Genomic DNA, 230,686 nt, shown 5'->3' with positions numbered 1-230,686 from the left:
ACAACAAGGCGGCGGACAAGGTAGAATGATGATGAAACCTGAAGACCGTGTAAAACAATTAGACGAGAAATTAAAACTGTCTGACGATCAGAAAACAAAATTAACCACTGTTTTTACTGAGCAGGCAGAAACCATGAAAAAAATGCGCGAAGAAATGCAAGGTGGCGGAGACAGAGATGCAATGAGAGAAAAAATGCAAAAAATGCGTGCTGAAAATGATGCAAAAGTTACAGCTGTATTAACCGACGATCAGAAAAAAACATACGAAGCCTGGCAGAAAGAAATGCGTGCCGAAATGGAAAAACGCAGACAAGGTGGCGGAAATAATTAATCTTTGAAAAATATCAAATAAGAAAAGCGGCTTTAGGTCGCTTTTCTTATTTTAGCGGAAAATTAAAATATGTCAGTTCAATTTCCGCCCATCATTTTAGCCTCTAAATCGCCACGCCGTCAGGAACTTTTAACCCTGATGGGACTCGATTTTAAGGTCGAATTGAAAGATGTGGATGAAAGTTACCCTGAAGGCTTGAGCCCGGCTGAGATTGCAGTTTACATATCAGGACAAAAAGCCAAAGCTTTTACTGGTGATGGTGAAATTGTAATTACCGCCGATACCATTGTAGCTTTAAACGGCGAAATTTTAGGAAAACCTACAGACCGTGCACATGCCCAGGAGATGCTAAAAAAGTTATCGGGTAGCAAACACGAGGTTTTTACCGGAGTAACGCTGGTTAAAGGCGAAAGGATGTATTCTTTTTATGATCGTACCGCAGTTACCTGTAAAGCGGTTACCGCAACAGAAATAGATTTCTATATCGATAACTATAAACCCTTTGATAAAGCAGGCAGCTATGGCGTGCAGGATTGGTGGGGAATTGTAGTTGTTGAACGTATTGAAGGCTCTTATACCAATGTGATGGGGCTACCTACAGAAAAGCTTTATAATGAGCTGCTAAAATTTATTTAAACTGCTTTGTGGAATTCTGTTAAAACTTTCATCATCTAACAAAATTAGCAAGATGAAAGTTCCGTTTAACGAAATCACCATAGCCGAACCCTGTACACAGAACTGGGAAGAAATGCAAAAAGGATCAGGCTTTAATTTCTGTGCCGCCTGCAGTAAAAATGTTATCGATTTTTCAGGCTATACCAATGCCCAGATTATTCAAACATTGGCAAGTGCCAGTTCTAGCGTGTGCGGCCGGTTAAGCCGGGCACAATTAAACCAGCTCAACTATCATTTAACCCTTGTGCCGGCAACCAATAGGAACTGGATGAAATACCTGGGCGTACTGGCCATTGGCGTAAGTATTTTTGTGCAAGATGCAAAAGCTGAAAGTTTCAAAACACCCGTTGAAACTTCTAAAACTATTCAATACAAGTCTGACGATAAAAAGCCTGCGATACCAAAAAAAATATATGGATATGTAATTGGGATTGACAACAAACCTGCTGCTGGTGTAAAGATATCGATCTTCGATACCCAATATTCGGTATTGACTGATAAAAATGGGCGTTACGAAATTATTTTAGACCATAAATTTGATACCACTAAGAACCAACTGATGATTGAAAACGCGAAGTATTCAGGTTTTTTATTACTCAACTTTTCTAAAGCGAAACAGAATGACCTTAAGCTTAAAAAAGCCGAGTCAATGATAATGGGTAAGATCATCATGACTACAAAAAAATAAACTAAGTAAATTACGCTTCAATCTCTCCATGATCTGTACATTTTTGTACAGGTCATTTTTTTTAGATCTGACTGGCCAAAACGCCCATTTTTAAATCGTATGTAGAAAGTGTTAGCCTGTTTATTTTACAGCGGCCTAAAACATAGTTGGTTATTAAGGAGGCGATTACAATCATATCAACCCGTAAGGGAATAATGCCCGGCATTTCTACGCGTTGCTGGTGGGTGGAGTTAATCAGCTTTATAGCTATTTCAATGTAATCATCATAGTTAAACGGATAGGTTTTGATTTGCGCAATGTCTGCAAACTGGTTTTGTTTTCTGGTAACCAGTTCAGCAAAGGTTTCAAAGGCACCAGCCGAGCCAATTAAAATTTGCGGTTTATATTTTTCGCAGATTTCGAAAAGATCTGTCAGCTGTTCCTGCACGTGAAAAAGAATGGCCTGTTTATCTTCGTCAGAAAGGGGATCGGATTTAAAGAATCGTTGCATTAAGCGTGCTGCGCCAATGTTGTAACTCTTTTTCCAGATTAATTGTTCGGTATCGCAAAGAATAAATTCTACACTGCCGCCGCCAATATCCATAACTAAGGATAACTCTTGTATGGCTCCGCTCAATTTTACGCCCAGGTAAATCAATTCAGCTTCTTCATCGCCGCTAATGGTTTCGATGCTGATGCCGGTTGTTTCCTTAACTGCCTTTACAAAATCGTTACCGTTTTCGGCACTTCTAACCGCCGAAGTTGCTGTTGCCCTTATGCGATCGACCTTATGCTCCGAAATGGTTTGATGAAAGGTTTTAAGGCAATTTAGCCCCCTTTCAAATGCCGTTGGGATAATCAGGTTATCATTAATGCGGCCTTCTCCCAGTTTAACGGGAACGTTGGTTTTGTATAAAATTTCGGGATCATTTCCTGTTGCTTCAGCAATAAGCAGGTGGAAGGTGTTGGTGCCCAGATCGATAACAGCAATGCGCATAATAATCAGGTTTAGGAAAGCAAAAGCAGTAGCTTTTCGGTGCCGCTAGTCCTGCTATCCATTAAATTTCGTTATTGTTGGTGCTAAATTAAGGTTAGTACAACGAAATACCATTGCTATCAGGTTTATTTTATTTCAACCATTGCATTTAGGTAAATAGAAGGACCTGAGTATTATTTTATGGCTAGTTGTAACTGCCTCGCATTATGCAAGGCTGCTGTGCCCCATGTATTGTTAAAATAAACAAAAACCTCTTTGGTAGTCGTGTTAATTTGTTCCGGAAAAGCCTCAATCAATGCCTTGTCGTATTCAGATTTATAAAGCACGGGCTTACCATGAAAGCGATAGTACACGGTATTGGTATTTTGAATCACGGTATCGGGCAGGGCAGAGGGGTAACTTTGACCGCTAAAAATAATGCCGCTATGCGCAAGTTCTTGATAAATCTCCTCGTTAAACCAGCTCAGATGCCGAAACTCGACCACATTCTGATAATCTGGATTTAAATTTTTAGTTAATCTGCTCATCCGCTCAGCTGTAAATTCAAATTTAGGTGGAAACTGGAATAAGATACAACCAATTTTGTCCTTTAAACCTGTCTGAACAGCAGTATAGAAATCGTTGAGGAGTGTTTTACAATCATTAAGCTGCTTATAGTGGGTTATTAAACGCGGAGCTTTAATGGTAAATACAAAATCACCAGGGCTTTCATCGTACCATTTTTCGAACGATTTTTGCGTTGGCATCCGGTAAAAGGTTGAATTAATTTCTATGGTATTGAAGTGCTGGCAATAATATTTAAACCAGTTTTTTTGTGCGAGGCCTTTTGGGTAGAATACTTCTTTCCATTCGCGGTAATAAAATCCAGAACAACCAATTCTCCATTTCATGTATAGAGAACAGACTCTCTAAAAAAAGGTTTATTATCCGTTGTAAATGGCTATAAAAATAATTAGTGAAAAGCCAATATAACCAGAGAGTTTTAAATAAATGTTGTCTTTTTTACCTAAGAAACCCAGTGTTAATGCAAATAATAAATACAAGATTAAAAGGATTAAAAAAACACCAAAAGGCGAATGATGGTTTTTTGTATGATCATGTTGTATCGTTGATGTAAAAAACACTTTAAGTAAAAGAGATGTGAGCCATCCTACAAGATATAAAGTAAATATTGACCACAGTATCGGATGCTTTTTCAAGATTCATTTAGATTTTTATATTAATACTCATTTGTCGATATGGTAACCTATAAACATTGCACTTCGGGTAAGCATGGCGTATAAAACAAAAAAACCGATGCTTGCGACATCGGTTTCCTAACTATATGGAATTAATTACTCAAAATACTCTTTCATTCTTTCGAAGAAGTTCTTGTCGTTTTTGCCTGGTTGAGGCTTAAAGTTCGGAGATTCGCGTAGTTTCTCTAAAGTACTTCTTTCTTCGCTGCTGAGCGCTTTTGGTGTCCAGATGTTGATGTGTATAATTTCATCACCTCTGTGGTAAGAGTTCACCTCTGGTAAACCTTTGCCTTTTAAACGCAATAATTTTCCGCTTTGCGTACCCGGATCGATTTTAATTTTGGCTTTGCCATCAATTGTAGGTACTTCAATGCTCATGCCTAAAGCCGCATCAACAAAACTCAAATGTAAATCGTAAACAATATTATTGCCTTCGCGTTTTAAGGTTTCGTGTGGAACTTCTTCGATCAGGATAATTAAATCGCCCGGAATACCACCATTTGGCGCTGCATTTCCTTTGCCGCTCATGCTTAGCTGCATGCCTTCGCTTACACCTGCAGGAATGTTAATGGTAATGGTTTCTTCGCCACGTACAACACCATCGCCATGGCATACATTACATTTAGAAGTAATTTGCTGACCGCTTCCGTTACAGGTAGGACAGGTAGATGCAGTTTGCATCTGGCCCAAAATGGTATTGGTTACCCTGCGCACCTGGCCGCTACCACCGCAGGTACCGCAAGTACTTACCGATGATTTATCTTTTGCACCAGAACCATCGCAGGTTTTACAAACAATCAGTTTATTAACCTTAATTTTCTTTTCGGCACCATGGGCAATTTCTTCAAGCGTTAGTTTAACCTTAATACGCAGGTTAGAACCTTTAGCTACACGACGGCCACCACGTTGCTGGCCACCGCCACCGCCGCCAAAAAAGCTTTCGAATGGGTTATGACCACCAAAAATATCCCCAAAATTACTGAAGATATCATCCATGTTCATATTGCCGCCACCATAGCCACCAGAAGCACTGCTGCCTACACCGGCATGGCCAAACTGATCGTAACGCTGTTTCTTTTCAGGGCTGCTTAAAACTTCGTATGCTTCTGCAGCTTCTTTAAATTTATCCTCAGCGGCTTTATCTCCAGGGTTTTTATCCGGGTGATATTTAATCGCCATCTTACGGTAAGCCTTCTTTATCTCGTCAGCAGCTGCGCTTTTGGTTACGCCTAGTACGTCGTAATAATCTCTTTTACTCATTTTCTTTGTAACATGTTGAAATGTTTGAAAGTTAGAACGTTCAATGTTCCCATACTCAAACAAACATTCCCTTTATTTTTTTATTGATTGGAGATCATTGCTGAAATTGCTGTTTACAACATTCCAATCTTTAACCTTCCAATTTTTCAATTCTTTTAAGCGCCAACTACTACTTTAGCGAAGCGAATCACATTATCATTTAAAGTATAACCTTTTTCAACCTCGTCAATAACTTTACCTTTTAAATCTTCGGTAGGGGCAGGGATATTGGTAATGGCTTCGTGGAAATCGGTATTAAAAGGCTGGCTGATGCTTTCAACATCTTTCAAACCTTTTTGTGCCAAAGTATTTTTCAATTTGGTACTTACCAGTAAAACTCCTTCTTTAACCGGGGCAACTTCGCTGGCACTTTCCATGGCTTTTAATGCACGGTCAAAATCGTCTAAAACTGGTAAAAGCGATACAATTACATCTTTACCAGCAGTTTGCAACAACTCTACGCGTTCTTTTTGCGTACGGCGTTTGTAATTATCGAACTCTGCATATAAACGCAGGTATTTATCGTTAAGCTGTTGAACTTCTGCCTGCAATTTCTCTTCGGCAGTTAATTCTGGTGCTTGTTCAGTTTCATTTGCAGCGGCATCAGTATTTTCTACATTTTCGGTAGCATTTTCTGATGTATTTTCAGTATTCATTATATTTTCTTCTTTATCGTTATTTTTCTTCTTATTAAACATAATATCGGGCTGAATTTTTTTGTGTTAATCTCAACTATTTTGCCATAAACGTAAATCAGCCAAGCTGTCAGATTTATTTGTAATTATCTGAACAGTTTGGCTGATTAGCTGACGGATGTCAGAATTTTTTATGCTATTTGTGCACTTTCGTGAACAATGCCATTTTCACATTTGATAATGCGCGATGGGAAAGTGCGGATGATGTGATAATCATGTGTGGCCATTAAAACCGCTGTTCCGGCTTGACTAATTTGTTTCAACAGCGTTACAATTTCTTCCGAAGTTTCGGGATCTAAGTTACCTGTCGGTTCATCGGCCAGGATAATTTCGGGGTCGTTAAGCAAAGCCCTTGCAATTACAATACGCTGCTGCTCGCCACCAGAAATTTCGTGCGGCATTTTTTTGATCTTAGAGCGTAGGCCTACTTTATCCAAAACATCTTTAATACGCTCGTTAATCAGCTTTTCGTCTTTCCAGCCGGTAGCTTTCAGCACAAATTCGAGGTTTTTTTCAATTGTCCTGTCAGTAAGTAACTGAAAATCCTGAAAAACCACGCCCAGTTTACGGCGTAAAAAAGGTACCTGGCTTTCTTTCAGGTTTTTAAGGTCGAAACCTGCAATATTACCCTCACCATTGCCAATATGAAGGTCGCCGTACAATATTTTAAGCAAACTACTCTTGCCAGAACCGGTTTGACCGATTAAGAATATAAATTCGTCTTTTTCGATGTGTAAATTTACGTTTGAGAGTACCAGATGTTTCTGTTGAAAAACATCAACATTGCTTAAATGAATTACTGCGTTACCTGCCATATATTATATTTCTAATTTTGCAATCTGCCCAAAAGGCAGGTCTTTAACCATTTCCATAATGTAATCTTGCTTGTCGCCAAGCCCCAGTTTCTCCAACGATTTGTCGGGTCTGTCTACCCTGAAATAAGCTAAAAGTGTAAACTTATCGTCTCTTAACTGTACGTAATCCGGAATTTTGGCTATGCCTTTAACTTTAACGATATACATTGTGCTCAAAAATAGCATTTCCAAATGATAAGCGGAAGTATGAATCCCTTTTTATCTGACTAACATGAGCCAGCCGGTGTAAGTTTGGAAATCTTCGTTTAAATAAACAGAATAATAATACACAGCAGGGGGGAGGTCTTTTCCATTCATTTTGCCATCCCAGGGCTTATAAGGGCCTGTACTTTGGTACACCAGATTGCCGTAACGGTTCATAATTTTGACAACGGGGTTATGAAACGATGCTGTTGCAGGGATATTCCAGGTATCATTTACATTATCTCCATTTGGAGAAAAAGTATTGGGAATAACCACTTTTGGATAAACGGTTATGTTAACCTCATCGCTACTGCTGCTACAGCCTAAATTGGAGGTAGCCTGTAAGGTATAGGTGATATCGTGCGGAGGGCTGGCAACAGGATTCAATTTGGTCGGATCATCAAGGTAATCGGAAGGTGTCCATAAATAAGTAACATCGTCCGAAACCTTACCATTTAAAGTTATTTTTTGCCCGTTAACGATTTTTTGATCAACGCCGGCATCAGCCTTTGCATTTTTGTTTACATGAACAGTTATCTGTGCTGTTTCCGAACAGCCATTATTAGTAACCCTTACGGTATAGGTTGTGGTTTCGGTCGGGCTGGCCACAGGATCAGGGCTTTGTGGATCTGAAAGTCCGGTTGCAGGTTGCCACAGATATTCTGTACCACCAGATGCCGCTAACTGAATTGATTTACCCTCGCAAATGGTAGCGGTTTGGATATTGGTGGTTATGATTATCGGATCGTGCACCAACACCTGGATTGATGCCGGAGAAGTACATCCGTTTGCTGTAACCTGAACAGTGTACTCGCCCTCCATGGCTTTGGTTGCATTAATAATGGTAGGATTTTGAGCAGTTGAATTGTATCCGTTTGGCCCGCTCCAAAGATAACTCGTTCCGCCAGATGCAAATAATTGGATGGTACTGCCATTACAGAACGGGCCAAAGTTTTCAGCTCTGGCAACGGGTAAAGGGTTTACTGTTACGGTAATCGGATCGGATACAGCCCTGCAATTAACTTTATCGATATTCCCGTTAATGGCTGTAATTAAGCGGTATTGATAAGTACCCGCTGGCTGATTTGAAAAGTTGATTGTCGCTTGTTTTGTTGTTAAACCCGTGATATCAACCCAGCCATTGCCCTTGTTTTCCTGCCATTGGTAAACAGGATTGGTATATTCTGGTAAAATATTGGCGTTTACAGTAAAGCTATTGGTATTCCCCTCACACATATTTAATGAACTATTGTTGAGGTTAAAATAAGGAGTGATTGCGGGGCCACAAGCTTGTACCGTAATATCATCTAAAGCAAAATCGTTACCACTATTGGTCTGCGTGTCGTTTATCAGTTGCAAGGTTACAGTAGAATTGTTTCCGTTGCTAAAATCAAGTGTATATTGGTGCCACCTTCCATCTGCCGTTACATTTCCGGTTGAGGCATTACCTAAAAGGTTACCGTTAGGATCAATTACCTTTAAAATCATATTTGGGGGCTGGGCATTTGCTGTAGCCGAGTTGGTATTAAGTACCCAGATAGATAAACGTAAAAGTGTATTTGGGCAAAGATCATCCATTTTTTGCTCAAAAAACACAGTTTTGGTCGCAATACCATCAATTAAAAGCATTAAGCCATTGGTATCGCCGGTATGATCTGCATGAGGCTGCCAGTAAATAGGATAGGGGTTGCCTGGGGTAGCAGGTGTTTTAACCAAACCCGATTGATTGGGTGCTAAAGCGCTAGGATTTGGCCCCGGAGGTCCCATAAAAGTTGTAAAAGTAGTCGCGCCCGGAGCATATTGGGCTAAAGGACCATACCAGTTATCGGTGTTGTTGCCCTGTCCAAATGTCTGGTTAATTAAAGGCTGCCCAAAATTACCGGTGCATACCTGCGCTTCAGCAAAATCTGCAAATAGCAAAATACAAACAAAGGATAGCGCTTTTATTAAACGATACATCTACTGGCTCAGGTCAATTGGCTAATATCTGAATAAAAAACTGTAATCCAATTGCTTAGCGCGATCAATTTAGCCCATTCAAAAACTCAATTGTATTTACATTATCAGCATAATCCAACAGTTTAGGGTGCTGGCTTTGGCCGAAATCAAAACTGGCTATGTTAATTGGCGATTTGGTAACCACACATTGAATATCTGCTGCTTTATCTTTCAGTTTATCTTCTACATCCTGCAGGTTTTCATATTCTTCGTAATAAAGTACTGCCAGTGGTGAAGCTAGGTTTTCATCTTCTTTTAACAGTAAAAAACCGTTATCGAAATGTTTGGCTGCATTTACCAGGTAGATAGATTTATTGTAATCGTAATTGTTCTGGTATTTAAAGTGGTTAATAATCTGGTTATGGCTTTCTATGCCTTCGTACAAATGGGCCACGTCATAGCCTTTCGGGAAATAGATTTTAGAAACATTGCGGCAACCCAGACCAAAGTAATCGAAAATATCGGCAGCCAGGTTTTGGAGATCTGCATTGCTTTCTGTTCCATCTAAAACAGCAACACTATTTCTGTTTTTGCGGATGATGTTAGGGACTTTGCTGAAATAGTAATCGAAGTACCGCGAAGAATTATTACTTCCGGTGGCAATTACCGCGTCAAAATCTTTTAAACGCTCTACATATTCAATTTTATCTGCAAAAGCGGGTTCAATATTAATCAATTCGGCAATTACTGTTTTAATCAGTTTATCATCTGATGAAGAAAGCTTGATTAATGCAATGTTTCCAGTGGCTAAAACGCATAAAACATCATGTAAACCCACTAACGGAATGTTTCCTGCCAGGATTAAACCAACCTTTTTAGGCGAGGTGCTAAACTTTACTGACTGGAACCAAATGGCTAAATCTGCCTCATTTAGCATGGCCGCAAAAGATAAAACAGATTTTTTTATATTTTCCTGAGTGAACCAGGCATTGGAACTTTCTGCACTATAAAGTGCATTTCCTAGTATGTCAGTAGGGTTTATAAGCTTTTTACCGAGTTCACCAAATGCGTTAATTGCTTTTTCTTGAGTTAATGCTGACATATTTAGAATTATTATTAATTGATTATATCTTATATTTGCAGCGCAAAGGTAAACTAAGCAAAAGAATTAGACGAAAACATGGCAATTAAAATAACAGATGAGTGTATAAATTGTGGGGCATGTGAACCAGAATGTCCAAATAACGCAATTTACGATGCCGGAACTGCATGGCGTTTTTCTGATGGTACCAATTTAAACGGTATCATTGATTTTGGTAATCAACAAATCGAAGCTGATGCAACTCAGGAAGCAGTTTCAGATGAAGTATATTATATCGTATCAGATAAATGTACGGAGTGTAAAGGTTTTCACGATGAGCCTCAGTGTGCGGCAGTATGTCCGGTTGATTGTTGTGTGGACGACGAGGATATCCGCGAAACAGAAGAAGAATTATTGGCTAAGAAAGCCTGGTTACACCAGGAAGGATAGGCGAAAGATATTAAATGAAAAAAGTCTCGGTTTTATTAAATCGAGACTTTTTTTGTTTAGAAGATTTTTAATTGCTTATGCCACGGATGCAGGGATTTGTTTTTTGTATCTTGCAAACCAATAAGCCATGAACGAGTAATCACGCCAAGTATTCACAGATTAACACGGATGTATTTTTGCACCATGCTAACTAATAAACTAATGACCAATAAACCATTTAATTAATCCACCTCACACTTATTCGGGATAATTAAAACCGGGCAAGCCGATTTCCGGGCAACATGTTCGGCTACACTTCCCATTAAAAAGTGGTACAATCCGGTGCGGCCGTAGGTTCCGATAACAATCAGATCCGATCCCCATGCATCTGATTGCTGGATAATACCGTGCGCGGCGGTATCTACCACACTGAGATAAGTGGTTTTAATTTCCTTACTGTACTTAGCTTCCATTTCTTTAAGTAAAACATGACTATTCTCTTCGCTATTATCGTAAGTTTCTAAGAATACCGGCGCCAATGTTAAATCGGGATTTACATTGGCAGGTATGGGTTCGATAATATTAACCAATGCTACTTCTGCTCCAAATTTTTCTGCCATGTCGTAACCGGCTTTTGCCGCCTTTTCTGAGCAGGTACTGTTATCAACGGCAATTAATATCTTTTTAAAGTTCATAGCGTGTATATTTAAAAGGTTATCATCATAAAAATAACAAATTTGCAGGCAAAATGTTAGGCAATGGATGTATTTTATTAGTTTTACTCTACTAATTTACAGGCACATTAAATGGAAAACCAATATGGTATTTGCAGGGTTGCAGTAGCACCTTTGCGGGCAGATGCTTCAGATCGATCAGAAATTGTTTCACAACTCTTATTCGGCGACCATGTCGAAATTATTCAGAAAGAAGAACGCTGGTGGCTGGTACAAAACGGATATGATGGTTACGAGGGTTGGATGGATTTCAGACAGCTGGCCCCCATTAGTCAGGATCAGTTTGCCGAAATGCACGATTGCCATTTGCTTGCGCCTTTAAGTTTTAACAACACTTTAACCGCCGAAGACGGTAGTTTGTATCATTTATGCCCAGGCAGTAACCTGCCGTTTTTAAAAGATGGAATTTGCTATGCTGGCACAGAGCGGTATAAACTGGGATTTGAAGCACATGATAACCAAAAAACAGATTTTAAAACTGATGTTACGGCTACAGCTAAATTTTTCCAGAACATCCCTTACTTATGGGGCGGGCGGAATTTGTTTGGTTTAGATTGCTCTGGTTTTACGCAATTGGTGTTTAAAATGCTTGGTATTAAACTCAACCGCGATGCTTCCCAACAGGCCGAACAGGGCGAACTGGTAGGCTTTTTGGCTGAGTGCCGGCCCGGTGATGTTGCTTTTTTTGATAACGACGAAGGCAAAATTACCCACGTGGGTATTATGTTAAGCCCAAATGAAATTATCCATGCCTCGGCCAAAGTAAAAATAGACCCTATAGACGACCAGGGAATTTTTAACAAAGAGTTGGGTAAATACTCACATAAACTCAGAATTATAAAACGTTTTGTGGAATAATGGCCTGAAATGTATCTTATCTAAAAAGAACGTTTTTATGCCAGCTAAGTTTAAAATTCAAATCTCTAATCCTTGTCAGGATAAGTGGGGCAATATGCAACCCGATACAATGGGTAAATTTTGCAATTCCTGCCAAAAGGCAGTAACAGATTTTACTCAATTTTCTGATAAAGACTTACAGGATTGGTTTAACAAAAAACAGGGTAACAGCTGCGGCCGCTTTAACCCAGATCAGCTGGATCGGTTGATTCAGGGAAAATCAAATTATACGCTCAACAAATTTAAACCAGGCCTGGCAGCCGCTTCCTTACTGACATTTTTAAGCTTTCCGAAATTGAGTAAAGGAGAAATGATAAAGCCATCAACAGTACAAACTGAAAAGAAGCTAACCGATTTTGACAACAAGATTCAGGATAAGGAGTTATCAGATTCGCTGAGGATTTTAAAAGGAAAAATTACAGATAAAGATAAACAGGCATTGCCAGCAGTAAGCATTCGTATTTTAGGCGAAAAATATGGATGTTCAACCAACGCAAATGGTGAGTTTTCGCTTACTTATACCGTTCAGAAGAAAAATGATTCAAAAAAAATGGAGTTAAGTTTTATTGGTTACGAAACTAAGAATGTTAAATTCAAATCAACGGATGCATATCTTAACATTACCTTAAACGAAGATACGACAGCGCTTATGGGAGATGTTGTTATAATTAGAACTCCATTTTGGAAAAGAATGCATTATAAAATGCGAAATCATCTAAGGGATATTAACCCATTTTATAAGAAGCTGAATTAATTTTATAAAGACGCTATCGTCATGCTGAACTGGTTTCAGCATCTCTAATTAGAGCCCTTGAAATGAATCCGATAGCTATCAGATCAGGGTGACGCCCGCACCTTACTCCATCTCCCATACCATCACCTGTTTATCATCCCCGGTTGAGATGAGGTATTTGCCATCCTTGCTCCAAACAATTTTATTAATAGAATGGGTATGGCCAGTGCCTGCTTTTTCCAGGCTTAATATCTTATACAGTTTAAAGTTCTCGGCATCCCACAGTTTAATGCTCTTATCCTGACTGCTGGTTGCAAAATAGGGCAGGGTAGGGTGGAAAGCAATATCGTAAACGGTAAACATGTGTGCCGGTACAGTTTGTAGCAATTCATAATCCGGCAGGCTCCAGATTTTCAGTTGAGCGTCGCGGCTACCTGAAATTAAATATTTGCTTTCGGGGTGGTAGGCCAAAGCGGTAACCGGGAGCTTATGCCCTTCCAGGTTTTGTTTCAGGCTATAATCTGCCAGGTTATAAATTTTAATCAGGTGATCTTTACAGCCAAATGCAATCTCCGCTTCATCCGGAGACAGGGCAATGGTACGAACGGTATCATAAGCTGCCTGAAAGCGGTAAATCTCTTTAAAATCGGTTAACGACCAAACCGCAACTGTTCCATCTTCGCCTGTGGTAATGAGCTCATTTTTAGATTGTACGGTTTTAATGTTGAAAATGGGCTTCAGGTGCGCATTAATGCGCGTAATTACTTCCTGTTTCTTTAAATCGTACACACTAAAAGCACCGCTTCTTTCGCCCACAAACAACTGGTGCTCATAATAATGCAGACAATAAACAGAGCTTTGTACCGGCATTTTAACCTTAACAAAAGCCATGTCGGCTAATGACCATTCTACAATACCTTTATCGTTACCCGCACTAAAAAATAATTCATCCTGATCAGAATGGGTAAGCGCGTAAACCGGGTTTTGGTGACCAGGAAGTGTTTTGATGTGTTTGAGCATTTTTGGAGGTTTAGGGTTTAAGGTTTAGGGTATAGGGTTTTGGCATATCGCACCTTAACCCTCTACTTTTTACCTTCCACCTTACTTATGCCTTTTCTCTAAATTCTTTGCGATATCCTGAATAGACAGGCCTTTTTCTTTCAATAAGAACATTAAGTGGAAAAGCAGGTCTGATGCTTCGCCAATAAATTCTTCTTCTGTTTCAGCCAGGGCAGCAATTACCGTTTCAACACCTTCTTCACCAACTTTTTGTGCAATTTTATTTAAACCTTTAGCACGCATTTTATTGATGTACGAGCCTTCAACCGGGTTTTCGTACCGATCGTTAATGATGTTTTCCAACTCGAAAATGAAATTCTGATTAAAATCTGTTTTAAAACAGCTGCGGCTACCGGTATGGCAGGTAGGACCAACAGCATCTGCTTTAATCAGAATGGTGTCATTATCGCAATCAACAAAAAGGTCTTTAACAAATAGAAAGTTGTCGCTGGTTTCGCCTTTTGTCCAAAGGCGGTTTTTTGAGCGTGAAAAGAAGGTTACTTTGCCTTCGCTTTGTGTTTTTTCCAAAGCCTCTGCATTCATATAGCCCAGCATTAAAACCTCTAAAGTTTTATAATCCTGAATGATTACAGGCAACAGGCCTGCAGTTTTATCCCAATCAAGAGATGATGTATTGATGTTCATTTTATTTCTTTATTTCCGAAAAACAGACTCATGACTATAGACTGCCGACTCCGGACTAATTTATATTCTTACCGGAATCTGGTTTCTTTTCAATTCCTGTTTTAAATCGGGTATCAAAATTTCGCCGTAGTGAAATACAGAGGCGGCTAATGCTGCATCTACATTGGCTTTCTGGAAAACTTCGGTAAAATGATCCATATTACCGGCACCGCCCGAAGCAATGATTGGAATATTGATCATTTGGTTTACCTTACTCAATAAACCGCAATCAAAGCCTGCTTTAGTCCCGTCGTGGTCCATAGAAGTTAGCAAAATCTCGCCTGCGCCTAAATCTTCGGCTTGTTTAATCCAGTTTTCGGTTTCCAGTTCGGTAATTAACCTGCCACCATTTAGGTGTACCCTATTTTTACCATCAACATGTTTGGTATCGACTGCTAAGACCACAAATTGTACACCAAAGGCTTTAGCCAGTTCTTCAATCAGTTTAGGGTTTCTTACGGCCGCCGAGTTGATACTGATTTTATCTGCACCGGCATTTAATAAGGCCTCAGCATCGGCAATTTCGGTAATTCCTCCACCAATGGTAAATGGAATGTTTAATTGCCTTGCTACCGATTTAACCATTTCAATCATGGTCTTGCGGCGCTCGTGTGTAGCGGTAATATCCAGGAAAACCAGTTCATCGGCACCTTGCTGTGCGTATTGGGCTGCCAGTTCAACCGGATCGCCCGCATCGCGTAGGTCAACAAAGTTTACACCCTTTACGGTACGACCATCTTTTACGTCAAGACATGGTATTATTCTTTTTGAAAGCATGTTTCGTGTTTGGTTTCGTCGTTGTTAAAGGCATGAAGCAATGTTAGTGCATTTGCTCCGAAAGATGCCGTCACCCTGAATTTATTTCAGGGTCTCTAATCATAAGAGATGCTGAAATAAATTCAGCATGACGGTCGCCTTTAACAGTGATCAAAATTATTAATTAAATTTTCGGCTTAAATTGAACTCAAAGCCTTCAAATTCCACTCTTTAATCTCTTCAATAGTGATGCGGTTTTCGTAAATGGCTTTTCCAACTACCACACTTCTGATCGGGTATTTGGCCAGTTCATAAATATCGTCCATAGAACTTACCCCACCCGAAGCAATTAATTTGATCATTGGTGAGTGTTCCAATAGTTTTTGGTATAATTCAATCGCTGCACCGCCTAATTTTCCATCTTTGCTAATATCGGTACATAAGAAGCGGAAGAAACCTAACGAAAGGCATTTATCCACGTAATCCATCAGTTTAATTGGCGAGCTCTCCATCCAGCCCGAGTATTTAATTACTTCATCCAAAACATCAATTGCAATAACAATGCGGTTGGCATAATCATCTTTTTTGGCAAAAGCTTCGCTCAATTGAGGCAGGAAATCGGGATTGGTGATGGCTTGTGTACCCACAATTACGCGGTGAATACCTGCATCAAGCAAATTGGTAACCTGCTCAATGGTACGGATTCCGCCACCATACTGCACGCGCATTTCTGTTTTTTTAATGATTTCGAAAAGTGATTTCTGGTTGCTGAAATCGCCTTTTGCACCATTCAAATCAATAATATGGATGAAATCGGTACCGTTTGAACGGTATTTCTCGATCATTTCGGCAATAGAAACATCGTATTCCGTTTTCTGGTTGTAATCGCCTTCACGCAAACGGACAACTTTTCCATCTAAAATATCAATAGCAGGTATGATATACATTTTATATTATAAGCTTAAGTTTGAAAAATTTTTTAATATTAATTCGCCGGCTTTCCCTGATTTCTCGGGGTGGAATTGAACGCCGTAAAAATTGTCTTTTTGTACTGCCGCCGAAAACTTTAAACCATAATCAGCAGATGCAATGTCAAAAGTAGGGTTATATTCAATAAAGTACGAATGCACAAAGTAAAATTGTGTATTATCTTCAACACCTTCAAACAGCGAATTGTTTTTAGGCTTCACAGCATTCCAACCCATGTGTGGGATTTTGATATTCAGGTCTTTATCAAATTTTTTGGTCTTTACCGGTACGATATTCAAAAGGCTGGCATTACCCTCTTCCGAATGTTCGGTAATGAGTTGCATGCCCACGCAAATGCCCAGTACAGGTTTGGTCAGCTTTTTTATGGCTTCAACCAGGCCGGTACCTTTTAATTTTTCCATGGCGGCACCCGCATGACCAACCCCCGGGATGATGATATGGCTGTACTTTTCGAGGTCAGCTTCAGTATTAACCATACCGTATTGGAGGTTTAAACGATCTAAAGCTGCAGTTAGCGAGAAAATATTACCAGCGCCGTAGTTTACTATTCCAATCATAATTAGTATCAAGTATTTAGTATCGAGTATCAAGACAAGACACTTTTTTATAAAATTTGAAAATGAATGTCAGTTTTTCATAGGTTCTGTAGTCCCGCTATTCGTTTCAAGCTTTTATTGGTCTTCGACAAGCTCAGACTGACAATAAAAACTTTCCACTACTATCGGGTTTATTTAACAGCGGACAGGTTTCAAAATCCTCCGCCTTAAACCTTTCTGCCTTCCACCTTTTTTACAACAAGCCTTTTGTGCTTGGCAGTACCATTTTCTCAGCATCGCGTTTTACCGCCATTTTTATGGCTTTGGCAAATGCTTTAAAAATAGCTTCAATTTTATGGTGCTCGTTGTCGCCTTCGGCTTTAATGTTCAGGTTGCATTTTGCGGCATCGCTAAACGACTTAAAGAAATGGTAAAACATTTCTGTTGGCACGTCGCCTACTTTTTCGCGTTTAAATTCCGCATCCCAAACAATCCAGTTCCTGCCTCCAAAATCGATGGCTACCTGCGCCAGGCAATCATCCATCGGTAAACAGAAACCATAACGCTCAATTCCCAGTTTATTGCCTAAACCTTTCGCAAAAGCCTCGCCTAAGGCAATTCCGGTATCTTCTATGGTGTGGTGCTCGTCAATATGTAAATCGCCTTTGGCAATTACTTCCAAATCAACGCTGCCATGTCTGGCAATCTGATCAAGCATGTGATCGAAAAAGTTAAGGCCTGTTTCAATTTTTGCTTTTCCGGTACCGTCTAAATCCAGGTTAATGGTAATATCGGTTTCGTTGGTTTTGCGTACGTGATTAATTTTTCGGCTTCCTGCTTTTAACAGGTTATAGATATCTTCCCATTTCTGGGTTTCTAAAACAATAATGTCTAATAAGGTCTCGTGTTTATCTAAAGCCTCGGTCGATCCCAATGCATCATTCTGGCGAAGAAAGATCGCTTTTGCGCCTAAGTTTTTAGCCAGGATCACGTCGTTTAACCGGTCGCCAATTACGTAAGAATTTTTTAAATCGTAGTCGCCGTTAAAATATTTGGTAAGCAGGGCCGTGCCGGGTTTACGGGTAGGGGCATTGTCTTTGGCAAAAGTACGGTCGATTACAATCTCGCTAAAGTTAACGCCTTCGCCTGCGAAAGTGTCTAACATGAAATTATGGATCGGCCAGAAATTTTCTTCCGGATTGGAGGGAGTTCCCAGTCCATCCTGGTTGGTTACCATTACCAGTTCATAATCCATTTCACTGGCAATTTTAGATAGGTAATACAGTGAGCGCGGATAAAATTTTAACTTGGCAAAACTGTCTACCTGTTCGTCATCTGGTTCGATGTTTAACGTACCGTCTCGATCGATAAATAATACTTTCTTCATTATAAATTTTTTAATACGGTTAACAGTTTATCATTCTCTTCTTTTGTGCCCACAGTAATACGTAAACAACCTTCGCATAATGTTACTTTTGAGCGGTCGCGTACAATGATTCCTGCTGTTACCAAATCATCATAAATTTTCAGCGCATCGGTTACTTCTGCCAGCACAAAATTTGCATCAGAAGGATAAACTTTTGTTACCATTTCAAGGTCGTTTAAAGCAATAGATAAGCGCTGTCTTTCGGCAACAGATTCTTTAATCCATTCGTTTACCTGTGCAATGTTTTTTAGCGCTTCAAAAGCTAAATCCTGAGTGGCCTGATTGATGTTGTAAGGTGGTTTAATTTTGTTTAAAACATCGATCACTTTTGTTGAAGAAAATGCCATGCCCAAACGTAAAGCTGCAAGCCCCCAGGCTTTCGAAAATGTTTGCAAAACTACCAGGTTTCCGTACTCGGTTAACTCTTGTATAAAGGTCTTTTGTCGGGCGTAATTAATGTAGGCTTCATCCACTACAACGATGCCATTAAAGTTGGCTAAAATCGTTTCAATATCTTCGCGGTTTATCGAATTTCCGGTCGGATTATTTGGCGAACAAATAAAGATTAGTTTCGTGTTTTTATCAATCGTTTCTGCAATCTTTTCCATGTCTAACTGGAAGTTTGGAAGCAGGCTAACCTTGCGGATTTCTACGTCATTTATATTTGCCGAAACTTCGTACATGCCATAAGTTGGAGGCAAAATAATTACGTTGTCTTTACCCGGATTACAAAAAGCCCGAAACAATAAATCGATGGCTTCGTCGCTGCCGTTTCCTAAAAAAGTATTCTCAATAGGCACGCCTTTAATTTTGCTTATGGCGTCTTTTAAATCCAGTTGTAAAGGATCCGGATAGCGGTTATAATTGGCCGGCAAAGGCGAACCATAACTGTTCTCATTGGCGTCTAAAAAAATCGACGCCTGGCCTTTAAATTCGTCCCTGGCAGTAGAGTAGGGGCGAAGGTTTTTTATATTTTCTCTTACTAAATCGTTAATGTCCATTATTTGTCCTTAATCGTCACCCTGAATTTAGTTCAGGGTCTCTGGTTATTCAATAGATGCTGAAATAAATCCGATAGCTATCGGATCAGCATAACGTGAGTTGTGAAATTGTTTATCTAGTTAAATTCTTTAAGCCTGATACTCACTGCATTTTTATGTGCTTCCAATCCTTCAGCTGCTGCAAGTGTTTCAACAGTTGTACCAATGTTGTTTAAACCTACGGTTGACAGGTGCTGAAAAGTGATTTTTTTAATAAAAGCATCAACAGAAACGCCGGAGTATGCTTTTGCAAAGCCGCTGGTTGGCAAAGTATGGTTAGTACCTGAGGCATAATCGCCAGCGCTTTCAGGCGTAAGGTTACCTAAAAATACCGATCCCGCATTGGTAATCAACGGAATAAGCCCCTGGTACTGTTCAGTTGCCAATATTAAGTGCTCGGGCGCATATTCGTTCGAAAACTGCATCGCAAGCTCAATATTATCCGTTAAAACTGCATAAGAATTCTCGATTGCTTTGGCAGCAATGCCCTTTCTAGGTAGGATAGCAAGCTGTTTTTCAACTTCTTTTAATGTTTCGGCTATGATTTTGTTCGAAGTAGCAACCAATATGGCCTGACTATCAGTGCCGTGTTCTGCCTGTGCAAGCAGATCTGCAGCAACAAATGACGGAATGGCAGTTTCATCGGCTACTACCAAAACCTCAGATGGACCCGCAGGCATATCGATAGCCACCTTGTTTTGTACCATGGTTTTGGCAGTGGTTACATAACGGTTACCCGGCCCAAATATCTTGTATACCTGTGGCACCGATTCGGTTCCGAAAGCCATTGCGGCTACGGCTTGCGCACCACCAATCATGAATATTTTTTCGATACCGAGCAGCACAGCGCAGTAGGCCAGATAGCAATTTGTTTTGCCGTCTTGCTGTGGTGGCGAACATACAATTATTTCTTTACAGCCTGCAATAAGTGCCGGTGTAGCCAGCATTAAAAAGGTACTTGGTAATACGGCAGTTCCACCCGGAATATAAAGCCCAACCTTTTCAATTGCCCTGGCTTCGCGCCAGCAAACCACACCTGGCATGGTCTCTACTTTATCTTCTTTTTTTAATTGCGACAGGTGAAAATTTTTGATGTTTTGGTGCGCTGTATCGATAGCTTTTTTTGCTTCAGCCGGAATGGTGGCTGCGATAGCTTTTAACTCTTCGCCATCCAAAAAAAGTTTTTCCAGTTCAACTTTATCAAAGGTTTTTGCGAAGTTAAAAAGGGCTTTATCGCCATCAGCTTTTACCGATTTTATGATGTCGGCAACACGGCTTTCAATCAGTTTATCGTCTTCAATCTGTCTTGAACAAAGTTCTTCAATTTTTGATTTAGATAAATCTGTATAATTGTAGATTTTCAATGTTTTATATTTTAAAATTAACTAATAGTTAATATGATGTTTTACGATTTTACTTGATTATTTTCTCAATTGGCATGACTAAAATGCCTTCTGCTCCGGCTGCTTTTAAGTTATTTATTTTATCCCAGAAATCGGCTTCGGCAATTACCGAATGCACGGCTACCCAGTTAGGTTCGAAGAGTGGAACTACTGTTGGACTTTTAACTCCTGGAAGCAGATCGACTACTTTTTGAAGGTTATCTTTCGATACATTCAGTACCACATATTTGTTCGATTTTGCACTAAGTACCGAGCGGATTCTTTGCAGTAATTCTGCTACTTCCGGATTGTCAGCTATCGATTTATTTCCGATTAAAACCGCTTCCGATTGCATTACATCTGCAAATGGTTTTAGTCCGTTGCTCTTTAAAGTTCCACCGGTAGAAACGATATCAAAAATGGCATCGCTTAAACCTAAACCCGGACCAATTTCTACCGAACCAGAGATGGTTCTGATATCAGATTTAATGCCTTTTTCTGTTAAGAATTTTTCGAGGATTACCGGATAAGATGTGGCTACAGCTTTACCGTTTAACTCTTCTAAATTTTGGATAGTACTGGTGGCCTGAACGGCAATTTTTAAAGTGCATTTTCCGAAACCCAGTTTCTGAAGATAATCAACTTCGGCCTTGGTTTCTACAATTACATTTTCACCAACAATACCCAGATCGGCAATACCATCCTGTACGTATTCCGGAATATCATCATCACGAAGGAAAAGAATTTCTAAAGGGAAATTGGTAACAGTTGAAATGAGTGAACTTTTGTAGTTTTCGAATGCTAAACCACAGTTTTTAAGAATTTCTACAGATTTTTCGTTTAACCTACCCGATTTTTGGATAGCAATTTTAAGTGTTTTCAAAGTATTGAATATAGAGTGGACAAGAAATTATTTTACGGAAAAAACGTTTTGAAGTACAAAACAAACATATATCATCGCCTATCGGCGATGGTGAAGATGTAAGTGATGGTTCAAAGTTAAGTTCATAAATTTATTTCTGCCTATATCAATGCTTTAGCTGATTAGCGCTGGCAAATATAGTGTTTGAAATGGTAAAACAAAAAATAATGGCACTTAATTTGCCATTATGCTGTTTTTATTGCCAATAACCGTTATTTTGTATTAAATTTTTAACAAATTGAAAAAATTTCGCTTTCTAATTTTGCCCTTTATTTTGTTCGTTTCTGCCTGCGGATGGTTTAAAAGCCCACCCGAGATCGGGAAAGTGCTGTCTGAGCATTTTAAGAATAAAATGTACAAAGATTTTGATACTGTAGCTTACGACAGCATTTTTGTTAAAACAATGGATAGTCTTTCGGGCAAATTCATCAATCCCAAAATAATTAAAGCATTTTATAGCAATAATTATAATCAACCTAAACTCATTACGCACTTTTACATTAATGGTGAGCTCGATTCGCTTGTAGCTTATTTAAATGAAAGTGAGGTGCATGGTTTCAATCCAAAGATTTTTAAAGGCGATGAGATAAAAGGTTTATTAACGGAATTAACTGCTAATAAATTTAAAAAGGTAGATGAGAGCTATCCAGTTATTGCTAAGCTCGAAATTTTATCGGCTAATGCCTACTTAAATTACACCAATTATTTAAAGTATGGTGTGGTAAATCCACGTAATATTTTCTCGCGTTATTATATCAAAGTTGGTCGTCCGGATAGTGCTGGTATGCTGAAACTTTTGGATGGGAATAACCTGGTTGAAAACCTCAAATCAGCTCAGCCAAAATCGGCACAATATAAAGCTTTACAGTCGGCATATTTGAGTGCAAATTCCGAGAGTGAAAAACGGATTTTATTGCTAAATATGGAACGCTTCAGATGGCAGATGCCCGCTACCGGAGATAACTATGTTCAGGTAAATATTCCTGACTTCAGACTCACTTGGCTGGATAATCTGGATACCGTAATTTCGATGAAAGTTTGTGTTGGCGGGAAGCGCGAAAATGGGTACGAAGAGAAGCTAAAAGCTTTTGCAAAATCGGGCAATCTGGATGATAAACCAAAGAACCATGAAACGCCGTTATTGTTTAGTAAAATCAACTCCATTCAGGCCAATCCAATCTGGAATATTCCGGTAAGTATTGCCCAAAGTGAAATCTACTGGATGGCTCGGAAAGATCCTTTTTATTTATCGAACAGTAACATTAAAGTTTACTATAAAGATAAGCTGATTGGCGAGCCCGATACCATTAACTGGAACCGTTATTCGAGAGATAAATTACCTTTTAAATTTAAGCAGGGATCTGGCGGTGGGAATGCCTTGGGCAAATTCAAATTTATTTTCGATAACAGCTCGAGTATTTACCTGCACGATACCAATAATAAAAACGGTTTCAATTTAACCAATCGCGCCATTAGCCACGGTTGTGTGCGCATTGAAAAACCTTTAGAGTTTGCCGAGCAGCTGGTAAAAGATACTTATACTTACGATAAGTTGAGGGCCGAAGTAGATTTGCCTCCAATTGATAGTACCCATGTGAAGTGGTATAAAAAACGAATGGCGCAAAAAGCCGATACGCTTAAAGCTTTCCAGTTAAAACCGGCCTGGTTTGCACCGAAGAAAAATGTTCCTTTAATCATTACCTACATTACCGCCTGGTTTCAAAATGACAGGATAGAATATCGTCCGGATGTTTACGGAATGGATGAAAAACTTTGGGCTGCGATGAAAAAGTATCGATAAGAAACCTTTATTTTGCACCATGCAAGAGAATCCAACCTTTAACCACCAGGCCGATTTGGTAAACAGCGCAATCCGTTTTATCAACTCGTGGTTCAGGCAATCTAAAACCATCACTGCAGAACTGAGCAATTTCTTTATCCTTCCGGGAAATAAAGTAATTGGCGCAGAGGTGATTGTTGCCCGGTTAAAAGGGATTTTTGGCCAGTCAGATGAATATGTTGGTGGGCGCTATGATATCATTGATGTAAATTTCGAGCTGATGGGTGAGGAAAAAGGTATGGGTTTTGTAGAAGGGGTTGCCGGTTTCAGGGCGGTGCTGAAAGATCAGTCGAAAATTATCAGTGGCCCGTTCAAACTTTATTTTGCCCTTCAAAATGGCAGCTGGAAAATTGTAAATATCGAGTTTCCGGGCTTTGCTTATTAAATATTCTTCATTTCTGCTTAACAGATATCTTTTTTAGATTTGTGTTTCTTTTACACAAATCTTTATGATCAATCAGAATATTAAAATCGCTGTAGATGCTATCGTTTTTGGCTACGAAAAAAATGTGCTTTACGTTTTGGCCGTGCAACAAAAATATGGGGTGTTTAAAGATCGGTGGGTTTTGCCTGGCGGTTTTATTAAAGATGATGAATCATTAATTGATGCCGTTAAACGGGAGTTACAGGAAGAGGCAGGCGTTGGTGTAAACTATTTAGAGCAACTCAGTACTTTTGGCGATGACGTTAACCGTGATTCAAGAGGAAGGGTAATTTCAGTTGCTTACTTTGCACTGGTTAATCCACAAAATTTTATACTTAATGCCGATACCGATGCAAAAGATGCCCGGTGGTTTCCGGTTAATGAGCTCCCCGTGCTGGGTTATGACCATAATGAAATGGTAAAATTGGCGCATGCCAGGTTAAAAGCTAAGCTAACTTATCAGCCCATCGGTTTCGATCTGTTGGATGATGAATTTCTTTTCTCTGATCTCGAAAATCTGTATTGTTCAATTCTCGAACGCGATATTGACAGGAGAAATTTCAGAAAAAAAATCTTAAGTTTTCATATCCTCAAAGAAACAGATAAACTAGTTAAAACGAGCTCCAGTGGTCGTCCAGGTAAGTTATTTAAGTTCGATAAAGCCAAATACGACCAATTGTTGCAAGAGGACTTTCAATTTGAAATTAAGTTTGCGTAAAAATAACGCAAATAATTCTTTGACTTTTAAAAAGTGTTTTTATATTTGTGTAATTAATACGCAAATATATGATCAACTTAGATAAAAATTTCAGTCCGTTCGGTACAGAAAATGCTGTTCAGTTTCAGTCTTTCGTATTTGCCGGGGGCGAACCGCACATTAAAATTGGCAGCAATTTCGATCCTGCATCTGTTGTACAGCTTACACATCGCATTAATTCATTTAATGATCTGGGTTTAATTTGTACCACGGTCGATGCATTGAAGCGTATGGGAGTTAAGACCATTAAATTGTTTATCCCTTACTTTCCCGCTGCAAGGCAAGACCGGGTAATGGTACCGGGCGAACCTTTAACCGTTAAAGTTTATGCTGATATCATTAATGCACTTGGTCTTGATAATGTAACTGTTTTCGATCCGCATTCGGAAGTTACACCTGCTTTGTTAAATAACTGCACAGTAATTACGAACCATGTTTTTATTCAAGAAGTTGTCGCGCAAATTGGCGAAGGAGTTAGGCTCATTTCGCCAGATGGCGGTGCGCTGAAGAAAATTTATAAAGTTTCTGAATTTTTGGGTGGTGCAGAGGTGGTAGAGTGCTCGAAAAGCAGAGATGTTAAAACGGGCAAATTATCGGGTTTTAAAGTTTACGCTGACGATTTAAAAGGAACAGATTGCTTAATTGTTGATGATATATGTGACGGTGGAGGAACCTTTATCGGTCTGGCTGAAGAGCTTAAAAATAAAAATGCCGGTAAATTATATCTGGCCATTAGTCACGGGATTTTTAGCAAAGGTTTTAATGAGCTGGCTAAATATTTCGATCAGATTTTTACCACAGATAGCATAAAAGAAATCGAAGAGGCGGGGGTAACGCAAATCAAATTGCAGGATATTTTAAGATAATAGGTATAGAAAACTAAAAATGAAACCAACAATTGTTCATAATGGAATATTCGGATTCGTGGTAGGCGATGCCCTTGGTGTGCCTGTAGAGTTTAAAAGCCGTGATTATTTAAACAGATTTCCGGTAAATGAAATGCTTGAATATGGAACCCATGAGCAACCTAAAGGGACCTGGAGCGATGATAGTTCGCTTACATTTTGTTTAGCTGAAAGTCTTTGCAATGGTTACAACTTAGATGATATTTCGCAGAAATTCCTTCAATGGTTCAATGCTCAAATTTGGACACCCCACGGAATAGTTTTCGATATAGGTATTGCAACAACTGCAGCCATTAAGCTGATAAAGCATGGAATTGATCCTGTTTTATGTGGTGGGGCATCTGAGATGGACAATGGGAACGGATCTTTAATGCGGATTTTGCCTTTGCTGTTTTATTTGCAGAATGAAAGCGATTTGAAAGTTATTTTTCAACGTGTAAAAGAAGTTTCATCGATTACCCATGCACATTTCCGTTCTGTTTTTGCCTGTTTTATTTATGTTATATATGGTTTAGCATTGTTAAAAGGACAAAATAAGAAAGAAGCATACCTTACAATGCAATTAAAAATTAAGCATTTCATACAGGAAAATAATCTTGATGTTAATGAAATTAAATTGTTTAATAGGGTGCTGGTAGATGATATATCAGCAGTTCCTGAAAATGAGATCTATTCTTCCGGTTATGTGTTACATAGTCTCGAAGCTAGTTTATGGTGTATCCATACTACGGAATCTTATAAGGATGCCGTTTTAAAAGCTGTTAATCTAGGCGATGATACCGATACAACAGCTGCAATTACAGGAGGTTTGGCTGGTTTAATATATGGTTTTAATGCAATTCCTGAAAGCTGGTTAAATGTGATTACTAAAAAAGAAGAAATTGAAAAACTTTGTTTAGAAATGAATGCGACATTAATGAATCAACAAAAATATACTGTTAAGGATATTAAAATCAGTGATAAATTCCTGATGTTCTGGGGACATCAGCCTGCTCCAAATGGTGAAATAACTAAAACCTGTTTTAGTCAGTGGTGGCTTTCAGCTTTCGTACACGAGGGTATTAATTATAAAACCGCCGAGCATTGGATGATGGCCAAAAAAGCAGAATTATTTGGCGATACAACAATTTTAGCCAAGATTTTAGATGCCAAAACACCAGCCGAAGCTAAAAAGCTTGGGCGAGAGGTAAGCCATTATCATGATGATATTTGGGTTAAAAACAGGTTTGAAATCGTAAGGCAAGGCAATTATTTAAAATTTAGCCAAAACGAAGCGCTTAAGGATTATTTACTCGCCACTGAGAAACGGATTTTAGTTGAGGCGAGTCCTGTTGATTCAATTTGGGGCATAGGTTTAGCTCACGATCATCCAGATGCCGCTTACCCCGAAAAATGGAAAGGGCTTAATTTGTTAGGCTTTGCTTTGATGCAAGTGAGGGATGAATTAAAAAGATAAATTTTGAAAACTACAACTTTATATCGACCTGTTGGCATGAAAGAAATGGAGTTAATAGCTGAAAGTGCTTATAAGCTATTCCCTCCAAGATTAACCTGGCAGCCCATTTTCTATCCGGTAATGAACCAGCAGTATGCTGAGCAAATCGCATTAGATTGGAATACAGCAGATGAGTTTTCCGGCTTCATTGGCATAGTTACAGCATTTGAAGTGAATGAAAATTATCTGCAGAAATATGAAATTCAGAATGTTGGAGGTAAAATTCATAACGAATTGTGGATTCCTTCATCGGCAATGCAGGAGTTCAATGATCAGATTTTCGGAGAAATTGAAATTGTAAATGTTTATTTCACAAGAAAATCAGTAAGCACACAAAATAAAAGTTTAATGAGCAAACTGGAAAAATTTAGAAAATGATTTTAGCGGTAATTAAAGCAGACATCACCACAATTGAAGCTGATGCAATTGTTAACGCTGCAAACAGTTCGTTGCTGGGCGGAGGCGGGGTAGATGGCGCAATCCATAGAAAAGGTGGTAAAGCAATTTTAGAAGCTTGTATGACTATCAGAAGTAAACAGGGAGGTTGTAAAACGGGAGAAGCAGTGATTACAACTGCAGGTAACTTACCAGCGAAATATGTAATTCATACCGTTGGACCAGTTTGGAATGGTGAAAGTGCCGAAAAGGAAGCGCTACTTGCCAGTTGTTACCGTAATAGCTTAAAACTTGCGGTTGAAAATAACCTTAAAACCCTGGCTTTTCCAAATATCAGTACCGGTATTTATCATTTTCCGAAAGATAAAGCTGCTGAAATTGCCATTGCCACAGTAAATAATTTCGCTGAAAAGGGAAAAATAGAAAAGGTAATTTTTGTTTGTTTCGACGATGAGAATTATCAACTGTATAGTGAAAGACTGATCACCCCTAACAGTTAAACACAGTAGATCATAGAAATGAAAATCTCATAAAATTAAAATCATGGATGAGAAAATAACAAAAGGAATAAGCAAGTTTTTGAGCTTTGTACTCAGGCATTCGCCCGAAACCATCGGACTCAGCTTAGATGAGAACGGTTGGGCCAATGTGGATGAACTGCTGCAAAAAAGTAGTCGTGACGGAAAAATACTCACCATCGAAATGTTAACCCATGTGGTTGAAAGTAACGATAAAAAAAGATTTGCTTTTAATAACGATAAAACCAAAATAAGGGCCAGCCAGGGGCATTCTATTGAAATTGAACTTAACCTCATGGCAGTAACCCCTCCTGAACAGTTATACCACGGCACGGTAGCCAAATATCTTGAGGGGATTAAAAAAGAAGGCTTATTGAAAATGAGCAGGCAGCATGTTCATTTAAGTAAGGATAAAGAAACCGCTGTAAAGGTAGGAAGCAGAAGAGGGCTTGCACAAATACTTACCGTTAATGCTGGAGAAATGCATCGGGACGGTTTTCAGTTTTTCTTATCGGATAACGGCGTTTGGCTTACAGATTCGGTTCCGGAAAATTATATTGCATTTTAATTATGAGCAGAGTATTGGTTATAGGCGATATACACGGCGGTTTAAAGGCATTAATCCAGGTGTTGGAACGCGCTTCGGCAACTGAACAGGATCGGCTTATATTTTTGGGTGATTATGTGGATGGCTGGAGTGAATCGGCTCAGGTAATTAGCTATCTTTTAAAACTGAAAGAAACACATCAAAGTATTTTTATCAGGGGAAATCATGATGTCTGGTGCGAAGATTGGTTAAGGCGCGGTACCGTAGATGATGTTTGGTATCAGCATGGCGGTAAAGAAACTATTGATAGCTATGCTCATACCAGCGCTGATGAGCAAAAGAAGCATCTGGCTTTTTTTAAACAGATGGAAGATTATCATGTAGATGAGCAGAACAAGCTGTTTATCCATGCCGGGTTTTCGTCTATGCACGGGCCAGTCAAAGAACGTTACGCCTCTAACTATTCCTGGGATCGCACCTTATGGGAAGTGGCGCTTACCATGGATAGGCGTATCAAGAAGGATTCGGCACTATACCCTAAGCGGCTTTTACTCTTTAACGAGATTTACATTGGCCACACACCAACACTTTATTACAATGTCGATGTGCCCATGAATGGTTGTAACGTTTGGAACATCGATACAGGAGCTGCATTTACAGGCAAATTAACCTGTTTTGATATTGAAACTAAACAATTTTGGCAGAGTGATACTTTACAAAGCTTGTATCCAAACGAAAAAGGAAGAAATAAATGAAAGATATTGAATATAAGAAAGGCGACGCAACAAATCCTTCAGGTAACGGAAATAAGATTATCGTTCATATATGTAACGATATCGGAGGCTGGGGAAAGGGCTTTGTATTAGCGATTTCAAAAAGATGGAAAGCTCCGGAAAATAGTTACAGAACATGGTATCGATCCAAAGATAATTTCCATCTGGGTGAAGTTCAGTTTGTACAGGTGGAACAAGATTTATGGATAGCTAATTTAATTGGTCAGCATAAAATTAATAAGGCTCAAAATGGTACTGTTCCAATTAGATATGCTGCCGTTGAAAAAGGCTTAAAGAAAGTTGCAGATTTTGCACGTGATATTAATGCCTCAGTCCACATGCCAAGAATAGGGTGTGGTTTAGCAGGAGGAGAATGGGGAATGATTGAGCCAATTATTAAAGAAACAATTTCAAAAAAAGATATTAATACAACAGTTTACGATTTTTAAAAGCCAGAACCTATGAACCCATTATTATTAACAGATGGTTACAAAGTTGACCACAGAAGACAATATCCTGAACATACCACATTAGTATACTCTAACTGGACGCCAAGAAAAAGCCGCTACGATGAAATTGATCATGTTGTGCTATTTGGTTTGCAGTATTTCATCAAAAAATACATCATCGAAGAGTTTGATAAAAACTTTTTCAGTCAGCCTAAAGAAGAGGTTTTAAGAAAATATGCCCGTCGCATTAACAATTACCTGGGCGAAAACCTTGTAGGTACAGCGCATATTGGCGCCTTGCACGATCTGGGGTATATTCCAATGGTATTTAAATCTTTGCCCGAAGGTGCTAAAGTGCCCTTGCGCATTCCGATGTTTACTATGTATAACACGCTGCCTGAATTTTTTTGGCTGACCAATTATTTCGAAACTTTGCTTTCGGCGGTGGTTTGGCTGCCTTGTAATTCAGCAACGCTGGCCTTGCAATATCGGGGTATTTTAGACCGTGCAGCCAATGAAACATCATCGGTACCCGAATTTGTAGACTGGCAGGGCCACGATTTTTCCATGCGTGGTATGGGCGGCATTGAAGCTGCGGTTACTTCGGCAGCAGGCCATTTGTTAAGTTTCACTGGTACAGATACCATTCCAGCCATTGATTTTCTGGAAGAATATTACAATGCCAATTCAGATCAGGAGTTAATTGGTGGTTCAGTTGCCGCAACCGAGCACTCTGTAATGTGTATGGGCACCAATACCGGTGAGCTCGAAACCTTTAAAAGATTAATTTTGGAAGTTTACCCTAAAGGGATTGTTTCCATTGTATCTGATACCTGGGATTTATGGAAGGTTTTAACTGAGTATTTACCTCAGCTCAAAAATGAAATTGTTAACCGCGAGGGTAAAGTGGTTATCCGCCCCGATTCTGGTGATCCGGTCGATATCATTTGTGGTAATCCGAATGGTAAGCATGAAAAAGAACGAAAAGGTGTAATAGAATTGCTTTGGAACGTCTTTGGTGGCAAAGTAAATGATAAAGGTTTTAAAGAACTGGTTCCACAAATTGGCGCCATTTACGGCGATAGTATTAATTTAGAAAGGGCCACTCAGATTTGTGAACGGTTAAAAGCCAAAGGTTTTGCTTCTACCAATGTGGTATTGGGTATTGGTTCTTTCACTTATCAGTATAATACCCGCGATACTTTTGGTTTTGCCATGAAAGCTACTTACGGCGAAGTAAACGGCCAGGGTCGCGATATTTTTAAAGACCCGATTACTGATGACGGAACCAAAAAATCGGCGAAAGGTTTGTTGCAGATTTTTAAAGATGCCAATGGCGAATATCAGTTAAAAGATCAGTGCACCTGGGAAGAAGAGCGGGGAGGCGAGTTGAAAGAAGTGTTCAGGGATGGGGAATTGTTGATCGATCAAACGTTGGCTGAAATTAGAGAAAGATTGAGGAAAAGTTAAATGCTGTTTTAAACCAGTTGGTATTGATACTGGCTGGTTTATTTAATAAATCACTATGCAAAACATAAGATTATCAGGTTTTTAAAGCGCTAAAATTTATAGACCCATTACATATTCATTAAATTATTCTTGTATATTTGTACCATATTGGTACGCATTAAATTAAGGTTATGTTAGTAGTAAGTAGTAGAGAATTCAGGGAAAAACAAGCCGAGTACATGGATATGGCTGATAATGGAGAGCAGATTATTGTTCAGCGGGGAAAGAATAAAGCTTATTCAATTACTCCAATAACCAACGATGATATTTATTTTTCGAAAGAAATGGTTGAAAAACTTGAAAAATCACTTTCTCAGGCAAAAAATGGTGAGGTGACTAAAGTGACAGGGAAAGAGGCTTTGGTAGAATTTCTTAAAGATTTATAATGTATCATCTGGAGTTTACCAAACAGGCAATTGATGATCTGAAATGGTTGAAAAAGACTGATCAGGCAGCCTACGGTAAAGTTCAGAAGCTATTGTTAGAACTTATTGATCATCCGGCTACCGGAACTGGTAAGCCAGAATTGAAAAAATATAATTTGGCTGGTTTGTATTCAAGAAGGATAACACAAAAGCATAGGCTGGTTTAGCAGATAAATGGTGAAACTATTAGTGTATTGGTGCTATCTGCTGCAGGTCATTATGATGATAAATAATGCCAAACTTAAATTTTGTTTTGGCGTTTTTTTATATGATGTATCCGTAGCTAATTAATATTGTTAATAATAAATGAGGAAACTTATATCCTCATCCATATTTTTTCTATCTTTGGTTTTTAATGAATTTCCTGTATCCGGGCTTTCTTTTCGCACTAATATCGGTTGCTATTCCGGTTATCATTCATTTATTCAATTTCCGTAAGTTTAAAAAGATTTATTTTTCTAACGTTCAGCTTTTAAAAGAGGTAGAACAGCAAAATTCTTCAAAAGAAAAACTTAAAAACCTGTTAATCCTTTTCTCGCGGATTTTAGCTTTAATTTTTTTAGTATTGGCCTTTGCACAGCCCTATATTCCGGCAGATCAGGCTAAAACCAATACGGTAGGCAACATCGCCAGCATTTATATCGATAATTCGTACAGTATGGAAGCCATTAACAAAGATGGTAACCTGTTGGATGAAGCCAAGCGCAGGGCGAAAGAACTGGTTAAAGGTTTCGGTATAAATGATCGCTTTCAGTTATTAACAAACGATTTTGAGGGTAAGCACCAGCGTTTGCTCAATGCCGACGAATTTTTAAAAGCCCTGGATGAAGTGAAAATTTCGCCAGTTAACCGTAACCTCCAGCAGATTTTAAACCGGCAGGGCAATATGTTAACCGGTTCTGAAAATAAGTATAGCTTTGTAATTTCCGATTTCCAGCAAAACATTTCTGTTGGCAAAAAGCCTGAAACCAAAGCTGATATCCAATATTCGTTTTTAAAATTAAATGCTACAGCGCTCCCTAATGTGGCTGTGGATAGCGTTTGGGTACTCTCGCCCAATCACCAACCTGGTGCTAACGAACGTCTGGTGGTTCAGCTGAAAAATTATTCGGCAGAAGAAGCCAAAAATATTCCTTTAAAGCTAAGTATCAACAATCAGCAAAAAGGCCTTGGCTCCGTAACTATTCCTGCCGAAAAGGTTATCCGCGATACTTTAAATTTTTCGGGATTAAAAGCAGGCTGGCAGAAAGGAGTAATCAGCATTAAAGATTTTCCGGTTACGTTTGATGACACCCTTTCGTTCAGTTTTAAAGTAGAAGAAAGTTTTCCGGTTTTGAGCATTAACGGACCTACTGCCGGTAATTACATCAAAGCCCTCTTTGCAGCCGATAGCTATTATAAACTTACCGAAAATTCAGAAAATAATGTGAATTACAGCGGTTTTGCCAATTATGGGCTTATTGTGCTAAACGGATTAAAAAATCCGTCGAGCGGTTTGGCACAACAGCTTAAAACTTATATCAATGCGGGCGGAACGATTGTGTTGTTTCCCGATCTGGATGTTGATATTAAAGCCTACAATACTTTTCTAAATACGTTATCGCTGCCATCCATTCTGACTTTAAATACCGGCGAAACCAAAATCGATAAAATCGAATTGCAGCATCCTGTTTTCAAAACTGTTTTCGAAGAAATTCCAAAGAATCTTGATCTGCCTGCAGTGAACCGCTATTTTACTTTTGCCGAAACGGCTTTGGCCAATAGAGAAAATATTTTATCTCTGCCGGGTGGCAAAATGTTTTTTGCCAAATACGGTATTGGTAACGGATCAGCTTATCTGTCGGCCAGTGGCTTAAATGAAGCTGATGGAAACCTGGCGCGCCACCCGGTTTTTGTACCTTTAATGTACCGCCTGGCCTTAAGCGGAGGTACTGAAGTGCCTTTGTATTATAACCTTGGCAATGATAATGCGCTGGCCAGCAAAAAAATAACTTTGGGCAAAAACCAAAGCCTGAGCATTACTGCCAATAATTTCGAAGCTACACCAGAAGTTAGACAGGCCGATGGCAAGACATGGATTTATGTAGCCGACCAGATTAAACGGGCAGGTTTCTACAACCTGAAACTGGCCGATTCTGTTCTGGCTGTTTATGCTTTTAACAACGGCCGGTCAGAGTCTGATATGCATTATCTGAATAAAACTGAGTTAGATCAGCTGGCTGGAAAAAGCAATGTAAAAGTATTCGATACCGATAAAGATGCCGTTAAATTAATTGCCGGCGCCAATAAAATCGGACAGACTTTATGGAAACTTTGTCTAATTTTGTCGCTGGTTTTTATTGCAGCCGAAATCCTGCTCATCCGATTTTTTAATAACACAAAAAAAACAATATGAATATCCTGGTTAAAAATGTAACCATTGCCGATCCGCAAAGTAAATTCAATAATCAACAATGCGATATTCGGGTAGAAAATGGTAAAATTAAGAACATAGGTAAATTAACTGCCGATAAAAATGAAACGATTTTCGAAGGGCAGGGCGCTTTTTTAAGTCCGGGATTTTTTGATTTAAACTGTGCTGCAGGCGATCCGGGTTTTGAAACCAAAGAAGATATACAAACCCTCACGGCCGCTGCACAAGCGGGTGGTTTTACAGGCCTGGCACTTTTGCCACAAACCAGCCCGGTAGTGCAGTCAAAATCGCAGGTAGAGTACATTGTAAATAAAGCCAAAAATAATCTGGTTGATGTATTGCCTGTAGGTGCCATTAGCCAGAACCGCGAGACGAAAGAACTTGCTGAGCTGTTTGATATGCAACAGGCAGGAGCTGTGGCTTTTTCTGATGGTGATAAAGCTTTACAGGATGATGGTTTCATGAGCCGTGCCCTGCAATATGCCAAAGGTTTTGATGCTTTGTTGATGGTGTATCCCGAAAATAAATCTATCGCCGGCAAATCGCAGATTAATGAGAGTAAAAACTCGGTTCTTTTAGGTATGAAAGGCCTTCCTGCTTTGGCCGAAGAAATGCACATTGCCCGCGATCTTTTTTTAGCAGGTTATAATGAAACCAAAATTCACATCAGTAATATTTCTACCGCTGGTTCGGTTGCACTTATCCGCAAGGCTAAAAAAGATGGCATTCGTGTTTCTTGCGATGTAACTGCACACCACCTTGTTTTTACTGAAGAATTGCTGGGCGATTTTGACAGTAATTATAAAGTTAAACCACCATTGCGTGGCAAGGCTGATGTTAAAGCTTTAATTGCGGGCTTAAAAGACGGAACAATTGATGCCATTACTTCACAACATCGTCCTGAAGAAATCGAATTCAAAAATGTAGAATTTGAAATCGCGCATTACGGTATCATTGCTTTACAAACTGTAGTGCCTCTATTGTTAAAAGCTGGTCTGGATATCGGCCTTATTGCAGAGAAGTTGGCGATTAATCCACGTAAATTATTAAATTTAGCTGTTTCGGTAATCGAAGAAGGGGCAGAGGCTAACTTTACAGTTGTTAATACAGGCGAAAAATGGTTGTACAATGCAGCAAGTAACTATTCAAAATCAGCCAATAATCCTTTAATGGGTACGGAGCTTACTGGTAAAGTAAAACTGGTTTATAACAATAATCAATACTGGGGAAGCTAAAAGACCAAAGCCGAAAGTTAAAAGCGTAAAATGTAATATGGATGATGGAAAAGTTCTTGTAACCCAATAATCCTTTTAAAAACATAAGAAAACTAACTATGGATAATAGAGTAAAACAGGCGTTAAGCGCTTCAATCAATAAATATGCTGAGGTTTCGGCAACCAATGTAGCAGGTTTTGAAACAGAATTATTGGCTGCTTTTGAGCTAGACGTAAATTTTCTGGACAAAGTAACCGCTTTCGATGCTGTTTTTGATTCGCATCCAAAATTCGAAGAACTGCGCGAAGTATTTTTCGATTTGCTGATGGTGAATTTCTTCAGCAACGATGTGCAGAAGCTTGAAGACGATTATTTAGAGAGCGATGAATGGGCTAACATTGAAGAAGAGACCATTGAGCGCGGAACTGAGTTATTAAACTTATTGCTTTATATCAAAGAGTGTAAAGATGAAGATCTGGACCCTGAACTGGGCGATTTCTTAAAAGAATTCTTATTGGTAGAAGATGATGAGTTTCAGGACGAGTTTGAGATTTACGAAGAGTTGATCAGCAACCAGCAACTAGCCGAAAGCAGCGTAGAGGAAATTTGCAAAACAGCAGCTAAATTAAACATCAGTGAAGAGATGCAGGAGCTGTTTGTGCCGTTTATGGTTTTCTTCCTGGATGTTGAAGGCAGTAGGGAAACTGAAAAAGAATTAATTCAGTTTAGCAGTAACAAAGCTTTCGATGCTGCATCTTATACATTGATCACAACAATCAATAACTAAATTATAATGGAACAGCAGATACTTCAGGAAGAAAAGAAGCCTAACGCCCTGGCGTTTAAAGTAGCTTTGGGTTTTGCCTTATATACTTTGGCAATGATCTATATTTTTAAACTTATTGGAATTGATACTACCAGTGCCGATATTCCCGTATTTAATAAAATTATAGTTTTTGTCTTGTCGTATGGGATTTTCATATTGGCTATATATTTTACCCAGGCTACACACAAAAAGGAACTTGGCGATTATATTACTTACGGAAGGGCGTTTTCAACTGGCTTTAAGGTCGCTGCGTACGCCGGCCTGTTTATTGGCATTTTATATGCGATATATTTTAAGGTATTAGATGCATCAGCTATTGATAAAATTGCCGATGCCGCAATAGAAAAGGCAGGAGATAACGAGCAGCAGATTAAAGGAATTGAAACCATGAAACCTTACATGTGGATTTTTGCAACCTTTACAGCGGCTATAAGCTATACCGTATTTGGTTTAATCGTGAGTTTAATTACTTCATTGGTCTTAAAAAAAGAGCGTAAATTCTAAACTTATTACAAAAATTTTGAACGTGCAGGTTTTATCATTTAATTTGATGAAATTTGCACGTTTTAATTTAAACAAACCTCGCAGGTTTTAAAAGCCTACGAGGTTTATGCTTAAAAAATGGATATATCAGTTGTAGTACCCTTATTTAATGAAGACGAATCGTTGCCTGAATTAACGGCATGGATTGATAAAGTGATGATCGAAAATAATTTCAGCTATGAAATTATACTCGTTGATGATGGTAGTACAGATAAATCCTGGTCGGTAATTGAGGATTTAAGACTTCAGAATCCGGCTATTAAAGGAATCAAATTCAGACGTAACTATGGCAAGTCTGCAGCCTTAAATGTGGGTTTCGAAGCTACGCAAGGCGATGTGGTCATTACCATGGATGCCGACTTGCAGGATAGCCCGGATGAAATTCCGGAGTTGTACCGCCGCATTAAAGAAGAAAAACTCGATCTGATTTCGGGCTGGAAGAAGAAACGTTACGATCCAATTACAAAAACCATCCCAACCAAGTTATTCAATGCCGCTACCCGTAAAATGAGCGGTATTGAGCTCAATGATTTTAACTGTGGTTTAAAAGCTTACCGCAACGATGTCATTAAAACCATCGAAGTGTATGGCGAGATGCACCGTTATATCCCGGTTATTGCCAAATGGGCTGGTTTTAATAAAATTTCGGAGCAGGTGGTAGAGCACCGCGCCCGTAAATATGGTACTACCAAATTCGGTTTCAGCAGGTTTATAAATGGCTTTTTAGATTTACTATCCATATTTTTTGTTGGCAAATTTGGCAAACGCCCCATGCACTTTTTTGGTTCATTGGGTGTGCTAAGCTTTTTTATCGGGATCATCATGGCCTTGTATATTCTGTTCGAAAAGAAATATTTAATCTGGCAGGGATTAGCCTACCGCGATGTAACCGACCAGCCATTATTTTATTTATCGCTGGTAGCCATTGTTGTTGGTTCACAAATGTTCCTCGCAGGCTTCATCGCCGAACTTTTATCGCGCAATGCGCCTGAAAGAAATCAATATTTAATCGAAAAAGAACTTAAATAAGCTAAAAGACTAAAGCTTAAAGCACAAAGCTTTGGTCTTTAGTCTTTCTGCTTTCAGCTTCAAGACATGTTTTTCTCCATCATAATTCCGCTTTACAATCGTCCGCAAGAGATAGACGAACTGTTGAATACCCTGACTAAACAAACTTATTTACAGTTTGAGGTTTTGGTAATTGAAGATGGTTCTAAAAACGATGCCAAGGCTATTGTCGATACTTATGCAGATAAGCTCGATATCAAGTATTATTTCAAAGAAAACGCCGGACAGGGTTTTGCACGTAATTTTGGTTTCGAAAGGGCTAAAGGCGATTACTTTGTTATTTTTGATTCAGATATCCTGGTTCCGGCCAATTACCTCGAAATTGTTAAAAATTGCCTCTACGAACATCATTTAGATGCTTACGGTGGTCCGGATGCTGCTCATGATAGCTTTACACCCGTGCAGAAAGCCATTAGCTATGCCATGACCTCTCCTTTTACCACAGGGGGCATTCGGGGCAATAAAAAACACGTAGGGCAGTTTCACCCACGCAGTTTTAACATGGGGGTTTCGCGCCAGGCCTGGGAAAAGGTTGGCGGGTTTATTCTAACCCGTTTAGGCGAAGATATTGAATACAGTATCCGTATTCACGAAAATGGCTTTAAGATAGGATTGATTCCCGATGCCAAAGTTTACCATAAACGCCGCACCAGCTTTAGTCAGTTTTACAAACAGCTGCACTTTTTTGGCAGGGCGCGGATCAATATTTATAAACATTTCCCTAAAGAATTAAAACCGGTACACTTTTTCCCGGCCATATTTACACTGGGTTTTGGTTTCACTATTTTGTGTAACTTTATATATCCTCCATTGGCATATGTTTGTAACTTCTTGTTATTGATTTACTTTATGTTGATATTTTTTCATTCATGGTCAGTAAATAAATCGTTAAAAGTTGCATTTTTGAGCATTATATCGTCCTTTATCCAATTAACTGCTTATGGTTTAGGATTTATACAGGATTTATTTAAACGTGTGCTATTAAAACAACAATGATAAACTATTTAAAAGAAAGTACATTCGCCGTTAATGATGTGATCCAGAAAGCCTGGAGCATTACCAGGAAGCATTATTTCTCTATTGCAACGCTGTGCTTTTTGATGTTTATTACAGCAAGTGCATCAAGTTTGATGGCCTTTTTTATCAAAGATGTAAGTAAAGCTTTGAGCATCATTATGGTTATCATTTTTGTATTGCTGTACTTTACCATTAACCTTTCGCTGTTTAAGTATATTTTCCATTTGATGGATGATGAAGAAGGCGATGTTAAAATTGTAGATACCCTGCCAACCCGTCAGCAGATTATTCGTTTTCTGGTGGCTACTCTTTACTTTGTGGCTTGTATTTTTGGTGTATATCTGGTGGTAATCCTCGTGGCTTTTCCCTTTATTTACACCGGTATTAATGTAGCAATAGTTAAAAATGTGGCCGTTTCGGTAGGTATTATTGCCATTTTTATCACCTGGCTAAGAATTTCTTTCTTTCCGTTTTTTATCATCGATAAAAATGCAACTCCTTTCGATTCTATTAAATTAAGCCTGGCTACTACCAAAGGTAATTTCACTAAAATTTTATTGTTATTGGTGGTTTTAGGTGGTGGTTATTTAATTTATTTGTTGTTGAACTACTTGCAATGGCCTTTAGTGGCATTTATTGTAAATATATTGAGCTCTTTTATCATTGTTCCGCTATCAAGTGTAGCCTTGACGGTTGCTTACCGCAAAATTTCGGGCGAGTATAAAGGCGATGAACACCCTGATATTTTGCATAATATCGTTTAGAAAAGGTATTCACCATCAATCATTTCGAATTCAATTATTAAAAAATGGGATTAAAAGCAGCATTAAGTAAACCCTTTGCAGCATTTGCAGTCTGGCAAATTAACAAGTGGAAGTATAATGCCGTAAATGCCCAAAATAAAATCTTTAGAAGACTAATTGAGGAGGCTAAACATACCGCATTTGGTAAAGACCATCATTTTGCTCAAATCAAAAGTTACGACGATTTTAAAAAGTATGTTCCTGTTCAGGATTATGAAGGGTTAAAGCCTTATGTTGATCGTGTTGTTGCCGGTGAATTTGATGTGCTTTGGAAGGGTAAACCCCTTTATTTCGCTAAAACTTCGGGTACTACATCTGGCGTAAAATACATCCCACTTTCTAAAGAATCGATGCCCGAGCACATTAAAGCTGCCCGTAATGCCATTCTAACCTATATTAACGAAACCGGAAAGGCTGGCTTTGTAAATGGTAAAATGATCTTTTTACAGGGAAGTCCGGTGCTGAGTGTAAAGCATGGTATAAATGTAGGACGTTTATCGGGTATTGTAGCGCATCATGTGCCTGCTTATCTGCAGAAGAACCGTTTACCATCTTACCAGACCAATATTATTGAAGATTGGGAGCAAAAAGTTGATGCCATTGTTGAGGAAACCATTAACGAAGACATGACCCTGATTTCGGGTATTCCGCCATGGGTACAAATGTATTTCGATAAACTTTCAGAGAAAACAGGAGGCAAAAAAATTGCGGAGATTTTTAAAAATTTTAGCCTGTTTATTTATGGAGGGGTAAATTTTGAACCTTACCGGGCTAAAATTGAGCAAAGCATAGGCAAAAAGATAGATGCTATTGAAACTTATCCGGCTTCGGAAGGATTTATTGCCTATCAGGATTCTCAAAAAGATAAAGGCTTATTGTTATTGGCCGATGCAGGTATTTTTTATGAGTTTATCCCGGTAGACGAGTATCATAAACAGCAGCCTACACGTTTATCGTTAGGAGAAGTTAAACTGGATACCAACTATGCCTTGGTTTTAAATACCAATGCCGGTTTATGGGGCTATAGCATTGGCGATACCATTAAGTTTGTATCTAAAGACCCATATAAAATTATAGTTACCGGGCGTATTAAACATTTTATTTCGGCATTTGGCGAGCATGTAATTGGCGAAGAAGTAGAACACGCCCTGTTAAGTGTGGCCAACGAAGAGAAGGTAGAAATTACAGAATTTACAGTTGCACCTCAGGTTAATCCAAAAGCAGGAGAACTGCCTTATCACGAGTGGTTTATCGAGTTTTCATCGCCACCTAAAGATATGGCTGCTTTTAGTAAAAAGGTAGATTTGGCCTTGCAAAAGAAAAATATTTATTACTTTGACCTGATTGAAGGTAATATTTTGCAACCTTTAATTATCCGACCTTTGCAAAAAGATGCTTTTGTAAATTACATGAAAAGCCAGGGAAAGCTGGGCGGACAAAATAAAGTACCACGCCTGAGTAATGACCGGAAACTGGCAGAGGAGTTGGAGCGATATATAGGTTAAACAATTCGTCATTGCGAGGAGGAACGACGAAGCAATCTCATTAGACAAATCAGATTGCTTTAGCTCGCTCAGGCCCTGCTTCGCAATTACGGAGCTATACCAGAAGTGAATAATAAAGCTTAATTAATTTAAGCGTTACGATATTAAAAAGATTTGAAAAGAATAACCATATTAGGTTCTACGGGAAGTATCGGTACACAGGCTCTTGAAGTAGTTCGTGATCATCCTACAGTTTTTAAGGTGGCGGTATTATCTGCACTTAAAAATTCGGAGCTATTGATCCAACAGGCATTGGAGTTTAGGCCAGAGAAAGTGGTCATTTGCGATGAAAGTAAATACAACGAAGTTAAAAATGCCTTGTCTGCCGCTAACATTAAAGTTTTAGCCGGCGAAGCAGCTTTATCCGAAGTTGCGGCTTACGATGATAGCGATATTGTGCTCACCGCCTTAATGGGATCGGTAGGGTTAAAACCTACCATTGCGGCTATAAAAGCAGGTAAAAACATTGCTTTGGCCAATAAAGAAACTTTGGTGGTAGCCGGCGAATTGATTACTCAACTGGCTGCCGAGTATCAGGTTAAAATTTTACCGGTAGATTCTGAACATTCAGCTATATTTCAATGTCTGGTAGGGGAGGAACATAACCCAATTGAGAAAATTTACCTCACTGCATCAGGCGGGCCATTTTTAGGCAAAACAAAAGATTTCTTGTCGACCGTAAAAAAAGAGCAGGCTTTAAAACACCCCAACTGGGTTATGGGTGCTAAAATCACCATCGATTCGGCTTCGCTAATGAATAAAGGCCTTGAAGTGATCGAAGCCAAATGGTTGTTTAACCTCGAGGCCGATCAGGTTGATGTAATTGTGCATCCACAGTCTATCATCCATTCGCTGGTGCAGTTTACCGATGGATCGATGAAGGCGCAAATGGGCGTGCCCGATATGAAATTGCCCATTCAGTACGCCATCAATTATCCCGACAGGCTAAAAAACAATTTTAAACGTTTTAATTTTCTGGATTATCCAAACTTTAGCTTTCAGCAAGCCGATATGGAAACCTTCAGGAATTTAGGCTTGGCTTATCAATCGCTAAGAAAAGGCGGTAATATGCCTTGTATTTTAAATGCAGCAAATGAAATTGTGGTTGCAGCATTTCTGGAAGATAAAATTGGCTTTCTGGAGATGAGCGATGTGATTGAGCAATGTATGGAGGAGATTGGTTTTATTGAAAAACCGCAATTGAGCGATTATTTAGAAACTGATAAACATAGCCGTATCTTAGCCGGCGAATTAGTAACAAAAAGTATAGTTTAACATCTAACCTAAAAATTTTATAAGAAAATATGAATGGATTGATTATGGCGGGGCAGTTGCTGCTCGGATTGTCTTTATTGGTTATTTTACACGAATTAGGACATTTTCTGGCAGCCAGGGCATTTGGTATTAAGGTAGAAAAATTTTATTTGTTCTTTGATGCCTGGGGTTTTAAACTTTTCAGCTTTAAAAAAGGAGATGTTGAATACGGTGTGGGATGGCTGCCCTTAGGTGGTTATGTTAAAATTGCCGGTATGATTGATGAAAGCATGGATACCGAGCAAATGGCTCAACCAGCACAACCCTGGGAGTTTCGTTCTAAACCGGCCTGGCAACGTTTAATTGTAATGCTGGGTGGTATTATCGTCAATGTAATTGTAGGTATTGTTATTTTTTGGATGCTTACTTTTAAATATGGTCAAAGTTATACCGTTAACGGCAAACTTACTGATGGTATTTCAGTAGGTACCCTGGGTAAGGAAATAGGTCTTAAAAACGGCGACCGTATTCTGGCCATCAATGGAAATAAATTAATCCGTTTCGAAGATGCCATTTCGAGTAAAGTATTGTTTGATGGCGCACAGTTAACCGTTTTAAGGGGGAATCAAACCCTGTATGTATCTATTCCGGATACCATTTTGAACAAGCTTTCTAAAAACGATAAAGAGAATTTTATCACACCAAGATACCGTATGGCCAGCGTGGCCACAGTTTTGGCACCTGACGAAAAAGCAGATCAACCTTCATTTTTTGATAAGCTTTTCAAAAGGAAATTCGAAAAACCAGTTTATCCGGCTTATGCAGCAGGGATAAAGCCTGGGGATAGTATTTTATCGGTTAATGGTAAACCTGTTACCTTCTTCGATCAGTTTAAAGAAGAAGTATCAGGCAATAAAAACAAACAGATTTCAATCCAGGCTCTACGTAAAGGAAAAGCAGTTGAATTTAATTTAAAAGTTGGCAAAGATGGTACCATTGGTGTTGGCCCTAACTTTAAAATGCCCGAAACTGCACATGTTGATTTTGGATTTATAGAGTCATTACCAGTAGGTGCCGGCATGGCCTGGAGTACTTTTGTTGATAATGCAAAAGGTATTGGTAAAATGATTACCGGTAAATTAAGTGCACGTAACATCAGCAGCCCGATTGGTATTGCCAAAGTATATGGAAGTACATTTGATTGGGTTAAATTCTGGACATTAACCGGATTAATTTCAATGGCGCTGGCATTTATGAATTTATTGCCTATCCCGGGCTTAGACGGAGGCCACGTAGTGTTTTTATTGATCGAAATGGTACAACGTAAGCCGGTGAGCGAAAAAGTGCTTGAGCGTGCCCAGATTGTAGGTTTCGTAATTCTGATTTGTTTAATGGTATTTGCTTTTGGAAATGATATTTTAAAATCATTCGGTAAGTAAAACCACATTGATCATATAGCCACAGCTATGCAACTCTTTAAGAAAGCATACCTGTGGCTTTTTAATTAAATATCCGGCATGAGTACACAACAACAACCCGATTATTTTAAGTTTTACGGGCTTCCCATACAGTTTAATCCCAATCAGCAGGAAGTGAAAGCTAAGTTTTATGCTTTCAGCAAGCAATATCATCCCGATTTTTATGCCAACGAGAGCGAAGAAAAGCAGGAAGAAGTTTTAGCACTATCTACACTTAACAATAAAGCCTATCAAACTTTAAGCAATGCAAAAAAGCGTTTGAAATATGTTTTGGAGTTGAAAGGCATTGTAGAAACAGACGAAAGCTATCAGTTACCACAATCATTTTTAATGGAAATGATGGATATTAACGAGGCTTTGATGGACCTGCAGTTTGAACCCGATGCCGAAAAACTAGCTGAAGTAAGCAATAACATCAGTACAGTTGAAAAAGAACTTAAAGAAGAGCTACAAAGCCTGATGAATCAGTTTGATAGTAATCCAACGGCTGCATCGGAAGTTTTATTTGCTTCGATAAAGGATAATTTTTATCGTCAGAAATACATAGACCGGATAAGGGAAAAGCTAGCGTAACAAATATTTACGCGGGCTTACGCTTTAGTCTTTGTGCTTTAAGCTTTGGTCTTTAAAACACCCGATTGTAAAATCATTTCTTTGTTTTTGAAGGCTAAATACTTTGTTTTACTTTCGGAACAAACAATCAGATACATGAACAGTTCACTTTCTATTTTTCGTAAGGTAGCCGTTGCCGAAGGTATTTCTTACCTGCTTCTATTATTTGTAGCCATGCCTTTAAAGTATTTCGCAAATATGCCATTGTATGTAAAATATACAGGCTGGGCACATGGTTTGCTGTTTGTGCTATATGCAGCTACGTTGGTGATGGTCTGGCAAGAGCAAAAGTGGAAATTTGGTAAAACAGTACTTATTTTTGTAGCCTCATTACTGCCTTTTGCGCCTTTTATTGTAGATCGGAAGCTGAAAGACGAAAGGCCTGAAAACGCAAGCCGCATACTGTAAGCCAGTTGCAGGTTATTTTAAAATATTTTTTGCATTTTAAGTTACATTATCTACATTTGCAACCCCGTCCAATAAGAATGCCCAGCTGGCGGAATTGGTAGACGCGCTGGTCTCAAACACCTGTGGGAAACCGTGCCGGTTCGACTCCGGCGCTGGGTACTGAATAAGCCTTAACAATCTGATTGTTGAGGCTTTATTTTTTTATGTCATATGTGAATGGCGTTCCACTTATGTAATTAAAAATTTACAGCCAGTTGCAATGCTGTTTTGGCCAGATCGTTTCGCAGCAAAATATAATACCTTATGTTTGTGCTGCACATTAAAATCGGAATAAGCCTTCGGTTGAAAATCAGAAATAACAGGTAGATTTCAGGTAGTTTTACAAATTTACTGTTCTGTTTAACCTTCAATCCGGTTTGCTTATCCGTTCGAAATTTAAATGTGCTTTGACCCGTTTCCCGGTCAGTTTATAACTTTAGTAATTGAATCAAAAAAGATAGCCAAATGCACTTAAAACGAATTTTTTATATTAGCCTTCTTATCCTGGTGATTAGTGGTTGTGGAACCAACAAAAATGTTAGTCGCCAGCAAATCTCTTTTGATAAAGGAATTCAGCAGATTAACCATGTGGTGGTTATCTATATGGAAAACCATAGTTTTGATAACTTATATGGAGAGTTTAAAGGGGCAAATGGTATAGAAAATGCGAGAAAGGGAAATTATATTCAGGTAGATAAGGATGGGAATCCCTATAAATTCCTTCCCGAAATTCCAAGAAACAATTCTTTCCCAACCAATCTGCCCAATAATTTCTTTAACATAGATCAGTATGTGTCTGCAGATAAGGCCAGCCCTGATGCCACCCACCGTTTTTATCACAATCAAATGCAGATTAATGGAGGCAAGATGGATAAGTTTGCATTGTATAATGATTCCAAAGGCCTGGCAATGGGTTATTACAATACAGAAAAACTGCCTTTGTATCCTTTTGCAAAGCAGTACACTTTATGTGATAATTTTTTTCAAAGTGGTTTTGGTGGTTCCTATTTTAACCATGTTTATTTAATCTCGGCTGGCGTAGCGGTTTGGCCTGATGCACCAAAATCAATGGTTGCACAACTCGACGCATCGGGCAAACTGATTAAAGATGGTGCTGTTACCCCTGATGGTTATGCTATTAATACTGTGTTATCCAGAAACAAGCCTTATCCTGCAAAATCAGACACTACTCAGTTAATGCCTGCGCAAACCATACCAACTATTGGAGAGGGTATGACCGAAAAAGGTGTTTCATGGGCCTGGTACTCTGAAGGGTGGGATGATGCTGTTGCCGGTAGAAAAAATAACTTTGCTTATAACCACGAGCCTTTTCTGTATTTTGCTAAATATAAGGAAGGAACAGAAGGGCGGAAGCATTTAAAAGACCAGAATGATTTCCTTAAGGCTGCAAAAGAAGGAAACCTGCCGAACGTTTCCTTTGTAAAACCAGGTGGTGGTAATGATGAACACCCGGGTAGTTCAGCAGTATATTCTTCAGAACAATTAGCTGTAAAATTAATCAATGCTGTACTCGAAGGCCCTAATGCAAAAGATGCATTGGTTATTTTAACCTATGATGAGTTTGGTGGGTTCTATGATCACGTACTGCCGCCAAAAATTGATAGATGGGGACCGGGAAGCCGCATTCCGGCAATTGTTATCGGACCATTTGCTAAAAAAGGTGTAGTAGATCATACGCAATATGAAACTGTAAGTATCCTCTCTTTTATCGAGCACAGATGGGGCATTAAGCCTTTGGCTGAACGGGATAAAAATGCAAACCCGTTCCGGAATGCCCTTGTGTTCAAATAATCAGGGCCTGTTAATCCGGTGAAAGTGGTATGTTGAATAAGGTTGGAATTATAGCGTTACTGTTTATAGCAGTGTTTGCCACCAGTTTTAGCTCGGTCGATTCCGGCAATACTCCACAAAAACCGGCCAGCCAGCGTGAGCTAAAAGTTCAAAAACAGGTTTTAAGTGAGATGCTGTCCTTTCGCAACTATTTAAGGGATACCCTTTTTTTTGAAGTTAACAAAGCGCAGCCTGATGAGCAAAAGCTTAAGCAGGCCTTCCTGCAATCCAGGTTATTGTATAAAAGATTTGAGTGGGCGGCAGCATATTTTAGTGCCGACCTTAATAAAAGATTGAATGGTCCTCCTGTAAATGAGGTCGAAAATGCCGATTTATTAGATGCTTCCTTCATTCGTAGTGTGGATCCAATGGGACTGCAGGTGGTCGAAGGGTTTATCTATCCCGGTTACGATGTTGCCAGAAAAAATGAGCTGATTTGCGAAATAAAGCATTTAATAACCAATACAGAATATGTGATGTCTTATTTTTCTGCCGTTTCATTGGCAGATTGGCGAATTTTAGATGCCGCAAAATTAGAAGTATTCCGGATTATTACTTTAGGGATTACCGGCTATGATAATGCACTTTCGTTAAAAAGCATGGAAGAATCTTCCATGTCCTTAAAAAGCTTACGTCCTATACTCAGCCTTTACCTCAAAGACAAAAACAGCACTTTATTAACTGATCTCGACGGCTCGGTCGGCTATCTTGATGCCCATGCTGATTTTGATTCTTTTGACAGGGCTGTGTTCATTAAGCAATTTGGCAATAAGGTTAGTGCCGGAATTACAGAGTTGGAACAGGCGCTGCCAGGGCCTAAGATTAAATATAACCGGATGCTGAACCAGGAGGCCGCGACATTGTTTGATGTTGATGCTTTTAACGTAAATGCATTTGCTCCCGGTCCTGAATTTCAGGCTACACCGGCCAAAGTAGCATTGGGGGAGAAACTTTTTTACGATGTTTCGCTCTCCGGAACCCTGAAAAGAAGTTGTGCTTCTTGCCATCAGCCTGATCTGGCTTTTACAGATGGACTCACCAGAAATACAGATATTCATAATGCTTCGAAATTATTAAGCAGAAATGTACCAACCCTGCTCAATGCAGCCTTACAATCAAATTATTTTTACGACAACAGGTCTTTAACTTTGGAAGACCAGGCCCTCGAAGTAATTAAGAGTAAGCAGGAAATGGATGGCTCGATGGAAGCTATCCTGAAATATCTTTCAGCCAATAAATCATATCAGCTATTATTTTCAAAGGCGTTTTTTATAAAAGATAAACAAACAATTGATGCCGGGCAGGTAACAAATGCGCTTGCCAGTTATGTGCGTAGTCTGACTCAAATCAACAGCCGGTTTGATGATTATATGCGTGGCACAGAGAATGCACTATCTGCACAGGAGGTGAATGGTTTTAATTTGTTTATGGGGAAGGCCAAGTGTGCAACCTGTCATTTTATGCCTTTATTTAATGGGGTAACCCCGCCAAAATACGTGCAGAGCGAGGTAGAAGTGCTTGGTGTCCCAGTTTCGCTAACAGACTCCACTTTGGATGCTGATTTAGGTTATTACAATGTAGTTGGGGTGGATAGTTATAAAAACGGTTTTAAAATTCCCACGATAAGGAATATCAAAAAAACAGCACCCTACATGCATAACGGGATATACCAAACTTTAGATCAGGTTATGGATTTTTATGATAATGGCGGAGGTGCTGGTTTGGGGATGAAACTGCCTAACCAAACCCTTTCAGGCGAGCCCCTTCACCTTACAGTAAAAGAAAAAGCAGCTATCATCGCTTTTATGGAAAGTTTGGAAAGTAAGCCCATTACCCAAAGTAAGGGAGCAGCCTCCATTTTACCGGAAAGATAGCACTATTGATTTTAAGTCTTCCTTTGTTTTTACCGCAGTATACCGGTTATTGATCGTTTCGCTGAAAATCAAAAATTACACTTTGGTGTAACCGATATTTAAAATGAGATAATGAACTTTACAACTAGAAGTAAAATAAATTAACCGGTTAAATAAAGGTCATTATGGAAACGAAAAAAGCACTTAAATTTACCTTAGCAATTGTAGCCATCATTGTTGGCGTTACCTTGTTTAAGCAATTTGATTTTAAAAATTTGAAATTTGAGCAACCGGCATTGGCGGTGGTATATGCAATTACTTTTGTAGGGACTGTTTATTTTTTGTTTAAAGGCGAAAGGCGTAAGTAAAACACCTGAAAACAATATAATTGCTCAGGCGAGTAACTCATACTATAGATGTATTCAAATAGACGAAAAAAAGACCGATATTGGGCTTACTAAGTGCCAATGAGATTATGCTCCTGTGCTTGCTACTCAGTACTTAATACTTCAGTACCTACAAGCACTACTTTCAACTTACTACCCAATCACCTCTATAATCCCATCTCTTTCCCGTATCTTTGCGGCAATTCAATATTTTCATACTGTGATTAATGTAAATAACATTTCCGTTTCATTTGGCGGAACCACTTTGTTTAGCGATGTAACCTTTTCGATAAACGAAAACGATAAGATTGCCCTGATGGGTAAAAACGGTGCAGGTAAATCGACCATTTTAAAAATTATTGCCGATGTAGCCAAGCCTACCACTGGTAATGTAACTGGTCCGAAAGAGGCGGTAATTGCTTATTTGCCCCAGCATTTGCTTACCCAGGATCATGTTACCGTTTTTGAAGAAACGATGAAGGCTTTTGCAGAGGTTAACCAGATGCAAAAAGAGCTTGATGAGCTGAATGAGCAACTGACTATTCGTACCGATTACGAAAGTGATGATTACATGAAACTGATTGAGCGTGTATCTGAGCTGAGCGAGAAGTTTTACTCAATTGAAGAAACCAATTATGATGCAGAGGTAGAGAAGGTATTGAAAGGTTTGGGTTTTGAACGTAAGGATTTTACGCGTCAAACTTCCGAATTTTCGGGTGGATGGCGTATGCGTATTGAGCTCGCTAAAATCCTGTTAAAGAAACCTGATTTAATTTTGCTGGATGAGCCTACCAACCATATGGATATTGAAAGTATTCAGTGGCTGGAAGATTTTTTAATCAACTCGGCAAAAGCGGTGATGGTTATCTCGCACGACCGTGCCTTTGTTGATAACATTACCAACCGTACCATTGAAGTAACCATGGGCCGGATATACGATTATAAGGCTAAATACAGTCATTATCTGCAATTGCGTGCCGATCGTCGTGTACATCAGTTAAAAGCCTACGAAGAGCAACAACGTTTTATTGCCGATAACCAGGAATTTATTGACCGTTTCAGGGGAACTTATTCTAAAACCTTACAGGTACAATCGCGGGTAAAAATGCTCGAGAAGCTCGAAATTATCGAAATTGATGAGGTAGATACTTCTGCCTTACGCTTAAAATTCCCGCCATCGCCACGTTCAGGGCAATACCCGGTAATGGTTGAAGAGTTAACCAAAACTTATGGCGACCATGTGGTGTTTCAAAAAGCATCGATGGTGATTGAAAGGGGAGAAAAAATAGCTTTCGTGGGTAAAAACGGCGAAGGTAAATCGACCATGATTAAAGCCATCATGAACGAAATTGATTTTGAAGGCAGTTTAAAAGTAGGTCACAATGCCAAAATTGGTTATTTTGCCCAAAATCAAGCTGCCTTGTTAGATGAAAATTTAACCGTATTCGAAACCATCGATCAGATTCCGCTAACGGATGGAACCATCAAAATTAAAGACCTTTTAGGTGCATTTATGTTTAGTGGCGATGATACCACTAAAAAGGTTAAGGTACTATCGGGAGGTGAAAAAACCCGTTTAGCCATGATTAAGTTGTTGCTTGAACCCGTGAATGTGTTAATTCTGGATGAGCCGACCAACCACCTGGATATGAAAACCAAAGACATTATTAAAGATGCTCTGAAAGATTTCGACGGGACTTTAATTCTGGTTTCTCACGATCGTGATTTCTTAGATGGATTAGCAGAAAAAGTATTCGAATTTGGTAATAAACGCGTACGCGAGCACTTCTCAGATATTAAAGGCTTCCTGGCTTACAAGAAAATGGACAGCCTTAAAGAAATAGAACAAAATTAATCTAAAATTGCAGGCTGTAATGTGTGTACCTTACAGCCTGCATAACTTATACCTTTGCTAATTTAACACTGCTCTGGTACCTGCCTTGTAATATAATTCGGCCAGTGCTTTCTGGTAACCTGCCACCATACTTTCCTGCTTAATTTTCATCTCTATCAGTTTGGTTTCTCGACTGTTGATTAAGAAGAGTGTACTTTCTCCTAAATTAAATTTCTGGTTCTCGCCATTTACAAGCACCTGCTGGTTTTCGATACTTTTTAACTGTACCGCAAGCTGTGCAGCATAGGCCGACAGATCATTGTAAGAAGCCATTACCTGGTTTCTGATTTCCCTGCCCGATTGTTGAAGATCGTAATCCAGTTCCTGCTGTTTAATTTTTACCTCACGCAGCTTACCGCGTTCGGCCCTTAAAAAAAGCGGGAAAGCCAGTTCGACACCAACTTTGTAATTGCTCCAGTTAAAATCGTAATAGCCCGGCACATTGCTGTTAAAGCCGGTACGGCTGGAGATCAGGTTGCCAATAACATTCAGTTTAGGCTTCAGCATTTCCTGACGGTAACTTTTTTCAACGGCCAGTTGCTCACCCTTACTGCGTAATTTTAAAATTTCAGGATGCTGATTGGCGGCCTGGCCCAATAAGCTATCCAGTAACTGTGAGTTTGGGCGAGCTGCTTTGTTAACCATACTTTGGGGCAGTGCATCTGCAGGCAGTTCCAGTGGGTTGCCCGCTTCGTTCCACAAATGGTTGGAAAGTATCAGTCTGGCATTTTGCAGTTCGATAGCTGTTTTTTCCTTCTGGATAATCCGCTCCTGTACCGTAATATAAGCCTCAACTGAGTCAATCCCCGGTTTATCGCCTATTAGTGTTTGCGCACTCAGGGCTTTAAACCGGCGTTGCGCCAAATCCAACCCTTCGTTAACCAGTTCAAACTGTTTGTGGGTATAGTACCAGTTCCAGTAATCTTTAACAATACTGTACCAGGCGCTGTTAATCTGTTTCAGCTGGTCGGCCTCTGCATATTGCACCATGATTTTCGATTGGCGCAGCGTGCTTCTCCGCGCATCAATAATTAAACCTTGCCCCAAAGGTATGCTCAGACCAATGGCCGATAAACCTTCTCCGTTTGTACGGCTTTCGGGATTAACATAAGTGCCCACATTGCGCTCGTAACCCACTTTTAAATCGGCACCGGCAAGCCAGAGCGGTATCTTTAATTCATTGTTCCAGCGGTTGTAATACTCGGTGTTGCCAAATAATTTACGGCTAAACCCGGCTTTTAATTCAGGATCGAAGTAGCCGAGCGATTGCAGCACCTTTGCCCGGGCCGATTCGCTGAGCAATGCCGCCTGCTTAATAATGGGATGGTACCTGAAAACCATCAGCTGCAGATCATCAAGAGCAAAAACTTTGGTGCTATCTATGTGCTTAGTTACAGGAAGCATGTCTGTTTTTTGCGCAAAAGTAAATTTAGCCGAAAGCAAGACGAAGAGGAGTACGCCAGATATTTTTTTCAAAAGAATATTCATAATCTTCCTCCCAATCTATTTCTTATCCTTAGCAAGGCCTGCAGGCTCTTTCTCCAAACTAGGCGGAAAACCATTCAGCTGACGCCATATCTCATACCAAAGTGGAACAGAACGCAAAATGATGCGGCCGTAAACCCCCGAACCTTGTCTCAACTGAGCTGGCCATGGCTCGTCTTTTGATGGAACCGGATTGGTTTGACTCACCAATAAACGGTATTTTCCGCCTGTGCTGCTCATGCGGTCGATAGAAAAAACCTTGCCTGCAAAGGTGCCCACCGCTACCGATGGCCAGCCAGAGAACTGTACCGATGGCCAGCCTTCAAACTGCAGGCGCACATCGCTGGTATCCAATATTAGCGGCACATCCATGGCACTTACATACAATTCTGCAGCTACCATGGGCGATTTTGGCTGCAAAGTAGCTACCGATTCACCTTCTTTAATATTTTCGCCTATACCGGCTTTTAAAGTTTTAACAATAAATCCGCTTTGAGGCGCACGCACTACATAAAGCCCGCGCCTGATACTTACATTCGAAATATCGTTACGCAATTTGGCGATATCGCCTTGCGCACTGGCTTTACTCGATATGGCCGAACTCATATCTGATTGTGCTTTCGACATCGATTCCTGGTACTTTGCCCTAATGTTATCGAGCTCAATCGAAGCGTTTAATAAGTTCTGTGCCGAGTTGTTTAGCTTATTGCGCTGGCTAATTACCTTGGCATTATCTTCCTGCAGCTTAAGCCGGCGTGTTTCAATATCTGTTAACGAGAATAGACCATTTTTATAGCCGGTTTCGTATCGTTCTAAACGCACCCTGGTGGTTTCGTAAAACTTTTGAACGGCAAGCAGCTCAGCACTATCAATGCTTACATAGTTTTTGGCTTGTAGTACCTTATTTTCGGCAGCTTTCATCTGAAAGCGTAAACCATCACTCAAAGCCTTCATCTGGGCTTTGGTGGCATCAATCTTTTGTACTGCAGCAGTTTCGCTACCTCGCTTGGCATCCAACTGTTCGTTTAGTCTTGTGGGTAATTCAGGGTCGAAATAAGATTGACTGGTTTCTGAAATCACCAGAATAGTATCGCCCTTTTTTACTTCCTGCCCTTCGCGTACGGCCCAATGCTCTATACGGCCCCCAATCTGGTTCTGAACGGTTTGTGGCCGGTCTTCAGGTCGAAGTGCGGTAACTGTACCACGCCCCGGAATAGTTTGGCGGTAGGGGAGAAAAAGTAACAGTACAAAAAAAGCCATAATAAACAGGAGGATTCTACCCAATCGCTTGGTTCCCCGTGCATCGATAATTTTGCTGTTGGCATGTACTGAAAGTGTTTCCCAGTTTTGTATTTCAGCCAGGTTATTATTTAGCTTACCCATGGTTAAACTCTCCTTCCTCCAACTCCAGGTCGGTTACTACCGCAAGTTTCTCGCTACCGGTTATCATATCGAATACCGTGTTTAAATTGGTCATCAGTTTTTCGATGGCATAACTAATCTGAACAATAATTACCTCGGCAGCTACAAACTGGCCAAAAGTCATTTGTCGTTCTACAACGAAATAAGAGCCTAAAAGTAGCAGGGCACCCATCAGCATGGTACGCATGGCCACTGCACTAATAAAGAACTTTTTAAGTATACCGAAATGATCATTACGGGCCTGGATATAGTTGGCCGTAATTTTATCCGTACGCTCGATAATTTCTTTGCGCTTTGCAGAACTGTTTCTATAGGTATCCAGATCAGAGGCAATATCTTCCAGATAGCCGACTACTTCGTATTTATAACCCGATTCTTCAATGCTGGTTCGTACAGCCTGACGATAATACAATACCAGGATTAAGGCGATTACAATCAGCACAAAAGTACCAAAGGCCATAAAAACCGGGTGATAAAATGAAAGCAGAATTACACTGAAGAAGATCAGTACAGCTGCGGCAATAATATCAACCAAAAGTTTGGTCAGGCCTTTCTGAATGGTCAGGATATCGAAGAAGCGGTTGACAAGCTCAGTAGGGTTTTCGCCTTCGAGTGCTTTCTTTTTAATTCTGGGCAGGCGAAAAGCAAATTCCAGCGCTGCTTTGGTAAAAATCTTTTGCTCCAGAAACTCAACCAGGGTGAGTTGACCAATAAGCAACAGGCCACCTACAACAATACCCACTAAAATTACGGCGATAAGAATGTAGGTTGAGCTGTACATTGCCCCGTTGGATAACAGGTTGAAAACGGCACTGGTACCCAGGGGCAGAGAAAGGCCGATTAAGCCAATGAGTATGGCATAAATGTAAATGTAATTGATGGTTTTACGCTCTAAATGGAGCATACGTACCAATCTTTGCCAGGGCGAAGGTGCACCGGCAACATGATGATTTTTCATTTTTTTATTTTAAAATCAGGCACAAAACAGGTTGCAGGGCAACATTATGGGCCTGGGGTAAATTTGAATGTGATTTTTAAAGACAATAACTAATCTTAAGGCAGGCTTAAAGACATTAGTGTATTGGAATTGGAGCTTATCTAAAATTAAGCAGCCAAATCCGGAGGCGGCGTGGGTACATTTTTGGCCGGCGAATTGCATGGACGCAAGCCATAAAGGTATTGGTTAAGGTTCTGGCAGTTGGTTGGAATTGGGTTTAAACAAGCCGGAGCAGAGGATTCGTAAAGCATGAGTTTCTTCTTTAACTTTTCGAAAGATTCTTCTTCCTTGGCCTTATTTTCTTCGCTGCTTTTTTCGATGGCATAAACGCAACCCGGAGACAACAAGATGGTTATTGCACTGGTAAAAAATTTAGTGGCAAACAGGACCAATACCAGCATGCCAAAAATCTTTTTCAATAAGTTTTTTCTTAATAACCTCATCATCTGGATACAAATATAGGGTCAGAAAAACCTTCATGAGGCATCTGGAAGCTAAAATCAGGTGCTTTTTTAAAAGCCTGACACAAATGTTATACTAGTATTAGAACGGCATTAGAAAATGCTGAAAAACAGATTTTTTGGTAATATTGATGGTGCTTAATGTGGTTTAATAAAGAAAGCGTTTGATAGCATTCAGCAATAAATGAGCTGCATGCCAACAAACGCTAACAGAGGACGTTAATTGGTGTAAGTTTAATTTGGAATAATATCCAGTATCTGCATCAAATGATCGATTACTGCATTTGGTTTGGCATTTTGCAATTGCTCGCGGGTGTGTGCACCTGTGGTGATACCAATGCTCAGGCTGCAACCGGCATTTTGGCCTTCTTCAATGTCGATGCTCGAATCGCCAACTTTCATCACTGCGCTGCCATCGGCAATTTCGTATTGTTTCATGGCAAGCAAAATCATATCGGGTTCAGGCCTGTTCTGGCTCACTTCCGAGGCGGTAATCAAGGCGTCAAAATCTTTACCGGGTATCCATCCAAGCCTGTTTAGTATGGCTTCGGCAGTAGGACGGTCGTAACCCGTATTCAATACCGTGCGGATGTTTTTTGCTTTAAGTTTTTCGAAAAGATCGGTAGCGCCTGGTTGTGGCAAAATGGGTTCAACCTCATAAGCCAGTTTTAACTGTTTTATAAATTTTTCGTAAATATTGTCTACCAGTGTTTCGTTAAAGTCTGCTCCGTATGTTTTAAGTACCGATCTGATGGCCGCTTTCTTTTCTTTTCCGGCAGCTACCGCTAAAACCTGATCAAGATTGTAAGCAAAACCAGCTGCATTAATGGCATTCATCAGGGTTTTATAAACCAGGTTATCTTCATTTACTGTGGTGCCGGCCATATCAAACACGACCATTTTAATTTCAGGGTGCATCGCTATTGTTAAATAGAGTTAATTAAATAAGATTGTAAATTCAACTTGCTGTAAGTATTTCGGCAGCAAATATAATCATGTTAGTAATGCTAAACAAATGTTTAGTAAAAGTTAACATTTAAATTAACATTTGTTTACCTTTGTTAAACATTAGATGTTCACTTTTGTGGCGTTGGCCTTAAAAAGGCGGGGTAGTGCTAAATTAGTGTAAATAAAATAGCGCTAAGAATAAATTGTTTATGGATAAAGCAACACTTGTTGTCTTCAATGGAGCTGGTAAAGCCCTCGAAGAAATAAAAACTGATATCCCTGATTTAAATCCGGGAGAAATACTTGTTAAAAACCTGTATACCACCATTTGCGGGAGCGATTTGCATACCTATTGCGGCTTAAGGCAGGAGACTGTGCCAACTGTTTTAGGACACGAAATTGTTGGCGAGATTGCAGGTTTTCATCCCGGTCACACCAGGAAAGATTATGCAGGTACAGTACTTGAAATTGGCGACAGGGTTACCTGGAGTATTTTTGCATCTGATGCAGATTCGGTAAAAGCAAAAGCAGGAATGCCGCAGAAAGCTGAAGGCCTTTTTAAATATGGCCATGCGCAGGTTACGGCTACTGATGCCTTGCATGGAGGACTTTCTACCCATTGTGTGTTAAAACCGGGCACAACTGTTTTAAAGCTCAGTAAAGAAATTCCGCTCAAGGTTGCTGCTACTATTAATTGCGCTGTGGCTACTGTTGCAGGTGCTGTGCGCCTGTCCGGAAGTTTACAGGGTAAAAAGGTTTTAATTTCTGGCGTGGGCTTACTGGGGCTGGTGTGTGCCGCAATGTGCAGTGCAGATGGGGCAACCGAAATTCATGTAGCCGATTTAAACAGCGACCGGCTAAAACTGGCGGAATCATTTGGTGCCAATGTACAGCATTTGCTGAATCAAAATCCTGTTTTGCCGACTAATATTGATGTAGCTTTTGATATGAGTGGCTCGCCTGATGCGATGGAGATGGGACTGGAGGCATTAACTGTTGGAGGTATAGCTGTTTGGATAGGTGCAGTATTTAAAACCCGTAGTGTGGCTGTTAATGCCGAACAGGTGGTAAGGAAACTGAATACCATTAAGGGGCTTCACAATTATAATTACGATGATTTTGTGCAGGCTGTAAAATTTATAGAAAACAATTATTCGAAGTTTCCTTTCGAAGAACTGGTTTCGGCTGAGTTTGCATTGGCAGATGCCGAAAGTGCCTTTAATTTTGCGGTAGCTGATAAGCCGGTGCGTGTTGGTGTTAATATAGCTCACAATCTGTAATGAACAACGAAAAGGCGATAAGCCAGAAGTGGAAGATGTTGCTGGTAACTATGCTGTGTTACCTCTTCTTTTACACCGGCAGGCACAATTTTGGCTGGGCCGTAAAGGGAATGGTGGCTTCGCTAAACATTCCTTACAGCACCATTGGCTGGATTAGTTTTTGTATGCTTATCGGCTATGCAATCGGGCAGTTCATTAATGGTAATCTGGCCGATAGGTTAAGCCCAAAACTCATGGTGGTATCTGGTGCCTATCTTTCTATACTAACTAATATTGCCATTAGTTTTTCGAACAGTGCAGTGGTAATTATGATATTATGGGGGCTTAACGGCTTTTTTCAATCGATGGCCTGGGCTCCCGGCGCAAAACTGATTAATAACTGGTGGGATGAGCATGAACGCGGTAAGGCTTTTGGTTTTTATACCATGGCCGCAGGACTTTCGTCAGCAGTGACCTATTTAATCTCAATCATTCTATTACAGCAGGGAATTGAATGGCGTATGCTTTTCAGGTTACCTGTACTTTTATTGCTGGTATCGGCGACTATTTTCCTCATTATTGCTAAAGATCAGCCGGAAGAAGCGGTTGATGAAAACAAGCAGGTAACAGATACCCCGCAAGCTGATTGGCTCGACCGCTACATAGAAGCATTTAAAAACAGAAAATTTCTTTTTACCTCACTGGCCTTTGGTTTTGAGAGCATGGCCCGTTATGGATTAATTTTCTGGGTGCCCGTACATTTTCTTGGTAAAAACTGGAAAGATAATCCCGGAAACATTTGGGTAACTTTTCTGCTTCCCATTGGTATGGGGATTGGCGCGCTTTGTTTCGGGATTCTTTCTGATACTCTTTTTAAAGGGAACCGTTTAAAAGCCATTGTAGTGGGCATGTCGGCCAGTGCCGTGCTATCGTTGCTTATTTTCTTTGTCCCTTCACATCAACTTGTACTCAGTGGTATACTGATGTTGTTAACCGGTTTCTTTGTTTACGGCCCTCAGGCTTGTTTCTGGCCCTTAAGCCCTGATATGTTGGGCAGCAGGTTAACTGGTACCGGCGTTGGGATTATGAATATGTGTGGTTACCTTTTTGCTGCAGTAGGCGAACCTTTTTTGGGATACGTGATAGATATTACCGGTGATAGCAATAATATTTTTATCGTAACAGCATTGGCTTGTCTGCTTTCGGCTACCATTACGTTTTTTGTTTCGCGAATGGGTAAATCCATAGTTAGTAAGCAGCCGAAAATAATGGAGACCGCGTAATTTTTAAGATAATTATGAGCCTAAAAGGGATAAATAAACGAACAGTTGCCAATTTACTGGGCTTGCTCGATCAGCTGGAAGAGCTCGACCGCGCATTGGGCACCAGCGAAGAAGAGTGCAATCAGGTTAGGGCATTTAAACAAGATCTGAACGAAGCCTACCGTCAGTACGAACGCATGCTTTGCGAAATAGCGGTGCATGTTGGCATTTGTCAGGATATTTACAATAAAATCAGGTTAAGGTTTGTACCCGAAAAACTAAAAAGATTGCGGCGCGAAGTTCCCGAAGATAGTTTTGAGTTTATTCTGCTCAGAGAGAGTATCAGGAAAAGCCATTTGTAGGCATGTGCGCATTTTCAATATGAATATTAGAGTCTGAAATTTATTTTTCAGACTCTTTTTTATTTAATTTAAATTGCCTAGCTTCATATCAGCCACAAAAAAAAACGTATTTGAGTGAAAGTGCATTGTTGCTCATAACCAGTAAATTAATTTAAAACCAAACTGCTTAAAACTGGTTGAGTAGAAATGCGTAGGTGCTAATTTTTAGAAAAATGCTCTCTTTGTGGTTCGCATCTGCGATACAAAACGTTTATCCCGAATTAACTATCTTTTCCCTCCATGAACTTTACGTATACCTGGACCATCTCAAAGAAAATATTATTCATATTTTTAATCCTCACCATTATTTCTGCCGGGGCTGCTTTTTTTGTGCTTAATACCATAACCGGTAAACTGGGCAGTGTTTCTAAGCTGGCTACCAATATCGAGCATGGCCAATCAGAACCTGAGCAGATTTTGTTACTCATTCACCATGCAGAAGGCGATTTCCAGGAATCGATGCTCAATGCGGGCAGTAAAAAGTATACCGCTTACAATACCAAAATATCGAAAGTATTTCTGATGATCGATACTTTGCTGAAGGCGCAGGCTGATACCTCGCAGCTTACCGCTTTGCAAATCAAAAAGGTTAAATTCTGGTATAACAAGAAGTCGGCTTTGTCCGATCAGCTTTATTCGCTTAAACACAGTTTCGATTCGCTCTTAACCATTTATGCCGATTATAACAGGGCAGCTACGCAAGGGGTGCAGGGTACAACCGTAACAGAGCATAAGTTTGACCGGAATGTAAAGGTAAAAGTAGATACGGTGCTCAAAGCCAAACCTGTAGCCAAAAAAGGGTTTTTTAAACGGTTAAAAGATGCCATAAACAATAAAAGTGAGGTGGCTACGGTCGAAATTACCAAAAAAGAAAGTACGCAGACTGCTACTGTAAGCAAGGAAAAAGAAACTGCCAATAACGACCGTAAAGCCTATTTAAATAAGCTAAAGCTCCTGCAACGCGAAAATGAAAAACTGTTGGGCATGCAGAATGAGCTGATTGTACTGAATAGTCATATCAGCAATGAGCTGGAGAATATTATAAACAACGTGAAAGACATCAATTACCAGATGATTGATGAATTTAAGGTGCTTGCCCTTAAGAATTACCAGGAAACAACAGCGCTGTTAAACAAATTTTATCTGGCAGCACTTGTCATTATTGTGGCATTTGCCATCCTGCTGATTGTTTTTATCATCAGGTTAAATAAGGCAGAGCTGTTGTTGCGTGCAGAAAATGAAGAAGAGGTGAGTAAGGCGCAGCAAAAAATTGATGAACTGGTTAGAAAGATCGAATTGAATGAGCAAGACCGTTCGCCGGTAAAAATGGAGGAGTTAAAAGAAATTGTACAGCTTGCAGTAGAAAACAATCCTGCTTTTTTGGTTAAATTTAATGAGTTTGACACCGATTTTAGCAAGAAATTGCTCGAAAAAGCGCCTACTATGGTTGCTGCCGAAATAGAATTTTGTGTGTTGCTCAGGCTGAATTTCGAAACCAAAGAAATTGCCCGTTATACCAAAACTTCAGTACGATCGGTGGAAAGCCGTAAATACAGAATCAGGAAAAAACTGGATATTCCATCAACAGCCGATATCAATGTCTGGATGAGCCAGATTTAGGTTTTGTTTGAATGTAGTTTAACAAGGCAACCTCTAATATAGCTTGTCATCCTGAGCCTGTCGAAGGAGCTTTCTAAAGCGTTTCGACAGGCTCAACGTGACAACCTCGTTAATACTTATTTAACCAACTCAATGGCTTATAGTTGTTAATTGCCTGCTTTTGAGCTTATACCAAACCCTGCACATTTGCAGGCCGAGCGAGGTAAGGATTAAAAACAAACCGATGTAAAAACTGGTTGAGAGTACCTTGTTTTCTTTATAAATAACAATAGCCAATAAGATAGTGTAAAGTGGCTCAAGGTTAAAGGTTAAGCTTACCGTAAATGATGAAATGTGCTTTAAAGCATTGATGATGAGTAGATACATCACTACTGTACACAGGATTGCCAAAACCAAAAGCCAGCCAAAATCGTGTAGCGAAGGTAGTAGCGATGTGGTAGGAGTAAAATACAGGAATGCCGGCATAATTAGCGTTAGGGCAATAACGCCCCCTATCAGTTGGTAAAGAATAATGGTTTCGCCGCGATAATTGCCGGCTAATCGCTCGTTGTAAACGGTATACAGTGCTGAGAATATCGAAGATATAATGCCCAGTATAATACCTGTTCTAAAGCTGATATCCATCCCAAATATTAAGGCAATGCCACAAAGGGTAAGACCGCTTAACAACAGTTCTTGTATGGATAGTTTCTTTTTGTTAATGGCAGGTTCGAACAAGGCGTTGAAAAAACTGGTGAGTGCAAAACACACCACGCCAACTGATATGTTTGAGTATTTGATACTACCGTAAAAGAACAACCAGTGAAAACCCAGGATCGCTCCGGCGGCTCCCATCTTAATTTTTTCGGATAAAGTTATTTTTTGGAACTTGCCGGTTAATGTTAAAACAATCAGGATAAATACTGCTGAAATAAATGTTCGGTACCAGCTGATTAAACCTTCATTTAAAGTAATTAAGCGGCCAAATATGCCTGTAAAACCCGCAAGTACCAATGCCAGGTGAAGTTGTATATATGCTTTTTTCATTTTGTTAAGAAAGTAATCTACCCAGCGCAGGTAGTAATTGATAATGTGTTAAAGCTCCTTTAAGGACTTTTTTAAGGTGGATTTAACCGTAGCTGATTCAGCCCGATAGTATTCCGTATCCGGTAAATAAATTGAAAATAGATTATTGCAGGGAATGATGCGTATGCTTAGGCAAACACATGTGGCAATAAATTTTTACTAAGGCGCTGGAGGCGAAATTACGTTTCTATTCATCTTGTTTAGCATTGTTTGCCGGTTTAATGGCTTGCTATAAGCGAAAGTAAGCAATTCAGGTTTGGTATCAAAATTAAAATGCGAAAAGGGGAATGAAGCGGAAATGGCAGATGGTGTTAACAATAGAGGCAATTTGAAAAAAGTAGCCTGTCGATAACGCTTTAAAATGGTTAGCTAGCGTCCTTCGACAGGCCCAGTATTGACAATTGTAGGGGATATGTAGTCTTTATTTTAAACCCTTAACGAACCACGGAAACCACGGGCGGCATAATAAGATTCAGCACCATTGTGGTATACAAAAACGGTATTGTATCGGCAATCGCAGAAAAGCGCACCACCTAGTTTTCTGATCTCGGCAGGAGTTTGCACCCAGCTCGAGGTTTTAGTGTCAAATTTTCCCAGTTGCTGCAAAGCCCGGTATTCGGTTTCGGTTAAAAGTGTAATCCCCATGGCTGTGGCCATATTTAACGCGCTATCAGCTGGCTTATGCTCCTTTCTGGATTCCAGCGCTTCGCGATCGTAACAAATGCTCCGGCGGCCTTTCGGACTTTCGGCTGCACAATCGTAAAAAATGTATTCACCTGTTTTTTCATCGTAGCCAACCACATCGGGTTCGCCACCGGTTTGCTCCATATCATCCAATATCCATAATTTGGCTTCGCTGGTTTCGAGTTTTGTTTTTACTTCTTCCCATTTAATGGATTTATGACGGTTCGTGTTCTTTTCAAAACGGGTTTGTAAAATGCTTAGTAATGTTTCGCGTTGTTCGGGTAAGAGTGTTTTGGTTTTCATATTGACAGATAATTGGTAAATGTTTAGTCGTCTAGTCCTTTTCCATTCATAATTTGAGGCATGTATTTTTCTACCCTGGCTTCGCGGGTTTTGGCCTGCTTTGCTTGCGAAAAGTAGAAAAGATAACCCCGTTGCCGGCCTGGCGTTAAGGCTTCGAAAGCGGCTTTTAAGTCTGGAATGCTATCTAATTTATGCTGAAACTCTGCAGGAACTGTAAAATCTTCGGTCTTTTTAAGCGCTACTTTCAGACCAGCCTTTTCAACTTCAATGGCCTGGTAAATGTAGCTTTTTAGGGTAGCCGTCATTTCTACAATATCAAGTGCATTGGTAAAGCGGATTTGTCTTGCCGATTGCACATGTTCGGTTTGCTGAATCAAAATGCCTTCCGGATCGCTCAATAAAGCTCCTTTAAAAAACAAAAAAGCGCAATATTCTTTAAATACATGGGTTAAAACAACGTTGCCTTGCTTGTAGCTATAGCATGGACAGCCCCATTTTAATTCTTCGGTAAGACCACAGTCCAGCGCAATTGTTCTCAGTTGTTCTGTTGCTGTTTGCCAGTTTCCGGCTTTGTTAAAGTAAAAATCAACTTTAGGGTTCATGCTGTACAATTTTAAGTTCAGTTAAAGAATTAGACTTTTGGATTAAATGGCCTACTTATGGATTAAAATTAGCAAAAATAATTTTTCTGCCAGCAGGTCTGAAATACCACGATACCGCCGTAAGTACAATGAGTAATACCGGGCCAAAAAGATCTTTAGCAGCATCGCCCGTGGCCAGGTGAGAGAAAACAGCGCCCGACATGGCAAAGAAAAAACCTGCATAAGCCCATTCCTTTAACAAAGGGAGTTTGGGGATCAGGATAGCAATTACACCTAAAATTTTCCAGATACCCAGTAAGGTTAGAAAATAAAGCGGATAGCCCAAATGTGCCATCATAACGGTTTCTTCTTTCATTTTCATCAATTGCACTATTCCGGTCGAAGTCATGCCCAATGCCAGCCAAACCGTGGCAATCCAATAAATAATTTTGTTTCTCTTTGTCATGGTTGGTTATTTTAATTGATTAACGATTTGTTGTAATCTGTTATGTGCCATGTTAATGCCCTGAGCAAAAGGCATGGCCAGGATCTGATCGCGCACCTCAACCGAAGGGTAGATCACGTGCATGGTGAGTTTGCTGGTATCATCGCTAAGTTTTTCAAATTGCAGATACTCCAGCTGTACGCCAAACGGTGTGTTTTCCATTTCGAACGTGCGGGTAATGCGTTGGTCGGGTGTAAATTCGTGAATTACCCCGTTAAAGCCATGTTTGTTACCACGGGGATCTGTAGTTTCGAACTGATAGCCGCCGTGCTTCCTGCATTCGAGTTTTAGCACTTTGGTACCCATCCATTGTTCAACAATTTCGGGCTCTACATAGGCTTTAAAAAGGAGTTCAACAGGGAGGTCAAATGTTCTGGTAATGTGTATTTCCTGTTTGCCGTTTTGGGCATCAATCTTTGTTTTTTGTTCCATGTTAGTCTTTCTTTTTGGCTTGATAAGCTTTCATTACTGATTCGAGTTTGTTAAAGCGTTCGTCCCACATCTGGCGGAAAGGCTCAATAAAATCGGCTACTTCTTTCATTTTTTTTGCATTAATGTAATAGAAAATTTCCCTGCCGTTTTGCTTTTGCTCCAGCAGTTCGCATTCGGTAAGGATTTGCAGGTGTTTAGAAACCGTTGGGCGTGCGGTATCGAAATTTGCTGCAATGGCGCCGGCTGTCATAGCCTGTGAAGCCACCAGCAAGAGGATTGCTCTTCGGGTTGGTTCTGCTATGGCCTGGAAAACATCTCTTCGTAAATTCATTATGTAGTTATTTGACTACAAATGTATATGTAGTTATTTAACTACGCAAATTTTTGTTCATTTATTTTTGATAATGTGCGTTTGCTGTCGTTAAAGCAGGTATTTATAGGGTGTAATAAAAGAAAAAGCCCAATAACCATATGGCTATTGAGCTTCTAACTGGATTTTAAACAATACCTAAAGTTGCTTTTCTAAAAGCTGTTTAATCTCTTTATTGTCTAAAAAGCCTAAATGCGGGTTTACTACCTTACCTTCTTTGCTTACCAATACCTGATGCGGAATGCCGGTAATTTTAAATTTATCGGCCAGGTATCTCCAGGCGTCGTTGTCGAGTCTGTAATGCTGACCTTTAATACCGGGAGTCATATTCTGATAAGTAGCCAGTGGTGAGGTTTCGTTGGTGATGTAAACAAAGGCCACGTTGCTATCTTTCATCTCTTCTTTTAAAGGCTTTATTTCCTTGATTCCATTTAAACAAGGACCGCACCAGGTTGCCCAAAAATCAACGAGGATAACTTTGCCGACATATTTGGCCATAATGTTATCAAATATTTTATCGGCTTCAACCTTTGGAGTTTCGTTTACAAAGTACCCGCCTGCAGTTTTGTTGATTTCAATCTGCTTTAAGGTTTCATTATTTTTTAGTTCGATGTATTGCTTTAAAAATGGATTGCTAACGTTTTGTTTGGCTAAGGTAAGGTGTTTTTCATCGAGCGGAGTTAGCTGCGATACAACGGGTTTCGCAAAATCCTGCGCCCGCATTAAATCGATCAAAATGCCCTGCTTAATGCCTGTTGCCGAATCTAAAGTTGTATAGTAACGGTTCTTAAAAATATTGTTTACAAACTCATTTATAAATGCATTATGATCTGCAGCCCATTTTTTAGCTATTGGTTCGCTTACACTATCAGTTACGAGGCTTAAACCATTTTCATTGATTAATTTTTCGAAAGCAATATCATTTTCGCTGAGTGGTTCACCACTGGATTTGAGGGCGGTTACAATGTCTTTATAATTGTGTGTATATCTGCTCATTCTGAAGACAGGTATAAATTTAATCCGGTTAATAAATGTGCTATAGCTGTTGGAAATTACATTCAACTCATTGTTAAAATCATGATTGTTAATAAAATTGTAGTAACCGGCTGGATAAGCTTCTACGTTAACTTTTGCTGTGTCTGATAGTTTAAAAGCACTTTTGTAAGCATATTCATAATTCCAGTGATATTCCATCATGTGGTTTGCGTATTCTAAAAGAATATCTTTTTTCTTTACCTGATAAGCTTTGGCCGAAACTTTGCCCAGTTGATTAAGTGAATCTAATTTAGTCTGTTCAATGGCTTGCAGACCAAGCAGGTAGGCTTTATAATCATTGGGTTTCATATTGACCAGCTTTTCTTGTGTACGCTGGTAGTCATACTGGTCGATACTATTTAATTGCCTTAGGTTTTCGTTCAGTTCTGCGGCACTGCCGGCATATTTAATGGGGCCATTCCCCAATACCACAAAAAGTGTTTTGCCAGGCTCCAGATAGATGTCATTTTCATCGGCTACATCCGAACGCAAAAATACTCTTTGCAAGTGGTATACTGGTATTTTGCGATAGAAGTATCCATTGGGTTCAATATTAAGCAGTGCGTTTTCCTGCTCGCCGGTAATGATGTTATCAATGGCCAGCATCAGGGTTTTGGTATTCAGCTTAGGTGAATAGTTTTTAATGTATCCGCTAAAAACAGCGCTGTCGTTTTTTAGCAGCGGGAGCTGATAAACTTCCTTACTTAAAACCTGTGTACAATTTTCTTTATTGCTGCTTAACCGGGTTGAAAGTTTGCCTATGGTTAGGTTAAGCTCATTGTTGGCCAGTTTTTCTATGATAATTTGTTTGGTAGTCTTGTTGTTGCTTAAGGTAAGGTTATAGTGGTTGCCCTTTTGTGTAATGGCCTTATAAGCCCAAACCTGCTGATCGAGTACCACTGCCTTATTGTAAAAGGCAATAGCTAAATCGCTGTTTTTTTTATTGTACCATTCGGTGTATAAAAAAGCGGGTAGGGGTGTTTGCTTTTTGATCAGCTCAATGTCGTAAATTTTCCAGCCGTCACTACTGTCTTCGCCGTAATCAATCATGCCGGTTGTGGCGGCTATTTTTGGGAAAACAAGTTCATAGCTTGTCTTTCCGCTTGCGGGCATGGTATATTTTTCATTAAAGGGGATGCCTTTTGTGGTTTTGATAAACAATTTTTCTTTTGCACCATTTACCTGTATGTAGGTGTTTTTAGGGATGCGGATCCAATTTCCGGCGGGAGCAGTGGTTTCGAAATTTAAAACTGTCGCTGTATCACTTAAGCTGATTTTAACAATTTTTAAATTCGGGTTTTTGCCATCAAAGCCAACCAGTGGATTGGTGATGATTTTTTGGGCCATGCTGGTTAAGCTAATTGGTGTCAACAGGCAAGTTAAGGCCAGGCCTTTAAGCAGGTTGTTTAAGCGAGTGGGTGAGGAGTTCATGGGTTGTTAATTTGATTAGGACACTAAATTATGTAATTAATGCGGGCTTAAGCCTTAAAAAATGTTAATTTTTTACAGGTTATGGAGGTGTAGTCGAAGCATCATAGGAATGCCTCGCGCCGAATAATTGTTTGAATTTTATAATCAATTATTTGAATTGCGTAATTTTAAGAAACAAGTCTGCCTTAAATTTGTAGAAGGATAATACTTTAAAATTTAAACTTATGATAGCAACAAAAGGATATGCGGCGCAAAGCCCAACAACAGATCTTGCACCATGGAACTTCGAACGCAGGGAAGTTGGGCCACATGATGTGCAGTTCGAGATACTTTTTTGTGGTGTTTGCCACTCCGATTTGCACCAGATTAAAAACGACTGGTTTCCGGGTATCTTTCCAATGGTTCCGGGACACGAAATTGTAGGTCGCGTGGTTAAAGTTGGCGATCATGTTAAAAACTTCAAGGTTGGCGATTTAGCCGGAACCGGATGTATGGTAGATGCTTGCATGGTTTGCGAAAACTGTAAACAGGATTTGGAACAATATTGTCTTGAAGGGAATACGCAAACTTATAACGGTTTGGAGCGCGATGGCAAAACACCTACTTATGGTGGTTACTCAGATAGTATAGTGGTTAGAGAGGAGTTTGTGCTTAAAATTGCCGATAACTTAAACCTGGCTGCAGTTGCACCTTTGCTGTGCGCCGGTATTACCACTTATTCGCCATTACGCCATTGGAAAGTGGGTAAAGGACATAAACTGGCGGTTTTAGGCTTAGGCGGATTGGGCCACATGGCTGTTAAATTTGGTGTAGCCTTTGGTGCTGAAGTAACGGTATTGAGTACTTCGCCTAAAAAAGAAGCAGATGCCAAAAAATTAGGTGCACATCATTTTGTGGTAACTACCGATCCGGAGCAGATTAAGGCAGCAACCGGAACTTTTGATTTTATTCTGGATACCGTTTCGGCAGAGCACGATTTTAATATGTACCTTTCGTTGTTGAGAACCAACGGAACACATATTTGTGTAGGTGTACCACCAAAACCGGCAGAAATTGCTGCTTTTAGTTTATTAGGCGGTAGAAAAAGCCTTGCCGGTTCTGGAATTGGCGGGATTAAAGAAACCCAGGAAATGCTTGATTTCTGCGCCGCCAACAATATCGTTTCAGATATCGAAATGATTGACATGCAAGATATTCATAAAGCATATGAACGCATGGAAAAAGGTGATGTACGTTACCGTTTTGTAATTGATATGGCTACACTGTAGGCTGCTTTTGATACTTAAAGAAAAACCGGAGCATTTAATGTTCCGGTTTTTTTGTTTTTTGCCATTTGATAAACTATCAATTCGTCATTGCGAGGAGGAACGACGAAGCAATCTTTCATGCATGGAATCTTTTACTATAAAGATTGCCTGTCTGCTGCAGGCAGGCTTCGTCGGCTGAAAAAGCCTTCTCGCAATGACGATCGGATTGGCTTTTGCCCTTCGACTCCGCTACCATTGATAGACCCCATAGAAAAACCGTCATTTCGACTGGAGTCGGCCGGTTCTTCACCGGTGGCGGAATGGAGAAATCTATCTAGACAGATTTCTCGGCTACGTTGCTCCAGATAGCTATCGGGGCCGCTCGAAATGACGATTAACTAGTGACCAATGAACCAATGACTAATAAACCAGTGGCCTAAAGCGCATAAGCCGTCTCTGCCTTCGATTGCGAAAGCACCAAAAAGCTCTGGATATTGCCCACATAAGCCAGGGTGCCAATGTTATCTCTCAAAAAATTATTGTAAGAAACCATATCGGGCATAGCCACTTTGAGCATAAAATCGAAATGACCGGTAAGGTGGTAACATTCCATTACTTCGGGGTATTTTTCCATTTCGGCTTTAAAAGCCCTGATTACATCTTCTGAGTGGTGATTAAGCTGGATGTGGGGGAAAGCAATAAAATGTGATCTCAGTTTGTCAATATCTACCAGCGCTACAGTCGATTTGATGTAGCCGTTTGTTCTCAGTTTTTTAATGCGCTCTACAATGTGCGTCATGCTTTTTCTAAGCTTGCCCGAAACTTCCTTGTAGGTTAATAAACCATCACGTTGTAAAAGGTTTAGGATTTCAATATCGGTCTGATCAACTTTTGGCGGTTGCATGTAAATACTTAGTGTATAATTGTATATTTTTTGTTCGCTTTTGTGAAGCCTAAAAATAGGTAAAATAATTATATTTAGGTTAATATATTGCCGATGCTTGATACTTTGCTTAGTGTATTTATTACAATAATATGCGCTTTTTACTCCAACCAATAAGAATTATATTCTGTTAAGCTCTTTTTAGAATTAGATAAACCAAATTTTTAGGATGTAAGACGGTTTGAAAAAAATAATTTTTACCAAAAAAAATGCTTGTTGCTTTATAATTTGCTTAACTACTGATCTTTATAGCATAAATTATTTCACCAAATATTGTTTCTCTTATGCTTAAAAAATACAACTTCGGCGCCGGTCCATGCATATTGCCATCGGCTGTAATGGAACAAGCTGCGCAGGCTGTTATCAACTGGAATGGCATGGGCTTGTCTATTTTAGAGGTTTCGCACCGCTCGCCAGAATTTGAGGAAGTAGTGCTTAAAACACAGCTCCTGGTGCGCGAGTTACTGTCGGTTCCGGATAATTATTCGGTACTTTTTTTACAGGGTGGTGCAAGTACGCAATTTGCCATGGTTGCGATGAATTTTTTGAGTGAAGGGAAAAAGGCAGCTTACCTGGATACCGGTTATTTTGCCCTGAAAGCGATTAAAGAAGCTAAATTATTTGGTGAAGTGGATGTTATAGCGACTTCGAAAGATAAAGACTATGCCTATATCCCTGATAACTTTCAGGTGGATGCCGGATCTGCCTACCTGCACTTAACCTCAAACAATACGATAGAAGGAACAGAGATTTTTGATTTTTCGGCCACTGGCGTGCCATTGGTATGCGATATGTCGTCAGATATTTTCTCAAGAAAAATTGAGGTAAGGGATTTTGATCTGATTTATGCCGGCGCGCAAAAGAACATGGGTCCGGCAGGTATGACCCTGGTGATTGCCAAAAACGAATTTCTCGAAAAGGGTAAAAAAGAAATCCCTTCCATGATGGATTACCGCATTTTTCGCGATAACATGAGCATGTATAATACACCACCTGTGTTTTCTATTTATGTAGCCATGCTTAATCTTTTATGGCTTAAAGACCAGGGTGGGGTTAGCGGCATTGAGCGAAGCAATATAGACAAGGCAAAATTATTATACGCCGAAATAGACCGTAATTCGCTTTTTTATGGTACTGCAGAGGTTGCGCACCGTTCGCGGATGAATGTTACTTTTCAGGCTATTGATAAAGGGGTAGAGCAGGCATTCTTAAAATTTGCTGCAGAAAAAGGCATTGTGGGCATAAAAGGCTACCGCACGGTTGGCGGTTTCAGGGCCTCACTTTACAACGCGCTTCCCTTATCAAGTGTAGCCGTATTGGTAGAGGCTATGGTAAGTTTCGAAAAAATATACAGTGATAAAACAGTTCTTGAACTCGAATAAATCTATAAGAAGATGATAAAAATTTCTCCTCTAAAGGCATTGAGGCCTGGGAAAGGCATTTTTGATCTGATGATTTCTGACCAGGTTAATGGTAAGGGACATAAAAATGAACAGCTTTCTTTTGAAGATATCATTAATCTGTTTGGATGTGCTTTAGACGATCAGCCAGCCATCTACGTTTATGAAGTTCGTGGCGATGCCGGCATAATGCGAGGTGTTTGGGCCACTATCGATCTTTCTGAAACCAACGCAGAAACCATTAAGCGCCACGAGGAGACGGTATCATCGAAAGTTGAATCGCTTAAAGCCGACAGGAGAAGTAAAACCACTGAAAAGTCGCCTATTTTACTGGTGCACAAAAAACATAAAGCTTTGGATGCATTAATTGATTATGTGGTGCGTACGCGCAAACCTTTGGCTACTGAGTGGTCGCAAATGGGGCATTTTCTTTATCAGGTACTGGAAGCAGAGCTGATTGAAAAATTTATTCGCCAGTTTAAGGCTGTAGAAGCCGTGTACTTGGCAGATGGGCACCATCGCCTGGAGGCTGCCTGTTCACTGCAGAAAAATATTCCACAGCAAATCAGCTCGCTTTTTGTTTCTGCTGATGTAATCTCTATAGCGCCTTTTCACAGGATGGTTTCGGCTACCGATATCTCCTGGCCTATGCTGATGGAAAAGCTTGGCCAGTATTATTACATTTCTAAAATCCCGAATAATAAACCTTATAAACCCGACCAAAAAAACAGGCTTGGACTTTGTTTTCAGGGAGAGTGGTACCAGCTCGATTTAAATAAAACCTGGGAAGCGCTGTCGGCCAAACCAGATACTGTGGTTTTGCAGGATATGATCCTTTCTGAAGTATTGGGCATACATCAGCCCAAAGTAGATGAGCGGCTAACTTGTTTCCCGGATTGCAAATGGTCACAGTTTGTGAGCGAGCTGAATAACGATAACCGGTCAATCGGTTTTTCACTTTTCGCCATGACTGCCGATGCTTTTATTGCTGCTGCTGAAAAAGCGGAGTTTTTACCCCCTAAATCGACCTGGATTGCACCAAAGGTGCCGCAAGGTTTTATGGCCAGCAGTCCGGTAGCCATTACAGCAAAAGGCGAACAAATACGTATAAATTAATATTTAAAACCAGAAATAAACACAATGTTCGATCTCGATTTAGAAAGCATAGGACAGGTAAGTGCCACCGTATTAATTGTTGGCTTTTTTGTAGTGGCCTGGTACAAAAGGAAGTATTAAATCTACCAGGCTGCTGGCTAATTTATTCCCGCAGATTGCGCAGATCGACGCAGAATTTTAATGCTGGCAGGTGAACCGTGCGGACTGTGGGCTGATACTGTTCAATAAAATCTGCGTTCTCACCTTAAATCAGCAGGAAATGATAAGTTGAAATTTCAATCCAGGTTAAAAATGTATCAATGCGGTTGAAATTGAGTAACAACTGGACTGATTACCGGTAAAATTTATACTTTTGGTTTTCTAATCAACCCTTTTTTATGAAATTACTTTTTAGATTTTGCATAGCGGGACTTTTAACTGCTTCATCAGTTGTGGCCAGTGCGCAAACCGTTACACTCGATTATTTTTTTAACCGCGAAACCCGTAAGGATAAACAAGGCAAAGAAATCCGTTTCCATTACCTGTGGAGCGAGCGTGCAAGCAGTGGCTTCTCTATTTTTGGCAATACTTTTAAGAAAGAGGGCTTCAAATTAGATTCGCTCGAAACAGCGCCTACTTTAGCCAATTTAAAAGGCAGCGATGTTTATTTAATTGTAGATCCCGACAGGCCAAAAGAAAACCCGAAACCTAATTATATAGAACAGGAACATATCAAAGCCATATCTGCCTGGGTAAAAGAGGGTGGGGTATTGGTTATGTTTGCCAACGATAGTGCCAATGTAGAACTACCACATTTTAATAAACTGGCTAATACATTTGGCATGCATTTTAGCAATGAAATGCAAAACCATGTAATAGACGATGCGCATTTTGAAGATGGTGCTATTGTAACCAAAAATAATCCGGTATTTAAAACTGCTTCAAAAATCTTTATGAAAGACGTTTGTGCCATCGAAACAAAGGGGGCAGCTAAACCAGTGTTAAAAAACAGTGTCGGTGCAACAGTTATTGCTACTGCTAAGTATGGCAAGGGTAATGTTGTGGCCATTGCCGATCCATGGTTGTACGATGAATATGTAAATGGCCGTTTACCAAAAGAAATGGGGTTTGAAAACGATAAAGCAGCTGTTGACCTGGTTAAATGGTTAAAAAGCCTTGCCCGTAAATAGTTAAAGCTTATCCAGCCTGAAATAACCTAAATGAATCTCATCTTCAGGTAAGCCTGAAGATGGTTTTATTTCGATGTGGTATTTTTGTTTGGACTCTTCGCTTAAAATATCTTCTATTTTATAAATATCATCAACATCAATACCATACTTTTCGTCAATATGCGAGTTGGCCCCTTGAATTGAATTGGTTTTAAAGAAAACCGTTTTCTTGGCATCTTGTATTGCTTTGGCACGCTCTTCATGTACCGATAATACAATGTAATGCTGCTCGCTTAACTTGCCTGCCTGGTAACCCCCAAGGTTGATAAAAAACAACTTTGATAAGGAGGGGGGAACATCGCTATCTCTCATTTTAATACTGATTTCGTAATCGCCAACCTTATTCACCTCACGCCAGGCATCAATATGCAGACTTGTGCCGGTTCCGGGCCAGAATGCTTTAATTTCCGGAACAAGCGCTTTAAGTGATGAGGCAATTCCAAAAAAATAATCGTGCTGCTCTACATTTCTCTTGGGTGCTTTCGATCCCAGTAAAATCATATATAGTTTTAAGTCGTTCATTAGTTCAATTGTTCATTGTTAATTGGTCACTGGTTGATTGGTCATTGGTTCAATTGATCATTGGTTCAATTGATCATTGTTAATTGGTTATTGAATATTGGTCATTGATTCCACTTATCTATAAACAGCAACCACTAAAATTAGTTCCTGATATTTTAGATTTACGCTTTGCGCTATATCTTCGGACTCCTGACTCCCGACCTCCGACTTTTTCTGCCATTTCAAAACAATTTTCATTTTTTTCGATTCTATTTTATCAATGAAGACTAGAACAACAAAAAAGAAGATCGCAATAATTGGTGGTGGGCCCTGTGCCTTGTTTATGTACAAAAGATTGGTTGAAGCAGGAGGAAAAAACCTGCAAATCGATATTTTTGAGCGCAAGAATAAGCTTGGTGCCGGCATGCCTTACAGTACCGAAGGGGCAAATGAAGAACACATTACCAATGTTTCGGATAATGAAATTCCGGTTATTTTTAATTCAATTGCCGATTGGGTTAAAACTGCTCCAAAGTCTTTGTTGAAAAAGTATAACATTAGCGCCGAAAATTTTAATGAATATAAAGTGCTTCCACGCTTATTTTTTGGCGAGTACCTTTCGGCCCAGTTCGATTTGCTAAAGAAATTTGCGGATAAAAAAGGGATTACTACCAATATTCATTTCGGGGTTGTAGTTGAAGATGTAACCGATCATCCGCGCAAAAAGCGGGTATCGGTAAAGGTGCAGGAACAGGCTGCGCAAGAATTTGATGAGCTGGTTATTTGTACAGGCCACAACTGGCCTAAAAAGTATGAAGGTAAAATTCCGGGTTATTTCGATTCCCCTTATCCGCCTAAAAAAATGTTGTTAAAGCTCAACAGTCCGGTTGGTTTAATGGGATCATCGTTAACAGCCATCGATGCGGTTAGAACACTAGCCAAAGCAAATGGTAAATTTGTTGAAAATGCAGCTGGTAAGCTCTGTTATGTGCTTAACCCTGCTAGTGAAGGGTTTAAATTGGTTATGCACTCGCGTAATGGTCTCTTACCTGCCATTCGTTTTCACCTGGAAGACCCGCATTTAGGTAAGGGTGGAACCTTAATTAAAGCTGAAATTCAAAAACACATTAAAGAGAATGGTGGTTTTGTAAGTCTTGACTTTTTATTTGAGGAGAATTTCAAGACCAGGTTCAAAAAGGAAGATCCGGATTTTTACCAGAAGATAAAGGACCTGACATTAGAAGAATTTGTTGAAAGTATGATGGCTTGGCGGGAAAGAATAGAACCTTTTGAGTTATTTAAGCACGAATATATCGAAGCAGAAAAATCTATCCGCAAAAAAGTGTCTGTGTATTGGAAAGAAGCGCTGGCCATTTTAAGTTTTACCCTGAATTATCCTGCCAAATATTTATCGGCAGAAGACATGGAGCGTTTGCAAAAAGTACTAATGCCACTTATTTCTATTGTTATTGCATTTGTTCCGCAAAGCTCGTGCAGGGTTTTGTTTGCCTTGCATGATGCAGGTATTTTAGATATTATTGAAGTTGGCGACAATAGTTGGGTTAAACCACTTAAAAAGGGCGGAGTAAATTACCATTATTACAACAACAAACAGAAAAAAGTGGTTAGCCACTTCGATACTTTTGTCGATTGCATTGGTCAGCCCCATCTTTCAGTTAAAGATTTTCCTTTTAAAAGCCTGGTTAAAAGCGGTAAAATTAATCAAGCCAGACTGGCTTTTCGATCAGACGAGGCAGGTTATGCAGCCAAACAGGCCGGCAATAAACAAGTGAGGCAAATAGGTGGTAAATATTTCTTAAATGTGCCCGGTGTTACCATAAACGATTATTTTCAGCCGGTTAATAAAAAGGGAAATAACTGCGAAAGAATTTATCTGATGGCGGTTCCCTACATGGGAGGTTATAACCCTGATTATTCGGGTCTTGATTTTTGTGAGGCGGCATCGTTAGTAGTTAAAAACCAAATTTTAGGCTAAAATTTTTGATGTTTTTAACTAAAAATGTAGATTGAAATGTACACCATTTTAGGTATATAGGATATTCTTTTTTTGTTTTTTAAAAACTTTAATTATCTGATTTTCAGTTAATTGTTATGTGTTTTTTGTTGTTTGCCTCACTAAAAACAAACGTTTGCGCTCATTTTGTGCGTAGTGAAATTTATTCAGTTTTTTTTCGCGATCACAGCGGGATCAAAAATCTATAAATTAGCTAATTATCTTTAAGTTGCTCGTCCTTCTCAACTAAATTACATTGTTATTTTAACGTTTATTAATTTTTATCCTTTGCTAAAAGGGTAACTCATTAAAAATCGACAAAATTTATAGGGTATTGTTTCGAGCTTCAAAGCTTTAATAGTGCTTTAATCTATTTTAAAGGCATTTTTTAAGCAAACGTTTGCGTTAAGAAAAATAAAAATCGGGTTTTCTTAATCTATATCTTGCATTAACAAAATTAAAACGAGCCAAATATTTCATTAGTACAACCAGCTAATTATGTTTCCTGCTAACCACCTGAAACACGATTAGTAAAAGCAAGTATATAAGCCTCTACCGGGGAATAACAGCAAACAAACAATAACTATGGTTTTTGTTACAGCATTTCTGTAACAACGATCAATAAATTAATCCTAATTAAATTCTATGGTCAAAAATTTTACACTTTGTCTCCAGCTACGCTTTTAAACTAACAAACAACAACTAATTGTTCTTGCTGCAGCTATTTGCGGTTAAGAATTATAACTAATCATCCTAATTCCCATACTATGTTCAAAAAAATTACACTTTGTCCCCAGGCATTGTTGTGCCCAAAATTTTCAGCCAGTACCAATCTGTTACCGGTCTTTTAGCTATTGCATTTTCATTTAAACAAAAAATCTAATAAAAACTATTCAAATGGTTAAAATTTACACAAGCATTTGTTTTGCCTTGTTTTTATCTGTTTTTGGATCTCAAACTTTACATGCCAATACGGTAGTGGTAAAGGGAGCTAACAGTATGTATTTCGCTTTTCAGCAGGATACCACAAAAGCTAAAAAAGAGCCGGTAACATTTTCCGTAAAAACAGATACAATCGGGCAAATGATTAAGGCGTTGCAGAAATTTAAGACTGTGCGCGATACGATTAACATCCGTTCGGCAACACCGGTTCCCAATTTGTCGTTACAACAGGTTATTAAAGGAAATTTAGCCGGCGTTTATGTACAGGAACCCAATGGTGAACCGGGAACCGAGCAAAGTATTATAGTACAAGGTGCATCAGGTTTATTATTTACAAAAAAAGATATGTATGCGTTGCAACCTGCTGTTTATTTAAATGGGGTGCCTTTGGTTGCCGATAATCCTTTTGCTTTTGATGTACAGAAGTATGATTATAACAGGATTGGTCCTGCAACGAACTTATTGTCTCAGATCAGTATAGATAATATTCAGTCTATATCGGTAATTAAAGATCCGTTTGAGTTGGCTAAACTAGGACCAAATGCTGCAAATGGTGCTATATATGTTACAACAAAGAATGCAAGGGCCGGATTAAGGGATATTAGTTTAAATTCTTATTTTGGTTTTGTTACCCCGCCGGCTGTGAATACGGTGAATGGTGTTTATGAAAATAATTTCAGAAAACCATTTTACCAAAAATATGCTACTGCCGAAAATTATGCCAATTACGCCTCTTATTTGAGGGATTCGACCAATACGGCATACTATGGCCCATCTAACTGGAATGATATTTACTACAAAACTACTCCTACGTTTTCTGCCGATTTAGGTATTACAGGAGGAGGAGATCGTGCAAATTTCAGGTTCTTTGGTTCAGGTACTAAAAACGCAGGTAATGCCGATGATACGAATATTAATAAGTATAATCTGTTTTTTGGTATCAATATGGCACCTTTTAAATGGTTTACGGTATCGAGTAGTGTTAATGCAGCCCGTTTAGATCGTACCAGAAACAGAAGCTTGCGCGATCGTTTTGCCGAAACCAGGTATATTCCAGATTTAAGTAGCCCCTTATCTCCAAACGCATCTATTTATGAAGGCTTTTTACAAGAAAATGCCAAAAATGTAGACAATAATCGCAATACCATTTTAAATGGTAACCTTACCCTGAGTGCTAAAATTAACAAGATCACGATTTCTTCAAGTTTAATTTTTGATTATAACGAGGGCGTAAGGGATTATTTTACTCCTTCCACTTTAATGGATGGTGTAAGTTACGTATCCAACTATTTTGGCTACAGCCAGCGCTTAATGCTTAATAATAGTGCTTCATATAAATATGAGATTAATAAAAAGCATACCATCGATTTCGAAATTGGTCAAAGCTTTCAGGGCGATACGTATAAATACAATTATGCACGTGCCTACAATGGTCCTAATGATTACGTAAAATTAAACCTGGTTGATGGAAATTCTGGAAATGACGATTATTTAAATACCCTTGCAGCAGGTGGTTTTTATGTATTTAGATATATTGATAAAGAAAAAAACAACCTGATGTCGTTTTACGGATCGGCAAAATACAGCTATAAAAACTTATTGGATCTTAGTGCATTGGTACGTAGAGATGGTTCATCAAATGGTCAACCAGATAGTCGCTGGGTTACTACGCCAGCTTTTAGTGCTACTTTTAACCTTAAAGAGCAATTCTTAAAAAACAATACTTTGTTCAATAGCTTGCACCTAAGTGCCGGATGGGGAAGAAATTTAAGAATCTTTTTGGATGACCGGTATGCTGCAGGCCCTCAGTACCGCTCTGAAAACGGTTGGTTTGAAGAACCCACAATTCCTGGTTATGGTGGTAGATTAGGAATTAATCGTCCTTATGGAAGTGGTTTTATCGGTTACGGTATCAAATTACCTTATGCGGATAGAACCAACATCACTTTAGATGCTTCGTTTTTGAATAGCAGACTTAATGCTGCGATTACTGCTTATAACCGCGATAACAAAAACCAGGTTATTGGCGTGCCGGTACCTTTCGAAACAGGCTATAGCCTGAATTATCAGACTGGTATGGATATCAACAACAAAGGACTTGAATTAATGTTAAATGGGGTTGTAATCCGTAATACTAAGGGATTAAACTGGAATACTACTGTCAATTTTAACTGCAACAGAAACAAACTTACTGCTTTACCAAATGGCTTAACAGAGTTGATCAGTGGCGATGATAAATTGGTAGTAGGCAAACCGGTTGGCAGTTTCTGGTTATACAGCAACAATGGCATTTATAATACTAATGCCGAAGTTCCTGCGGGCAGAACATTTAATGGTATTCCATTAAAGGCCGGCGATCCAAACTGGGTTGATTACAATGGTGATAACCGTATTGATAATAAAGATAAAGTGTCAACAGGAGACAGGTTACCAAAATTTGTAGGCGGATGGAACAACACATTAGCTTATAAAAACTTCGACCTGAATTTCAATTTCATTTTTGCGCTTGGTCAGAAAGCCATTAACCAATATGAAGCTACCCGTTATGGCTTCATTAACCGCGAAGCTGGTAACGATATCAATTCGGTTAAAGAGGTTTCTTCCTGGCAGGTATTCGACAACGAAAAAACTTATCCGATTTACAATCCATGGAGTGATGTAGATGCCTATAGGGTAGATCAGGATTTATTCCTTGAAAATGCATCTTATGTAAAATTAAGATCGGTAACACTGGGTTACGATTTTGGTAAAACCTCACTTTTCAGAAGGAGTGGAACAGGTGTAAGAAGAGCATACTTATATGCTACCGCAATGAACCTGTTTACCATTACCAAATTTACAGGTATTGACCCGGAGTTAGTAAACTACAATGGATATTATGATGGAGCCAATTTAACTATTCCAAGAACATTTGTATTGGGCTTTAAACTGGATTTATAAAATAATTATAGCATTAACATGAATTATATAATCAATAAAAGGAATAGCTTATACAAAATCTCTTTTGCGGTTTTTGTATTGCTGATTGGTTTGGGAAACTTTTCTTGTAAAAAGATTGACGATGTACAATCGACAAGGTTAGCCACCGAAGAAACCAACTGGAAAACGCTTGAGGATGCTAAAGCCAACTTGCTATCGGTATATGGCTTACTTCGTTCGGCTACAGTTGCAGATAATGCGCACTGGTTAATGGGCGATTTAAGACAAGGCGATTTTACCATCACCAACCGTGCAGATTTAAAGGCGATAGTAAATGGCCAGCTAAATGCCTCATATCCGGTAATTAACCGGATTACCAACTGGAGGCCATATTATGCAGCTATTAATGCTGCTAGTCTTTTCATTGAAAGATCGAAAGAAATACAGGCGCTTGATCCACGTTACACCAAAATAAACAACGATGTAGACGTAGCACAAGCAAGAATGCTTAGAGCCTTTGCTTATTTTTATATGAGCAGAATCTGGGGTGATGTGCCATTACTTACCTCATCGCACGATGGCGAATTTGTTAAATTAGGCAGAACTTCGCAACAAAAAGTTTTGGCATTTGCCACTAACGAATTATTGGCTGCGGCAAAGGTAGTACCTTTCAGGTATGGCGGTACCGACCCAATTATGCCGGGTTTATATTATGGTGCCAACTGGCCTTCGTGGAATGGTATTGTATTTACCCGTTTATCAGCTTATATCATTTTAGCACATATTGCTGCATGGCAAGGTAATTATATTGATGCGGCAAACTATTCCAAATTTGTATTGGATAATCAATCTACCCAATATTTTGTAGACGGGGCTAACCCGCTGGATTATATTGATATGAATGCCCTAACTGAAAATCAGAACAACTATAGTCCATTTGCATACAAAAGAGCAAACCTAATGGTTGGTTTTCCTTTCGAAGCAGGTAATGGCTTATCAACTGCGAACGGGCATATCGAACAGTTAACACTTGCATATCCCTTTATTCCGAAAACCCGACCGGAAATGTTTGTATCAAAAGATACCATCATTAAAGCATTCACAGTTCCATCTGATTTACGTTTCAGTATAAACCCTCAAACAGGATTATACAGGACCAACTATTTTTATGGTGTTGAATCTGAACAACCTATTTTCAATAAAATTAAGGTAATCTATCCATCCAATACTTCAGGAAATGTTACCTTATTCAGTTCGTCGATGGTATTTAGCCGCATGGAAGAAATTACCCTGTTAAGAGCAGAGGCCCTTGCCGTATTGGGCCAAAAAGACGATGCACTTAATGCATTAAACAGAGCTTGTGCTTTAAGAGGCTTCAGTTTTACCACTGCTACACCTGATCTGGTAGCTGCAATTTTTCAGGAACGCAGGAGAGAGTTAATGGCCGAAGGCTGGAGATGGTACGATATTGTGCGTTACAACAGAATTAAAAATCCACAAACAGTTTTTGCTACCAAGGGTGGTAAATCAATGACTTTTAAGGAATTTGAAGCTGCCGGTGGTATTTACTGGCCGGTATCGCAAGATGTAATTAATGCCAATTCATTAATTACCCAAAATCCATATTGGCAATAATTAACCTAATCAGATTTAGCATGAAAAATTTATTATATCAAAAAAGCACATTTTTTCTATTAGGGTTTATTTGCTTATGCTTTGGAGCGTGTAAAAAAAGCGATTCTCCTTATCATGATTATGTGAATACCCAGCAAACCTTTAATGGTTCGGCGCTCGATTACCTTAAGGCGCAACCTAAAGGTACATTCGATTCTTTGCTATTGGTTTTGGATCGTTATCCTTTCCTGAAAGACTCGTTAACAAATCAAAAAGTAACCCTTTTTGCACCGGTAAACAAGAATTTTGAGGCGGCAGTAAAGTATTTAAACGTGAGGCGTAAAAATTTTGGTAAAACACCAATTTACCTGGCAACTGCAGATTATGACGAGCTAGGCTATATGCTTTGCAAATATATTATCAGGGGTAACAGAACCACCGATGCTTATGTTAATAGTGTAGATGGTGTATTGCTTAAAAACATCGTTATCGACTATCAAATGCATATTAGGTATGTGAAACAGAGCTCATCAGGCTATGTTGGTGGCGGGGCAGCTACTTTAAATTTTAGCGATACCTATGGTTCTATTTTTACCGACTACTGGGTAACTACCACTACAAATGCAGTAAATATTAAAACCAATAATGCTACAATTAACATCCTAACCCCGATACACAATTTTGGTTTTGATGAATTTACCGCACGATTGGATAAATAGACAGGAATGATGAAAAATATTCAATATATATTTAAAGTATGCTTAACCTTAATGATAGGTGGCATTGTAATATCTTCTTGCAGGAAGAACCTGCCCGATGAGCGCTTATCGATTGCAAACGATTCGCAGTATACCCAGTACCTTTACCAACCCGTATTGGGCCGAAATACCTTGTTTGCCAATAATTTTCAATATGGTAACTCCAGTCGTCCCCTCGATTTTAAAATTGTAAACATGCGTACGTTTAACGGTGAGCCAGCTCCTGAGTTAACTACCAATTATCCGGTTACAGTTTGGAAAACCGCTTACGATGGTACCGAAAAATCGATAGCAGAGATTGAAGCCAAACGCACAACTGAAAATCATCCGCTGTTCGAGGTAAGACCACACTCTGGTGAGTTTCTGATGTGGGCTGCGGCGAATTCGAATATGGTTAAGGCACAGCCAGATTCTGGTTATGTTTTCGATGTCGAAATGTCGAACTCCGGCGGTAGAAAATACTATCAGAATTTCCGCTTACGCCCTTTACGCGAGCGTCCTTACGAACCATCAAATTTAGACCCTATTACTGGTCAAGGAACCTCGGTGTCTGTAAACCCTACCAGCTTAAATATTACTGGTATGCGTGGGCAGCCACTTAACACCAGAGATGACGTTCAGGTTCTATTTAAAAAAGCAGGAAATGGTAATAGCATTACTTTCAAGTTTGTAGATACCTTATCTAATCCGATTGATCCGAATAAGTTTGCCGCTACTGATTGGGCTAATCTGGTGCACGGTTTTAACATGGTTAAAGATGCAACCAAAGTAAAATATGAGGTTGCCTATCCAATACCATGCAGTGCATACCCAACCAAGTATACTACTTTATCTGGCGATCAGGCCAGGGTTGTTTTCAGGTTTAACAGACAGTCATTTGGTAATGTACTGCAACAGTGTTTCCTGGCTTTCAATTTTAATATTTACCAAAAAGGAGACTGGGAGATAACCTTCTGGTTTAAGCGCGACAAACCAAAATTTGATAATGATTAATGGAACAGTATAAACTAAAACAAAATATATTTCCGATGAAGTATTTTTACACCATAGTTATTTTATTGATTTTTGGTTTCCAGAATCTAGCTGTTGCCCAGGAACGCATTGTTGTAACCGGGACAGTTATTGATGGTTCATCAAAATCAAAAGAAACCATGCCCGGAGTTAGTGTTACCAGCGGGGGCAGCTCATTGGGCATTACCGATATGAACGGTAAATTTAGGGTAACAGTTGCCAGTAATGCCTCTTTAACTTTTAGTTATGTGGGTTACGAATCTACTACTATAAAAGTAAACAACCGTACCAATATCTCTGTTACTTTAAGTACCGATAGTAAAACCTTACAAGAGGTAAAGGTAACGGCAGGTTACCAGACCAAAAGCCGTACCTTAACTACCGGTTCGGTAGTAACCATTTCGGGTAAGGATATTCAGGGACAACCTTCGGGTGATGCAATCTCTCTTTTACAGGGAAAGGTTGCTGGTTTAAATATCCAGAACAATACCGGTGCTCCTGGTTTCAGGGGGAGTGTAACCTTACGCGGTATTTCCAATATTAATGTATCCGGATCAGGAAACTCTTCATTCTTAACACCAACTTCTCCATTATATGTAATTGATGGGGTACCAGTTGATGATAATACCAATTACTCTTACGGTTTTCAGCAGGCAGGACCTGGTATTTCGCCTGCTTCTCAAATTCCGGCAGAGGATATTGAAGACATTTCTGTATTAAAGGATGCTGCCGCAACATCATTGTACGGTTCAAGAGGTGCTTACGGTGTAATTTTGATCACTACCAAACGTGGTAACTCTAAGGTGCCGGTAATTCGTTATAACGGTATGGCATTTATGTCAACTGTGCCTCAGTTGCGTTCTGTAATTGGTGGTAAAGGCGAGCGTTTGTTAAGAATTGATCAGATTTTACGTTACGACACGGCTTATAACCATGCTATCGATTTAATTAACTCTACTCCGTTTTTATCAGATAGCTTAAATGCATATTACAATAACTCTACCGATTGGCAGTCTTATTTTTATCGTCCGACATTTAACCAGAGTCATACTTTAAACATTTCTGGTGGTGATCAGCAGTTTAACTATAAGGTTGCACTAGCAGCTTATGATGAAAAAGGTGTTCAGGAAAATACCGGTTTATCCCGTTATAACCTTAACATGAACATGATTTATGCTCCTAGCCGTAAGTTCAGGCTTACCGGACAGTTAAACAATTCGATACAAAAGGTGCAAACAGGTAGTGGAAACGGGCTTCAGAATGCCGGGGTAGCCACGGGCGGTAGTTCATCTTCCTTATTGCCTTCACCTTCACTATATTCGTCAGTTAACTCGGTATTAGGTGCACTAACAACCGATAATGACAATAAAATATTAATTACCAGTGCCAATTTAAATGCGGACTATGAAATTCTACCGAATTTAAAACTTGGCACCACTTTGAATTATACCGGCCAGTCGAGTACAAAAGATAATTTTTCACCGGCAGCACTGAATTCAAATCAATCTCAATATTATACTTATACTGATAGGGCTACAACCCTGTATAACCGTAACCAGCTTACCTACGTATACTCAATTAAAGAGGGAGGAGAAGATGCACACAACTTCAACTTATTTGCATTCTCGGAGTTAAGGGCATCGTTTTTTAAAGCAGATGCAATACTGAATGATAGGGGAGTAAACGATCAGTTAAGAGGTCCGTTAACCAACATGACCGATTATCTGACCTCAAGAGGTGGAACAACCGACTATACTGATTTAAGAACAGTTGGTTTTGCCGGACAGTTTTCTTATAACTACAAACAGAAGTATGTATTGGATTTAAACTACCGTATTGACGGACTTTCGACTAACGGACCTAATGCAGGTTACAAAAAGAACCCGGCTATTGCGTTTAAATGGAATTTTAACAGAGAACGCTTCATGGAGAATTTTAGCTGGCTGGATTTTGGAGCTATCCGTTTAAGCTATGGTTCAAATATCACCCCTAATGGTAACATTTATCAGGCTTATGGTAAATATTATGGGGGCGACCGTTACAACAACAGTAACACAGTTATTGCAGATTTGAGTTATTTACCAAACTTAACTTTAGAACCAACCAAAGCTACTACTTATAACGCTGGTTTTGATATTGGGATTTTGAGCGGTAAGTTCTCAATGTCGATGGATACTTATTACAAACAGAACGATAACATATTTCAGGAGAAAGCATTATCAAGCTCAAATTCATTTGCCACAATCGGTTCTACTGAGATCAGTAACGTTAATTACGGATGGGAGTTTCAGGCAACAGCCCGTCCGCTCAGTACCAATAGTCCATTTAAATTATCTTTAACAGGTACACTGGCTATTAACCGTGAGGTACTTGCTGCACTGCCAGATGGCTTGCGCGAAAAGATATATACTGATGCGGCTTTAGGCCAGGATATTTACTACCGTTTGGGTATTAACTCATTATCTAACTATTTGTACAATACCAAAGGTGTTTACAGTACTAACGCTCAGGTTCCGGTTGATCCGCTTACAGGCTTACCATACCGTGTAGGTACCAATGCCAAACTTAACTATTTCAGAGCAGGCGATCCAATATTTACCGATTTAGATGGTAACTATGTATTAAATGAGTACGATAGGGTAATTGCTGGTAACTCACAGCCGCAAATTACCGGTGGTTTTACATCATTACTCCAATACAAAAACTGGAGTATAGAGATCAACACTTCATTTACTTTAAAAAGAGATATTTTAAACAATAGTTTGGCACAGCAGTTTGCCTCTTTTGGTAACCCTACTGCATTGGGCAATATTGTTCCTTTATCAGAGTATAGCTACTGGGCTGCACCAGGCGATATCGCTAAATATGGTAATCCATTAGATTTTGTAAGATCTTCAATTCTTAACCCTTTCAGGTTTAACCAAACTATGTTCCAGGAAGATGGCTCTTATTTTAAGCTTAACTCGGTAAAAGTTTACTACAACTTTAATCAGAGTTTTACCCGCAAATTCGGGATGAACAGGGTAAGTATTAATGCAACTGCTGCCAACTTAGGCTTTATTACACGTTATTCAGGTCCAAACCCCGAAAACGTAACCGCTTTAGGTAGAGATTATGCAGGAGGGTATCCAATATCTAAACAGTTTGCTTTGGGCTTAAACATAGAATTTTAATTTTTTAACAGGATGAAAATGAAAAATATAAAATATTTACTCGTGGCGATGGGCCTGTTATTTATCGGTACCGGTTGTAAAAAGTTCCTCAACGTGGTACCTATCGATGCCCTATCGGGAAATAATTTCTGGCAAACCAGAAATGATGTTGAAGGTTTTACCAATGGTATTTATGCCAGATTACGCAATAAAGTAGGTGGTGGCGTATTAATGCCTGCACTTGATGTGAGGGGTAACTTTGTTAAAACCGTAGGTACCATCGATAATAGTGGTAATAACGTTTTTAACAATTTAATTGCCAATAACTTAAAGTCGGTTACTACAGCTACCACTACGTACGACAATAGATTAAAAGCGATCATGGACTGGAAAGCCTGGTACGATATTATTGCAGCCAGTAATATCCTGTACTATGAGGTAGATAATGTTCCGGCTGGTAATTTATCAGATACGGAGAGAAGAAGATATAAAGCTGAAGCGGTTTTTATGCGTAATTTAAGCTATATGTTTATCTGTAAATTATTTGGCGATGCCATTTATTATACAGAGGCCTACAACAGCAAATCGTTACCACGTACCCCACAGGTAGAGGTAATGAAAAAGTGTATTGCCGATATGAGTGCTGCAAAAAATGATTTGCCAATTGCTTATACTGATGTTTCGTATACTGGTTTCAGGCCTACAAGGGCTAGTGCTGTAGCATTGTTAATGCACTTAAATATGTGGGCAGCCGCATGGGATAATGGCGATAAAACAGGCTATTATAAGTCGGTTTTAACATTGGCCGAAGAAATGGCTACTTATACTAATTATGCTTTGTTGCCAATTAATGAGCAAAATACAAGGCTGATTTTTAAAGGGCGTACTTCAGAAAACCTGTTTGGTGTTTTACAGGATTATAACTATGGCGAAACATTTGTAAATTATTCTAATTATTCATATTTCTTTTCGCATTTCCCTATTCAGGGGGCAACAACTAAAACTACCAGTTTTATGGCTTATGAGAAAGATTATATTGGTAAACTGTTTCCGGCAGGTATACCTGATGCGCGACTAAGTACATGGTTCGAAAATGCCACTTCTGATAACAATACCTTCCAGTTCAAAAAATTCACCAATACCTATCCAACCGGATCGGGTACTTCTTTAACTGCAAATAGTGATGATAGCGCTATTATTTTCAGATTACCTGATGCTTTGTTACTGGCTGCAGAAGCTGCCGCCGAACTTAACGATGATGCTACAGCACGTAGTTATGTGAATCAGGTAAGATTGGCTGCTACTGCACCGGCATTAATTTCTAATGGCAGTGAACTGAAGGACGATATTTACAAGGAACGTTGCAGGGAGTTAATTGGTGAAGGACAGTTTTTCTTTGATCTGGTTAGAACTAAAAGAGCTATTAATACCGAATATTCAAAAGCAGTAATTAGTGTAGGTAATTTTAACGCAGGTGCATGGACCTGGCCATTAATTATCAGTGCCACCGAGCGCAGTGCAAATCCTTATTTAATTGGTAATAATTTTTGGAATTAAGAAGATGAAAATACAAAACAAAAATATAGCATGTTTATTGGTATTAGCCAGTGTGCTCTTCATGTTTGCAAGTTGCAAAAAGTACTATTTTGATACAGGTGTGCATGATCCAAAATATAATGGAAGTAGTTTGCAGTATATGAAATCGAAGAAACCTTTCTTTGATAGTACTTTAACCGTGATTAATCTGGCCGGCATGAATGATGTGTTGGATAAAGAAAATGTAACATTTTTTGCCCCACCCAGTGGTTCAGTTTTCAAGAGTATTAAAAGATTGAACCAGTATTTAAGAAATACCGGAAAGGATACTGTATCTCAACTTAGCCAGATAAAACCTGAGGTTTGGAGAAATACCCTTTCTCAATACATTTTTAAAGGTTCTAACCTGCTAAAAGATTATCCGCAAAGAGATACGCTTTCTTATCTTGCTTATCCAGGGCAGAATTATACTTCTTATTCGGGTCGCATTATGAATGTGGGAGCAATTTTTAGTGATGCGGCAGGGGTTAAATATGCTGGTTACCGTCAGTTGTTCCTGGCGTATATCCCCGACTTGTCTAACCCGCAGGTAGCGTTACAGAATAACCCCGTAGCAACATCTGATATCCAGACCACAAACGGTGTAATCCACGTACTTACTAAAATTAAACATAACCTGGGTTTTAATACCGATACGTTTATCGATCAGGTAGTTGCATCGGGCATTTTGCCACCAACGCCGTAGCAAATATTTATTAATATAAATGAACTGATATATGTTAACAAACATAAAATATAGAATAAGCTTATTGGTTGCAATGGCGGTTTGCCTTGCCAGCTTAATGGTTGCTTGCAAAAAAAGTAAGGGATTAACCGATGATCCTTACGCAGGTGGTAAACAGGTTTTAGGCATTACTTTTATCTCTAAAACTACCGATCCTGATATTGTAACTGCAGGTACAACTTTAAACCTTCAGGTAAATGGCTTAATGAAATATAAAGATAATTTTAAGCTTTATGTAAACGAGATCGAAGCCGAGGTATTAAACTATACCGATAGTACCATACAATTTAAAGTGCCACTGGTGGCCAGCACTGGCAGTGTTTGGATCACCTCTCAGGGGCAAAGCTTTTTCGGCCCTATTGTTAAAATTGGCGGAAAGGTAAGTGTAGATGCGGCATTTAAAATTGTAAATGGCGCGAGTGCAGTTGGTGGCTCGGGCGGTACAACTGTTTATGATGCAGAAAAATTGCCAACAGGTCTTTTCTGGTTGGGAGGTTCATTTAGCAGTTTTGAGCAAAAAGGTACTACCGCACTACCGAATGGAGGGATAGTGCAGGTTGATGCTGATGGAGCTTATTCTACTTCCGGGATTAATTTTGGAAAGGGTGCAGTAGGAGGAAGCCGGACAATTTATTCTATTAACAGGATTTCTACTGGGTCGCAAAATGGTAAGTTTATAGTTGCGGGTAGTTTTACTGCTTATAACTCTACACGCTCTAACAGGCAAACACTCAATAACATTACCAGGTTAAATGCAAATGGTAGTTTAGATACCATTAAAACTGCCGATAAAGATGCTTTGGGTAACTCATTGGTACCCATTGTTAACCCTAAACCAGAGCAAACATGGAAAAATGGTGATACCGTTGCTGCATTTAATGCTGGTGTTGACGGTGCAGTTAGAAAAACTTTTGTATTTGGCGAACAAATTTACATTGTAGGTAACTTTCAGAATTTCAAACGGATTTATTATCCAAATTCTACTTACGACGAAAAGGTATACGATATCACCAGAATGAGGCAAATGGTACGTGTAAATGCCGATGGATCGATGGATTCGACTTTCCACTACAACAAAACGACAAGACAAAGTGCTATAGGAGGTAATGGAGCCATTATTGATGCTACCATGCAGAGCGATGGCAAGCTGATTTTGGTTGGTAGTTTCAGCACATTTAATGGTGTTGCTGCAAACAGGATTGTAAGGTTAAATTTAGATGGTTCTGTAGATCCCACATTTAGCGCAGGTTCTGGCGCTGATGGTGATATTTATTCAATCAGATACAATGCTACAACCGATAAAATTGTAATCAGTGGTAACTTTTCTACCTATAACGGAAAAGCTTCTTCAGGAGTTGCTTTGTTAAATGCAAACGGATCAGTAGTCACTACTTTTAACGGCTCGCTTATTACCGGAGGTATTGCCACTTTCGCGGGCCAGCTTAACAATGGTAAAATAATCGTTGCGGGTTCTTTTAACAGATATGGCGATTACCTGCGTCAGGGTTTTATGATCCTGGATACTAACGGTCAGCTGGCAGTTGGTTACAACAATACAGGCGGTTTTCAGGGCAGAGTATATGATATGATTGAAACTGGAGTATCAAACGGTTCTCAGGTCGTGTTAGTGGGCGATATTTACAGGTTTAATTCGATATTACCCCATAATGTATTACGACTAATTATTGCTAATTAACTGACTTAATTTATAAGGATATGAAAAAAATTACAAGTTTAGTTTTTGAAATTAAAACTTTAAGTATAACGGCGGTTTTGGGTATTATTTTGCTTGTATCATCTTGCAACAAAAATTTCGATAATGTATTGCCAACTTCGTTCAGAAACGATACACTCGGCTTGGGTAACAATTCGAAAAAAGTATTGTACATTATTTTGGATGGGGTAAAAGGTTCGGTAGTAAGCAGTCTGGCGCCGGCTAACCTGACACAAATTACCACCAACTCAATTTACTCTTATGATGGTGTTGCTGATTACCAAAGAAATGCAATTACCAATGCCGCATCATGGACTACCATGCTTACCGGTGTTGATTATACCAAACATAATGTTACTACAGAGGCTTTTACTGGAATAAATTTACAAACCACACCAACCCTATTTACCGGAATTAAATCTAATTTGGGGAATGTACGCACGGTATCTCTGGCTTCAACAGCCGCATTTAACGATAACCTGGCAGCCGATGCTACCGTTAAGCAAACCCTGGCAGACGATGCTGCGGTTAAAACTGCAGTTGTTGCAGAATTAACAACCAATAATCCAGCATTATTGGTGGCACAATTTCATAGTGCAGAGGTGGCAGGTTTAGCAAACGGCTATACTGCATCAACTGCGGCATATACAACTGCTATTAATACTTTAGATGCTTATGTAGGAGAAATTTTGGCAGCCTTAAAAGCGAGAAAAACCTACGCTCTGGAAAATTGGCTGGTAGTTGTGGCCGCCAACAAAGGTGGTGCAGCTACTTCTGGTGGTGCCCCAGGTTCAAATATCTATGCAGATGATTCGCGTAATACTTTTGTAGCTTTCTACAATCCGAAATTTCAAACCAACGCCGTTATCAAACCTGATGTAAGTAACCTGCCATATTCTGGCATCGGGGCTAAATTTAACGCAACCAATGGTGCGGTACAAAGCGATGCTAATTTTTTAAATTTAGGTACCAATATTGAGGCTACCATCCGTTTTAATATCCGTTGGGATGGAAGTACAGGCAATTCAGGTTACCCTGCAATACTTCAAAAAAGGGGCGTTACCGGTGGAATAACTCCAGGAATACCCGGTTGGGCCTTTATCAAAGACGATGGCGGCATTATTAGTTTTAATGCAAGCTTCAGCGGTGCAACCGGAAATACTCAGGCAAAAGGACCAGCTTCTCAAAAGCTTGATGATGGAAAATGGCACTCTGTTGCGGTAAGATTTTATAACAGCGGTACTACCCATACCGCCAGTATGTTTGTTGATGGTATTGCTGCGCAACAGCCTAATTTATCATTAACCGTAAGTGGTGGAGCCAATGGAAATTTAAATACCACATCACCTTTAACTTTTGGAAAATACAGTAATGTGGATTGTTTTATTACCGAATTTGCGGTTTACAATATCGCCATTCCAAATGCTGATATTATTGCTGCCAGTAAAAAAACGCCGCTAACACCGATTACAGATCCCTACTATAATAATTTGGTAGCTTACTACAGAACCAATGAAGGTGTTGGAAGTGTACTGAATGATGCTTTAGGGAAATCGCCGGTAATGAATCTGGTAGGGGCAGCCAACTGGACAAATTATGCCGATATCTCTCCAAACCTGTCGCCAGCTATATCGGAAGCAGCTTTTAAAGTGGTACCAAATGGGGTTGATATTCCTGTATTTATTTATAACTGGATGAATATTACCATTCCGGCTCAATGGGGCTTAATGGGTAAATTTTATAACCCTACTGTTAATTTACCTAAAAACTAATTAAACATTAGAAACATGAAACTCAATCATTTCACCATATTATGTGCTGTTACCTTGGTGTTAGGCACAACAGCATGTAAAAAATACGGCTACAATATTCCGGATGGTTATCCTGATAATTCTGAAAATGTTGCAGGTGGCAGTATCGATACCAACATGAAAGTAATCGATAAATCGATGTACGCGAAAGCGAGGGTATTTCCAGGCCTGGTAGATCAGTCTGAGCCTCGCGTTCAAAATGCCAAATTTACTTTAGATTTAAACTTTACCGATCAAACAGCCGATAATTTGAGGATACAGGTAGCCCCTGAACCCCAATATAGTACAGGCTATTATGCAGCACCGGGAGAGCTGATCAAAATTGATGTACCGGCCGGTATTGAAGGTTTAACTGTTCAGATTGGTGGGCATACCGATAATCTTTCAGGTAAATCTCCGTTATTGCGCGATCCGGTTATTTACATGCGCCAGCAACTGTATGCAGGTGCAAACTATGTACGTAATTTATATGGCGGTACCATTTATATCCGTGCAGGCAGGGCTTATCCAAACCCCGTAGAATTTACCATTACGAATGCCTGTGTGTCTCCCGATTTTATTCTGGGCCAAACTGTCGATGCAGACTGGGTAAACAAAGTAAAAGCTTCGCAGGTACCTTGGTTAGAGTTGCGTAGCAAGCGCGTAATTTTCCTTGTACCAAGAGATAAAATTGTGGCTACATTTAGCTCATCTGAGCCCTATACTAATCCAACAGTGGCTTTCGGCAAATGGAATGATGTATTCGATTTAGATTATAATGCCTGGATGGGTTTATCAGATAATGCACCAGATGTAAAAGACAGAAGCCCGCAAGGTCCCTGGAGAGGGGTATTAGATATTCAGTTATCAGCAGGTTATGGTCACAGTGGTTTCCCTTTTGTGGGTTTAAACGACAGTGAGTGGTTTAAAGGTTTTACAAGCTTAACAAACATTACCACCAGTAACGGGATGTGGGGATCTTATCACGAATTTGGCCACAACTGCCAGCAAACTAAAGTATGGAGCTGGAGTACGCTCGGCGAAACCACTAACAACTTGTTTAGCTTTAAGGTTGCCAACAGGATAGGAGCAAACTATAACATCCTGCACCCTTCGGTTTCAAGTGGTTTCCCGCAAGCTATTACTTATGCATCTGGAACAGGAACCAAAAATTTTGATACAGACGCAGCTATGAACGATCCATTTAAGCGTATGACACCTTTTGTACAGATCTTTGAAAAATATGGTTATGGAGCTATGACATATCTGTATTCGCAAGCCCGTCATGCCGATCGTTTAAATAGCAGTGATATTACCATGCATAATTTCGTATACGAAAAATTATCAGATTATACACAAACAGATCTGGCTCCGTTTTTCGATGCTTGGGGTATTTCTATCAGCGATGCCGTAGCGGCCAAATTAACAGCCAAATATCCACTTTTAACTACCCAGATTTGGGGCTATAATCCATTAAATAAAACTGGTGGTACAGCGGCTATTTCTTTTGCGCCAGGCGTAACTGTAAGTTCTAATCAATCAAATGAAGGTAGTCCGGCAGCAATGCTCGATAATAATACCGCAACCTACTGGCACTCACAATACAGCCCTGCACCAAGTGCAGCACAGGGTTACCCATACACCATTGTGTACAGCGAAAATAAAAGAATGACAGTGAAGGGAATGTATTTTGTGCCAAGGAATTCTACAGCTCAACGGGTTAAGAACATCGAAATATTAGTGAGTAGCGATAATGTTAATTTTACCAGCGTGGCCACAACTCAAATTCCTAATGCGTTTTCACGTTACGACTTTACTTTTCCAAACGGACCTGTTTTCGGTAAGTTTTTTAAGGTTTTGTTGAAAGATGGGTGGAATACACCTGTAGCGTCATTCCCGTATGCAGCTATGGCTGAGTTAGGTGTAATTAAATAACCTCTAAATTTAAAGAAGATGAAGAATTCAAATAAATTTAAATATATTCTTGGTGCTGCTTTGCTTATTCCAATAGCTTTTGCAGCTTGTAAAAAGTACGACAATCCTCCACCTGTTTACGAAGAATTAAAACGTGCCACGAACCTGCAACGCAAGGTGTTAATAATCAGCATTGATGGCTTAACCGGTTCTGAATTACAGATTGTTGCGCCAACTAATTTGACCCAGTTACAGAAAAATTCAAAATACTCTTATAATACATTGAAAACGGCTTCTGATGCTGGAGGTTGGGCATCAATGGTCACTGGTACAGGATTTTCGAAACATCAGATTAGCAATGATAATTTCGAAAGAACTCAGGATACCAATGGCGATGATCACGCTCCTATTGTATCATATAGAAATGTGCTTGATTATGTAACACAATATAAAGCTGTAAAAACTGCAATGGTAACTACCTGGCCTAGTTTACGTAATTATATGCGTAACGCCGATTTTTCTCCTGTTGTTACAACCGATTTAGCAGTAAAAGACAGTACAGTTAATCTCTTAAATAATCAGGCTGGTTTAGGAACTATGTTTGTTAACTTCAGAGATGTTGAGGCTGCAGGTGCTAATGGAGGATTTTTAGCCTCAAATGCCAGTTATAAAAATGCAATTATTAAAGCTGACGAATATGTAGGCAATATTTTAACGGCCTTAAAAGCCAGGAAAAGTTATGCCAATGAAGATTGGTTAGTTATAATTACCACTAACCATGGCGGAAGCAGTGCAAACCCAACCAATGGTTTTACATTGGTCTATAATCCAGCATTTAAACCATTTGAATTAAAGAAATCCGGATTCAATCCTGTACTTTTCTCTACAACATCATCGAGGGCTATCGTACCTAATGATAAAGGGCTTTTTGATATTGGTGATAACAAAAGTTTTACGGTACAGATGGATGTGAAATTTAATGCCGTTCCTGGTGGATATGCAAGCTTCTTTGGTAAGAGTACCAACCTGAGCGGTCAGGTGATTACAGGTTGGCAATGGGCACTCTATCCAGGTGGTAAGTGGGTAGTAACCGTTGGGGGAAGTTTAAATGGTGGAGATGGTAAACAGGAAACATCCTCAACAGATGCGCCGGGTACAGTATGGCGTACATTAACTATGAGTGTCGAATACATCAATTCTACTACCAGAAACTTAATTATGTATATTGATGGTAACCGCCAGAACGCAACAGCTGTAAATATCAGTACTAGAAAAAGTTTAAATACAACAGAACCTTTAAGGGTGGGCCATAGAACCGGAGATAACGACACTCCAACCTCATTTTATGGCGCTAATTTAACTTATTTCAATACAGCGTTAAGTGAAGCTACGATTAAAAGCAATATTGGGTTAAAAGACATTACTCAACACCCGAATTATGCTAACATAGTTGGGTTTTGGCCTATGGATGAAGGTACAGAAGGTACATTTTTTAACAAAGCTCCTCTTGGCTATAATATGCTACTTTCCGGTACTTACAGTTGGGCTAATTTAGGTACGTCTTATCCCCCCGGAACAACACCTGAGCCAATAACATCAACATTGTCAATTCCAACAACAGCAAGTGATGTTGCTGCTTTAACTTTATACTGGATGAATATTAATATACTCTCAGATTTTGGTTTTGACGGTAAGCCTTACCTTAAAAACTTCGAAATCGAATTCTTAAAATAGTAGTTAGTTTAGTTAGTGAAACCCTTGCCTCCGGAGGAGGCAAAGGGTTTTTTGTCGATTTTTTTTAAGCCATACCGCAGGAACTACAATCTCATTTTGTCATTTTAAATAAAAATTATTCTAGAAAAAATATTATTTTTAATTCAATCTTAATAACGCAAAACTTATGAAAATTAAAACATTAAAAGACCTGGAAGATAACTTTGAGGTGTTATCTCATTCAGAAGAAAAACAAACTTTAGGAGGTGTTAACATGATTTCTGCCTACGATGGCAATATTTATGATGTGGTTATGCCTAACATGGGTTACACAACAGGAGTATTTGTTGATACCGACTCTTCTTGGGGTGGAAGTTTCTCCTATCACTTAGATGATGATGGCTATGGTTCGCCTGTAACCATTAATGTAAATGAAACAGATTATGGTATGGGTACATCATCATGGGATCGATTTACGTTACTTTATGTGGGAATGGATTTCGATTCCAATGCCTCCTCTGAAAAAGTTTATTATGATAACTTAACTGGATATACTTTCTCCACTAATAGTTTATATAGAGAGACCAACGGTGGATATAACTATGAAAGCCTACCCGATTTAATAGTTTCTGATAATGATATGGGATCCTTTAGTGGCTATACTATTTTTCAAATTCAGTTACAGGAATATGTGGTGCTGGATGAGTTAACAGGTGCATATCAAGATTTTTCTCAAATTATATCAACTTCAACTCATTATGATGCTGATTATGTTGGAATGATGGCAGCCGGATATCAACAACAAGCTATTGATGCTCAGATTGCTCGTGATAATGCTTCTAGAGCTGATGGGAATTTTATCTCTAGCTTAATGAATAATTTAAATGGATCTAAATTAGCGGCAGCAAAAAGTGCATGGGCAGCGGATCCAAATAACTATGGTCAAGATTTTAATTATGGTACATATAATCAAAATACCATGGCTACACCGGTGCTTAATGTTGGCAGTTCGGCATACGCACTAAAAGATTCTTATGGCTATATTAAGGAACAATTGGCAGCAATGGGGCTTAACTACACCATTAATTTGGTTGTAAACTGGTTTGGATAATTATGATAGAAAGCAATTTTTACTTGTTAACAGGCTATTTAAATAATAGCCTGTTAACAAGTAACTCCTATGAATTGCATGTTAAATTAGCTAATCCTAAGCTTTTCATTAAAGAGATATTTTATTTTTTTGAATATGCTGCAATAAGTCAAAATGAATATTATAATCATCTGGCCTTTTCGTACATAGAAGAATTAATACTTTCGGTTAACAAGGCTAAGGTTGAGCGATCTAATTGGAACCTGGTATTAATTAGCCTCTTTTTAACCAAATTTAATCAGTTGGGGTACTTTAATCTGGCTATTCCCAAAATTTACGAAAAGGCTGATGAAATTTGTATATTAATTGCTAATAATAAACTATTGAAACAAGAACAGCTTGTTTTAATATTAATTTATCTGGAGCAACGGGTAAGGGAAAACAAATCATTGTTGCCTGTTCTAAAAAAGATGAAGAAGAAGCTGTCAAAGGAAAAATTGTTCGATCATGCTTTTTTGTATGATGAATGGCTTAGAAATGCTACATTATTAAAACTATTAAGTTTCGAAAGTAATGAAACAGCTTATGAGGATAGTATTGATTTTGGTTTGAAACTGTTAGGTGACAAATTTGAAGATGAGGAAAGACATGGAATTGTATTTAGAAAAATGCTCTTCCTCTTTGAGGATGAATTGAAATTTGTTAGTGATAAATTTTTAATCGATTTTATAGATAAAAATCGGAAATCTATTAAAGAATGCTTTCTATTCTCAGAAGCAATAATGAATAAAAATTTGGGAAGGGAATTTAAAAATCCTGCAGATGAGAAAAAAGTTTCTCTTACAATGGAAAAGGATCTTAATACGATTGATTTTAGTAGTAAGTTAGACCTGGGGTTTGATATTTTGATGGCAGCACAAGAGAACACTTCAGGAAAGAGGGCTTATTATTCCTTTTTAAATTAAATATTTTGTCAAATATATTTTATTTTGAAACACCATCCGAAGCCTTTGGCCACGGGGTGGGTAGTTATACTGGTAACCTGCTTGGGGCCGTTGAAAGGTTAGATGCACCTTGTAATCTTTATTTTGTACGCTTAAGTTTTGGAAAGAAAACAGGATTTTCTTCCAGAAAAATTAATCATAAGCGCACTGATATTGATATTGTTTTAAACGAAGCAGGCATAAAAAAAGGCCAATCAGAAGTAGGACTAAAGCCCATGATGGCCCGTGCAATTATCTGCCTTTTATCTGGTTTTTTTGATGAAAAAATTAAAACGGTTTTTCATTTGAATACTGTTTTACAATTGCCACTGGCCGATCTGGCTAATGAGTACGACTTCAAGGTAGTGTATACTAACCATGTTTCATTGTGGCGTGTATTTTACAGTAATGATATCAATGCTTTTAAAAAAGACTGGAAAAGTACTGGTCCAAAAGAAAAAAAGAATATTTTTTTTCAGTCTATAATTTTCGAAAAGAAGCTTTGCCAGCAAGCCAATCATATTATCAGTTTGAGTAGTGATAGCAGTAGGTTCATGCAGAAATATTATGAACTTTCCGATCAAAATCAGGTACATTTAATTCCTAACGGACTAATATCTGAAGTGTATAATCGTAACCTAAACAAAGAAATTATTAAGTCTAGTTTAGGTTTCAATGAAAATGATTTTATATTTCTTTATGTGGGAAGATTGTCTGAACAAAAAGGAGTCGATATATTAATCAAATCGTTTTCAAAAAAGTTAAAGTCTATGCCAAATGCCCGGCTACTGATTGTTGGTAAAGGAAATATGGAGCATTATCTTAGCATTAGCGCTTCGGTATGTGGCAGGGTTTCGTTTACAGGATATGCAGATAAAGAAAATATTAAACGCTATTACGCTATTGCTGATGCAGGATTAATTCCCTCAATGACAGAGCAAAGTAGTTTTACCGCTCTTGAAATGCTAAGCTCGGGTGTTCCCTTAATCGTTTCGGATATACCGGCCTTTGCAAAACCTTTTGAAGATAAGCTAAACGTAATCAAAGTTAAAACAGATAGTTTTGGCCGTGTAGATGAGAAAAACCTTTCTGTTCAAATGTTAGGTTTGTATCAGAATCAGCAGCTAAGGGCGAAACTAAGCGAAAACGGACAGCTTTTATTTAATATGCATTTTACAGCCAAACAAATGGCCGAAAAAACGTTGCAACTTTACTTAAGCTAATTCTATTTATTTACCACATATTTCAGGTTATCAAATAATCTTTGAATCAATTTCCGGTCATTGGTAATGATTTCGGCACTACCTTTAGCTTCGGCCTTAAAGTCTAACTGCTTGCCATAATTGGTTTTAAGGCCATTATCAAATTTTACCGAGGCCAGGTAGGTTTCTGTATTACCTTGCTCGGTTTTTTCAGTATTGCTGGTTAAAGAAATGGAAGCAATATGCCCCTTTATGCTGCCATATTCCATATAAGGGTAGTTGTCTAATTTAACAATTACTTCCTGTCCAATCTTTACCTTACCCGACCCGTTTGCCGGTAATACAACTTGTCCAATAGCTTCTTCATTATTGGGTATAATAGTAAAAACCTGTTCCCCGCTTTGTAAAAACTGATTTTCATGGTAAAATTTTAAGAACTGTACCTTTCCTTTAAACGGCGCACGGAATACGTAACGTTGTTCCCAACTTTTAATATTGTCGATAAGATCGTTATATGCAGAGATGAGCTGGATGTTTAATTCACTGTTTTTTTCGGGTTTTTGAATGCCCAGTTCCTGTATTTTTCCTTCAGTTTGCTGGCTGCTTTGTTTGTTTTGTACCAGGTTGTTTATTGCAGCCTGCAGCGCATCTTTGTTGGAGATATAGTTCATCTCTGTTTTATCCAGTTCGGCTTCACTGATTACTTTATTCTTAAAAAGTGTAGAATCACGCTGGTAAAATTTATGTGCAAAAATCAACGATTTTTTAGCCATTTCGACTCTGTTGGTCGCACTTACAATCGCTTTTTTTTGCTCCGATAATAAATCTAAAAGGTTTTGTGCCTGTTTATCAAATAACTTATCCTGTTTATAATTGGTATACTCTTGCAGGCTATTTACAAAGGCATAATATTTTCCGTTTAATTCGCCCAAAGATAAATTACCTGGTAATTTATTCTTGAGCATCAGAATTGATTCATGAGAAGGGTTAAAGCCTTTAAGTATACTGTCTATGTAGAAAACAATATCCGGATTGGTAGGGTTTTCAATATAGGCGATAATTTGGTTTTCCTTAACTTCCTCCATCGATTTAATGCTGTTGAGTTTTAATTTTCCATTGCTGTTTGCAATAAGTTTTATCGGCGAAATATTTGAATTAACTACAATTTGACCAGGAACAACATCCGGATAGCGGACAAGCCAGCCGAAGACAAAAATTAAAATGAAAATAAAACCTACAATTATACTTACCCAAAAGCCAAAACGGGTAGGCATACGCTCAATAATATGTTGTACCTGTTCGGTACGTTGTTTATGATGATATATTTCAGAATCTTGTTGCATTTTACTTTAATTGAGGTTAATTTAAAGTCTCTACAGTTTCGGTGATCTCTAATTGCGATTGTACCAGCTGAAAGTATTTTCCCTTTTGAGCCATTAAAGATTGATGATTTCCCATTTCTACAATGGTACCGCCTTGCATTACCACAATCTGATCGGCTTTGCGTATGGTACTTAACCGGTGCGCTATAACAATTACCGTTTTTTCTTTGAAAACGTGGTCGAGAGCATCTACAATCTTTTTTTCGTTCAAGGTATCTAAACTATTGGTTGCTTCGTCGAAGAATAAATAATCAGGGTTCTTATAGAGTGCCCTGGCAATTAAAATGCGTTGTTTTTGCCCGCCACTTAAACCTCTGCCTTGTTCGCCCATCATGGTTTGGTAGCCCAAAGGGAGAGCTTCAATTTCTGCGGCAATATTTGCCGTATCCAAAGCTTTTTTAAGCCTTCCATAATCAATTTTTTCATCATCCAACACCACGTTATTCAGGATAGTATCGTTGAAGATTTTTCCATCTTGCATCACCGCTCCACATTTATCTCGCCATTGTTTCAAACTGATGTTATTAACATTCATATTGCCAATCTTAATGTCGCCATAACTGGGCTTATATAGCCTAAGCAGTAATTTTAATAGAGTAGATTTTCCACTTCCGCTATCGCCCACAATCGCTGTTACCTTGCCTTCAGGTATAATTAACCTTACGCCCCTAAGTACCGGATTGGAGGTTGGCGTATATTGAAAACCAAGGTTGTTAATGATCAGGCTTTTGTTTTCAGGTAAATCAATGGGGTTGGTACCTACATTTTCGGTTTCATCCTCCAACTGGTGGATTTCATTTAAACGCAGAAACGAAATCTGCGCAAACTGAAAAGAAATGATGAATTGTATAAATTGTACAACCGGAGCATTCAGCATTCCGATAATGAACTGTGTGGAGATCATTACCCCAAAAGTCATCTCTCCATTAATTACCGCCTTTGCACAAAAGAAGGTAATGAAAAGGTTCTTAAGATTATCTATAAACTGGGCGCCCAGATTTTGCGTATTGGTTACACTTAAAACCCTTAAGTTAACCTGATAGAGCCTGGCTTGGATATCTTCCCATTTCCATCTTTTGGGTTTTTCGTAATTATTAATCTTAATGTCCTGTATGCTGGCAATGGTTTCTACCCAATAACTTTGGTTTTTACTTATCAGTTCAAAGTATTCCCAATCTAATTTTTTTCTCAGTTTTAAAAAGGCCATCACCCAAGCTACGTAAATAACACTACCCACCAGGAAAATCCAGAATATAACCGTATTGTAAACGAGTAAAATAGCGCCAAATACCAGAAAAGTTAAAGTTGAGAAGATCATATTCAGGGAGTTGTTCATGATGAAACTTCTGATACGTTCATGATCCTGCGCACGCTGTAAAATATCACCGGTCATTTTATTCTCAAAGAATGTGATGGGCAGCAACATTAACTTAATTAGATAATCCGAAATTAAGGCAATATTAACCCGCGAGGTAACATGCAATAAAATCCAGTCGCGGGCCATGTTACTTAGTAAAATGCTTAAGTAAATGGCAATATTAGCAATAAGTACAATATTGATAAAGTTGATGTCGTGTGTTTGAATGCCCACATCAATAACTGCCTTGCTGATAAAGGGGAGAAGCCCTTGCAAAACAGTTACCAGCAGCATAATCACAAACAAATTGATAAAGCTTTTTTTATAAGGCCTGAAGTAATTGAGGAAATTATAAAAGGTTTTACGTTTATCCAGCTTTTCGTTTGTTTGCCTTTCATAAAAATCGGCCTGTGGCTCAATCGCCATTAAAACCAGTTTTTCTGCCTCACCGTTGTGCGTTTTTTTTATGGTTTTTGAAGCAAACTCTCCGGCTTTATAACTAACATAGCCTTTAGCCGGATCGGCGACATAAATAGTGCCCTGATTTAGCTCTTTTCCTTTTTTTGCCCTGGTTTTGTAAACTACAACAAAGTGACTGTTATCCCAATGTACTATGGCTGGTAAAGGTATTTTATGCAACAAATCTTCAACAGTACACTTTAACGATAACGTACGAAGTCCGATTGTTTCGCTGGCATGGCTTAAATCAAGAAATGAAACGCCCTCCTTTGTGATCCCACATTTGTCGCGCATGTACTGCAAGGAGTAAAATTTGCCATAATATTTGGCTATCATTTTTAAGCACGCAGGACCACAGTCCATCATGTCCATTTGTCTGTCTAATGGAAATCTTGAGATTGGCATTAATCTGGTTGTATAATTTGTTTAGCTTACTAACTTAACCAAAAAAGAGACTAAACTCTTCTTATATTTCAGCGCAAACGTTTGTGTATTTTGGCTGTTAAATGTGGTTATTGATTCTTAATTTCCATATTTCGAAACAATCAGGGTTATTTTTGTCTATGGGAGCTAATATTAAAGTTTAAATGAATGTCAGACCGCCAAAATTGATCTCAGTTAGCTTCATTTCCTATTTAATTTGGGTTTGTAATTAGCGTCCTGCATCTCTTTTTTACCCATTAAAAATGATGGATTTTAAGGTGAAACGGACAAAATTTAAGTTTGCAAAGGATAAAGGCCACTATTTTATTTTTTTGTTCAATAAGTAGCTGAGCTTTTATGCTGTTTTTGTCAAATTCGGAAGCAAATAAACTAAACTTCTGGCAACCGTAACATATTTAAAACTCAAACGTTTGCGCTAAAACAATTTTACCATTATCACCCAATCATCAGTAATTTGGGGGCACAAAACCTAATATTATAAACACACACAATGAAGAGAAAATTAACCATTTTTTTTACCTCATTATGGGTAGCCGGGCAAGTGAGTGCGCAGCAGCTGCCATCCGAACTACAAACTCCTGAAGTAGTTTCGGTAAACCGTTTACCCATGCGGGCTTCGGCCTTTGCCTTCGAAAACCAGGAGCTGGCTACCAAACGAGCCAAAGAAAAATCAGCTTACTTTTTATCCTTAAACGGAACCTGGAAATTTAACTGGGTGAAAGATCCGCGCAAGCGACCAACAGATTTTTATAAAGTAGATTTCGACGATAAAGCCTGGGATAACTTTAAAGTTCCCGCCAACTGGGAGGTAAATGGTTATGGTTTGCCCATTTATGTAAACCAGCCTTACGAGTTTGCAGGCCGTCAGCTTACCGGTAACCGCATGAACCCGCCTTTCGATATTCCCGAAGACAACAATCCGGTAGGTTCTTACCGTAAAAAAATCAATATTCCCGCCAATTGGGGCGATAAACAGGTATTTATTAGCCTGGGTGCAGTTAAATCGGCATTTTACATTTGGGTAAACGGCAAAAAAGTAGGTTACAGCGAAGATAGCAAGCTGGCAGCCGAATTTGATATCACCAAATATGTAAAACCGGGCGAAAATACCATTGCGCTTCAGGTATACAGGTGGAGCGATGGCAGTTATTTGGAATGCCAGGATATGTGGCGCATTTCGGGTATTGAGCGCGAGGTGTATTTATATGCTACGCCAAAATTGGATATCCGCGATTTTAAAGTAGCAGGAACACTCGATGCAAGCTACACCAACGGGCTTTTAAATGTTGATTTAGCTGTACAGAACTACAGAATAGACCAACGCACCAACCACAGCCGTCCCGATAGTTTTTATGTGGCGCTCGATCTGGTTGATGCCAAAGGTAATAATGTTTGGAAAGAAGCTACCAAACTGCAAAAAGTATTGGGTAATTATAAAACCAATCTTAGTTTCAAGACGCAGATCAATAATGTTAAAAATTGGTCGGCAGAAGTACCTTACCTCTACACCTTGTACATTACTTTAAAAGATAAAAACGAAAAAGTAATTGAGGTAATTCCACAACGCGTAGGTTTCCGTTCGGTAGAAATTAAGGGTAGCGATTTACTCGTTAACGGTAAACGTGTATTTTTAAAAGGCGTGAACAGGCACGAGCACAATGCTACTCAGGGCCATACCTTAACCCATGCCGATATGGAAAAGGATATGGAAATGATGAAAAAGCTGAATGTTAATGCAGTGCGTCATTCGCATTATCCTCCCGATCCTTACTGGATGGAACTGTGCGACGAATATGGTTTATACGTGGTTGATGAAGCCAATATCGAATCGCATGGTCGTTATTACAGCCTGGAAACCACTTTTGCAAACGATAAGCAATGGCACGTACCACATCTGGAGCGTATTACCCGCATGTACGAGCGCGATAAAAACCACACTTCGGTAATTACCTGGTCGTTAGGTAACGAAGCCGGTAACGGTGTTAATTTTTACGAGGCTTACGAGTGGTTAAAAGGAAAAGATTTCCGTCCGGTACAGTACGAAAGGGCAGAAAATGATTTCAATACCGATATGATTGTACCGCAGTATCCTTCACCAAATTATCTCCCACGCTATTCCAAACAGGAAAAAGAAACCCGTCCGTTCATTATGAGCGAGTATGCACACATTATGGGCAACAGTTTGGGTAATTTTAAAGAATACTGGGATGCCATCGAAAACAATCCAAAACTGCAGGGTGGTTTTGTGTGGGAGTGGATTGATCAGGCCATCGATACAGTTAAAAATGGTAAACGCATTATGGCTTACGGTGGCGATTTCCCGCTAAGTGGTCCGGTTGATGAAAATTTTAGCGATAACGATTTTTGTGTTAAAGGTGTAGTAACCGCATACCGCGGAATGACCCCAATGGCGGTTGAACTTAAAAAAGTGCACCAGTATATTAAAACTACTTTTAACGGTGCCAACCAGATTAATGTAAACAACAGCTATTTCTTTAAAGATATTAGTAATGTGCAGTTAAACTGGGAGCTGGTTGAAGATGGTAAAGTGGTTCAAACCGGTGTGGTAAACGACCTGAATGTTGGACCACGCCAAACAGAAACCCTAACCATTCCGTTTAATACCAAATATGCTGCGGGTAAAGAATACTTCTTAAACGTTCGCTACCGCTTAAAAAGCACCGAACCATTTTTGGAAAAAGGTTACGAAATTGCTTACGAGCAGATTGCACTGGCTGGTGCACCGAAGGCCAACACTTATGGTGCTGGTAAAAAAGCATTAAAGGTTGAGCAAACTGCCGATCGTGCAATTGTGAAAGGAAGTGATTTTACCATTACTTTCGACCTGAAAAAAGGGACTTTAATCAGTTATCTGTCTAAAGGACGCGAATTATTGGCTGCCGGGCCACAACCGGGCTTTTACAGAGCGCCAACAGATAATGATATTGGTGCTGGTTTAAATACCAGACTAAGGATGTGGCGCAATGTATATCAGGATAATGATGCCGCAAACATCAAATCGACTGTAAATTCAACAGCTGATGGCTTTACCTTAACCGTTAAATCATCATTGTTAAAAGGCGATGCTGAAACTACACAACAGTTTACCGTTTTGGCCGATGGTACAGTCAAAGTTGATAATCAGTTTAAAGCGGTTAACGGCAACTACAAAAGTTTAATGCGTATCGGTAACGATTTACAGTTGAAAAACGAATACAGCAATATCCAGTGGTATGGCCGTGGTCCTGGCGAAAACTACGTGGACAGAAAAACAGCATCATTAATAGGTACTTATAAATCTACCGTTGCCGATCAGTATTTCCCTTATGCCCGTCCGCAGGAAAGTGGCAATAAAACAGAAGTACGTTGGGTAAATTTTACCGATAAAACGGGTAAAGGTTTACGTTTCGAATTTGCCGATCAGTTGTTAAGTTTTAACGCATTGCCTTATGCTGTTGAAGATTTGGATCCTGAGGCAGAGAAAAAACAATATCACTCTGGCGAACTGGTAAAACGTAACCAGATTTATGTACACATGGATTTGCAGCAACTGGGCGTGCAGGGTATTGATAGCTGGGGCTCTATGCCATTAATCCAGTATCAAATTCCTTTTAAAGATTACCAGTACAGCTATTACATTAAACCGATTAAGTAATGGATCATGTAGAACGGATGAAGGAATAAACATTCATCCGTTTTACTTCTTTATAAAGTGTGATCGTCATTCCCAACTTGATCCGATAGCTATCGGATGGGAATCCTAAGCTCGTAAATTACGATTCAGGCCTGCAAGGGCAAGAGGAGGTTATAATTAAGTATTCCTCATTATTAAAATAGAAACTAACCAAAACAAAAATGAGACTTATCAAAATATGCATGGCACTGTTGTTATTCACTCAGGCGGCATTAGGACAGGAATCCAAATTAGCAGCAACGCCACCAATGGGCTGGATGAGCTGGAACATCATGTCAGAAAACCCGAACGAAAAAGACATTAAAGAAATGGCCGATGCCATGATCAGCAGCGGCATGGTAAAAGCTGGCTATCAGTATATCTTTTTAGATGATTGCTGGCAGGGTGGTCGCGACAATAAAAATAACATCATTGCCGATCCTAATAAATTTCCTTCAGGTATTAAATCACTAGCCGATTATTTGCACAGTAAAGGCATGAAACTGGGTATCTATTCAGATGCCGCTCCTTTAACCTGTGGGGGTTACACCGCAAGTTTAAACTTCGAAGATCAGGATGCCAAAACATTCGCCTCGTGGGGGATTGATTACCTGAAATACGATTATTGCAATGCACCGGAAGATGTAGAAACAGCAAAAAAAAGATATGGCAAAATAGCCCAGGCTTTACGCAAAGCGGGCAGGGATATTGTTTTGGGTATTTGCGAATGGGGACCGCGCGAACCCTGGAACTGGGGTGCACAGGTTGGCGGACAAAGCTGGCGAACCACTTACGATATCAGGGATAAATGGCTGGATACAGAAGGTAAGGGCGGTGTTGGTATTTACAACGTGGTTGATAAAATGGCCGGATTGGCTAGTTTTTCTGGTCCCGGTAAGTGGAATGATGGCGATATGCTGGTAGCAGGTTTGCATGGCACCAAAGGGCCTTCGTCTGCTTTTAAAGGCGTAGGTTGCACCAAAGCCGAATACCAGAGCCAGATGAGTTTATACAGCATGCTCAATTCGCCGCTGTATGCCAGTTGCGATATCCGTAAAATGGACGATGAAGCCAGAACCATTTTTACCAATGCCGAAGTTATTGCCTTAAATCAGGATGCTTTGGGCAAGCAAGCCGAACGCAAAATTAAAACCGATATCTGGGATGTTTTTGTCCGCCCGCTCGCTAACGGCGATTTTGCCATCGCTATCTTAAATAAATCGGCCTCAACACAGAATGCCAATGTAAACTTTGCAGATCTGGGCTTAACCGGCAAATACGAATTAAAAGATTTATGGCAGCACAAGGTTGTCGGCAAAAACAACAAATGGACCGGTGAGGTAACTGCTCACGAAACCAAAGTTTTCCGCTTGAAAAAAGTGTAATAAAATAAAAAAAACTAAAACCATACAAATTAAAACACAATGAACCAACAACCAATCAAATCAGCATTAACACTTGCACTCCTGGCAGGTGGGCTGACTACCTTTGCCCAGGATGTCGCTAAAGATCCGGCAACTATTGTCATCTCACCAGAACATACCCTTTCTAAAACAGATACCGAGTTTAGAAAAGCTGTAGCCAAATGGAGCGATGAAACCTTAAAAAGTACCGATTATAAAAGCATTAAAGCGCAGCCATCAGCCAATATCTTCCCGGGGGCAGTAAAAGAGGGTTTCGGGTTTATCAATAAAACGGTAACTATCGAACATAAAAAAATGGCCGATAGCCTGGTATCAATTGTATCAACCCTGGGCTATTCAGGCTACGATAATGCCACGATGTACAGCATGGGTTTATATGCCAAAGCCGGCGAATACATCGAAATTGATGTGCCTAAAAATACCGATGTAAACGAACTGGAAGTGCAGATTGGTGCACACAGCGACCGTTTGAACTACTGGGTAGCTGGTAAAGAAGATTGGCGGAGGATGCCAATTATTACCAAAAAACAAAAGCTGGTAGTGGGTAAAAACAGATTGGCTTCGCCTTTTGGTGGGTTAATTTACATCAATGTTAAGCCAAAGGCGGCCAGCAGAAAAATTGATTTCAAAATTAGCCATGCAGTAGCCGCACCACTTTTTGTTTTAGGTAAAAGCACGCAGAGCGATTGGGAAAACCAGCTGAAGAACAATAAAGCACCATGGGGCGAAATGGCTACTGAAAATGTGATTTTAACCTTGCCTGATAGCGTATTGCAAACCATTAAAAAGCCTGAAGAAGTACTTAAGCTGTGGGATTTGGTTGTATTGGGCGAGCTTGATCTGGCCAATATGCCTGCTCCATTTTATCGTGCGCAACGCATGGTGCCCGATGAGCATATTGGTGGGGGCTACATGCACAGCGGTTATCCGATCATGATTCACCATTCTCCATCAAGGCACATGCTTTCTAACGAAATTATGGCTAACCCTGAGTTGTTGATGAAACCGAGTAAAGGTGGGGCAAACTGGGGCTTTTTCCACGAAATCGGTCATAATATGCAAAACCTGAACTGGGTTTTTGGCGGTACAACCGAAGTAAGTAATAACTTTTTTTCACTGTACATGTTCGATCGGTTAATGGGTGGGAGAGACGATTCGCACACAGGGGTATCGAGTGCCAACACGCAGAAAATGATGAAAAAATATTTTGCAGAAGGTGCTGATTACGAAAAATGGAAAAAGGATCCTTTCTTAGGTCTGATTATGTTCCGCCAGATGCAGGAGGGATTTGGATGGGAGAGCTTTAAAACTTTCTTTAAAGAATATCAGAAAATTGGTCCAGGCATAGGGGAGCTTAACGATCAGCAAAAACGCGATTTATGGGCAAAAACTTATTCGAATATTGTGAAACGTAACCTTGCACCTTTTTTTATTACCTGGGGCGTAGGTATCAGCGAGCAAACACAGAAAGAACTTGCAGGTTTGCCTGCCTGGAAGCCTTTCAATTTTCCGCCGGTAAACTAGTTTAAGTGCTATTTAATCAAAAACAATTGAGATTATGGCATCAGGCGAAAAAAGAACAACAAAAGCAAAGGAGCTAAATATTTATGAGGTTAATCCCATTATTTTCTATTCTGGCGAAGCCGATGAATTGAATATAGAACTGCTGGAATTTAATTATGGCGAATTGATTATCAAATCGTTATCAACAGCTATTTTCGAGGTGAAATCGCTGGTTATGGCCGACGAAGATTTTATCATCAAATGGAAACAGGATGCCAAAGGATTGAGAATTAGTTTGCCAGATGGCCTAACTAATGACGAAAACAGGGAGAAATGTGTCTTAAAAATTAAGTTTTAAGCCCATTCTAAAAAAATCAGACCTATGAGGTTTTAATGGGCATATTGCTCAGAAACCTCATAGGTCTTTTGCAATTAAAAGGTTTAATGGGCGTATTGCTTAGAAACCTCATAGGTCTTTTATAATCAGGAGGTTTAATAAGCTATTGCTTAAAAACCTCATAGGTTTTTTGTAGCGTTTTTATATGCGCACCCGTTTTAGCATCAAATTAAACTGACTATGAAAAGGCTATTCTTTTTCCTTATTTCTGCAATGCTGGTTACAAGTTTCATGTTCTCCTGTACCGACAAAAAAGAATCTATGCAAAGTGATGATCAGGCCGAGCTTGAAAAAAGGTATCAGGAAATAGTAACGCTGGCTAATCAGTATAGTTGCGAAAATACAGGCGACTGGAAATTTACGGCTATAGGTTCAAAAGCATGTGGAGGCGCATCAGGTTATATTGCGTATTCTGTAAAGATTGATGAAAGCAGTTTCCTTAAAAAAGTTGATCAGTTCACTAAAATGCAAGCCGATTACAATAAAAAATGGGCTGCTTACTCAGATTGCGCATTGGTTGTACAGCCTAAAGGCGTAACTTGCGATAATGGAAAACCTAAGTTTACTTATTAATTTCAGCAACCATTATTTAACATATTCTTTAATAAATACCTGCGGATTGTAAAACCGCTCATTCAGCTGTGCATTGGTAAAGGTTAACCAGCTTGCACAACCATAATCGTCAAATTTCTTTCTGATTTCGAGGTGCAGGTGATGGTAATCGCCGCCATATTTTTTGCTTTCCTGTGGGGTAAACAAGCGGGCTAGTTTGGTGTTCTGATCAACGTTTTGACCATTGCTTACATACACCTCTTTTAAATGTTTATAGGTAGTAAACATAGTTGTGCCATTGGCTAACTTATGCTTTACCACTACCGTACGCTGGTTTTCGCCTAAATGTACCGAGCAAACAGTGCCATTGGCCATGGCGTAAACACCAACCAGTTTGCTTTTGGGTTGAGCAGGGTTAATATCAATCGCTGTGTGGATATGCCCTTTAACATAACTATCGCGATGATCGCCAAAAATGCTGATGATTTTAATGTTATTTACCTTTTTGCGGTTGGCGACATCAAAGGGCAGGTACCATTGATCAGCTGTTTTTGCCGGGCTAACCTCACTGTAATAGGGTTTCCAGCGGTCGCGGTCTTTTTCAATGGTTGGCGTTTCAAAAAACAGGGCCGATAAAAAGATAAATAATAATGCTTTCATACTTTGATTGAATTGATAAAGCAAGATAAGATTATTTTGATTAATTAACTATTTTTATAGTTAAAAAAGAGTTGTGTTCGTGGTGCCAGATGTTACCATCTGATTGTAAATCCGTCATTGCGAGGATGAACGACGAAGCAATCTTACAACGATAGCTATAAGCACGCGTGGCACAAAAGATTGCTTCGTCGCTGAAAAGCCTTCTCGCAATGACGATTAGTTATACCAAAACACCCTCTTTCAAAGCCTCAGCTGCCGGGTTCACCAGCGTGCCAATCAATTCCGGTACCGGAACATCGGTGCTTTCGCTGTAACCATGGGTTAGTAACCTTACGCGGTTAATGCATACGCGCGTAAATTCTGGAACAAAGAGGTCGAATTTTTCAAATTTTGAAGATAATTCTGGGTTTTCCTGCTGGAAAGCCAAAATCACATCAGCCACCTGACGCCAGAACTGTTTTTCATCCAAACCTACATAGCTATGGAAAATATTGCCCAGGTACCTGAATACGGCATCAAAAATGCCTGAAAGGATAAAAAGGGGAGCCAACTCGTCGTTAATTTCCCTTAAAACATCAACCAGCTCTTCGGGTAATTTAGCTTTCGATTCTTCTGTAAGGACAATTTCTTCCACAAAATCTTTGATGATAATTCTTTCCGGAACACCGTTTTTCATCACCAATATGGTATTTTCGCCATGTGGACTAAAGAAGAATGCATGTTTATAAAATATGCGTAAAATGGGTTTCAAATAGGCCGATAAATAGGCATTTAACCAGCTCGCAGCATCCAATCCCGATTTTTCAATCAGTGCCTGTACCATGCTTTTGCCTGCATCATCTACATAAAGCAAACTCGCCATGGTCATAATGCTTTCGCCTTCAAGCAGGTAATTTTCTGCACTTTCGCGCCAAATGGCACCTAAAAACTCCTGGTATTGGTATGGTGATCCAGGAATTTCGCTGTACTGCGGGTGCGTGTAGGTTACTATTGCCACTTCGCCCAAAAGCACTACACGGGTCTGCTTTAAATATTCGTCGCCTTGCAGCATATCTTTTGCCCATTGTGTTACCCTCGGTGCTATAGCCAGTTTTTTAGGCGATAAACCCCTGAAAATTGAAGTATTTAAAATAGAAATGGCTGTTTTAACATAATGTTTTTTAGGCTCGCTTACATTAAAAAAGGTGCGGATACTGTTTTGGCACATGTATTCATCAGCTCCGAGTCCGACAGGTACAATTAACTGATGGGCAATATCGTGCGCCAATTGCAGCACAATTTTATTGTTCCACTGCCATTCGTGCACAGGTATAAAGAAATAATCAGCCGGCTGTAGCTGCTGTTCTAAAAGTACCTGGTTAAAATCGTGTACCTGTTTTAAGCTAAGCTCTTCATTGTAGAACGAAAAGGCCGAAATGCTTTCGATACTTTTAAACGATGCCCTGCTTTGGTGTACAGCCAACCAGGCCAAACGCGTTTTTTGTGCAGCTTCAGGTGCGTATTTACCCTGATCGCTGTGGTTAAAACCGATGCGACCTTTGTTAATAGTAGCCCAGGGATGCCCGTCCATCTGGTGCTCAATGGTCTGGTAATCTGCATTAGCCAGTTCATCAGCCGTTAACCGGCCTTTTTCGTGGATATAGGCATCAGCATAAAGTGTATTCAGTGTTTCTTCTATAAAATGAGCCAGCGTAAAAGGTTTAATGCCAAAAGTTTGCTGTAGTTCGGTATAAAATGCCGGTGCATTGTTTACTGCTACACTTTCGCCGTTTACAAATTTTCTGATGCTCTGTTTATCGATATGCAGGTAATCAAGCGCACGTTCCTGACCCGAAAAGGTGTAGTAAATATTGGCACTGTCAGTAGCTAAACGGTAGTCGGTCCAGCCCGGTGTGCTGTGGCCAATTTGTTCCGGTTCGGCAAGTTTCTCGTGCATCAGTTCTACAATCGATTTGGCAATATAATTTAAGTTAACCTTATCCCAAATTTCTTTTTGTAAAGGTTTAATATGATTGAAATTGTTGTAACTCATTGTATTTAGTTTTTTTAGGTGTTAGTCCAGATTTGTAATCTGGACTTTTCGTATTCCGGATTTCAAATCCGGCTCTCAATTGTAGATCTGCCATCCTGATCCTGTCGAAGGACCTGCTAAATATTTACCTGGCGTTTCGACAAGCTCAACGTGACAGTGTTGGATTTTAAATCCTTTTCTCAGCGATCGGGATTACAAATCCCGACCAACTGTAAATTGTATTTGCTCCTCAGCTAATTCAAGCTCTTGTTTTTCGTCTGCTATACTAAACTGCTGGAAAGCAATGCGTTTTTCTACTTTGTAAATTTCGAAACCCAGTACGGCATTGATAATAGAAGCGTTGCGGTAAGCGCCCATGCCCAAATCAGGGGTTACAAAACCGTGGGTATGCAATTCGGCATTCTGAACAAAAATTTCATCTCCGTTTACATCAATGGCATAATTGCGGTGCACCTGAAAAAGTCCGTCGGCATTGCGGCCAATGCGATCTTGTATTGGGGTTAAAAACTTAGGCTCATTGTATTTGTAACCTGTGGCCAGTATCACAAAATCGGTAGCTACGCTGAAATCTTTTTCGCTCTCTGTATGGTAAAAATCGAGTTGATAAGAACCGTCGTTTTCGGTTAAATTGTTTAGCTGGCAGTTGGGCATCAGTTCGACATTTATTTTTTCGCCATCTACGCTCAACTCATACAGTTTATCAAAAATCTGGTTAATTAAATCGAAGTTAATGCCTTTGAACAACGAATTTTGCTTGCTTAACAGTTGCTTTCGTTTTGCATCAGTCAGGTTGTAGAAGTGGTCTACATACTCTGGCGAGGTCAGTTCCAATGTCAGTTTCGAATATTCCATCGGGAAAAACCGGTCAGGACGCGTAAACCATTTCAATTGCAATCCGTTTTCAGTCTCCGGTAAAAGATCGTAGAAAATCTCTGCTGCACTTTGTCCTGAACCCACTATCGTTACCGTTTTTTGTTGTAAAATACTTTGTTTAAACCGGAGGTACTCCGAAGAATGTATTGCATTTTTATGCAAAGCCGGTTTAACAAAATCAGGCACCTTTGGCCCCGTTCCGGTACCCAGCACAATTTTTTTGGTGAAAATTGTCTCAGTACTTCCGGAGCTTTGGTTAATGCGCTCGACCTCGTAAATACCATCTTTGTAATGTATAGCGGTAACTTTTTGCTCAAACTGGCAGTTTGGCAAGTGGCTAATCGCCCATCTGCAATAAGCATTATATTCTTTGCGCAGCACAAAGAAATCTTCCCTGATGTAAAATTTATACAAACGATCTGTTTGTTTCAGGTAATTTAAAAAGCTGTATGAGCTGGTTGGATCGGCTAAAGTAACCAGATCGGCCATAAAAGGTACCTGCAGGGTAGCATCGCTCAGCATCATACCGGGGTGCCAGTTAAATTCGCTGGCCTGGTCTAAAAATAAGGTCGATAAACCGTTAATTGGCGCACATAAGGCAGCAAGCCCCAGGTTAAAAGGGCCAATACCTATGCCTACTATGTCGTATATTTTTTGGTTCTGCATTAGGCTTCCTCCGTTTCAAATGGTGCTAATTTGGCCTGTGCGTAGGCTTTGGCTTCAGGGAATTTTTCCCAGTACCAATCGCGGTAACAAAAGGTTAGATTTGCCTTTTTGTAAGGCATTTGAATTACTTTTTCGAGCTTAAAGCCTAGTCTGGTGACGAAAATATGCATGGCGCGACTTTCAACTGCGGCTTCGCCAATGCATTTACCCACTTCTTTCTGTTCAAAAATAAAGTCCATTAGCGCCTGACCGGTTTCAAAACTGTATTTTTTATCTTTATCGGTTGGGGCAATGAGCAGGTGTGCGCCATAATCAGTCGTTAATGCCTCATAGCAGGCGCCAACGCCATCGCGCATGGGCCAGTAAGGCTCAATGGTAAAGGTGGGTTCGCCGTTTATCTCGCCAATAAAGCTGTGCGAGGCATCGTTAGGCAATAAGGTCCGGTAAAAAAGTTCAAGCCCTTTAATTGGTCCGTCCATTTTCCAGATGGGTTTGGCATGTTCCTGATTAAACCAATCGTGTACCATTTCCAGATCGCGGTCGATATCAAAAGGCCGGATGTTAATCGTCACATCTTCTTTAGGGAAATATCTGCTGTAAAGCACTTCTTTGGTTTGTGGTTTAATCAGGTTCTCGGCAAAAAGATACTTAGAGAGCGGATTTGGAAATTCGCGGTAAATGGCCGGATTATCAATCGGGGCGCTCGCTTCGTCAATATTGCAAAGGTTGGTGAGCAGGTTGCCCTTTACTTCCCAGCTGCGGCGATTAATTATGTAGTCAACCAGACCAGTGGTATCGCTGTTTTCGAATTGTTTAAATTCTAAATAAACCAGATCGATCAATGTTTTTTCATCGGCAAGACCATTGCTTGCCAAAGCGTTTACAACACCTAAAATATTATTGATAAGCAGATAGTAGGTCAGTTTCGGAATAATGTATTCATTCGGTAATATCGAACCGCTTTCTGCCGCAATTTCTGGATATGCCTTTTGTAGCACATCAGCTTTACTTTCGCTAAAAAAATAGCCCTGGTTATCCCTGAAATACAGTTTTGCCGGATAGAAGTCCTTATCCAGCTCTACCATTACATTTTGCTGGTGAAATTCGAAAGCCATTCCGTAATTATTGTACAGGCCTACAATAGGTGCTACGCAAAGGTGCAGGTATTGTTTAAACCAGTTTACGGCAGTGTGAGCAAGGCTTTTGTTTTTATTAATCGAGGCCTCTTCAATTACATGTACCAATCTCGGTTTTTGACCAAGCAATCCATCCTGACATAAAGCTGCGAGGAGGGTTACGTTTTTTTCAGCTTCTTCACCTTTAAACGGATTGTGCCTGATGCTGATGTTAAAACCATCGATGTTTTGACCCTGATAATTCACAGTAATAAAAGCCGGGTCGGTAATGAATTCGATTTCGGGGAATTCGGCTTTGGCCGCTTTGCCTAATGTAGTTTTGAACAGTTTACTTACGTCGTAACCCCGGTGCAGTTCCCTAACCAGGTTAACCCGTTGCGAATTGGTGATTTTAACATGCAAAGAAAATTTAAGCATCCAATCACTCGCCGCATTATATACCGTTCTTACTGATGAGGTTGGAGTATAAGCTTCGCCAAATTGCCCAAGGTAAAACAGTAGCTTTTCGGCTTGCATGGCTTGTACTGCAGGTTGATTTAGCAGATAACCAGCTTCCCAAGGGTGCATGGGTACCACTTTATGGTCAGGATATTGATCCAGCAAAGTGATGGTTTCCGCATTGGCCGATTCTGAAAGTTCAATTCGGAACAGATCGGTAATATCAAAACCTTCCGCATTTTTCTCGGTAATGTTAGCTGCGGCAATTAAAAAATAACTGAGCTGAAAACTACCTTTTGTTTCGGGTGAATATTTAAAAAGTTCTTCATCGTTACTAAATCCTGAACGGCCTTTGGGTAGGGGGTGAGCATTGTGACCTAAGAAGAGCGATTGTTCTGCCGCTATAAAATTCATTTTGGCAAAATTTACCGGCTTGCCGTTTTGCTGAAAAAAGGAAAGGAATTTTTGGAGGTTTTCTACGCTATTGGTTAAACGTTCGTTTACTACACCGCTGGCTACGTCCGGAAACTCGCCTGCACTAAATTGTACGGCCAGTTCCATAAAACGATAAATATCAATGCTTGCAATTGCATCCGTTTCAATATTTCGTGCTATAACCGGAAAATTAAATACATGCCGGCCGCTATCCGCGTAAAATTTTAATGGGGCATAAACTTCATAGCCAATGCAGCTAAAATCGAACCTGATGTGTAAACGATCAGTTGTTGTTACCAGATAATCAGCCAACGGGGCATCATATTTCGGAATGCCTGCATAGCGGGACCAGTTGGTAAATTCGCGACAATAGCTGTTTAGGAGCGCATTAAAGTTAGTTTCTTCTGAAATCTGCTGAAGCTTGATTGAGTCTAACGTATTCGTTTCCATGTTTTTTAATGATTTTAATGATGTTTTCAATATCGCTGATGGTAGTAAGCGGGTTTAGTAGGGTAAATTTGAGGTAGAATTGCTGGTTAATCTTGGTGCCGGCCACCAGGGCTTTACCTTGATTAAACATGGCTTTTTTGATATACTGGTTCATGGCGCAAACATCCAGTTGCAAGTTTTTAGGGCGGTACCTGAAAACCAGCGCACTGATATCCGATTCATTCATAAGCTCAATGTCCTGATCGGCCTGCAGTAAACTGGCTATCTCCGCGGCGGTTTCAATAATGGTGTCAAAATAACCACCCAGTTTATCGCGACCCATCATGCGGAGCGTAAACCAGAGTTTTAGTGCATCGAAGCGGCGGGTAGTCTGGATCGATTTATTCACCTGATTGGGTAAGCCATCTTCGTCGTGGTCTTTTGGGTTTAAGTAATCAGCATGGTGTGTTATCAGGTTAAAAAAGTGTTTGTCGCGCACCAAAAAACCGCTGCTGCTTACCGGTTGGAAGAAAGATTTATGATAATCAACCGTAACCGAATGGGCCATCTCAATGCCGTTAAGCAGATTACGATATTTATCAGTAAGCAATAAACCACAGCCATAAGCTGCATCAATGTGGAACCAGGTATTGTATTTTTTACTGATAGCAGCGAGTTGCTGCAGTGGATCTACGTTACCGAAATCGGTGGTGCCGGCTGTACCTACAATGGCAATCGGGATGTTGCCCTGTGTAAGTTCTCGTTTTATGGCATCTTCAAGCAGTACCGTATTCATCCTGAAACTACGGTCGGTTTTAATTTTGATCACCGCTTTTTCGCCGAGGCCTAAAAGAGAGGCGTTCTTTTGGATGCTGAAATGTGCTTTTTCGGAAACAAAAATCCTGAAACGTGATGCTTCTGCAGGTAAGCCATTCACTTTTATGTTGTGGTTCAGCGCTGTGATGGCATAATGATCGCGGGCCAGTAAAAGCCCCATTAAATTGCTTTGCGTACCACCACTCGTAAAAATACCATCCGCTTTTTTGCTGTAGCCAATCTGGTCGCAGGTCCATTCAATTAGTTTTTGTTCAATTAATGTGCCGCCTGCGCTTTGGTCCCAGGTATCAATAGAAGAGTTGATGGCCGAAATCATCACTTCGGCGGCGACGGCCGGAATAACAATAGGGCAATTTAAGTGCGCAATGTAGGCCGGATGATGGAAAGCAACCGCATGACTGGTGTAAAGCTGTTCTACTTCTTTCAGTAGCGCATCATAGTTGTCGTGGGTCTTTTCAAACTCAATGGCATCGAACAGGGGTTTCAGTTGGGCTGGCGATACCCCACTAAAGGGCTGTTGGTTGTGGTTCAAAAATTTTTTTACCGCCTGGGTAACCTTGCCAACAGCATGGAGGTATTCTGCTTCGTTTTCATGGTGAAAGATTTCCCTGGCCGGACTTTCGGTAAGGAAATCTAATAATTCGGGTTTTTCTAGGTCTGATGTAAACATTAGTTTTTCAAATTTTCAAATCATTTAAAGTCAATTAGGCATTACAGTACCAGGCTTAAAAGCCGGTAATTTTTTACTGATAAATTGGTTAGTTGGGTACTTAAAATAAGTGTGTATTGTAGACTATAATCTCGACTGCTAAGGTATATTTTTATTTAGATCGATTAAAAATAATATTTAAAATAATTTTAAATATTTGTTAATAAGTTAGTTACGATCATGTTTTCTGCTTCTTTTACAGGTTTTTTGTAAAATATTCGCTTTGTTTTATTTGGATTTAATCCAAATAAATGATTGTTTTGCAGAAAAATAAATCATTGAATGAAAAATCTATACTTAATTGCAATCCTGATCTGTGGATGTATCCTTACAGGTAAAGCCCAGACCATAACCGGCAAGGTTGTGGGCGAAACAGCCCCCTTAAGCGGAGCAAATATTAAAGTGCAGGGGAAAAATACTGCGGTAACTACTGGTGCCGATGGTAGCTTTGAACTTGCATTAACCGAAGGTGCTCATCAGCTACAGGTAAGCTATGTGGGTTATGTAACCGTATTACAAAAGGTAAGCCTGACCAAAGGGCAAACCCTTAATTTAATCATCAACTTAAGTCCTACGGCCAACATGCAGGAGGTGGTAGTGGTATCGGCCCGTAAACCAACCAAAATAAGCGAGATACCTGGTACGGTTTGGGTGGTAGATGGTGCAAAAGTGCAGGAGCAGGTTAAAGCGGGTGTACCTTTTAAACAGGCTTTGGCACAATTGATTCCGAGTTTAGATGCCGGACCTGAAGGTCGCACCAACTACGGACAGAATCAGCGCGGCAGAGATGCTTTGGTGATGATTGATGGGGTATCGCTTAACAATACGCGTGGTGTAAGCCGTCAGTTCGAATCTATCGATCCGTTTAATATCGAAAGAATTGAGGTGTTATCGGGTGCAAGCGCTGTTTACGGTGGCGGTGCTACGGGTGGTATCATCAATATCATTACCAAAAAAGGACAAGATAGTCAGCCGAGTTTTACCACGCAATTGGGGGTACGTAGTGGCCTGAAAGAAAAAAGCGATCACGATGTTCGTGTAGCACAAGCCATTTCCGGCGGTAGCAAAGACTGGAACGGCCGGATTGGTATTGCTTTCCAGAAAAACAATGCGGCTTATGGTGCCGATGGAAAACAGATTTTTACCGACATTACCCAAACCGATTTGCAGTACAACCAGTCGTTCGATTTTTTTGGTAGTACTGAGTTTAAGTTAACTGATTATCAAAAGTTAACGGTAAACGCTCAATATTACAATTCGGGTTACCGTGGTAGTAAAGACCTATTTTTAGGAACCAACTATGCCGGATTATTGTCAAATGCAACGCTTTTGCAAATGAGAGACGGTTATTCTTCAGATGTTGATCCTAAAACAAGTCGTGCCAATATTAACGCGAATTATCAGGCCAGCGATATTTTAGGCGGGCAAACGCTTTATGTACAGGCTGCTGCCAGAAATGAGCAGTTTAGTTTTCACCCTTTTCCGGGGCAAGCTGCAATACCAGGCGTATTGTATAGTGGTTCATCAATCCAAAACACCAATTACAGTGCGTTAAAACTGGTATTGAACAAAGACTGGAATAAATTAAACCTTACTTACGGTATTGATGCCGATAACGAAAATTTTAATGCTCAGCAAGCCCTATTCGATAGGGTAAAAGCTGCTACATCAGGTGGTTTAATCAATACTACGGTTGCTACTATTGCCCGTTATCCTAACTTCAGGGTAAATGGTTTATCCGGTTTTCTACAGGCGCAGTTTAAACTGGCCGATTTCTTAACCCTATCGGGTGGGGTTCGCCAGCAACGTATGTTTGTAAAAGTTGGCGATTTTGTTGGTATCGCAGCTGCTGTGCCTTTGGCTTACGGTGTTGGTCGTACGGCTGCTACAATTGCCGGTGGAAGCAACCACTACGATGTAAATCTGCTTAACGGTGGTTTGGTATTTAAAATCAATGCCCCTCAACAAGCCTGGTTTAACTATTCGCAAGGATTTAACCTGGCCGATCCTGCAAAATATTATGGTCAGGGAACTTATACTTTGGCTGGTACCAACTGGAATTTAGGTAATTCGATCAATGTGGGCAGTTCTCCTTTAACCGGTATTAAAACTGATCAGTATGAGGCAGGTTATCGCTATCGTACCGGAGTATTTAATGCTCAGCTTGCCGCTTTTTATGCCTTATCAGATAAAAACGTGAAAACCAACAGCACTTTCAATATCGAAGTGTATGATGAGCATGTTAGAAACTTAGGTGTTGAGGGATCACTTTCATTAAACCTGAAAAATGGTTTCGAGGCTGGTGCAAACGGCTTGTACATCAAAACCCAGAAACAAAATGCTGATGGAACCTGGTCATTGCAGGATGTAACAGTATCTAGTCCGTCTAAGCTGGCAGGTTATTTGGGTTACAACGGAAAAGTATTTGGCTTAAAAGCGCAGGTTTTCCACTCGTTTGATTCGAAAGGAATTGCCACCAACTTAAAAGAATACGAACTTAAAGGTTATACTACAGTTGATTTATTGGGCTCGGTTAAAGTATTTACCGGAAGCCTGTCTATCGGTGTTCAAAACCTGTTGAATAAAAATTACCAGACAGTTTGGAGCCAGCGTTCATCAATTTTATACGCTGCTTTGGCTAAACCAGAAACTTTTTATTATGCCGGTCGCGGCCGCACGTATAATGTAACGTATACGCTTAATTATTAATTAATAGAAAATCGTCATTGCGAGGAGGAACGACGAAGCAATCTTACCACTATGGGTTTGGCCAAATTCAGGTAAAGCTCAGCAAGCGTATTAGGATTGCTTCGTCGGCTGAAAAAGCCCTTCTCGCAATGACGATTTCTTATTCTTAGTTGCTCTAAGGTGGTAAAAAACAATTTTACTTCCGTTTCAACTCAATCACCGTAATCTCCGGCCAGATGCCAATCCGTCCGGAAAAGCCTAAGAAACCAAAACCCCGGTTTACATTTAAATACCTGTTATTCTCGGTTTTAATCCCGGCCCAATGTTTATAGCGGTATTTCACCGGGCTCCATTTTATCCCAAAAGCCTCAATACCAAACTGCATACCATGGGTATGGCCAGCCAGCGACAATTGTATGTTGGAAGGATAATTTTTTACCTGTGCATCCCAGTGTGAGGGATCATGCGATAACAGAATTTTGAAATCACCTGTAGCGGTGTTGGCCAGTGCCTTATTTAAATCGCCACGTTCCCCAAAACCAATTCCCCAGTTCTCTATCCCCGCCAGGATAATTTTTTCGCCGTTTTTATGCAGTTCTACATGTTCATCCAGCAAAAGTTTAAAACCAAGTGCTTTGTGGTAAGCTTTTAACTGATCGAGATTTTTAATCTTCTCCGCTTCGCTCGGCCATTTTACATAATCGCCATAATCGTGATTACCCAAAACCGAAAATTGTCCGAATGGGGCTGTAATTTGCGAAAAATGACCAATATAGGGAACAATCTCTGAAGCAACATTGTTAACCAGATCGCCGGTGAACACAAACAGGTCGCTTTTTTGCGCGTTAATTAAATCAATACCCTTTTGTACCGCTTTCGGATTGGTAAAACTGCCTGCGTGCACATCCGAAATTTGGGTTAAAGTAAAACCATCGAAAGCCTTTGGCAAATCGTCGAAATACAAGGTGTGTTTAATTATCCTATATGCATATTTACCCTGGGTAATGCCGTAAGCAAACAAGGCAATGGTTAAGCAAAACATCGCAAAAGCAAAATAAACCCAATTGTTACTGCGCGCTAAAAGATGAAAACCATTGCCATTGAAGCTCCCGGTTACACTGAACAGGAAACGGTATACATCGCCCAGCAGCAAAACAATTGCAAAAACAACCTCTGCAGTAAAAATGATCAGAAAAGTGTGACTTACAATCTGAAAAAATCGGTTAATACCCTGTATGCGCATTTGTTGTATCGCATAAAACAGTGCAAAGGTTAAACCTACTATAAACACCCAGAAAACCGGGCTAAGCCAGGTAGATTGATTTAAGGTGCCCAGACCCGATAAAACGTAGCCATTTAAGGCAAAAAACATAAATGCTACAATAAGGAGCGGGATAATATTGAGTTTTCTTTTCATTACAAATTGGTAAGAGGCATAAGTTAAATGTAGGGCTTAAACGCAGATAAATTACCTGCAGTTTGCAACTTGGATTATTTTTACGCTTCTTTGATTAATTGTATCCTAAAAGATTGAGTTTCTAATTTAAGATAAACTGCTTGCAGGTTGAAAACCAAATCCTGCTGAACGGCGTATTTTAATAATTTACTTTCTTTTATTAGCTTTGTGCGAATATGCTGTCGAAAAAAACAAAATACGCCATAAAGGCACTTGTTGCGCTTGGTAAAAATTTAGATAAACCACCTATGCAAATCTCAAAAATTGCAGAGGAGGAGCATATCCCAAAAAAATTCCTGGAGCAAATTCTGCTCGATTTGCGTAACGCCGGCTTTTTATACAGTAAAAAAGGAGCCGGAGGTGGTTACAGCCTGAATAAAAAGCCCGAAGAAATCCTTTTGGTACACATCATGCGCGTTACCGATGGCCCTATTGCCATGGTGCCCTGTGCCAGTTTAAATTTCTACCATAAATGCGATGAATGCGAAGATGAAAAAACCTGTGGAATCAGAAGTGCATTTATCGATGTAAGGGATGCTACACTGAAGGTTTTAAGCGAAACAAGCATTGCTGATGTAATTAGCCGTGAGGATACGCTGAAACTGGCAATCGAAAAACTGTAAGAAATTATTTTAATCATATTGTGGAAAGGTTGGTGTCTGCACCAACCTTTTTTTATTGGCTGTTCCGGTCGGTGAGGGCACCAACCGGTAAGATATTCTACTGGTTGGTGTCATCACCAACCAGCTTAGTCTTTACTCAGTCGATGAAATGCTAAGCACATTCTTCAAAAATAAATTTTCACTCATCAAAATACTTTAACAAACGATTGCGCAGTATAAAGAAGGCTAAAAATCAATAAAAAACTTTCGCTAAGGGTTTACAGATTAACACCCTATCGTAATTTTTTTCAAGAAAAATTACGACTATTCCTATATACTTTATATATTTGACGGATGAACCTAAATTTTATACTTAACAGAGCCGCTATCAGGATGATGTGCTATTGTTGTAAACAACAGTAACAGGGAGCCTATAGATAATTTAAGTATAAAATATTAGATGCTTCCCGGTAAAGGGGAGCATTTTTTGAATAAAGCTAACAACACATATGCAAACTTTCAGAACAGAACTCGAAAACAATATTGTCGAGCAGGACATTATCGATTTAGAGAATAAAATTAAAGCCTTTCGGGATGGTACCATCCACGACGAGAAGTTTAGGAGCCTGCGTTTAGCACGCGGTGTTTACGGACAAAGACAGCCAGGCGTACAAATGATCCGCATTAAATTGCCTTTTGGGAAAGTTACTTTTAAGCAATTATTGCGCATTGCCGATATTGCCGATGAGTACGGAAGCGGCAATTTGCACTTAACTACCCGTCAGGATATTCAGTTGCACTATGTGAGCTTAGACCGCACACCGGAGCTTTGGGCTAAATTGGAGCAAGATGATATTACCTTGCGCGAAGCTTGCGGTAATACCGTGCGTAACGTAACAGCATCGCCAAATTCGGGCATTGATAAAGATGAGCCATTTGATGTTTCACCCTATGCTCATGCGGTTTTTAAATACTTTTTGCGTAACCCGATCTGTCAGGAAATGGGGCGTAAAATTAAAATTTCATTCTCTTCGAGTGATAAGGACACTGCATTTAGCTACATTCACGATTTAGGTTTCATTCCAAAAATTAACGAGCAGGGCGAACGTGGCTTTAAAGTTTTGTTTGCGGGTGGTTTAGGTGCACAACCTTTTTTAGCTAGTGCTGTTCACGAATTTTTACACGAAGATCAGATTATCCCCTTTACCGAATCGGTACTCCGTGTTTTCGACCGTTATGGCGAGCGTACCAACCGCAATAAAGCCCGTTTAAAATACCTGGTGCAAAAATTAGGTTTAGACGAAGTTTTACGCCTTGTTGCCGAAGAGCGCGTTGCCAATAAAGTAAAAAGCTTTAAAATAGATTTAAATACCATCGCCGAACCCGTTTTGCCAGCTGAGCAAGATTATCCGGCGGTAGAGATATTAAATGAAACTCACTATAAACACTGGTCGGCTACTAATGTGGTAGAACAAAAACAAACTGGTTTTTATTCGGTTTACGTAAAAGTACAGGTAGGCGATATTAAAACAGATCGGGCAAGAGCCTTTGTTGATGCCATCAGACCTTATGTTGCCGACGAAATCAGGGTTACACAAAACCAGGGTTTATTGTTAAAGTATGTCCGTCAGGAAGCTTTACCGGCTTTATATGCTGCCTTAAATAAAATTGGTTTTACAACTGCCGGTTTCGATAGTGTTGCCGATATTACTACCTGTCCCGGAACAGATACCTGTAATTTAGGTATCGCCAACTCCATGACTTTGGCCGAGGTTTTAGAAGAGGTAATTTACACCGATTTCCCTGAGTTGATTTACGAGAAAAACATCAACATCAAAATCAGTGGTTGCATGAACTCTTGCGGTCAGCATGGTTTAGCCGAGATTGGTTTTCACGGCAGTTCGGTAAAAGCCGAAGGAAAAGTGGTACCGGCGGTACAGGTAATGTTAGGTGGTGGTACTGTTGGTGATGGTGTTGGGCGTGTGGCCGAACGTGTTATCAAGGTGCCATCTAAAAGAGCAACAAGCGTTTTACACTACATTTTGAATGATTTTAAAGCCAATAATCTGGCTGATGAGAATTTTCACCAGTATTACGATAGAAAAGGTAAAGACCACTTTTATCAGTTATTAAAACCACTGGCCGATTTAACCAACCTGCAAACCGAAGAATTTGTAGACTGGGGTCACGTTGAGCCTTTTGCTACCGCAATCGGTGTAGGCGAGTGTGCCGGCGTGGTAATTGATTTGGTTGCTACTTTATTGTTAGAAGCTGATGAGAAATTTGACTGGGCAAAACAAAACTTAGAAAAAGGTGCTTACGCCGATGCGATTTACCATACCTACAGTACGTTTGTAAGTGCAGCCAAATCACTATTGTTAGATAAAGGCGTAAACAGCAGCACACAGGTTGGCGTAATCCGCGAGTTTGACAATCATTACGTTGAAACCGGCGAATTTAACCTGACTACTAATTTTTCTGATTTGGTTCTTCAAATCAATAAAAACGAACCAAGTGCTGAATTTGCTCAAAAATATTTTGAACAGGCCGGTCAGTTTTTAAATCAGATTAAGGAAAAAAGGGCTGTATTGGTAAAGTGAGATTTGAGACAATAGATTTGAGATTTGAGAACTGCAAGGCTAAACGTCACGCACCAAACAACTCTTTATCCAGTCATTCAAAATTCAATAATTAAAAAGAAACATGGTTAATCAAAATAAAGAATCAAAAATTACCCTTCTGGGTGCAGGCCCGGGCGACCCTGACTTGTTAACCTTAAAAGGAGTAAAGGCTTTACAAACTGCAGATGTGGTGTTGTACGATGCATTAACCAATGAAGCTTTATTGGAGCATGCGCCTGAAGAAGCCATTAAAGTATATGTAGGCAAACGTTCAGGCGAGCATTCTTATCCGCAGGATACGATCAATAAATTAATGATCGATTACGCTTTAAACTATGGGCATGTAGTACGCTTAAAAGGTGGCGATCCCTTTGTTTTTGGCAGAGGGTATGAGGAGCTGGATTACGCAGCATCGTATAGTATTCCGGTAAGCGTTATTCCGGGTATTTCGAGTTCAATCGGCGTACCGGGTTTACAACAAATTCCGGTAACACACCGCGGCTTGAGCGAAAGCTTTTGGGTAATTACCGGTACAACCACTTCGGGTGAGGTATCGGCAGATATTTACCAGGCAGCACAATCGAATGCTACCGTAGTGGTGTTAATGGGACTTAAAAAACTATCAAAAATTGTAGCGATTTTTAAAGCCGCCGGAAAACACAACTTACCGACTGCAGTAGTACAAAATGGTTCGGCAGAAGACGAAAAGTTAGTAGTTGGTGTGGTAGAAACTATAGAAAGTTTGGTACAGCACGAAAATATTAAGGCTCCGGCATTGTTAATATTTGGAGAAGTTGTATCATTACATCCGTCATTTAAAAACATCATTAAACAATATGCAAGTATTGCCTAACCAACCCAATAATGCAGAATCTTTTTCTGAAGAGGAAAAAGGTAACCAGCTGTTTCCGGTTTTTGTGAAGCTGAATAAGCTGCGTACATTATTAATTGGTGCGGGTAATATTGGCCTCGAAAAATTAACGGCGATTGTGAACAACAGTCACCAGGCTAACATTACCATTGTAGCCGAAGTAATTTCTCCTGAGGTTTATACCTTAATTGCCAACTATCCGTTGGTTAAGGTGAAACAAAAAAGTTTTGATGTTTCTGATTTACAGGATATTGATATCGTTTTTGCGGCGACAAACAACAACATTTTAAACGAAGAGATCAGAAAAGTAACCAATGAAAAAGGTTTACTGATCAATGTGGCGGATAAGCCCGAACTTTGCGACTTTTATTTGGGCTCTATTGTTCAAAAAGGCGATTTAAAAATTGCGATTTCTACCAACGGGAAATCGCCAACCATAGCCAAACGTTTAAAACAAATTCTGAACGAAGGTTTACCAGCCGAGCTGGACGAAACTTTACAGAACATGAGCGCTTTGCGCCAAACCTTAAACGGCGATTTCTCTGCAAAAGTTAAAAAGCTGAATAAAGTTACCCAAAGCTTAATTAACCCTAAAAAGAGTTTTGCCGAGCGCAATATCAAATGGTTAATCTGGGTGGCTTCGGTTTTATTAATTGTGGCTATAGGCTTTTCATTGTGGAATACCGAGCCCGAGTTTCAGGCTTTCCTCATTAATATCGATCCATTATTCTACTGGTTTTTAGGTGCAGGATTTGTATTTGCCTTGATTGATGGGGCAATTGGTATGTCGTATGGTGTAACCACCGCATCCTTCTCACTGGCAATGGGTTTACCTCCCGCTTCGGCCAGTATGGCTATCCACATTTCGGAAGTAATGAGCAACGGAATTGCCGGCTGGATGCATTACCGCATGGGCAATGTAAACTGGAAACTGTTTAAAATACTAATCTTACCTGCCATTGTTGGTGCGGTGTTAGGCGCTTATATTTTATCATCTTTAGAGCATTACAGCGCTTATGTTAAACCAATCGTAGCTGTATATACCTTGTTTTTAGGTGGGATTATTTTAATGAAAGCCTTTAACATCAAGCGAAAAAAAGCCGATCAGAAAATAAAAAAAATTGGTTTACTGGGCTTTGGAGGTGGCTTTATCGATGCTGCTTTCGGTGGTGGCTGGGGTTCAATTGTACTTTCGAGTTTAATTGCCGGTGGCAGGCACCCATTGTTTTCTTTAGGGACGGTAAAAATCAGCCGTTTCTTTATTGCCACACTCAGTTCGCTAACCTTTTTTACCATGTTGGGTGGTAAACACTGGGAAGCTGTTTTAGGTTTAATTATTGGTAGTGCAATTGCATCGCCAATTGCTGCAAAAGTATCCAACAAAATTTCGGCGAAGACCATTATGGTTGCCGTTGGCATTATTGTAATGCTGGTAAGTTTGCGCAGTGTAATAATGTTTATTTTAAAATTAATTTAGTGATGGAACGTGTAGAAGAGATAAAAGAAGCACTAAAAGGCTTAAATACCATTGAAAAATTAAGATTTTTAGCCGATCGTTACGCAGATCGCATTATTTTTTCAACCAGTTTCGGTTGGGAAGATCAGGCCATCACACACCTTATTTTTGCCAATAATATTCCGATTAAGGTTTTTACTTTAGAAACTGGACGCTTATTCCCCGAAACTTATTACGTGTGGAACCGCACACTCGAGATCTATAACAAGCCTATTTATGCCTACTATCCTCAAAATGAACTTTTACAGGATATGGTAAACAGTAAGGGTCCGAGCAGTTTTTACGAATCGGTTGAAAATAGGAAAGAGTGCTGCTATATCCGCAAAATAGAACCTTTAAAAAGAGCATTAAAAGGTAATGAAATCTGGATTACAGGTATCAGGGCCGATCAAAGTGCCAACCGCGAAGATATGCACGATGTAGAATGGGATGAAGGCAACCAGCTGGTTAAATTTCACCCGATTTTCGACTGGACTTTAGATGATGTTAAGGCCTATATTAAGGATAACAACATTGTTTACAACACCCTGCACGATAAAGGATTTCCGAGTATCGGTTGCGCTCCATGCACAAGGGCCGTACAACCAGGCGAAGATTTCAGGGCCGGAAGATGGTGGTGGGAAGACCAAAGCAAAAAAGAATGTGGTTTACATGCAACTGAGGCGGAAGTGAAGTAGTTAAGTAAGAAGTGAGCTGCAACGGAAACGTTTCAACTGTACAACATTAAACTTTGCAATAATTTAACAACACAACACAAAACAAATATAAGCAGTTGAAAAAGGAACGGCGCTGGCATGCAACCTTCCAACATTTCAACAATCAATCATTTCAACATATTATAATGAGTACATATAATTTTGATTATTTAGATGAACTGGAGGCCGAGGCCATTCACATTTTACGTGAGGTTGCGGGGCAGTTTGAGAAGCCGGCCTTATTGTTTTCAGGTGGGAAAGACTCGATTACCCTAGTGCGTTTAGCTGAAAAAGCTTTCCGTCCGGGTAAATTCCCTTTTCCATTGGTACACATCGATACCGGACATAATTTTGAAGAAACCATTACCTACCGCGATAAAATGGTAGAAAGGATAGGCGAAAAACTCATTATTGGTTCTGTTCAGGAATCTATTGATCAAGGTAAAGTGGTAGAACAAACGGGTAAAAATGCAAGCAGAAATGCTTTACAAACCGTAACCTTGTTAGATACCATTGCCAAACACCAGTTCGATGCCTGTATAGGTGGTGCGCGCAGGGATGAAGAAAAAGCACGTGCAAAAGAACGTATTTTCTCTGTGCGCGATGAGTTTGGCCAGTGGGATCCTAAACGTCAGCGACCAGAACTTTGGAACATTTATAACGGTAAAATCCACAAAGGTGAAAACATCCGTGTGTTCCCAATCAGCAACTGGACTGAGCTTGATGTTTGGAACTATATCCGTCGCGAAAAAATCGAATTGCCAAGTATTTACTTCTCGCATGAGCGCGATGTAATTACCCGTAACGGACAGCTAATGGCTGCATCGCCGTTTTTAAATATGGACGATGAAGATGTTGTATTCCGCAAGCAAGTGCGTTTCCGTACCGTGGGCGATATGTCTTGTACCGCTGCGGTTGAGTCGGAAGCAACACTGATTGACGATATTATTGCTGAAATCAGCGCATCTAAAATTTCAGAGCGTGGGGCCCGTTTAGACGATAAAGTTTCGGAAGCAGCAATGGAAGACAGGAAAAAGGGAGGATATTTTTAAGAAGTAGAAAGTATTTAGTATCAAGACTGGATGCAAATTACAAATACAAATCTTCTAAATCGAAATAAGTTTGAGTTGAATGTGATAGACTTCAATATGTCTTGATACTTGATACTTTATCTTAATACTTAAAAACATGAACATATTAAAATTCTTTACAGCAGGCAGTGTAGATGATGGTAAGAGTACCTTAATCGGCCGTTTGTTATATGATACAGATTCTATTTTAGCCGATCAGCTGGAAGCTTTACAAAGCTCGAACCGTAAAAATGACGACGGAACCATTGACCTGGCTATTTTAACCGATGGTTTAAGGGCAGAGCGCGAGCAGGGCATTACCATTGATGTGGCTTACAAATACTTTCAAACCGAAAAACGTAAATTCATTATAGCCGATACCCCGGGGCACATTCAGTACACCCGCAACATGGTTACCGGAGCATCAACCGCTAATCTGGCCATTATTTTAATCGATGCCCGGAACAGTGTGGTAGAGCAAACCATCCGTCACTCGTACATTGTTTCGTTACTGGGTATTAAGCATGTGGTAGTTTGTATCAATAAAATGGATATGGTCGATTATAGCGAAACGGTTTATAATTCCATTATCGAAAAATATAAAGTGCTGGCTCAGCAACTTAAACTGGAAGATGTAACTTATATTCCGGTTAGTGCCTTAAAAGGCGATAACGTGGTGCAGAACTCTGGTAATATGGAGTGGTACGAAGGCGAGAGTTTGTTACATTTCTTGGAGCAGGTAGATACCGATCATTTAGACCGTTCGCAGCTGGCGCGTATGCCGGTTCAGTGGGTAGTACGTCCGCAAACCGATGAGTTGCACGATTACCGCGGTTATGCAGGCCGTGTGCTAAGTGGTACTTTTAACCTGAACGATAAGGTAAATGTATTGCCTTCAGGTGCAAGTTCTACTATCGAGAAAATTGAATTTTTTGATGAGGAATTGGATGCTGCACACGCAGGCGAATCAGTAATTATCCACCTGAAAGATGATGTAGACATTAGTCGTGGCGATACCATTGTAAATGCATCTGCCTTGCCGCAGGAATCGAAACTGATTGAAGCCGATTTATGCTGGATGGATGCACGTGCGCTGGATACTTCAATTATGTACAACATTCAGCATAACAGTAAGGTAACCAAGTGCAAAATCAGCGAAATTCTGCATAAGGTAGATATTAATACACTCGAAAAACATGCTGCTGAAGAATTTAAACTGAACGATATTGGTCGCGTAATTGTTAAAACAGCAGATGCTTTGGCTTTCGATCTTTATGATGATAACCGGGCTAATGGCTCAGCCATTTTGGTTGATAGCCGTACCAATTTAACAGTGGGCGCTTTAATGTTCAGGGCGGCAGTAGAATAAAAACAAGGGTGATGTGAGGTGGATGAATGATATAAATATCCGGCAAACCACAACCAAATATAAGATGAAGACGCTATGCTGAAAGGTATAGTGTGAAAGCAATTTCAGCGGGGCATCGTTTTACGGTAGCCCCGTTTTTCGTTTAGCAGCGGCTAATTTAGCTTTAAGTTTAGCAGCTGCTAATAAATTTTATATCTTAGTTTAACTCACTATCTCTTCATAACCGCTTAACTTATGCATGCAGGAAAAAAATATAGTTTTCTCGAATTTATTATCTGGACCAGGCGCGATCTTTACCGCTTAACTATTCTGGCCATTATTCCTACCGTACTTTATCATTATTGTGCTTTTACGTTTCTTTCTATCTCCTGGGTACCTGTGGCGCTTTTAGGTACTGCAGTTTCATTTATCATCAGTTTTAAAAATAACGCCAGTTATGCGCGCCTTTGGGAAGCCCGGCAAATTTATGGTGCCATCATTAACTCGAGTCGTGCCTTTGGCGTAATGGTTCGCGATTATCTGACTGCTCATGATAAAAAAACAGATGTTCAAACGATCTTTTACCGCCACTTTGCCTGGCTAACTGCTTTGCGCTTTCAATTAAGGGAGCCAAGAGCCTGGGAAAATTCAGATGATCCCCGTAACATCGAATATGCAAGACTTTACCGGGTTTCGGAAAAAACAGATAGTTTGGAAGATAGCCTGGCGGAATATCTTTCGGTAGATGAGCTAAAGTACATTTTGACTAAAAAGAATAAGGCAACCCAATTAATGGCTCTGCAATCGGCCCACATCAATAAACTGGTTGCTGCCGGAATTTTAACCCAACTACAATTGCAATCTTTGCAAAATTCGGTTACCAGCTTCTACGACAACCAGGGCAAAGCTGAGCGAATTAAGAACTTCCCTTATCCACGTCATTTCTCCTCAATAGCCACCATTATGTTAAATTTATTTGTGTTTTTGGTGCCTTACGGACTGCTAAACGAATTTAATAAGCTAGGCAACGGCACTTTAATTGAAGGCTATTCTATTTGGCTAAACATCCCCTTTGCGATTTTGTTAACCTGGGTTTTTAACTCGCTTGATATTGTTGGCGAAAGCTCTACCAACCCTTTCGAAGGAAGTGCAAACGATGTTCCAATCACAAATATTTCCAGAACGATAGAAATTGACATGCGGGATATGCTTGATGAAACAGATTTGCCGCCGGCACTTACGCCAGAGCATTTTATACTGATGTAATGGTTTTTCTGTTATGGAAATGCCTTAAATTCTTCATCATATTGGTATATTAGTATAAATAATTTGAATGCTAAAAACCCATGATATGAAAAGAAACTTTATTTACCTCGTTCTGGCAGCTCTTCCGTTTGCCTATGCTTGTAACCAAAATAAAAGCGACAGTAATTCGAAAACTAAAACCGATTCGGTAGTTAAAGAAGCTTGTTACGCAGCTGCATTTGAAAAAGATAGTGCTGCTATTATTGTTAACACCATGGCATCGGGCAAAGTAACGGGCTCGTTATTGATTAAATATGGCAATAAACCGCAAAATAATGGTAAGATTGATGGTAAATTTAGCGGTGATACCTTATATGTAGATTACCGTTTTAATACTGGTAAAGATAGCACGCGGGTATTTACCAATCCGCTGGCTTTCTTAAAAAAAGATGGTAAACTGATTATGGGAGTAGGGCAAATTGAAACTACACTTGGCCGTTCTTACTTTGTAAAAGGAAAACCGATTAATTATGAAGCCGGAAAATTTATTTTTACAGAAGTGAACTGTAAATAAGATTCTTTAAACGACTACTCTGTAGCGCGCACTGTGAGGTCAGATGTTCCCGTCTGACCTTATTTCCTCAATTTCCTGTCACTTTCAGATAGTAAGATCTGACAGCACTGTTATTTTGCCACGGATGCGCAGAAAACACGGTGGCATTTTTCTTTTTGTTTGCCATCCCGAATACAAATCGTTATCCTGAACTTGTTTCAGGATCCACCGTGTTATCAACCAATGATGTTCCTAAGCTAATCGCCATGTTGCGAATTTGAAGACTTTTTTCGAGGCAGGGTCTTCGTTTTTAGAGATTCTTCGCATCGTTAATCATGCAGGAAAAAATTATTTTAAAATAAATTACTACAATTCCTATAGACTTTATATATTTGTAATAATTAACGAATGTGAACCAGCATAAATTTGGTGTTATGATTTTAAATAAAGTAGAAAAAGCAAACATTGAACCACGAATTACTTTAATAGGTGCAGGTCCTGGCGACCCGGATTTATTTAGTTTAAAAGGTGTTAAAGCATTAAAAACAGCTGATGTTGTTTTGTACGATGCAAATGTGAACGAAGCTTTATTATGTCATGCGCCAGATGGTATTCCAAAAGTTTATGTAGGTAAACGCAGTGATGATGAAGATTTTTCGCAAGAGGCCGTAAACAAGCTGATTGTTGATTATGCTTTAAATTATGGTCATGTGGTGCGGTTAAAAAGCGGCGATCCGTTTTTCTTTGCCAAAGGTTACGAAGAAATTGATGCCGCCGAATCGTACAGCATTCCAACTGAAATTATTCCGGGTATTTCAAGTGCTACAGGTGCGCCAAGTTTACAAAAGATTCCGATGATTTATAAAGACCTGAGCGAGAGCTTCTGGGCGGTAACCGGAACTAACTCAAGAGGCGAAATTTCTGAAGATTTATACATTGCAGCTAAAACCAAAGCTACCATTGTAGTTTTAAACGGAATTGAGAAAGTAAAAGAAATTGCAGCCATTTTTCAGGCCGAAAGCAAAAATCTTTTACCGGTAGCGGTAATCCAGAACGGATCGACGCCGCAAGAGAAAATTGCAGTGGGTATTGTTGATACCATTGCTGAAATTGTTGAGGATAAAAAAATTACCGCACCTGCCTTATTGGTTTTTGGCGATGTGGTTTCGTTGCACCCTCAGTTTCAACCTATCCGCGATTTTTACGAAATTTTAGCGGAAGAGTACTAAGGTATTTTTAAACCAAAAATATATTTGTTTTGTTGTTAAAACCGCATGGGCGAGCCAGGCGGTTTTTTTGTTTAGGCTTATTCTCCGAGTCTATCAGCGCAATCCGCGGGAAACTATAATAAGTTCTCCCGCAGATTTAAGAGGATCATCGCAGATTAAATACTTAGGGTTATTAAAAATCTCTACGTGTATCAGCGCAATCCGCGGGAAACTATAATAAATTCTCCCGCAGATTTAAGAGGATCACTGCAGATTAAATACTTAGGATTATTAAAACCTCTGCGTGTATCAGCGTAATCAGCGGGAAACTATAATAATTCTCAGATTAAATGCATATTTCCCGGATTTTATTGCTGCTAAATTTGCACTTTAAACTGCTTTATAATGCTTACTTTTTTTAATGGAAAACACGCTTGCGTACTTTTGCGTAGTTATGGAAAATCAGGTAAAATACTGCCTTTCAGCACTGAAATAGGTGCACTGAATAAGAAATCCCCAAACCCTGAATTTTCACCTAAAAATATAATTTACATTATTTGCAATGCTCAAAACAATTAGTAACTTACTTAGGTTATCTACACCAAATATTTGATGGAAATTATACATATAAGTGCCGAGTGTTACCCTGTTGCAAAAGTTGGTGGTTTAGCCGATGTGGTAGGGGCCTTACCCAAGTATCAAAATAAATTAGGCCACATTGCCAAAGTGGTTGTTCCGGCGTACGACACTAAATTCATCCGCGAAAGCGAATTTGAAGTAACCTACGATGCCTGGTCTAACTATGGTAATCATCATTTTCATTACCGCATATTAAAAGAAAAAACCAATAAACTGGGTTTCGATGTTTACGTAATCCATATTAAAGGCCTTACCGACAGACCGAATGTTTACGGTTATGGCGATGATACTGAACGTTTTGTTGCTTTTCAGATTGCCACTTTAGATTGGATTGCCCAATGGGAACATCGTCCGGATGTAATTCACTGTCACGATCACCATACCGGTTTAATTCCTTTTATGGCATCGAATTGTTTAAAATACGAAAGCATTAAACATGTACCTACAGTTTTAACCATTCACAACGCCCAATACCAGGGACAATTTGGCTGGGATAAATTATACTACCTACCGGCCTTCGATTTATGGAAGGGTGGTTTGCTGGGCTGGGATGATGCCATTAACCCTTTGGCTTCGGCTATAAAATGTGCGTGGCGCGTAACTACAGTTTCGCCAAGCTACCTCGAAGAAATGATGAACAATGCCCGTGGCTTAGAAAGTTTGTTGAGACAGGAACGCTGGAAATCGGTAGGGATTTTAAATGGTATTGACAGCGAAGTCTGGAATCCGGAAACCGACCCTATGCTGGGCAAAGGTTACAATATAAAGACCGTTGAAGCCGGTAAGCAGGCAAACAAAACTGCTCTGTGCAATGTTTTTCAATTAGATGCGTCTAAGCCCCTCTTTACTTTTATCGGCCGGCTGGTTGATGAAAAAGGAGCCGATTTGCTGCCTGATATATTTTATACTGCTTTGCAGCAGCATGGCGATAACATTAATGTATTGGTTTTAGGATCGGGCGATAATTGGGTAGAAGGGCGTTTAAATCAGTTAAAGGATATTTTTCCGGGTAAGTATAATGCCTACATTGGCTACAATGAGCAGGTTTCGCACGAAATTTATGCCGGTGCCGATTTCCTGATCATGCCTTCGCGTGTTGAACCCTGTGGTTTAAACCAGCTGTATGCTTTAAGGTATGGTACAGTGCCCATGGTACGGCGTATAGGTGGGTTAAAAGATACCGTGATTGATATTGGCGATGGAGGTTTTGGTATTTGCCACGACCAAACCAGTATTTGGGATGTTACCCACGCCATTAACCGCGCAGTAGAACTGTATAACAATAAAAAAGCTTTTAAAGCAGTGCGTAAAACAATGATGAAGCTAGACCACTCGTGGGATAATGCGGCATTAAATTATATAGAATTGTACCAATTATTAAATTAAGCTTAAACATGACTGACAAAGTTTTAGGCGTTATCCTTGGCGGTGGCCAGGGCTCTAGATTATCGCCACTTACACAAACACGTTCTAAACCGGCAGTTCCAATTGCAGGGAAGTACCGGTTGGTAGACATTCCAATTTCTAACTGCCTTAACTCAGGCATCCACCGTATGTTTGTACTTACGCAGTTTAATTCGGCATCGTTAAATAAGCACATTAAGAATACGTATCACTTTAGTCATTTCAGTAAGGCTTTTGTTGATATTCTGGCAGCAGAGCAAACGGTACAAAATGCAGGCTGGTTTCAGGGTACTGCCGATGCGGTACGTCAGTGCATGCACCATATTGTTTCACATGAGTTTGATTATATTTTAATCCTTTCGGGCGATCAGTTGTACCAGATGGATTTTAAAGATATGATTGAAAAGCACATTGAGGCTGAAGCGGAAATTACCATTGCCACCATTCCGGTTACAGCCAAAGATGCTACCGATTTCGGTATTTTGAAAGCCGATGAAGAAAATATGATTACTTCTTTTATCGAAAAACCAAAAACCGGATTGGAAGAGTGGATTTCGGATACTGGTGAGGAGATGCAGGGTGAAGGCCGTAATTTTCTGGCTTCGATGGGAATTTATGTATTCAACCGCGAATACCTCATTAATATCTTAAACGAAAACGAAGAGGAGAAAGATTTTGGTAAAGAAATTTTACCGCGTGCCATTACCCAAAGCAGGGTTTTAAGCTATCAATATGAAGGCTATTGGACTGATATCGGTAACATTTCGTCGTTTTTTGAGGCTAATCTGGGTCTTACAGACGAAATTCCGAAATTTAACATGTTCGATAGTAACCACGCTATTTTTACCAGGGCACGGATGTTACCGCCTTCTAAAATTTCGGGTACCACTTTAAATAAGGCCATTATTGCCGAAGGCTGTATTGTACAGGCCAGTAAGGTAGAACATGCCGTTTTGGGTATCAGGGCAAGAATAGGGAAGAATACGGTTATTACCAATTCTTACATTATGGGTAGCGACAGGTACCAGACTTTCGAAGAAATACAGGAAGAAACAAGCAAAGGAAATTCGCTGATTGGTATTGGCGACAGGTGTTACATTAACAATGCCATTATCGACAAAAACTGCCGTATTGGTAACGATGTGAAAATTAATGGCGGCGATCATTTGGAAGATGGCGACTTTGAACTCTATGCCGTTAAAGATGGTATAGTGGTAATTAAAAAAGGAGTGGCTTTGCCTAGCGGAACTGTAATTTAGCAATCATTATCATTAACTATAGGCCAGTTTAGTTTACCTAGGCTGGCTTTTTATTTTGTATTTAACTGCTGTTGGGTAGGTTTTTTACATTCCTGCCAACATTTTGGGTACAGGCTTGTTAATTTATAAACACATAAAACAGCTTATGCCCGAACAGCATTTATATCAAACCGGAATAATAGGAAATTGCGCTTTTTTAGCCCACGTAAATAAAAACACCGATATATCATGGCTATGCTGGCCACGTTTCGATAGTTCATTCGTTTTTGGCAGTTTATTGGATAAACAAAAAGGAGGCGAGTTTTCTATCAGGCCACAAGGCGAATTTTCTTCCAATCAATACTATATCGAAAATACCAATGTATTGCGGACCGAAATTACCGCCGAAGATGGTACTTACCGGGTAACCGATTTTGCTCCCCGCTTTCACCTTTACGAAAGGTATTTCAAACCTTTAATGTTGATCAGGAAAATTGAACCTTTAACCGGAAGTCCCCGGATAACAATTAAGTGTAAGCCGGTGTGCAATTATGGCAAAAGTGCCATGACCGTAAGCCGTGGCAGTAACCATATCGATTATTTAGGTTGCGATGAAAATATCCGTTTGAGTACCAATGTTTCGTTAACTTATATTATCGATGAAAAAGCATTTGTGCTGAACGAAGCCAAATACCTGGTAATGACCTATGGCCAAAATCTCGAAGCCCCGATTGTAAGTACTTCGGAAAATTTCCTGCGCGAAACGATTGCTTATTGGCGCTTGTGGATTAAACATTCATCAATTGCTGGTTTTTATCAGCATTTTGTTATCCGCTCTGCGCTGGTGCTTAAAATTCACCAGTATGAGGATACCGGGGCAATTATTGCTGCCAGTACCACCAGTTTACCCGAATCGCCGGGTAGTACACGCAACTGGGATTACCGTTATTGCTGGCTGCGCGATTCGCACTATGTACTCACTTCGCTCAATCACATTGGTCATTTTGAGGAGATGGAGAAGTATTTCAATTACCTCTCTGATATTTCGCATGCAGAAGATACACGTTACCAGCCTTTGTACGGCATTGCGGGCGAAAGAAAAATTACCGAAAATACTTTAGATCATTTAGCGGGATATAGAGGCGAGAAACCGATCAGAATTGGAAATCAGGCTTACGAACACATTCAGAATGATATTTATGGTCAGGTTTTAATTTCGATGCTGCCGCTATATACCGATCACCGCTTTGTGTTTTCGGAGCGGAGCGACTCAGTAAAATGGATAGAAAGTGTTTTATCTAAAATTGAAAGTACCATTGATGAAAAGGATGCCGGAATATGGGAGTTCAGAAATATTGCCAATGTGCATTGTTACAGCAATCTTTTTCAATGGGCAGGGGCACAGGCCGCATTAAAAATGGCCAAAACTATAGGTAATCAAAACTTCGAAGATCGCGCTCAGGTTTTGATTGATAAAGCTGCAGCACATATCGAAGCCTGTTACGATCCGGAAAGGAGAGTATATACCAATGCGGTGGGTAGCAAGCATTTGGATGCGAGTACGTTGCAGTTGATTATGATGAATTACCTCGATCCGGCATCTGATAAGGCCAAAGATCATTTAAAAGCACTGGAAGCAGAGCTTAAAACAGAGGATGGCTTGTTTTACCGCTACCTGCATGCTGATGATTTTGGGAAACCAAAAACTACTTTTTTAATCTGCGCTTTCTGGTATGTGGAGGCATTGGCTTGCGTTGGTCGAACCGATGAAGCCATTAAAGAATTCGAAAATATCATTAAATACTGCAATCACCTGTTACTTTTTAGCGAAGATGTAGATGCCAAAACAGGTAGTCAGTGGGGGAATTTTCCTCAGGCCTACAGTCATGTAGGTTTAATGAATGCTGCTTACCGCATTGCAATTAAACTGGATAGGCCGATATTTTTGTAGGGATTGTGCATTAAAAAAAAGGATATTCGCAAGAAGCTCATTTTCGTTAATCGTCATTCTCAGCTTGATCGATAGCTATCGGATGGGATCCTCACACTTTATCGGTGCCTGTATTTCGCTTTAAGATTCCCGTTTTCACGGGAATGACGGATCGTATATTGGATTCCTATCGGTTGGTGTCACACCGACCGAAAAAAATAGCATAACATCCTTTGTTGTCTTTGATCGTCATTCCCAGCTTGATCCGATAGCTATCGGATGGGAATCCTCACACTTTATCGGTGCCTGTATTTCGCTTTAAGATTCCTGTTTTCACGGGAATGACGGATCGTATATTGGATTTCTATCGGTCGGTGTCACACCGACCGAAAAAAATAGCTTAACATCCTTTGTTGTCTTTGATCGTCATTCCCAGCTTGATCCGATAGCTATCGGATGGGAATTCTCACACTTTATCGGTGCCTGTATTTCGCTTTAAGATTCCCGTTTTCACGGGAATGACGGATTGTATATTGGATTCCTATCGGTTGGTGTCACACCGACCGAAAAGATTAACCCCTGTCTACAAATTCCTCTTTAACTAAACTCCACAATAACTTTCTCACCTCTTTATAATCATTGAGGTAATACTTGGCTTCTGAAATATTATTACCAACTTTAATGGTAAAAGCATCGTTGGGTAGTGCCTTAAAAATATCTTCGTCAGTATGATCATCGCCCAGGGCGAGTATAAAATCAGGATGTTTATCGTAAAGCCAGTTTAAGGCAGCCTTACCTTTGTTTACTTCCATGTTTTTAAACTCAATAACTTTGTTGCCTGGCATCAGCTGTAAACCTTTATCGGCCGCCAGAATCCTTAAATGGCTTACAATTTCATTTGCCCTTAACTCGCCCAGTCCTTCATCCGCTTTGCGGTAATGCCATACCAGCGAATAGCTTTTTTCTTCAATAAACGAACCCGGAGTACGGTCGGTGTAAGTCTCCAGAATGGTTTTCATTTCCTGCTTCCATTGGTCGGTTAACAGCGGCAGACAATTCCATTTTTCGCCATTTGTTTTCTGCCAGGCGCCATGTTCGGCAATCATATCAACCTTTAAATGGCCAAACCATTTTTCGAGTGTTTCATTTCTTCTGCCACTAATAATTACCACCTGATTGCTTTCATCTTCCGTTAGTTTTTTAATCAGCGCATACAATTCTTCATCGGGCGATGCATCATCGATATTGCCAGTAAAATCAACCAGGGTTCCATCGTAATCCAGAAATAAAACGCGGTTGGTACTTTGCTGGTAATGCCGGGTAATATTTTCATTAATCAGGTTTACGGCATGTTTGGTTAATAAGGATTGTTGAGAATCTTTCACTTCGTTTAGTCTTAAAATAAAATTGTTGACCCAATGTTTCACGTTAAACTTTTCTACAATGCCACGCATGGCTTTCATGCGGCTTTGCTGCTCTTCAAGAGGCATTTTCAGTGCCAGAACAATGGCCTCCATAATGTCGCCTACGTTGTTGGGGTTTACTATTACTGCATCTGTTAATTCTTTCGAGGCGCCGGCCATTTCGCTCAGAATGAGTACGCCATCATTGTTTTGCCTGCTGGCCACATATTCTTTACTTACCAGGTTCATGCCATCACGCATGGGCGTAACCAGGCAAATATCGGCTGCTGAATATAGGGCTGATAGTACTTCGATGGGGAAAGAGCGGTAGAAATAATTAACCGGAATCCAGTTAATAGACCGGTAGCGTGCATTCAGGTTACCCACAAACTGATCAATCTGTTCTTTTAAATCGCGGTATTGCGGAACGGTATCGCGTGAGGGGACGACCACCATATACAGTTCTATTTTGCCAATATATTCGGGGTGTAGTTGCAAAAGGAGTTCGAGTGCTTTTAAACGTTCCAAAATTCCTTTGCTGTAGTCGAGCCTGTCGATAGAAAGAATGAGTTTTAAACCTTCTTTGCCCTTACGGAAGTATTCCATTTCTTTTTGTACTTCATCACGTGCGGTGAGACTGGAAAATTTCTCAAAATCAATCCCCATGGGGAAAGCTTCAACCACAATTTGCCTTTCATTACTGTTTAAAACATTGGCTGATGAATTTACCGGAAGTAAGCGTGTGGCGGTACTTAAAAAGTGGCGTACATCATCGTAGGTGTGGAAACCCACCAAATCGGCACCAAGCACTCCATTTAACAGCTCATCGCGCCAGGGAATGAGTCTGAAAATTTCGTATGAAGGAAAGGGGATGTGTTGAAAAAAACCAATGGTTGATTGTGGCAGCTCACTGCGCAATATTCCGGGTAAAAGTAATAGCTGGTAATCCTGTATCCATATTTTATCTTTTTTGTGCAGTACTTTTAAAGCTGCGCTGGCAAATTTCTGATTAACTGATTGATAGCAGTCCCAATAGCTCTGTTCATAATGCGCATAAGTAACGAGGTAGTGAAAAACCGGCCATAAAACTTCGTTTGAGAAGCCTTCGTAGTAAAGGTTAATTTCATCCTGGGTTAAAAAAACGGGATAAAGGTTAAGTTTGGAAAGTTTGTCGGTTACTTCCTGTTGCCTTTCTTCAGGCACATCAATTCCGGGCCATCCAATCCATACCGAATTACCTGAGCGGTAAACGTCTCCCAGGCCTGTGGCTAAGCCACCTTCGCTGGGTATAAAGGTGTAATGACCATTTTCTTCAATAATTTTAACGGGTAGTCTGTTCGATATTATAACTGTCTTCATGCTTGTATTTAATGTATCTATACTAATAGAAGACAATCAAAACCATTTTTGTTTTGAATTTTTAAGTTACAAACATTCAGATGATTTAACTCAGGCAGATCATTCAGGTATTTTAATTGGATATAGGCTGTTTAAATGTAATTGAATACCAGCGAAAAAGTGGTCAGTTTATTGGGCTCAGATACCACTTCGATACTGCCACGATGCATTTTCATGATGTTGCGGCTAATGGTAAGGCCAATACCCGAACCATTTTTGCGCGTGGTATAGAAAGGCACGAATATTTTTTCAAGATCTGCCGCCTCAATACCTTTTCCATTATCGCTTACATCGATATACAATTTGGTGTGCTCTAACCGGTAGCTAACCGAAATATGTGGGTTTTCCTTCTCTTCGACAGAATAAATGCTATTGGTAATTAGGTTAATGAGCACTTGTTCTATCAATTTTAAATCGAGCTGAACGGTAATTTTAGAGGAGGTTTGTTCTACATCTAAAATCACATTTTTAACCCTCGCAAAAGGTTGCATCAACACTTTAATGTGCTTTAGGATTTCGCCAATGGTGTGCGATTCGAGGTTTGGTGTGGGCAGTTCGGCAATTAAACGGTAGTCTTTTACGAAATCGAGCAAACCGGCTGAACGTCTTTTAATGGTTTGCAAGGCCGTTTTAAGGTCATCCATTTCAGATACATCGAGGTTTTCCTTATCGCTTACCATGCTGTTAATGGTATCGGATAAAGAACTGATCGGGGTAATAGAATTGAGAATTTCGTGCGAAATAACCCCGATTAAGCGGTTCCAGGCTTCGGTTTCCTTCTGCTCAATTTCATCCTTTATATTTTGAAAACTGATAATGGTATAATTTTTACCATATAGGTTTAACGGAATAACTTCGGTTGAAAGCTGAATGAGTTTATCCTGAATTTTTAACTCCAAAAATCTTTTACCACCCTGTACAATTTGCTCTATTTCGCTGGCAAAAGCGGGTAAGTGCTGTTTTAACCTATGCCAGTATTTATAGGCTGGTATGCCCAGGAGGTTGGATGCGGCCTGGTTGAAAAAGGCAATTTCCTCGCTTTCTTCGTCCGTTTCCGTATTGTTGATCACGATTACCCCTACAGGCACTTGTTCCAGTATGGTTTTAATCAGTTGAAACATTGCTTCCTGTTCGAGCCTGATTTGTTTATGCACTTGCAGGATTTCGCCAAAAGACTCGTACAATTCGGGGAAACTGCCTCTTGTAGCCTTGTTTTTAAAATTTAAAGTATGATCGCGTGTTTTTACCGCCAGTATAAATCGTTTAATATCTGACCGGATTTCGTTAATGTAGTAATAAAGCGAAATAATGGCACCCAGTAGTAATAAAGCTGTGCCTGCAATGGTAAACCAAAGCTGGGTATTGCTGATAAGGTAATACAACAGGTAGCCCAGCAGGTTAATTACCAGTAAGCGGAATATTAAACGAAAGGTAAAGCGTTTGTAGAACATATTTTTTTAAGCTGAAAGCTAAGAGCTGAAAGACTAAAGCTTTTAACCTTTGGTCTTTCAGCTATCAGCTTAAATTCCAAATTTCTCAATTCTTCTGTACAGTGCGGCACGGGTTAAACCGAGCTCGGCAGCTGCTTTTGATATATTGCCTTTATGTTTGTCGATGGCTTTCTGCACCATCATTTTCTCCATATCTTCTAAGGCCATTTCATCAGGTAAGGTATTGTTCTGGGCAAAACGCTGCGGACTTAATTGCAAATCGGCTTCAGAAATTTCGGAACCATCGCTCATAATTACTGCCCGTTCTAAAACATGTTGCAGCTCGCGTACATTACCCGGCCATTTATAACTGAGCAGTACCTCTTGTGCCTTAGCGCTTAAATTACGGATTTCTTTGTGGTATTTGGTGCTGAAAACCTGCATAAAATGATTGGCCAGCAATAAAATATCTTCTCCGCGTTTGCGTAGCGGAGGCAGTAATAACTCAACGGTATTAATCCTGAACAATAAATCCTGCCTGAAAGTATTTTTAGCTACCATCTCATCAAGCGGCATGTTGGTAGCCGTAATTAAGCGCACGTTTACCTTACGTTCTTTACTTTCGCCTAAACGGGTAACGGTTCTGTTTTGTAAAACGCTCAGTAACTTGGCCTGTAGCGGTAAGCTTAAATTCCCGATCTCATCTAAAAAAATGGTTCCACCATCGGCCAATTCAAAGCGGCCTGGTTTATCCTCTCTGGCGTCAGTGAAAGCACCTTTGGCATAGCCGAAAAGTTCACTTTCGAATAAGTTTTCATTTAGTGAACCCAGATCCACATGCATAAATACCTGGTTTTTCCGTTGCGAATTTCCATGTATCTCGTAGGCAAAAACCTGTTTTCCTGTACCATTTTCGCCCAAAATAAGCACATTGGCATCGGTTGGCGCTACTTTCAGCAGTGTATTTTGCAATTGCTTAATCCCTTCTGCCTGACCAACAATGTTATCAAAACCACGGGTCATATCTTTTTGCAGCGAAGAATGTATTTTCTCGAGTTTCTTCACCTTGCGGGTCGATGCGCGAAGTTTGGATGCTGCAGAAATTGTGGCAAAGAGCTTTTCATTTTCCCAGGGTTTAAGGATAAAATCAGTAGCCCCGTTTTTAATTGCTTTTACGGCAAGTTCAACATTACCGAAGGCAGTCATTAAAATCACAACATAATCTTTATCAATCGACAGGATGTGCTCCAGCCAATATAAACCCTCGCGACCATCGCTGGCACCTTTCTGGTAATTCATGTCCAAAAGAATAATGTCGACTTCGTTTTTACTCAGTAAAACATTGATCTCTTTGGGCGATTTACAGGTAATCACCTGCTTAATCTGTTGTTTTAAAAATAAACGCGCACTCAATAGAATGTCGTCGTCGTCATCGATAATTAAAACTGTAGCGTCTAACATAAATAAATTCTTAGTACGAATGTAACTAAACTGTCCGTTCGCGCACATAAACTGTCCGATAATGAACATGTTAAAATAGTAAAAATATGTAAATATTTGATTTTTAGTTGTTTAAATGTGTTCAGTGCTTTTGGCACAAGCTTGGTTATTAGAGAAACCGAACAGTACAACCGAACACATGGACAAAAAAATAGAGAAAAAAAGATTTAACAGAAAAACGCTTTTGATGATAGGCGGAGCCCTTGCTTTCGTAGCAATTGTGATTTATGGCTACACCTTATCGCTAAAGAAAGTATACAGTGCCGATGCAGATAAATTAACCATCAGCAAAGTAGAATTTGGCGATTTTGAAGATGTTGTTTTGTTAAATGCCAGTGTGGTTCCCTTAACTTCGGTAATTGTAAGTTCATCGGAAGGTGGTACCGTAGCCGAAATTTTTACCGAAAATGGTGCTTCGGTTGTAAAAGGAACTCCATTATTGCGGATTGCTAACTCAAATGCCATGTTAAGTTACACTTCCAGCCAGACAGCAGCCACCGAGCAAATTAATCAATTGCGCAAATCGCGTTTGGACTTAGAACAAAATCAAAGAGTATTAAACCAGGATCTACTTGACGTAGAAAATAACCTGCGTACAGCCGCAAGACAGTTTCGTTTGGATAGTAACCTGTTCAGTAAAAAAGTAATTACCCTGCAGGAGTTCAATAAATCGAGCCAGGATTACGAATATTACCAGGGTAAACGTAAGATTGTCAGGCAGGCTATTGCCCAGGAAAACCAAAGCAGAAAAATGCAGCTGGCACAAATCGATCAATCGATGGCACAAATGAACGAGAGTTTGGAAATGATCCGCAAAAACATCGAAAATATGACCATAAAGGCACCTGTTTCAGGTAAATTATCTTCTTATGATCCGGTAATTGGGAAATCGTACAATTCGAACGAAATGATCGGAAAGATTGACGTTTTGCAGGGATACAAATTGCAGGCTGGCGTAGACGAATACTATATCAACAGGGTAAAAGAAGGACAAACAGCTAACTGTGAGTTTAATGGTAAAACTTATAATTTAACCGTAAGTAAGGTAATTCCGGAGGTTACTGCCGGACAGTTTCAGGTGGAGATGGTTTTTAAAACTGCTGCACCCGACGGTTTACGCCGCGGCTTATCGCTGCAAACCAAGCTAACTTTGTCTGATAACAGCAAATCGTTGCTTTTGGCTCAGGGCCAGTTTTTTCAGAGTACAGGCGGCTCCTGGGTCTTTGTGGTAAACAATGGCAAGGCTACCAAGAAAAATGTTAAAATAGGACGTAAAAATTACCTCTACTATGAGATATTGGATGGTTTACAGAAAGGCGACGAAGTAATTACTTCATCTTACGATCAGTTCACGCAATACGACCAGGTAGAGATAAGTAAATAAGATAAGCGCCTTGCGATGATCGTTTGGCGGAAGTTTAAAAAACAATTTTAAAAATATAATCAGGTCTGGCTACTAAATACTTGATACTAGTTACTAAATACTTGATACTAGTTACTAATTACTTGCTACTTAATACTTGTTACTAAATACTTGCTACTAGTTCCCAACACCTGATACTCAATACTCAAAAGCTATGATTAAAATAGAAAAACTGGAAAAAGTTTACAAAACTGAAGAAGTAGAAACCACGGCACTTAACGGGATCGATCTTTACGTAAAAGAAGGCGAATTTGTATCCATCATGGGCCCGTCGGGTTGTGGTAAATCTACGCTGTTAAACGTAATGGGCCTATTGGATAAACCTGAAAGCGGAAGCTATAAGTTTATCGATACCGAACTTTTAACGCTTAACGACAGGGAGCGCTCTAATTTTCGTAAGCGGAATATGGGCTTTGTTTTCCAGAATTTTAATCTGATTGATGAGCTGACCGTTTTCGAAAATATCGAGTTGCCGCTAATCTACAATAAAGTGCCGGCAACCGAACGTAAAAAGCTGGTTAACGAAATTATTGAGCGGATGAACATCGTAAACCGTAGCGGGCACTTTCCGCAACAATTATCAGGTGGACAACAGCAGCGTGTAGCCGTAGCCCGGGCATTGGTAACCAAACCTAAACTGGTTTTGGCCGATGAGCCTACCGGAAACCTGGATAGCTCGCACGGTAACGAAGTAATGGAACTGCTTTGCGAGTTAAACGAAACCGGAACTACAATAGTGATGGTAACACACTCAAGTCATGATGCCAGTTTCTCTAACCGGATTATTAACCTCAAAGATGGTCACGTTATTTCCGAAAAGGTGAACAAGAGCCGCAATGAGGAACTGATATAGAGGTTTAAGGTAAAAGGCGTGAGGTATAAGGTTATAGTATATACACCTTAAACCTTCAGCCCTAAACCTTACACCTTGTATAAAGATTTTAGTTTAGTTTAATGAGAGCCACCCAACAATCTTCCCGGATGGGGAGATTGGGGAAGGCAAAAAGCGGAAAGCTTAAAGACCAAAGCAATAAGCAGCAGTCTTGATACTAAATACGAATAAACCAATTGGCAGTTTTCAGTTGGCAATTTAACAATTAACCAGTTTAACAATTTATACAGTTAACCACACGATGTTCAAATTAAACCTCAAAATAGCCTTACGCAACCTTTGGAAAAACAAGGGATTCTCGCTGATCAATATCGGAGGATTGGCCATTGGTTTGGCGAGTTGCATGATTTTGCTTTTATACGTGGCTTACGAATGGGGCTATGATAAGCAGTTTAAAAATAGCGATAAAACCTATGTGGTGTACCAAAGTGTAGTAGCAAACGGTAAAACTTTCAGCTGGTCATGGACACCCAATGCTATGGCAGCAGATATTCAGGAAAAATTTCCCGGTGTTAAATATGCCTCACATTCAACGTATCCACGCCTAAACTTACTAACTGTTGGCGATAAAAAAATTAGCAGTAAAGTAGTATTCGCAGATCCGAATTTTCTACAAATACTGGATTACACTTTTATTAAAGGTAATGCCGCAGCAGTTTTGAAAAACGTAAACAGCATCATCTTAACCAAATCTATGGCTGAGAAATTGTTTGGAAATGAGGACCCTCTAAATAAAACAGTAAAATTCGAAAATCAGGATGTATTGAAAGTTGAAGGTGTAATAGAGGATACTCCTGCCAATAGCAGTATCCATTTTGAGTGCGTTATGCCATGGAAATTATTCGTAAAAAGAGAAACCTGGGCAAAAGAAGACAATTGGGGTAATAATATGTGTCTTACCCTTGTACAGTTAAAAGATAATAATGCATTTGCAACCGCTAACACTGAAATAAAGAACATTTATAAAAGACACGACAAAGAAATTGCTGCAGTAGCTTTACTTCATCCCTTAACCAAATGGCACTTGTATGGTGATTTTGAAAATGGAAAATCAATAGGCGGTAAGATAGATCAGCTTAAAATATTTTTGCTGCTTGCCTTTTGTATCCTGTTAATTGCCTGCGTAAACTTCATGAATCTATCTACAGCCCGGTCAGAACGCAGGGCAAAAGAGGTTGGTGTACGCAAAGCCATCGGCTCAACACGTAAATCGTTAATTAGCCAGTTTTTTTTAGAATCGCTGTTGATTACCTTTATTTCTACTGCTTTAGCCTTTATTCTGATTGAAGTTAGTTTACCCTACTTTAATAATTTATTGAATATCAAATTAAACATCGACTATTACAATGTTTCATTTTGGCTTGCCTTATTTGGCTTGATGATTTTTACAGGTTTTGTTGCGGGTAGCTATCCGGCACTCTATTTATCATCTTTCGAACCGGTTAAAGTGCTTAAGGGCTTAAGATTAAAAACCGATTCATCAGTTTCGGTAAGGAAAGTACTGGTGGTAGGCCAGTTTGTTTTTGCTTCGTGCTTAATTGTTTGTACTGCAGTAATTTATCAGCAACTTAATTATGTGAGGAACAAGCCTATTGGCTACAATCAGTCCAATTTGGTGCAGATCGCAATTGATGGAAAACTACGTGATCAGAGCAAGCTGGAAGTGCTTAAAACTCAAATGATCAAATCTGGCGCAGCCTCGAATGTAACTTTCTTTAATTCTGACTTTACAGAGGGCGGAAACAATACAACGAATATTGAATGGGAAGGTAAAAATCCAAAAGAACTTATTTCATTTAACCATAGGGGGATAGGTTATGATTTTACTGAAACTATCGGGACGGAAATCATCAGTGGAAGAGAATTTTCTTCAAAATTTCCAAACGATACCAGCAGTGTTATGCTTAACGAAGCAGCCGTGAGAATGATGAATTTAAAAAATCCTATTGGTGCCGTAATCACCTTTTGGGGTACGAGGTTAACCAATGTTGGTGTGGTAAAAGATTTTGTAGTAGAGAGTGCTTATCAGAAAGTGGCACCTATGATTTTTTACTTAAATACCAAGGATAATGCGACCATGATCATCGCCCGGTTAAATCCAAATCAAAATATCAGCTCATCATTGGGCAAAATTGAAGCCTTAGTGAAGGAAATGGAACCTAATTATCCTGTTAACCTTAAGTTCGTAAACGAGTCTTTTGAAGTAAAATTTCAGGATGAAAAGCTACTGGGCACACTTTCCAATTGGTTTGGTGGTTTCGCCATCTTTATTTCCTGCCTGGGTTTATTGGGACTGGCTTTATTCATGGCCGAGCAACGCAAAAAAGAAATCAGTATCCGTAAGGTGTTGGGAGCGAGTACAACCAATATCCTTACCTTATTGAATAAGGATTTTATTAAACTGGTGGCCATTGCCAATATCATTGCCTTTCCGCTGGCTTATATCATTATCAACAAATGGCTTTCCGCTTTCGAATACCGGATTAACATTTCGGCATTGCCTTTTATTGCTGCCATTACTTTATCAGTGCTGATTGCCATTTTAACCGTGAGCATCCAATCGGTAAAAGTCGCGAAAGCTAACCCGGTTGATGCTTTGAAGTACGAATAAGGCAGAAAGCAGAAAGACCAAAGACTAAAGCAAGCAAAGTCTTGATACTCAATACCTGATACTTGATACCAAAAACACTGAGAAATGTTCAAATTAAACCTAAAAATAGCCTTACGCAACCTTTGGAGAAACAAGGGAATTACCGCAATTAATGTTGGTGGTTTGGCCATTGCTTTGGCTGCGTTTATTTTGGTAATGTTGTATTTTACCTACGAAACCAGTTTTGATAAGACTAATCCGAACTATAAAAACATCTATGTAGTTGGGCGCATCTATCCCGATTTTAAAACCAATTATACCCCGCCGCCTCTTGGAAAAGCCATAAAGCAACATTTTCCGGAAGTAGAAAAAATGGGTATTACCAAAGGGATTTTTTTTGAACTGGTATTGAAAAATGGCAATAACACTGTTTTTACTAATAATTTTTTGCAAGCAGATTATACTGCAGCCGAAATACTCGACTTAAAACCTACCGGCGGACTTGAAAAACCTGCAGGTGATGTAGAAAGGCTTTCGTATCTGAGTAAAGAGAGCATGAAAGCGCTGTTCCCAAATAAAACAGATAATAAACCTGAAATGGTAACTGTGGGAAGTAGTTTAATGGGTATAAAGAATAAGATTAATGGTTCCATTATCAATAACCCACATTCAAATGTAACCTTTGATGGCGTTTCGATTGGGAATGAATTGGGGCAGGGCGAGAACTATGGACACAACAATTACACTACCTATTTGCAACTTAAACCAGGCACAGATGTAGCCAATCTGCAAGAGAAAATAACCAGATTATACCATGCTGAGTTGCTGAAAGGCGAAACTGACCGGGAAACCATTGATAAAATAAAAGGTATTTCTACTTTTTTAGACCCATTAGCAAATCAGCATTTAAAACCCAAAGCCGGTAACGATGCACCATACAAAATATTGATAGCCCTGTCTGTACTGGGGATTTTAATCCTGATTATTGCCTGTGTTAATTTTACCAACCTGAGTATTGCACAGGCTACCAAAAGAGCCAAAGAGGTTGGGGTTAAAAAAGTGATGGGCGCTTTCCGCTTCCAGCTGGCGTTGCAGTTCCTGACCGAAATTTTAATGCAGTGCTTTGCTGCCACAGTGTTGGCACTTATCCTCGCCGAACTTGTTTTACCGGGCTTCAATAACCTGTTCTTGCTCAAACTGTCTATCTGGCATGCCGATAACGGTTTGATTTGGCAATTGCCTTTAATTTTATTTTTAATCACAGTCATTGCAGGCATTTATCCTGCAATGGTTTTATCTGGTTTTAAACCTGCCCTGGTGTTAAAAGGTAATTTTGCTACCAGTAAACAGAGTTATTGGTTGCGCAATGGTTTGCTGGTTTTTCAATTTAGCATTGCCGTTATTTTTATCATTGGCTTGTTTATCATCAATGCGCAGTTAAAATATATGCGCAGTCAGGATTTGGGCTTTAAAGCCGAACAGGTAGTTTACATTAAAAATATTGCCTTATTCTCCGATCCCGACAAATTTGAGCCTGTCAGAGAAAAAATCCTAAAAATTCCGGGCATCAAATCGGCAACCGTAGCAACCGGAATCCCGAATGGCACTGCCAACGGAACCAATACTTATACTTCAAATGGCGTTCAGGCAAGTATCAATTACCTCGATGTTGATTTCGATTACTTTGAAACCCTTGATATCAAATTAAAAGAGGGACGCTTTTTTTCTAAAGCTTTTAAAACCGATACGGCCAATTCGGCTGTGATTAACGAAAGTGCGGCCGCGAAATATGGGTTAAGCAATCCGATTGGTCAAACCATTATCGGTTGCAATACCAATTATAAAATTGTTGGTGTAATTAAAGATTTTAAAGACCGTGGTTTCGAAAATGCAACCCAACCCACCATTTACGCGATCAAGGATCCCTGCGGAAATCCGAAAATGGAAATCATGCTTAAAATCGAAGAAAATAAAATGGCCGATGCCTTAGCTGCCTTAAAAGCACAATGGCCTGAAATTAATAAACTCGATGGCGAAAATTTCCGCTACGCTTTTTTAGATGAACTTTATGGCAAGCTCTTTAAAAAACAGGAGCAATTGCAATCGGTATTTTTCGCTGCTGCCGTATTAACCGTTTTTATTGCCTTGCTGGGTTTATATGCTTTTGCCAAATACATCACCAACGGCCGCTTAAAAGAAATTGCTGTACGCAAAATACTGGGTGCAACCGATGTGCAGTTGTTGAAACTAATCAACAGTTCGTTTTTTATCCTCGTGGTAATCGCCAATATCATATCCTGGCCGGTCGCCTACATTGTTACCAACATGTGGCTTAAAACCTTTGCTTACCGGATCGATTTCCCGGTGCTGCCATTTGTAACCACAACACTGATTACACTTTTATTAACCATTGTAACCGTAAGCATTCAGGCTAAAAAAGCAGTAAATGCCAATCCGGTTGATGCATTAAAATACGAATAAAGCTGAGAGCTAAAAGACCAAAGACTAAAGCAAACAAAGTCTTGCTACTTACTACTTGCTACTTGATACTAAAAAAACGGAGAGATGTTTAGATTAAACTTAAAAATCGCATTACGGAACCTTTGGAAGAACAAAACCTCTTCTTTCATTAATGTAATTGGCTTGGCTATTGGTCTGGCTGCCTGTTTAATGTTGTTACTTTACGTAACCTACGAATGGAACTTTGATAAGCAGGCGAAAGAAGCGGCCAATGTTTATACCACCATGACCAACATTGAGGGGGATAACCGTAAAATAAGCGGCACCTTTGAGGGTTCGGTTACAGCATTTGGTCCGGCAATAAAGGCCGCCCTGCCCGAGGTAATGTATACTGCAAGGATGGATTATGGCAAAGAAAATCTGATTGCCAACGGTACCAATGCTTTTAAATGTAAATCGAAATTTGCGGAGACCGATATTTTTAAAATGTACGATTACGAATTTATTCAGGGCAGTGCCAAAACAGCACTGAATAATCCCAATTCAATTCTCTTAACCGAATCTACCGCTAAACTGTTGTTCGGCAGCACCGATGTTTTGAATAAGGTTGTACGTTTTAAAGATAAGTACGACCTGAATATCACTGCAGTAATCCGCGATCAGGCCGAAAATAGCTCTAACAGATTCGATTACCTGATGCCCTGGTCGTTTTACGAATCTATTGATGAAAGTGCCAAATCCATCAACTGGGGCAATTACAGTTACATTACATTGTTTAGGCTAAAAGAAAATGCCGATTTAGCTGCTGTAAATCAAAAAATCATGGCTGTGATTAAAAATAATACCCGCAATGATTTTCAAACCCAGGCTTTGTTCCCGCTCAGTAAATTACACCTTTACGGAAAGTTTGAAGATGGAAAAAGTATTGGAGGGGCGATAGAACAGATTTACCTCTTTGTGGGGCTGGCATTTGGTATCCTGCTTATCGCCTGCATCAATTTCATGAACATGGCCACTGCCAAATCAGAGAAAAGGGCCAAAGAAGTGGGTATTAAGAAAACAATCGGAGCGAACCGCACCTCATTAATCATTCAGTTTTTAACTGAATCGATGGTATTAACCTTTATTGCAGTGGTTATTGCTATTGCACTACTCGAACTTTCCTTACCCGCTTTTAACCACCTGCTTAATATTAATCTGGGCATTTCATATTTCAATGCAGCAAGCTGGACAGGGATTTTAGCTATTGTTTTGGCTACAGGTTTAATTGCAGGCAGTTATCCAGCCTTTTATCTTTCTTCATTTAATCCGGTTCAAACCCTAAAAAGGAAAATTGGTTCAAAGGGCCAGTGGTCGGTTAGTTTAAGGCAGGTATTGGTGGTGGGCCAGTTTTGTTTTGCCATTATCCTCATCGTGGCTACCCTGGTTATCTATCGGCAAATTCAATACATTAAAAACCGGCCTGTTGGTTTCGATATCAATGCATTGGTCGAAATTCCGCAAGATGGTCAACTGAAGGGCAAATACGAGCTATTTAAAAACGAATTACTTCAATCAGGCGCAGTTTCTGCCATGTTTCAGTCGTCGGTAAGTTTATCGCATCACGGTTCCAACTTTATGGATGTAGCCTGGGAGGGAATGACCAAGCCAACCAACACAGTACTTTTCAATCAGGTAGCCACTACCTACGATTTTATCAAAACCAATGGAATTAAACTGACTGATGGACGTGATTTTTCGAAGAATTTCGCTTCTGATTCGGTTGGTGTACTGGTGAGTGCTTCGGCAGTAAAAGTGTTTGGCTATAAAAACGCAGTAGGAAAAACCATGAGTGCTTTTGGCGATAAATACCACATTATTGGCGTTTTTGACGATTACGTATGGGATTCGCCTTATAAATCGAATAATCCGATGGTGGTTTTCTTCGATCCGGGGAGGACCGGTTACATCACCATGCGCTTAAATGAAACCAACAGTTTGCAAAGTAATATTGAGACCATTACCAAGATTACCAAAGGCATAAACCCTGCTTTTCCGGTCGAAGTTAAATTCCTGAATAACCTGTATCTGGAGAAATATAATGCCGAAAAAACACTAGGCATTTTATCGAATCTTTTTGGAGGCCTGGCTATTTTTGTTTCCTGCTTAGGCTTATTTGGCCTTGTAGCCTACAGTGCCGAACAACGCACCAAAGAATTTGGTGTGAGGAAAGTTTTAGGCGCATCAGTGGCCAATTTAATGCAACTCTTATCGCTGTCTTTCCTTAAAATGATTGCTGTAGCCATTGTAATTGCCATTCCGGTAAGCTATTACGCCATGGGCAAATGGCTCATCAAATTCGAATTCCATACCGATATCAGCTGGTGGATTATGCCTGTAGCGGCTGTGGGCACCTTATTAATGGCTTTAATTACGGTAAGCTTTCAGGCCTATAAAACTGCGAAGGCAAACCCTGTTGATGCTTTGAAATACGAATAAAGCAAAAAGCCGAAAGACCAAAGACTAAAGCAAACGAAGTCTTGATACTTGATACCCGATACTAAAATACTGAAAGATGTTCAAATTAAACCTAAAAATCGCATTACGAAACCTGTGGAAACACAAAGGCTTTACGCTAATTAATGTTGGCGGGCTGGCCATTGGCATGGCTTGCTGTTTAATGCTTCTGCTGTACGTAAATTACGAGTGGAGTTTCGATAAACACTATAAAAATGCCGATAAAGTTTACTTTGCAGCCCTAAATCTGAAATTTAACGGCAAACTGGCTACTACTATGGCGGTACCCAACAAACTTGCCAATGCAGCAACAACAGAACTGCCAGGTATTAAAAGTGCTGCACGCATGTCTATGCCGGGCGGTCCTAAGTTGTATAGCCACGATCAGAACCATTTTAAACTGGAAGCTTTAAGTGTGGATCCCGATTTTCTGAAAATCCTCGATCACAAATTCATTTATGGTAATCCTGAAACAGCATTGGCCGAACCCAATAATGTGCTGATTAGCGCTTCTACAGCTAAAAAATTATTTGGTGATCAAAACCCGCTTGGCCAAAGCATTACCTACGACAACAAAAAAAGTTTGAAAGTAACAGCAGTGATTGAAGATTTGCCTAAAAATCAGACGATCCGTTTCGATGTTTTACAGCCCTGGACATTTTTAGAACAGGAGAACCCGGCCGAGAAAGAATATGGATGGGGCGCTATTACTTGTTTAACCTTGTTCCAGCTGAAAGATAACGCCAACTTAGAAGCGACCAATACAGCCATTAAGAACTTCGTGGTAAACAAAGAACCTAACTTAAAGGAAATGACTTACCAGATTTTTCTGTTTCCTTTAGCCAAATATCACCTGTACGATAATTTCAATAACGGAAAATCGGCGGGTGGTAAAATAGACCAGTTACGCTTATTTGTCTTTCTGGCCATTTGCGTATTGTTGATTGCCTGCATTAATTACATGAACCTTTCTACCGCTAAATCAGAAAAAAGAGCCAGGGAGGTAGGTGTACGTAAAGCTTTGGGCTCTACGCGTAATACCATCATGGGGCAGTTTATGATCGAATCGTTGTTGTTGTCGGTTCTGGCAATGGCTATCGCTTTTATTATACTCGAAGTTTCTTTGCCTTATTTCAACAACCTGCTCGATATTTCGATCAGGATTGATTACGGCTCTTATCAGTTTTGCGGACTCCTGCTGGGCATTGTGCTCTTTACCGGATTGCTTGCAGGAAGTTACCCGGCATTCTATCTTTCTTCTTTTATTCCCGTAAAAGTGCTTAAAGGTTTTAAGGGTTCTTCAGGCTCGCTGTCAATCCGCAAAACATTGGTGGTGGTGCAATTTAGTCTTTCTATCTGCATGATTATTTCAGCCATTGTAATTTACAGCCAGATTCAGCACCTTAAAAATAAACCATTGGGTTTTGATCAAACGGCGCTTGCACAGATAGATTTAGAAGGAGAGTGGACCAAGCCAGAAAAACTCAGCCTGTTTAAAAGCGAGCTGCAAAGGGTTGGAGCCATTACGGCAGCTACAGAATATGCAGGTTCTTTTACCCGTGGAGGCTCTATTACCGGCGATATTTCGTGGCCTGGAAAACCTAAAAACGATGTTTCGATTATTAACTACAGAAGCACTGGTTTCGATTTTGCTAAAACCACAGGAGTTAAAATTGTTGCAGGAAGGGATTTTGATCCTAAGTTTTCTGCTGATACGGCTACGTCGCTTTTGCTCAACCAAACCGCTGTTAAAACGATGGAATTAAAAAATCCGGTGGGTACCGTAATTCATTGGGGCGATAATCCTCCGCTTAAAGTGGTAGGCGTAGTGCAGGATTATTCAAACGAGTCGCTCGCTTCGAAAATACAACCCACAGTTTATTATTACAACATCAAAACCAGTCAGGTTTTATTGCTCAAATTAAACCCGGCGCAATCATTAAGCACTTCGGTTGAGGCTATCAAATCGGTTAGCAGCCGCTTAAATCCCGCTTATCCCGTCGAAGTTAAGATGGTGAGTCAGGGTATGGCCGAAAAACTGCGTAGCGAAAAATTGCTGAGCGTACTTTCCAATCTTTTTGGGGGCTTTGCTATTTTCATTTCGTGCCTGGGTTTACTTGGTCTGGCCTTGTATACTGCCGAACAGCGTAGTAAAGAAATCAGCATCCGCAAAGTTTTGGGGGCCAACCTTTCTGATATTTTAATCTTGCTGAACAAAGATTTTATGAAACTGGTGGTTATTGCCAACCTGATTGCCATTCCGGCAGCTTATATCCTGGTGGCTAAATGGCTCGAAAAATATGATTATAAAATTTCGATAAACCCATGGCCTTTTTTACTGGCGCTTTTAACCTCGGTACTCATTGCTTTAATTACGGTAAGTATGCAAACTTTTAAAGTAGCTAAAGCCAATGCCGTTGATGCACTTAAATACGAATAAACCAATTGGCAGTTTTCAGTTGACAATTTAACAATTAACCAGTTTAACAATTTATACAGTTAACCCTAAGATGTTCAAACTTAACCTCAAAATAGCCTGGCGCAACCTCTGGAAAAACAAAGGTTATACGCTTATTAATATTCTTGGCCTGTCGATTGGTATGGCCAGCTGTATTCTGATCTTTATTTTTATTCGCTACCAGATGAGTTTTGATAAAGATTTTAAAGATAGCGACCGGATTTACCGTGTGGTTTCATCGTGGGATTACAGTGATGGAAACCAGTTTTTTTCGCAGGGGGTTCCTTTGCCTTTAACTCCGGCAATGCGAAATGATTTTTCTCCATACATAGAAAAAATTGCGGCCATTGAACAAAGCACAGGAGTAATTCAGATAAATGATGCTGCTGGAAAAGAAAGGCTAAAAACTCAGGAAGATGTTTTTTATATCGAACCTGATTTCTTCGGAATATTTGATTACAAATGGCTCTCAGGCGATTATGCAGCACTCAAAGACCCAGGCAACATTGTGCTTTCAAAAGAAATGGCGGATAAATTTTTTGGAAGCTGGAAAAATGCACTTGGCAAATCTGTAAATTATGACATGGCCAGCTATGTCGTTATCGGCGTAATTGATGATGTGGCAGAAAACAATTCGGTGCCCTTAAAGATTATGCTCTCTTATAAATCTTTCAAAAGCAGAAATCTGGATCGGTGGGGATCGGTAGGCTCAAGCTCAGAGAGTTATATTAAACTAAAACCCAATGTAAACATCGCAGCCTTAAACACACCTTTACAAGCCTTTTTAAAGAAATATTACACCGAAAAGGCTCCCGGGAAAGAGGGTCATTTATTTCAGCCTTTAAACGATATTCACTACAATAGTAAGTTTGGCAATTTTTCGGGCCGGATTATGCCCAAAAAACAAATTTATGGTCTGGCGGTTATCGGCTTTTTTTTAATCATTACCGCATCCATCAACTTTATCAATTTAGCTACTGCGCAGGCGGTAAGTCGTTCAAAAGAAGTAGGTATTCGTAAGGTAATGGGCAGTCAGAGAGGGCAGCTGGTTGCACAGTTTTTAACCGAAACCTTAACTATTGTGCTTGTTTCGCTATTACTTGGCAGTGTTTTAACCGAAATTGCATTGCCCGGCATGCAAAATTTGTTTGGCTCCAAAATATCATTCAGTATTTTTGAGCACCCTATTATTTTAGCTTTTTTGCTATTCCTGGCTGTTTTTGTCAGTTTGCTTGCAGGTTTTTACCCGGCCATTGTCATATCAGGGTTTAACCCGGTTTTAGCCATAAAAAACAAGGTTTCTGCGAATACCGGTGGCTTAGGTTTACGCAAAGTTTTGGTGGTGGTGCAATTTGCCATCACAGTAACACTAATCATTGGCACTCTGGTTATTCTTCAGCAAATGAAATACGTTCGCGAGCAGCCACTGGGCTTTAATCCAACGGCAATTGCAATGGTCGATTTGCCAAACGATAGCCTGACCATGCAGCGTTTTGATACTTTTAAAAGCCAGTTGAAACAAGTTCCCGGTGTTGAGGAAGTAAGTCTGTGCAGAACTCCACCTTCATCACAAAACAATAATGGCAGCAGTTTCTCATACAATAGTTCAAAAGATGCCGATTTTCAGGTAAACACCAAAAATGCAGACGAAGACTACCTGAAAACATTCGATTTAAAACTGGTAGCCGGTAGAAATATCGTTAAGTCGGATACGATTAACGAATACCTGGTTAATGAAACCTTGCTGAAGAAGTTAAATGTTAACAGCCCACAAGAAGCGATTGGCAAAATACTATCCATGGGCGGAATGAAAGCTCCGATTGTGGGTGTAATCCAGGATTTTAAAAACAGAAGCTTGCACGAGAGTATTGATCCTATTTTAGTTGGTTCGTCAAGAGCAAGATATTTTAATGCTGCCATAAAATTAAATTCAGCGCAGATGTTAACTACAATGAAAAACGTGCAGAAAATCTGGCAAAAAACTTTTCCCGAATCGGTTTACAGCGAGTTGTTTTTGAATGAGCAGATTAAAAATTATTATCAGGGTGAGCAGGTAATGGGTACACTTTTCAAGGTTTTTGCCGGCGTAATTATTTTTATTTCCTTTATTGGCTTATTTGGGTTAATCTCTTTTGTTGCCACACAAAGAACCAAAGAAGTAGCCATCCGGAAAGTGTTGGGTGCATCAACCATCGAACTGGTGAAAATGCTTAACGGCTCATTCATTGTAATGGTTTTTATCGCCAATCTGGTGGCCTGGCCATTAGCCTATCTCTTTGTATCTAAATGGTTAAATGGTTTTGCTTACCGGATCGATCTGAGCATCTGGCCCTTTATGCTGGCTATGCTTATTTCCATGACTATTACTTTAATTACCGTAAGCTTCCGCTCGTATAGGGCTGCTGCTGCCAATACCATTGATGCACTTAAATATGAATAAACCAATTAGCAGTTTTCAGTTGGCAATTTAACAATTAACCAGTTTAACAATTTATACAGTTAACCCTAAGATGTTCAAATTAAACCTCAAAATCGCCTGGCGAAACCTTTGGAAAAACAAGGTGTATGCCGCCATTAATATTGGTGGACTAGCTTTAGGGCTAACTGCTTTTGTATTGATGCTTTTGTATATCAATTACGAAAAAAGTTATGATAGCTGGTCGCCGGAATTGAAAAATGTTTATCAGATCAGAGAAAAGCATGATTTTTTTACCCCTGATAACAAAGAACACTGGCAAGAAATCAGCAATTCGAGGATAGCCGGAATAATTAAAGAAAGTGTACCGCAATTTACTGCGGTTACTAAAATAGATCAGGAATGGGGAAATGGTTTTTCAGTAAAGATAGATCATGCCGATCCGGTAATGGTTAAAGGTATTAAAGATGCCGATTCTGCTTTTTTTAATGTTTTTCCATATCAATTTATCCAAGGTACCGCTGCAAATGCATTAAAAGAACCCAATACAGTGGTAATCAAGCAAAGCCTGGCCAATAAACTTTATGGCACTGATCATGTATTGGGAAAAGAGTTTAAATTGGTAAGGTGGCGCGATGATACAGGTAATTCACTTAAAATTACAGGAGTCATAGCCGATGTGAATACCCCTGAAAGTATTCAATTTAATGCTGTAAGCCATACCGGCGACCAGGATCATGATCCCGATCAGATTGGCAGTTCACATTACACGCAGATATATGCAAAATCGGAGGGTGATATAGATACTTTATCCGCTAATAAAAGCCTGCAAAAAGTATATGTAGATTTTAAGAAAAAATCTTTCGCAGCAGAAAAACTTAATTTTAAAGATGTTTATAAGGATGGAAAAAGTCCGGGTTTGAAAGCCATCAGCTTAAAAGATGTTCATCCAAACCCACCCTTTAGCCTTAACTGGCTGGATAAGTTAAAACCGGTAATAGGTATTTCAATCTTCTTATTGGTGGTATCTATCATCAACTTCATTAATCTGGCCACCGCACAGTCTGTTCAAAGGGCTAAAGAAGTTGGGGTAAAAAAGGTTTTAGGTGCATATAAGAAACAGCTTATTTTGCAGTTTTTAATCGAATCGACCTTACAAAGTATAAGTGCTTTATTTTTAAGTGTCATTTTGATTGAAATTCTGTTGCCTGCATTTAACCATCAATTTAACATAACCCTGAGCTTTTGGCACAATGAATACCTGTTTAGTATTGTTTTGCAGCTTATTGCTGTTTTTATCGTGGTTACCTTGTTGGCAGGTTGCTACCCTGCCTGGATATTATCCAACTATAACCCGGTTTCGGTACTTAAGGGCAATTACGGCAATAGTTTAAAAGGGATTACCCTACGCAATGTGCTGGTTATTTTTCAGTTTATCATTTCAGTTACCTTCATTATCGCCATTGGGGTAATGCACCTGCAAACCAAATATATTTCGGGGAAAGATTTGGGTTTTGACCGGGACAAGTTAATCAATCTGAGGACAGGCTACGACCAAAATTTCGCAGATAAAATCAGGCGTATCCCGGGCGTACAGTATGTTTCTACTACTACACAGGTAATGGGGAATGCCTTTAACAACAAAAGTAAAATTATTTACAAAGGCCGCGAAGTTAACCTAAATGGTGTTACCGTAACCATGGATGCCCTGCAAACGCTGGGCGTAAAATTAGTATCCGGCCGACTCTTTGCTAAAGAATATGTGCAGGACACCATTAACTCGGTTGTTCTTAACGAAGCAGCAGCTGGTTTGCTGGGCAAAAATATGGTGGGCCAAACTTATGGAAAGGTCGATTACCAGGGTAAAACCATTACCTTTCAGGTAGTTGGTGTGATTAAAAATTACCACAACGAGGGTTTTGATAAAGCCGTATTACCTACCGTTTATAAAGTAAGTCATTTGGGGGGAACTTCCAATACCAATAACCTGCTGGTGAGGTTTGATACTAAAAACTATAAAGGAGTGATTAATAAAATAGAAGGCGAATGGAAAAAACTTTATCCTGATTTTCCCTTTCAATATCAATCTATGGATGATGCCTTTTCCGAAATTCTTGAAGAAAACAAGCGTTTTATGAATATGGTTGTCCTCTTCAGTGTAGTATCAGTTTCTTTATCCCTATTGGGCTTATTTGCTTTATCTACCTTTGTGGCAAAGCGTCGGACCAAAGAAATTGCGGTTAGAAAAGTTTTGGGCGCATCAAACTTCCAAATTGTAAATCTTTTAAATAAATCCTTTTTAATTTTAGTCGTAACAGCTAATTTAATCAGTTGGCCAATAGCTTATATTTTAGTAAAAAAATGGTTGGAAGGCTTTGCTTACCGGATAGACCTGCCACTTTATCCGTTTTTGCTCTCCAGTATAATTTCAATTGTTATTGCGGTGTTAACCGTTAGCATCCAGGCCCGCAAAACTGCCATTGCAGAACCTGTAGCTGCACTTAAATATGAATAGACCTGCGGATAGCTTTTGGCGTTCATCGTAGATTTTTCGCTAACCGCTTCCCGCTTAACCATAAAAATATGATACAACTTACCAATATCGAAAAGTATTACGCCAATAAGGGCGTTAAAAATTATGTGTTACGCCTGGTAACCACTACCATTAACCAGGGCGAGTTCGTTTCCATTATGGGGCCCTCTGGCGCCGGAAAATCGACTTTGCTTAATATTATAGGCATGCTCGAAGAACCCACTTATGGCACTTATCATTTTATGGGCGAAGATGTAACCAGCCTAAGCGAACGTAAGCGCATCGAGCTATACCGCAACCACATCGGCTTTGTGTTTCAGGCTTACCACCTAATTGATGAAATGACCGTTTACGAAAACATTGAAGCCCCGCTTTTATACAAGAAGGTGGGCAGTGCAGAACGTGCCAGCAGGATCGCCGATCTGCTCGACCGTTTTAACATCGTAGCTAAAAAAGATTTATTTCCCAATCAGCTATCAGGCGGACAGCAGCAGCTGGTTGGCATTGCCCGTGCATTAGCTGCACAACCTTCTATCATTCTGGCCGATGAACCGACAGGAAACCTCCAATCGGCACAGGCCGAAGAAATTATGAGCTTGTTTAAAAAGCTCAATGAAGAGGAGGGGATTACCATTATTCAGGTTACCCATTCAGAAAAGAACGCACAATACGGAAACCGGATATTGCACATTGCCGATGGTGTGGTAAAAGAAGATGTGGCTGTATTAAGTTAGATCCATATCATTATTTAAATAACTTGCCGAGGATAAGTGCAGATTTGGAATGGTAACAATTTCTATCTGTGTTTATCCTTTTTATCTGTGGTTAAAAACTGACTGAGGATAAGTGCAGATTTGGAATGGTCACAATTTCTATCTGTGTTTATCCTTTTTATCTGTGGTTAAATTAACTTTGCTCCATGCAAAAAACATTTACCGATCAGATGGGGCGGGAGGTTACCATTAATTTTCCGCCCAAACGGATTGTTTCTGTGGTGCCTTCCCAAACCGAGTTGTTGTTTGATTTAGGGCTCGACACCGAAATTATCGGTTTGACCAAGTTTTGCATCCATCCGATAGAAAAGTTTGCTGCCCGTACCAAAGTGGGTGGAACAAAAAAATTGAATATCGATCTGATTAAAGATTTAAAGCCCGATTTAATTATCGGCAATAAGGAAGAAAATACGCAGAGCGATATTGAAGAGCTTGAAGTATACTGCCCGGTTTGGATGAGCGATATTTTTACGCTCGATGATGCCATGAAAACCATTGGCCAGATAGGGGAACTTGTGGATCGCGAACCTGAAGCTGCTTATTTAAACCATTTAATTTCTGCCGGTTTTAATGACCTGAAGATGCTGGCTGCGCAACATCGTATTGATAAAAAAGTAGCCTACCTGATCTGGCGGAAACCCTATATGGCTGCTGGAAAGAATACTTTTCTTGATAATATATTGCTAAGCAACGGCATGACAAACGTAATCACCCGGCAACGCTACCCTGAGCTAACGCTTGAGCAACTGAAAACTGCCAACTGCGAACTCATTCTGCTTTCATCAGAACCTTACCCTTTTGCCGAAAAACATATTAAAGAAATACAGGCTGCGGTACCCCATGCCAAAGTGATGCTGGTAGATGGTGAAATGTTTAGCTGGTATGGCAGCAGACTGGTTAAGGCTGTGCAGTACTTTTTCGAATTTCAGAAACAATTGTATTAAGACGCCTGTTAAATTTTCTTAAATTGTAGCGTATTGTAAATTAATCCGTTTAAACTATCATGAAAAAGATATTAATTCTATCCCTGTTTGTTGCAGCACTTTCTGGTTGTACAACAATGAATAATGGCAAAAGTGCTGGTGCTGTAACCGTAAGTGGTAAAATTGAAAAACTAGGCATGACTACTTTTCAATATGGTACGCATTTGCTAAAAACAGCAGATAAAAGCTATGCGCTAAAAAGCAACAGTATTAATTTTGATAATTACCTGAACAGGGAAGTTACGGTAAAAGGAAAAAAAGTGGCTGGCTACCCGGTTGATGGTGGTCCGGAGCTGATTGATGTGACCTTAATTAAATTCTAAACTGAAAGTTTAAGCGGGAAAACCTGAAAAGTCTGGGTTGAAATCTGGCTGCTGTTAAAAAAGATAAAATATTTTTTCATGGGGTTTGTTGCCGAAAAATTATGGAGTTCAATGCTATCTTACAGCAACACAGTACTTTCATTTTTTAGCTATACTATAGCAAAGGAAGACTGTTCATTATTTATACTTTCAGGCTGCATATTAAAGTTTGATTATTGAATCTAATTTCTATCTTTGCACGCATTAAACATCCTGAGATGCGGAAGTGGCGTAATTGGTAGCCGCACCAGACTTAGGATCTGGCGCTTCACGGCGTGGGGGTTCGAGTCCCTTCTTCCGCACTATAATTAAAACCGTTCTGCTAATCCAGAGCGGTTTTTTTGTATAAGTCGTTCTATCGGCTGGTGTCAGCACCAGTCGAAACACAGAAGAACAAGCACTAAAGCTGGTTGGTGGGCCTCCAACCAGTGAAAAAAGAACACGATATCGAAAATTTTCTCCTTAAAAATTAGTGAGTTAGCATTTTTTTAAGAGAATAATGCATAAAATATGATCGATGCCTTTTGATTTTTGAATCTTGTTTCTATCTTTGCAGTCCTTACAACATCCTAACTGCGGAAGTGGCGTAATTGGTAGCCGCACCAGACTTAGGATCTGGCGCTTCACGGCGTGGGGGTTCGAGTCCCTTCTTCCGCACACAAGATAAAGGCCGTTTCGATTTAACATCGGAACGGTTTTGTTTTTTAAAACATTGATTAATAAAAATTGATGTGCTGTGCCGGGTGCGGTGATATATGGTTTGTTCTCAAATCTCATATCTCAATGCTCTGGTCTAATTGCACATCTCAATACTCATATCTCATAAAAATGAATATTACACAGGAAAAAACCGGCAACTTAAATGCTGTTGTAAAAATCAAAATCGCACCAGCTGATTATTCTGGCAAAGTAGAAAAAGCCATTAAAGATCAAGCTAAAAAAGCACAATTACCTGGTTTCCGTAAAGGGATGGTTCCTGCTGCCCACATCAAAAAAATGTACGGTAAAAGCATTTTGGTAGAAGAGGTTAACAATTTGTTAAACGATACCCTATCAAACTACATTGCTGAGCAGAAATTAGAAATTTTAGGTCAGCCATTGCCGCAAATGGACGATGAGCGTGAGTTTAAATGGGATAACACAGATGAATTCGAATTTGATTACGAGTTAGGTTTAGCACCTGCTTTTGATGTAAACGTTTCATCTAAAGATAAATATACCGAATACGTTGTTAAAGCTGATAAAGAAACTTTAGAAAGCCGTATCAAAAATATCCGTCGCAGCTACGGTAAAATGACTAATCCTGAAGTATCTGCAGAAGGTGACGTACTTTATGTCGAGTTAACACAACTAGGTGCTGATGGTGCTGTTTTCGAAGGTGGTATTTCAAGCACTGCAACCCTTCGTTTAGATTTAGTTAAAGACAAGAAAATCCTTAAATCGTTAGTAGGTTTAAAGAAAGAGGATGAAGTTACTGTTGATTTAGTAAAAGCATTTGATGATGCAGCAGTTGTAGCTAAAGCTTTAAATATTTCTGAAGAAGATGCAGCTGATTTAAAATCTAACTTCAAATTAGCAGTTAAAAATGTAAACCGTTTAGAAGAATCAGATTTAAACCAGGAGTTTTTCGATAAATTATTTGGCGAAGGTACGGTAACTGACGAAGCTGGTTTCAGAACTAAAATTACTGAAGAAGTAGAAAGCATGTTCAAGCAAGATGCTGAACGTAAATTATCGAACGATATTTACGAAGATCTTTTAAAGAAACACACTTTCGAATTACCTGATGAGTTTTTACGTCGCTGGTTAAAAGCTACAAACGAAAAATTAACCGACGAAGAATTGGCAGAAGGTTATGATGATTTCGCTAAAAACCTGAAATGGACTTTAATCGAAAACAAAATCATTAAAGATAACAGCATCGAAATTAAATACGAAGATGTTGTTCAGGCTGCTAAAGCTAAATTAGATGCGCAGTTCAGAATGTACAGCCCAAGTCCGCTTCCTGAAGATCAACTGGCACAATACGCTGTTCAGTTCTTACAGGAAAAAGAAAATGCAAACCGCGTTTTCGAAGAGGTTAAAGCTTTAAAAACTTTCGAACAAATTAAAACCATCGTTACTTTAGAGCAAAAAGACATCGATTACGATAAGTTTATCGCGCTAGACAAAGCGTAAGGCGGGAAGCGTTTGGCGTAAGGCGCTTGGAAATCGACTGTGCTATTTCTATATTTAGTGATGGCTCAATTTAAATTTCAATCGCTGGAAGTTTGGCAGTTATCAATTGAGATAACTGATAAATTACTTGATATAGCTGACCGATTGTCAGTTGATAAAAAATACAGATTTGCAGAGCAGCTCAATGGGGCTGCTCTTAGCATATCTAATAATATTGCCGAAGGCTCTGGAGCTGTTTCCAATAAGGAATTTGCTCATTATCTGAATATTGCACATCGTTCTACGTTCGAGAATGCAAATATTTTAGTAGTTTTAGAACGGAGAAAATATATTTCTGACACAGAGTTGAATGATTATCTGGAAGAATTAGATAAATTGGCACGGAAATTAACCAACTTCAGGAAATATTTATTAAAGTAACCCGCGTATTTGGATAGCCTAAACGCTTATCGCAAAACGCCAAACTCTATAATCATGAACATAGACTCACAAGAATTCAGGAAATTTGCCGTTAAACATCAGGGAATTGGCGGTTTACACGTAGATAAATTTATTGCACAGGCTAATCTGAACCCTCAGAACATGACGCCATATATCATTGAAGAGCGTCAGTTAAATGTTGCTCAGATGGACGTATTTTCGAGGTTAATGATGGACCGTATTATCTTTTTAGGTGATGCGATTTATGATCAGAATGCAAACATCATCCAGGCGCAATTGTTGTTCCTGCAATCGGCTGATGCAGAGCGTGATATTCAGATCTATATTAACTCGCCGGGCGGTTCGGTATATGCTGGTTTAGGTATTTACGATACCATGCAATATATTCAGCCGGATGTGGCTACAATTTGTACCGGTATGGCAGCTTCAATGGGCGCTGTTTTATTGGTAGCAGGTGCTAAAGGTAAACGTGCTGCTTTACCACACTCAAGAGTAATGATTCACCAGCCATCAGGTGGCGCACAAGGGGTAGCCTCTGATATGGAAATCAACTTAAGAGAAATGTTGAAATTGAAAAAAGAATTATACGATATCATTTCAGAGCACTCTGGACAGTCTTATGACTGGGTAGAGAAAGCTTCAGACCGCGATTACTGGATGACTGCCGATGAGGCAAAAGGATTTGGTATGGTTGACGAAGTTTTATCGAGAAACGCAAATAAAAATGGCGAAACAAAATAAAGAATCCCGCTGCTCATTCTGCCATTCTGGCAAGCATGAAACTTTAATGTTAATTGAAGGTATGGATGCGTTTATCTGCGATAAATGCGTTACCCAGGCCAATCAGTTGCTTGCGCAGGAGTTAGGAACCAAAGGGACGAAAAATATTCAGGAGGCAATTAATTTATTAAAGCCTCTTGAAATTAAACAGCACCTCGATCAGTATGTAATTGGTCAGGATGATGCGAAAAAAGTATTATCAGTTGCGGTTTATAACCACTACAAACGTTTAAACCAAAAGGTTGATAAAGACGAGATTGAGATCGAGAAATCGAATATCATGTTGGTGGGCGAAACAGGTACAGGTAAAACTTTACTGGCTAAAACCATCGCTAAAATTTTGCATGTGCCTTTCTGTATCTGCGATGCAACAGTTTTAACCGAAGCTGGTTATGTGGGGGAGGATGTAGAAAGTATTTTAACCCGTTTGCTGCAAGCTGCTGATTATGATGTGACTGCTGCCGAGCGTGGTATTGTGTATATTGATGAGGTAGATAAAGTTGCCCGTAAAAGCGATAATCCATCTATTACACGCGATGTATCAGGTGAAGGTGTGCAGCAGGCTTTATTGAAGATTTTAGAAGGTACAGTGGTAAACGTTCCGCCTCAGGGCGGACGTAAGCACCCTGACCAGAAAATGATCCCGGTAAATACCAACAACATCCTGTTTATTTGTGGCGGTGCATTTGATGGTATTGAACGTAAAATTGCCAACCGTTTAAGAACACAGGCTGTAGGTTATAAAGTAAAGAAAGATGAGACCGTTTTAGATCTTAAAAATCTTTATAAGTATATTACACCACAGGATTTGAAATCTTTCGGGTTAATTCCCGAGCTGATTGGCCGTATTCCTGTGCTTTCACATTTAAATCCATTGGATAAAGCCTCGTTAAGAAATATTTTAACAGCGCCTAAAAATTCATTAATTAAACAATATGTTAAGCTTTTTGCTTACGAAGATGTTAAATTAGTGTTTGATGATGAAGTTCTGGATTTTATTGTGGATAAAGCAATGGAATATAAGTTGGGAGCACGTGGTTTAAGATCAATTTGCGAAGCGATTATGCTTGATGCGATGTTTGATACGCCAACCCAGACCGATGTCAAGGAATTGCATATCAATCTCGATTACGCGATAGAAAAATTTGAAAAGGCCGACTTTAAAAAGTTGCAGGCTGCTTAAAAATGAATCAAATCCTCTCGCGAAAGCGGGGGGATTTTTTTTAATATCACATTTGTTAACGCTATGCGCCCGGCGCTACGCTTAAAGCTACAAGATTATGAACGAAGAAAAAGACGTAAAGAAAGACGAAGCTGCAGTAGAGAAAGCAAAAAAAGTAAAAGAAGTAGAAACTCCGGTTAAAGCCGGATTAAAATCTAAAGATGAAATTGTGAAAAACTGGTTGCCGCGTTATACTGGCAGACCATTAGATCAGTTTGGCGATTATATCCTGCTCACCAATTTCAGTAAATACGTAACCATGTTTTCTGAGTGGAACGATAACGCACCGATTATGGGTTTAGATAAGCCGATGCAGAGTGTTACCGCTAACGGCATTACTATCATTAACTTCGGTATGGGTAGTCCGCTGGCGGCAACCATGATGGATTTGTTAACGGCTATTAAACCGAAAGCGGTATTGTTTTTAGGTAAATGCGGCGGTTTAAAGAAGAAAAACCAATTGGGCGATCTGATCCTGCCAATTGCGGCAATCAGGGGAGAAGGAACATCCAACGATTACCTGCCTGCAGAAGTGCCTGCCTTGCCGGCTTTCGCCTTGCAGAAAGCAATATCGACCACCATTCGCGATTATGGCCGCGATTACTGGACTGGAACCTGTTACACCACCAACCGCAGGGTTTGGGAGCACGATAAGGAATTTAAGAAGTATTTAAAAACTTTACGTGCAATGGCAGTAGATATGGAAACGGCAACCATTTTTACTACGGCATTTGCCAATAAAATACCTGCAGGTGCATTATTATTGGTTTCCGATCAACCAATGATACCAGAGGGGGTTAAAACTGCCGAAAGTGATAGCAGTGTTACCGAGAAATATGTAGAAACGCATTTGCACATTGGAGTAGACTCGTTAAAGCAGTTAATTAATAATGGTTTAACGGTGAAACACTTGTTGTTTTAGAAGTTAATTCAAACATAGACGATCGTCACCCTGAACACGTTTCAGGGTCTCTTATTGAATTGCGTATACAAAGGAGAGATGCTGAAACAAGTTCAGCATGACGTATTGGAGATTTCTTTGAAACCGATATCGTACATATAAAATCTCGTCACCCTGATCCGATAGCTATCGGATTTATTTTATCTCGTCACCCTGAACTCGTTTCAGGGTCTCTAATCTAACTGGAGGGATGCTGAAACAAGTTCAGCATGACGTATCGGAGGATTTTTTTGAAATTGATATCGCACATATAAAATCTCGTTACCCTGATCCGATAGCTATCGGATTTATTTTATCTCGTCACCCTGAACTCGTTTCAGGGTCTCTAATCTAACTGGAGAGATGCTGAAACAAGTTCAGCATAACGTATTGGGAGATTTCTTTGAAACCGATATCGTACATAGAAAATCGTCATTTCGAGCGCAGTGCAACGAAGCCGAGAAATCTATAGTAAAGAACATAAATAAAAAGGTCCCGATTTTTGATCGGGACCTTTTTGGTATTGAAGATATCTTGACTATCCTAAATAAGATTTCAAAATCTTACTTCTTGAAGTATGACGTAAGCGTTGTAACGCTTTATCTTTAATCTGACGTACACGTTCGCGTGTTAAGTTAAATTTCTCGCCAATTTCTTCCAACGAAAGCGGGTGGTTAGAACCTAAACCGAAAAATAAAACGATAATTTCTCTTTCTCTTTCTGTTAGGGTAGATAAAGAACGTTTAATTTCTTCTGATAGAGATTCGTTAATTAATGAGCTATCGGTGTTTGGCTCGTGGTTTTCCAATACATCTAATAGCGTATTTTCTTCACCCTGAACAAAAGGGGCATCCATTGATACGTGACGACCAGAGTTACTCAATGTGTCCGAAATTTTATCCACTGTAGTTTCTAAAATGTCAGCAAGTTCTTCTGGTGATGGCTCACGCTCATATTCCTGCTCTAATTTAGAGAAAGCTTTACTGATTTTACTTAACGAACCTACCTGGTTTAAAGGTAAACGTACAATACGGCTTTGCTCGGCAATAGCCTGTAAAATCGACTGACGAATCCACCAAACAGCGTAAGAAATGAATTTGAAACCTTTGGTTTCATCAAAGCGTTTTGCTGCTTTAATTAAGCCCAGGTTACCTTCATTAATTAAGTCTCCTAAAGTTAAACCCTGATTTTGGTATTGTTTTGCAACAGATACAACGAAACGTAAGTTGGTTTTAGTTAATCGCTCTAATGCAGCCTGATCGCCCTCACGAATCTTCCTTGCTAAAATTACTTCCTCTTCTGCCGTTATTAAATCTACTTTACCAATTTCGTGCAGGTATTTATCTAACGATTGACTTTCACGATTGGTAATGGATTGCGTTATCTTGAGTTGTCTCATTTATACGTTTTGTGTGCTCTTTAATTATTGAGTGTGCAAAGTTACGAAATAGTATAGCAATCCGAAAGGATAAATTGCTGAAAATGTTATCGTTTGCACAAGATTTTTACAGTTTTACTTATAGCAAAAATCATTCCAAATTAAATTGTGTCATTAAAAATGGGTTATCAAGTGTAATAATTGATATTCGGATATTATTTATTGTAAAACGATAAAAATATTTTGATTTATAATAATTTTTAATTTATACTTGTGATGTAAATAATTAAATAAAAATGACGCTTTTAAGTTTGCAGTATCTTATATGGAGAAATACAAGCTTGTATTTTCTGATAAATAAAGCAGACGAGATTTTCTGTCAGTTAGGGTAATACTTTTAATATTTATTGTAATCAAATTAACGCAAGATGAATAAACTTCTCAAAATTTTCAGGTATGCTGGATTTAGTCTGATCTTTATTGCCCTGGTAACTATGGTCGATCATTTAATTAGCGCTGTAAGTAACTACAATGCCGGAGCACTTTCGATTGATCTGGTTGAAAATAATACTGCACAACAAGTAAAAACCATAGGAGACGCTAAGTTTACCAGTAGTCATTTGGGTACTTATCAATTTAAGCCCACTTTAATGCAGTCTGTTATTTTATCAGATAACGGGGGTGATGGCGTTGGAGCCAATGCTGCTTTTTATCTTGTTATTGGAAGCGTAATTGTTTTTATAGCTTATAACAGGCCAAAATGGCTTGAGAACCTTAGCGAAAACAGGTTGTGGCAATTTGTAGGTGCAGGTGCAATTTTGTTTTTTGCTTTAAAATTTCTGTGCTTTTTTCTAATAAAAAAGTACGTTGAGGATTTGACTGGTGATGCATTTAAATATCAGCGTGCAGGTGCAGAAAATATCAATTTAGGTGTGATCTCGCTTGTTGCGATACTTAGTATAATTTATGAGCTGCTTTCTTATTCAAGGAAGCTTAAACAAGAAAACGATTTAACAATATAGATATGAGATATAAAATATTTGCAAGGATAGTTAGGGCATTTTTAATGCTGGGTATTATCCTGATTGTTTTTACAGCGTTTTTACAAGTTGGCAGCAACCTTTTCGGTTATAAGAGTTACATTAAGGTTGGTAATGAAGGTATTACCATAGGCGACTTTGAAAAAGGTTATTTATTGCCTATGCGATTGAGTTTGTCAATACCCGATACTATTACAACATATAGAGGTAAACGGAATATCACAGCAACATTTAGTGTTTTTAATGATTTGGATAGGGCCAGCAACTTTAAAAAACCCCACGACTCTTTAATTGAACGAAGGGTAATAAATAAGTTAAAGGCTTGGGATGATCAATCTCCTGTTAAGATTTCTAATCGGATTGTTTTAAATGGTGATGTGATGATCAAAGCCAATTCACAAGAAAAAAGTCATACATTTTTTTGGGGTTTATATCATTTTATTCAGTTATCTTTTTATGTTATAGTATGTATCTTATTGATCAAGTTGATTAATAGCTACTTAAAGAATAGTTTTTTAAATGCCAGAAGCTTTAATCTGATATCGTGGCTGGGTATGTTGTTTATCATACATGAAATATTGAATTTGGGTTTTATTTGTTTTTTTAGCAAAATTATACCCGCTGTAACCTTAGATACAGCAGCATTAATTGGCCAATATTATCCCAACGGCATCAGCATGAGCCTTAATTTCGGAAGCCCTATAGATTTTTCTAAAATAATAATAGGCATCATAATTATCATCTTATCTAAAATTATCAAAGATGCGGTGTTAATTAAACAGGAAAACGACCTTACCATTTAGCTAAATAAGAGAAAATGGCTATTGTCGTAAATTTGGATGTAATGCTGGCCCGGCGTAAAATGTCGCTTACTGAGCTAAGTGAACGGGTAGAAATTACGATGTCTAATTTATCAATACTGAAAACCGGTAAAGCGAAAGCGATCCGTTTCGAGACTTTAGAAGCAATTTGTGTGGCTTTAGATTGTCAGCCTGGAGATATTCTTGAATTTAGCGCTGATTAACTTCCGAAGTCTGCCAGGGAATAGCGCGCAGGAAGTACTTCGGATTTTGGGGCTGGCCTGTTGCCGAAGTACATTTTGCCGCCCTTAATAAACCTGATAGAACGGAAAGCCCGGAGCGAAGTATGAGTAAGGACTTGGAGGGATAGCAGGGCAGGAGGCCGCCATAAAAACAGAACCATTCGTTTTCAAAATGATGTTGATAATATAACCTTATAGGTTTCAAAACTGTATGACACTCGATTTAAATCTGTGAGGTTTGGAAGTTGCTTAACATCAAATTAAGCCAGCATTTTTTTATCTGAAACAAGTTGAGGTAACACTCGCCTTGACACCCCGTCCTGCGGACACCCCTCTGGGAGAGGGGAATGGGAATAAAAAAAACCTTCCAGCTTGCACTGAAAGGTTTTAAATATGTTATTGCTTTAAGCTTTGGTCTTTTAGCTTACTATGCCAAAACTTTGGTTACTAAATCAGCAGCTTCTTTTAAAGCGATTGCCGAGTAAACCTGAAGGCCAGACTCATCAATTAGTTTCTTAGCTTCTTCGGCATTTGTACCTTGTAAACGGCAGATAATTGGCACAGGAATGTTTCCGATTTCCTTGTAGGCATCGATAACACCTTGAGCAACACGGTCGCAACGTACAATACCACCAAAAATGTTAATTAGGATGGCTTTAACGTTAGGGTCTTTCAAAATGATGTTGAAAGCGGCTTTAACGGTTTGTGCATTTGCAGTTCCACCTACGTCAAGGAAGTTAGCAGGCTCGCCACCAGCTAATTTAATGATATCCATGGTAGCCATGGCTAAACCAGCACCGTTAACCATACAACCTACGTTACCATCAAGGTTAACAAAGTTTAGGTTACTTGCACTTGCTTCAACTTCCATTGGATCTTCTTCAGTAACATCGCGCATAGCTGCATAATCAGGGTGACGGAATAAACCGTTCTCATCCAGGTTTACTTTAGCATCAACTGCAATTACTTTATCATCAGAAGTTTTTAATACCGGGTTAATTTCGAACATTGAAGAATCGGTAGCTTCGTAAGCTTTGTATAAAGCTGTAACGAATTTTACCATTTCTTTGAAAGCGTTACCGCTAACACCTAAGTTAAAGGCAATTTTACGTGCCTGGAAACCTTGTAAGCCAACTTTAGGATCGATTTCTTCTTTGAAGATTAAGTGTGGCGTGTGCTCAGCAACTTCTTCAATATCCATACCACCTTCGGTACTGTACATGATAATATTGCGACCTTTTGCACGGTCTAACAATACTGAGATGTAAAATTCTTTGGTTTCAGAAGCACCTGGATAGTAAACATCCTGAGCTACCAAAATCTTGTTCACTTTCTTACCTTCTGGTCCGGTTTGAGGAGTTACCAGTTGCATGCCGATGATATCGGTAGCACGTTGTTTAACTTCTTCAAGGTTTTTGGCCAATTTAACACCACCACCTTTACCGCGACCACCAGCGTGGATTTGCGCTTTAATTACAACCCAATCAGAATTATAATCAGTTTTCAGTTGCTTAGCAGCCTCAACAGCTTGCTCAGGCGTATCGGCAACTATTCCTTCTTGAACGTTAACACCGAAACTTTTTAATATTTGTTTACCCTGGTATTCGTGAATATTCATCTGTTTATATTTTTTCTTTATCTGTCAGATGGAGCCTTTTACGCTTCAAATAATTGTTTTAGGCGTATTGGGTTCATTTGCTACAAAATTTGCCCAAAGCTACAATTTCAAAGCCTTTAAACAAATAGAATTTACCGATTTTTTGAGAAAATGAACGTTTTATGTTAATCGGAAATTTTGACCCTGATTTTGTTGCTCCCATCAGCAAAACGGGAGCAACTTAAGGCTGGCAGATTTTAAAAATATAGCAAGAAAATGATCTAGCTACCGGCAAAGGGTGTACCGAAGATGCCCACAGCCAGCTCGGCCCAGATGAGGAATAGGACCAGTAAAATAACCAGCAAAATGATTGTTCTGAAAGTGCCGGTTTTTAAGTTTCTGATCACAAGCTCTATAGCAAGGCCCGTACTTAAAAGTAAGGCGCCGGCTACCATAAAATCGGTTAAATTCCACTTTACCTCACTGGTAAACTGCATGGCGATAAGCGGAATGCTTAAAATTAATGCCACAACCCCAAGGATAATTGCAATCCGTGTTGCCGGCGAGCTTAATGTTGACTGTAGATTTTTCATGATTTTAAATATTAATATAGTGTTTAATTGTTTAAAGTAAAAACCTTTGCTTCCCGGTGCGAAGCACCGGGAAAAACTAAATCCAACAAAAGTTAGCAAAGGCGAGAGGTTAATTATACAGGATTTTTAAAGCGAGATTTAAAGGTTTATGTAATAAATAATGATCATTTTTTGCTTGCTTAAGAATCCTATGAAGTGGTGTTTCCAGCTCTCATTAAGAACTTTACGTTCTTTCCAGGTAATTTCTTTGGTGCCTTTATTTGGATCTAGAATATCGTTAAGTGTTTCGGTATGGATGAGTTCAGTCTCTTCAAAATTTTTGCCTTTATTAATTTCATTAATGAGAATCTTATAGTCTGAATCCGAAAGCTTTATTAATGAAACCGAAGTGTATTTACCATGAATATCAGGGTAACTTGCCGATTTATCGATGATTTTGGCTGATTTGGGAACTTGTTTTCCAACTACCGTTACATATTCTTCAAAATAAAATGAATCTTCCGGGTAAAATGCAGTATAGATTGAATAAAAGATCCACAACTGTATAATGCTTAGTACTAAGATTGTGGCATACTTTAATCTTTTCTTTAATTTCTTTCTACTAATGAGCACAATCAGCAACAGCGGAAGCATTGCCACTAATACAATCAGCAGCAGAGCGATTAAAAAAGTAGCTAAAGAATAATCCATAATGAATTGTTAAGGTTATGATGAATATTAAATCTTTATTACTGTTTGCTAACCCCAAAATATTTCGCCGTATTCCAATCCTGCAGATTCCACGATAGCCAGCTTACGTTTTGATAGCGTTCTTTAAAATAGCCAATACGTTCATCCAGTAGTTCGCCATAAAATTGTGCGTTTTGGGGTTTCGCGATTTCTTTTCCGTAAAGATCTTTTGGAGGTGTGTAATGCAGTTTTGCACGGTTTTGATCTAATAGTGGCAATGTTTTATCAGATAACGATAACAGGTAACCGGCATCTACCGCAACCCGATCGCTGTGTGAGAGATTGTATCTGGCAATAAAAACATCCCAGTTTACCAGACTGAAAGCCAGCAGCAGCACAAACCAGATATTCCCGTTTATTTTAAACAGGTAGAACAGGGTTTTCTCTTTCACAACTTTGATATAAACGGTAGCTAAACCAATAATGCAGAGGATGGCGAAAACCAAAACGCCGATTCTTTTGTGAGTTAGACCATAAAATTCGATGTAGTAACCATCGCGGATAAAAACAGAAATGATGAGGATAAAATTTTGCACCATCCAGGCAATGGCCAGACTTTTTAAGGTTTTGCTTTTGTAGTAAAAGTTAAGGTTGCCACGGAAGAAATATAAAATTACCACCATAGCCAGTACGATGCTGAAAATTAGTGCATTGGTGCCATCGTGCAGGTCGGAAGAGAAGTTGCCTTCAGGTTTGTAACCGAACCAAAGTGTCGAAATATCGATCAGGTTTACACATAGGAGCAGGAGATTTAACGAAATAAATGAGATGAGACCAATGATATATTCGGTTTTCAATGCCATTTTTTTGGTGATAATCTGGCTGGTAAAGGTATGGGCAACTTCGTACCAGATGCTTCTTGGCTTTTTGCCCCGTCTGATCCTCAACAATTTTTCATTGCAGCTGGCTTCCAGCTTTTCGATGCTTTTGTTGTAAAAGGTAATGATTAAGGCAGCGGTTAAAAACAGACCGAAGCAGAAATGCATGAAGCGTGGAAGGCTTAAATCCTGGAAGATAAAACCGAAAATGTTATTGAAGAAATTGTAAATGCTTGTGAAAGTGCTTTCTAAATAATGCGCAAAAATTTCGTTAGCGCCTGTGTATATCGCGGTAAAAACAAAAATGATAAACAGAGGCAATAAAATGTATTTAATGGGCCTGAACACAGGCTTTAAGTCGAATTTACCAATTTTAAGCTCAGAAAGTCTTTTAATTATGGTGGCAGGTACGGTGATGAACTGGAGGGTTGTAGCCATTGCCGCAACATAAATGGTGCGTACTGCCTGGTAATGGGCAAAGCCTACAAAGAACAGCAAGCTAATGTTGTAGCTTACACTGGTTAGTACCGAATTGTTTATGACCACAAGCACAGCCGCAAGCAGGTGTGCCAGTGCGTAAATTTTAAATTTGTTGCTTTTGGCTACTTCGCTGTTAAAAAAGGTAACAGTTATAATGAAGATGCTGTAAATCAATTGATTTAAGGCCAGCCACTCTTCCCAGAAGATGTAGCTAAAAAGCAATCCGCCCAGTAGAGTAGAGAGGAGTAAAAAGTTGGATTTCGTTTTCATTTTGTTTAAGATTTATAAGTGGAAATAACTTAGGATGAATAGGTAGAGAATTACCAGAGGAATATTTAATAACATGCAAATGATGGTAACTACGGTGCTTCTCCAGTGCGTTTGATTGCAAATAAGTTCTATTAAGATTACTGCCAATACCAGCACATTTACAATACCAGCACCAAGGATAAAGACTACTCCTGCTATCATAAGAAATAATGATTTTGATAATAAGTAGGTTAGGAATATTAACGTGCCAATAAGTGCAGAATAGTAAGCTAGTTTTTTGCCTACATAATTCATTTGAGGTTCTAAAATTTCATCCATTCTTGTATTTTTAAAAGTGCTTTGAATTTCAAAGTAAATAGTTAAAAAAAATTGCTTACAGCTTCTTTATCATTTTTTCGAGTGCATCTAAGTGTGCCTTAAAGGCTTGCTTGCCCAATTCGGTAATGGAGTAGGTGGTACTGGTTTTGCGACCAATAAAACCTTTGTGTACTTTAATAAAGTCGGCCTGCTCCAAAGTATTGAGGTGCGAAGCCAGATTACCATCGGTAAGCTCAAGCATCTGCTTTAAATCGTTAAAGCCAATTTCGTCGTTCACAACCAGCACTGACATTACGCCGAGCCTGATCCTGCTGTCGAAAATCTTATTTAAATCTGCTATCGGGTTCTTCATCTTATTGGCCTCTCTCGTATTTAAAATACATTACCAATCCGTATATAATGTGTAAAACGCCAAAACCAAATGCCCAGAAAAACAGTCCGTAGCCAATATAAAACATGCACACCAGGCCCAAAATAACTTCGCAGTAACCCAGGTAACGGATATCGCTGTAGGTGTACTTGCTGGCATTGATTAACGATAATCCATAAAAAATTAAACAGGTTGGCGCTATAATGCTATAGGTATTGGGATGGTTAAGGAGTAGGGCAATGATGAACAAACCACCTGCTGCCAATGGCGTAAACAAATTAATCAACAAAGACTTGGAGGTTTTATCCCAGATGGGCAAATTGTTTTTCTGGCTTTTGCGGTAGGTAAATAAAATTCCACCGGCTAAAGCAATTACCAAAACAAAAATACCGAGCTTAATCAGGTTAAATTCCAGGTCCATTTCTCCGCTCACGCCATAACTGTAACCTTTTTTATTTACAAATTTTTCAATTTCATCATGTGCAAAGTAAGCGCCAATTAATGCAATAACACCAGCAAAAACGCCAGATAAACCACTTAATGAAATAAATCTCGACGATCTATCCATCATTTGTCTGATATCTTTTAGTGCATTTAGCTGTTCTTCTGAGTTGCTCATTTTAAAAGTGCTTTGTTTTTCAAAGTTAAATAAGAAAATGATAATTACAAATTTTATTTTTTTTGAGGGATATTTAGTAGAGAGTATCAAGTATCGAGTAACTGGTATCAAGATGAGATACACTGGCTTTGGTCTTTGCACTTTAGTCTTTAGTCTTTTGGCTTTGGTCTTTAGTCTTTCCGCTTTATCCTTTTTTACTAAATTTGACACATGCTAAAAGCCATTGGAATAAAAAAGTCGTACGGAAATCTGCAGATCCTGAAAGGAGTTAATTTTGAAGTGCAAAAAGGGGAGATTGTGAGTATAATTGGGCCATCCGGAGCCGGAAAAAGTACTTTGCTACACATTTTAGGTACTTTAGATAAGCCTGATTCCGGGGCAGTTGAATTAAAAGGATCGGTAATCAGCGGTTTAAGTGGCGATTTATTAAGCGCTTTCCGGAATAAAAATATTGGCTTTGTTTTCCAGTTTCACCATTTACTGCCTGAATTCAATGCACTCGAAAATGTATGCATCCCCGCTTTTATTGCCAAAACCAATAAAAAACAAGCCGAAAACAGAGCATTGGAATTGCTTGAGCTTTTTGGTTTGAAAGACCGTGCACACCATAAGCCTAATCAGTTATCGGGCGGCGAGCAACAACGCGTAGCTATAGCGCGGGCGCTTATTAATAATCCTTCAATTATATTGGCCGATGAACCTTCAGGTAATCTCGATTCTGAAAATGCAGCAGCCCTGCACCAGTTATTTGTGAGTTTGCGCGATAATTTCCATCAAACTTTTGTGATTGTTACGCATAACGAGCATTTGGCTAAAACAAGCGACAGGGTAGTGATGATGAAAGATGGTTTAATCGTATAGCATCACACAGTCATCCACTAATTTATTTATTCATTACATTTTATATTTTGAAAATACTTATTACAGGCGGGAACAATGCAAAAGCATTGAAGCTGATGAAGGCCTTTCCCAGTCATTTTGTTTTACTGGCCGATTATGGCGAAGTAGCAGCTATTGCAACCGAAAAATATGCTTTTACCTCTCTGGGGCTACTTAATCAAGACAGTATTGCACACATTTTATTAAATTTTTGCATTACCGAGGGGATTGATTGCATTATCCCTCTACACCAATACGAAGTGGAGCCAATGGCTAAGTCGGCAGTACTTTTTGGCGAATATGGTATTCAGGTTTTATTGCCTGAAGCCAGTTCAATAGCAGGATATCTGAACCACGAACTAAATACCTTTCAAAATTTCGCTGTCTTTGTAGGAGGCGAATGTGTGTTTGCCAGCGGGAAAGAAATTTTTGTGAGGACGGAAGAAAAATTAAATGGCGTGTTCGGGTACAATGTTGCCGATGATGAACTAAAACTTTTTACAATATAACATGGATACCAATCAATACGTAAAAGATAAGCAACTGGTTATTTTTGAACTCGACAATGTACTTTTTCCTGAAAAGGATTATTTGTTGCAGGTATATTATCTGTTTGCCCAGTTTATCGAATATAGCGAGCAGAAAGGAGCCGGACCAATTATTGATTTTATGCGTGCTGAATATGAAAAATCGGGTACTGCACATCTGTTCGAAAATACGGCCAAACAATTTGGTATCGATCCTAAATACCAATACAATTTTAATCTGTTGCACCAGAATGCACGTTTGCCGTTAAAATTATTGCTGTATAAAAACATGCTTTCATTCATGCAGGAACTGGTGGTTGACCGTAAAAAAATCTACATTGTAACAGCTGGAAATGCAGAGCAGCAGCTCAATAAAATAAAGCAAACCGAATGGAATGGTTTAGAACAATACCTCACTGTTTATTTCAGCGATGAACTGAATCAACCCAAAGCAGAAATTTTTCAGAAGATACTAAACGACAATAATTTATCGTCAAAAGAAGCGTTAGTTGTTGGTGCAAATAATTTTGATGAAGAGCAATCTAAATTGGTTAATTTGCCGTATATTGTGTCACTAGAAATTTACAAATAAATATGTTTAGAAAATCTTTCTCGCAAAATGTATTTTTGGGTGCTTTAATTGTGGCGGTTGGTTGTACTGTTTCCTGCAAAAAAAGCAAAACTGAACCGGATGCAGCTGTAGAATCGAACTTGTTGCAAACACCAACTACCGACAGGTCGTTACTGACTAAAGATTCGATTTTTTTATATGCCAAGCAAACCTATTTCTGGAATGTAGGCATGCCTAACTACGATACTTTTAACCCGAGACAATACAGCTCAAACAATGCGATACTTGCTGCATTTAAAGCTTTACCCAGCACTGGAGGGAAAGATAAATATTCTTTTATTGATGATGGATCAGTTGCCAGTCAGCTGAGTGGAGCAGGTGAGGATTATGGCTTTTCGGCTAATTTTGACGCAACTGATTTGCTAAGGGTTAAATATGTTTACCCTGGCTCTCCGGCAGATGCACAAGGGTTAAAACGTGGCTACCAGCTGATTAAAGTTAATGGCGGAGGTACTTCACGATCAAGCAGCGCCGATATTGCCAATTTAAATGCTTCTATATTTGGCGATAATCCATCTATTTCATTAACCTTTGTAAAACCAGGTGGCGGTACTCAGGATGTGGTAATTAACCGTGCCAGTTATAACATTAACCCTGTTTTATTTAGCAACACTTATACCATTGGTGCAAAAAAAGTAGGATACATTGTATTTAACAGCTTTACTACAAATGCCTCGACTGCCTTGGATGCTGCTTTTTCGAAATTTACAACTGATGGCGTTACCGAACTGGTGGTAGATTTAAGGTATAACGGTGGTGGCTCTGTGGCTACTTCCGAATTGTTTACCAACTTAATTGCTCCACCTGCCCAAAATGGCAAAATTATGTATACCACCTACTGGACTAAAACCATGCAGGATGGGAATGCAACGATTTTACAAAACCAGAAATTTTATGCCAAAGGTAACGATGGGGTAACCAGGCTTTATTCTTACTTTGATTATTCATATAAACCTACCATGGCTGCCGGAAATCAGGAGACTTTTGCCAAGCGTGGTTCTTTGAACGGATTAACGCGGGTTTATTTTTTGGTTAGCGGTGGTACCGCCTCTGCCAGCGAGTTATTAATCAATAATTTAAAACCGGTTGTAGATGTAAAATTAATTGGTAAAACCACTTATGGTAAGCCGGTAGGCTTCTTCTCTATCCGTATCGATAAAAACGATTTATACATTCCGCAGTTTCAAACCAAAAACCAGTTAGATCAGGGCGACTATTTTGCGGGTATGACGGTTGATAAAGATGTGGCAGATGATTTAACCAAAGATTTTGGTGATCCATCAGAAAAAATGCTGGCCCAGGCATTGTACTATTCTGCAAACAATAACTTCTCGGCACTGGCTAAAGATAATACCATTAGCAGCACTTCGGGTATAACCAGACAACAGATAGATGCAGCTAACGAAAAGCTCGATCATGAGTTTAAAGGCATGGTAGAAACCAGAAAGCTGAGGTTTAAGTAATTAGGAAATTCTTTCAAAAAAGCTGAATCGATAAAATCCTGATTCAGCTTTTTTTATTTAAATTATTACATAAAAGGAATAAATTTTGGTTGTTTTTTTTTGAAAAAATCGATAAGCTTGTTTAACATTAATCGTTAAAGAGATACCATGTCAGTAGAAATTGTAGAAAAGGAACATATCGGCTATTTAAATATCATCAATGCAAAAGAAGACCACACCAGCGAGCTAAAAACTAAGCTTGGTGAAGCACAACGGCTTGGAAACGAGTTTAAATCTAAAGCTGTAATTACATTCAATACCACTATCGGTCCGAAACGCGTAGATACTACGGTTTGGTCGGTTACCGATAATTATGTGCAGTTAAAAAATAATATTCATATTCCGCTAAAAAGCTTGATCGATATTGATTTTTAAGGCCATTGTAAGGAAATAAATCATCCCGCATTTATTTAACCTTATACTATGAGTACACTTCACCAGATTGCCTTAACATTTATTAAATCTATTGGCCCAGTTACGGCTAAAAACCTGCTGGCCTATTGTGGTAGTGCAGAAGCGGTATTTTCGGCATCGAAAAAACAATTACTGCAAATTCCAGGTATTGGTCCAAAAACTGTCGATGCTATTTTAGCAACCGATGCCTTAGTGCGCGCCGAAGAAGAGCTTGCTTTTGTACAAAAGCATGGCATTGAGGTATTGTTTTTTTCAGAACCGAACTACCCAAAACGATTAAAAAACTGCTATGACGCGCCCATATTGCTGTATTTTAAAGGCAATGCCGATTTAAACCAGCAAAGAATTATCAGTATTGTTGGCACCAGAAATGCAACAGATTATGGTCGTAACCTATGCAAACAACTTTGCGAGGTGCTGGCACCTTACAACGTTTTGGTGGTAAGCGGTCTGGCTTATGGGGTTGATGTTGCCATACACAAAGAATGCCTTGCCAACCAAATGCCAACAGTTGGGGTGCTGGGCCATGGCTTAGACCGTTTGTATCCTCAGGTGCATAAGGCAGTAGCACAAAAGATGGTATTAAATGGGGGGCTGCTTTCAGAATTTCCAATTTTAACCAATCCCGACCGGCAAAACTTTCCCCAGCGCAACCGCATTATTGCTGGCTTAGCTGATGTAACCGTGGTAATAGAAGCATCAATCAAAGGGGGCGCATTAATAACAGCCGAAATTGCCAATTCTTACAATAAGGATGTGTATGCTTTTCCGGGGCGCACCAATGATGCATATTCTGAAGGCTGTAATTTCCTTATTAAAACCAACCGGGCAGGTTTAATTAATCACCCTAAAGATTTGATTTATTATTTAGGCTGGGATGAGGAAATACCCAAAAAGAAAACTGAAGTACAGGCTACATTACAGCTAAGTCTTACTCCTAACGAACAGAAGGTAGTAGATGCCTTGCAAAACGGTCAGCTTTCTATTGATGAGCTTGCACTGGCCACCCAGATGCAGCAAAGCAAACTGGCCATTGTAATCCTCACGCTCGAAATGCAAGGCATTATTGTTTCCTTACCTGGCAAAATTTATAAACTGCTTTAATTTTTCGAAAAAGCATGTTTATTATGCTCATTTGAGCGCTGAAAAACTCAGATAAACCCTGTAAAATGGTTTGACTGAGACTGGTAATATTGCATTTTGCCCAATAATCAATCTATAATGCCTATCATAATTATAGATTATAGAATTAAATTTTTTGAAAATTGATTTTTTAAAATTATGTTTCAAATAAATATTAGTTAATAAAATACTTATTGCCTTTGCTTAGTTTTGTAACATGTGGTACAATAATATTTTAGAAACAATTGGCAATACGCCATTAGTGAAATTAAATACAATTACTAAGCATGTTCCGGGTACAATTCTGGCCAAAATAGAAACTACCAACCCTGGCAATTCTATTAAAGACCGTATGGCGGTTAAAATGATAGAAGAAGCCGAAAAAAGTGGTAAGCTAAAACCAGGAGGAACCATTATCGAAGGAACTTCGGGAAATACAGGGATGGGCCTGGCCATGGCGGCCATTATTAAAGGTTACAAATGTATTTTTACCACAACCGATAAACAATCGAAAGAAAAAGTTGATGCGCTTCGTGCTTTTGGTGCCGATGTTATTGTGTGCCCTACCAATGTTGAACCCGAAGATCCACGTTCTTACTATTCTGTTTCTTCGCGCCTGGAGCGCGAGGTGCCCAATTCGTGGAAACCCAACCAATACGATAATTTAGCTAACTCGCAGGCCCATTACGAGCAGACAGGTCCTGAAATATGGGAACAAACCGAAGGTAAAATTACACATCTGGTAGTTGGCGTGGGTACAGGTGGTACCATTTCCGGAACAGGAAAATACCTGAAAGAGAAAAATCCAGATATCCAGGTATGGGGAATAGATACCTATGGTTCGGTTTTTAAGAAATACAAAGAGACCGGCATTTTTGATAAAGATGAAATTTACCCTTACATCACCGAAGGCATTGGCGAAGACTTTCTTCCGGCAAACGTAAATTTTGATGTTATCGACTTGTTCGAAAAGGTTACCGATAAGGATGCTGCTTTAATGACCCGCGACATTGCCCGTAAAGAGGGAATTTTTGTAGGTAACTCTGCTGGCGCTGCCATTGGTGGCTTAATTCAGTTAAAAGATAAATTAAAACCCGAAGATGTGGTAGTGGTGATTTTTCACGATCACGGAAGTCGCTACATGGGTAAAATGTATAACGAAGACTGGTTGCGCGAACGCGGATTTTTACAAGACGAAAAACTAACAGCCAAATCTATCCTTGCTAAAAAGGAGAGTACAGAAATTGTGACCCTGGATGCGCAAAAATCGGTTCTGGAAGCGATTAATACCATTAAATCGATGAATATTTCGCAAATTCCGGTTACCCAGCAGGGAATGATTGTAGGTAAAATTGCTGAGAGTGATATTTTATCTGCGCTGCTCGAAAATCCGGGATTAAAATCAGCTCCGATTTCAGAAATCATGACGGCTACTTTTCCTTTTGTTGATCTAAATACTTCTATCGATAAAATTTCGTCTTTAATTAACAAAGAAAATTCGGCGGTATTGGTTGAAGATGAAACCGGTAAGATTGAAATTATTACCCAGTACGATATTATTAATGCGATTTCGGGCTAGAAAGATTTTGGTCAGTGGAGAAGCGGACCGATGGGAGAGATGCTGAAATAAATCCGATAGCTATCGGATCAGCATGACGATTCTAGTAAATTGTTAATAAAAAACGCCAGCATAATTTTTATGCTGGCGTTTTTGCTTTAAGCTTTGGTCTTTAGTCTTTAAGCTTTCCGCTTTCCGCTTTCAACCTTCCACCCTCAGCCTTTCAACCCTCTACCTTTAATGGCTTGGTGCATCGGCATTCACACGCTTAATCTGCGCGCCTAAGGCACGTAAACGGGTGTCGATATCCTGATAGCCACGTTCAATCTGTTCGATGTTGTAAATGGTCGATTTACCTTCTGCAGATAGGGCAGCAATCAATAAGGAAACTCCAGCTCTGATATCAGGTGAAGTCATGCTGATACCGCGCAATTTGTATTTTTTATCAATACCATTAACTGTAGCACGGTGCGGATCGCAAAGGATGATTTGTGCACCCATGTCAATCAGTTTATCCACAAAGAATAAACGGCTTTCGAACATTTTCTGGTGTATTAATACATTTCCTTTCGCCTGTGTAGCCACAACCAAAACGATACTTAATAAATCTGGTGTAAAACCTGGCCAAGGAGAATCGGCAATGGTTAAAATCGAACCATCAATAAAGGTGTCAATTTCGTAGTGTTTTTGCGAAGGCACATAAATATCATCGCCACGGCGCTCCAATTTGATGCCCAGTTTTTTGAAAACTTCCGGAATTACACCAAGTTCATCATAACATACATTTTTGATTGTAATTTCCGATTCAGTCATTGCGGCCATACCGATAAATGAACCAATCTCAATCATATCCGGCAACATTCTGTGCTCAGTTCCGCCTAAAACCTCAACGCCTTCAATGGTAAGCAGGTTTGAACCAATACCCGAAATTTTTGCGCCCATGCGGTTCAGCATTTTACAAAGTTGCTGCAAATAGGGTTCGCAGGCTGCATTGTAAATGGTAGTAGTACCTTTAGCTAAAACAGCAGCCATTACAATGTTTGCTGTTCCGGTTACTGATGCTTCATCAAGCAGGATATAGGCACCCTGTAAATTGGTAGCATCAACATTAAAGAAAGATTTTTTGCTGTCGTAAACAAACTTGGCACCTAACTTTTCGAAGCCGATAAAGTGGGTATCCAACCTTCTGCGACCAATTTTATCGCCGCCTGGTTTCGGGATTGCTGCTTTACCGAAACGGGCCAATAGCGGGCCAACAATCATAATCGAACCACGTAAACCACCACCTTTAGCTTTAAAAGTTTCCGATTCGAAAAAGTTTAAATCGATGTTTTTGGCCTCAAAAGTGTAAGTGTCTTTGTCGATACGTTCTACGGTAACACCTAAATCGCCCAGTAGTTCAATCAGTTTGTTTACATCTTTAATATCAGGGATATTACTGATGGTTACTTTCTCTTCGGTCAGCAACACCGCCGATAAAATCTGTAAAGCCTCATTTTTGGCTCCCTGAGGGGTAATTTCGCCTTTTAATTTAATTCCGCCTGTTATTTCAAATGCGTTCATATATTTTTTAAAAATTTAGAATCGAGTATCAAGTAATTATATTGGGCATCGATATTTTAACCTTTCGCCTTCTGCCTTTTACCCTATACCTTAATATTTGGGTTTGTTGCGTTGACGATTATTGTTGTTATTATTGTTTTGGCGGTTTTTGCCGTTGTTGTTATTGTTGTTGCTTCTGCCGCGGTTATTGTTGTTGTTATTGTTTTGACGAGGATTTTGCGCCCTGAATTCTACTTTGGCCAGGTTAACGCCTTCTTCAAGTTCCAATAAACCGCCAGAAAGGTAACGCAGGTCTTTAATAATTGTATCATCACTTACATTATCTTTATTCCAGGTAACGTAAGCCATTTTCATAAAGTTGGCAATGCTCTGTACCATGGCTTTCTTAATTTCAGGATTCTCCTCGCGCATGGCTTTTTCAATTAAGTTTTCAACGGTTTTACCATAGTGTTTGTAGGTAATACGTTGCTGCGGGTAGGCAAGCGGCTCTGGTTTAATGTAAGCATTTTCGATTAAAGGCTTCGGATAAGGGCTGTCTACATCAATCTGATAGCCAGAAATAATGTGCAGGTGGTCCCAAAGTTTATGCTTAAAATCGGCAACATCGCGTAAATGCGGTTGTAAAAAGCCCATCAGGTCAATAACCGCCTGGGCATATTTATTACGTTCTTCTATGGTTGGCAATTCGCAGATATACTTCACCATATTTTGTACGTTGCGGCCATATTCCGATAAAATTAAATGGCTACGCGTAGTATTATAATCAAAACTCATGTATAGATAAATTAATGGATAAATATTCCGGCGATACGAATTATGAAACAACCAGAAGAGTTTAGGTTATGAATTCACCGAAATGTCTAATTGCCGGACTTTTCGTTATTATGTATTCAAAGGTAATAAAATTATTTGATTTGTGATATCCGTATCTGATTTGAGATATTTTAAATTGATGCAATATTTTTTGGAAATGATTGTCAGTAATTCTTAGCCTCTTTAGCCCCGTTATTCGCTATAGTCCCGATGAAGGATCGGGAGCTGCCGCTACTACCGGGTTTATTTAAAAATGGATGGTAGTTCTTCGGCCTGCAAACGGCTTATTTAGGCTAAATCCGGTTATTCCACTATCGTCCCGATTGGCAATCGGGATGCAAGATCATGATGATTTTATAGCCATTAGGGACCTTTATTCGCATTAAAAATGCGGACCTCACTAATCCTCGTTGCTAACGAGGACTATTCTTTCTGTGTTAATCTGTGCATCCGTGGCTAAAATGCATAAATTGATTAATTGGAAATTGATGATTGAAACAATCTAAACTTCATCGCTATTCTTCGGGTAATCAAAAAACACCAAATCGCCGGTACCTCTGCTTACCAGCTGCCACGAGTCGAATGGGAAAGAAATTAATACCATCCCGGCAGTAGGGATATTGTAAATGTCGGCATTGCTAAGTTCGTTGGCAAAATCGGTAAATCCGGGGTTGTGTCCAAACATCAGTACTTTATCGGCACTATCGTCCAAATCATTAACTACTTTAAGTAAAGCGGTTGTATTGGCCTCGTAAATAGAGGTTTCGTATTGTATTTGCTCAAAACCATAGGCTTCGGCAAAGTATTTAGCGGTAGATTTTGCCCTTTTTGCAGGGCTGCTCACCAATAAATCGGGTTTAAAACCTTTATTCACCAGGCGTTCTGCCATTTCCGGTGCATTTTCTTTACCGCGTTTATTTAAAGGCCGGTCGAAATCTTTTAAGTCTAAATTTCCCCAATCCGATTTTCCGTGACGGACCAATAGTAATTGCTTAGCCATTTAGTTTCTCCTTAATTTTATTGACAATAGTTTCAGGTTCGATTAAATCTATACAGTTTTCAACACCACAAAGGCAGGGTTTGTTTCCATAAATAGAATTTGGCCGTGCCGGATGATCAATTTGAATACAATCGCGTTCCAATTGCCCGTAACCCAGAAAACCTGCATAAGGATGGGTAGGACCCCAAATGGAAACTACAGGTACACCAACCAATGAGGCCATGTGCATACCAGACGAATCCATGCTTAGCATCAAATCGAGGTTGGAAATAATGGCTAATTCTTCGGTAAGGCTGTAATTGCCGATTAAATTATGGGTATTGATATGCTTTTTTGCCCATTCTTCGGCAATTGCCTGTTCAGTTTTACCGCCGCCAAAAATAAAAAGCTGGTAACCCTGATTGCTCAATGAGGCGACTACCTTTTCCATTTTGGCCAGATCGTAAACTTTATACATGTGTTGTGCAAAAGGGGAGATGCCAATTTTTTTTGTGGCATTATTGGTAAACAGTATTTGGGCCTTAGTTGGTATAAGCTGTGCAGATTTATTGATTTGCTGACTGAGTTTCAGCGTAAAACCCAACTCCCTGAAAACATCGGCATAACGCTCTACTGTTTGTTTTAAAGGCTTAAAAACCTTATTTGTAGCACGTGTTAAAGCCTTTTTCTCAGCCCTGCCTTTATCTATGCGTTTAATCGTAGTGCCAGCCAGACGGAAAAAGGTAGAAATGGTTCTGCTCCTTAAATTATCGTGTAAATCGGCTATTGCTACAGGTTTGTAGCCGCGAAGTTCCTGAAAAAGTTTATAGAGACCATTAATTCCTTTGTGAATGGTTTTGGGTTCAATCGCATGAAAGATGAGGTTGGGTATGCGATCAAAAAAAGGTTTGAAGGCAGCTCTGCTTACCATAACCAGTTCAACACCTGGGTGCGCTGCTGTAAATTCCTTTAAAACAGAAGCCACCATGGCTACATCGCCCATAGCCGAAAAACGTAAAACGATAATTTTTTGGGTTGCGGCCATAGTGTTATTTTATCACAAAGACACAAAAAGCACCAGGTTTTCTTCGTGTTCTTTGTGTCTTTGAGATTGATTAATTTTTTATTTCGCTTTCGCCTTTCAGCTTTAGTCTTTATGCTTTATTATACAACACCGGATTTAAGCTCGGATCGTTGTACATTTTCATTTGTTTATACACTTTCATGTATTTTTTACCCGCTTCAATATCAGCCAGTAATTCATCTATGCTGGTCGATAAATCTTCACGCTGCGATAACAATACATTGAGTTTGGTCTGGCATTGGGCACGGTGCTCGGCAGATGCACTTTCGCGTTCTGCTTCTTCCTGCATGTGGTAAATTTTTAATGCCAGGATAGAAAGCCTGTCGATAGCCCAGGCCGGACTTTCGGTATTGATTTTTGCATCAGGCAAAGCCGAAACACCTTGATAAAGATTCAGGAAATAACCATCTATAAACTCTACCATATCGGTACGGACCTGGTTTTGCGCATCAATACGCCTTTTCCAGCTTAAACCTTCAACCGGATCAATTTGTGGATTGCGCACCACATCTTCCATGTGCCATTGTGCAGTATCGATCCAGTTTTTAACGTAAAAAAGATGCTCTAAACTTTCAGCATCGTATGGGTTTTCAACCGGATGGTCAATGTCATCAAACTTGTGGTAGTCTGTAATTACTTCATTAAATATGCGGTTGGCAATTTCACTTATCATGGGGCAAAGATATTAAAAGATTTCTTAGGGTTTGATTACACCGATTAAAACGATGGCACAGATTATTCGGTTGTACAGATTTTTTTCTTAAGGGTCGATTGAACAGGTTTATTTCTTAAAATTTAAAATAACATCATTTAGGCGCTGTTTTTTCGCTAACCACTAACCACTAACCGCTAACCCCTAACCCTTCTTACTATCAAAATACGCAGTAATCTCCTCCAGAGTAAAAGCATTTAAACATTTATCGGCGCTTAAACCACCTTTACGGGCTACCAGCATACCATAATGCATATCATGGAAACCTTCGGTACGGTGTGCATCGGGGTTTACCGATAATAAAACGCCTTTTTCGAGTGCATAACGGTGCCAGCGCCAGTCTAAATCTAAACGTAGCGGGTTGGCGTTGATTTCGATTACTACTTTGTTGGCTGCACAGGCATCGATAATTTTTTTGTAATCAATGGGGTAGCCGGCCCTGCTCAGTAACAAACGGCCGGTAGGGTGACCTAAAATGGTCGTGTAAGGGTTTTCAATAGCTTTTAACAAACGCGCAGTTGCCTTGGCTTCATCCATGCGTAAATTGCTGTGTACAGAGGCCACAACAAAATCGAAAGTTTTAAGGATATCATCCGAATAATCTAAAGAACCATCGCTCAGGATATCGCTCTCAATACCTTTAAAAATTTTAAATGGTGCCAGCTTTTTATTCAGTTCGTCAATTTCCTGGTGCTGTGCAAAAACACGCTGCTCATTTAAACCTTTGGCGTAAACTGCAGTTTTAGAGTGATCGCAAATCCCCAGGTATTGCAGGTTCAGGTTGTCTTTACAATAAAGAGCCATTTGCTCCAGTGTATGCACCCCATCACTCCAGGTAGAGTGGTTGTGCAAACTGCCTTTCAAATCTTCGTAGCGGATTAAGGTTGGAAGCCGATTGGTTTTGGCCAGCTCAATTTCGTCGAAATCTTCGCGAAGCTCTGGTAAAATAAAGGATAAACCCGCCTTGCTGTAAATTTCTTCCTCGTTGGCGAATGGTCCTTCGCCTGCTAAGGCTAAAACCTTTGCCACATGTTCTGCATTGCCGGTTAATTTAAACCATTGTAAATAGAAAACGGCTTTTTCAACAACATGTATTTTTATCCTGAAACCAGCTTCGGTAGTGCAGATAAAAGCATTTTCGGTTTCTATAAGTGTAAGTGGTTCAAAAGCGGGTAGGTTAAGTTTAACAGCCTCAATGTGATCTGCACCTATTACAATTTCGAGTTCATCAATAATTTCGCAGGCACGGCGATACTGGCCTGCAAAGCCTAAAAGCGAGTCTTTATCGGTTTTTCCCAACCACTCGGATAGCTGGGTAAATAAGGTTTGCGCAAAACCTTCAACCTGGGCATATAAAAAGCGCCCGTTGGCAGCCAGTTTAAACTCAATGGCATTTTTAATTTCTTCCTGGGTTTTTAAACCGAAACCTTTGGCTTCGATGAGGCGGTTCTCGTTACAGGCGTAATATAATTCGCCGATGGTTTCGATACCAAGGTCGCGCCAAATGATGAGGATTTTTTTCGGGCCAATGCCTTTAATCCCCAGCATTTCTACTACGCCCTCTGGCGTTTGCTGTACAATTTCGTTTAACTCCTTCAGCTGGCCGGTTTCGAGTAGCTCGATAATTTTTGAAGCCAGTCCTTTTCCTATCCCATCAATTTTATCAATTTCTGCTATAGGCTTATCTTTTAATGCAAAAGGCAGTTTATCTACCTTAAAATAAGCATTGGCAATCGATTTTATTTTAAAAGGATTCTCTTCATGCAATTCCATTAACTGCGATAAGAGGCGTAAAGTACGGGCGATGGTTTTATTTTCCATAAGCTGTAAAATTAGAAAATAAAGCCTCAAATTACGATCAAGCGCTGCTAATTTTATAAACACAATTTAGCCCGGGCATTGTTTAATAGAAATGAAATCGATAAAATTTATCCTTTTAGGCCTAAGTATAAGTGTTGTAGCCTGTCGGTCTGCTAATCGCAGGCAGGCCGAACAAAACGACTCGTTAACCCAGGTTTCTACTGTTGCCGGGCAAACTACAGATCAGCGTTTTTTAGTTGTAGCCGGGCGTTCGGTTGGCGAAATTGCTATCGGAGCCGATATGGAGCTGGTGGGGCAAAAACTAGGCAAGGCCGATGCCGGCGATGCAGCCATGGGTAAAGCCTGGGGAATTTGGTATGGGAATGATTCGACCGGAGGACAAAAAAATGAAATCGCGGTTTATTCAGCGTACCGCGATACCAGTATGCGTGTAAAGGAGGTTAAACAAATCAGAGTTACTTCCGATAAATTTAAAACCGCCGATGGTTTTGCGCTTGGCAATACGTTAAGTGCCTTACAATCGAAATTTCCGGATCTGAAGCAGGTTACAGGTTATTTGAATGCACAAAAAGATACGGTGATGGTTTACGATTCGAAAAAAAGCGGAATCAGTTTCGAATTTTTAAAGGGGAAAAGTGTAGCCTTAACAGTTCATGCAGAGAACACTCCTGTTAATTCCACTTATGTTACATTGCATCCGGAGTGGAAGATGATTGAGTAGTTAGCGCTGCTTTTTAAGTGAGACCTCGCAGGTTTTAAAAACCTGCGAGGTCTGGGTTTTACTTAATAACAGCTTCAAACGGCATCCTGGCCTGGATACCCGAGCTGGCCAATACCTTTTTCATTTGCTGGTAAAGGAAATAATTTTCGCCAAGTTCCTGTTTGGTGTAATAGGTTTTAACCTTATCGGTACTTTCGTCCATTAACGATTTCCATGGATCAATCACCTCAGGGTATTCTACTACTCTATAATCTTTAAGTTTCGCTTTTTTTGCTGCAGCTTTTATGGCGTCGTTAAAACTGCCAATTCTATCGGCGAGGCCAATTTGAACGGCATCGGTTCCGATCCAAACGTGGCCACCACCAATGCTATCGATATAAGCTTTACTTTTCTTACGGCCATCGGCCACACGGCTCACAAAACCACTGTAAATCCGGTTCAGTTCATTTTGGATAATAAAACGTTCTCCGGCCGTCATGGGGCGGTTAGTAGCCATAATATCGGCGTATTTACCGGTTTTAACGCCGTCGAAAGTAATTCCCAGTTTGTTGGTCATCAGGTTTTGAAAGTTCGGGATAATGCCAAACACACCAATAGAACCGGTAATGGTATTGGGTTGCACAAAAATGCTATCGGCAGCACAGCCGATATAGTAACCACCTGATGCGGCCACATCGCCGAAGGATGCAATAACCGGTTTTTCTTTTTTGGTCAGTACAATCTCTCTCCAAATCACATCAGAAGCCAATGCACTACCGCCTGGAGAGTTTACGCGGATTACAACAGCTTTAATGTCGTCGTCTAAACGCGCCTTTCTGATTGCTCTCGAAATACGCTCTGAGCCAATCTGATTATCGTTACCCTCGCCACCGCTAATTTCGCCATTGGCATAAATTACAGCTACTTTATCTTTTCCGGTGCCTGTATTCGTATTGTTTTTGGCGTAATCGTTAATGGTAACCGTACGGATATTTTCGCCACGTGTACGTCCCGAAAGGCCTTTTAATTCTTCTAAAATCTGGTCTTTGTATTTTAAAGCATCAACCATTTTAAAGTTAACCGCATCCTCAGGTTTTTGTATCCTGTAATTATCGGCAATGCTGTTCAGGCTATCTTTCACGATATTTCTGCTTTGGGCAATATCAGTTAAGAAAGTGTTATATAAGCCACCCACATAAGCAGTAACTTGTTTGCGGTTATAATCGCTCATTTTATCTAAAATAAACGGTTCTACAGCGCTTTTGTAATTTCCAACACGGATAACCTGCATTTCTACCCCTACTTTTTCTAAAGTTCCCTTAAAAAAGGTAAGTTCAGAGCTAAAACCTTTAAATTCTAAAGCACCTTCGGGATTTAAGTATACCTTATCGGCAACTGATGCCAAATAGTAAGCACCCTGGGTATAAACCTCGCTGTAGGCTATAATTTTTTTGTGCGATTTTTTAAAATCGATCAACGCATTCCTTACCTCGCGCAGGGTAGCAAAACCAGCATTCGGACTGCTTACATTCAGGTAAATACATTTAATGTTATCGTCGGTTTTGGCTCTTTGTACCGATTTAAGGAAATCGTTTAAACCAATACCATCTTTCTCTTCGCCACCTACAATAGGCAAATTGCCGAATGGATTTTTAGGGGTACGTTCGGTAATAGCCTGATCTAAATTTAAGAACAGTACCGAGTTGTTGGATACAATAACGGTTTTATCATTATCGATTGATGAAATTACGCCTACAACGATTACGAAGCAGATAATAAAGATAATTACCATCGATAAGAAAAAGCCCAACATAGAGGCAAATAAATACTTAAAGAATTCTCTCATTTAAATGTTTTAGTTTTGTGCTGTAAAGATATAAAAATACATGATGCTTAATAAGGCTTTAGAGTGCAGTACGGCTTATTTGTTACTGGGTGGAAATTTAGGAGACAGGGAAGCCAATTTGGAACAAGCCATTACGCTTTTAAGTGCGCAGGTAGGTGAGGTGATTTCGGTTTCGGCCTTGTACGAAACAGCCGCCTGGGGTAAAACAGATCAGCCTGCTTTCCTAAATCAGGCTGTAGCGCTCCAAACCAATTTAACTGCTTTAGAGGTTTTAACAAAAGCTTTGGCCATTGAGCAAGAGCTGGGTCGTGTAAGAAAAGATAAATGGGGTGAGCGCTTAATTGATATCGACCTGATTCTTTTTGGCGATGAAATTATCGATATTCCAGATAAACTGCAGGTGCCGCACCCGCACATGCAAAACCGGAGGTTTGTAATGGAGCCGCTGGCAGAAATTGCGCCAGAAGTGATTCATCCGGTATTGGGGCAAAGCATGTTAAGCATTAGCCAAAGCCTTAACGATCCATTACCCGTTAAAAGATTATAATCCATAAAGCTAAGCCGATGCAAGAACGTGTTTTAGATTTTTCGTATGTGATTAATATGGTAGGCGATGATGTTGAAGGATTAATCGAGGTATTTGAAACTTTTTTAAAGCAAATGCCCGTTTATTTCGAAGAATTGGATCATGCCTTAAACCAACCGGATTGGGATAAAGTGGCTCGTTATGCGCATAAAATTAAGCCCATTTTTGCTTATGTGGGTTGTCCTGATGTCAGGGATTTGGTGCAGGAAATAGAGCAAAAAGCACAAAACAGAACTGAATTAGCCAGTATACCAGCTGATATTCAAACCCTAAAAGCGCAAAGTGCCGAAATTAATAAATTGATTGAGGCCGAAAAAGACAGATTGGAAGCAAAAAGGAGCGAAGCTGATTAATTCTTTTCCGGCATCGGTTTATCTTTAAAATACAGCAGCGATAATGCAATATAAAGCACCAGTACAAAAGGGATTGCTGCAAATTTCAAGAAAGCAATTAACAAGGCCGATAATATTAAAAAGATAAACTTGATTTTGTTTTTTGCCCAGCTCAAATCGCTGAATTTTAAAGAGAATATCCTGATTTCGCTTACTAGCAGCAAACTGGTTATGGCAGTAATCGCAATCAGCAATATGCTTGAATAAACCACCTGCGGATAATCTACTGCGATATAGGGTAAAGAGCAGATAAACAGTGTATTCATAGGCGTGTTTAAGCCAATAAAATCTTCTGTTTGGCGGGCATCATTGTTAAATTTAGCCAACCTAAGCGCCGAAAAAACAGTAATAATGAAGCCCAGGTAAGGCAGGTATTCAGAAGGGTAATCGCTTAATTTTAAGAGTTGAAACATAACCACCCCCGGTAAAAAGCCAAAACTCACCATGTCTGCTAAAGAATCGAGGTCTTTGCCAATGGCCGATTTTACATTCAGCAAACGGGCCACCATACCGTCAAAGAAATCGAAAATACCCGAAAATACCACAAAGTAAGCTGCGGTTTGTAAATCGCCTTTAAACGCAAAAACGATTCCGATACAACCCGAAAAAAGGTTTGCACAGGTAATCGCGTTAGGGATGTTTTTTTTTAGCATGGCGGTAAGCGCTAAGCGTTTGGAGATTGGAACGCGTAACGCCAAACTCCAAACGCTGAACTTTATTTAGCTATTCATCGAAATTAAGAATTCTTCGTTGCTTTTTGTGCCCTTAATTTGCGATTGAACAAATTCCATCGCTTCCTGGCTGTTCATATCGGCAAGGTGGTTGCGTAAAATCCAAACACGTTGCAGGGTATCCCTGTCGTGTAATAAATCGTCGCGACGTGTGCTCGATGCAGTAATATCAATTGCAGGGAAAATACGTTTGTTCGATAGTTTACGGTCTAACTGAAGTTCCATGTTACCCGTACCTTTAAATTCTTCGAAGATTACCTCGTCCATTTTAGAGCCGGTATCGGTTAAAGCGGTAGCCAAAATGGTTAACGAACCACCATTTTCGATGTTACGTGCCGCACCAAAGAAACGTTTTGGTTTGTGTAAAGCATTGGCATCAACACCACCCGATAAAATTTTACCAGATGCAGGAGCAGTAGTGTTATAAGCTCTGGCTAAACGTGTAATCGAATCTAAAAGGATTACCACATCGTGACCACTTTCTACCAAACGTTTCGATTTTTCCAATACGATATTGGCAATTTTAACGTGGCGCTCTGCCGGCTCATCAAAAGTAGAAGCAATTACTTCTGCTCTTACACTGCGGGCCATATCGGTAACCTCTTCCGGACGCTCATCAATTAAAAGGATAATTAAATAAACCTCAGGGTGGTTTTTGGCAATGGCATTGGCAACCTCTTTTAATAAATTGGTTTTACCTGTTTTAGGTTGCGCAACAATTAAACCACGCTGACCTTTACCAATTGGTGTAAATAAATCCATAATACGGGTAGAATAGTTGTTCGTATCCGTAAACAGGTTTAATCTTTCAGTCGGGAAAAGCGGTGTTAAGTAATCAAAAGGAACACGGTCGCGTACATCTGCAGGAACTCTGCCATTAATGGTTTCTACGCGTACCAATGGAAAATATTTTTCGCCTTCTTTTGGCGGACGGATGCTACCTTTTACCGTATCACCTGTTTTTAAGCCAAAAAGTTTTATTTGCGATTGTGATACATAAATATCATCAGGAGAAGTAAGGTAATTGTAATCTGCCGAGCGTAAGAAACCGTAACCATCAGGCATAATTTCCAGTACACCTTCGTTTGTAATTACGTTATCGAAATCTAAGTTAGAATAACTGTTTTCGTTTTTGTGGTGGTTACCTCCGCCAGGCTGTTTTTGCTGGCGGTTTTCATCACGTTGCGGTTTTTCTGGTTTCTCCTGCTTTTCCTTCTGCTCGTGCTTTGCCTTTGGTGCAACCGGAAGTACTTCTGCACTTTCTTCAATTAAAGCCGAAATTGGTTTTACACTTTCTTCTGCTTCAAAAACACGGTCGGGCTGGCGTTCTGGTTGCTGCGGCTCGTCGAAAAGTGTCACCGATTCTCTTTTTCTAGCCACCGGAGTTGCTGCGGTTTCTTCTTTAGGTAACCTCGCTCTCTTTTTTACCGGTTTTTCTGGTGTAACAGCAGCTGCTTCTGCTACTGCAGCTGCAATTTTTGGTGTTTTTTCTGCTTTTGCAGCTTTAGCTTTTGGTGCAGGTGCTGCTGCTACGGGTTCGCTATCGGCATAAGGGTCGCCGGCTGATTTAGCAGCATTTATAATTTCTTGCTGGTGTAAAAGTACTTCAACAAGGTCTATTTTTCTAAGGGAGTCGGCACCTTCGATGCCATAGGTTTTTGCCAGCTCACGTAATTCTGTTGTGAGCTTATCATTTAATTCTGTTTTGCTGAACATTCTAAATATATATGTTTCAAGAAATTTTTCATTTGCTTATAACGCACATATGCTGTTATAAAATCTGTGCAGGCCTAAAAATATTTCTGTTAAGGTAAGCCAAACTATTTCATTGTATATAAATTCTTGTGGCTATAAAACCGAATTGAGCCTGTTTTTAGAAAATACTCAAATTGTTTTATATTGTTTATAAGCTGAATAAAAAGCAAACCTTGCTTTTAAAAAATGGTAACAAAAAATAAATCTTGATAAATTTTTCTGGGATATTCAGATAAACGGTTGAGAAATTATGATGCAATTGTATGTATTTGAAACGTAATCTGCAAACAAAAGTTTAAAATGTTTATAAAAATAATTTGCAAAGGCCTGATTTTGTTATTCAGAAAGCTTAAAAATCTTCATATTTGCAGCAAATAAGCCCATATATGACCAAACAACAACTTTTCGAGCAAATTCAAAAAAAACGTTCATTTTTATGTGTCGGATTAGACTCTGCACTGGATAAGATCCCAAAACACCTCTTAAAATATGAAAATCCGATTTTAGAATTCAATAAACAGATTATTGATGCAACCCGGGATTTATGTGTGGCTTACAAACCCAATACTGCCTTTTACGAGTGTTATGGTAAAAAAGGATGGGAAACCCTGATCGAAACCTGGAAATATATTCCAAAAGATACTTTTTCTATTGCCGATGCCAAACGTGGCGATATAGGAAACACCTCTGCCATGTATGCCGAAACTTTTTTTAATGCAGCATCGTCTGAAATGAGTTTTGACTCGGTTACCGTTGCACCTTATATGGGAAGTGATTCGGTAACTCCCTTTTTAACTTTCGAAAACAAATGGGTTATTCTTTTGGCGTTGACATCAAACACTGGCCATGCCGATTTTCAGTTGCAGGAAATTGGAGAAGACAAACTTTTCGAAAAAGTGCTTAAAACTTCGCAGCAATGGGCTACTGATGAGCAAATGATGTACGTAGTTGGTGCAACCCGTGGTGCAGCCTTTGGTGATGTACGTAAACTGGCACCCAATCATTTCCTTTTGGTGCCAGGTGTTGGTGCACAAGGTGGCGATTTAAATGAGGTTTGCAAATATGGCCTTAATGCACAGTGTGGTTTACTGATTAACTCATCGCGAGGAATTATTTATGCCAGCCAGGGTGAAGATTTTGCCGAAAGAGCCAGAGAAGAGGCTTTGAAACTGCAAAAGGAAATGGAGCAGATTTTGATTAAGGCAGGATTGGTATAATTTTATTATCCGATTCCTAAGATTTATATCAACTTTATGAGATTGCTTCGCCGATGAAAAATCGGCTCGCAATGACGACTCACTCACGTTATTGCGAGGAGGAACGACAGCCTGCCCCGTTTTTCGGGGAAGCAATCTATTATAGTGTCACTATTTACGGATTTTCCAGATATCAAAATTTAAACTTATAAGTTAGTTATCGCCAAATAAATTCCTTATCTTCCATAATGAATTTTCCGGAAGATTTTCTTCATTATGTGTGGCAGTTCAGGTCGTTTGATTATAGCGAGCTGCAAACCTCTGCTGGCGAAAATCTGGAAATCATCCATCCCGGATTACTCAACCGAAATGCAGGTCCGGATTTTAGCCATGCCAAAATTAAAATAGGAGATACCCTTTGGGCCGGAAATGTCGAAATTCACCTTAAATCGTCTGATTGGTTAAAACACAACCACCAAAGCGATCAGAGCTACGAAAATGTGATTCTCCATGTGGTTTATGAGCACGATGCCGAGATTAAACGCATTGACGGGACAGTATTGCCCGTTTTAGAACTGAAAAGCCGGATTAAACAGGAATTAATCAACAAATATGAAAATCTCTTTTTAACCCTAACCGATTTTCCCTGTGCAGCGCAGATTGGGCAGGTAGACCGGCTAATTGTCGATTCTTTTTTATCGAGAACCCTCGTAGCGCGTTTCGAAGAGAAAACACTGGCTGTTAATGAAACTTTGAGCGAAATGAAGGGAGATTGGGACGAAACCTTTTACCGTTTTATGGCGCGCAATTTTGGCTTTAAGGTAAATGCTTTGCCTTTTGAGCTGCTGGCCAAGGCTGTTCCGCAAAATATTTATGCCAAACACAAAAATAATCCGTTACAGATTGAGGCCCTGGTTTTTGGTGCTGCCGGATTTTTAAAGGATAAGTTTACCGAAACTTACCCGCAAAAGTTGAAAACCGAGTTTGAATTTTTGCAAAAGAAATACCGTATTAAACCACTAGAAGCATCGATATGGAAATTTATGCGCATGCGCCCCCAGAATTTTCCAACCATCAGACTTGCACAATTTGCTGCTTTAATTATAAAATCAAACCACCTTTTTTCTAAAATTATCGAAATCAAAAAGGTAGCCGATTTACATACTTTATTCGATGCATTACCCGTAAACGATTACTGGAAAACGCATTACCATTTTAAAAAAGAAGCTGTTGGTGTAAAAACACAAATTGGCAAAACATCTGTCGATAATATTTTGTTAAATACGGTAGCCTTGTTTTTGTTTGCCTATGGCAAATACACCGATACCCAATTTTACCAGAGTAGGGCCATAAAATTGTTAGAAAGCCTGCCCGCTGAAGAAAATGCCATAACCGGGAAATTTATTGCTGCAGGGGTTCAAATTGAAAATGCATTTGCCTCGCAAGGTATTTTACAGCTGAAAAAACAATATTGCGATCAGAAAAAATGTTTAACTTGTGGTATTGGTATTAAGATTTTAAAACAGGCTTAAAAATGTTTATCCTAACCGTTTGATTATTATGGAATTTCCGCACGAATTAAAAGAACTTTATCCCGATCAGATTATCGAAGTTAGGGGCAATGCCGATGCCTTAACGGTTATTCTGGATAAGAATGTCGATCTGCATCAATTTAAAGCCGAACTGGTTAAGAAATTTTCGGGATTGGAAGAACAGCAGATTCTTTTCATTAAACACGAAGATAAACAGGATTTTGAAAAGCTGGTTTTGGAATAATTCAGCCAATAACTTGTGTGTTACCAATTATTATTTCTAAATTAGAATAAGAAAATCAATGTTGTAACGTTGGTTATTTATTATTTTATCTGTTGATATGATAATTAAAGCGTGTTAAAATAAGCTTAAAATGTTTCAAAGAATTATTACCTATTTTGAGCAGCAGAGTTTTGGTGTTTCTACTTATCTGGCTAATAAGCTACACATGAGTACGGCAAAAGTCCGTTTATTCTTTATCTATTCCTCTTTTTTAGCAGTGGGTTTTCCCATCTTATTCTATTTTTTAGCTGCAGTTGTGCTCGATATCCGCTCTTATATGAAGAGAATGCGGTTAAGGATCTGGGAGTAGGTTTCAGTTAACAGTTAGCAGTTCTCAGTTTGCAATTCACAGTTGGCAGTATTCAGTTTGCAGTTAGCAATTCAAAGTTGCAGTTTTAATTATAAATAACTGATTACTGAAAATTGTAAACTGACCTAATCGTCGTCTCTTAAAATTTCAGCAATTTCGTTAAAGCCTTTCTCGGCAGCCAAATCGGCAGGTAATTTACCGCCTTCCATGCGTAAAGTTACTTCTGCACCATGCTCCAGCAATAGAATAATCAGTTCAATATTACCCAATTGTGCAGCACTGTGCAATGGTGCCAAGCCTGCTTTTTGGCAAACGTTAGGGTAGGCCCCGGCATCTAAAAGCATTTTGGTAATGTTGAAATTGTTGGCAGCAACGGCCGAGTGGATCGGGAAAACATTAAATCCGTTTTTCGATGCTAAATTTACATCTGCCCCTTTTAACACTAAAAACCGGGCTAAATCTTCGTGCCCGAAATAACATGCCAGACCCAGAGGCGTAAAGCCATCGTCAGAGAAATCGTTAATGCTTTCGGGCTTTTGAAAAATCAATAAGGTAGCGGCATCAAATTTACCTACTGCGCAGGCTTCGAAAAGCGTAAGATCATCAACAAATTCTGCAATTAAATCGGCAATATCCTGTTTCTTGTAGTAGCAGGCCAATAATAATGGCGAAATATGGTGCGATGTATCGGTAACGGCCAATCTGGGGTTTTGTACCAAAATTTCCTTTACCGCATTTAAGTTGCCGGCTTCAATTTGTTCTTCTAGCTGCGCTATACCCATAATGTTGTATAAAAATCGACTTAAATTAACAAAAATTAAAGAATTGTAAACTTTAATGCCTAAATATATATAGTGTAGGGCAAATTAACAAAAATCAAAACCTGCAGACCATTATGAATATGGGCGTTACCCTTTCCGATGAAAAATCGGTAAAGGGTCGGGCTTTACAGGGCTGCGCTGCGCTCCGGTACCGATGAAGAATCGGTACTAAACCCTTTCAATCCCTAACGCAAAACCCACCGTTACAACATAAACCTCATAACTTTTAAAACAACATCGATACTGATAAACCTGTGCGATTTTTAAATCCTAAGCACAACAGGTGCAGGACCCTGCTTTTCAAAATAATATCGCTCACTAACTTTTCAGGTTTGTTCTATTATAAAAAAAAATCCCGTCTCACCTCTCCAGGTCAAACGGGATAAAACCTAAAACAAAATCCGTTTCATTTATGATAAAACGTAACAACTTGCGTGTTGTTAAAATAATAGACTCTATTTTGTGTTTAAGGTTTAATGCCCCAACGAATATTTTTATTTAATTTAATGGGGAATAGAAAACTCGTATCAGTTATTTTATATTTGTTGATCAATAATTATTTAGGATAGAAAATGTCGGCAAGGGGTAACCAGTTTAAAACCAATACATTCAGAGATAAAGGTGCTGAAAATGCATCGGGCAGGGGGACATCAAACCGCCAGCCAAAAGAAAAAAGGGAGTTTCTGCCCCAATTCGATCTATCGGATGGACGCGCAATAAAGATTTTGGGACTGTTTTTTGTAATCCTTTCCCTCTATTTTTTAATTGCCTTTACTTCTTATTTATTTACCTGGCAAGATGACCAGAGTTATGTAATTGATGCAAATGGCGGTTGGGGAAACTTGTTTAAAACCAGCGAAGAACTGAAAAATGCAGGTGTAACTACCCCGGTTGTACAAAACTGGCTGGGTAAATTTGGTGCCTTACTCTCGCATCAGTTTATTTACGAGTGGTTTGGTATTGCCTCCTTCTTATTTGTACTTGCCTTTTTTATTATCGGCTACCGCTTATTGTTTAAAGTTAAAATTCTTTCTATCTCGAAAACATTAGGCTATAGCTTTTTCTTTTTGTTATTTATTTCGCTAACCTTAGGTTTTGCACACAGTTTCTGGTCAGAGTCGCCGCATTATCTCGAAGGTGAATTTGGTTTTTGGACCAATAAATTACTGGCTGCACAAATTGGCGCAGCAGGGGTTGCCGGCTTAATTGCCTTTGCTGGCTTAACCATTTTAATTATTGCCTATAACATTGATTTTAAATTCCCGGAGCGCAAACAAAAAGAAGTTTATCTCGATTCGGAAGTGCCCGATTTTGTAAACGAAGTGAGAACACAGCACGCTGGCCGCGAAAATGTTTACGAAGAGCCTTCGGAACCTATTGAATTCCCGGTGCGCGATAAGCCTGTTAGCAATGAGCGCAAGCCACAAAATGTAACTTTACAGCCTAGCCGTTTCGAAGAAAAAGAACCTGAAGAAGAAGTAACCCCACCAGTTGTTTTATCGCCTTTGGCTACCAATTTGCCCTTGGCCAGTGCAGCAGCTGCGGCCATGCCTTTGGTAGTTGAGCCAACAGTGGAAGAAGAAAAAGAGCCTGCTTTTACCATCGAAAAAACCGAAGAAGAGGTTAAATCTGAAGATTTGGTTGAGCAGTTTGGTAATTATGACGAAAAACTCGATTTATCAGGCTACAAATATCCAACGGTTGATTTACTGGAAAACTATGGCACCAATAAAATTTCGGTAAATGCCGAAGAGCTGGAAGCCAATAAAAATAAAATTGTAGAAACCCTTAACCATTACAATATCGAAATCGATAAGATTAAGGCTACAATTGGTCCAACGGTTACACTTTACGAAATTATCCCGGCTCCAGGGGTAAGGATTTCAAAAATCAAAAACCTGGAAGACGATATTGCGCTTTCATTGGCAGCTCTGGGGATCCGTATTATTGCGCCAATGCCAGGTAAAGGTACCATTGGTATCGAAGTACCTAACCAGCATCCCGAAATGGTGCCAATGCGCAGCATTTTAAATACCGAAAAATGGGTGCAAAATACCATGGATTTACCAATTGCTTTAGGTAAAACCATCAGTAACGAAGTATTTATTGCCGATTTGGCTAAAATGCCGCACTTACTGGTAGCAGGGGCAACCGGACAAGGTAAATCAGTTGGGATTAACTCCATCCTGGTTTCGCTCTTATTCAAAAAACACCCTGCACAGTTAAAATTTGTATTGGTGGATCCTAAAAAAGTAGAGTTAACCCTTTTTAACCGTATAGAAAGGCATTTTTTGGCTAAGCTTCCGGGCGAGGCCGATGCCATTATTACCGATACCAAAAAGGTGGTAAATACTTTGAACTCATTATGTATTGAGATGGATCAGCGTTACGATTTATTGAAAGATGCACAGGTAAGGAATTTAAAAGAATACAACGATAAGTTTATCAAGCGTAAGCTGAACCCAAATAACGGTCATAGGTTTTTACCATTTATTGTTTTGGTGGTGGATGAGTTTGCCGATTTAATGATGACGGCTGGTAAAGAGGTAGAGGCACCGATTGCACGTTTGGCTCAGCTGGCCCGTGCCATTGGTATCCACCTGGTGCTGGCTACGCAGCGTCCATCGGTAAATATTATTACCGGTACCATTAAGGCTAACTTCCCGGCCCGTCTGGCGTTCAGGGTACTGTCGAAAATCGATTCGCGTACCATTTTAGATAGTGGTGGTGCCGATCAGCTGATTGGTCGTGGAGATATGCTATTATCAACCGGTAGCGACTTAATCAGGCTACAGTGTGCTTTCGTTGATACACCTGAGGTAGACCGTATTTCAGAATATATCGGTAACCAGCGTGGCTATTCTGACGCCTATCAGCTGCCAGAATATATTGATGAAGCAGGAGAGGGAAGCAAGACCGATTTCGATCCTAATGAGCGCGATAAGTTCTTTGAAGATGCTGCAAGGCTGATTGTGATGCACCAGCAGGGTTCAACCTCTTTAATTCAGCGTAAACTGAAATTAGGTTACAACCGTGCTGGCCGGATTATCGATCAATTGGAGGCTGCCGGAATTGTTGGCCCCTTTGAAGGAAGTAAGGCCCGTGAAGTTTTATATCCTGACGAGTATTCTTTGGAACAGTTCTTGAACAGTATGGATGATAAAGATTAGATAGATTAAACCAATACCAAAAAATCTACTCTAACGTTTCAAAGAAGATAATTAAAAAAGAAAAGATGAAGAAATTAATATCAGCATTTATGGTTGTGGCCGCTTTCGCCACATCAACCTATGCTCAAACTGATGCGAAAGCTAAAGCCATTTTAGCTGAGGTAAGTAAGAAATACAAATCGTACAATGTAGTTAAAACAGATTTTACTTTCACTTTGGATAACCCGAAAGCTAAAGTAAAAGAAACGCAGCAAGGTACTTTATATGTTAAAGCCAACTCTAACAAGTATAAAGTGGCCATGACCAACCAGGAGTTGTTTAGCGATGGCAAGAGCCAGTGGACTTACCTGAAAAAAGATAAAGAAGTACAGGTAAGCAATGTAGATAACAGTGGCGATGCGATTAATCCGGCTAAAATCTTTACCGTTTACGAAAAAGGATTTAAATATGTTTACACTGGTGAGGAAAAAGCAGGTGCTAAAACTTATCAGATGATCGATTTAACGCCTGTTGATGCTAAAAAAGCAATTTTTAAAGTGCGTTTAAGTATCGATAAAGCGGCTAAACAAATTGCCAATGTGGTATTGTTTGATAAAAACGGAAATAAATACACTTACAACGTAAAAACTTTTTCGCCAAATGTAAATGTACCAGAAACTACTTTCGCTTTTGATGCCAAAAAATATCCTGGTGTTGAAGTAGTAGATTTAAGATAATTGTTATTTCCGCAAATGCGGGATGAAACCTGGAAGGTTCAGCTGGCAACAGCTGAACCTTTTTTGTTGTTTTATATCTCCATCCCGCGCACTTGATTGCTGAAGATCTCGTTATTAAGTTGTCATCCTGAGCCTGTCGAAGGACATTCGTTATTTTCTTCCTCGATCCGTCATTTCCAACTTGTTGGGAATCATATTGCTTTCGCTGTTATGCCTGTGCACTGGCTTGCCTCCGCTCTCCGCCGCCGAAGGGCTCTTACTTTTTCCTTGATGAAAAAGTAACAAAAAATCAAGGCTTGGATCTTTTCTTGTAAAAACCTACGAAAACCTGAATGGCGGCAGTTTCTATGCGCTTGCCCGCGCTTAGCCCAGTACACGCGCTTGGTCCTGCCTTGAGCAGTGGGGGGATGAAAGGCAGTGCAAAGTTTTTCGTGCTTTTTCCTGCGAAAATCTCCTATGCCGGAGGGCAGGGTGCAGATCTAATGGTGCAGCCCCTTGCCGTCATGCTGATCCGATAGTTATCGGATTTATTTCAGCATCTCTCATTTGCTTACATATCATACAAGGAGACCCTGGATCACCCGCCCGACCAGCCGGAAGTTCAGGGTAACGTTTAAGGGGGCTTTCGGAGCCGAAACGTGCCGGAACCTGCTTTTCAAATAATTAACCTGCTAATGCCACAGTTAACCAATTAACCAGTTTATACAGTTAAGCAATAATCCCAATTAACCATTTCTTACCTCCAAACTATTGTTTACTTTTGTACCAATGTCATTACCACTTACCAACCATACTTTAGAGAAACTGGAGACCCTGCTTTTGGCGATGGGCTACAAGGTGCGTTACGAAAAAGGAAACTTTAAGAGTGGCTCTTGCGTGTTAGAGCACAACAAAGTAATTGTGGTAAACAAGTTTTCGAACCTCGAAGGCAAAATTGCTGCCCTGATAACACTGGTGAAACAAACCAACGCTGATGAAAACCTGCTCGATGAAAAGCAACGCCAGTTTTACCTCTCCCTGCAACAAACCGAATTATTTTAATTGAGGCACCGTTTTAAAGTTCCAATGTAAAAATATTATTGATTTGTTTAGTTTAGCTAAATATTGTTTACTTATTTTGTTTCTATTTGCTAGTTTTGGTATTCACCAGAACACAAGAAAATGAATTTCCTTAAACACACAGTTTTAGCCTTTTTATTAATTGCCATTGTGAGCGGAGCTTCTGCACAGCAAGCACAGCGCGTAGTCATAATCGGTTTTGATGGCTTTAGTGCCGAAGGTTTTAATACGATTAAGCATCCGAACATCGATAAACTATTTGCCGATGGGGTAGTATCGGTAACCACCCGGCCTGTAATGCCATCGGTAACCTTGCCCAACTGGACTAGCCATTTAACCGGTTCAGGGCCCGAAGAGCATGGTGTAACCAACAATAGCTGGACGGTGGCTAAACATGAACTGGAGCCAATAGATAAAGATGCAGAGGGGTATTATCCTTCGATATTTAAGGTGTTAAAAGAACAGGTGCCGAATGTTAAAACGGCCTACTACTGGAACTGGCTTGAACTGGTAAATTCGATGAACAAAAAATACCTGGACGAATCGGCTTTTGAGGAGAAAGATGCCTATACCCAAAATTATGAGAAGGCTATTAATTTTATGGATGCAAATAGAAAAGACCCTACACTGGTTTTCCTCTATAGCGTACATACCGATCATGCTGGTCATGGTTTTGGCTGGATGAGCCCCGAATATATTGCTGCGGTTGAAAAAGCAGATGTGGCGGTAGGCGATTTAATTAAAGCTTTGAAGGCGAAAGATCTGTTTAAAAATACCCATTTTTTACTGATTACCGATCATGGTGGCATTAACAAAGGTCATGGCGGTACCAGTATGCGCGAAATGCAGGTACCCTGGGCTGCGGTTGGTCCTAAAATAAAAAAACTGGGACTAACTGATTTTTACAACAGCAATAAAAACACGGCACTGGTTGTGGCCAGGCTATTTGATATTAAGGAAGATAAACTGCCAAAATCGTGGACAGGTGTTGTACCGAAAGTGATATTTAAATAAAAAGCTTTAAATTGCAGCAAAATAGCCCATTCACTTTTATAACTGCAAATTTGAAGATCACATTTTTAGGCACAGGTACATCTCAAGGCGTTCCCGTAATCGCTTGTAAATGCGACGTTTGTCGTTCTACAGATAAGCGGGATAAGCGTTTAAGGACATCAATTTTAATAGAAACGGCCGATAAAACCATCGTGGTAGATAGTGGTCCTGATTTTCGTTACCAGCTTTTACGCGAAAAAGTTGAAGACCTTGATGCGGTTTTGTTTACGCACGAACATAAAGATCACATTGCAGGTTTAGACGATATCAGGCCCTTTAATTATTTATTGCACAAAGTTATTGATGTATATGCCACCGAAAGGGTGCAAACTTCGTTGAAGCGGGAGTTCTACTACATTTTTGCCGAAAAGAAATACCATGGTTTACCGCAGATTAACCTGCATACGGTAACCAATGGCGAAGATTTTAAAATAGGGGAGACTACGGTAACGCCTTTTGAGGTGATGCACCATTTGCTGCCCATTAGCGGCTACCGCATTGGCGACTTTACCTACATTACCGATGCTAAAACAGTTTCGGAAGAGAGCTTTGCTAAAATTAAGGGTACAAAAACATTGGTGATTAATGCTTTACAAAATGAGGCACATATTTCGCATTTTACATTAAGCGAGGCGAGGGCTTTTGCCGAAAAGGTTGGAGCAGAAGTAACTTACCTTACGCACATTAGCCATAACCTGGGCAAACATGCTGATGTAGAAGGGAGCTTGCCCGATTCGATCCGTTTGGCTTATGATGGGCTAAAAATAGAATTGTAAATCATTGTTTCGGAAATCCAAAATTAAATTATATTTGCAGCATAAACCCAGGTGGCGAAATTGGTAGACGCACCATCTTGAGGGGGTGGCGCTGGCAACGGCGTGGCAGTTCGAATCTGCTTCTGGGTACGGAGAGTTTGGTTAAACCAAACTCTTTTGTTTTTTATGACAAACACAAAATCTAAATTAACGCTATGAAAAAAGAATCTCTCAATCTTGAAACTCATCAAAAGATAATTAGTGCTGCTGAATTATTTTTAAAGCGCGAGCAAGGTAAACAGGTAAGTCTTGTTGATGCAATGGGCTGGATGACCGAGGTCGCTGATAGTGGAAATTTAGATCGGGTTACCGATATTTACATATACGAAGAAGGGTATAGTGATACTAAAAAAGCACTAAAGGATACCATTTTTCATGCTATCCTGTCAATTGTCGCATTCGAATATCAAGAGCAAAATTTTACTTATCTTGAAAATATGATCCTCGCAGATCACAGCAAACAAAGTGAAGGTGCTTTAGAATATTTTTTAAAGATAGGCCGCTATCACGAGAAATTCAAGGACGGAGTTTTGACTTTTATCGAAAAAAAAAATGATGCTTTTTCGCAAAACCAACTTAATATTTCTGCTTTTTATTTACTGAAACTCTATCAAAAGGAAAAAAGGGTGACAGACCTCTTTAATAAGATACGTATACTTAATGATAAAAAATACAGAAATAAAGAAAGTGCTCCTAATGCTTCGGAAGGAATTGATGAGGCCTTAAAAGAGATTAAAATAGGTGAAATTTTTTCTGAAATATTAAAAGGAAGTAAAGTTGATAGTGTTAGTTTTTCTAAATACATCTACCAGGAAGAATTTGCTGAAGGATTACAACTATTTAAAAAATACAAAGACTCTGTTACTCAAGACCAACTGAATACATTTGTTCATATTTTGACCTTTCTGGCCGACGAAATGGCAAATTTAATACATGCTATAGCCAAAAAAGCGATGGAGGCAGGCTTTTACTTATCAAACTTCGATCATCATTATAAGTTTAATCCTGAAGTAAGGAAACAGTTACAGGAACTGATTAATTTGCTCAAAGTGAATAAATGGGATGTTGTGAATATTGCAAATCTTAGTTCAGCCAAAGCAAAAATCAGTACATCCATTCCGGATTTATTAAAAAAGGAGGAGATTGGGGAGGACATACTTCAGTTGGCTAAATCATTTGAAAACGCAGGATCTCATGATGCTGTAGCCATCAAACTTTATGAATCCATAATGAATGATTTCCAGCCAGAATCTTCAAGGTTATCTAGTGGTCTATTCCCCGAAATTTCTTATATTGATTCAAGAACCGAGCGAGAAATCGAAATATTTGAGGCAGCAAAAGCAGCTCATCAAAAGCTAACTATTCAAAATAATAACAAGAATATGTCTTCAACGGCTAAAAATGAAAATGCTGTGCTTGCGGTCGAATCCTCTGAGAGAGAAATAGAAAATACGGTTACAAAAACAGATAATAGTTTTTTCGCACGTCTAATGCGGATGTTTAAAAATTAGTCTAGTCTCAGTTGGTGCAAGCTTTTGAGATTTGGGTAAGTGAGAGGTTGAATAAGTATTCTAATTGTTGGCAGAATTTAATCTATTGATTTAAAAAAGGCACAAGTCTGGCCACTACATAAACCCAGGTAGCTAAGACTTGCGCCGGTTTTGTTTTTTTGTTGAAATATTAATTCAACGCGGTTTCTACAATTTTATTCAAAAGGTTTTGTCTCATTTTCGAATCTCTTTTATTGATCAGGATAATTAAGCCCCAATTTTTAATCCTGTTCTAAGCAGGTAATAAGTAGTATTTTATTTTCTTGAATGAACAGTTAAGAATTTTTATGCTAATAATTTTGCAGGCAAAGCCAAAGCTTGGAACCTATTTTTTAAATATTGATGATTTAGCGTATCAGCGGGCCAGCTTAATTGAAATACCCATTAAAAAAATGAAATTAAAGGCCAGGCTAATTGGTCAGTATAAATAATTTTGCTGTTCAGGCGCTTTTTGTTTGCACCAGAACTAGTTCTTCGGGTAGAAAGGTTTTGCGCAAGTTAACAATAGCAAGGCGTATAGCGGTTTTAACGCTACCGAGTGGCATGTGGAGCATTTCTGCAATTTCTGCGTGCGAATAGCCCTGATAATAGGTGAGGTTAATCATCAATTGGTGTTTCTCGGGCAGCCGTGCAACAAGGTTTTTTAAGCCAATGGCATCGGTATTAAAGCTTTGGGACGTACGGTATTGAATTTCATGCTGTACATCGTCCATTTCAAAAGTCTTTTTTTCGTTGCGCGATGATCTGAGCCGCATATGGTCAATGGCCAGGTTTCGGCTAAGGTTCAGCATCCAGGTAAACAGTTTGCCTTTTGCCGGATCATAACTATCAATGTTGCGCGAAATCCTTACAAAACATTCCTGTAACAAGTCTTCGGCGGTTTCCTGCTGGTTAACGATTTTGATCAGTATCCCCATTAAACTGGCCGAATACATTTTATAAATGCGCCTGAAAGCGAGGTTGTCTTTTTGTTTTAAGCCTTCCACCAGCTGGTTCTCGGTGATGGATTTACTGGCCGGGTGAGTAAGTAGACGTGTTTTCATCGCTATGGGGTTTATGGGAGCAACAGTATGGAAATGAGATAGTTTTATTTATTCCAGCCTGCTATTTTTTACTTTAGATTGGAGTAAATAGCGCAAGGCAAAGCCTCACGCTATCGGTTTTTTTGCTTATTTAGGCATTAATACGGTATCCACTACATGGATTACGCCATTTTTTTGGTACACATCTGCAATGGTTACAGTGCTCATACCACCTTTTTCGTCTTTTAGCACGAGTTTTTTTCCATCCATCCAGGCCCAAAGCTTTCCACCCTGTACGGTGGTGAGTTCTGCTTTACCTTTACCGGCTTTAATGACAGCTGCAATGGCTTTGCTATCCATTTTTCCTGCTACTACATGGTAGGTGAGGATTTTAGTTAATGCGGCTTTATTTTCAGGTTTAACCAGCATATCTACGGTACCGGCCGGAAGTTTATCAAAGGCGCTGTTGGTAGGAGCAAACACCGTAAAAGGACCATTGCTTTTAAGTGTTTCTACCAAACCTGCCGCTTTAACTGCTGCAACCAGTGTGGTATGGTCTTTTGAATTTACCGCATTATCAACAATGTCTTTGCTGGGATACATGGCTGCTCCGCCGACCATTTTAGTTCCTTTTTCGTTTTGAGCGAAGACTGTGGTAGAAGTGGCAATTGCGATAGCTACTAGGGCAAATGCACTGAAGAATAATTTTTTCATGGATTGGTTGTTGTTATGTGCTCAGTTACGAAGCATGTCCATTCCACGGATTTTGATTTTTCTTGCTTGTTTGTTAATTATCTGTAATACAGTATTTTATTGATACTCCTTTACGTGCTACTCCTGCAGTGTTTGGTTGTTTTTTGCTCAACCGAAGGTAGGACGGGTATTTACAAGCGTTAAACAGGACACTTTCTGATGAGGCATAAAACAATGTCTATGTTTTTTTTACAAAAGCTCAAAGCTCCTTTTCAATCAAAATATTCAATTTAGCGTTCTATAACAAAGCACACCCAATTTAAATGAAATCAAAGCAAAAGCAGGTTTATAACTTCTCCATTCTTGGCGTAGTTTTATGCTACCTGTTGATTTCACTTTCCAATATCTTCCTGCTACCTAATCTTTCGGTGCTGGGTATTGGAAATTCGCGCTTCGAAAAACAGAAAAATTTAGTGCCGGTAGGTAAAACTTCAGAGCTTAGCAGGCAGTTTAAATGTATTTTGGAAGAACGTAAGAAAGCTCCTGTGTTGGCGCAGGTAAGTTTACTGGTTAGCGTTTGTTTTGTTATGGGGCTTTTCATGCCCTTATTCCGTTACAGCAGAAAGCTGTTCAGTAGCCCGAATTTTACCCGGCAAATTCCAATTTATCTTTCCATTCAGGTTTTCAGGATCTGAGATCGTCCGTTTCTTATTTACAGTTATCGTTAACCGGGACAATTGATCCGATTGGTTAATGCTATGCTGTAGCCATTAATTTAATTTTTTCCGATTTATAATTTTTGAAATGAAACGAATTCAACAGGTTTCCTGTTTTATCCTATGCTTATGTTTTGGGCAACTGGCAAGTGCCCAGGATTTTTCCAAACCACTTGCCATCCCTGATTTACTTAACCATGTAATGGCCTTTTCGCCTAAACTGGCAACCGATTCTTCGGCTATCCAAATCAGCGAATCACTACTTAAAGAAACCAATGCAAATGCACTACCTAATCTGCGTCTGAGCTATCAGGCAGATTTAGGCTCTAATAACAATGTTGCCGGCCCTTATATGGCTTTTGGAATCGTGCCCTCAAATTCCAGAGGAGTTAGAACAACCAGTAATATGCAGGCCTCACTCAGCAACCTGGGCATTGTTTCCCTCGACTGGGAAATTTACAATTTCGGCGCTTATCAGGCTGCAAACAATGCCGCCAGGGCTACACTTGATGCTGAACGCTCGCGTTATGCACAAAGCCGTTTCCAGCTTAAAGCCCAGGCGCTGGACGATTACCTGAGCCTGATGAAAATCCAGGATCTACTCGAGATTCAGCGAAATAACATCACCCGCAATGGTCAGATCAGCAGATCGATCGGTTCGCTTGCCAGGAGTGGTATCCGACCGGGGGTCGATACCAGTATCGCTAATGCAGAGCTATCCAAGTCGCGGTTAAATTATATTGAGCTCGAAAATACCTATAAAAAGGTACAGCTTAATTTAGCTGCCATAAGCGGCATTGCAAAAGATAGCATCGTTGCCGATACTTCCCTGCTCGATAAGCTCCGTTTACTCGAGATCAGTTTATCGGTTAACCTTACCGATAGTTCTTCGCATCCTTTGCTCGATTTTTACCGTAAAAGTTATCAGGCCAGTATGGAAAAGGAGAGCCTGGTTAAAAAATCCTACAATCCTAAAATCAGTTTGCAGGCCACGGCATGGTCGAGGGGGTCGAGTATTGATGCCAATGATACTTTTAACCATTTATCGACCGGGCTGGAGTGGCAGCGTCAGAATTATTTTGTGGGCCTGGGCATCAGCTACAATCTTTTCGACCTTAAGCGCCGTCAACTTAAACTACGCACGCAAAAGGCCAACAGTACTTATAACCTGAAAAACCTGCAGCAAGAAAGGCAGCTGCTTAGCAATGCTGCGCTGCAGGCTGATGTAGAATTGCAGACTGCGCATAAAAGGCTGACTGAAATTCCGAGGCAGTTACAGGCAGCCCGGGCGGGCTACCGGCAGAAACTATCTCTGTATAAAAACGGCCTTACCGATATTATTTCGCTTGATGCGGCTTTGAATATCCTGTACCGGGCCGAAACAGATTATGTGAGTGCCAAATACCTCTATAGCCGGGCGCTTTTTCAGAAAGCGATCGCAACCAATCAAATCGATTCCTTATTGAACTCTTTAAAATAAAAAAATATGTCAATGGTTACCTCGGCTTTGAAAAAGCCGGTTACAACAGTGGTGATTGTGGCCAGTCTGCTCATTTTTGCAGTGCTGGGTGCTTTAAAAATCCCGATAGATATCTTTCCGCAGCTCAATGCACCAACTATATATGTGATCGAATCTTATGGCGGTATGTCGCCCCAGCAGATGGAAGGTTTCTTTTCAACGCGTTTACAAGATCAGTTTTTATATGTGAACGGGGTTAAGAACATCACCGCTAAAAATATTCAGGGGCTTACCATGCTTAAGCTCAGTTTTTATGAAAACACCAATATGGCCGAAGCTTCGGCACAGGTGGCCTTGCAGGTTAACCGTGCGATGAAGTTTTTTCCGCCAGGTGCATTGCCGCCGCAGGTGGTGCGTTTCGATGCCTCATCCTTACCTGTCGGTCAGCTCGTGTTATCGGCAAAGTCGCGCAGTTTAAAAGAAATATACGATATGGCGGCCACCCGCATACGGCCCATGTTTTCGGCCGTTGCCGGATTATCGGCCCCACCTCCCTTTGGTGCCAATTCGCGCTCCATTACCATCAGTGTTGATCCCAGTAAACTCCGGAGTTATAATTTGACTCCCGACGAGGTGGTTTCGGCGCTTTCAAAATTCAATGTCATGTCGCCTTCCGGTAACTTAAGACTGGATAATACCATGATGGTTACCTCCATGAATTCGTTGGTAAAGCAGGTAGACGAGTTTAACAATATTCCCATCGCCACCAAAAACGGTGTGTCTATATTGGTGCGTGATGTAGCCCGGGTGGCCGATGCGGCCGATGTAACGGTTGATTATGCGCTGATTAATGGGAAACGCTCTGTGTATATCCCGGTGGTTAAAACGGCCGATGCTTCTACCTGGTCGGTGGTACAGGCTCTGAAATCCAAAATCCCTGAAATGCAAAGCCTTTTGCCTGATGATGTGCACATTTCATACGAGTTTGACCAGTCTGTAGCGGTAATTAATTCGGTAAAAAGTCTCATTACTGAAGGTGGTTTGGGCGCGCTTTTAACCGGCCTGATGGTGCTACTCTTTTTAAGGGATTTGAGGAGCAGCCTGATTGTGGTAATCACCATTCCGGTATCCATCATGATCGGGGTTTTATTGCTGGGCATGTTTGGCCAAACCATTAACATCATGACGTTAAGCGGACTGGCCCTGGCCATTGGTATCCTGGTTGATCAGGCTACGGTTACCATTGAAAATATCCACCAGCATCTGGAAATGGGCAAACCCAAGCGCGAGGCCATTTACGATGCCTGTGAAGAGATTGCTTTCCCTTTATTGTTGATCCTGCTTTGTATTCTGGCTGTTTTTGCCCCTTCGTTTATGATGAACGGTATTCCGAAGGCCATGTTCCTGCCGCTATCGCTATCCATTGGCTTTACCATGATTGTATCCTTTATTGTAGCCCAAACGCTTGTTCCTATCCTGAGTAACTGGATGATTAAAGCAGAACGGTACCAGCATTATCATCATGGTCAGGTACATGCCCATGCGGGAGAGGCGCTTGACTCGCGGGAGCAGGAACAGGTAGAAGCGCACTTACATGCAGAACAGGAAATGCCAGAAAATAACGATTTCTTTGAAAAGGTTAAGATCCGTTTTATCGGTATTATCGAAAAATGGATGCCGAAAAAACGACTGGTGGTACTGGTTTATCTGGTTGGTGTAATCGCGCTGGCAGGAGCAGGTTTTGTGTTGATCGGGAAAGATATGATGCCCAAACTGAATAACGGGCAATTTCAGATCCGCATTAAAGCACCCGATGGAACCAGACTGGAAAGAACGGAAGAAAAATTTAAGCAGGTACTCTCCATCATCAACCAAACGGTTGATAACCATGTTGCGGTTAGCTCAGGTTACGTGGGGCTTATCCCGAGTAGTTACGGAACCAGTAACCTCTATATTTTTAACACCGGCACCCATGAGGCGGTGCTGCAGGTTAATCTTGACGAAGATTATAAGGTGAATATGGATGAACTGAAAGATGCCCTGCGGAAAAATATCGCTTATAAGCTTCCCGATTTGCGGATTACTTTCGAGCCGATTGATATGACGGAGAAAATTATGAGCCAGGGAGCGGCTACGCCGATTGAGGTTAGGGTAGCTGGTAAGGATATGGCCCAGATCGAAAATTATTCGAACCGGGTAATTGCCCAGCTTAAAAAGATTGACTACCTCAGGGATATCCAGATTTCGCAACCGCTACATATTCCTGTCGTTTCCATTACGCTCGATAGGCTTAAGGCGGCTCAGTTTGGGCTCAATGTGGTCGATATTGCCCGTTCGGTTACGGCCAGTACCTCATCCAGCCGTTTTACCGAAAAAAACCAATGGCTCGATGAAAAAACCGCTTACACCTATCAGGTGCAGGTTCAGGTACCGGAATATGTGATGAATAATATGGATGAACTGAAAGAAATACCACTGGTAAAAGGACAGAGTAGTCCGGTATTGGGCGATATTGCTACTTTCAATACATCCTATGTTCCGGGAGAATACGACAGAACGGGGCCGCGCAGGTTTTTAACTGTTAGTGCAAATATTTATAAAAAGGATCTGGGAACGGCAACTTCGGCGGTGCAAAAGGCGCTGAAAACAGTAGGTGCACCACCCAAAGGACTTACTGCCGAAGTAAAGGGCATGTCGAGCCTGCTCACCGAAACCCTTTCGAGCTTACAGGGAGGTTTAGCCTTTGCCATTCTGGTTATCTTTTTATTGCTGGCCGCCAACTATCAATCTTTCAAACTATCGCTTACGGTACTCTCTACCGTGCCGGCGGTAATATTGGGTGCGCTCATAGCCTTGCTGCTTACCGGTTCAACGCTGAATTTACAGAGTTACATGGGCATGATCATGTCTACAGGTGTATCGGTAGCCAATGCCATATTAATTGTAACCAATGCCGAAAAACTCAGGCTGGAGTACAAAGACGCCGGACGGGCCGCTGTTATGAGCGCAGGTATTCGTTTGAGGCCAATCTTAATGACCAGTTTTGCCATGATCGCAGGAATGATCCCAATGGCCTCGGGTATGGGCGAATCAGGCGAGCAGACCGCCCCTTTAGGCAGGGCTGTAATTGGTGGTTTATTGTTCTCTACACTGGCCGCACTCTTTATCCTGCCACAGGTATTTGCCTGGGTACAGCGTAAAAGCAGTTATCAGGAACCTAATTTAATGCCCCGTAAATCTAAAATTTAATCTTAAAAACACATGAAAATACAATTCATTCCAGCCATCATATTGTTATCTGTATTCGCTTCCTGTTCAACAGGAAATAAACCGGTTGATATCAGTCCCGAAGGCAAGGCCAAAGATGCCCGGTACGAAACCACAAAGGTACAGGAGCAGGCCCTATCCAGTTATACCCGTATCCCCGGGGTGCTTAAGCCATTTAATCAGGTTAACATCTTCCCTAAAGCAAATGGTTTTGTTAAAAATATCCTGGTCGATCTGGGCACGCGGGTTAAAAAAGGACAGTTGTTAATGACCCTCGAAGCACCTGAGCTCGAGTCGCAATTGCAATCGGCCAATTCGAGGTATTTGCAATCGCGCGAAAATGCTTCTGCCAGTGCTGAGAAATACAGAAGGTTAAAAGAGGCAGCACGCGAAGAGGGAGCAGTATCTCAGCTCGATCTGGATAATGCCCTTTCGAGGATGCGTGGAGATAAGGCCATAGCAGAGGCCGAGCGCTCCAATGTTTCGTCGGTACGTACCATGCAGGATTACCTGAAAGTATATGCGCCATTTGATGGGGTAATTGTTGACCGGAACATTTCTCCGGGAGCGCTGGTTTCGGCTGGGAAAAGCAGCGATTTACCCATGCTGGTACTGCAGGATCTTACCCACATGAGGCTCGAAGTTTCTATTCCCGAAGATTATGTAGATAAAGTAGATCTGGAGCAGCAGGTAAGTTTTCATTTTAATGCCCTGCCGGGAGAAAAGCGGAAAGCCCGGATCAGCCGTTCGGCCAATTCGTTAGGGAATATGCGGCAGGAAACCGTCGAAATTGATGTAGCGAACAAGGATAACCGTTTAAAAGCCGGTATGTATGCCGAGGTAGAAATTCCTTTAAAATCGGGATCAACATCTTTACTCGTGCCCAATGCAGCCATTGTACGTTCAACCGAAAAGAAATATGTCGTTACCGTTTCAGGCGGTAAAACACAGCTGGTAGACATCAAGGAAGGAATGAAAGGCAATGACCTGACTGAGGTATTTGGCGAGTTAAAAGCCGGCGACGAAATTATCTCTCCGGCTAACGACGAGATTAAAGCAGGCGAAAAGCTTTAACCGCTTGTTTTTGCATCTTTTTCGAATCAGTATTACCAGGATTTACTAGCCCGGTAATACTGATTGCTGTTTTAGCGCCAGCGGTTAATCGGTGGTAAAGCCAAATTTCCGGTAAATTTCTTTGGCTTTGGTACTGGTCATGAATTCCATAAAATCCTTTGCAGCCTGCGGGTGTGGGGCATTTTTCATTAAGCCGGCCACATAAGTTGCCTCGATATTCTCGCTATCGGGAATGGCTATCAGCTCAACCGGATGACCAATCATCTGCTGATAAAAAGCTTCTGAATACCATACCGGACCTGCCTGTGAAGCACCATAAAGGATACGCAGAGGCGTTTGGCGGTGATGGATCTGCGTTAGAAAAACGCTGCCGTCCTTTACTTTGTCGCGCATAATCGTATTTTTCAGCTTTTCTCCCCCGGCTTTTACATAAGCCTCTTCAATGCGCTTACCAATACCTTCCCATTTGGGATTGGGCATGGCAACTTTAACACCTGCTTTACCTAAATCGGTGAGCCCTTTAATGTGTTGGGGGTTACCTTGCTGCACCATAATGGCCAGTTTATTTTTGGCGTATGGTTTCGTTAAAGAAAACCAGTCTGCAAATTCGGTTATTTTAGATTTTCCTGCCGTATACACATCGGGTTGATGGGCGATTCGCATGTTGCCGATGGTAATCGATCCCGACTGAATTTGTTTGGCCAGGATACCCGGAGGTAATGTTTCGGCAAAAATGCGGGTATATTGGGGGTAGGCTTTTTTAAATTCAGCAAAAAGATCATCAATCACCATAAACTGGTTTCCGGCAAAGAATACCACCAGCTGCGGGTCTGTGATGTCGCCATAAATATCAGGCACATTATCAATACCTTTAACGGTGAAATGGAGCCCATCGTTAAAAGGTTTATTCCAGGGCGGGTCAAATTTCTGATCCTGCGCCTGGCTTTTCGTAGCAAACAGGCAAATAAATGCCATAGCCGCAGTAGAAAAAACAGCTTTCATATTAAATAATGGTGTGGTTTAAGGATGTATAATGGCCCAGCCTTGTTGCTGACGGATGATCAGTTCTCCATTCCCACTGGGAACAAAAGAGATAAAATCAAAGAGCTCATCTTTTGAAATATTGCGTTCCCTCAGGGTGTTTTCGCATTCGGCCAGAATTACGCCTGCCTTTTGCAGCGCCAGCAGCTGCTGCTCGTAAGCCGAACCTTTCTTAAATGCAGCTACGCCACCACCATGTACAACCAGTTCAAGCTCCAGTTTTCCTTTCAAACGCGGGTCTTCCAGTGCATTCGAGATATTCTTGAGTGTACCCTGTATCTTTTTGTCATCATCGGTGTTGAGCTGATAAACGGCTTTATAATGTTTAGCTGTGGCCACTGCACCGTGAAAGCTTTTCGGGTCGGTTTGCTTTTGCTGGGCAGATAGGTTCAAGCTTAAAAAGCTGAATACCACTATCGGGAGTAATTGGTAAGTTTTCATGTTATGGTGTTGTTTATAAATTTTAAAGGTGAGCCTTTTTAATGGGACTAAAAGGGCCGTATTTGTGTTGTATTTCTGTAAACTGATCGGTATAAGGCCCGAACGGGAAATCGATTGGCTTTTTCGAAATATCCGACCAGTCGCTGTGCTGATCTTTATGTGGCCGCGACTGGCTGTTTACGAAGGCTGCCAGGTCCCACGATTCTTCATCGCTGAGCAGCTGGTTTTCGTAACTGGCGCCATAAGGCATATTGTTTTTAATGTAGCCGGCAAAATTAGAAAGCCGGTAAAGACCTGCGGCATCATTGTAACTGTGCGGACCCCATAGCGGCGGGTAGGTGAATGTTTTTTTATCAGGAGCAGGCAGGCCCTCGCCATTGCTGCCGTGGCACGAAACGCATTTGGCCTGATAGGTGAGTTTTCCTTTCAGCGGATCGGCCGGGCGCGACAGGAAAGCAAGTTTTACAATACCGCTACCTTTAGGCGAACTTCCTTTTTTTACTTCTCTTCCCAAAAAGCTGATATAGGCAACCATGGCTTTCATTTCCCTGCCTGTACTATCGGGTGGGGTACCATTGAGGCTTCGCTCAAAGCAATCTGAAATGCGCTTAACAATGGTTTCTTTAGTGCCCGATCTGGCCCTGAATTTGGGGTAGGTAGAAAATACAGCTGAATAGTTGTTGCCAAATGGTTTGGTACCCGCATCGAGATGGCAGTTTTGACAATTCATGCCGTTGCTGAGCTTCCCAACCGTACCTTCTGGGCCGAGGTATTGGGCCGTACTGGCAATGAGCTCACGCCCATAACTTACCAGTTCTTTCTGCTGCTGATTGTTAATGGCTGCTACATCGGGTGATTTCCAGATAGCTGCCGTCAGGCTATCCTGCTTTTTTTCTTTCCCCTTCGCGTTTTTTTCTATCAGAAGCGATGCATGCTGGCCTGTTCTGCTCAAAACTAAAGCTACAATAAGGCCTAAAAGTATCACCGCAAGGGCGATCACAACAATTAAACTTTTTCTGATTTTTCTTAATGATTCTTCCATTTGCTGCCAGTCCCTTTTGATTGGGATACAAAACAAATATCTAATCTCTGCATCTTCGGTTAAAATTCCAATTGCTTATCTGCCATTACTTATTGTTATACGGCCAGATAGTCGATATATCCTGTCAGGTTAATGTTTTTAGCGATAAACAGCAGATAAAATAATCGTTACAATGGGTTTTTACCCGCAAGGGTGTTAAAAGTTAAGGTCATATCGTGCCATACTTCCCCGCCATGTACCGAGGAAGAGATCCCCAGATCTGCGAACCCAAATTGCTGATAGTAGCCAACTAAATAGGCTTTGCAGGTAAGCGTAATGCCCAGGCGACCCTGTTCCTTTGCTTTATCAATGAGGTGTTTGATTAACTGCCCGGCATAACCGCGTTTACGGTGTGCGGGAGATACAGCCAGGCCGAAAACAGCTTGCCACTTGCCCGCTTCATCATGCAGGTTGGCGTTTTGAAACATTTCATCTATAATGGTGCTGTTGTTGCTCACCATGCCGTTGATAAAACCTACCATTTCGTCATCAAGCATTAAAAGCCAGAAGTGTTGCGGAAAAACCCGGAGCCTTTCTGAAAATGATGCCGGAGAAGCGGCTTCATTTGGCGGGAAGCAGCTGTTTTCCATCTCAATTATAGCCGCCAGATCAGCCGGTGTTGCATTTCTAAATTTCATGATGTGTTTAAAGGTAACTATTTTTAGATGTTATGGAGGGAACTGTGGAACTGAATGGTACATCTTTATCAAAATCGTAGCAAAAAAAGTAGCGATGAAAACCTGCTATTTATTTTTACGCTGGAAAATATGATTAATACGGTTAATACGGAGTCAAAGACTCCTTTCTATTCAGTTATCCGTAGAACTCCTGCGGAACGCTACGAACAGCTGGGGGAACACGGCTAGGGGAACACCTTTTCACTATAGGTGGTTTCTCTAAATTCTGGTTTCCCGTATAATTCATATCTTCTTATACTCTAAATTAGCCTTCATGATACACTCTCAATCTTACACATTTCTGGGTATTGTGAATTCCATCCTAATTTCCTTAATTTAAGCCTTCATCCAAAAACGCTCATTATTGAAAACGCTACTCGTCCTTTTATTTGGCTTAAGCCTGTTTAACTTTACACCTACAAAATTTAAAACAAAACCACCAGTGGCTACCTGCTATGGCAATAACCCATGTTATGCCTGTTCAAATTGTAGCCGGTGCAAACACTGTGGAGCAGGAGGGAGCTGTGGGGTGTGTTCAACCAAAACTAATATTACAATCAACGCTTTTCGTAGTACAGTTAAAGCCACAACCAAAAAAGCTGCGAATTATATAGGCCAATGCAAAGCACTTACAAAAAAGGGGAGTAGGTGTAAGCGGAACGGAAATGGAAGCGGCTATTGCTGGCAACATGGAAAGTGATTGAATGTCGTTTACTCAACAGACAAATAAACACTAATCAAAAAAAATAAACCTTGGCTAAAAACTTAAGATATGCTGCAGAATATAGCTAATCAATTCAATGATCATCAGATTCAAATGTTATTGGAACAATTTGTTTTATATCTTTTAGAAGATGAAATTCAAATAGGTTGTGGAAGGGATGAAGATGGTTTGCATACTTTAATCAGTAATGATATATATGCCTCAAATGATCATTTACTGCATGTTAAATTTTATTCACAAAATCTGTTAATTCTAAAATATGATTTTATTGATGACAATGATATACCACAAACACAATCCTGCCAATTAAATGATGAACATATATTGATCATTCCAGACAAATTAAGGGCACTGATGAAAACTAAACTTGAGGATTTCATAGTTGAGTTTAATGGTTATTAGGAAATTAAAAGAAAAGGTATGACGGCTATAAAACCAACAATTTATTTAATCAAAGAAAATATTAGGGATTTAAAACAGATTTTTAAAAAAGGGTTTCGCATTCATCAGGATGAAAAAGACGGTGTTACCTAGCGTACGCGTGCCGTGTGTGCCAGCAGTGGGAATAGTTATCTAAAAATAAACTGTAAATAAAAAATGAGCGTTACCAGGAGCGCTCATTTTTTTATACTTTTTAAATAAAATCTACATTAGCAGTTTTTTACCAATTGAATGGATAATATCTGATTTTTTATTTGCTGATTAATAATAGCCATTTAGTATGCCATGTGATCTCCAATTCGGCTTATTGTTGTACCTTCAATAATCTTAACAGCACCACTGCCGTCTATATTGCATGAATATAGGCTTTCAATTGTCGTCATTGTTGGATTATAAGTTGATGCGGGACCTGCGGTAAAGAAAACTTTGGTACCATTTGGAGAAAGTTTAGGCGATGGGTTTTCGGAGAAAACAATGCCAGAAGGTAAGGCAACATTTATTTTTGTTTGTGCAGTACCATCATAATTAGCAGTCCATATTTCAGCACCTTTATAAGTTCCTCCAGAATCAAAGGTTATTTTCGAGTAAACTAATTTGTTTAACTGAGCGGTACTTGCATTTGCGGTAAGTGTTCCGTTTGGACTGATACTTAGGCCGCTTCCAACAATGACTCCTCCCAAAGTGGAGGTTGTTGCTGCTGGTAAAACATAGCTGCCAGTGTTTTGGGCATTTACTTCTTTCTTACAACTAATTTGAAACAGGAGGATAGATAAAGATAGCGTAGCCAGGGCGATTGACCCCATAAATAATTTTTTCATTGAAAACGTTTGCTGCCTACTCTTTCAAAATGCAGTTTTCGGCGATTCCTGATAGATTTACTGGTTAATCTACGTGCTAAAGATGCAAAATTTCAGGAATATTCTTTGTAAGAAAGCTTGTATTTAAGCTGTTTCATCAACGGTTTTCATTAAAAACAGGTAATAAACATTTTAGTTGAAATACACCTCAATGTATGCATTAAAATAACATCACTCGTTGGTCGGGATTTGTAATCCCCGCCGTTTTATCTATAACCTCTAGTTTGCCAACAAGTCAAGAATATCCGCTTTCGCATTACCTACAAACCAAATTTGATAAATATCTCAAAGTATATTCTTTTTGTTATTATTTTATCTATATTTAATTCATAATCACCCTAAAATTAAACCATTACCTCGCTAGCCTTCCAACGGCTAAATGGTTTCATATCCCACATTTTTATTTAAAATAAGCATAAGGCTAATGGAATGCCTGGATGGGTAATTTCTGTGGTTTATGTGCTTAAAAAGGATTTGATAATTAATTTTTAACGCTAAAAAACCATCTACTATGAGTTTAAGCAACAGGATTTCAGCTGAAATCACCCCAGACCAATTAGCAGCCATTGGCGCTGCATTTCAACAATTAAAAACGCTGTTGGACCCCATTTTAACCATCAATTTAACCGCCGACGAAAGAAGGTGGAACCTCAAAGCGAGCGATAAAACGGTGGCCTTTGTAAGCAAAACACTCGAGTATGCAACGCAAAACCCGGCATTGGTACCAGTTTATATCGATTTAAATGAAGCGAAACGAGACAATAAACTGGCTGCCGATTTGAATAGTGTTTCTCAGCTGGTAAGTACGCTATTGCGTGCCATAGAAGATACCGGCATGGTGGCAGGTGGCGAAGCTTACGAAGCAGCCCTGGTAATTTACCATTCTATTAAAGGCGCAAGCCGCTCCAATATGCCGGGTGTACAAACCATGTACGATGATTTGAAACAACGCTTTCCTAGTCGTGGCAGAAAGATTGAGCCTGGCGAATAAGCCGGAAATTTGATTAAATTACTTTTAGCATCTATTAATTACCTCGGGGCACCAAATCGGTGCCCCGTTTGCGTTAAAAGGCAATATCACAGCTATTAAAAGTCATCCCCCAACCCCCTTCAAAGGGGGACGGGATTTTCTATGGGGTAAATTGCCATTCTGATTTCGGTCAGCCCCCTTTTTAAAGCAGATCTTTCCCCCTTTGAAGAGGGCTGGGGGATGATAATGGAGATAATATAATTCTGGAGCGGTGCAAAAAGGCACCTCTGAACAAGATCGCTGGGGTTCGGAACGGGGTCGTCGGGGTTCGGAACGGCGTCGCCGGGGTTCTGAACGAGGTCGCCGGGGTTCGGAACAGGATCGCCGGGGTTCGGAACGAGGATCATTGGTGTTCGGAACGGAGTCATCGGGGTTCGGAACAGCGTCGCCGGGGTTCGCAACGGAGTCGTCGGGGTTCCGAACGAGGACTATTGGCGTTCGGAACGGAGTCATCGGGGTTCGGAACAGCGTCGCCGGGGTTCGGAACAGGGTCGCCGGGGTTCGGAACGGGGTCGTCGGGGTTCAGAACGAGGTCGTTGGTGTTCGGAACGGGGTCTATTGGCGTTCGGAACGGAGTCATCGGGGTTCGGAACAGCGTCGCCGGGGTTCGGAACGGTGCCGCCGGGGTTCTGAACAGGGTCGCCGGGGTTCGGAACAGGGTCGCCGGGGTTCTGAACCGCGTCGTTGGGGTTCGGAACAGGGTCGTCGGGGTTCGGAACGAGGATCATTGGCGTTTGGAAAGTCCGAAGTCGGAAGTCAGGAGTCCGAAGTCTGGGTGCTTAATCTATCGTTCGCTGCTTAGGTGTGCTTAGGTGTCCGAGGTGGTTGAGCGAGTTTGGAGTTGTGAGTTTGGAGTCGGAGGTTCGCGAGGAGGAATGATGGAAGATGTAAAATAGTCGATAGCATGAAACACCCAACTCTGTGCCCTCTGCGTCTTTTTCCTTTGTGTGCTTTGTGGTAAAAAGTCGGAGGTCGGAGGTCAGGAGTCCGAAGTTTGGGTGCTTAATCTATCGTTCGCTGCTTAGGTGTGCTTAGGTGTCTGAGGTGGTTGAGCGAGTTTGGAGTTTGGAGTCGGAGCTTCGCGAGGAGGAATGATGGAATTAAACACCCGGCTCTATGCCTTCTGCGTCTTTTTCCTCTATGTGCTTTGCGGTTAAAAAGTCGGAGGTCTGAGGTCAGGAGTCCGAAGTTTGGGTGCTTAACCTATCAGCCACTACTTAGGTATGCTTAGGTGTCTGAGGTGGTGAGAAAGCTTAAAGCAAAAAGACCAAAGCAAAAAGCTTGGGTGTCTAGGTGGTTGAGCGAGTTGGGAGTTTGGAATCGGAGGTTCGCGAGGAGGAATGATGGAATTAAACACCGGCTCTATGCCTTCTGCGGCTTTTTCCTCTATGTGCTTTGCGGTTAAAAAAGTCGGAGGTCTGGATGAACTATAAGGTGATATGGGAATGCAGTATTCCAGTAAGCAGTAATGCCAATCAGGAAATCAGTTAACGCTCCGGCATTAACATATCTTAACAGTTTTCGAGGTAAATCTTCAGAATTCCTTCAGATTTCAGTTATAGTTTTGTTACAAAGGGGTATTATTGTTTTAAGTATCGGGCACCAAAGCCTGAACTACCGGAAATCAGGAATCTTTTTATCAGCTGGAATTTACCAATTTTTCCCGGATCCATCGATACTAAATAACCATCTATCGGTACATCTGGCAAATCGTGTAACGCACTGTTTATTTTAACTATAAAAAGAATTATGGACAGAAAGGAATTTTTAAACAGTATGGGCATGAGTGCGGCAGCCTTTGCGCTGATAAACTGCATGGGCTGTAAGAAAAGTGATGGAAGCAATGATGCCGATACCACAGGACCTACGGGAATAGATTTTACGCTTGATTTAAGCCTGGCCACCAATGCTGCACTACTTAATAACGGAGGTTCCTTAGCTATAAACGGCCTTATTGTAGCCAGAACAATGACCGGGAATTATATCGCTGTACAACGATCGTGCACACACGAAAGTTATACGCTTAGCTACCAGTCTGCAAACAGCAGGTTTTATTGCGCCAACCATGGTTCAACCTTTGCCGAAAGCGGCGCAGTAACCAACGGGCCGGCAACCCGATCTTTAACAGCATATCATACCCAGTTAACAGGTACTTCACTCAGGATTTATTCTTAAATTATGAAACTACTATTGATTTCCCTATTCGTGTATTTCGTAGGTACACTCAATTGGATGGGCGATTTTTCACAGGCACAAAAAGAGGCTAAATTAAGCCATAAACAGATCCTCATTAATTTTTCAGGTTCTGACTGGTGCGGTCCTTGTATTCGTTTGCGTAAAGAAATCTTCGAATCCGACAACTTTGAACGCTATGCTTCGGCTAGCTTACTGCTGGTACGAGCAGATTTTCCGAGACAGAAGAAAAACCAGCTTCCTAAAGAACAGGTGAAGCTTAATGAAGCATTGGCTGAGCGTTACAATAAAGATGGAAAGTTCCCTTATACCGTGCTGGTTGACGAAAATGGCAAGGTGTTAAAAGCCTGGGATGGATTTCCTGATGAAAGTGCCGAAGCTTTTATTGCTGAAATTGACCAATTGAAAAAATAGGGTATATGACCATACAGCCGACCATAAACAGGGTATTAAAACTGATGGGAAACCGTTTTGAGTTTACGGCCGTTGCAGAAAGTGAAAGCGAGGGCAATAAAGCCATTGATGCTGCTATTGCCGAAGTGAGCAGGATAGAACGCCTGTTAACCACTTTTAATGAAGCCAGCCAGACTTGCCAGATCAACCGCGCTGCGGGAGAAGCGCCAGTCAGGGTTGACCAGGAAGTGATTGGGCTTATTGAGCGGGCGCAAAAAATCTCTGAAATTACAGATGGTGCTTTCGATATCAGTTACGGTTCTATTGATAAACGCCTGTGGAACTTTGATCAGCATATGACCAGCTTACCCAGTCGCGAAACAGCCCTGGCATCTGTAGCGCTGATCAACTACCGCAATGTGGTGATCGATCAGGCCGCATCCAGCGTGATGCTCAAAAACAAAGGGATGCGCATAGGTTTTGGAGGGATTGGAAAAGGTTATGCTGCCGACCGGGCGAAACTCATTATGCAGGAACATGGCATCAAAAGCGGCATTGTAAATGCTGCCGGCGATCTCATTACCTGGGGCGCGCAGCAAAATGGCGCTTCCTGGACCGTGGGTATTGCCGATCCGGCGCAAACCAATAAGCCGTTTTCAGCCTTAAATATCAGTAATATGGCCATTGCAACCAGCGGCAACTACGAAAAATTCGCCACTATCGATGGCAAACGTTACTCGCATACCATTGATCCTAAAACCGGGCTTCCGGTAAGCGGGGTAAAAAGTGTGAGTATTATCTGCCCCAGTGCAGAACTGGCCGATGCACTGGCAACGCCGGTTGTGGTTATGGGCGTTAAGGTTGGACTCGAACTCATCAACCAGATTAAACAAGTGGCTTGTATCGTAATCGACGATGATGACAGGCTCTTTACCTCAAACAATATTAATGTGATATAGTTATGAAAATTTCCAGAACATTTTTACAGCTGTTGGGCATGGTAACTGTCATTTCAGTAGCCATGAGCTCCTGCAGCAGTGTAAAACCCTATCAGAAAAGCAAAATCAAAGATGCGGATATGATTCTTTCTGCGCGCAAGGTGCAGAAGTTTGAACAGAGTTTTCAATTGTATCGCGAAGGGGCATCGGGCGCTAACGGAGGTAAAAGCGGTGGTGGCTGCGGCTGTAACTAAAAGAGAAGAGCAGCTATGAAAAAAATATATTTCCATGTGCTTTTTATGTACCTGGGCATGTTCGGTGCCTATGCACAAACTACTCCTGTAGCGATAAAACCCGATAGCAGCAGTTATCAGTCCAGAAAATTAAAAATTGATGAAGTAAACCTGGTGTCTGCTTATTATAACCAGAATGGCAACAATTCTGCTGTAACCGGGGGTATAGGTACCGAAAAACTGAGCGATATCGCCAATACCATCGACCTGCAACTGTCGAGGTTCAACAAACGGGGAAAAAAAAATACCTTTCTTTTCGAACTGGGGATCGATCATTATACCTCAGCTTCATCAGATAAGATTGATCCCAGTACAATCTCTTCAGCATCTGCTGCTGATACGCGTATTTATCCATCGCTCAACTGGACACATTCCAATGAGCAAACAGGTAATGCTTATGGTTTTACAGGCTCTTATTCTACGGAGTTTGACTATCAATCGGTAGGGGCTGCTTTTAACCTTACCCGTTTATCCAAAGATAAAAATACCCAGTTTGACTTTAAGCTTCAGGCTTTCCTCGATCAGTGGACGGTAATTTTGCCTGTCGAGCTGCGAACGGGAAACACGGGTAAACGCGGCGAAGAATATGGAACCGCTCCCAGAAACTCCTTCAGCGCATCATTCTCCCTCGCGCAGGTCATTAATAAAAACTTTCAGGCGGCCTTAATTCTCGAGCCTTCCTATCAGCATGGATTACTGGCAACCAAATACCAGCGTGATTATTTTACAGATGGTTCACTGCGGGCAGAAACACTTCCCGATAAACGTTATAAACTGCCCATTGGCTTGAGGATGAATTATTTCCTGGGCGATCGTTTTGTAATCAGGAGTTTTTACCGTTATTATATGGATAACTGGGGGATAAGAGCACACACGGCTGAGCTAGAAATCCCGGTAAAGGTTAACTCCTTCTTTTCCATCAGTCCTTTTTACCGGTATAACAACCAAACCGGCACCAGGTATTTTGCAGCGTATGGTCAGCATGATCCAACTGCGCAGTATTTTACCAGCGACTATGACCTTTCTACATTGAACAGTGATTTCTATGGTATGGGGATTCGTTTTTCGCCTCCAAAAGGCGTACTGGGCTGGCAGCGCCTCAATATGCTTGAGCTCAGGTATGGCCATTATGCCCGTTCAACAGGATTAGCCTCGAACATTGTTTCATTAAACCTGAAATTTA

The 230,686-nt window shown here is 39.9% G+C and carries 196 protein-coding genes and 4 tRNA genes (2 of these 200 only partly in view); 132 read left to right on the top strand and 68 right to left on the bottom strand.

The window, feature by feature from the left end:
* From BLR37_RS15425 to BLR37_RS15415, 3 genes are all read left to right on the top strand, one after another.
* Positions 1 to 331: the 3' portion of a hypothetical protein gene (locus tag BLR37_RS15425; RefSeq protein WP_090770023.1), read on the top strand. Its footprint begins 59 nt before the window's first position; only the last 331 of its 390 coding nucleotides appear in the window; the start codon falls outside the window, past its left edge; it ends in the stop codon at positions 329 to 331.
* Positions 332 to 400: 69 nt separating this feature from the next.
* Positions 401 to 967, top strand: coding sequence for a Maf family protein (locus BLR37_RS15420; RefSeq protein WP_090770022.1), 567 nt, complete (start codon positions 401 to 403; stop codon positions 965 to 967).
* Between the two features lie 52 nt (positions 968 to 1,019).
* Positions 1,020 to 1,694: a carboxypeptidase-like regulatory domain-containing protein gene (locus BLR37_RS15415; protein WP_090770020.1), complete on the top strand. Its 675-nt coding sequence runs from the start codon at positions 1,020 to 1,022 to the stop codon at positions 1,692 to 1,694.
* 61 nt (positions 1,695 to 1,755) lie between these two features.
* On the opposite strand, the gene BLR37_RS15410 is transcribed toward BLR37_RS15415, so the two are convergent.
* From BLR37_RS15410 to BLR37_RS15370, 8 genes are all read right to left on the bottom strand, one after another.
* A complete protein-coding gene (locus BLR37_RS15410; protein WP_090770018.1) occupies positions 1,756 to 2,670 on the bottom strand; it encodes a Ppx/GppA phosphatase family protein in 915 nt (304 codons plus the stop codon).
* A 173-nt stretch (positions 2,671 to 2,843) separates the two neighbouring features.
* The gene (locus BLR37_RS15405; protein ID WP_090770016.1) at positions 2,844 to 3,560 is read right to left on the bottom strand and encodes a DUF72 domain-containing protein; all 717 of its coding nucleotides are present in this window, start codon (positions 3,558 to 3,560) and stop codon (positions 2,844 to 2,846) included.
* Positions 3,561 to 4,004: 444 nt separating this feature from the next.
* The gene (gene dnaJ / locus BLR37_RS15395) at positions 4,005 to 5,168 is read right to left on the bottom strand and encodes a molecular chaperone DnaJ (protein WP_039476742.1); all 1,164 of its coding nucleotides are present in this window, start codon (positions 5,166 to 5,168) and stop codon (positions 4,005 to 4,007) included.
* A 155-nt stretch (positions 5,169 to 5,323) separates the two neighbouring features.
* A complete protein-coding gene (locus BLR37_RS15390) occupies positions 5,324 to 5,905 on the bottom strand; it encodes a nucleotide exchange factor GrpE (RefSeq protein ID WP_090770013.1) in 582 nt (193 codons plus the stop codon).
* Positions 5,906 to 6,033: 128 nt separating this feature from the next.
* Entirely contained in the window at positions 6,034 to 6,717 is a 684-nt protein-coding gene (locus BLR37_RS15385; RefSeq protein ID WP_039476744.1) for a cell division ATP-binding protein FtsE, read from the bottom strand.
* Positions 6,718 to 6,720: 3 nt separating this feature from the next.
* Entirely contained in the window at positions 6,721 to 6,924 is a 204-nt protein-coding gene (locus tag BLR37_RS15380; RefSeq protein WP_039476747.1) for a hypothetical protein, read from the bottom strand.
* A gap of 51 nt (positions 6,925 to 6,975) precedes the next feature.
* The gene (locus tag BLR37_RS15375) at positions 6,976 to 8,919 is read right to left on the bottom strand and encodes a T9SS type B sorting domain-containing protein (RefSeq protein WP_090770011.1); all 1,944 of its coding nucleotides are present in this window, start codon (positions 8,917 to 8,919) and stop codon (positions 6,976 to 6,978) included.
* A gap of 64 nt (positions 8,920 to 8,983) precedes the next feature.
* Positions 8,984 to 10,000 carry an acyl-CoA reductase gene (locus BLR37_RS15370; RefSeq protein ID WP_090770009.1) on the bottom strand — a complete coding sequence of 339 codons (1,017 nt, stop codon included), beginning with the start codon at positions 9,998 to 10,000 and terminating at the stop codon, positions 8,984 to 8,986.
* 78 nt (positions 10,001 to 10,078) lie between these two features.
* Between BLR37_RS15370 and BLR37_RS15365 the strand changes: the two genes are divergently transcribed.
* On the top strand, positions 10,079 to 10,429 hold the full coding sequence (locus BLR37_RS15365) for a 4Fe-4S dicluster domain-containing protein (RefSeq protein ID WP_090770007.1): 351 nt from the start codon (positions 10,079 to 10,081) through the stop codon (positions 10,427 to 10,429).
* A gap of 221 nt (positions 10,430 to 10,650) precedes the next feature.
* Here BLR37_RS15365 and BLR37_RS15360 read toward each other — a convergent pair whose 3' ends face one another.
* Positions 10,651 to 11,103, bottom strand: coding sequence for a universal stress protein (locus BLR37_RS15360; protein WP_090770005.1), 453 nt, complete (start codon positions 11,101 to 11,103; stop codon positions 10,651 to 10,653).
* 111 nt (positions 11,104 to 11,214) lie between these two features.
* Here BLR37_RS15360 and BLR37_RS15355 point away from each other — a divergent pair, with 111 nt between their 5' ends.
* Complete coding sequence (locus BLR37_RS15355) at positions 11,215 to 12,000, top strand: C40 family peptidase (RefSeq protein WP_090770004.1); 786 nt, start codon at positions 11,215 to 11,217, stop codon at positions 11,998 to 12,000.
* 37 nt (positions 12,001 to 12,037) lie between these two features.
* Positions 12,038 to 12,793 carry a carboxypeptidase-like regulatory domain-containing protein gene (locus BLR37_RS15350; protein WP_090770002.1) on the top strand — a complete coding sequence of 252 codons (756 nt, stop codon included), beginning with the start codon at positions 12,038 to 12,040 and terminating at the stop codon, positions 12,791 to 12,793.
* A 102-nt stretch (positions 12,794 to 12,895) separates the two neighbouring features.
* Here BLR37_RS15350 and BLR37_RS15345 read toward each other — a convergent pair whose 3' ends face one another.
* From BLR37_RS15345 to hisG, 9 genes are all read right to left on the bottom strand, one after another.
* Entirely contained in the window at positions 12,896 to 13,792 is an 897-nt protein-coding gene (locus BLR37_RS15345; RefSeq protein WP_090770000.1) for a WD40 repeat domain-containing protein, read from the bottom strand.
* An 81-nt stretch (positions 13,793 to 13,873) separates the two neighbouring features.
* Entirely contained in the window at positions 13,874 to 14,476 is a 603-nt protein-coding gene (gene hisIE / locus BLR37_RS15340; protein WP_090769998.1) for a bifunctional phosphoribosyl-AMP cyclohydrolase/phosphoribosyl-ATP diphosphatase HisIE, read from the bottom strand.
* Between the two features lie 60 nt (positions 14,477 to 14,536).
* Positions 14,537 to 15,292: an imidazole glycerol phosphate synthase subunit HisF gene (gene hisF, locus BLR37_RS15335; RefSeq protein ID WP_090769996.1), complete on the bottom strand. Its 756-nt coding sequence runs from the start codon at positions 15,290 to 15,292 to the stop codon at positions 14,537 to 14,539.
* Positions 15,293 to 15,468: 176 nt separating this feature from the next.
* Positions 15,469 to 16,218: a 1-(5-phosphoribosyl)-5-[(5-phosphoribosylamino)methylideneamino]imidazole-4-carboxamide isomerase gene (gene hisA / locus BLR37_RS15330; protein ID WP_090769994.1), complete on the bottom strand. Its 750-nt coding sequence runs from the start codon at positions 16,216 to 16,218 to the stop codon at positions 15,469 to 15,471.
* A gap of 6 nt (positions 16,219 to 16,224) precedes the next feature.
* On the bottom strand, positions 16,225 to 16,818 hold the full coding sequence (hisH, locus tag BLR37_RS15325) for an imidazole glycerol phosphate synthase subunit HisH (RefSeq protein WP_090769992.1): 594 nt from the start codon (positions 16,816 to 16,818) through the stop codon (positions 16,225 to 16,227).
* Between the two features lie 232 nt (positions 16,819 to 17,050).
* Entirely contained in the window at positions 17,051 to 18,184 is a 1,134-nt protein-coding gene (gene hisB, locus BLR37_RS15320) for a bifunctional histidinol-phosphatase/imidazoleglycerol-phosphate dehydratase HisB (protein WP_090769990.1), read from the bottom strand.
* Positions 18,184 to 19,224, bottom strand: coding sequence for a histidinol-phosphate transaminase (hisC, locus tag BLR37_RS15315; protein ID WP_090769988.1), 1,041 nt, complete (start codon positions 19,222 to 19,224; stop codon positions 18,184 to 18,186). The genes hisB and hisC overlap by 1 nt, the downstream gene beginning before the upstream one ends.
* A gap of 116 nt (positions 19,225 to 19,340) precedes the next feature.
* A complete protein-coding gene (gene hisD / locus BLR37_RS15310; RefSeq protein WP_090769986.1) occupies positions 19,341 to 20,627 on the bottom strand; it encodes a histidinol dehydrogenase in 1,287 nt (428 codons plus the stop codon).
* A 49-nt stretch (positions 20,628 to 20,676) separates the two neighbouring features.
* On the bottom strand, positions 20,677 to 21,528 hold the full coding sequence (gene hisG, locus BLR37_RS15305; RefSeq protein ID WP_039476772.1) for an ATP phosphoribosyltransferase: 852 nt from the start codon (positions 21,526 to 21,528) through the stop codon (positions 20,677 to 20,679).
* 391 nt (positions 21,529 to 21,919) lie between these two features.
* Here hisG and BLR37_RS15300 point away from each other — a divergent pair, with 391 nt between their 5' ends.
* The 30 genes from BLR37_RS15300 (at position 21,920) to BLR37_RS15155 (ending at position 50,770) form a co-directional block, all read left to right on the top strand.
* Complete coding sequence (locus BLR37_RS15300) at positions 21,920 to 23,368, top strand: L,D-transpeptidase family protein (RefSeq protein WP_244154673.1); 1,449 nt, start codon at positions 21,920 to 21,922, stop codon at positions 23,366 to 23,368.
* Positions 23,369 to 23,387: 19 nt separating this feature from the next.
* Complete coding sequence (locus BLR37_RS15295; protein WP_090769983.1) at positions 23,388 to 23,792, top strand: hypothetical protein; 405 nt, start codon at positions 23,388 to 23,390, stop codon at positions 23,790 to 23,792.
* A gap of 64 nt (positions 23,793 to 23,856) precedes the next feature.
* Positions 23,857 to 24,549, top strand: coding sequence for an NUDIX hydrolase (locus BLR37_RS15290; RefSeq protein ID WP_090769981.1), 693 nt, complete (start codon positions 23,857 to 23,859; stop codon positions 24,547 to 24,549).
* Between the two features lie 68 nt (positions 24,550 to 24,617).
* Positions 24,618 to 25,454, top strand: coding sequence for a ribose-phosphate diphosphokinase (gene prs, locus BLR37_RS15285; protein WP_090769979.1), 837 nt, complete (start codon positions 24,618 to 24,620; stop codon positions 25,452 to 25,454).
* Between the two features lie 19 nt (positions 25,455 to 25,473).
* Entirely contained in the window at positions 25,474 to 26,949 is a 1,476-nt protein-coding gene (locus BLR37_RS25590; RefSeq protein WP_090769977.1) for an ADP-ribosylglycohydrolase family protein, read from the top strand.
* Positions 26,950 to 26,952: 3 nt separating this feature from the next.
* Positions 26,953 to 27,366 (top strand): ADP-ribosylation/crystallin J1, encoded by a 414-nt coding sequence (locus tag BLR37_RS15275; protein WP_090769975.1) that lies wholly within the window; start codon positions 26,953 to 26,955, stop codon positions 27,364 to 27,366.
* Positions 27,363 to 27,884: an O-acetyl-ADP-ribose deacetylase gene (locus tag BLR37_RS15270; protein ID WP_090769973.1), complete on the top strand. Its 522-nt coding sequence runs from the start codon at positions 27,363 to 27,365 to the stop codon at positions 27,882 to 27,884. The genes BLR37_RS15275 and BLR37_RS15270 overlap by 4 nt, the downstream gene beginning before the upstream one ends.
* 43 nt (positions 27,885 to 27,927) lie before the next feature.
* Complete coding sequence (locus BLR37_RS15265; RefSeq protein ID WP_090769971.1) at positions 27,928 to 28,470, top strand: RNA 2'-phosphotransferase; 543 nt, start codon at positions 27,928 to 27,930, stop codon at positions 28,468 to 28,470.
* 2 nt (positions 28,471 to 28,472) lie between these two features.
* Complete coding sequence (locus BLR37_RS15260; protein ID WP_090769969.1) at positions 28,473 to 29,204, top strand: metallophosphoesterase family protein; 732 nt, start codon at positions 28,473 to 28,475, stop codon at positions 29,202 to 29,204.
* Positions 29,201 to 29,671, top strand: coding sequence for a macro domain-containing protein (locus BLR37_RS15255; RefSeq protein WP_090769967.1), 471 nt, complete (start codon positions 29,201 to 29,203; stop codon positions 29,669 to 29,671). Before BLR37_RS15260 ends, BLR37_RS15255 begins: the two co-directional genes overlap by 4 nt.
* A 12-nt stretch (positions 29,672 to 29,683) precedes the next feature.
* The gene (locus BLR37_RS15250) at positions 29,684 to 31,141 is read left to right on the top strand and encodes a nicotinate phosphoribosyltransferase (RefSeq protein WP_090769966.1); all 1,458 of its coding nucleotides are present in this window, start codon (positions 29,684 to 29,686) and stop codon (positions 31,139 to 31,141) included.
* Positions 31,142 to 31,311: 170 nt separating this feature from the next.
* On the top strand, positions 31,312 to 31,566 hold the full coding sequence (locus tag BLR37_RS15245) for a prevent-host-death protein (RefSeq protein WP_039476785.1): 255 nt from the start codon (positions 31,312 to 31,314) through the stop codon (positions 31,564 to 31,566).
* Positions 31,566 to 31,772: a Txe/YoeB family addiction module toxin gene (locus BLR37_RS15240; RefSeq protein WP_208599664.1), complete on the top strand. Its 207-nt coding sequence runs from the start codon at positions 31,566 to 31,568 to the stop codon at positions 31,770 to 31,772. Before BLR37_RS15245 ends, BLR37_RS15240 begins: the two co-directional genes overlap by 1 nt.
* A gap of 188 nt (positions 31,773 to 31,960) precedes the next feature.
* A complete protein-coding gene (locus BLR37_RS15235; protein WP_090769965.1) occupies positions 31,961 to 34,000 on the top strand; it encodes a BatA domain-containing protein in 2,040 nt (679 codons plus the stop codon).
* The gene (locus BLR37_RS15230; protein ID WP_090769963.1) at positions 33,997 to 35,253 is read left to right on the top strand and encodes a dihydroorotase; all 1,257 of its coding nucleotides are present in this window, start codon (positions 33,997 to 33,999) and stop codon (positions 35,251 to 35,253) included. Before BLR37_RS15235 ends, BLR37_RS15230 begins: the two co-directional genes overlap by 4 nt.
* Positions 35,254 to 35,351: 98 nt before the next feature.
* Positions 35,352 to 36,020 (top strand): hypothetical protein, encoded by a 669-nt coding sequence (locus BLR37_RS15225; protein ID WP_090769961.1) that lies wholly within the window; start codon positions 35,352 to 35,354, stop codon positions 36,018 to 36,020.
* A 6-nt stretch (positions 36,021 to 36,026) separates the two neighbouring features.
* The gene (locus tag BLR37_RS15220; protein ID WP_090769960.1) at positions 36,027 to 36,563 is read left to right on the top strand and encodes a DUF4199 domain-containing protein; all 537 of its coding nucleotides are present in this window, start codon (positions 36,027 to 36,029) and stop codon (positions 36,561 to 36,563) included.
* Positions 36,564 to 36,680: 117 nt separating this feature from the next.
* The gene (locus BLR37_RS15215; RefSeq protein WP_090769958.1) at positions 36,681 to 37,631 is read left to right on the top strand and encodes a glycosyltransferase family 2 protein; all 951 of its coding nucleotides are present in this window, start codon (positions 36,681 to 36,683) and stop codon (positions 37,629 to 37,631) included.
* Positions 37,632 to 37,697: 66 nt separating this feature from the next.
* Positions 37,698 to 38,666, top strand: a complete 969-nt coding sequence (locus tag BLR37_RS15210; RefSeq protein WP_090769956.1) for a glycosyltransferase family 2 protein — start codon at positions 37,698 to 37,700, stop codon at positions 38,664 to 38,666.
* The gene (locus BLR37_RS15205; protein ID WP_090769955.1) at positions 38,663 to 39,451 is read left to right on the top strand and encodes a hypothetical protein; all 789 of its coding nucleotides are present in this window, start codon (positions 38,663 to 38,665) and stop codon (positions 39,449 to 39,451) included. Before BLR37_RS15210 ends, BLR37_RS15205 begins: the two co-directional genes overlap by 4 nt.
* A gap of 44 nt (positions 39,452 to 39,495) precedes the next feature.
* A complete protein-coding gene (locus BLR37_RS15200; protein ID WP_090769953.1) occupies positions 39,496 to 40,995 on the top strand; it encodes a GH3 auxin-responsive promoter family protein in 1,500 nt (499 codons plus the stop codon).
* Between the two features lie 153 nt (positions 40,996 to 41,148).
* A complete protein-coding gene (locus BLR37_RS15195) occupies positions 41,149 to 42,309 on the top strand; it encodes a 1-deoxy-D-xylulose-5-phosphate reductoisomerase (RefSeq protein ID WP_090769951.1) in 1,161 nt (386 codons plus the stop codon).
* 29 nt (positions 42,310 to 42,338) lie between these two features.
* Positions 42,339 to 43,727, top strand: a complete 1,389-nt coding sequence (gene rseP / locus BLR37_RS15190) for an RIP metalloprotease RseP (protein ID WP_090769949.1) — start codon at positions 42,339 to 42,341, stop codon at positions 43,725 to 43,727.
* Between the two features lie 78 nt (positions 43,728 to 43,805).
* On the top strand, positions 43,806 to 44,339 hold the full coding sequence (gene hscB / locus BLR37_RS15185; RefSeq protein WP_090769948.1) for a Fe-S protein assembly co-chaperone HscB: 534 nt from the start codon (positions 43,806 to 43,808) through the stop codon (positions 44,337 to 44,339).
* A 135-nt stretch (positions 44,340 to 44,474) separates the two neighbouring features.
* Positions 44,475 to 44,786 carry a DUF3817 domain-containing protein gene (locus tag BLR37_RS15180; RefSeq protein WP_090769947.1) on the top strand — a complete coding sequence of 104 codons (312 nt, stop codon included), beginning with the start codon at positions 44,475 to 44,477 and terminating at the stop codon, positions 44,784 to 44,786.
* Positions 44,787 to 44,865: 79 nt separating this feature from the next.
* A tRNA-Leu gene (locus BLR37_RS15175) sits at positions 44,866 to 44,945 on the top strand.
* Between the two features lie 345 nt (positions 44,946 to 45,290).
* Positions 45,291 to 46,637 carry an acid phosphatase gene (acpA, locus tag BLR37_RS15170; protein ID WP_090769945.1) on the top strand — a complete coding sequence of 449 codons (1,347 nt, stop codon included), beginning with the start codon at positions 45,291 to 45,293 and terminating at the stop codon, positions 46,635 to 46,637.
* A gap of 29 nt (positions 46,638 to 46,666) precedes the next feature.
* The gene (locus tag BLR37_RS15165; protein WP_090769943.1) at positions 46,667 to 48,550 is read left to right on the top strand and encodes a cytochrome-c peroxidase; all 1,884 of its coding nucleotides are present in this window, start codon (positions 46,667 to 46,669) and stop codon (positions 48,548 to 48,550) included.
* A 164-nt stretch (positions 48,551 to 48,714) separates the two neighbouring features.
* Positions 48,715 to 48,897, top strand: a complete 183-nt coding sequence (locus tag BLR37_RS15160) for a hypothetical protein (RefSeq protein WP_090769942.1) — start codon at positions 48,715 to 48,717, stop codon at positions 48,895 to 48,897.
* Positions 48,898 to 49,135: 238 nt separating this feature from the next.
* A complete protein-coding gene (locus BLR37_RS15155) occupies positions 49,136 to 50,770 on the top strand; it encodes an ABC-F family ATP-binding cassette domain-containing protein (protein WP_039476821.1) in 1,635 nt (544 codons plus the stop codon).
* Between the two features lie 57 nt (positions 50,771 to 50,827).
* Here BLR37_RS15155 and BLR37_RS15150 read toward each other — a convergent pair whose 3' ends face one another.
* From BLR37_RS15150 to BLR37_RS15130, 5 genes are all read right to left on the bottom strand, one after another.
* Positions 50,828 to 52,285, bottom strand: coding sequence for a TolC family protein (locus tag BLR37_RS15150; RefSeq protein WP_244154672.1), 1,458 nt, complete (start codon positions 52,283 to 52,285; stop codon positions 50,828 to 50,830).
* A 27-nt stretch (positions 52,286 to 52,312) separates the two neighbouring features.
* Positions 52,313 to 53,677 (bottom strand): HlyD family secretion protein, encoded by a 1,365-nt coding sequence (locus BLR37_RS15145; protein WP_090769938.1) that lies wholly within the window; start codon positions 53,675 to 53,677, stop codon positions 52,313 to 52,315.
* Positions 53,670 to 54,674, bottom strand: coding sequence for an ABC transporter transmembrane domain-containing protein (locus BLR37_RS15140; RefSeq protein WP_090769936.1), 1,005 nt, complete (start codon positions 54,672 to 54,674; stop codon positions 53,670 to 53,672). Before BLR37_RS15140 ends, BLR37_RS15145 begins: the two co-directional genes overlap by 8 nt.
* Before the next feature lie 146 nt (positions 54,675 to 54,820).
* Entirely contained in the window at positions 54,821 to 55,132 is a 312-nt protein-coding gene (locus tag BLR37_RS15135) for a hypothetical protein (RefSeq protein WP_143009582.1), read from the bottom strand.
* Between the two features lie 276 nt (positions 55,133 to 55,408).
* Positions 55,409 to 56,092: a phosphonatase-like hydrolase gene (locus BLR37_RS15130; protein ID WP_090769934.1), complete on the bottom strand. Its 684-nt coding sequence runs from the start codon at positions 56,090 to 56,092 to the stop codon at positions 55,409 to 55,411.
* A 239-nt stretch (positions 56,093 to 56,331) separates the two neighbouring features.
* Between BLR37_RS15130 and BLR37_RS15125 the strand changes: the two genes are divergently transcribed.
* The 4 genes from BLR37_RS15125 (at position 56,332) to BLR37_RS15110 (ending at position 60,664) form a co-directional block, all read left to right on the top strand.
* Positions 56,332 to 57,402: a zinc-binding dehydrogenase gene (locus tag BLR37_RS15125; RefSeq protein WP_090769932.1), complete on the top strand. Its 1,071-nt coding sequence runs from the start codon at positions 56,332 to 56,334 to the stop codon at positions 57,400 to 57,402.
* Positions 57,402 to 58,664, top strand: a complete 1,263-nt coding sequence (locus BLR37_RS15120) for an MFS transporter (RefSeq protein WP_244154671.1) — start codon at positions 57,402 to 57,404, stop codon at positions 58,662 to 58,664. Before BLR37_RS15125 ends, BLR37_RS15120 begins: the two co-directional genes overlap by 1 nt.
* Before the next feature lie 14 nt (positions 58,665 to 58,678).
* The gene (locus BLR37_RS15115; RefSeq protein ID WP_090769930.1) at positions 58,679 to 59,005 is read left to right on the top strand and encodes a hypothetical protein; all 327 of its coding nucleotides are present in this window, start codon (positions 58,679 to 58,681) and stop codon (positions 59,003 to 59,005) included.
* A 279-nt stretch (positions 59,006 to 59,284) separates the two neighbouring features.
* On the top strand, positions 59,285 to 60,664 hold the full coding sequence (locus BLR37_RS15110; protein WP_090769928.1) for a helix-turn-helix transcriptional regulator: 1,380 nt from the start codon (positions 59,285 to 59,287) through the stop codon (positions 60,662 to 60,664).
* Positions 60,665 to 60,793: 129 nt separating this feature from the next.
* Here BLR37_RS15110 and BLR37_RS15105 read toward each other — a convergent pair whose 3' ends face one another.
* The 7 genes from BLR37_RS15105 to BLR37_RS15075 all read right to left on the bottom strand — a co-directional run bounded on the left by BLR37_RS15105 (position 60,794) and on the right by BLR37_RS15075 (position 67,070).
* On the bottom strand, positions 60,794 to 61,690 hold the full coding sequence (locus BLR37_RS15105) for a DMT family transporter (protein WP_090769926.1): 897 nt from the start codon (positions 61,688 to 61,690) through the stop codon (positions 60,794 to 60,796).
* A gap of 465 nt (positions 61,691 to 62,155) precedes the next feature.
* Complete coding sequence (locus tag BLR37_RS15100) at positions 62,156 to 62,716, bottom strand: DUF4256 domain-containing protein (RefSeq protein ID WP_090769924.1); 561 nt, start codon at positions 62,714 to 62,716, stop codon at positions 62,156 to 62,158.
* Positions 62,717 to 62,739: 23 nt separating this feature from the next.
* Entirely contained in the window at positions 62,740 to 63,318 is a 579-nt protein-coding gene (locus BLR37_RS15095) for a YdeI/OmpD-associated family protein (RefSeq protein ID WP_090769923.1), read from the bottom strand.
* Between the two features lie 55 nt (positions 63,319 to 63,373).
* Positions 63,374 to 63,763 (bottom strand): DoxX family protein, encoded by a 390-nt coding sequence (locus tag BLR37_RS15090; protein WP_090769921.1) that lies wholly within the window; start codon positions 63,761 to 63,763, stop codon positions 63,374 to 63,376.
* Between the two features lie 6 nt (positions 63,764 to 63,769).
* Positions 63,770 to 64,234, bottom strand: a complete 465-nt coding sequence (locus BLR37_RS15085) for an SRPBCC domain-containing protein (protein ID WP_090769919.1) — start codon at positions 64,232 to 64,234, stop codon at positions 63,770 to 63,772.
* Position 64,235: 1 nt separating this feature from the next.
* Positions 64,236 to 64,565 carry an ArsR/SmtB family transcription factor gene (locus tag BLR37_RS15080; protein WP_039476848.1) on the bottom strand — a complete coding sequence of 110 codons (330 nt, stop codon included), beginning with the start codon at positions 64,563 to 64,565 and terminating at the stop codon, positions 64,236 to 64,238.
* Between the two features lie 177 nt (positions 64,566 to 64,742).
* Positions 64,743 to 67,070, bottom strand: coding sequence for a TlpA family protein disulfide reductase (locus BLR37_RS15075; protein WP_090769916.1), 2,328 nt, complete (start codon positions 67,068 to 67,070; stop codon positions 64,743 to 64,745).
* A 224-nt stretch (positions 67,071 to 67,294) separates the two neighbouring features.
* Between BLR37_RS15075 and BLR37_RS15070 the strand changes: the two genes are divergently transcribed.
* Positions 67,295 to 68,338 carry an NAD(P)-dependent alcohol dehydrogenase gene (locus BLR37_RS15070; protein ID WP_090769915.1) on the top strand — a complete coding sequence of 348 codons (1,044 nt, stop codon included), beginning with the start codon at positions 67,295 to 67,297 and terminating at the stop codon, positions 68,336 to 68,338.
* Positions 68,339 to 68,753: 415 nt separating this feature from the next.
* Here the strand turns inward: BLR37_RS15070 and BLR37_RS15065 are convergent, their stop codons facing one another.
* Positions 68,754 to 69,221, bottom strand: a complete 468-nt coding sequence (locus tag BLR37_RS15065; protein ID WP_090769913.1) for an Lrp/AsnC family transcriptional regulator — start codon at positions 69,219 to 69,221, stop codon at positions 68,754 to 68,756.
* Between the two features lie 323 nt (positions 69,222 to 69,544).
* On the opposite strand from BLR37_RS15065, the gene serC reads away from it, so the two are divergent.
* The 3 genes from serC (at position 69,545) to BLR37_RS15050 (ending at position 72,945) form a co-directional block, all read left to right on the top strand.
* Positions 69,545 to 70,642 carry a 3-phosphoserine/phosphohydroxythreonine transaminase gene (serC, locus tag BLR37_RS15060; RefSeq protein ID WP_090769911.1) on the top strand — a complete coding sequence of 366 codons (1,098 nt, stop codon included), beginning with the start codon at positions 69,545 to 69,547 and terminating at the stop codon, positions 70,640 to 70,642.
* 12 nt (positions 70,643 to 70,654) lie between these two features.
* Positions 70,655 to 71,776 carry a DUF1015 family protein gene (locus BLR37_RS15055; RefSeq protein WP_090769909.1) on the top strand — a complete coding sequence of 374 codons (1,122 nt, stop codon included), beginning with the start codon at positions 70,655 to 70,657 and terminating at the stop codon, positions 71,774 to 71,776.
* 377 nt (positions 71,777 to 72,153) lie between these two features.
* A complete protein-coding gene (locus tag BLR37_RS15050) occupies positions 72,154 to 72,945 on the top strand; it encodes a lacto-N-biose phosphorylase central domain-containing protein (RefSeq protein WP_090769907.1) in 792 nt (263 codons plus the stop codon).
* Here the strand turns inward: BLR37_RS15050 and BLR37_RS15045 are convergent, their stop codons facing one another.
* Positions 72,946 to 73,506, bottom strand: coding sequence for a DUF1543 domain-containing protein (locus BLR37_RS15045; protein WP_090769905.1), 561 nt, complete (start codon positions 73,504 to 73,506; stop codon positions 72,946 to 72,948).
* A 259-nt stretch (positions 73,507 to 73,765) separates the two neighbouring features.
* Here BLR37_RS15045 and BLR37_RS15040 point away from each other — a divergent pair, with 259 nt between their 5' ends.
* The 15 genes from BLR37_RS15040 to BLR37_RS14970 all read left to right on the top strand — a co-directional run bounded on the left by BLR37_RS15040 (position 73,766) and on the right by BLR37_RS14970 (position 98,642).
* Positions 73,766 to 75,481 carry an FAD/NAD(P)-binding protein gene (locus BLR37_RS15040; RefSeq protein ID WP_090769903.1) on the top strand — a complete coding sequence of 572 codons (1,716 nt, stop codon included), beginning with the start codon at positions 73,766 to 73,768 and terminating at the stop codon, positions 75,479 to 75,481.
* Positions 75,482 to 76,396: 915 nt separating this feature from the next.
* Positions 76,397 to 79,381, top strand: coding sequence for a SusC/RagA family TonB-linked outer membrane protein (locus BLR37_RS15035; protein ID WP_090769901.1), 2,985 nt, complete (start codon positions 76,397 to 76,399; stop codon positions 79,379 to 79,381).
* Positions 79,382 to 79,399: 18 nt separating this feature from the next.
* A complete protein-coding gene (locus tag BLR37_RS15030; RefSeq protein WP_039476866.1) occupies positions 79,400 to 80,995 on the top strand; it encodes a RagB/SusD family nutrient uptake outer membrane protein in 1,596 nt (531 codons plus the stop codon).
* A gap of 20 nt (positions 80,996 to 81,015) precedes the next feature.
* The gene (locus tag BLR37_RS15025; RefSeq protein WP_052266197.1) at positions 81,016 to 81,693 is read left to right on the top strand and encodes a hypothetical protein; all 678 of its coding nucleotides are present in this window, start codon (positions 81,016 to 81,018) and stop codon (positions 81,691 to 81,693) included.
* A 6-nt stretch (positions 81,694 to 81,699) separates the two neighbouring features.
* Positions 81,700 to 82,725, top strand: a complete 1,026-nt coding sequence (locus tag BLR37_RS15020) for a DUF5007 domain-containing protein (RefSeq protein ID WP_039476867.1) — start codon at positions 81,700 to 81,702, stop codon at positions 82,723 to 82,725.
* Between the two features lie 35 nt (positions 82,726 to 82,760).
* Positions 82,761 to 85,916 (top strand): SusC/RagA family TonB-linked outer membrane protein, encoded by a 3,156-nt coding sequence (locus BLR37_RS15015; RefSeq protein ID WP_167356617.1) that lies wholly within the window; start codon positions 82,761 to 82,763, stop codon positions 85,914 to 85,916.
* Positions 85,917 to 85,934: 18 nt separating this feature from the next.
* Positions 85,935 to 87,452 carry a RagB/SusD family nutrient uptake outer membrane protein gene (locus tag BLR37_RS15010; RefSeq protein WP_167356616.1) on the top strand — a complete coding sequence of 506 codons (1,518 nt, stop codon included), beginning with the start codon at positions 85,935 to 85,937 and terminating at the stop codon, positions 87,450 to 87,452.
* 4 nt (positions 87,453 to 87,456) lie between these two features.
* Positions 87,457 to 88,176, top strand: coding sequence for a fasciclin domain-containing protein (locus BLR37_RS15005; RefSeq protein ID WP_039476869.1), 720 nt, complete (start codon positions 87,457 to 87,459; stop codon positions 88,174 to 88,176).
* Between the two features lie 31 nt (positions 88,177 to 88,207).
* Positions 88,208 to 89,911, top strand: coding sequence for a DUF5008 domain-containing protein (locus BLR37_RS15000; protein ID WP_039476871.1), 1,704 nt, complete (start codon positions 88,208 to 88,210; stop codon positions 89,909 to 89,911).
* A gap of 20 nt (positions 89,912 to 89,931) precedes the next feature.
* On the top strand, positions 89,932 to 91,701 hold the full coding sequence (locus BLR37_RS14995) for a LamG domain-containing protein (RefSeq protein WP_039476873.1): 1,770 nt from the start codon (positions 89,932 to 89,934) through the stop codon (positions 91,699 to 91,701).
* Positions 91,702 to 91,716: 15 nt separating this feature from the next.
* On the top strand, positions 91,717 to 93,654 hold the full coding sequence (locus BLR37_RS14990) for a M60 family metallopeptidase (RefSeq protein WP_052266201.1): 1,938 nt from the start codon (positions 91,717 to 91,719) through the stop codon (positions 93,652 to 93,654).
* Between the two features lie 18 nt (positions 93,655 to 93,672).
* Positions 93,673 to 95,367, top strand: coding sequence for an alkaline phosphatase family protein (locus tag BLR37_RS14985; RefSeq protein WP_039476875.1), 1,695 nt, complete (start codon positions 93,673 to 93,675; stop codon positions 95,365 to 95,367).
* 166 nt (positions 95,368 to 95,533) lie between these two features.
* Complete coding sequence (locus tag BLR37_RS14980; RefSeq protein ID WP_039476877.1) at positions 95,534 to 96,457, top strand: hypothetical protein; 924 nt, start codon at positions 95,534 to 95,536, stop codon at positions 96,455 to 96,457.
* A gap of 2 nt (positions 96,458 to 96,459) precedes the next feature.
* Positions 96,460 to 97,401 carry a hypothetical protein gene (locus tag BLR37_RS14975; RefSeq protein WP_090769895.1) on the top strand — a complete coding sequence of 314 codons (942 nt, stop codon included), beginning with the start codon at positions 96,460 to 96,462 and terminating at the stop codon, positions 97,399 to 97,401.
* Between the two features lie 5 nt (positions 97,402 to 97,406).
* Complete coding sequence (locus tag BLR37_RS14970; RefSeq protein WP_090769893.1) at positions 97,407 to 98,642, top strand: glycosyltransferase family 4 protein; 1,236 nt, start codon at positions 97,407 to 97,409, stop codon at positions 98,640 to 98,642.
* Positions 98,643 to 98,644: 2 nt separating this feature from the next.
* Here the strand turns inward: BLR37_RS14970 and BLR37_RS14965 are convergent, their stop codons facing one another.
* A complete protein-coding gene (locus BLR37_RS14965) occupies positions 98,645 to 99,964 on the bottom strand; it encodes an HlyD family secretion protein (RefSeq protein ID WP_090769891.1) in 1,320 nt (439 codons plus the stop codon).
* A gap of 16 nt (positions 99,965 to 99,980) precedes the next feature.
* Positions 99,981 to 102,224, bottom strand: a complete 2,244-nt coding sequence (locus BLR37_RS14960; protein ID WP_090769889.1) for a peptidase domain-containing ABC transporter — start codon at positions 102,222 to 102,224, stop codon at positions 99,981 to 99,983.
* Between the two features lie 529 nt (positions 102,225 to 102,753).
* Between BLR37_RS14960 and lacZ the strand changes: the two genes are divergently transcribed.
* From lacZ to BLR37_RS14935, 5 genes are all read left to right on the top strand, one after another.
* On the top strand, positions 102,754 to 105,918 hold the full coding sequence (lacZ, locus tag BLR37_RS14955) for a beta-galactosidase, LacZ type (RefSeq protein WP_090769887.1): 3,165 nt from the start codon (positions 102,754 to 102,756) through the stop codon (positions 105,916 to 105,918).
* Positions 105,919 to 106,118: 200 nt separating this feature from the next.
* The gene (locus BLR37_RS14950) at positions 106,119 to 107,321 is read left to right on the top strand and encodes a glycoside hydrolase family 27 protein (RefSeq protein WP_208599663.1); all 1,203 of its coding nucleotides are present in this window, start codon (positions 106,119 to 106,121) and stop codon (positions 107,319 to 107,321) included.
* 39 nt (positions 107,322 to 107,360) lie between these two features.
* Positions 107,361 to 108,884, top strand: a complete 1,524-nt coding sequence (locus tag BLR37_RS14945) for a M60 family metallopeptidase (protein WP_090769885.1) — start codon at positions 107,361 to 107,363, stop codon at positions 108,882 to 108,884.
* A 34-nt stretch (positions 108,885 to 108,918) separates the two neighbouring features.
* Positions 108,919 to 109,221, top strand: a complete 303-nt coding sequence (locus tag BLR37_RS14940; protein ID WP_039476892.1) for a hypothetical protein — start codon at positions 108,919 to 108,921, stop codon at positions 109,219 to 109,221.
* Positions 109,222 to 109,440: 219 nt separating this feature from the next.
* A complete protein-coding gene (locus BLR37_RS14935; RefSeq protein WP_090769883.1) occupies positions 109,441 to 109,833 on the top strand; it encodes a hypothetical protein in 393 nt (130 codons plus the stop codon).
* A 12-nt stretch (positions 109,834 to 109,845) separates the two neighbouring features.
* On the opposite strand, the gene BLR37_RS14930 is transcribed toward BLR37_RS14935, so the two are convergent.
* From BLR37_RS14930 to BLR37_RS14910, 5 genes are all read right to left on the bottom strand, one after another.
* Entirely contained in the window at positions 109,846 to 110,472 is a 627-nt protein-coding gene (locus BLR37_RS14930; protein WP_090769881.1) for a M23 family metallopeptidase, read from the bottom strand.
* A 220-nt stretch (positions 110,473 to 110,692) separates the two neighbouring features.
* Complete coding sequence (locus tag BLR37_RS14925; protein ID WP_090769879.1) at positions 110,693 to 112,504, bottom strand: IucA/IucC family protein; 1,812 nt, start codon at positions 112,502 to 112,504, stop codon at positions 110,693 to 110,695.
* A gap of 192 nt (positions 112,505 to 112,696) precedes the next feature.
* Positions 112,697 to 114,043, bottom strand: a complete 1,347-nt coding sequence (locus BLR37_RS14920) for a lysine N(6)-hydroxylase/L-ornithine N(5)-oxygenase family protein (protein ID WP_090769877.1) — start codon at positions 114,041 to 114,043, stop codon at positions 112,697 to 112,699.
* Positions 114,043 to 116,502, bottom strand: coding sequence for a GNAT family N-acetyltransferase (locus BLR37_RS14915; RefSeq protein ID WP_090770103.1), 2,460 nt, complete (start codon positions 116,500 to 116,502; stop codon positions 114,043 to 114,045). Before BLR37_RS14915 ends, BLR37_RS14920 begins: the two co-directional genes overlap by 1 nt.
* Entirely contained in the window at positions 116,447 to 117,988 is a 1,542-nt protein-coding gene (locus BLR37_RS14910; RefSeq protein WP_090769876.1) for a pyridoxal phosphate-dependent decarboxylase family protein, read from the bottom strand. Before BLR37_RS14910 ends, BLR37_RS14915 begins: the two co-directional genes overlap by 56 nt.
* 321 nt (positions 117,989 to 118,309) lie before the next feature.
* Between BLR37_RS14910 and BLR37_RS14905 the strand changes: the two genes are divergently transcribed.
* Complete coding sequence (locus BLR37_RS14905) at positions 118,310 to 120,736, top strand: TonB-dependent receptor (protein WP_090769874.1); 2,427 nt, start codon at positions 118,310 to 118,312, stop codon at positions 120,734 to 120,736.
* 175 nt (positions 120,737 to 120,911) lie between these two features.
* On the opposite strand, the gene BLR37_RS14900 is transcribed toward BLR37_RS14905, so the two are convergent.
* On the bottom strand, positions 120,912 to 122,132 hold the full coding sequence (locus BLR37_RS14900; RefSeq protein WP_167356615.1) for a metallophosphoesterase: 1,221 nt from the start codon (positions 122,130 to 122,132) through the stop codon (positions 120,912 to 120,914).
* Between the two features lie 215 nt (positions 122,133 to 122,347).
* On the opposite strand from BLR37_RS14900, the gene BLR37_RS14895 reads away from it, so the two are divergent.
* The 13 genes from BLR37_RS14895 (at position 122,348) to BLR37_RS14835 (ending at position 139,132) form a co-directional block, all read left to right on the top strand.
* A complete protein-coding gene (locus BLR37_RS14895; RefSeq protein WP_039476907.1) occupies positions 122,348 to 122,794 on the top strand; it encodes an RrF2 family transcriptional regulator in 447 nt (148 codons plus the stop codon).
* Between the two features lie 488 nt (positions 122,795 to 123,282).
* Positions 123,283 to 125,373: a HEPN domain-containing protein gene (locus BLR37_RS14890; protein ID WP_090769872.1), complete on the top strand. Its 2,091-nt coding sequence runs from the start codon at positions 123,283 to 123,285 to the stop codon at positions 125,371 to 125,373.
* A 103-nt stretch (positions 125,374 to 125,476) separates the two neighbouring features.
* Positions 125,477 to 126,247 (top strand): uroporphyrinogen-III C-methyltransferase, encoded by a 771-nt coding sequence (cobA, locus tag BLR37_RS14885; RefSeq protein WP_090769870.1) that lies wholly within the window; start codon positions 125,477 to 125,479, stop codon positions 126,245 to 126,247.
* Positions 126,231 to 127,742, top strand: a complete 1,512-nt coding sequence (locus tag BLR37_RS14880) for a TSUP family transporter (RefSeq protein ID WP_090769868.1) — start codon at positions 126,231 to 126,233, stop codon at positions 127,740 to 127,742. Before cobA (BLR37_RS14885) ends, BLR37_RS14880 begins: the two co-directional genes overlap by 17 nt.
* 2 nt (positions 127,743 to 127,744) lie before the next feature.
* Positions 127,745 to 128,458 carry a phosphoadenylyl-sulfate reductase gene (locus tag BLR37_RS14875; protein ID WP_090769866.1) on the top strand — a complete coding sequence of 238 codons (714 nt, stop codon included), beginning with the start codon at positions 127,745 to 127,747 and terminating at the stop codon, positions 128,456 to 128,458.
* 164 nt (positions 128,459 to 128,622) lie between these two features.
* Complete coding sequence (gene cysD / locus BLR37_RS14870; RefSeq protein ID WP_039476915.1) at positions 128,623 to 129,528, top strand: sulfate adenylyltransferase subunit CysD; 906 nt, start codon at positions 128,623 to 128,625, stop codon at positions 129,526 to 129,528.
* Positions 129,529 to 129,664: 136 nt separating this feature from the next.
* Positions 129,665 to 130,915 carry a sulfate adenylyltransferase subunit 1 gene (locus BLR37_RS14865; protein ID WP_090769864.1) on the top strand — a complete coding sequence of 417 codons (1,251 nt, stop codon included), beginning with the start codon at positions 129,665 to 129,667 and terminating at the stop codon, positions 130,913 to 130,915.
* Between the two features lie 234 nt (positions 130,916 to 131,149).
* Positions 131,150 to 132,160, top strand: a complete 1,011-nt coding sequence (locus BLR37_RS14860; protein WP_090769862.1) for a bestrophin family protein — start codon at positions 131,150 to 131,152, stop codon at positions 132,158 to 132,160.
* Between the two features lie 85 nt (positions 132,161 to 132,245).
* Positions 132,246 to 132,713: a hypothetical protein gene (locus BLR37_RS14855; RefSeq protein ID WP_090769859.1), complete on the top strand. Its 468-nt coding sequence runs from the start codon at positions 132,246 to 132,248 to the stop codon at positions 132,711 to 132,713.
* 413 nt (positions 132,714 to 133,126) lie between these two features.
* The gene (gene cobA / locus BLR37_RS14850) at positions 133,127 to 133,921 is read left to right on the top strand and encodes a uroporphyrinogen-III C-methyltransferase (protein WP_090770098.1); all 795 of its coding nucleotides are present in this window, start codon (positions 133,127 to 133,129) and stop codon (positions 133,919 to 133,921) included.
* Between the two features lie 591 nt (positions 133,922 to 134,512).
* Positions 134,513 to 135,925, top strand: a complete 1,413-nt coding sequence (locus BLR37_RS14845) for a glycogen synthase (protein ID WP_090769857.1) — start codon at positions 134,513 to 134,515, stop codon at positions 135,923 to 135,925.
* Positions 135,926 to 135,933: 8 nt separating this feature from the next.
* Positions 135,934 to 137,202 (top strand): glucose-1-phosphate adenylyltransferase, encoded by a 1,269-nt coding sequence (locus BLR37_RS14840; protein ID WP_090769855.1) that lies wholly within the window; start codon positions 135,934 to 135,936, stop codon positions 137,200 to 137,202.
* Positions 137,203 to 137,347: 145 nt separating this feature from the next.
* The gene (locus BLR37_RS14835; RefSeq protein WP_090770096.1) at positions 137,348 to 139,132 is read left to right on the top strand and encodes a glycoside hydrolase family 15 protein; all 1,785 of its coding nucleotides are present in this window, start codon (positions 137,348 to 137,350) and stop codon (positions 139,130 to 139,132) included.
* A gap of 551 nt (positions 139,133 to 139,683) precedes the next feature.
* On the opposite strand, the gene BLR37_RS14830 is transcribed toward BLR37_RS14835, so the two are convergent.
* From BLR37_RS14830 to BLR37_RS14820, 3 genes are all read right to left on the bottom strand, one after another.
* Positions 139,684 to 141,873, bottom strand: coding sequence for a bifunctional alpha,alpha-trehalose-phosphate synthase (UDP-forming)/trehalose-phosphatase (locus BLR37_RS14830; protein ID WP_090769853.1), 2,190 nt, complete (start codon positions 141,871 to 141,873; stop codon positions 139,684 to 139,686).
* A gap of 131 nt (positions 141,874 to 142,004) precedes the next feature.
* Complete coding sequence (locus BLR37_RS14825) at positions 142,005 to 143,363, bottom strand: sensor histidine kinase (RefSeq protein ID WP_090769850.1); 1,359 nt, start codon at positions 143,361 to 143,363, stop codon at positions 142,005 to 142,007.
* Positions 143,364 to 143,432: 69 nt separating this feature from the next.
* Positions 143,433 to 144,803 (bottom strand): sigma-54-dependent transcriptional regulator, encoded by a 1,371-nt coding sequence (locus BLR37_RS14820; protein ID WP_090769848.1) that lies wholly within the window; start codon positions 144,801 to 144,803, stop codon positions 143,433 to 143,435.
* Between the two features lie 178 nt (positions 144,804 to 144,981).
* On the opposite strand from BLR37_RS14820, the gene BLR37_RS14815 reads away from it, so the two are divergent.
* The 18 genes from BLR37_RS14815 (at position 144,982) to BLR37_RS14730 (ending at position 169,771) form a co-directional block, all read left to right on the top strand.
* Complete coding sequence (locus tag BLR37_RS14815) at positions 144,982 to 146,226, top strand: efflux RND transporter periplasmic adaptor subunit (RefSeq protein ID WP_090770094.1); 1,245 nt, start codon at positions 144,982 to 144,984, stop codon at positions 146,224 to 146,226.
* A gap of 193 nt (positions 146,227 to 146,419) precedes the next feature.
* On the top strand, positions 146,420 to 147,118 hold the full coding sequence (locus tag BLR37_RS14810; protein ID WP_090769846.1) for an ABC transporter ATP-binding protein: 699 nt from the start codon (positions 146,420 to 146,422) through the stop codon (positions 147,116 to 147,118).
* A 280-nt stretch (positions 147,119 to 147,398) separates the two neighbouring features.
* Positions 147,399 to 149,768, top strand: coding sequence for an ABC transporter permease (locus tag BLR37_RS14805; RefSeq protein ID WP_090769844.1), 2,370 nt, complete (start codon positions 147,399 to 147,401; stop codon positions 149,766 to 149,768).
* A gap of 84 nt (positions 149,769 to 149,852) precedes the next feature.
* Complete coding sequence (locus BLR37_RS14800; protein ID WP_090769842.1) at positions 149,853 to 152,228, top strand: ABC transporter permease; 2,376 nt, start codon at positions 149,853 to 149,855, stop codon at positions 152,226 to 152,228.
* 84 nt (positions 152,229 to 152,312) lie between these two features.
* The gene (locus tag BLR37_RS14795; protein ID WP_090769840.1) at positions 152,313 to 154,685 is read left to right on the top strand and encodes an ABC transporter permease; all 2,373 of its coding nucleotides are present in this window, start codon (positions 152,313 to 152,315) and stop codon (positions 154,683 to 154,685) included.
* 76 nt (positions 154,686 to 154,761) lie between these two features.
* Positions 154,762 to 157,143 carry an ABC transporter permease gene (locus tag BLR37_RS14790; RefSeq protein WP_090769838.1) on the top strand — a complete coding sequence of 794 codons (2,382 nt, stop codon included), beginning with the start codon at positions 154,762 to 154,764 and terminating at the stop codon, positions 157,141 to 157,143.
* A 70-nt stretch (positions 157,144 to 157,213) separates the two neighbouring features.
* Complete coding sequence (locus BLR37_RS14785; RefSeq protein ID WP_090769836.1) at positions 157,214 to 159,601, top strand: ABC transporter permease; 2,388 nt, start codon at positions 157,214 to 157,216, stop codon at positions 159,599 to 159,601.
* A gap of 70 nt (positions 159,602 to 159,671) precedes the next feature.
* Positions 159,672 to 162,092 (top strand): ABC transporter permease, encoded by a 2,421-nt coding sequence (locus BLR37_RS14780; RefSeq protein WP_090769834.1) that lies wholly within the window; start codon positions 159,672 to 159,674, stop codon positions 162,090 to 162,092.
* Between the two features lie 68 nt (positions 162,093 to 162,160).
* Positions 162,161 to 162,844: an ABC transporter ATP-binding protein gene (locus BLR37_RS14775; RefSeq protein WP_039476946.1), complete on the top strand. Its 684-nt coding sequence runs from the start codon at positions 162,161 to 162,163 to the stop codon at positions 162,842 to 162,844.
* A gap of 185 nt (positions 162,845 to 163,029) precedes the next feature.
* Complete coding sequence (locus tag BLR37_RS14770; RefSeq protein WP_090769832.1) at positions 163,030 to 163,827, top strand: ABC transporter substrate-binding protein; 798 nt, start codon at positions 163,030 to 163,032, stop codon at positions 163,825 to 163,827.
* A gap of 59 nt (positions 163,828 to 163,886) precedes the next feature.
* Positions 163,887 to 164,189, top strand: a complete 303-nt coding sequence (locus BLR37_RS14765; protein WP_143009581.1) for a hypothetical protein — start codon at positions 163,887 to 163,889, stop codon at positions 164,187 to 164,189.
* A gap of 259 nt (positions 164,190 to 164,448) precedes the next feature.
* A tRNA-Leu gene (locus BLR37_RS14760) sits at positions 164,449 to 164,530 on the top strand.
* A gap of 273 nt (positions 164,531 to 164,803) precedes the next feature.
* A tRNA-Leu gene (locus tag BLR37_RS14755) sits at positions 164,804 to 164,885 on the top strand.
* Between the two features lie 171 nt (positions 164,886 to 165,056).
* On the top strand, positions 165,057 to 166,406 hold the full coding sequence (tig, locus tag BLR37_RS14750; protein WP_090769827.1) for a trigger factor: 1,350 nt from the start codon (positions 165,057 to 165,059) through the stop codon (positions 166,404 to 166,406).
* Between the two features lie 60 nt (positions 166,407 to 166,466).
* Complete coding sequence (locus BLR37_RS14745) at positions 166,467 to 166,826, top strand: four helix bundle protein (RefSeq protein WP_090769825.1); 360 nt, start codon at positions 166,467 to 166,469, stop codon at positions 166,824 to 166,826.
* A 54-nt stretch (positions 166,827 to 166,880) separates the two neighbouring features.
* The gene (gene clpP / locus BLR37_RS14740; protein WP_039476959.1) at positions 166,881 to 167,588 is read left to right on the top strand and encodes an ATP-dependent Clp endopeptidase proteolytic subunit ClpP; all 708 of its coding nucleotides are present in this window, start codon (positions 166,881 to 166,883) and stop codon (positions 167,586 to 167,588) included.
* Positions 167,572 to 168,810 carry an ATP-dependent Clp protease ATP-binding subunit ClpX gene (clpX, locus tag BLR37_RS14735; RefSeq protein ID WP_039476960.1) on the top strand — a complete coding sequence of 413 codons (1,239 nt, stop codon included), beginning with the start codon at positions 167,572 to 167,574 and terminating at the stop codon, positions 168,808 to 168,810. Before clpP ends, clpX begins: the two co-directional genes overlap by 17 nt.
* Positions 168,811 to 168,907: 97 nt before the next feature.
* Positions 168,908 to 169,771: an AMP nucleosidase gene (locus BLR37_RS14730; RefSeq protein ID WP_039476963.1), complete on the top strand. Its 864-nt coding sequence runs from the start codon at positions 168,908 to 168,910 to the stop codon at positions 169,769 to 169,771.
* A gap of 556 nt (positions 169,772 to 170,327) precedes the next feature.
* On the opposite strand, the gene BLR37_RS14725 is transcribed toward BLR37_RS14730, so the two are convergent.
* On the bottom strand, positions 170,328 to 171,188 hold the full coding sequence (locus BLR37_RS14725; protein WP_010601359.1) for a sigma-70 family RNA polymerase sigma factor: 861 nt from the start codon (positions 171,186 to 171,188) through the stop codon (positions 170,328 to 170,330).
* A 407-nt stretch (positions 171,189 to 171,595) separates the two neighbouring features.
* Between BLR37_RS14725 and BLR37_RS14720 the strand changes: the two genes are divergently transcribed.
* From BLR37_RS14720 to BLR37_RS14710, 3 genes are read left to right on the top strand one after another with little or no spacing between them, the layout of a single operon-like run.
* Positions 171,596 to 172,189 carry a hypothetical protein gene (locus tag BLR37_RS14720; protein WP_090769822.1) on the top strand — a complete coding sequence of 198 codons (594 nt, stop codon included), beginning with the start codon at positions 171,596 to 171,598 and terminating at the stop codon, positions 172,187 to 172,189.
* A gap of 2 nt (positions 172,190 to 172,191) precedes the next feature.
* Positions 172,192 to 173,010, top strand: coding sequence for a DUF2975 domain-containing protein (locus BLR37_RS14715; protein ID WP_090769820.1), 819 nt, complete (start codon positions 172,192 to 172,194; stop codon positions 173,008 to 173,010).
* A 14-nt stretch (positions 173,011 to 173,024) separates the two neighbouring features.
* Entirely contained in the window at positions 173,025 to 173,231 is a 207-nt protein-coding gene (locus tag BLR37_RS14710; protein ID WP_090769818.1) for a helix-turn-helix domain-containing protein, read from the top strand.
* A 445-nt stretch (positions 173,232 to 173,676) separates the two neighbouring features.
* Here BLR37_RS14710 and sucC read toward each other — a convergent pair whose 3' ends face one another.
* From sucC to BLR37_RS14675, 6 genes are all read right to left on the bottom strand, one after another.
* Positions 173,677 to 174,867 carry an ADP-forming succinate--CoA ligase subunit beta gene (sucC, locus tag BLR37_RS14705; RefSeq protein ID WP_090769816.1) on the bottom strand — a complete coding sequence of 397 codons (1,191 nt, stop codon included), beginning with the start codon at positions 174,865 to 174,867 and terminating at the stop codon, positions 173,677 to 173,679.
* A 260-nt stretch (positions 174,868 to 175,127) separates the two neighbouring features.
* The gene (locus BLR37_RS14700) at positions 175,128 to 175,439 is read right to left on the bottom strand and encodes a hypothetical protein (protein ID WP_090769814.1); all 312 of its coding nucleotides are present in this window, start codon (positions 175,437 to 175,439) and stop codon (positions 175,128 to 175,130) included.
* 138 nt (positions 175,440 to 175,577) lie between these two features.
* Entirely contained in the window at positions 175,578 to 176,129 is a 552-nt protein-coding gene (locus BLR37_RS14695) for a hypothetical protein (protein ID WP_090769812.1), read from the bottom strand.
* 38 nt (positions 176,130 to 176,167) lie between these two features.
* Complete coding sequence (locus tag BLR37_RS14690) at positions 176,168 to 177,736, bottom strand: DUF4153 domain-containing protein (protein WP_090769810.1); 1,569 nt, start codon at positions 177,734 to 177,736, stop codon at positions 176,168 to 176,170.
* A gap of 373 nt (positions 177,737 to 178,109) precedes the next feature.
* A complete protein-coding gene (locus tag BLR37_RS14680; protein ID WP_090769805.1) occupies positions 178,110 to 178,406 on the bottom strand; it encodes a winged helix-turn-helix domain-containing protein in 297 nt (98 codons plus the stop codon).
* A 1-nt stretch (position 178,407) separates the two neighbouring features.
* Complete coding sequence (locus BLR37_RS14675) at positions 178,408 to 179,043, bottom strand: hypothetical protein (RefSeq protein ID WP_090769802.1); 636 nt, start codon at positions 179,041 to 179,043, stop codon at positions 178,408 to 178,410.
* 210 nt (positions 179,044 to 179,253) lie between these two features.
* Between BLR37_RS14675 and BLR37_RS14670 the strand changes: the two genes are divergently transcribed.
* The 7 genes from BLR37_RS14670 (at position 179,254) to BLR37_RS14640 (ending at position 185,697) form a co-directional block, all read left to right on the top strand.
* Positions 179,254 to 179,904, top strand: a complete 651-nt coding sequence (locus BLR37_RS14670) for an ABC transporter ATP-binding protein (protein WP_090769800.1) — start codon at positions 179,254 to 179,256, stop codon at positions 179,902 to 179,904.
* Between the two features lie 47 nt (positions 179,905 to 179,951).
* Positions 179,952 to 180,431 carry an ATP-grasp domain-containing protein gene (locus tag BLR37_RS14665; protein ID WP_090769799.1) on the top strand — a complete coding sequence of 160 codons (480 nt, stop codon included), beginning with the start codon at positions 179,952 to 179,954 and terminating at the stop codon, positions 180,429 to 180,431.
* 1 nt (position 180,432) lies between these two features.
* Positions 180,433 to 181,041, top strand: coding sequence for an HAD family hydrolase (locus BLR37_RS14660; RefSeq protein WP_090769797.1), 609 nt, complete (start codon positions 180,433 to 180,435; stop codon positions 181,039 to 181,041).
* Between the two features lie 2 nt (positions 181,042 to 181,043).
* Complete coding sequence (locus tag BLR37_RS14655; protein WP_143009580.1) at positions 181,044 to 182,543, top strand: S41 family peptidase; 1,500 nt, start codon at positions 181,044 to 181,046, stop codon at positions 182,541 to 182,543.
* 147 nt (positions 182,544 to 182,690) lie between these two features.
* Positions 182,691 to 182,957 (top strand): hypothetical protein, encoded by a 267-nt coding sequence (locus BLR37_RS14650; protein WP_039482363.1) that lies wholly within the window; start codon positions 182,691 to 182,693, stop codon positions 182,955 to 182,957.
* A 48-nt stretch (positions 182,958 to 183,005) separates the two neighbouring features.
* Positions 183,006 to 184,100 carry a DNA-processing protein DprA gene (dprA, locus tag BLR37_RS14645; RefSeq protein ID WP_090769795.1) on the top strand — a complete coding sequence of 365 codons (1,095 nt, stop codon included), beginning with the start codon at positions 183,006 to 183,008 and terminating at the stop codon, positions 184,098 to 184,100.
* A gap of 235 nt (positions 184,101 to 184,335) precedes the next feature.
* A complete protein-coding gene (locus BLR37_RS14640) occupies positions 184,336 to 185,697 on the top strand; it encodes a pyridoxal-phosphate dependent enzyme (RefSeq protein WP_090769792.1) in 1,362 nt (453 codons plus the stop codon).
* Between the two features lie 216 nt (positions 185,698 to 185,913).
* Here BLR37_RS14640 and murA read toward each other — a convergent pair whose 3' ends face one another.
* From murA to BLR37_RS14610, 6 genes are all read right to left on the bottom strand, one after another.
* Positions 185,914 to 187,239, bottom strand: a complete 1,326-nt coding sequence (gene murA, locus BLR37_RS14635; RefSeq protein ID WP_039482374.1) for a UDP-N-acetylglucosamine 1-carboxyvinyltransferase — start codon at positions 187,237 to 187,239, stop codon at positions 185,914 to 185,916.
* A gap of 90 nt (positions 187,240 to 187,329) precedes the next feature.
* Positions 187,330 to 188,013, bottom strand: coding sequence for a DUF4290 domain-containing protein (locus BLR37_RS14630; protein WP_090769790.1), 684 nt, complete (start codon positions 188,011 to 188,013; stop codon positions 187,330 to 187,332).
* Positions 188,014 to 188,554: 541 nt separating this feature from the next.
* Positions 188,555 to 189,052 (bottom strand): SixA phosphatase family protein, encoded by a 498-nt coding sequence (locus BLR37_RS14625; RefSeq protein WP_090769788.1) that lies wholly within the window; start codon positions 189,050 to 189,052, stop codon positions 188,555 to 188,557.
* Complete coding sequence (locus BLR37_RS14620) at positions 189,045 to 190,076, bottom strand: glycosyltransferase family 9 protein (protein ID WP_090769786.1); 1,032 nt, start codon at positions 190,074 to 190,076, stop codon at positions 189,045 to 189,047. Before BLR37_RS14620 ends, BLR37_RS14625 begins: the two co-directional genes overlap by 8 nt.
* Positions 190,077 to 190,185: 109 nt before the next feature.
* A complete protein-coding gene (locus BLR37_RS14615) occupies positions 190,186 to 190,788 on the bottom strand; it encodes a DUF4254 domain-containing protein (RefSeq protein WP_090769784.1) in 603 nt (200 codons plus the stop codon).
* A 183-nt stretch (positions 190,789 to 190,971) separates the two neighbouring features.
* Positions 190,972 to 192,648 carry a helix-hairpin-helix domain-containing protein gene (locus tag BLR37_RS14610; protein ID WP_090769782.1) on the bottom strand — a complete coding sequence of 559 codons (1,677 nt, stop codon included), beginning with the start codon at positions 192,646 to 192,648 and terminating at the stop codon, positions 190,972 to 190,974.
* A 91-nt stretch (positions 192,649 to 192,739) separates the two neighbouring features.
* Here BLR37_RS14610 and BLR37_RS14605 point away from each other — a divergent pair, with 91 nt between their 5' ends.
* Positions 192,740 to 193,369 carry a hypothetical protein gene (locus tag BLR37_RS14605; protein ID WP_090769780.1) on the top strand — a complete coding sequence of 210 codons (630 nt, stop codon included), beginning with the start codon at positions 192,740 to 192,742 and terminating at the stop codon, positions 193,367 to 193,369.
* Positions 193,370 to 193,427: 58 nt separating this feature from the next.
* On the opposite strand, the gene sppA is transcribed toward BLR37_RS14605, so the two are convergent.
* Positions 193,428 to 195,194 carry a signal peptide peptidase SppA gene (sppA, locus tag BLR37_RS14600; RefSeq protein WP_090769778.1) on the bottom strand — a complete coding sequence of 589 codons (1,767 nt, stop codon included), beginning with the start codon at positions 195,192 to 195,194 and terminating at the stop codon, positions 193,428 to 193,430.
* A 40-nt stretch (positions 195,195 to 195,234) separates the two neighbouring features.
* Here sppA and folK point away from each other — a divergent pair, with 40 nt between their 5' ends.
* Positions 195,235 to 195,741 carry a 2-amino-4-hydroxy-6-hydroxymethyldihydropteridine diphosphokinase gene (gene folK / locus BLR37_RS14595; protein ID WP_090769776.1) on the top strand — a complete coding sequence of 169 codons (507 nt, stop codon included), beginning with the start codon at positions 195,235 to 195,237 and terminating at the stop codon, positions 195,739 to 195,741.
* Between the two features lie 17 nt (positions 195,742 to 195,758).
* The gene (locus BLR37_RS14590) at positions 195,759 to 196,133 is read left to right on the top strand and encodes an Hpt domain-containing protein (protein ID WP_090769774.1); all 375 of its coding nucleotides are present in this window, start codon (positions 195,759 to 195,761) and stop codon (positions 196,131 to 196,133) included.
* Here BLR37_RS14590 and pssA read toward each other — a convergent pair.
* Positions 196,130 to 196,825: a CDP-diacylglycerol--serine O-phosphatidyltransferase gene (gene pssA / locus BLR37_RS14585; protein WP_090769772.1), complete on the bottom strand. Its 696-nt coding sequence runs from the start codon at positions 196,823 to 196,825 to the stop codon at positions 196,130 to 196,132. The two genes, BLR37_RS14590 and pssA, sit on opposite strands and share 4 nt — an antisense overlap.
* Before the next feature lie 66 nt (positions 196,826 to 196,891).
* The gene (gene rho / locus BLR37_RS14580) at positions 196,892 to 198,619 is read right to left on the bottom strand and encodes a transcription termination factor Rho (RefSeq protein WP_090769770.1); all 1,728 of its coding nucleotides are present in this window, start codon (positions 198,617 to 198,619) and stop codon (positions 196,892 to 196,894) included.
* 425 nt (positions 198,620 to 199,044) lie between these two features.
* Between rho and pyrF the strand changes: the two genes are divergently transcribed.
* From pyrF to BLR37_RS14560, 4 genes are all read left to right on the top strand, one after another.
* Complete coding sequence (pyrF, locus tag BLR37_RS14575; RefSeq protein ID WP_090769766.1) at positions 199,045 to 199,875, top strand: orotidine-5'-phosphate decarboxylase; 831 nt, start codon at positions 199,045 to 199,047, stop codon at positions 199,873 to 199,875.
* Between the two features lie 227 nt (positions 199,876 to 200,102).
* Entirely contained in the window at positions 200,103 to 201,386 is a 1,284-nt protein-coding gene (locus BLR37_RS14570; protein ID WP_090769764.1) for a DUF2851 family protein, read from the top strand.
* Between the two features lie 28 nt (positions 201,387 to 201,414).
* A complete protein-coding gene (locus tag BLR37_RS14565) occupies positions 201,415 to 201,630 on the top strand; it encodes a hypothetical protein (RefSeq protein ID WP_039482425.1) in 216 nt (71 codons plus the stop codon).
* 130 nt (positions 201,631 to 201,760) lie between these two features.
* Positions 201,761 to 201,979: a PspC family transcriptional regulator gene (locus tag BLR37_RS14560; RefSeq protein ID WP_090769762.1), complete on the top strand. Its 219-nt coding sequence runs from the start codon at positions 201,761 to 201,763 to the stop codon at positions 201,977 to 201,979.
* A gap of 125 nt (positions 201,980 to 202,104) precedes the next feature.
* On the opposite strand, the gene BLR37_RS14555 is transcribed toward BLR37_RS14560, so the two are convergent.
* A complete protein-coding gene (locus tag BLR37_RS14555) occupies positions 202,105 to 202,761 on the bottom strand; it encodes an ankyrin repeat domain-containing protein (RefSeq protein WP_090769760.1) in 657 nt (218 codons plus the stop codon).
* 611 nt (positions 202,762 to 203,372) lie between these two features.
* Here BLR37_RS14555 and BLR37_RS14550 point away from each other — a divergent pair.
* The 7 genes from BLR37_RS14550 (at position 203,373) to BLR37_RS14515 (ending at position 211,124) form a co-directional block, all read left to right on the top strand.
* On the top strand, positions 203,373 to 205,970 hold the full coding sequence (locus BLR37_RS14550) for an FtsK/SpoIIIE family DNA translocase (protein ID WP_090769758.1): 2,598 nt from the start codon (positions 203,373 to 203,375) through the stop codon (positions 205,968 to 205,970).
* A 65-nt stretch (positions 205,971 to 206,035) separates the two neighbouring features.
* Positions 206,036 to 206,686: an outer membrane lipoprotein periplasmic chaperone LolA1 gene (gene lolA1 / locus BLR37_RS14545; protein WP_039482439.1), complete on the top strand. Its 651-nt coding sequence runs from the start codon at positions 206,036 to 206,038 to the stop codon at positions 206,684 to 206,686.
* Between the two features lie 768 nt (positions 206,687 to 207,454).
* A complete protein-coding gene (locus tag BLR37_RS14535) occupies positions 207,455 to 207,727 on the top strand; it encodes a hypothetical protein (RefSeq protein ID WP_039483096.1) in 273 nt (90 codons plus the stop codon).
* Between the two features lie 120 nt (positions 207,728 to 207,847).
* Entirely contained in the window at positions 207,848 to 208,759 is a 912-nt protein-coding gene (locus BLR37_RS14530; protein ID WP_090769754.1) for an alkaline phosphatase family protein, read from the top strand.
* 50 nt (positions 208,760 to 208,809) lie between these two features.
* Positions 208,810 to 209,574: an MBL fold metallo-hydrolase gene (locus tag BLR37_RS14525; protein WP_090770089.1), complete on the top strand. Its 765-nt coding sequence runs from the start codon at positions 208,810 to 208,812 to the stop codon at positions 209,572 to 209,574.
* A gap of 45 nt (positions 209,575 to 209,619) precedes the next feature.
* Positions 209,620 to 209,703, top strand: a tRNA-Leu gene (locus tag BLR37_RS14520).
* 65 nt (positions 209,704 to 209,768) lie between these two features.
* Complete coding sequence (locus BLR37_RS14515) at positions 209,769 to 211,124, top strand: hypothetical protein (RefSeq protein ID WP_090769752.1); 1,356 nt, start codon at positions 209,769 to 209,771, stop codon at positions 211,122 to 211,124.
* Positions 211,125 to 211,603: 479 nt separating this feature from the next.
* Here BLR37_RS14515 and BLR37_RS14510 read toward each other — a convergent pair whose 3' ends face one another.
* Positions 211,604 to 212,206 carry an RNA polymerase sigma factor gene (locus tag BLR37_RS14510; RefSeq protein WP_090769750.1) on the bottom strand — a complete coding sequence of 201 codons (603 nt, stop codon included), beginning with the start codon at positions 212,204 to 212,206 and terminating at the stop codon, positions 211,604 to 211,606.
* Positions 212,207 to 212,332: 126 nt separating this feature from the next.
* On the bottom strand, positions 212,333 to 212,899 hold the full coding sequence (locus BLR37_RS14505) for a fasciclin domain-containing protein (protein WP_090769749.1): 567 nt from the start codon (positions 212,897 to 212,899) through the stop codon (positions 212,333 to 212,335).
* Between the two features lie 302 nt (positions 212,900 to 213,201).
* Between BLR37_RS14505 and BLR37_RS14500 the strand changes: the two genes are divergently transcribed.
* The 4 genes from BLR37_RS14500 (at position 213,202) to BLR37_RS14485 (ending at position 219,394) form a co-directional block, all read left to right on the top strand.
* Positions 213,202 to 213,573: a hypothetical protein gene (locus BLR37_RS14500; RefSeq protein ID WP_090769747.1), complete on the top strand. Its 372-nt coding sequence runs from the start codon at positions 213,202 to 213,204 to the stop codon at positions 213,571 to 213,573.
* A gap of 109 nt (positions 213,574 to 213,682) precedes the next feature.
* Positions 213,683 to 215,074, top strand: a complete 1,392-nt coding sequence (locus tag BLR37_RS14495; RefSeq protein WP_090769745.1) for a TolC family protein — start codon at positions 213,683 to 213,685, stop codon at positions 215,072 to 215,074.
* A 6-nt stretch (positions 215,075 to 215,080) separates the two neighbouring features.
* The gene (locus BLR37_RS14490; protein WP_090769744.1) at positions 215,081 to 218,302 is read left to right on the top strand and encodes an efflux RND transporter permease subunit; all 3,222 of its coding nucleotides are present in this window, start codon (positions 215,081 to 215,083) and stop codon (positions 218,300 to 218,302) included.
* 12 nt (positions 218,303 to 218,314) lie between these two features.
* Entirely contained in the window at positions 218,315 to 219,394 is a 1,080-nt protein-coding gene (locus BLR37_RS14485) for an efflux RND transporter periplasmic adaptor subunit (protein WP_090769742.1), read from the top strand.
* Positions 219,395 to 219,478: 84 nt separating this feature from the next.
* Here the strand turns inward: BLR37_RS14485 and BLR37_RS14480 are convergent, their stop codons facing one another.
* The 4 genes from BLR37_RS14480 to BLR37_RS14465 form a co-directional block, all read right to left on the bottom strand.
* Positions 219,479 to 220,396: a molybdate ABC transporter substrate-binding protein gene (locus BLR37_RS14480; protein WP_090769740.1), complete on the bottom strand. Its 918-nt coding sequence runs from the start codon at positions 220,394 to 220,396 to the stop codon at positions 219,479 to 219,481.
* An 18-nt stretch (positions 220,397 to 220,414) separates the two neighbouring features.
* Entirely contained in the window at positions 220,415 to 220,876 is a 462-nt protein-coding gene (locus BLR37_RS14475) for a DsrE family protein (RefSeq protein WP_090769737.1), read from the bottom strand.
* Positions 220,877 to 220,898: 22 nt separating this feature from the next.
* Complete coding sequence (locus tag BLR37_RS14470) at positions 220,899 to 221,918, bottom strand: c-type cytochrome (RefSeq protein ID WP_090769735.1); 1,020 nt, start codon at positions 221,916 to 221,918, stop codon at positions 220,899 to 220,901.
* Between the two features lie 167 nt (positions 221,919 to 222,085).
* Entirely contained in the window at positions 222,086 to 222,595 is a 510-nt protein-coding gene (locus tag BLR37_RS14465; RefSeq protein WP_090769733.1) for a GNAT family N-acetyltransferase, read from the bottom strand.
* Positions 222,596 to 223,076: 481 nt separating this feature from the next.
* On the opposite strand from BLR37_RS14465, the gene BLR37_RS25750 reads away from it, so the two are divergent.
* Together BLR37_RS25750 and BLR37_RS14460 are read left to right on the top strand one after the other, a co-directional pair.
* On the top strand, positions 223,077 to 223,334 hold the full coding sequence (locus BLR37_RS25750; protein ID WP_425262019.1) for a DUF5763 domain-containing protein: 258 nt from the start codon (positions 223,077 to 223,079) through the stop codon (positions 223,332 to 223,334).
* A 72-nt stretch (positions 223,335 to 223,406) separates the two neighbouring features.
* On the top strand, positions 223,407 to 223,760 hold the full coding sequence (locus BLR37_RS14460) for a hypothetical protein (protein ID WP_090769731.1): 354 nt from the start codon (positions 223,407 to 223,409) through the stop codon (positions 223,758 to 223,760).
* Positions 223,761 to 224,074: 314 nt separating this feature from the next.
* Here the strand turns inward: BLR37_RS14460 and BLR37_RS14455 are convergent, their stop codons facing one another.
* Positions 224,075 to 224,617: a TolB-like translocation protein gene (locus BLR37_RS14455; RefSeq protein ID WP_090769729.1), complete on the bottom strand. Its 543-nt coding sequence runs from the start codon at positions 224,615 to 224,617 to the stop codon at positions 224,075 to 224,077.
* A gap of 550 nt (positions 224,618 to 225,167) precedes the next feature.
* On the opposite strand from BLR37_RS14455, the gene BLR37_RS14450 reads away from it, so the two are divergent.
* Complete coding sequence (locus tag BLR37_RS14450; protein ID WP_039483048.1) at positions 225,168 to 225,647, top strand: hypothetical protein; 480 nt, start codon at positions 225,168 to 225,170, stop codon at positions 225,645 to 225,647.
* Positions 225,648 to 225,766: 119 nt separating this feature from the next.
* On the opposite strand, the gene BLR37_RS25125 is transcribed toward BLR37_RS14450, so the two are convergent.
* Positions 225,767 to 226,033 (bottom strand): hypothetical protein, encoded by a 267-nt coding sequence (locus BLR37_RS25125; protein WP_143009579.1) that lies wholly within the window; start codon positions 226,031 to 226,033, stop codon positions 225,767 to 225,769.
* Positions 226,034 to 227,435: 1,402 nt separating this feature from the next.
* On the opposite strand from BLR37_RS25125, the gene BLR37_RS14445 reads away from it, so the two are divergent.
* The 5 genes in view from BLR37_RS14445 to BLR37_RS14425 are tightly spaced (at most 15 nt apart) and all read left to right on the top strand, a layout consistent with a single transcriptional unit that may run on beyond the window.
* Entirely contained in the window at positions 227,436 to 227,861 is a 426-nt protein-coding gene (locus BLR37_RS14445) for a QcrA and Rieske domain-containing protein (protein ID WP_090769727.1), read from the top strand.
* A gap of 3 nt (positions 227,862 to 227,864) precedes the next feature.
* The gene (locus BLR37_RS14440) at positions 227,865 to 228,293 is read left to right on the top strand and encodes a thioredoxin family protein (protein WP_090769725.1); all 429 of its coding nucleotides are present in this window, start codon (positions 227,865 to 227,867) and stop codon (positions 228,291 to 228,293) included.
* A gap of 5 nt (positions 228,294 to 228,298) precedes the next feature.
* Complete coding sequence (locus tag BLR37_RS14435) at positions 228,299 to 229,231, top strand: FAD:protein FMN transferase (protein WP_090769723.1); 933 nt, start codon at positions 228,299 to 228,301, stop codon at positions 229,229 to 229,231.
* A 2-nt stretch (positions 229,232 to 229,233) separates the two neighbouring features.
* Positions 229,234 to 229,464: a DUF4266 domain-containing protein gene (locus BLR37_RS14430; RefSeq protein WP_090769721.1), complete on the top strand. Its 231-nt coding sequence runs from the start codon at positions 229,234 to 229,236 to the stop codon at positions 229,462 to 229,464.
* A gap of 15 nt (positions 229,465 to 229,479) precedes the next feature.
* Positions 229,480 to 230,686: the 5' portion of a DUF3570 domain-containing protein gene (locus BLR37_RS14425; protein ID WP_090769719.1), read on the top strand. 5 nt of this gene lie beyond the right edge of the window; only the first 1,207 of its 1,212 coding nucleotides appear in the window; its start codon is at positions 229,480 to 229,482; the stop codon falls past the right edge of the window.

Origin of the sequence: Pedobacter soli (assembly GCF_900101435.1) — a bacterium.
Taxonomy (GTDB): domain Bacteria; phylum Bacteroidota; class Bacteroidia; order Sphingobacteriales; family Sphingobacteriaceae; genus Pedobacter; species Pedobacter soli.
Note: the sequence above shows the minus strand (reverse complement) of the source record. Positions and strands in the feature narration are given on the sequence as shown.

Excerpts from the sequence above, each read along its gene's own strand:
- BLR37_RS14715 (WP_090769820.1), top strand. The coding sequence starts at position 172,192 with ATGAGATATAAAATATTTGCAAGGATAGTTAGGGCATTTTTAATGCTG.
- BLR37_RS14495 (WP_090769745.1), top strand. The coding sequence starts at position 213,683 with ATGAAACGAATTCAACAGGTTTCCTGTTTTATCCTATGCTTATGTTTT.
- dnaJ (WP_039476742.1), bottom strand. The coding sequence starts at position 5,168 with ATGAGTAAAAGAGATTATTACGACGTACTAGGCGTAACCAAAAGCGCA.
- BLR37_RS15075 (WP_090769916.1), bottom strand. The coding sequence starts at position 67,070 with ATGAACTCCTCACCCACTCGCTTAAACAACCTGCTTAAAGGCCTGGCC.
- BLR37_RS15200 (WP_090769953.1), top strand. The coding sequence starts at position 39,496 with ATGGGATTAAAAGCAGCATTAAGTAAACCCTTTGCAGCATTTGCAGTC.
- BLR37_RS14830 (WP_090769853.1), bottom strand. The coding sequence starts at position 141,873 with ATGAAGACAGTTATAATATCGAACAGACTACCCGTTAAAATTATTGAA.
- folK (WP_090769776.1), top strand. The coding sequence starts at position 195,235 with ATGATGCTTAATAAGGCTTTAGAGTGCAGTACGGCTTATTTGTTACTG.
- rseP (WP_090769949.1), top strand. The coding sequence starts at position 42,339 with ATGAATGGATTGATTATGGCGGGGCAGTTGCTGCTCGGATTGTCTTTA.
- BLR37_RS14895 (WP_039476907.1), top strand. The coding sequence starts at position 122,348 with ATGCTGTCGAAAAAAACAAAATACGCCATAAAGGCACTTGTTGCGCTT.
- murA (WP_039482374.1), bottom strand. The coding sequence starts at position 187,239 with ATGAACGCATTTGAAATAACAGGCGGAATTAAATTAAAAGGCGAAATT.
- BLR37_RS14860 (WP_090769862.1), top strand. The coding sequence starts at position 131,150 with ATGCATGCAGGAAAAAAATATAGTTTTCTCGAATTTATTATCTGGACC.
- BLR37_RS14615 (WP_090769784.1), bottom strand. The coding sequence starts at position 190,788 with ATGATAAGTGAAATTGCCAACCGCATATTTAATGAAGTAATTACAGAC.
- sucC (WP_090769816.1), bottom strand. The coding sequence starts at position 174,867 with ATGAATATTCACGAATACCAGGGTAAACAAATATTAAAAAGTTTCGGT.
- BLR37_RS14945 (WP_090769885.1), top strand. The coding sequence starts at position 107,361 with ATGAACCAACAACCAATCAAATCAGCATTAACACTTGCACTCCTGGCA.
- BLR37_RS15125 (WP_090769932.1), top strand. The coding sequence starts at position 56,332 with ATGGATAAAGCAACACTTGTTGTCTTCAATGGAGCTGGTAAAGCCCTC.
- serC (WP_090769911.1), top strand. The coding sequence starts at position 69,545 with ATGCTTAAAAAATACAACTTCGGCGCCGGTCCATGCATATTGCCATCG.
- BLR37_RS15250 (WP_090769966.1), top strand. The coding sequence starts at position 29,684 with ATGAACCCATTATTATTAACAGATGGTTACAAAGTTGACCACAGAAGA.
- BLR37_RS14445 (WP_090769727.1), top strand. The coding sequence starts at position 227,436 with ATGGACAGAAAGGAATTTTTAAACAGTATGGGCATGAGTGCGGCAGCC.
- BLR37_RS14630 (WP_090769790.1), bottom strand. The coding sequence starts at position 188,013 with ATGAGTTTTGATTATAATACTACGCGTAGCCATTTAATTTTATCGGAA.
- BLR37_RS15045 (WP_090769905.1), bottom strand. The coding sequence starts at position 73,506 with ATGAACGACTTAAAACTATATATGATTTTACTGGGATCGAAAGCACCC.
- BLR37_RS14990 (WP_052266201.1), top strand. The coding sequence starts at position 91,717 with ATGAAACTCAATCATTTCACCATATTATGTGCTGTTACCTTGGTGTTA.
- BLR37_RS14465 (WP_090769733.1), bottom strand. The coding sequence starts at position 222,595 with ATGAAATTTAGAAATGCAACACCGGCTGATCTGGCGGCTATAATTGAG.
- BLR37_RS15085 (WP_090769919.1), bottom strand. The coding sequence starts at position 64,234 with ATGGAACAAAAAACAAAGATTGATGCCCAAAACGGCAAACAGGAAATA.
- BLR37_RS14430 (WP_090769721.1), top strand. The coding sequence starts at position 229,234 with ATGAAAATTTCCAGAACATTTTTACAGCTGTTGGGCATGGTAACTGTC.
- BLR37_RS14855 (WP_090769859.1), top strand. The coding sequence starts at position 132,246 with ATGAAAAGAAACTTTATTTACCTCGTTCTGGCAGCTCTTCCGTTTGCC.
- BLR37_RS14670 (WP_090769800.1), top strand. The coding sequence starts at position 179,254 with ATGCTAAAAGCCATTGGAATAAAAAAGTCGTACGGAAATCTGCAGATC.
- BLR37_RS25125 (WP_143009579.1), bottom strand. The coding sequence starts at position 226,033 with ATGATCCTCGTTCCGAACCCCGGCGATCCTGTTCCGAACCCCGGCGAC.
- BLR37_RS15030 (WP_039476866.1), top strand. The coding sequence starts at position 79,400 with ATGAATTATATAATCAATAAAAGGAATAGCTTATACAAAATCTCTTTT.
- BLR37_RS14650 (WP_039482363.1), top strand. The coding sequence starts at position 182,691 with ATGTCAGTAGAAATTGTAGAAAAGGAACATATCGGCTATTTAAATATC.
- BLR37_RS15410 (WP_090770018.1), bottom strand. The coding sequence starts at position 2,670 with ATGCGCATTGCTGTTATCGATCTGGGCACCAACACCTTCCACCTGCTT.
- BLR37_RS15420 (WP_090770022.1), top strand. The coding sequence starts at position 401 with ATGTCAGTTCAATTTCCGCCCATCATTTTAGCCTCTAAATCGCCACGC.
- BLR37_RS14605 (WP_090769780.1), top strand. The coding sequence starts at position 192,740 with ATGAAATCGATAAAATTTATCCTTTTAGGCCTAAGTATAAGTGTTGTA.
- rho (WP_090769770.1), bottom strand. The coding sequence starts at position 198,619 with ATGTTCAGCAAAACAGAATTAAATGATAAGCTCACAACAGAATTACGT.
- BLR37_RS14655 (WP_143009580.1), top strand. The coding sequence starts at position 181,044 with ATGTTTAGAAAATCTTTCTCGCAAAATGTATTTTTGGGTGCTTTAATT.
- BLR37_RS15255 (WP_090769967.1), top strand. The coding sequence starts at position 29,201 with ATGAAAGATATTGAATATAAGAAAGGCGACGCAACAAATCCTTCAGGT.
- BLR37_RS15070 (WP_090769915.1), top strand. The coding sequence starts at position 67,295 with ATGATAGCAACAAAAGGATATGCGGCGCAAAGCCCAACAACAGATCTT.
- BLR37_RS14920 (WP_090769877.1), bottom strand. The coding sequence starts at position 114,043 with ATGCAGAACCAAAAAATATACGACATAGTAGGCATAGGTATTGGCCCT.
- BLR37_RS14800 (WP_090769842.1), top strand. The coding sequence starts at position 149,853 with ATGTTCAAATTAAACCTAAAAATAGCCTTACGCAACCTTTGGAGAAAC.
- BLR37_RS14560 (WP_090769762.1), top strand. The coding sequence starts at position 201,761 with ATGTTTCAAAGAATTATTACCTATTTTGAGCAGCAGAGTTTTGGTGTT.
- BLR37_RS14930 (WP_090769881.1), bottom strand. The coding sequence starts at position 110,472 with ATGAAAGCATTATTATTTATCTTTTTATCGGCCCTGTTTTTTGAAACG.
- BLR37_RS14935 (WP_090769883.1), top strand. The coding sequence starts at position 109,441 with ATGAAAAGGCTATTCTTTTTCCTTATTTCTGCAATGCTGGTTACAAGT.
- BLR37_RS14480 (WP_090769740.1), bottom strand. The coding sequence starts at position 220,396 with ATGAAAGCTGTTTTTTCTACTGCGGCTATGGCATTTATTTGCCTGTTT.
- BLR37_RS14570 (WP_090769764.1), top strand. The coding sequence starts at position 200,103 with ATGAATTTTCCGGAAGATTTTCTTCATTATGTGTGGCAGTTCAGGTCG.
- BLR37_RS14960 (WP_090769889.1), bottom strand. The coding sequence starts at position 102,224 with ATGCCAATCTCAAGATTTCCATTAGACAGACAAATGGACATGATGGAC.
- BLR37_RS14775 (WP_039476946.1), top strand. The coding sequence starts at position 162,161 with ATGATACAACTTACCAATATCGAAAAGTATTACGCCAATAAGGGCGTT.
- BLR37_RS14550 (WP_090769758.1), top strand. The coding sequence starts at position 203,373 with ATGTCGGCAAGGGGTAACCAGTTTAAAACCAATACATTCAGAGATAAA.
- BLR37_RS15080 (WP_039476848.1), bottom strand. The coding sequence starts at position 64,565 with ATGAATTTACGAAGAGATGTTTTCCAGGCCATAGCAGAACCAACCCGA.
- BLR37_RS15110 (WP_090769928.1), top strand. The coding sequence starts at position 59,285 with ATGAACTTTACGTATACCTGGACCATCTCAAAGAAAATATTATTCATA.
- BLR37_RS14690 (WP_090769810.1), bottom strand. The coding sequence starts at position 177,736 with ATGAAAACGAAATCCAACTTTTTACTCCTCTCTACTCTACTGGGCGGA.
- BLR37_RS15010 (WP_167356616.1), top strand. The coding sequence starts at position 85,935 with ATGAAAAATATAAAATATTTACTCGTGGCGATGGGCCTGTTATTTATC.
- BLR37_RS15210 (WP_090769956.1), top strand. The coding sequence starts at position 37,698 with ATGTTTTTCTCCATCATAATTCCGCTTTACAATCGTCCGCAAGAGATA.
- BLR37_RS14700 (WP_090769814.1), bottom strand. The coding sequence starts at position 175,439 with ATGAAAAATCTACAGTCAACATTAAGCTCGCCGGCAACACGGATTGCA.
- BLR37_RS14940 (WP_039476892.1), top strand. The coding sequence starts at position 108,919 with ATGGCATCAGGCGAAAAAAGAACAACAAAAGCAAAGGAGCTAAATATT.
- BLR37_RS14770 (WP_090769832.1), top strand. The coding sequence starts at position 163,030 with ATGCAAAAAACATTTACCGATCAGATGGGGCGGGAGGTTACCATTAAT.
- BLR37_RS15040 (WP_090769903.1), top strand. The coding sequence starts at position 73,766 with ATGAAGACTAGAACAACAAAAAAGAAGATCGCAATAATTGGTGGTGGG.
- lolA1 (WP_039482439.1), top strand. The coding sequence starts at position 206,036 with ATGAAGAAATTAATATCAGCATTTATGGTTGTGGCCGCTTTCGCCACA.
- clpP (WP_039476959.1), top strand. The coding sequence starts at position 166,881 with ATGAACATAGACTCACAAGAATTCAGGAAATTTGCCGTTAAACATCAG.
- BLR37_RS15015 (WP_167356617.1), top strand. The coding sequence starts at position 82,761 with ATGAAGTATTTTTACACCATAGTTATTTTATTGATTTTTGGTTTCCAG.
- hscB (WP_090769948.1), top strand. The coding sequence starts at position 43,806 with ATGAGTACACAACAACAACCCGATTATTTTAAGTTTTACGGGCTTCCC.
- BLR37_RS14805 (WP_090769844.1), top strand. The coding sequence starts at position 147,399 with ATGTTCAAATTAAACCTCAAAATAGCCTTACGCAACCTTTGGAAAAAC.
- BLR37_RS15295 (WP_090769983.1), top strand. The coding sequence starts at position 23,388 with ATGCAAGAGAATCCAACCTTTAACCACCAGGCCGATTTGGTAAACAGC.
- lacZ (WP_090769887.1), top strand. The coding sequence starts at position 102,754 with ATGAAGAGAAAATTAACCATTTTTTTTACCTCATTATGGGTAGCCGGG.
- BLR37_RS14610 (WP_090769782.1), bottom strand. The coding sequence starts at position 192,648 with ATGGAAAATAAAACCATCGCCCGTACTTTACGCCTCTTATCGCAGTTA.
- BLR37_RS14590 (WP_090769774.1), top strand. The coding sequence starts at position 195,759 with ATGCAAGAACGTGTTTTAGATTTTTCGTATGTGATTAATATGGTAGGC.
- BLR37_RS14620 (WP_090769786.1), bottom strand. The coding sequence starts at position 190,076 with ATGGCCGCAACCCAAAAAATTATCGTTTTACGTTTTTCGGCTATGGGC.
- BLR37_RS14785 (WP_090769836.1), top strand. The coding sequence starts at position 157,214 with ATGTTCAAACTTAACCTCAAAATAGCCTGGCGCAACCTCTGGAAAAAC.
- BLR37_RS15385 (WP_039476744.1), bottom strand. The coding sequence starts at position 6,717 with ATGGCAGGTAACGCAGTAATTCATTTAAGCAATGTTGATGTTTTTCAA.
- BLR37_RS14710 (WP_090769818.1), top strand. The coding sequence starts at position 173,025 with ATGGCTATTGTCGTAAATTTGGATGTAATGCTGGCCCGGCGTAAAATG.
- prs (WP_090769979.1), top strand. The coding sequence starts at position 24,618 with ATGATCAACTTAGATAAAAATTTCAGTCCGTTCGGTACAGAAAATGCT.
- BLR37_RS14910 (WP_090769876.1), bottom strand. The coding sequence starts at position 117,988 with ATGTTTACATCAGACCTAGAAAAACCCGAATTATTAGATTTCCTTACC.
- BLR37_RS15020 (WP_039476867.1), top strand. The coding sequence starts at position 81,700 with ATGATGAAAAATATTCAATATATATTTAAAGTATGCTTAACCTTAATG.
- BLR37_RS14900 (WP_167356615.1), bottom strand. The coding sequence starts at position 122,132 with ATGAAAAGAAAACTCAATATTATCCCGCTCCTTATTGTAGCATTTATG.
- BLR37_RS14475 (WP_090769737.1), bottom strand. The coding sequence starts at position 220,876 with ATGAAAACTTACCAATTACTCCCGATAGTGGTATTCAGCTTTTTAAGC.
- BLR37_RS15100 (WP_090769924.1), bottom strand. The coding sequence starts at position 62,716 with ATGAAAACCAAAACACTCTTACCCGAACAACGCGAAACATTACTAAGC.
- acpA (WP_090769945.1), top strand. The coding sequence starts at position 45,291 with ATGCACTTAAAACGAATTTTTTATATTAGCCTTCTTATCCTGGTGATT.
- BLR37_RS14555 (WP_090769760.1), bottom strand. The coding sequence starts at position 202,761 with ATGGGTATAGCGCAGCTAGAAGAACAAATTGAAGCCGGCAACTTAAAT.
- BLR37_RS15260 (WP_090769969.1), top strand. The coding sequence starts at position 28,473 with ATGAGCAGAGTATTGGTTATAGGCGATATACACGGCGGTTTAAAGGCA.
- BLR37_RS15415 (WP_090770020.1), top strand. The coding sequence starts at position 1,020 with ATGAAAGTTCCGTTTAACGAAATCACCATAGCCGAACCCTGTACACAG.
- clpX (WP_039476960.1), top strand. The coding sequence starts at position 167,572 with ATGGCGAAACAAAATAAAGAATCCCGCTGCTCATTCTGCCATTCTGGC.
- BLR37_RS14720 (WP_090769822.1), top strand. The coding sequence starts at position 171,596 with ATGAATAAACTTCTCAAAATTTTCAGGTATGCTGGATTTAGTCTGATC.
- cysD (WP_039476915.1), top strand. The coding sequence starts at position 128,623 with ATGAGTACATATAATTTTGATTATTTAGATGAACTGGAGGCCGAGGCC.
- BLR37_RS15180 (WP_090769947.1), top strand. The coding sequence starts at position 44,475 with ATGAACAGTTCACTTTCTATTTTTCGTAAGGTAGCCGTTGCCGAAGGT.
- BLR37_RS14950 (WP_208599663.1), top strand. The coding sequence starts at position 106,119 with ATGAGACTTATCAAAATATGCATGGCACTGTTGTTATTCACTCAGGCG.
- BLR37_RS15405 (WP_090770016.1), bottom strand. The coding sequence starts at position 3,560 with ATGAAATGGAGAATTGGTTGTTCTGGATTTTATTACCGCGAATGGAAA.
- BLR37_RS25590 (WP_090769977.1), top strand. The coding sequence starts at position 25,474 with ATGAAACCAACAATTGTTCATAATGGAATATTCGGATTCGTGGTAGGC.
- BLR37_RS15065 (WP_090769913.1), bottom strand. The coding sequence starts at position 69,221 with ATGCAACCGCCAAAAGTTGATCAGACCGATATTGAAATCCTAAACCTT.
- BLR37_RS14680 (WP_090769805.1), bottom strand. The coding sequence starts at position 178,406 with ATGAAGAACCCGATAGCAGATTTAAATAAGATTTTCGACAGCAGGATC.
- BLR37_RS14530 (WP_090769754.1), top strand. The coding sequence starts at position 207,848 with ATGAATTTCCTTAAACACACAGTTTTAGCCTTTTTATTAATTGCCATT.
- BLR37_RS15215 (WP_090769958.1), top strand. The coding sequence starts at position 36,681 with ATGGATATATCAGTTGTAGTACCCTTATTTAATGAAGACGAATCGTTG.
- BLR37_RS14975 (WP_090769895.1), top strand. The coding sequence starts at position 96,460 with ATGATAGAAAGCAATTTTTACTTGTTAACAGGCTATTTAAATAATAGC.
- BLR37_RS14875 (WP_090769866.1), top strand. The coding sequence starts at position 127,745 with ATGGAACGTGTAGAAGAGATAAAAGAAGCACTAAAAGGCTTAAATACC.
- BLR37_RS14835 (WP_090770096.1), top strand. The coding sequence starts at position 137,348 with ATGCCCGAACAGCATTTATATCAAACCGGAATAATAGGAAATTGCGCT.
- BLR37_RS15025 (WP_052266197.1), top strand. The coding sequence starts at position 81,016 with ATGAAAAATTTATTATATCAAAAAAGCACATTTTTTCTATTAGGGTTT.
- BLR37_RS14725 (WP_010601359.1), bottom strand. The coding sequence starts at position 171,188 with ATGAGACAACTCAAGATAACGCAATCCATTACCAATCGTGAAAGTCAA.
- hisIE (WP_090769998.1), bottom strand. The coding sequence starts at position 14,476 with ATGAACATCAATACATCATCTCTTGATTGGGATAAAACTGCAGGCCTG.
- BLR37_RS14450 (WP_039483048.1), top strand. The coding sequence starts at position 225,168 with ATGAGTTTAAGCAACAGGATTTCAGCTGAAATCACCCCAGACCAATTA.
- BLR37_RS14510 (WP_090769750.1), bottom strand. The coding sequence starts at position 212,206 with ATGAAAACACGTCTACTTACTCACCCGGCCAGTAAATCCATCACCGAG.
- BLR37_RS15090 (WP_090769921.1), bottom strand. The coding sequence starts at position 63,763 with ATGACAAAGAGAAACAAAATTATTTATTGGATTGCCACGGTTTGGCTG.
- BLR37_RS14565 (WP_039482425.1), top strand. The coding sequence starts at position 201,415 with ATGGAATTTCCGCACGAATTAAAAGAACTTTATCCCGATCAGATTATC.
- BLR37_RS15050 (WP_090769907.1), top strand. The coding sequence starts at position 72,154 with ATGAAATTACTTTTTAGATTTTGCATAGCGGGACTTTTAACTGCTTCA.
- BLR37_RS14500 (WP_090769747.1), top strand. The coding sequence starts at position 213,202 with ATGAAATCAAAGCAAAAGCAGGTTTATAACTTCTCCATTCTTGGCGTA.
- BLR37_RS14985 (WP_039476875.1), top strand. The coding sequence starts at position 93,673 with ATGAAGAATTCAAATAAATTTAAATATATTCTTGGTGCTGCTTTGCTT.
- BLR37_RS14515 (WP_090769752.1), top strand. The coding sequence starts at position 209,769 with ATGAAAAAAGAATCTCTCAATCTTGAAACTCATCAAAAGATAATTAGT.
- BLR37_RS15035 (WP_090769901.1), top strand. The coding sequence starts at position 76,397 with ATGGTTAAAATTTACACAAGCATTTGTTTTGCCTTGTTTTTATCTGTT.
- BLR37_RS15205 (WP_090769955.1), top strand. The coding sequence starts at position 38,663 with ATGATAAACTATTTAAAAGAAAGTACATTCGCCGTTAATGATGTGATC.
- BLR37_RS15000 (WP_039476871.1), top strand. The coding sequence starts at position 88,208 with ATGTTAACAAACATAAAATATAGAATAAGCTTATTGGTTGCAATGGCG.
- BLR37_RS14980 (WP_039476877.1), top strand. The coding sequence starts at position 95,534 with ATGAAAATTAAAACATTAAAAGACCTGGAAGATAACTTTGAGGTGTTA.
- BLR37_RS15165 (WP_090769943.1), top strand. The coding sequence starts at position 46,667 with ATGTTGAATAAGGTTGGAATTATAGCGTTACTGTTTATAGCAGTGTTT.
- BLR37_RS14795 (WP_090769840.1), top strand. The coding sequence starts at position 152,313 with ATGTTTAGATTAAACTTAAAAATCGCATTACGGAACCTTTGGAAGAAC.
- BLR37_RS14880 (WP_090769868.1), top strand. The coding sequence starts at position 126,231 with ATGCAAGTATTGCCTAACCAACCCAATAATGCAGAATCTTTTTCTGAA.
- hisH (WP_090769992.1), bottom strand. The coding sequence starts at position 16,818 with ATGATTGGAATAGTAAACTACGGCGCTGGTAATATTTTCTCGCTAACT.
- dprA (WP_090769795.1), top strand. The coding sequence starts at position 183,006 with ATGAGTACACTTCACCAGATTGCCTTAACATTTATTAAATCTATTGGC.
- BLR37_RS15360 (WP_090770005.1), bottom strand. The coding sequence starts at position 11,103 with ATGAACTTTAAAAAGATATTAATTGCCGTTGATAACAGTACCTGCTCA.
- BLR37_RS15355 (WP_090770004.1), top strand. The coding sequence starts at position 11,215 with ATGGAAAACCAATATGGTATTTGCAGGGTTGCAGTAGCACCTTTGCGG.
- BLR37_RS15095 (WP_090769923.1), bottom strand. The coding sequence starts at position 63,318 with ATGAACCCTAAAGTTGATTTTTACTTTAACAAAGCCGGAAACTGGCAA.
- BLR37_RS15290 (WP_090769981.1), top strand. The coding sequence starts at position 23,857 with ATGATCAATCAGAATATTAAAATCGCTGTAGATGCTATCGTTTTTGGC.
- BLR37_RS14730 (WP_039476963.1), top strand. The coding sequence starts at position 168,908 with ATGAACGAAGAAAAAGACGTAAAGAAAGACGAAGCTGCAGTAGAGAAA.
- BLR37_RS14660 (WP_090769797.1), top strand. The coding sequence starts at position 180,433 with ATGGATACCAATCAATACGTAAAAGATAAGCAACTGGTTATTTTTGAA.
- BLR37_RS14965 (WP_090769891.1), bottom strand. The coding sequence starts at position 99,964 with ATGCAACAAGATTCTGAAATATATCATCATAAACAACGTACCGAACAG.
- BLR37_RS15345 (WP_090770000.1), bottom strand. The coding sequence starts at position 13,792 with ATGCTCAAACACATCAAAACACTTCCTGGTCACCAAAACCCGGTTTAC.
- BLR37_RS14440 (WP_090769725.1), top strand. The coding sequence starts at position 227,865 with ATGAAACTACTATTGATTTCCCTATTCGTGTATTTCGTAGGTACACTC.
- BLR37_RS15390 (WP_090770013.1), bottom strand. The coding sequence starts at position 5,905 with ATGTTTAATAAGAAGAAAAATAACGATAAAGAAGAAAATATAATGAAT.
- BLR37_RS14485 (WP_090769742.1), top strand. The coding sequence starts at position 218,315 with ATGAAAATACAATTCATTCCAGCCATCATATTGTTATCTGTATTCGCT.
- BLR37_RS15265 (WP_090769971.1), top strand. The coding sequence starts at position 27,928 with ATGGATGAGAAAATAACAAAAGGAATAAGCAAGTTTTTGAGCTTTGTA.
- BLR37_RS14790 (WP_090769838.1), top strand. The coding sequence starts at position 154,762 with ATGTTCAAATTAAACCTAAAAATCGCATTACGAAACCTGTGGAAACAC.
- BLR37_RS15350 (WP_090770002.1), top strand. The coding sequence starts at position 12,038 with ATGCCAGCTAAGTTTAAAATTCAAATCTCTAATCCTTGTCAGGATAAG.
- BLR37_RS15130 (WP_090769934.1), bottom strand. The coding sequence starts at position 56,092 with ATGCACCCTGAAATTAAAATGGTCGTGTTTGATATGGCCGGCACCACA.
- BLR37_RS14640 (WP_090769792.1), top strand. The coding sequence starts at position 184,336 with ATGTGGTACAATAATATTTTAGAAACAATTGGCAATACGCCATTAGTG.
- BLR37_RS14625 (WP_090769788.1), bottom strand. The coding sequence starts at position 189,052 with ATGGCTAAGCAATTACTATTGGTCCGTCACGGAAAATCGGATTGGGGA.
- hisA (WP_090769994.1), bottom strand. The coding sequence starts at position 16,218 with ATGTATATCATACCTGCTATTGATATTTTAGATGGAAAAGTTGTCCGT.
- BLR37_RS14435 (WP_090769723.1), top strand. The coding sequence starts at position 228,299 with ATGACCATACAGCCGACCATAAACAGGGTATTAAAACTGATGGGAAAC.
- BLR37_RS14765 (WP_143009581.1), top strand. The coding sequence starts at position 163,887 with ATGAAAAAGATATTAATTCTATCCCTGTTTGTTGCAGCACTTTCTGGT.
- BLR37_RS14815 (WP_090770094.1), top strand. The coding sequence starts at position 144,982 with ATGGACAAAAAAATAGAGAAAAAAAGATTTAACAGAAAAACGCTTTTG.
- BLR37_RS15055 (WP_090769909.1), top strand. The coding sequence starts at position 70,655 with ATGATAAAAATTTCTCCTCTAAAGGCATTGAGGCCTGGGAAAGGCATT.
- BLR37_RS15140 (WP_090769936.1), bottom strand. The coding sequence starts at position 54,674 with ATGAAAAATCATCATGTTGCCGGTGCACCTTCGCCCTGGCAAAGATTG.
- BLR37_RS15365 (WP_090770007.1), top strand. The coding sequence starts at position 10,079 with ATGGCAATTAAAATAACAGATGAGTGTATAAATTGTGGGGCATGTGAA.
- BLR37_RS14460 (WP_090769731.1), top strand. The coding sequence starts at position 223,407 with ATGCTGCAGAATATAGCTAATCAATTCAATGATCATCAGATTCAAATG.
- BLR37_RS14810 (WP_090769846.1), top strand. The coding sequence starts at position 146,420 with ATGATTAAAATAGAAAAACTGGAAAAAGTTTACAAAACTGAAGAAGTA.
- BLR37_RS14470 (WP_090769735.1), bottom strand. The coding sequence starts at position 221,918 with ATGGAAGAATCATTAAGAAAAATCAGAAAAAGTTTAATTGTTGTGATC.
- BLR37_RS15300 (WP_244154673.1), top strand. The coding sequence starts at position 21,920 with ATGTACAAAGATTTTGATACTGTAGCTTACGACAGCATTTTTGTTAAA.
- cobA (WP_090770098.1), top strand. The coding sequence starts at position 133,127 with ATGATTTTAAATAAAGTAGAAAAAGCAAACATTGAACCACGAATTACT.
- BLR37_RS15370 (WP_090770009.1), bottom strand. The coding sequence starts at position 10,000 with ATGTCAGCATTAACTCAAGAAAAAGCAATTAACGCATTTGGTGAACTC.
- BLR37_RS15230 (WP_090769963.1), top strand. The coding sequence starts at position 33,997 with ATGAATATCCTGGTTAAAAATGTAACCATTGCCGATCCGCAAAGTAAA.
- BLR37_RS14535 (WP_039483096.1), top strand. The coding sequence starts at position 207,455 with ATGTCATTACCACTTACCAACCATACTTTAGAGAAACTGGAGACCCTG.
- BLR37_RS15270 (WP_090769973.1), top strand. The coding sequence starts at position 27,363 with ATGATTTTAGCGGTAATTAAAGCAGACATCACCACAATTGAAGCTGAT.
- BLR37_RS15160 (WP_090769942.1), top strand. The coding sequence starts at position 48,715 with ATGGAAACGAAAAAAGCACTTAAATTTACCTTAGCAATTGTAGCCATC.
- BLR37_RS14925 (WP_090769879.1), bottom strand. The coding sequence starts at position 112,504 with ATGAGTTACAACAATTTCAATCATATTAAACCTTTACAAAAAGAAATT.
- BLR37_RS15115 (WP_090769930.1), top strand. The coding sequence starts at position 58,679 with ATGAGCCTAAAAGGGATAAATAAACGAACAGTTGCCAATTTACTGGGC.
- BLR37_RS14865 (WP_090769864.1), top strand. The coding sequence starts at position 129,665 with ATGAACATATTAAAATTCTTTACAGCAGGCAGTGTAGATGATGGTAAG.
- BLR37_RS14890 (WP_090769872.1), top strand. The coding sequence starts at position 123,283 with ATGCAAACTTTCAGAACAGAACTCGAAAACAATATTGTCGAGCAGGAC.
- hisC (WP_090769988.1), bottom strand. The coding sequence starts at position 19,224 with ATGGACATTAACGATTTAGTAAGAGAAAATATAAAAAACCTTCGCCCC.
- BLR37_RS14995 (WP_039476873.1), top strand. The coding sequence starts at position 89,932 with ATGAAAAAAATTACAAGTTTAGTTTTTGAAATTAAAACTTTAAGTATA.
- BLR37_RS14505 (WP_090769749.1), bottom strand. The coding sequence starts at position 212,899 with ATGAAAAAATTATTCTTCAGTGCATTTGCCCTAGTAGCTATCGCAATT.
- BLR37_RS14820 (WP_090769848.1), bottom strand. The coding sequence starts at position 144,803 with ATGTTAGACGCTACAGTTTTAATTATCGATGACGACGACGACATTCTA.
- BLR37_RS14915 (WP_090770103.1), bottom strand. The coding sequence starts at position 116,502 with ATGGAAACGAATACGTTAGACTCAATCAAGCTTCAGCAGATTTCAGAA.
- BLR37_RS15380 (WP_039476747.1), bottom strand. The coding sequence starts at position 6,924 with ATGTATATCGTTAAAGTTAAAGGCATAGCCAAAATTCCGGATTACGTA.
- BLR37_RS15145 (WP_090769938.1), bottom strand. The coding sequence starts at position 53,677 with ATGGGTAAGCTAAATAATAACCTGGCTGAAATACAAAACTGGGAAACA.
- BLR37_RS15375 (WP_090770011.1), bottom strand. The coding sequence starts at position 8,919 with ATGTATCGTTTAATAAAAGCGCTATCCTTTGTTTGTATTTTGCTATTT.
- BLR37_RS15105 (WP_090769926.1), bottom strand. The coding sequence starts at position 61,690 with ATGAAAAAAGCATATATACAACTTCACCTGGCATTGGTACTTGCGGGT.
- sppA (WP_090769778.1), bottom strand. The coding sequence starts at position 195,194 with ATGAGAGAATTCTTTAAGTATTTATTTGCCTCTATGTTGGGCTTTTTC.
- BLR37_RS14905 (WP_090769874.1), top strand. The coding sequence starts at position 118,310 with ATGAAAAATCTATACTTAATTGCAATCCTGATCTGTGGATGTATCCTT.
- BLR37_RS14825 (WP_090769850.1), bottom strand. The coding sequence starts at position 143,363 with ATGTTCTACAAACGCTTTACCTTTCGTTTAATATTCCGCTTACTGGTA.
- pyrF (WP_090769766.1), top strand. The coding sequence starts at position 199,045 with ATGACCAAACAACAACTTTTCGAGCAAATTCAAAAAAAACGTTCATTT.
- BLR37_RS14490 (WP_090769744.1), top strand. The coding sequence starts at position 215,081 with ATGTCAATGGTTACCTCGGCTTTGAAAAAGCCGGTTACAACAGTGGTG.
- BLR37_RS15120 (WP_244154671.1), top strand. The coding sequence starts at position 57,402 with ATGAACAACGAAAAGGCGATAAGCCAGAAGTGGAAGATGTTGCTGGTA.
- BLR37_RS15225 (WP_090769961.1), top strand. The coding sequence starts at position 35,352 with ATGGATAATAGAGTAAAACAGGCGTTAAGCGCTTCAATCAATAAATAT.
- BLR37_RS14675 (WP_090769802.1), bottom strand. The coding sequence starts at position 179,043 with ATGAGCAACTCAGAAGAACAGCTAAATGCACTAAAAGATATCAGACAA.
- BLR37_RS14840 (WP_090769855.1), top strand. The coding sequence starts at position 135,934 with ATGACTGACAAAGTTTTAGGCGTTATCCTTGGCGGTGGCCAGGGCTCT.
- tig (WP_090769827.1), top strand. The coding sequence starts at position 165,057 with ATGAATATTACACAGGAAAAAACCGGCAACTTAAATGCTGTTGTAAAA.
- BLR37_RS14745 (WP_090769825.1), top strand. The coding sequence starts at position 166,467 with ATGGCTCAATTTAAATTTCAATCGCTGGAAGTTTGGCAGTTATCAATT.
- hisF (WP_090769996.1), bottom strand. The coding sequence starts at position 15,292 with ATGCTTTCAAAAAGAATAATACCATGTCTTGACGTAAAAGATGGTCGT.
- BLR37_RS15220 (WP_090769960.1), top strand. The coding sequence starts at position 36,027 with ATGGAACAGCAGATACTTCAGGAAGAAAAGAAGCCTAACGCCCTGGCG.
- BLR37_RS14845 (WP_090769857.1), top strand. The coding sequence starts at position 134,513 with ATGGAAATTATACATATAAGTGCCGAGTGTTACCCTGTTGCAAAAGTT.
- BLR37_RS15005 (WP_039476869.1), top strand. The coding sequence starts at position 87,457 with ATGAAAATACAAAACAAAAATATAGCATGTTTATTGGTATTAGCCAGT.
- BLR37_RS14455 (WP_090769729.1), bottom strand. The coding sequence starts at position 224,617 with ATGAAAAAATTATTTATGGGGTCAATCGCCCTGGCTACGCTATCTTTA.
- BLR37_RS15245 (WP_039476785.1), top strand. The coding sequence starts at position 31,312 with ATGTTAGTAGTAAGTAGTAGAGAATTCAGGGAAAAACAAGCCGAGTAC.
- BLR37_RS14695 (WP_090769812.1), bottom strand. The coding sequence starts at position 176,129 with ATGGATTATTCTTTAGCTACTTTTTTAATCGCTCTGCTGCTGATTGTA.
- BLR37_RS14780 (WP_090769834.1), top strand. The coding sequence starts at position 159,672 with ATGTTCAAATTAAACCTCAAAATCGCCTGGCGAAACCTTTGGAAAAAC.
- BLR37_RS15240 (WP_208599664.1), top strand. The coding sequence starts at position 31,566 with ATGTATCATCTGGAGTTTACCAAACAGGCAATTGATGATCTGAAATGG.
- pssA (WP_090769772.1), bottom strand. The coding sequence starts at position 196,825 with ATGCTAAAAAAAAACATCCCTAACGCGATTACCTGTGCAAACCTTTTT.
- hisB (WP_090769990.1), bottom strand. The coding sequence starts at position 18,184 with ATGAAGAAAGTATTATTTATCGATCGAGACGGTACGTTAAACATCGAA.
- cobA (WP_090769870.1), top strand. The coding sequence starts at position 125,477 with ATGGTTAATCAAAATAAAGAATCAAAAATTACCCTTCTGGGTGCAGGC.
- BLR37_RS15235 (WP_090769965.1), top strand. The coding sequence starts at position 31,961 with ATGAATTTCCTGTATCCGGGCTTTCTTTTCGCACTAATATCGGTTGCT.